The following is a 230686-nucleotide window of genomic DNA, read 5'->3' as shown; positions in this document are numbered from 1 at the left end:
GCCCTCGGTGGTGATGGTGACGGATCGCTGGTCGGCGGTGAGATAGCCGTTGTCCGCGAGCGGGGCCAGCATGGTGTCGAGTTCGGTTGTGCCGGTGCCGATATCGCGGCGGAGCTGGTCGCGGGTGGTGATTCGGTCGCAGGCGAGAATCATCAGGAGGATGGCCTGGTCGCTGTTCAGGTCGCCGACCTGGCGGAGTTGGGCGTCGAAGGCGGTGCGGACCAGGGTGGCGGCGGCGCCGAGGTTGCGGCCGAGGGTGTTACGGATGCGGTCGGTGAGCACGGTCAGGATCATCCTCATGCGTAGTTCGTAGATGCTGATGCCGGTGGCGACGCCGACGTTGAGTGATTCGACCGCGCCCGCCATCGGGATCTGGACCAGAAGGTCGGCGGCCGTTTGTGTTTCGGCGCTGACGCCGTCGGTTTCGTTGCCGATCACCAGCGCTATCCGATCGCCGCGCAGCGGAGCCGTCGACTGCAGCCGGGAACCGCGCGGGCTGGTCGCCACGATCTGGAATCCGGCCGCGCGCAACGCTTTCAGCGCATCGGCCGGGGTGTCGAAGCGGCGCACCCGGCAGCCGAGCACCGCGCCACGGGCGGCATCGAGCACCCGTCGAGTGGTGAGATCCGTTGCGGTATCGGTCAATACGATGTCGCGGACGCCGAGCGCCCGCGCCGTTCTGGCGATCGTCCCGAGATTGCCCGGATCGTTGACCTGTTCGCACACCACGGCGAAATCGCCGTACGGCGCATCGGCGAGCACCTCATCCGGCAGGTGCGCCACGGCCAACCACCCAACGGGTTTAGCACCGCCGACCACCTTGCGCAGCAAGCCTTCTCGCGCGGCATACACGGTGACACCCGCAGCGGTGAGTTCCGCGCCCACCGCGGCATCATCGGCCTCGACCGCCCGAAGCACGAACTCCACCGCGCCCCCAGCCGCGACCACCTGTCGAATCAACCCCGCACCCTCGATCAGGCACCGCCCCACCGCGATCCGCCCCGCCCGCGTCGCCAACGCCCGCGCCGCCGCAATCCGCGGATCCTTGATCGAATCGATAACCTCCACAATCGACCAGGCTATGGGTGCGCCGGATCCGGGGGTCATCGAGGTGGTTACCTTTGGGGCCGAGCATCCCGGGGCGGTTGCGAGTGGTGCGCGGATGTTTTATGAACGGTTGGGGTTCAGCCCTGCCGAGGTGGTCGCGCCGGGGCCGGAAGGTGGTCCGCGGCAGGTTTATCGTAGGGCGAGGTGATCAGAATCCGATGCGGGGGATCCAGTTGTGCAGTTGCGCGACGGTGAAGAGGCGTCCGCCCGGATTTGCGGCCTGCCATTGGACTGCGGCGGCTCGTGAGGCGAAAAACGTTTGCTCGGAACAGATTTGCTCGTCCAACTCGGTGAATGTGTGCTCGGCGATGTCGTGGAATTCGGGGCCGCGTGGATTCAGCACCGAGACGACCGTGCTCGCGGGTTCGGCGTCGGCTCCGTCGGGGCCGATCCGGACCCGGATCGGTGTGCCGGTGACCGGACAGGTCGCCTCGACGGTGAGTTGTTCGCCGAGCCAGTGTGCGGCCGCGAACAGGTCTGGTGCGCAACCGGTTTCCGAGTAGATGGTGCGTTCGCCGATGTGGACGGTCCAGCGCGTCGCGGGACCTGGTCCGTTCGGATGGTCGTGGTAGACCATCCCGTCGGCGATGCGCATCGGACCGCCACCGTATTCGGTGACGAAGGCCGTGATCTCCGGCACCGATCGGTGCATTTCGGCGGCGAGTTCCGTCAGCGGCGCCGGCCGCGAGCCGATGCGCGTGAGCCTTATGACGGCGGCGGCGAAGTCGGTGCGGAGCCGGTTGTCGGCGATGGCGGCGCGCCACGCGGCATCGAAATCGCGGGATCGGAGATCGGTGTGGTCGGACATGATTCGGCTCCCGATTCGTGCGAGCGGAGGACGGCCGTCAGTTCGGCGACGCTGGGGGCGCCGTCTATGCGACCGCAGGGGTGTGGATAGAGCCGGCAGGACAGGCTCGCCGGGGCGCCGGGTTGTGCGAACGGGTCGACGCCGTTCACCAGCAGCGTCGGTGAACCGTGCATGCCGTAGCGTTCGGCCTCGGCCTGATCGTGCACGATTCGCTGAACCGGCTCGAATTCTGTTCGAGCCGTGGATATTTCGCGTAGGCGGTCGATCAGCAGCGGTGCGTTGGGGCAATCCGGCACCGCGAGCACCATCAAGGAGGGCGGACTCATATCCGTGACGGTAAACCTTCTAGTGCACTGGAAGGTCAAGCTAGAATTCGGCATGCGAATCGGTGCATTGGCCGATCAGGCGGGCGTGAGCGCCAAAACGCTGCGCTTCTATGAGCAGGCCGGGCTGCTGCCGGAACCGGAGCGCACCTCGGCCGGATATCGCGATTACTCGGCCGACGCCGTGCATCGGGTTCGGTTCATCCGCGCCGCCCAGACGGCCGGATTGCATCTGGCCGAAATAGCCGATGTGCTGGCCATTCGCGATAGCGGAGCGCCGCCGTGCGCACATGTGCGCGCGCTCGTCGACGCGCACCTGACCGAGGTGCGCGCCCGCCTCGCCGAACTGCGCCGCACCGAGCGGGAGCTGCTGCGCCTCGCCGAGCGGGCCGCCGCCCAGGATCCCGCCGACTGCGCCGCCGCGGATATCTGTGTCATTCTCGGCGGACGTTGACCACCCGCGCGCAAAGACGTTCGGCCAGGCCGGATGATGGGATAAATCCGTGGCGGATCGGTTCGCGAGCTGCCAGGCTCGATAGAATGCGGTCCTATCGCGAGGTGCTGGCCGTCGCGGCGGCGCGCAATGTGCTGCTGCTGGGCGCGTTGGTCCGGATCCCGTACTTCGCGGGGTCGATTCTGCTGCCGGTGCATGTGGTGCAAACGTTGCACGGGTCGTATGCGCAGGCGGGTCTGTTGGCGACGGCGCTCACCGTCTGCCGGGCGGCCAGCGGGCCGTGGCGCGGGCGGCTGCTCGACCGGCTCGGTCTGCGCCGGACGATCCTGCCCTCGATCGTGATCGGCGGGCTGTGCTGGGCGGTCGCGCCGTTCGTCGGCTATGGCGCGTTGCTCGGAATCGCCGCACTGGCAGGGCTTTTCGAGGTTCCGATCTTCACCGTGGTGCGGCAGGCGGTGATCGCGGTGACCACCGAACAGGCCAGGAAATCGGCGCTCGCGCTGGAGTCGGTATCGATCGAGGCGGCCTTCATGATCGGGCCGGTGATCGGTATCGCCGCGACCGGCGCGGGATCGACGCGGGTGGTGCTCTTCGTGATCCAAATGTGCCTGGTGCTGGCCGGATTGCTGCTCTGGGCGCTGAATCCGCCGCTGCGCTCGAATGATTCGGCGGATGCGGCTGCTATTGTGCCGCGCCGCACCTGGTTCGGGACCGAATTCGTCGCGCTGTGTTTCGGCGCGTGCGCCGCGGTCGCCGTGCTCGGCGCCACCGAGCTCGCCTTCGTACCCGCGATCCGGGCATTCGACGCGCAGCGCTGGCTCGGGGTGGTCCTGGCGCTCTGGGGTTTCGGTTCGCTGCTCGGCGGGCTGGTCTATGGTGCGCTGCACCGCCCGATCTCGACCTACATCCTCTTGGCCTGGCTCGGAATCGTCACCGTACCAATGGCTTTCGTGAACGATACGCTGACCCTCGCGCTGGCCGGATTGCTCGCGGGCGTGTTCTGCGCGCCGACGCTCACCGCATCGGTCGATCAGCTGAGCCGCATCGTGCCGGAGGGTGGGCGCGGCGAGGCGATGGGTTGGCACGGCGCGACCATGACCCTCGGCCAGGGGATCGGTAGCTCGATGGCCGGGGTCGTCATCGATGCGGGCGGTTATCGGGCCGGATTCGGGGGCGCCGCGATTGTCGGCATCGTGTGCGGCGTCGGCCTGGCGCTGATGGTCGCGGTGGTGCATCGCGGGCGGGTGCGCGCGGCGCGGGTGCGCGAGGTCGCGGTCCGGTAGCGTGAATTCGAATTATCCGGGTGTGTGCCGAGGAATTGTTACCGAATGGTAGTTGGATGCCGCCGATAGTCGGAAGTCCGCGAATTCTGTTCGCACACTTGCAATGACATCGTGGCATATTACCGCTACCGGTGGGTCGGTACGGCGCGGGCGGATTATGGCTCGGCAAGGACCCTTGTCGCCTCGGAGAGGCCCACTTGACGGATTTCTCGTCGCCGGATTGATGGCATTGTTCTATATCGCGATCAAATCGCCGGTCGCGGGACCATCAAGGGCGGCAACATTTTCCGCCAGGTGCACAAACCCGGCGGTCTGCTGGATTTCCGACTAACATGCTGCGGGTTGGAAAAGGAGTGTGGGTGAATCCCAGTGGTGCGCAGGCCGAAAACCCGGCGCAACGGTCCGGTGATTCCGGAAGGCCGATCGGGGTCGCCGTTGCCGCCTTGGTTTTCGGGGTCACCGGCTGGTTTTTCGTGGCGATCCCATTCGGGATCTGCGCATTGCTGCGCATACCGCGCGGGGTCCGCGGGCGCGGCTTGGCGGCGACCGGCCTTGTGTGCTCCGGTGTTTGGGTCCTGCTGCTCTGCGCCTATTTGGCGGGTTGGATCGGCGTCGGTAAGCCGGAGTCCGGTATCGGCGACCGGATGGTTTCGGTCGATGAGTTGTCGACGGGCCAGTGCGTCAACGGTTTACCCGCGAAGCATCCGAAAACGCTGACGCTGCGGTCGTGCACGCAAGCACACGATGCCGAGGTGGTGTACGACTTCGAACTGCCGCCGGGTCCGTGGCCGGGCGAGATCGAGATCAACAGGCAGGTCGGATTGCGCTGCGCGCCAGCGCTTTCGGCCGCCATGCAGGCCAATCGGGGCGGCAGGCCGCTGCGCAACTACTGCGTTCGTCCGATGGACAGCACCGATTGGGAGAGCACGCGCCGCATCAGCTGCCTTGTGTTGAGCAAGAGCGGTGAACAGCTCACCGCACCGATCCTGCGCTGATCCGCTGTTCGCGGGGGACCTTGGGTCGGCGGCCCGGTGTCAGGGCCGTGTCAGTCGGCTGTCAGATCCGGCGGGGATTGTCGGCCGGTGTGAAGATAGCCGACGCCGTCTTGCGCTATACGTATACATCTACTTATAGTGAGTGAGGGACGAGAGCCGGTGCGCCTGCTCTCGGCGGTACGCAATAACTGCAGATCAGGGACGCCTACGACGGTTCGAAACGATGGACCGCCGCCGGTACATCCATGCCTGAATGCGCATCTACTTATGAAATGGAGTGGGTATGAACACCGATCCGAGCACCCCGGTCGAACTCGACGCCGAGGCCACCGCGCCCGCCGATACCGCGACCGATGCGCCGGAGCCCGCGGGCGGCGCGATCGACCTCGTCAAGGGCGCGCCGGACGATTTCACCGAGATCGTGCTCCGCGTCGGCCCCGGTGGTGGCCGCAGGCAGCGCTTCTTCGGCAGGCTGCTCGGCGAAGCGCGCCAGTACAACAAGTCCGGATTCGAAGTGGTCCGGGTCTACCTCAGCCGCAAGGGCAAGTTCGTGATACACCGCCGCGACGTCGACTGGAAGGACTACGCGCGATCCGCCGATTGGAACGACTGGACGTCCTGGCGTGATCTGTTCGGATTCGCTGCCGGGCAACAGGATTGGGGCGACTACACGGTCGAAGTGGTGAACACCTTCGTCGAGCTGAGCGGCCGGATTCCGGAACGGATCTACCGCACCGTCGCCGACGTCGCGGCCCACCCGTCCGTCCAGGACCTCGAAATCTGAACCGTCTCAGGACGATTCGAAAGGAACCCGAATAATGTTCGCTCGGCTGGGACGCCTCGTCGTGCACCACCCGTGGAAGGTGATCGGCCTGTGGGCGCTGATCGCCGTCGCGGTGATGGTGACCGCGCCGAAACTCCAATCGACCGCAGACCAATCCCAGTTCCTGCCATCGCATTACGAGTCCGTGCAGGCAATGGACCTACAGCAGAAGGCATTTCCACAGAGCTCGGCGCCCGCCGCGCTCATCGTGTTCGAGCGGACCGACGGCGCGGCGCTGACCGACGCCGACGCGGCTGCCGTCTCCGGGGTCGGCGCACAGCTCACCAGCCGGAACATCAAGGATGTCACCGCGATTCAGGTGACACCGCCGTCGGAGAACCGGTTGATCCAGATCATCGCGGTGCAGATGACCAAGATGACCAGCCAGACCGACACCAGCCAGATGGATGCGGTGAAGGCGCTGCGTGACGCGCTGCAACCGCAGCTGCACGACACCGAGCTGAAGGCCGGTATCACCGGTCAGGCCGCGCAGTACCTCGATCAGCAGGATTCCAGCACGAAGGGTATGGCCATCATCGGCATCGCCACGATCGCGCTGATCCTGGTGCTGCTGCTGGTCATCTTCCGCAGCCCGGTGATCGCGCTGCTGCCGATCGTGGTGATCGGCGCGATCTCCGGGGTCGTGAACGGGCTGATCGCCCAGGCGGCCAAGGCATTCGACCTACAGGTCGACAGCTCGGTGAGCACCATCCTGCTGGTCGTGCTGTTCGGCGTCGGCACCGACTACATCCTGTTCCTGATGTTCCGCTATCGGGAGCGGCTGCGCGCCGGTGAGGATCCGAAGACTGCCATGGTCAGCGCCGTCACCAAGGTCGGCGAGGCCATCACCTCGGCGGCGGGCGCGGTGATCATCGCGTTCCTGGCGCTGACCCTGTCCACGCTCGGCATGTTCCGCGCGATGGGTCCGGCGCTGGCGATTGCGGTCGGTGTCGCGCTGCTGGCCGGGCTCACCCTGGTCCCCGCGGTGGTTTCGCTATTGGGCACCAAGGTGTTCTGGCCGTCGAAGGCGTGGCGGAACGAGCCGAGGGGTGCGGTGTTCGGTGCGATCGGCGGTGCGCTCGGCCGGCGTCCGCGGGCGTTCGCGGTGGTGTCCGGTGGACTGCTGGTGGTATTCGGGATCTTCGCCTTCGGTTTCCACCCGACCTTCGATATGACCTCCGGTTCGACCAGCGCGTCGTCCGAATCCACGGTCTGGAGCAAGGAATTGCTGAAGGGCGTGCCCGCGGGTGTCACCCAGCCCTCGGATGTGCTGCTGCGCTCGGACGGCGGCGAGCTCACCTCGGATCAGCTCGGCGGGTACCGGAACGCACTGGCCGGGGTCCCGGGTGTCGGGCAGGTTGCCGAGCCGCGGCTGTCGGCGGATAAGACGGTGGCCGACTTCCAGGTCACGTTGAGTTCGGCACCGGAGTCCGATGCCGCACTCGATACGGTGCGCGGGCCGCTGCGGGATACCGCGCATGCCGCGGCGCCGGCCGGGACGACGGCCGAGGTCGGCGGGATGACGGCGGTGTTCGTCGACTTCAAGGATGCGATGAACCACGACTACACGATCGTGTTCCCGGTGGCGGCGCTGCTGATCATGGTGGTGCTCGGTCTGTTGCTGCGCAGTCTGGTGGCGCCTTGGTATCTGATGGCCTCGGTGTTCCTCGGCTTCGGCGCGACGCTCGGCGCGGCGGTGCTGCTGTTCCAGCACATCAAGGGCAACAGCGGCCTGATCTTCATGCTGCCGGTGATCATGTACCTGTTCGTGGTGGCGCTCGGCACCGACTACAACATCCTGATGGTCGCGCGTCTGCGTGAGGAGGCGCGCGCCGGACGCAACCCGAAACAGGCCGCGGCGCTTGCGGTCCGGCACACCGGGCCGACCATCGCGGCGGCCGGGTTGATCCTGGCGGGCACCTTCGCCTCGATGATGTTGGCGGGCAACGACATGCTCTCGCAGATGGGGTTCGCCATCTCGGTCGGCATCGGGATCGCGGCCTTCGTGATGGCGATGTTCTTCACCCCGGCCGTCACGGCGCTGATGGGGCATGTGGCGTGGTGGCCGGGCCACGGCGATCGCGGCGCGAAGCCGGAGGGTCGTTCGCGGATCGACGAATACGCCGGGTTCGAAGCCTTCTATCAGCAGGAGGCGCGGGCCGGTCGGTGAATCACCGGGAAACGGCGCTGCGGTCGAATTATTCGGCCGCAGCGCCGCTTTCGGCGTTTACGTGAGTACGGGGGCGAATCACGTATCGCCGTTATCGCGCACCGCTACGCCGGTTGTCCGCCGCTCATCCGGCGCTGCCGGTGGACGGGCGATGGCGAAGTTGTTCGCATAACGCGTGATCGGCGTCGGGGCGGTCGTGACCGTCACGGGCGCAACCCTGTTGGGTGAAGCCGTCGCGGCCGTAACCCCAGCGGTCGAAGCCCGCGCGATTGAAGCCGCCCGAATCGTAGCCCCAGCGGTCGTAACCCCAGCGGTCGTGACCGCTGCGGTCGTAGCCCGACTGGTCGAAGCCGTCACGGTCGAAGCCGTTGCGGTCGCGGCCGAAACTGTCGTAGCCCCAGCGGTCGTAACCCGCTTGGTCGCGGCCGTCCGGGCCGTAGCCGTCGGGGGTGCGGCCGCCGTTGCAGGCCAGATCGCCGGGAACGCACGATCCGGGTGTCGGCGCCGGTGGGGTTACCGGGGGTGCGGTGACCGGCGGCGGTGTCACCGGCGGGACAGTGACCGGTGGGGGAGTCACCGGGGCGGGCGCCGTCGGCGCCGGGGTTATCGGTGCGGCCTGGGCCGACGTGCCGACGGCTATCGGGGTGAGCAGCAGCGCCGCGGCGACGACGGACTGCGCCGCGGCTCGGCCGATCGCACGGGAATCAATGGTCAACAGCAAATCCAACGACCTCCTAGCAAGCGTGGAGCGCAACCTCGCACTCCGACCTACCTATCGGTCGGTTGTCCGTTTTTGCTACGAAATCGGCTGTCGGATAGCGGATTTCGTCCATTAACCGCTAATCGCGTACGGGCGACGGACCTTTCGCGCACATTCGAGCACCTGGGCGATCGCCGAGCGGGACAGGCCGACCTCGGCGCCGATACTGGTCGGCGTCCACGATTGATCGGCGAGGGTGAGGATTTCGGCGAGCTGCTCGACCGGCATCGGCGAGAGCCCCCGGCCGACGATGGCCCGCGCGACCGCCCAGATGCCCGCATCATCGTTCTCGGGCTCGATCAGCTGTGCGTCGGCGGCCAGCTCCTCGGCCGAAATCGCCTCGGCCGCTTCCCGGATAACCTCGCTGGCACTGCGGGCGCCCGCGGATTTGCCGCGATCGATGACTATCGGCCTGGGCTCGGAGCGCTCACGGGCCGGTGCGGATTGCGCCTCGCTTCGGGCCGCGCGCAGCGAACCCCGGGTCGCCGGGTGCGGCGCGACCTTCGCGGTGCGGCGGCCCCGGCTCGATTCGACCGGATCCGCGTCGACGTGCAGTTCCAATTGCTCTGAGCGGCTGCGGCTTTCAAGGGCTCCCTCCGAATCGTCGGCGGACCTGGAGCCGCCCGTGCTGGCGACCCGGCGAGTGGAACGCACGGCCTGTGCGGTGGAAGAAACGGGTTCGGAGACGGCGGCGGCGCTCGCCGAGGCGCGGGTCGCGGGACCCGAGGTGGTAGGCGCTGCGGAGGTCCTCGAACTCACATCGTCGGCGTCGGTGTCTCGGTGGGTTGATTCGGTGCGGTACGCGGTTGCCCGGCCGGTTGCCTCGCCGGGGTTCGCTGAACCGTCGGCGTCACTGAGAGTTACTTGATCCGTTCCGGCTTCGGCCGACGCCAATTCGGTATGTGCGCGAGTTGTCGAGCTGCCGCCGTTAGCCGCTGGATCAAGGTCGGTCCTGGCCGAAGCAGAGCCGGTGTGTGCGTGCCGATTGTGATTGCTGGTCGGCTGGGCGTGCCTCGTCGGGGCGTCGGCGATCTCGGCGTGAGTTGTCGAGGCGTCGGCGGCACCGCTGGTGGTCGCTGGGTTCAGGTCGGTCGAGGCCGAAGCCGGGCCGGTGTGTGTGCGCCGATCGCTTTGACTGGTCGATTCGGCGTACATCGCTGGGTTGTTGGCGGTCTCGGCGTGAGTTGTCGAGGTTTCAGCGGTACCGCTGGTAGCCGCTGGACCCAGGTCGGAGGTGGCCGAAGCCGAGCCGGTATGCGTGTGTCGAGTGCTATGGCTGGTCGGCTCGGTGTGGCTCGCTTGGTAATAGGCGGTCTCGGCGCGAGTTGTCGAGCCGTTGGCAGCGCCACCGGTGGCGGCTGGAGCCAAGTGGGCGGCGGACGGGCTCGAATTCGTGAGTGTTGTTGCGCGGTCAGCGGTATCTGCGCGGCTTATCGAACCGGTACCGGGCGGGGCAGACAGCTGATCGGCCTTCGTGTGCTGACCATACCGAGCTGCGGTGGACGCCTCGGAGCCGTTGTGCGAGTACAGGTTTTCCGCTGCATGTGGGAAGTCGACGGTACTGGCGTCGCCGGGCGAATCGAGGGTGCTCGCCGCGGTTGCGTGCGGAGTGAAGGCTGCGCCGGCGGAATCGTATTGGCTGCCAGCGATACCCGTCGAAACGTTGGTCGGCTGCACGTCATCGATGACTTCGGCCGCACCGGGCACGGGCTGTTCGGCGCGGCGCTCGTCGGCGGAATAGGTCGGTCCGGTGGCGGAGGACGTCGTGGGCTGCGCTGCGGTTGTGGGCTGCGGCCAGGGCGTATGTGCTGGGCTGGGCGCGGGTTGTTCAGCGCGCTGCTCGTCAGCGGAATAGGTCGGTCCGGTGGCGGAGGACGTCGTGGGCTGCGCCGCGGTTGTGGGTTGCGGCCGGGGTGTGTGTGCTGGGCCGCGCGCGGATTGTTCGGCGCGGTGCTCGGAGGCGTAAGAGATTGGTCCTGCACCCGAGGACGTCGTAGACTGCGCCGCTGCTGTGGGTTGCGGCTGAGATGTACGTGCCGGGCCGGTCTCGAATCCGTTGTGGCGCAGAGCCGCTTGGTGCGGCATGGTCTGGGCGCCGGTGGAATGTGCTGATTCCGTGACGAAGTCCGATGTACCGGTTGCGGAGGTCCTGGCCCGGATTTCCTGTGCCGTGTCGGAGTCGAGCTCGAAACCATTGTGGCGCAACGGTGGTTGCTGGCGGTTGGGGGCATCGGATGCGGTGGGGTCCGTGATCGATGCATTGGGATGTGTTGTGCGCGACGGGTATTCGCTGTGGAACTCGTCGACGGGGCGGCTCGGACGGTTTCGGGCGCGGGTTGTGCTTTGGGCGTGGTAGAGCAGGGTTTCGGTGTGGTCGACGCGGGCGGGGTCGGGGGGCCAGGTGTTGGTGAGGTTGCGCATGGCTGCGCCGGTGAGGTGTTGTGCGTCGAATTCGGTGAGGCGGGCGGTGAGTTGGGCGGTGGGCTCACGACGGTTGACGGCGGCGAGTTCCCGGATTCCGGTCGGATCGTCGGAATGCGGCGCGGTGACGGGTGCGCCGCGCTCGGTGGTGATGTGGCGGCGCGGGGCGGGCGCTTCGTCATCGGATGTGACGGGCACGCCATCGATGAGCATCGCGTAGCGCGCGGAAACCCAAGCGTGCAGCCAGATTACGACGCCGACCATAATCGGCGCGATGGCGTATTCCGCGGCCCGGCCCCATTCTCCGGCGGCGAGATGCGGGCCCGCGTTGAGCGCAATGGTGGTGCCGAGCAGCGCGGTCTCGAAGAAGACGACCTTGCCGCGGTCGAGGTCGCGGCCCCAGCGGGCGGCGGTGGTGGCCACCACCATGATGGTGATGATCGGGATGGAGATCATCGCCTCGATGCCGTAGCTGAGCCAGTACAGCGGGTCTGTCATATCGCCGCTGGGCACCAGATTGTGCTGCACGTTGACCCCGGCCCACACCATGCCGAGCACGACGACCCCGATCAGCGCGCGGGCCGACCATTCCGCGCGCCGGTACAGCTGGGCGAGCCGCGCATCCTGACTGGCGGCCCGGCGGCGCGCCGCAAGCGCCCGCCGATGCCAGCGGGCGTCCTCGTCCGCCGCGCGCTCGATGTGGCGGGCGGTGCGCCGGTCGCGCTTCTCCGCGGCCAGTTCGTCGGCGACGGCGCGCCGCCGCTGCCCCCGCCGCTTGGCCCGAACCCATTCCGCCAGTTCGCGTTCCGCGTCGATCTCGGCCTCGGACAGCACCTCGAACAGCGCCGAGTCGTGCTGCAGCGGCAGCTTGCCGCGCGCCACCGCGACCCGCTGTGCCAACGCGGCGATCTCGTCGGAGTTTTCCTGCGACTGTCGGTCGACCATCGCGTGCCTTCCCTGGAGCAGGTGTCGGGCCGAGCACCGGCGCTGTTCGGTCTCGCTGTGTCACTCGAACATATGTGTGATCGAAGTGAGATTAAACCGACACCCGCCGTTGGTCAATGCCGGCGGATTATCCGCATGTCGCCGATTACGCCGGGGATATCAAGCGCTGCACCGCCTTTGTCACGAAAGTCCATGCGGCAGAAGCGGGATCGATGATTTGGAAATGATCGGCCCCGGGCGCGAAGACGAGTTCGGCGCCCGACCACGCGCAGTAGTCGCGGCCGATGTGGATCGGCACGCGCTGATCCGCGTCGCCGTGCACGACCGCGGTCGGGACCGGAACGGGCCCGAGCGCCGACGGATTCGCGGCGGCGTAACGCTCCGGGAATTCATCGGGTCCGCCGCCGAGGAAGGCCGCGACCGCGCCCTCCCCGATGCCCAGTCGATACGACTCGGCCAGATCCGCGACGGGGGCGAGTGCCACGATGCCGATGACTGGCGGCTGTTCCGTTGTGCGCCAAGTGGTTTCGCTGGGCAGCCGGTGCCGCAGCGCCGCCCACAGCGCGAGCTGGCCACCCGCCGAATGGCCGACGTAGCCGATGCGTCCCTGCTGGATACGGCCGGGAAATCGCTCATCGATCAGCGCGGGCAGGGTGTCGATGGCGCGCGCGACATCGTCGAGGGTTGCCGACCAGGCGCCGTCACCGCGCCGGTATTCGATATTGGCGACGACGTAGCCGAGTCGCGCGAGCGCCGCGGTCGCGGCCCCCGCGTGCTGACGATCGACCATCGTCCGCCAGTAACCGCCGTGCAGGTACAGGATCAGCGGAACGGGCCGGGGCTCCTCGGGTAGGTATATATCCGCGACCTGTTCGTCCAGCGGTCCGTATTCGATGGTTGTCATTGCTGCGTTCTCCGAATTATGTTGGTGCACAGTATCTACTCCGAATTATCGGATATCCTCACTGGTGAATAGCCGACCTTATCGGACAGTGCAGCGCGATTTTTCCGCAGCCACAATCGAATACCTCGCGCGATCAACACGGTGAGTCCGGAAAGGGTTGCCACGCCGAGCAACACGACCAGAGCCGGCCAAACGTACATCACCTGCACGAAGGTCCCCGAGCGTCCCGCGAACACCAGCCCCGACAGATCGGGCAGGAGCAGCAGGATCACCGGCGGCAGCAGAAACGGCGCGAGTCGCAATGCGACGAGCCAAGGGGGCCTGCCGTTTTGGCGATCCGCCCAACGCCGGGCCCGGAAGACGCAGCCGATGCCGAACGCCAGCACGCCGACCGTCGCAGCGGCGAGCAGCCAGTCCGCGTAGATGCCCCAAGGTCTGCGCACATCCGGTGCGTGGCCCTGGATGATGGCGACCAAACCGTCCGAGATCAGCGGCGGATCGTCTTGCAGCGCCAGCCCGGTATCGGCGAGTACCGTTATGCCGTAACCGGATTCGGGGAGCAGCAGTTGTTCGGCGGTGTAGGTGAACCAGTCGCCGGTGTGGAAGATCTGTTCGGGGCCGCCGGATTGTTTGCGCCGCCAACCCATTCCGTACTCGTCGCGGCCAACGGGCTTGTGCATCAGGTCGATTGCGGCGGTGGAGACGAGCCTGCGGCCGTCGGCGGTCACACCGCCGTTGTTCTGCGCGATGAGCCATGGCGCGAGATCGGATGCGGTGGTGATCATGCCGTGGCTGCCGCCGACGAACCAGTCCGGTTCGGGTACCGGGATCGGTATGCCGTAGGCCCGGACATAGCCGTGCGCAATATTTTTCGCGTCGCGCGCGGTGTCGACGGTGCTGGTGGCGCGCATGCCGAGCGGGGTGAACAGGTGATCGCGGAGGTAGTCGGCGTACGGCATACCGCCGACGACCTCTACGATGCGGGCCACCACCTGGTAATTGGGGTTGTGGTAATGGAATGCGGCGCCGGGGTCGTCGGCGAGCCGGGCCTCGTGTAACCGGCTCACGGCCTCGGCCAGGTTGTGCGCCTGGGGCCAGCGCAGGTCGGGAAATGCGGTGTCGGACATGCCGGATCGCTGATTCAGCAACTCGCGCACGGTAATTCGCGACCCGCGCGGGTCGGCGAGCCGGAAATCGGCGAGGTAGCGCTGGACGGGTGCGTCCAGATCCACCTTGCCCGCGTCGACCAACTGCATGATGGCCAGCGCGGCAAAGGATTTACTGACCGAGGCGATCGGCATCGGAGTATCGGCGGTGATCGCGGCGCCCGTGGAATCGTGGCCGTAACCCTTGACGTACAGCACCCGCGCGCCGTGCGTGATCGCGATGGCGGCCCCGGGTAACCGGGTGCGCGCCATATAGTCCGCGACGAACCTGTCGACGGCCGCCCGATCGAGATCCGGTTCCGCCGATCCGGCCGCGGGTGGCAACAGCAGCAACAGCACCGCGAGGATCAGACCTAAGCGGATTCCGACGCGCATCAGGCCAGTGTTGCCGATCGGTCGCCGCCGGGCCATGGGACACGGTTGTGATCCGTGGAACCGGTTTTCAGAGTTCGGCGAGGAAGCCGTTGACGGCGTCGGCGAAACCCGCGGGTTCGCTGGCGTAGACGAAGTGATCGGTGTCGAGCTCGGCGAGCCGGGTGTTGGGCCGCCGCGTCACCATTTGCTCGGCTTGACCGGCGGGGACGGCGCCGCGCGTGCCCCGGATCAGCAGCGCCGGGCAATCCGTTGCCAGCCAGTCGGCCCAGTGGTCGCCGTGCGCATTGTGCTCCGACTCCACTATGTCCAGCGGGTGGAAGGGCAGCGCCCAGGTGCCGTCGGCCCGCTCCCGGATGAGCGCGCCGAAATGCGCTGCGAACGGGCCCATTCGCGCGATGAGGTCCGCGCGGGTCGCACCCTCGTATGGCAGCGTCGCCAGGAATTGCAGCGGGTTCGAGCCGTCGAGGCCGAGCGCGACCGGGCTGTCCACGTCGATGAGCGCGCTGACCCGCTCCGGATACCGGGCCGCGAGTTGGTAGCCGTTGATGGCGCCGAGTGAATGGCCGAGGACCACAACTTCTTTCAGCTCGAGGTGGTCGAGCAGCGCGAGGAGGTCGGCGAGGTAGCCGTCCCGCGAGTACTCCGCGGCGCGATCGGAATATCCGTGTCCGCGTTGGTCGAGCGCGATCAGCCGCCAGCCCGGCGCGAGCGCGGCCGCCAGCTCGGCGAAGCTCGCGCCCTCCGACATGTGCCCGTGCAGGGCGAGCAGCGGCCGCCCCGCATCCGCGAAGTCGAGGTAGGAGAGTCGCCGTCCGTCGACCGCGAAGCTGGAGCGGATGCCGGTGGTGAGGTTGGTCATCGGGGTTCCTTCCGTGCGATGCCACCGACCGTACACCCGTCTTGAACATTCGTACAAGACGTGTGTGTGAGACAAATGTGTAATTCAGGCGTCCTTGTGGCAGACCGCCTCGAGCATGATGTCGTCCGGGCCGAGCCAGAAGGTCGCGTAGTACGGCGGCGGATACTGCGGGAACTCCTGTGGTGCGTGCAGGATTTCGGCGCCGCGGGCGCTCGCCCAGTCGTGCACGCGGTCGACCGCGGCCCTGGTCGGCACCATGAAGGCCAGGTGCTGCAGGCCCGGCCGGGTGCGGGAGTAGCCGGGCGTCTCGGCCGGATAGAAGAAGAGATAGGTGCCGACCTTGCCGTCGGCGGGGCGGTAGGCGAATTGGTCCTGCGTCCGCAGCAGCGGCTCATAAGCGAGCAGCGGCATCAGATCGTCGTAATATGACTGGGCCGCAACGAGATCGGAGACGTTGATCCCTAGATGTCCGAGTGGCATCCAGAAAATCTACGCCTCAGGACAGCGTGGTGTGCCAGACGATGGCGGCGGCCAGGGCGCCCGCGCCGTTGACGGACCAGTGCAGCGCGATCGGCGCGAGCAGGCTGCCGCTGCGACGGCGCAGCCAGGTGAAGACGACGCCGGCGCCCGCGGTGGCCGCGACGGCGAGCAGGATGCCCAGGATCTGGCCGGCGACTCCGCCGCCGAGAAATCCGCTGAGACCGCGGTTCCCGCTGGTCAGCCCCAGTGAGGACGCGACGTGCCACAGCCCGAAAAGCATTGAGCCCGCCGCGAATACGCCCCGCGCGCCGTACACCCGGTCCAGTGTTCCGTGCAGCACGCCGCGGAAGGCGAGTTCCTCCGGAATCACGGTCTGCAGCGGGATGACGATCATCGAGGCGATCAATGCGCCGGAGATGGTGGCATAGCGGTTGGCCAGGAAGAACGGGCGGGTCACCGGCAGCGCGGCGCCGATGGCCACCGCCGCGAGCACCACCGCGACCGCGGCCACCGCGTACAGCGAACCGCGCCGCCAGTGTCGCGGTGAGAGTCCGAGCTCGGCCCAGCCCAACCCGCGCCTGCGCACCAGCGCGAGCAGTACGACTGCCGCGATCGGCACGCTGAGGATGCTGGCCCATGCGGTGGTGAAATGGGCGATCAGATTCGTGCCCGCGAGCACGACGACGACCACCGCGACATCGATGTACGCGTGCACCTTGCGACGGGAGTCCTGGACGAGCACCCGGCCAGTCTACGGATGACCGGCGGGACTCATGCGTCGCCCGACCAACCGGCGAGGTCCGTCCACGCCCGCAAGGTGCGGGTGGTTTCGAAGCGCCGCGGCTCACGGGTCACCGGATCGGTGAATTCCAGCGTCGACGCGAGCAATTGCAGCGGCCGGGTGTAGTCGTCCACCGGCTTGTCGGTGACGACGGGGTAGAAGTCGTCGCCGAGGATCGGAATGCCGAGACCGTTCATATGCAGCCGAAGCTGATGCGTCCGGCCGGTGTGCGGGCGCAGCCGGTAGCGGCCCAGCCCGTCGCGATGTTCGAGCAGTTCGATCTCGGTTTCGGCATTGGGTTCGCCCGGCACCTCCTGGGCGGCCAGCACCTGCTTCTCCTTGATGATCCGGCTGCGCACCGTGCGCGGCAGCGTCAGCTCCGGATCGAAGGGCGCGATGGCCTCGTATTCTTTACGCACCCGGCGCTTCTGGAACATTGTCTGATAGGCCCCGCGCAGCGCCGGATCGATGACGAACAGCACCAGTCCCGCGGTCACCCGGTCCAGCCGGTGCGCGGGCACCAGATCGGGCAGGTCGAGTTCGCGGCGCAGGCGGACCAGCGCGGTCTGCAGAATGTGCTGACCGCGCGGGATGGTGGCGAGGAAATGCGGCTTGTCCACCACGAGCAGCGCGGCGTCACGGTATACGACGGTGATGTCGAACGGCACCACCTGTTCCACCGGCAGATCCCGGTGGAACCAGACGGCGCCACCGGGAACATAGGGTGCGTCGGGTCCGACGGGGCCGTTCAGGTCGACGATGCCGCCCTCGCGCAGCAGCTCATCGATCCGGGCGGACGGAACCCGCGGCAGGCGCTCGACCAGGTGGTCGCGGATGGTCGCCCAGTGCCCGTCCTCCGGGAGCCGGAGGCGGGCCGGGTCCAATCCGTGCCGCTTGGGTAGCGGCGGCTGCTGCCTGCGTCTCATCGGGATAGACCCTAGGGCACCTGGTCAGAAGCCGCGCAGACGGTCGGGCGTGATTCGGACGACCGTCGAGTACTTCGCGTAGAACTGCTCGGGTGTCAGCGAGATGGAAGTCATGCCTTTGCGGTATTTGGTTGTGAAGGCCTCGATCTCGTCGGGTGTCGCGCCGTTCGGGTCGATCCTGGCGGTACCGGTGAGCACGGCGACATCGTTGCCGCTGGCGGCGGTGTTCAGATTCAGTGCGACGCGCGGGTTGCGGGTGAGGTTGCGCAGCTTGGCCTGATTCGGCTCGCTGAACAACAGGAATTCCTCGTCGCGCCATTGGAACCACACCGGGTTCGGCTGTGGGGTTCCGGATGCGCCGACGGTGGTCAGCCAGATGACGGTCTCGCGGGCGAGGCGTTCGGTCACCCGCGCGCCATATTCGGTATTCGGGTCGACGACGGATGCGGATCGATCGGATTCCGTTGCGGTCATGATCTCGAAAACATCCGAGCGCGGCGCCTGATTCCGCGCTTACGGTTCGGCGCGCTCGTCCAACACCATCAGTCGCGCCTCGACGAGCGTCTGCCGGGCGCGGCGGCGCACTTTGCACAGCTCTACGCTGCAGGCGAGGTGCACCTGCATCGCTCGATGCGCTTGTGCCGGCGTGAGTTCGCCGGGGTCGGTACGGCAATCGGTGAATGAGAAAATGGTCTTTGTCACCAACATCGGTAAGCTCCTATTGTGTTATCGGCGACGGTGCGGTCCGGCCGCCGCATCATTCTGGTTCGATCGAAATTACTTGTGCCGCGCCGTTTTCGGGCACCCATGGTCGACCGTTCAACCAACCTTCGGTATTTCGTCGGAACGGTGATATGCAGGAGTCTCGTCAGTTATCGCAGTGCGCCGCAAAGGATTCGGCGCGGTTAATAGTTGACCCCTGTTGCGGAAAGTTTGACCGGTCGCGTTTCGGTTTCCGGAACCGGCGTAAAGCCCGAGCTTCCGACCATGGAATGTTTTAATCAGTTCTACCGGTACCGGGTCGCGACATACGCTGAATGCGACGGCGTTCGCGCGACGGGAGGGCTCATGGAACACGAATTGCTGCAAGAACTTTGGTTCTCGTGGGGTGAGCGCGGCGCCGTGCTCACCCGGGCGCAATGGGCGACGCCGACCAGATTGCCCGGCTGGACCGTCCGAGAGTTGTTCGCGCACACCGCACCGACCCCGTCGTACCTGATCCCGTCCCGAACCGCGGTGGTGGACCGGCCCGCCGCATTCTCCAGCGGCGCGGAGATCCTGCGCTTCTTCAACCGTCCCGGCGGGTTGGCGCACACTGGCGCGGATGTCATCGCCGAGGATGCGCGCGACGCGGCCGCCGGTCTCGAAACCGCCGTGCTGGTGCGGCGATTCGCCGAGGACGGTCCCGCGGGTTGGGCGCTGCTGCGGGAGTTGCCGCCCGAGGCCGTGCTCGAGCGCCCGTACCTCGGCACCGCGACGCTCGGTGCGATGTACGAGATCGCGGTAATGGAGGCGACGGTGCATCTGCTCGATCTGGTCGCGGCCGTCGGCGGACCGCCGCCACCCGCCGCCGCACTGCGGCTGACCGGCGAGATCCTGGTCGCGGTCGCCGATCCGGTCGAGTTCATCGAGGCGGCCACCGGGCGTACCGAAAGGTCTGTATTGCCCGTTATGCGCTAGTTGCTGACATCCCGCTCGGTCGGAATATAAGTTAGCCTAACCTATGAAAGCGGTCGCCAGCTGGTGCGACCGGGTTATGGCGGTACCACGGTCGAGAGGCGAGGACGGATGACGGTAGCGGTCGCGCCGCCGCCCGACGCGGAGACGGGCAACCGTCCGCCGCGAGCGGAGGCGAAAGCGCGTAAGCAACGGGAGGCTTTGGCGCGCAAGGAGATTCTGGCTCCGGTGCGCCGGACGCTGACGATGGCGAGCCTGCTGGTCGCGGTGGCGTCGGTGTGTTCGGTGGTGCCGTTCGTGCTGATCGTCGCGGCCTGCCGGGAACTGTTGGCGACCCCGGTGGACACCAGCCGGGTGTGGTGGCTGCTCGGCGTCGCCGTGCTGGTGCTCGCGGTGCGTGCGCTGCTACAGGCCGCCGCGCTCACCTGGTCGCACCTGGTGGACGCCGGATATCAGCTGACGGTGCGCAGGTTGCTCGCGGCCAAGCTGACCAGGGTGCCGCTGGGCTGGTTCGGCGAACGCACCTCCGGCGAGGTGAAGAAGTATCTGCAGGACGACGTCGCGGCGCTGCACTATCTGGTGGCGCACGCGCGCTTGGACTTCGTCGGCGCGTTGACGGTGCCGCTGGTAACGCTGGTATACCTGCTCACCGTAGACTGGCGGCTCACGCTGGTGCTGCTGATTCCGCTGATCGCCTACGCCGTGCTGTACAACCGGATGATGGATCAGTCGGGACGGGACCGGTTCGCCGTGTACACCCGATGGGAGCGGCGCACCCAGGAGGTGGCCATCGAATTCGTCGACGGCATCCAGGTGGTGCGCGCCTTCGGTCAGGCGGGCAAGGCGCACAGCGCTTTTCAGGAATCGGTGGATGGGCAGTCGCGGGCCCTGCGGCGGTTGAAGCTGCCGATCGTCGGGGTGCAGTCGGCCTCCGACGTCGTGGTGATGCCGGTATTCGTGATGTTGATCGTGGTGGTTGCGGGATTGTCGGCGGTCGGGCTGGATTGGCTCGGGCCACTCGATGTGCTGCCGTTCCTGCTGGTGGGCCTCGGCCTGGGCAGTTCGCTGCTCGGATTGGGTTACGGCGCACAAGCTTTGCGGGCCGCGGGGGTGGCCGCGGTCCGGCTGTACGAGTTGCGGCAGACGGCCGAGCTGGCCCCCGGAGAGTCATCGGACCCCGGAGAGTTATCGGACAGCGCCGCAACGGATTCCGGCGTCGTTCGATTCGAGGGTGTCAGCTTCGGCTACCGTGACGGCCACGACGTGCTGCGCGGCGTCGATCTCGAACTCCGTCCCGGCACCATTACCGCGCTGGTCGGCCCGAGCGGCTCCGGGAAATCGACACTGGCCAAACTACTGCCGCGGTTCTACGACGTGGGCGCTGGCCGAATCACCATCGGCGGCCGCGATATTCGCGATCTCCCGAGCGAAGAGCTGTATCGCACGGTGGGATTCGTCTTCCAGGACGTCCGGCTGATCCGCGGTTCGATTCGGGACAATCTGCGGCTGGCCCGGCCGGATGCCGACGATGCGGCACTGGAGCGGGCCGCCCGCGCCGCGCAGATCCACGACCGGATCATGACGCTGCCGCGCGGCTACGACTCCGAGATCGGGGTGGATGCCACGCTGTCCGGCGGTGAGGCGCAACGGCTTTCGATCGCCCGTGCGCTGCTCGCCGACACCCCGGTGCTGGTGCTGGACGAGGCGACGGCCTTCGCCGACCCGGAATCCGAGGCGGCGGTGCAGGACGCGCTCGCCGAACTGGTGGCCGGGCGGACCGTGCTGGTGATCGCGCACCGGCTGCACACCATCACCGGCGTCGACCGAATCCTGGTGCTGGAGAACGGAACCCTGGTGGCGCAGGGCGACCACGCGAGCCTGCGCGATGCGGGCGGCACCTATCAGCGACTGTTCGAGATCAACGAGGCGGCATTGGCCCTCGTGGAAGGGGCGCGGGCATGATTCGCAAGGTACTCGGGCTGGTTCCAGCCGAATTCGCCGGGCTGACACCGAAATTGTTCGCCGTCATCGTGGCGCAGGCGCTCAGCCAGGCCGTCGCTTATCTGTTGCTGGTGCCGGTGTTGGAGGCGCTGTTCGACGGCGATCTCGGCCGCGCCTGGGCCTGGACGCTCGGTATGGCGGTCGCGGTCGCGGCCGTCCTCGTATTCGGCTATCAGCAGGCGGCACTCGGGCTCCGGATCGGTGTCGGGATGCAGCACGGACTACAGACCCGGCTCGGCGATCAGCTGAACGCGCTGCCGCTCGGCTGGTTCGAATCCCGTGCGGCCGGGCCGATTTCGCGGATCATCGGGGAGAACGTGCGCGAGCTGCAGGGCCTGGTGGCCTATCTGCTCGCCAAAGTGGTTACCGCCGTGCTGGTTCCGCTCGGGGTCGCGGTCGGCATGCTGTTCATCGACTGGCGTATCGCGCTGGCCATGCTGTTGGCCGCGCCGGTGCTGTATCTGGTGAACGGCCTCGCCAACCGGTCGTATTCGCGGGCCGATGCCCGGCTGCACGACGCGGCGGCCGAGGCCGATTCGCGGGTGGTGGAATTCGCGCAGGCACAGCCGGTACTGCGGGCCTGCGGTGCGGTGGGCGCGGGTAACCGGGCACTGGAAAGCGCACTGGCCGAACAGCGTTCGGCGAGCAGGCGGCTGCTGTTCGCATCGGTGCCCGGCCTGATCGTCTTCGCGCTGTTCGTGCAGGCGGTCTTCCTGGTGCTCGTCTATATAGCAGTGGGCCGGACCACCGGTGGCGCCATTTCGGCCGCCGCGGCCATCGCGCTGATCGCGGTGAGTTCGCGTTTCATCGAACCGCTCAATCAGGCGGCGCAATTGGGCACCGCGCTACGGACCGCCGCGGCCGCCGCGGACCGCATCACCGGGCTGCTCGCCGAGCCGGTGCTGCCGGAGGTGACGAAGCAGGTGACACCGGGCGAACCCGAAATCGTCTTCGACGACGTGACTTTCGGCTACCAGCCGGATAAGCCGGTGCTCGCCGGGTTGTCGTTCACCGTGCCCGCGGGCAGCACCACCGCCATCGTCGGGCCGAGCGGCGCCGGTAAGACGACACTGCTGCGGCTGGCGGCGCGCTTCCACGATGTCACCGGCGGCCGGGTGCTGGTCGGCGGGCACGATGTGCGGGAACAGCCGTCGGAGACGCTGCTGAATCAGCTCTCGCTGGTGTTCCAGAACGTCTATCTGTTCAATCGCTCTGTCGCGGAGAATATTCGGATCGGCAGGCCGGATGCCACCGACGACGAGGTGCGGCGCGCGGCCGTGGCGGCCAGGGTCGACGAGATAGTCGAGCGGCTGCCCGACGGTTTCGACACACCCGTCGGCGAGGGCGGTGCGGCATTGTCCGGCGGTGAGCGGCAACGGGTTTCGATCGCCCGGGCGCTGCTGAAGGATGCGCCGATCGTGCTGCTGGACGAGGCGACCAGCGCGCTGGATCCACACAGCGAGGCCGTCGTCGTGCGTGGCGTGCACGAATTGACCAGGGATAAAACGGTGATCGTGGTGGCGCATCGGCTGTCGACGATCGCGCACGCCGACCAGATCCTGTTCGTCGATGGCGGGCGGATCGTCGAACGCGGCACGCACGACGAGCTTTTGGCGCGCGATGGCCGCTACGCGGCGTTCTGGAACGAGCGGTCGCGCGCGGCCGGTTGGCGCTTGGCCGCGGTGTAGCGCGACCCGGAGCCCGGGCCTACTTCCAGTAGGCCCGGGCTTTGACGGCGGTTTTGGGCAGGCCGTGCACCGTGCGGAAGGTCTTGCTGATCGCGCGAGTGGTCTGGCCGCAGCACGCGATCCAGGCGTAAGCGTCTGCGGGGCAATCGATTTCCTGTGCCTGCTCGCGCATCAGCCGTCCGCTGTCCAGCCGCTGCAGCCAGGTCACCTCGTGGTGCGGCTTGTTGCGGACCGGCAGTGTGGTGTCGGATTCGTGCTGCCATTCCAGCCAGACCCGGGCGGGGGTGTCGCCGATCGCGTCGAGTAGCGAGTTGATGGCGGGCAGAGAGGCGGTGTCGCCGAAAAGCAGGTATTCGCGGGGGGTTACCTCGGGCAGGGTGAAATCGGAGCCGAGCACGGAGGCGTCGATCTGATCGCCGACCGCGGCATTGCTCGCCCACTGCGCGGCGGGCCCGTGATGCAGTGCGAATTCGATCCAGCAGCGGTCGTTTTCGGGATCCGGGTCCACCAGGGTGTAGCCGCGCTGGTGTTCCTTGTCGCCGTTGGGGATCCAGAGCCGCACCCACTGGGTGGGATGCACCGGGTGGTCGGCGAGCAGACCTCCCGTATCGAAGCCGAGCCGAATGAATTTATCGGTGATCAACTCGGTGGAGGTGACGGTGAGCCGGTAGTCATCGGCCCGCCACGCCTTCAGCATCAGGCCTTCGAATCCTCTTCCCATGATGCTAAGCCTAACCTAACTAGAGCGAAAAGGCCGATGGTCCGCGACGGGCGCGGACCATCGGCGTAGGTCGCGGTTCAGACGTTGCAGGGCAGGCCCGCGAATCCGGCGATCTTGCACAGTGATTCACGGCTCAGCTTCCATTTGCCGTCTACCTGCCGCCAGGACAGCTCGACCAGTGGCATCTCCGGATAGCCCGGCGCGACCGTCTTCAGCTGCGCGGTGGTGCGGTCGCCCTCGGTGCCGACCGGGCCGACAATGGACCACTGGTAGCCCGGCAGCGTATCGATGATGGCGGCGACCTGGTCGATGATCGGCAGTCCGGCCTCGCCGACCTCCAACTCGGCGGCCCGATCGGCCCGCGCCGCACCGCGATTCAGTGCGAGTTGGAGCTTTGCCTGCAGTTCGCCTGCGCTCGGTGCCGCGGCTAGGTACGCGCTCGGTGCCGCGACGGCCGGTGCGGCGGTCAAAGCCGCGCCTGCGGGGCCGAGCAAGGCGGCGGCGGTCACTGCGATCGCGGCGGCCGCCGCGCGATTCTTGCTGGTAATCATGGTGATCCAATCGTTTTGGGGATGTCGGTGGCCCGTTCGTCGCCGTCGCGCGCGACAGCGCGATACGATGCCGCTCTGGAATATAAGGTAAGCCTATGCAAATATGGGGTCCGTCGTTTCGGCCCGAGTCCGATCGCGCAGCTGAGCGCGCTCGCGAATAGCTGACAGGTGGCTGGAATCACAGAGTTGGGAGTATCCGTGGACAGGCTTCTGGTGGTCGGCGGCGGACCGAAGGCGATGGCCGTCGCGGCCAAGGCGCATGTGTTGCGCTCGCTCGGGCTGCCCGCGCCACATGTGGTGATCGTGGAATCCCATGCGGTGGGCGGGAATTGGCTGCCGAGCGGCGGCTGGACCGACGGCAGGCACCGGTTGGGGACCAATCCGGAGAAGGATGTCGGCTTCCCCTACCACTCGACCTGGGCGCGCGGTCATAATCGCGCGATCAACGAGGCGATGGTCGCGTTCGGTTGGACCGCGTTCCTGGTGGAGCGGGGCACTTACGCGGAGTGGGTGGATCGCGGCCGCCCGAGCCCGCACCATCACGTCTGGGCCAAATATCTGCAGTGGGTGGCGCGCAAATCCGAGGTCGAGGTGGTTTTCGGCACGGTGGAGCGGATTTCGCCCGCGGGGGAGGGCTGGCTGGTCTCGGTGACCGAGGCGGGTGGCGCGGTCACCGAACTGGCCGCGGATCGGTTGATGATCACCGGTCCCGGGCGCAGTGATCGCGCATTCGCCGACCATCCGAAAATGCTGAGCATCGCGGAATTCTGGAATCTCGCAGGTAAGCGCAGGCTGCCCGCCTCCTCGCGAGCCGCGGTCATCGGCGGCGGCGAGACCGCGGGTTCCGCACTGGACGAGCTGGTCCGGCACGACGTGCTGACGGTCTCGGCGATCTCGCCCGCGGCCACCCTCTACACCCGCGGTGAGAGCTATTTCGAGAACTCGCTCTACAGCGATCCGGCGAAGTGGCGGGCGCTGAGCCTGGCGGAGCGCCGAGATGTGGTGCGCCGCACCGACCGTGGTGTGTTCTCGGTGCGGGTGCAGGAGAATCTGGTCGGCGACAGCCGGGTGCATCACCTACAGGGCCGGGTGGTTCGGGTGGTCGATCAAGGTGAAACGGTGGCACTGACGCTGCGCAACGAGCTGCGCCCGGATCAGGTGCTCGCCTTCGATCTGGTGGTCGACGCGACCGGCGGCCAGCCGCTGTGGTTTCTGGAGCTGTTCGACGCCGACGCCGCGGATCTGCTCGAGCTCGCCGTCGGCGGTCCGATCAGCCAGGCGCGGATCGAGACGGCGATCGGACACGATCTGGCCGTCTCCGGTCTGGCGGCGAAGCTCTATCTGCCGAATCTGGCCGGGCTGGCGCAGGGACCCGGCTTCCCGAATCTCAGTTGTCTGGGCGAACTCTCGGATCGGGTGCTCGGTTCGTCGCCCGTGCGCTCCGCCACAGTGTCGTATGCCGACGCGAATCGGGCAGTTATTTAGGTTAGGCTGTCCTCATTATAGCGCGCTCGGCGAAGGTGAGGTTCGGTTCATATGCGCATCGTGTCGTTCGGCTTCCAGACCTGGGGGCGCAAAACCCTGCAGGCGCTGCTCGATTCGGGGCATGAGGTGGTGCTCGCGGTCACCCACCCGGCCAGTGCGCAGTCGTACAAGGCGATCTGGTCGGATTCGGTCGAGGAACTGGCCAGGGCGCACGGCATCCCGGTGCATCTGACCGAGCGGGCCGACGCCGAGACCATCGACCTGGTCAAGCGGGCCGAGCCGGACGTCATCGTGGTGAACAGCTGGTATACCTGGATGCCGCCCGAGCTGTACAACCTGCCCCCGCACGGCACGCTGAACCTGCACGACTCGCTGCTGCCGCGCTTCACCGGTTTCTCCCCGGTGCTATGGGCGCTGATCAGCGGCGCAACCGAATTCGGCCTCACCGTGCACCGGATGGATGAGCAGCTGGACACCGGCGATATCCTGGTGCAGCATCGGCTGCCGATCGGCCCGAAGGCGACCGGCACCGAATTGGTGCTCGCCGGAATGGAATTGATTCCCGGCGCGATCCGCGAGGCGCTCGACGCACTGGAATCCGGCACGGCGGTGTGGCGCCCACAGGACAAGTCGCAGCGGACCTACTTCCACAAGCGCAGCGAGCGCGACAGTCGAATCGATTGGCGCACAACGGCGGTCGACTTGGAGCGGTTCGTGCGCGCGCTGTCCGAACCATATCCGCGCGCGTTCAGCTTCTACCGCGGCGCGAAGGTCGAAATCCTGCACGCCGAGATCTCCGAGGCCGGTTACGGCGGCACGCCAGGGCGAGTGATCGTGCAGGAGGGCGGCGGTGTCGTGGTGTGCGGGCCCGACGCCCATCGCGGAAATAACAAGGGGCTCTTGATCAAACGCGTGCGCACCCCCGATGGCGTCGAACAACTGGGTGCCGAATTCTTCAGTGGCGGAGGTTATCTCACCGACACGCCGGAGTGAACGGCCGTGGCAGCATCGTCCGACCAGAGGCCGAAGGAATATGTCGACCATCGAAACAGCCAGACAAGCGGTGACTTTCGCGCGTCCGCTGTCCGCGGCGCAGCGCAGGGCCTGGTTCGTGCAGACCAGGGACCCCGATGACACCACCCTCAACACCTGTCTCGCCTTCCGGCTGACCGGCGCACTCGATCCGGCCCGGCTGCGTCGTGCGGTCGAAACCGTGGTGGCCAGGCACGACATTCTGCGCACCACATATGGCTGCGGCCCCGATGGCGAGCCGGTGCAACTCGTTCGCGACGAACTGCCCGGGTGGTGGCGCGAATACGACGTGTCGACGGCGACCGAACTCGGCCGGGACCGCAGGGTGCGGGTGCTGATTCACCGGGCGCTCGGCAGAGCGTTCGATCTGGCCGATGAGGCGCCGCTGCGGACTACGCTGATCCGGACCGGCGCGACCGAATTCGTTTTCGTACTGATCGCGCACACCATCTGCTGGGACGATGACTCGTGGGACATCTTCCGCTCGGAGGTGAACGCGGCCTACCACGGCACCGAATTACCCACGCTCACCACGCAATTCGTCGATATTGCGGTCTGTGACGACCGGGCGGACGAATCGGCGCTCGGGTTCTGGCGGGACACGCTGCGGCCGCTGCCGGGCGCGCTGGAGCTGCCGGGTCGTCCGACCGGTGTTTACCCGCCACCGGTCGGCTCTGCCGCTCGCCAGTCCACCAGTGGTGCCCGGCGGAGCGAGCGGTGCACCGTAGCGGTGCCCGCCGACCTGGTCGGTCAGGTGTCCGCATTCGCCACCGCGTACCAGGTTTCGGCATTCGCGGTGCTGTTCGCCAGTTATCAGGCGATCGTCCACCGGTACACCGCCGCAACCGATTTCCTGGTCGCGGTGCCGGTGACGGACCGGGATCCGGCGAGCGTATCGATGATCGGCTACTTCGGCGATACGCTGCTGCTGCGCGCGACACCGCGGCCCGGCGACCGGTTCGCCGACGTTGTTGTCGCGGTCGAGTCGCACTGCGCGGCGGCCTTCGCGAACCAGGGTGTCGGCATCGACCGGGTGGTGCGCGAACTCAATCCGGACCGCAGCGCCGGTCGCGACGGCCTGGCCGAGCTGGTGCAGATCGGCTTCGGTGCGCGGGAGGGTGCGCGCGGCTTCGAATTCGATGGAATCAACTGTGCTGCCGTCGAATTCGGCGGCCATGCGGCTCAACTGCCGCTGTCGGCGACCGCGGTGCTCGACGGGTCGGCGGTGCGGCTGGAAGCCGAATACCGCAACGATGTGCTGTCCGCCGAATTGGTCGAGCAGTTGCTGCGGCACTGGTTGACCCTGCTGCGATGCGCACTCGCCGATCCGGCCCGCCCACTCGGCGCGTTGGAGCTGTTCGAGCCGGATGAGCGGGCCGAACTGCTCGCGCTCTCGCGCGGCCCGGTGGTGCCGACCACGCCGGGCACGGTCGTCGAACTGTTCGGCCGCCGGGTGGCCGCGACACCCGATGCGGTGGCCGTCGTCGCGCCCGGTCGTGCCGGTGCACCCGACCTGGAGCTGACCTACGCGGCACTGCATCAGCGTGCGAATCGGTTGGCGCACTGGCTGATTCGCCAGGGCATCGGTGCGGAGGATATCGTCGCGTTGCGGCTGGGGACCTCGGTGGAATTCGTGGTCGCGGTGCTGGGCGTGCTCGCGGCGGGTGCCGCGTATCTGCCCGTCGACCCGGCGGGGACCGGCGCCGGGGTGGCGTGCCGACTGCTGCTCGACGCGGCCGATCTCGCAGCCGCCGAGCAGGCGGCGGCCGTGCTGCCCTGGCACGCGCCGACCGATGCCGAGCGGGTGCGCCCGCTGCGTCCGGACAATCTGGCCTACCTGGTCCACACCTCCGGGTCGACCGGAAAACCCAAGGGCGTACCGGTTTCCCATGCCGCGCTGACCGAACACCTCACCGGTTTCGCGGCCGAATGGGGTATCGGACCCGCGGATCGGCTGTTGCAGTCGGCGCCGGTGGGTTTCGACGCGTCGCTGCTGGACATTTTCGTGACGCTGACCGTCGGCGCGCGCCTGGTCATTCCGAAACCCGATGCGTTCAACGACATTCCGTACATCGCGGAGCTGATCGCCCGATACGGCGTCACGGTGCTGCACCTGGTGCCATCGACGCTGAGTACCTTGCTGCTGCTGCCCGAGGTGAGCGAATGGCGGGCGCTGCGCCATGTTCCGGTCGGCGGCGAGGCGCTGCTCGGTGAGGTGGCCGATCGGTTCGCCGGTGTATTCGACGCCGAATTGCGCAACCACTACGGCCCGACGGAGGCGGTGGTCTCGGCAACGCATTTCACCGTCGACGGCCCGCAGGGCACCGGGATCGTGCCGATCGGCAGGCCGAATCGGAATGTGTACGCTCACCTGCTCGACGCGCGGCTGCAGCCGGTGCCGCACGGCGTTGTCGGCGAAATCTATTTGGGTGGAAATCAATTGGCCCGTGGCTACCTGAACCGGCCCGGCCGGACCGCGGCCCGCTTCGTCGCCGATCCGTACCTGCCAGGGCAGCGGCTCTATCGCACCGGTGATCTGGCGCGGCGCGGCCCCGACGGGGTGCTGGAATTCGTCGGCCGGGCGGATGCACAGGTGAAGGTGCGCGGGCACCGGGTGGAACTCGGCGAGGTGGAGGCCGCCATCGCCGGCCATCCCGCGGTGGCGCAGTGCGTGGTGATCGCCGCGACCGACGCCGCGATCGGCACCATGCTCGCGGCATACGTCGTTCCCGTGCCCGGCGCGGCCATCGAGCTGGAATCGGTGCGGGCACATGCCGATACCGTGTTGCCCGGATATCTGCGGCCCGCGGCGTACACGGTGCTGGCGGCGATTCCGCGCACCGCCAACGGCAAACTCGACCGGTCCGCGCTGCCCGTCGCGGTTCGCACTGCGCGCCGACCCTATCGGGAACCGGTTTCCGCCAACGAGATTCGGCTCGCCGAAGAGTTCGGACGGTTGCTCGGGCTTGCGCGGGTCGGCGCCGAGGACTCGTTCTTCGAACTGGGCGGGCATTCGCTGCTCGCACATCGGCTGCTGGCGTGGATCCGTGACGCATTCGGCATCGGGCTCGACGTGCGGGTGCTCTTCGACACCCCGAGCGTCGCGGGTCTGGCGGCGCTACTGGAGGCGCGCACGGCCGAGGCGAGCCGGGTGGTGCGCGCACCGGAGCTGAGCGACGAGGTGCGGCGGCGGGTGGTGCAGGAGTGGGCCACCGGTGTCGAACTATCCGATGTGCCAACGCTTTCCGCCCTCCTCGGGCGCGGCCGGACCTTTCCGGCAGACCGCGTCGCGATGCGCTGCGGGACTACGGAGACGACATACGGAGAGTTCTTCGCTGGACCGCCCGGGGCGCTCGGCGGGTTGGCCGCGGCGCTCGACGCGACCGCCCGGCGCGGCGAACAGCTCGTGCTGCCCGGTGTGGACGGGGCGACGATCGTGCTCGACGGCGCGGCACTCGCCGCGGCCGTGGCGGACCGGCGTGCGGTGCTGGCCGACAGCCGCCCGCGCACCGATCCCGCGCTCGGCCGGGTTGCGGTGCGTTCGACCGATGCGCCGCTGCGGAGCGTGCGCTGCTGTGTCGAACTGCTGGCCGCGCTCGCCGACGGCGCAACCCTGGTGATCGATCCGGAGGTAGTCGAAAATGATTCGGCAAGAAAGACTTTCAGCTACCGCGTGGCCGGGTACGCGGGGGTTGTCGCGCGCGGACCCGCGCCCGGCTCCCGGCGGGTGCGCCCGGTGCCGGGCGCGAAGGTGCTCGTGTTGGACGAGTCGTCGCAGCCGGTGCCGCCGGGAGTGCCGGGCGCGGTGTATGTGGGTGGCGCGGCGCTGGTTTCCGGATACCGGGACGCGTCCGCGGCCGATCGGTTCGTCGCGGATCCGTTCGTCCCGGGCGCCAGGCTGTTCCGCACCGACGATCATGCGCACTGGGATGCCGAGGGTTGGCTGGTGCTGGCAGCAAATGATAGGTTAGCCTAACCTTGCTATGGGCTGGCTGTAGCCGGGATTCGACGAAGGAGACGCAGAGTGGAAGTGGGCCCGCGAACGATGGCCCGGCGCAGGCGATCCGGATACGGGTTGCTGACCCGCATCGGGTCGACCGTGGTCGCGCTCGGTATTTCCGTCGGCGCGGTGGCCTGTGGCGGCGGTGCCGACACCGGCAAGGCCGATGGCGCCGCCGCGGTGACCATCAAGCACTCCTTCGGTGAGACCAAGATCGATGGCAGCCCGAAACGGGTTGTCGCGCTTGGAAACCAGTGGCTCGACGCGGTCCAGTCGCTCGGCGTGCAACCGGTCGGCTACCTCGACAACACCATGGGCGTCACCGGTGGCACCGCGCCGTGGGAGCCGGCGGCGCTGAAGCGGTCCACCGCGCTGAACCTCAACGGCGACATCGTCGAACAGATCGCCGCGCTCGAACCCGATCTGATCCTGGTGCCCGGGTACCAGGTGGACAAGACCATGTACGAGAAACTGTCCAGGCTCGCCCCGACAATCGGCCCGGTGACGCCAGGCGCCCAGATCGACAACTGGAGCGACGAGGTGACCGCGCTCGGCACGGTATTCGGTAAGCGCGCCGACGCGGACAAGGTCATCGCGGGCGTGCGGGACCGTATTTCCGGTGCGGCGCAACGTCATCCGGGACTGTCCGGTAAGACCTTCCTCACCTGCATGCTCACCGCGCCGACGCAGCTCATGGTGCTCGCCGATCCCAAGGACGGCTCCGCCGAACTCTTCAACCGGCTCGGGCTGCGCATTCCGGAGCACATCGCCAAGGAGGCGCCGCTCGGCGGCAGGTTGGCGCTCTCGCCGGAGCGGTTGGCCGATCTGGATGCGAACCTGCTGGTCTGCGGCGCGATGCCGGGCCTCGCGGAGAAACTCACCCAGTTGCCCGGCTATGCCGAACTGCCGTCGGTGCGTGCGGGCAGCTTCGCCGCCGTCGACGTGATGACCATCAGCGCCATCAATTCGCCGACCGCGCTGTCGGTGCCGTACCTGCTCGACAAGCTCGAGCCCGCGCTGGCCGCCGCCGGGTAGCGCTCGCCCGATCCAGCTCGAAAGGACCGCAATGTCAGACACATTCGCACCGGCCGCGGCCGAGCGCGGCACCCCGCTCTCGCCTGCGCAGCAGGCGGCACTGCTGCCGGAACGGTTGCACGGCACGCCGGCCGTCAATCTCTTTGTCGCGCTGGAGATCTCCGGTCCGGTTCAGGTGACCGAACTGGCAAGGGCATTCGCCGAGGTGCTCGCGTGGTACGAGATCCTGCGCACGGTCTACCCGGCGGACCGCCGAATTCCGTATCAGCGGGTATTGCCGGAGGCCGATCGGGTGCTGGAGCTCGCGGGTCGGATCGATCCGGCGGAACTGGATGCGCGGTTGCTCGACGACGCGGCATATCGATTCGAACCGGCGCGCGAGACTCCGGTGCGGGCACGGTATTACGAACTGCCCGAGCATGGCGTGCTGTCCATCGCGGTGCATCCGGTCGCCGCCGACGATCAGGGACTGGAGCTGCTGGTGCGTGCCATGCTGGCGGCGTATTCCGGTGCCGCGCAGGGCAATTCGGCGCAGTATCGGGAATTCGTCCCGGCCCAGCTGCGGGATATGGCGGCCGACGATCCGGATCTGGCCTACTGGCGCGATCGGCTCGCCGAGCTGCCCACCGCACCGGTATCGGTGCGGTCCACCGGTGACGTGCAACGGGTGCTGCGGGTCGATCCGGATACCCTCGCCGCGCTGGTCGGCGCCCATCCGGGCGCGGACAGCGCCGCGGTATTCGCCGCGCTGGTGACGACGACGCTGGCGGAAGCCGGTCTGGGGCGGGATATCCCGGTCGGGCTGGTCGACCCGTTCCGCTCGGCGCCCGGGGCGGACGCGGTGCTCGGCAACTTCGCCAACTATCTGGTGCTGCGCATGGACGCGCAGGGTGGACGGACACCGCGGGCGATCATCGCCGCGGCGGCCGAGCGCACCGCCGAGGCGCGGGCGCATGCGCGCACCCGCATCGAACGGCTCACCCATCTGATCGGCGGCGGGGCGCGGCGCTCGCTGTTCGCCGTCTCGCTGCGGGTACATCAGGGCTCTGCGGTCGATGCGCCGCACGGGTGGACCGTGCGGGAACTGTTGCGCCGCAACGCCCGTCCGGTCGGCGCCGACCTCGTCTTCGATGTCGCCGTCGACGCCGAGGGCGCTCGGGTGCGCATTGATTTTCCCGCAGCGCTGGCAGGTTCGCCCGCGGTCGACGAGTTCGTCCGGCAGTTCGTCACCCGGTGCCGCACCTGGGCCGCGAATCTCGATGCGGTGCTCCCGGATCCGGCCGCCCAAGGGTTCACCCTCTTCCCGGCGCCCCAGGCGGAATTTCCCGGGCTTCCCGGACAGGGCGGGCCGCCTGCCACCGAAACCGAGCGGTTGCTCGTCGAAACCATCAGGGAGATCCTGGAATTCGACGAGGACGAGGAAATCGGGCGCGCCGACACCTTTTTCTCGCTCGGCGGCGACAGCATCGCGGCCCTGCGGTTGGTGACCCTGCTGGGTGAGCGCGGCTACGTCGTCGAGGTGCCGATGGTGTTCGGCTTCCCGGTGCTGCACGACCTCGCCGCCGAAATCGACCGCGCGGCAGCCGCACCCGCACCCGCGGCGGTGCGGGCCGGTAATGCGCCGATGAGTGCCTCGGGACTGGACGCGGCCGCACTGCGCGCGCTCGGCAGCCGGCTCGCCGCCGAATGAGCGTCGAACTGCTCGACGTCATCGCGCTGTCGCCGCTGCAGCGCGGGCTGTACACGGTGAGCACGACGACCCGCGGCATCGATCCGTACCTGGTGACCTTCTCGGTGCGGGTGGAGAATCTGACCGATCCGGCGGGCCTGCGCCGGGCGTTCGACCAACTGCTGCAACGCTATCCGCAGCTCGGTGCCCACGTGGTGAGCGACGGTCTGCCGCATCCGGTGCTGGTGATCACCTCGGCGGGCCGCATCGACTGGCGCGAAACCGATCTGCGCCAGACCGACGACCCGGTCGCCGCGGCCCGGAATGCCTACGCCGGGGAGGGCCGCAGACGGCTCGATCTGGACAAGGGTCCGCTGTTCCGGGTGACGCTCGCCCGGGTCGCCGAGCTCGACTACGAATTGATCTGCACCGCACACCATCTCGTGCTGGACGGCTGGTCCATCCCGATCATGTTCGCCGACCTGATCGCACTACACCAGGGCAAAACCCTGCCCGCACCGCCGCCGCTGCGCGACCATGCGGCTTGGCTGGCCGCGAAGGACACCGACGAGTCGCGCCGGGTCTGGGGCGCCGCGCTGGCCGGACTGGAACCCATGCCGATGCTGGTGCCGCCCGCCGATCCGGACCTGCCGGTGGTGGGTGAGGCCAGATTCGGCACGGCCGAGACCGCCCAGGTGACCGCATGGGCGCGGGCCCGCGGCCTCACCATGAACACCCTGTTGCAGCTGAGCTGGGCCCGGATCCTGTCCGGTCTGGTCGGCCGCGACGAAGTGGTATTCGGTCAGACCACCTCGGGCCGCGACGCGACGCTGCCCGGCGCCGAACAGTTGGTCGGCGCGTTGGTCGCGACCATTCCGGTGCGGGTCGTGGTGGATGAGCGGGCACCGGCCGATGCGGCCGCGCAGCTGCAGCGCGAGATGGCCCGGCTGCGCGCGCACGAGTACCTCGGGATGGCCGAGATCACCAGGCAGGCCGGGACCGGACAGCTCTTCGACACCCTGTTCGTCTTCGAGAACGTGCCGGTGGGCGGCATGAGCGGCGCGATGCCGATGGGCGGCGGCGCGCGGTTGATCGCCCGGCGCATCGACTCGCCGAGCCACTATCCGCTCACCATGGTGCCGATCGTAGAAGACGGCGAATTGGTCAGCCGGGTCGAGCTGCGCCGCGATCTGGTCGACCGGTTCGATCCCGATCGGCTGGCCCGCCGGATGCTGGCGGTGCTACGCGGACTGATCCGGGCGGACCACCTGTGCGACGTCGACATTCTGCTCGATGACGAAGCCCCTGTGCTCGAGTCGGATGTTGCGGTGCAACGGGTTTCGGGGGCGGTACCAGGTGAGCTGGTGGCGGGGCACCCTTCGGGCACCGTCCCGGACGTGCTGCTCGCCGCGGCCGAACGTACGCCGAGCGCGGTCGCGGTCGTTGATACCGTGGGTGAGCAGAGCTTCGGCGAATTCGCCGCTGCGGTCCGGGCGTTGGCGCAGAACCTGCGTGCACTCGGGCTCGGCGCGGGGGCCGCGGTCGCCGTCGCCCTACCGCGCGATCGGCGAGTTCTGCACGCCCCCTTCGCGATCGGGCACGCCGGTGCGGTCTGCGTACACGTCGATCCGGCGACTCCGGTCGATCGGCTCGCCTATCTGTTGGAGACCTCCGGAGCGCGGGTGGTGCTCGCCGATCCGGAGCTGACCCCGGCGCTCGACGCGGTGCGTGCCGCGGGTGTCGAAGTGCGGCAGGCGATTCCGGATGCGTCGGGTGGTCTGCGCGTGGTAGGAGCAGCGCTGGCCGATGTTACGGGTCCGGCCGATGTCGCCGGGCGTGCGTCGGCGGCAGGCCCGTTCTATGTCGTATTCACCTCCGGCACCACCGGCCGTCCGAAAGGCGTTGTGGTGCCGCATGGTGCGCTGCTCAATCACTGGGCGAACCACCGGCGCAGGATATTCGAGCCGGTCGCGGCGCGGCTCGGCCGTCCGCTGCGGGTCGGGCACGGTTGGTCGACCGGGTTCGACGCCGCATGGCAGCCGACGATCGCGCTGCTCAGCGGCCATACGGTGGTGCTGCTCGACGAGGCGACGCGCACCGATGCCGAACGGATCGTCGCGGCGATCGACCGGGACCGGATCGATATGTTCGACACCTCACCGTCGATGTTGCAGCGGTTGATCGCCGCCGGCCTACTCCGCGAGCGTGCGGGCGCGGCGGAAGACGGAGCCGATGGTGCGGGCGAATACTGCCCGCTGGCGGTGCTCGCGCTCGGCGGTGAGGCGATCAGCCCGGATACCTGGAATCGGTTGCGCGGGCTGGCAAGTACCAGCGTGCTCAATTTCTACGGGCCGACCGAGACGACGGTCGAGGCGTTCATGGCCGAGGTCGACGCGCAGCCGGCGCCGACCATCGGACGCCCGTTCGACGGGATGACCGCCGAGGTGCTCGACCACCGCCTGCGCCCGGTGCCGCCGGGTGGCCGTGGCGAGCTGTATCTCTCGGGCGCCCAACTCGCGCTCGGCTATCTCGGCCGGGCCGCGGCCACCGCCGCGTCCTTTGTCGCGGGTCCGGGCGGAAGGCGTTACCGCACCGGCGATCTGGTGCGTCGCACGCCCGCATCGACCGTGGTGTACGAGGGCCGGATCGACAACCAGGTGAAGATCAACGGCTACCGCGTCGAGCCCGACGAGACCGCGGCGGTGCTGCGCGAACTCGCGGGTGTGCGCCAGGCGGCGGCGCTGGCCTTCGTCGAGAACGGCCGGACCCGGCTCGGTGCGCTGGTGGTCGGCGCGGTGTCGATCGGGGATATCCGGACCGAGTTGGCGCATCGCCTGCCGCAGTTCCTGATTCCGGCGCGAATCGTGCTGGTCGACGAAATACCGTTGAACCGCAACGACAAACTCGATGCCCACCGAGCGACGGAATTGCTGGCAAGGCCGGTCGGCGAGGTCGTCGCACCGGCCTCGGATACCGAGCGGATGCTGCTCGAACTCATTGCCGCCATGGGCGATTCGCATCGACAGCAGCGGATCGGCATGTCGGACAGCCTGGTCGAGATCGGCCTGGACAGTATCGGCGTCATCGATCTGGTGTCGCGGCTGCGCGGCGCGGGTCATCGGATCGCCGCGCGGGATGTGCTGGCCGCCGCGGATCTGCGCGAACTCGCCGCGCGGCTCGATCGACTCGGGCCGCACCGGGACGAGACCGATGCGGTGCCCGCAGGTGCGATCATTCCGCTGACCGAGTTGGCGCAGGAGGTCATCGCGCACGGCGACTTCCGCTATCTGGCGCAGAGCCAGGTGATCACACTGCCGCCCGACGCGACGCCCGAACTGGTCGCGGATCGGCTTGCCGCGCTGGCGAAAGCGCACCCGGCATTGCGTTCCCGGCTCGGCGCGGTGGACGGCACGCCGGTCTTGATCGTCGGTGAAGCGTCGCCGCCCGCGGTGACGGCGGTCACCGGGGTGAATCCGGCGCGCAGGCGCGAACTGCTCGCCGAAACAGTGCTGCGGCTCGCACCCGAGGACGGGCGCATGGTCGCGGCGACGCTGCTCGACGGCACCGCGGCGGACGGCACGCCGGAACGGTTGCTGCTGCTGTCCATTCACCATCTGGCGGTGGACGTGGTGTCGTGGCTGATCCTCGCCGACGATCTGCGGCTGATGGCCGACGGACTGCCTCCGATCAACGAAACCCGTTCCGAGACAGCGCCGCAGCCGTGCACAACCGCACCACCGGTGCTCGGCGTGCCGCTGCGCGGGCGGCTCACCGAGCCGGCGCGGGATCGCATGGCCGCGGTGCTGACCCGGGTTGTCGAACTCGGTGCCGAAAGCACCGGACGACTGCTGCGGCTGTGCGCCGAAACCGGTGTGCCGCTGGAGGATTTGCTGCTGGTGGCCAGCGCGGCCCTGATCGCCGAGACGGCAGATCAGGACGGGCGGGTCTCGGTGACCAGGGAATCGCACGGGCGCGCCGCCGACGACGACAGCAGGCAGGTCGGCTGGTTCACCGTGGAGGAGACGGTGACCGTCGCGCTCGCGGAGCTGACGGGGTGGACGCCCGCCGCGGGCAGGCCACCGCTGGCGGACCGGACGACCGCCGCGCGCGGGCAACTGCGGCTGAATCATCTCGGACGCTTCGACGTGCTCGAATTCGGTTCCGGCCCTTGGACTCCGGTGCCGATGGCCGATTTCGCCGAGGAATTCGGCGCTGCCGCGCATCCGGAGCTGCCACTGCGGTTCACCATCGATATTTCCACGGCGGTGGTGGTGCGTGCGGATGGACCATCGCTGGTGGCGCGGCTCGATATCAATTCGGCGGTGCTCGATGCGGCGGGGGCCGACGCGTGCGCCGAGGGCTGGTCGGCGCGGATCGCGGACTTCCTCGATCCGGTGACGGCCGTCGCGCAATAACTCAGGAGGCGCGGTACCAGTGCGGTGCATGCGCTACGATCTCGAATGTTAGATAAGGCTTACCTTAGTATTCTGGTGGGTCGGATACGGTTACGAGGAGTCTGATGCTCGGCAAGGCGGAAATTCGCGCGATCGTCGCGGAGAATCTCGGCATCGCTCAGGAGACGATCGGTGACGACGACGACCTGGTGAGCCTGGGTATGCACTCGATGATGCTCATGCGCCTCGCGTCGAAGTGGCGCAAGCAGGGCTACGACGTGCGCAGTTCGAGCCTCGCCCTGGAGCCGACCATCGGCGCATGGGCCGGGCTGCTCGGCGTACCCGAATCGGTCGCACCGGACCAGCCCGGTACCGAGGAAAGCCGTTCCGGCACAGATGAATTCGCGCTGGCCACCATGCAGCACGCCTACTGGGTCGGCCGCAGGCAGGATCAGCGCCTCGGCGGCGTCGCCGCCCACCTCTACGTCGAATTCGACGGCGCCGGAATGGATGCCGAGCGGCTGCGGCGGGCGGCCGAGCGGCTGCTGCGGCGGCACGACATGCTGCGCGCGCAGTTCCTGGACAGCGGCACCCAGCGGATCATGCCGGAGCCGCCGCTGCCGGTGTGCACGATCAACGATCTCGCCGGAGCCGACCCGGAAGTCGCCGCAACCGAATTGGCGCGGATTCGGCAGGACAAGAGCCACCAGCGGATGGATATCGCGGCGGGCCGGGTTGTCGATATCGCGGTCACGCTGCTGCCGGATGGCGGCCATCGCCTGCACCTCGACGTCGATATGGTCGCCGCCGACGCCCAGAGCTACCGCAGGATCCTGGACGACCTCGCCGCGCTGTACGAATCCGACGCCGCCGACCCGAATCCGGTCGGTTACACCTTCCGCGACTATCTGTCGGCCAAAGAGCGCACCACACAAGATAATTCCGCCGACCGGCAGTGGTGGGAGCGCAAACTGCCCGAACTGCCCGACATCCCGTCGCTGCCGGTGCTGCCGGAGAGCGAGCGGCGCGACCCGTCCCGCAGCATCCGGCTGCACCACTGGTTCGATGCCGCGGCCAAGGCCCGGCTGCATGCGAAGGCACACGGTCACGGCGTCACGCCCGCGGTCGCACTGGCCACCGTCTTCGGTGAGGTGATCGCCCGCTGGTCGGCCCGCCAGCGCTTCCTGCTGAATGTGCCGCTGTTCAACCGCGAGCCGCTGCACGACGAGATCGACCGGGTCGTCGGCGATTTCACCAATTCGGTGCTGGTCGATGTCGACGCCGGCCTCGGCGAGTCGATGGTGGCGCGGGCCAAGCGGCTGCAGCGCGAATTGCACACCTGCGCGGCGCATTCCGGTTACGAAGGGCTGGATGTGCTGCGCGACCTCGGGCGGCTGCGCGGCGCGCCGGTGACGCCGTCGGTGGTGTTCACCTCCGGCCTCGATCTCGGAGAACTGTTCTCCGAGCGGGTGATTCGGACGCTGGGCACACCGGTGTGGATCCTTTCGCAGGGTCCGCAGGTCGATCTGGACGCGCAGGTGGTCGAGTTGCACGGCGGCCTGCTGGTGAACTGGGATATCCGCCGCGACGCGCTGCCCGCCGGTGTGGCCGACGCGATGTTCGAGCAGTTCCGCCGCACGCTGGACGCGCTGGTCGAGCCGGATGCCGACTGGACCGCGGATCTGCTGGTCGAACTGCCCGCCGACCAGCGCGCGGTGCGGGCGGCGGCCAACGACAGCGCATTCGAGCTCGGTACGCGCACCCTGCATGGCGCGTTCTTCGAACTGGCCCGGCGACAGCCGGAGCGGACCGCGCTGCGCTGGCGCGACGGCGGCACGCTCGGCTATGGCGAACTGGCCGATCAGGCGCTCGCGGTGGCACACGCGCTGACCGAGGCGGGCGTGCGTCCCGGCGACACCGTCGCGGTCATCCTGCCCAAGGGCCACCGGCAGATCCCAGCAGTGCTCGGCGTGCTCGCCGCGGGCGCTGCCTACCTGCCGATCGGTACCGATCAGCCGAATCTGCGCCGCGACCGAATCCTGTTGCGCGGCAACGTGTCCGTGGCGCTAGTAGAGGACGTAACGGGTATGCCGGACGGGGTGACCGCCCTGCCGCTCGCCGATGCGCTGATCGATTCGCGGCTGCCGCGCCCGCACGACACCGATCCGGACGCGGTGGCGTACGTGCTGTTCACCTCGGGCTCCACCGGCGAGCCCAAGGGCGTCGAGGTGAGTCACCGCGCGGCGGCGAACACCATCGACGCCATCGACACCCGCTTCGGCATCGGCGCGGACGATCGCACGATCGGGCTGTCCGCGCTCGGCTTCGACCTGTCGGTGTACGACATCTTCGGCCCGCTGTCCCGCGGCGGCGCGCTGGTTTGTGTCGATACCGCGAGCGAGCGTGACGCGGCGGCCTGGGCCTCGCTCATCGCCGAAGCCGGTGTCACCGTGCTGAATTGCGCGCCGGGGCTCGTCACCATGCTCGCCGATACCGCGACACCGGACCAGCTGACCACCCTGCGCCTCGTGCTCACCGGCGGTGATCGGGTGAAAACGCAACTGGCGCAGCGACTTCGGTCAACCGTGCCGGGGCTGCGCTTCGTCGGGCTCGGCGGCACCACCGAAACCGCGATCCATTCGACCGTATGCGAGGTCACCGACGATTTCCCGGCCGAATGGGCCAATGTGCCATACGGTAAGCCGCTGGCCAATGTGCGGCTGCGGGTGGTCAACGAGCGCGGCGAGGACTGCCCGGATTGGGTGCCCGGCGAGCTGTGGATCGGCGGCGCGAGCGTCGCCGACGGTTACCGCGGCGATCCGGAGCGCACCGCCGATCGATTCGTCGAATCGGCGGGCGGGCGCTGGTATCGCACCGGCGATCTGGCGCGCTACCTGCCCGACGGTACCGTCGACTTCCTCGGCCGCGCGGACCATCAGGTGAAGATCCGCGGCTACCGGGTGGAACTCGGCGAGGTGGAATCCGCGCTTGCCGCGCTGCCCGGGGTGGACGAGGCCGTGGCACTGCGTACCGAGGCGGGCCGGTTGGCGGCCGCAGTGCGCGCGGCGGCCCCCGCCGACGAGATCACCGCGGCACTGCGAAAGATGTTGCCCAGCTATATGATTCCGGACCGGCTGGAGGTCCGCGCTGATCTCCCGCTGACCGCGAACGGCAAATTGGACCGGGCCGCCATCCGCCGTGCGCTCGGCGCGGACGACCCCGCTGCCCGCGCGGCATACGTGCCGCCCGCCGATGCGGTGGAGGCGGCGGTGGAATTCATTGCCGCCCAGGTGCTCGGCGCCGAGCGGATCGGAGTCGAGACCGACTTCTTCGACGCCGGTGGCGATTCGATCCTGGCGACGCGGTTCACCGGACAGATTCGCGGCCTGCTCGCGGTATCCGATTTCGGGGTCACCGGCGTCTTCGACGGCCGCACCGCGCGCGGTATTGCCGCCGGGTTGCGCGCTACGGCGTCGAATCCGCAACGGCTGGAACAGGTTTGCCGAATTCTGCTGGATTTGGCCGAGGTGCGGGTGCCCGAGCCCGCCCCGGTATAGCCGCACTGGTTATCGACGAAGGATTGGTTTGACGTAGATGCGATCGCTGGAAGACCTACAGGAGGCCATGCGGGTCCGGCTCGCTCAGGAGGGGTTGGACGCCGCGCCCGGAGTGCCGGTGCGGCGGGACCCCACCCGCGCTGCCCTCTCGTTCGGGCAGCGCTACGTGTGGGCGCACCAGCAGATCGCGCCGGAAAGCACCGCCTACAACCTCTGCCTCGCATTGACTTTCACCGGTGAGGTGTCCGCCATCGCGCTGCGCCGCGCCTTCCGCGCACTCGCCGAGCGGCACGAGGTACTGCGCACCACCTACCACAACGACGAGCAGGGCGAGCCCTACCAGCTGATACACGCCGAACTGCCGCCGCGGGTGCGCGATGTCGACCTCACCGGGCTTGCCGAGGCGGACGCGGCACGTGAGCTCGACGAACTGGTCGCGGCGGCCGCCACGGAAACCTTCGATCTGTCACGGGAATCCTCGATGCGGCTGACCTTCGTGCGCCGCGATCCGCACACCGTGGTTGTGGTGCTGGTGATTCAGCACATCGCATGGGACGGTATGACGCTGCCCGCGCTTTCGCGGGATATCGAGCGGTTCTACCGTGCGGCGCTGACGGATTCGCTGCGGGTGGAACCGCTGCGCAGACAGGTCGCCGATTTCGCGGAATGGGAGCAGGATCGCTTCGCCGAGACGGACCACCATGCGGCGGAGGCATTCTGGGCCGGACAGTTCGACGGTGAGGTGCCCGAACTGCAACTGCCCTACAACCGGCGGCCCGCTACCGTCACCGAGCGCGGCACCCGGCTGGACCGGCTGCTCAGCGCCGCCGCCGATGCGAATCTGCGCGCGCTGAGCGCGAATTCGGGCGCGACGCCGTTCACCGTCTTCCTCGCCGCGTACTACGTCGCGCTGCGCCGGATGACCGGACAGTCCGATATCGTCGTCGGCACCACGGTGGCCAATCGCGAAGAGTCCGGTATGGACCAGCTGATCGGCAACCTCAGCAATATGCTGCCGCTGCGGCTCACCGCGGGCGCGCCGACCTTCGGCGCGCTGATCGAGCAGGTGCGTTCGGTGACCGCGGCGGCCTTCCGGCACAAGCATTTTCCGCAGGAGATGCTGGTTCGTGCGGTGAACCGGGCGACGGGCAATGTCGGCTCACGCCTGTTCGACACGATGGTGCTGTTCCTGCACCAGCAGATCGACGGGCCGCGGCTGCCCGGCGCGACCACCAGTTGGCAGCTGGCCGACCATGGCGCCGCACTGTTGCCGATCGCGGTCGAGGCGTTCATGCATGCCGACCGGGTCGAGGTCCAGATCAATTACCGTACGGACCTTTTCGATGCGTCGACGATCGAGCGACTGCACGACTACATCGATCGCACGCTGGCCGACGCCACCGCGGACGCGCCGCTGGACCGGCTGCTCGTGCTCTCGCCCGCCGACCGAGCCGCGGTGCAGACCTGGTCGCGCGGCGGCGTCGTGCCGATCGAGCGTTCGACGGTCGACGCGATGATCCGGCATTCGGCCGCAACCTATCCGAACCGGATCGCGGTGATATTCGGCGACATCGAGCTCACGTACGCCGAATTCGAGTCGCGGGTCAACGGATTCGCGCGATTGTTGATCGAACGCGGTGTGCGGGTGGGTGATCGGGTCGGCGTATACGCCGAGCGCAGCGAACGGCTGCCGGTGGTATTCGCCGCGGTACTGCGGGCGGGCGCGGTTTATGTGCCCATCGATCCGAGCTACCCGGCCGATCGCATCGAATATCTGCTCGGCGATGCCGAACCCACCGTTGTGGTCGTATCCGCCTCCGGCGAGTATCCGCATGCTGCGCCGGTGCTCGACCTCGACGATCCGGCCGTGACGGAACAGCTTGCCCGGCACGATGATTCGTCGCTGCGACCGGATGAGCTCACCCGCCCGATCCACCCACTCGACGCTGCCTACCTGCTGTACACCTCGGGCACGACGGGCAGGCCCAAGGGCGTGGTGATCAACCATCGGGCGGTGGCCAACCACGTCCAGTGGATGCGCGACTACCTCGGGTTCGGCGCCGAGCGCATTCTGCAGAAGGCGCCGATCGGCTTCGACGTCTCGGTATTCGAACTGGTGAACGCGCTGTGCACCGGTTCGGCGACGGTGCTGCCGCCGCCGGACTGGTGGCAGGCCGACGTGCAGGCGCTGGCCGGGATCATCCACCGCCATCGCATCACCCAGATCTCGCTGGTGCCGAGCGTGGTCCGCGCCTTCCTCGACGCCGACCCGGATCCGGATCGGCTGCGCTCCATGCGATTCGTCTATCTCGGCGGCGAGGCGGTACCGCCGCCGCTGGTCGAGGAGGCGAGCCGGGTCTTCGGTGGAACGGTGCTCGGACTGTATGGCCCGACCGAGGCGGCCATGGACCTCACCCACGAGGATTTCGCGGGCGCACTGGCCCGGCCGGAGGAGTTCCGGTCGGCATTGATCGGTCTGCCCGAATGGAATTCGTCGGTCTACGTGCTGGACGAGCGGCTGCGTCAGGTGCCGCCCGGCGTCACCGGCGAGTTGTATCTCGGCGGCGTGCAGTTGGCCCAGGGCTACCACCGCAGGCGGGGGCTGAGCGCGGCCGCCTTCGTCGCGTGCCCGTTCGCCGACGAGCCGGGCGCGCGGATGTACCGCACCGGCGATATCGTGCGCTGGCATCCCAGCGGCAGCCTGGAATACCTGGGCCGGGCCGACGATCAGGTCAAGATCCGCGGCCACCGCATCGAACTCGGTGAGGTCGGCTCGGTGCTGCGCCAGGTGGACGGCATCGCGGCGGCCGCTGCGGTCGCCGTCCAGCGCGCCGGGGGCGCGGCATTGGTCGCCTACTATGTGCCCGAACCGGATTCGCCGCTGGTCACCGGCACCGAGGACGCGAACGCCGAGACGATCCGCCGGCATTTGGCCGATCGGCTGCCCGACTACATGATCCCGGCCGCGCTGGTGCGGCTGGCCGAGTTGCCGTTGACCGCCAACGGCAAACTCGACCGCAGGGCGCTGCCGGTGCCGGATCTGCACAACACCGGCCGCGGTCGCGCGCTGCGCGCATCGGCGGAACACGCTGTGGCGGAGGTGATCCGGCAGGTGCTCGGCTTGCCCGCGACCACCGAATTGGCTGCCGACGACGACTTCCTGGCGCTCGGCGGCGATTCCATCAGCGCCATCCGTATGGCGTCCGGGTTGAAGAAGCGCGGGCTGCTCATCACCACCAGCGCATTATTCGAGGCGCGCACCATCGCGGCCATCGCCGCGGCCACCGCACCGGCCGATACCGAGGCGGCCGTGATCGCGGAGGTGGGTGACGGCACCGGCTGGATTCCGCTGAACCCGATTGCGGCGCAGCTGGTCACGGGGAATGCGGACTACTCCGCGTACAGCCAGGCCACCGCGGTGGTGACGCCGGCCGAGAGCTCGTTCGACCGGCTGAAGACGGTGGTCGAAGAGATCGTCGATCGGCATCCGCTGCTGCGCGCCCGGATCGCCCGTGACCCGGATGGCGCGCTCGCGTACTACGTGCCGACCGCGGACGAGCCGTTCGGCTATCCGGCACTGGTCGAGATCGAAATCGACCGTGCCGCATGGGAAGTCACTGCGGCCGAGACATTGAGCGCACAGGTGCGTGAACTCAGCGCGGCGCTGGATCCGGCGGCCGGACGCATGGTGGGCGCGGCATGGGTGCGCACCGACGATCACGCATTCGGTCGGCTGCTGCTGGTGCTGCATCACCTGGTGGTGGACGGGGTCTCGTGGCGGATCATCAACGATGACCTGCGCCAGCTGTGGGCGAACGAGACGTATTCGACCGCGGGACAGGGCACTTCGGTGCAGGCCTGGAATACGGAGCTGCTGCGCCACGCCGGGTCCGATGTCATGGCGGCCGAACTCCCGTTCTGGATTCGCGCCGCCGAATGCCCGGACCCGCCGCTCGGCGGCCGCGCCTTCGATCCGGCCGTCGACACCGTCTCGACCGTCGCCGAGATCACCGCGGAGCTCGGCGCCGTCGCGACCGAGTACCTGATGACCACCGGGGCCCAGCTGTTCGGCTGCGACTTCCTCGACATCCAGGTGGCCGCGCTGGCCGTTGCCGTGCGCCGGTATCGCGCGGCGCACGGCACCGACACCGAGGCCGTCGCGCTCACCATGGAACGGCATGGTCGTGTCGAAAACCTCTTCGCCGGTGTGGATCTCGCCAACACGGTCGGCTGGTTCACTACCGCGTACCCGGTAGCGCTCACGGTCGGGGCCGAGCCGGATATGGTCGGCGCGGTCAAGGCGGTGAAGGAGCAGTTGCTCGCCGTGCCGGACTCCGGCATCGGCTGGGGTCTGCTGCGCTGGCTGCACCCGGAGGCCCGGAATACCTTGGCGCGGTACGCCGCACCGCAGCTGAGCTTCAACTACATGGGCCGGTTCGCCGCGCCCACCGCCGCCGGTCCGGTCGAGGATTGGTCCGCCGCACCGGAGTTCGGGTACCTCGGCGGCAACGCGAACGACACCATGTCCGCGCCCGCGCTGTTGGATATCAACACCGTGACGCTCACCGACGGTAACGGGCCTGTGCTGCGCGCGTCGTTCCGATACCCGTCCGGCGCGATCGGCGAAGGCGCGGTACGCGAACTCGCCGAGCTGTGGGTGTCCGGACTGCGCGAGATGGCGGATGCGTTGCGGGCCGATCCGATTCGGCGGCTCACCCCGAGCGATGTGCTCGCCACCGGCGTCACCCAGTCCGATCTGGACCGCTGGCTGGCGAAATACGGTTCCTTCCAAGACGTGTATCCGCTCGCGCCGATGCAGGCCGGCCTGTACTACACCGCGCTGAGCACCTCGGGCCGCGACCTGTACACGGTGCAGACGATGATCACCGTCCGCGGCGAACTCGATATGCCGAGGCTGCGCCGTTCGCTGGACACCGTGCTGAACCGGTACCCGAATCTGCGTGTGGTGGTTTCGGTTTCGCATAGCGGGCAGCCGTACGGCATTGTCACCGACCACGTTCCGATCCCGGTCGCCGAGCTCGATTACACCGCGGCCGCGGATCCGAAAGCTAAGGTGCGCGCCTATTTCGAAACCGATCTGGCCGAACCGTTCGACCTTTCCGTCGGCCCGCTGATCCGCGCCGTGGTGATCCATCAGCCCGGCGATGAACACCTGCTGATGCTCACCCTGCACCACATCCTGACCGACGGCTGGTCGGGTCAGCTGTTGCCGCGGGAGATCTTTGCCGACTACTTCAGCGACGGCGCCGCCGAACCACTCGGCAAGCCGGACACTTTCGCCCGCTTCCTCACCCACCTCGAACGCGGCGCCGCGGCGACCGAGGCGGCGTGGCAGGGTTATCTGAGCCGGGCCGAGCCGTGCATCGTCGCGCCGAATCGGGTGCCGGGTGCGGGCGGCGTACCAGCGGCACGGGACTTCACCGTCGACCCCGCAGTGGTCGAGCGGCTGACCGGGCTGGCCGCCGAACTCGGCACCACCTTCAGCATGATCTGCCAGCTGGCGTGGGCGAGCGTGCTGCGGTGCGTCACCGGGAACGATTCGGTGGTGTTCGGCGAGGTGGTTTCCGGCAGGCCCGCCGACTTGGACGATGTGGACACCGCCATCGGCTGCTTCGTGAACACCATCCCGGTGGTCGTCGAGCTGGATCCGGCCGCCAGCTGGCGGGCGAAACTGGACGAGGCGCAACGTATCCGGTTGGATCTGCTGGAACACCACCAGTTCCGGCTCACCTCGGCGCTGCGGGCCGCGGGCGCGCGCAAGTTGTTCGACAGCATGTTCGTGCTCCAGTCGTACCCGCCGGGGCGCGACGAACTCGCGCGGCTGCTCACCGACGGCGGCCTGGACCTGGTCTCCTTCGAGGGCGGCGGCGCCACCGACAATGCCCTGCTGCTCATGGTTTTCCCGGCCAATTCGCTGCTGCCGGGCGCCGGGACGCGGGTGATGATCTTCTACGCCGAGGACGCGTTCGACGCGGGCGAGGCCGAGATCGTCGAAACCGCATTCCGAAACGCACTGCACCGCATCGCCGCCGACCCCGATGCGGCGATCGGCGCGGCGCCGGTGCTGACCGACGACGACATGGCGGCGCTGCTGATGCGGCGAATGTGGCAGTGACGCAAGGCGATCTAGGAGAAATCGTGCAAACACCAGGTTGGCTAAGGAAGTTCCACCGTCCACGTGCCGAGGATCCGGCGCCGCTGCTCATCTTCCCGCACGCCGGCGGTGGCGCGTCGATCTACCGTCCGTTCTCCAAGGCGCTGAGCGAGCGGTTCGACGTCACCCTGTTCCAGTATCCGGGCCGTCAGGATCGAGTGCACGAACCCGCGCTGGGTACGCTGCCCGAGATCGCGGCGGGCGCCTTCGCCGAATTCCGCTCATCGTCGCTCGATAGTGGTGCGCCCCTTACGCTCTTCGGGCACAGCATGGGTGCGCTTGTCGCCTTCGAATTCGCCAGGCTGGCCGAGACCGCCGGGCTCCCGATCCGGCTGCTCGCGGTATCCGGGGCGGTCGCGCCCTGGCTGGTGGCAGACCTGCCGCCGCATCCCACCGAGGACGAGCAGCTGCTCGATCACCTCGTCGGGCTCAACGGAACCGGTGCCGATGTGCTGACGAACCGGGAGCTGATGCGGATGACCCTGCCGGTGCTGAAGGCCGACTACCGCGCCTTCGATGCCTACGCCTGCGGGCGGGATGTGCTGCTGCGCACCGATATCCACGCCATGGGCGGTAGTGACGACGAGCACGTCACGATGGGCGACCTGTACGAGTGGCAGCGGCATACGGATCGTGAGCTGGCCGTAACGCTGTTCGACGGTGGCCACTTCTACCTGCACGACCATGTCGCGGGCATCGCCGAACTCCTCTCGGCCGAACCGGTTTCGGTGCGCCGATGAGTGCGTACGACAGCTACGACCCCATCGTCATCGCAGGCATGGCGGTCGAGGCGCCCGGCGGTGTGCACACCCTGGCCGACTACTGGGCGGCGATCGCCGAATCCCGCGATCTGATCGGGCCGTTCCCACGCGATCGCGGCTGGCCGATCGATGAGATCCTTTCGCTCGGTGCGCGGGAGGGCTGGCGGCAGGTGCCGGATGCCGGTGGGTTCCTCACCGAAGCAACGGAATTCGATCCCGCCCTATTCGGTATCACGCCACGCGAGGCCGTCGCGATGGATCCGCAGCAGCGGGTGGCGCTGCGCGTCGCGTGGCGCGCGCTGGAGAACACCGGCATCAATCCCCGTGAGCTGGCCGGAGCGGAGGTCGGCTGCTACTTCGGCGCGTCGTATACCGAGTACGGCCCGCACGCCGCCGCGGCGAACGAGTACACCGGCTACCGGGTGACCGGCTCGGCCCTCGGCGCGGTGGCCGGGCGGATCTCGCACTGTTTCGGCCTGATCGGGCCGTCGATGACGGTGGATACCGCGTGCGCGTCATCGATCTCGGCGCTGCACCTGGCCGCCGCGGCGATCCGGGCGGGCGAGTGCGATTGGGCATTGGCCGGTGGCGTGTGCGTGATGGGTTCGCCCGCGGCGTTTTTCGAATTCTCGAAGAACAACGCGCTGTCCATCGACGGTCAGTGCAAGCCGTATTCGGCCGACGCGACCGGAACACTCTGGGGCGAGGGTGCCGGAGTTGTTGTGCTGGAACGGGAATCACGCGCCGAACGGCTCGGCCATCGGGTATACGGCCGGGTACTCGCGACGCGGGTGAATCACAACGGCAAGGGTGCGCCGATCGCGGTGCCGAGCAAAGCCGCGCAGGTGCGCCTCATCCGGGCGACTGTCGCGGCGGCGGGTGTCGAACCCGAGATGGTCGGGCTGATCGAGGGGCACGGCACCGGCACCACGGTCGGCGATCCGCTGGAATTGGCTGCCCTGCAAGAGGTTTACTCCGCAGGGCGGCTCGGCTCGGTCAAATCGAATCTCGGGCACGCGCAGGCCGCATCAGGTCTGCTCGGCCTGATCAAGGTACTGCTGAGCGGTCTGCACGGCCGGATACCGCCGACCAGATTCGCCGATAACCCGACCAGCGCGGTCGACTGGGCGTCCTCCGGCCTGCGCCTGGCCGCGAGGCCGGATGACTGGGCGCCGATCGACGGCGTCCGGTACGCGGCCGCGTCCTCCTTCGGCGTCTCGGGCACCAACGCACACGCGGTGCTCGCAATGCCGGAACTGGAAGAGGAACTCTATGTCTAGTTATCTGCTGCCCGATGGGCGCGTGCCGGTCCTGGTGTGCTCGGATACCGACGACGCGCTGCGCCGCGAGGCCACCGCGCTGCTGGCCTATCTCGAATCCCGGCCCGGCCTCACACCGGATGCGGTGGCGGACATGATCTTCCGCACCCGCACGGCGCGCCGTCACCGCGCGCTGGTGCTGGCATCCGACCGGGCCGAGCTGTGCGCCGCACTGGCCGCGGTGGTGTCGGGCGCGGCGCATCCCGCGGTGGTGTGCACCGCGAAATCCGCGACGGCCCGCAAGATCGGCTACGTATTCCCCGGCCAGGGCAGTCAGCGGCCCGGCATGGGACGGCCGTATTACGAGCATTCGCCGGTATTCCGGGCGGCGGTCGACGAATGCGAGGCGGAATTCCAACGGCTGTACCGGATTTCGCCGCTCGCCTATCTGCTCGACGACGGCGGTATGGCCGACGACGTCCGCATCGTGCAGCCCGCGCTTTTCCTGCAGATGATCGGGCTCGCGGCGATGTGGCGGGCGGCGGGGGTCGCGCCCGCCGTCACGGTCGGCCACAGCCAGGGCGAGATCGCCGCCGCATGCGTCTCGGGGCTGATCTCGCCGGCCGACGGCATCCGAGTCGTCACGTTGCGCGCCAACCTGGTCGACGAGCTGGCAAACGAGCGCGGTTTCTCCGATGCCTACTCGATGGCCGTTGTCGGCGTCGATCGCGAGGAGTGCGAGCGGCTGCTGGCCCGCAATTCGGGCTGGGCCGAACTTTCGGTGGTGAACTCCGCGCATATCCTCGCCATCTCCGGCGAGCGTGAAATGGTCGCCGACGTGGTCGCTACGTTGAACGCGGACGGCAAGTTCGCCAAGGAAATTCGCGTCTCCTACCCGGCGCACACCTCCTACGTCAGCAAATATCGCACCGAATTCTGCGAAAGCCTGACCGGCAAGCTGGATAGCCCGGTCTTCGCCGCCACCGAAATCGACTGCCTCGGCGGCACCCTCGGCGATGCCATCACCCCGGATCTACCGGTGGGCGACTACTGGTACTGGAATCTGCGGAACAAGGTCCGCTTCGACCTGGCCATCGCAGCGGCCGCGGCGCGTGGCGTCGACACCTTCGTCGAAATCGCCGATCACCCAACACTTTTGCTAGCGGTGCAGGAGAACCTGGCCACGCTGGCCCCACCCCGCGACTACCACGCCATCGCGACCGCGCGCCGCACCGCGGAAACCCTCGGCGAATTCACCCGCAACCTGGTGACCGTCGCGGTCAACGACCTGAACTATCCGTGGCAGACGCTGCGGCACAAGACCGCCGACGACCGGCCCCGGTTGCCGCTGCTCGACTTCCCGAACACCCAGATGAATTCGAAGACGCTATGGGCGCCGTTCGAATATCGGCAGCAGCGTGACGAGGTTGCCGCTGCCGCACCGGAATTCGCGAAACCCGAGCGGTTGATCGAACAGTGGACCCGGTTGGATCGGCGCAGCCTGGTCCGTCCACGGACCATCGCCATCGTCGACCCGAGCGGCGCGAATACCGAACTCGCCGAAGCGATTCGCGCCGTCGCCCCGCGTCACGGCGCGAAGCTCGACGGCACGCCGGATACGGCCGTGATACTGCTGCTCCGCCGCTCCGATGCCGATATCGAGGCCGCGGTGGCCGAGCTCGCCGAATTCCTCGGCGACCGTTCGTGGCTGCCGGAACTCGACGGCATCGGCGACGTGTGGCTGGTGACCGGCGGTAGCGAGCAGGTGGACCCCGACGATGTCATCGATACGTGGCAGGCGGCGGCGCAAGCCGGATTCCGCGCGCTGGCCGTCGAGCGACCGGGCACGGCGTTGCGGCACCTGGATCTGCCCGCGGGCGGGCCGATCGTCGACTCGGCCAAGGCGCTCGTCGGCGCGATTCACATTGCCGCGGAACCGGAGATTGCCTGCCGGGCGGGCGGCGTCTACGTCAAGCGCCTGATCGCCACCGATGAGGCCGCCGGGCGGCCGCTGTGCGCCGCCGACCTGGGCGTGGTGCTGGTGATCGGCGGCACCGGCAAGCTCGGCGTCGAGTTCTGTGAATACTTCGCCCGTCGCGGCGCCGGGCGGATCACGCTGGTGAGCCGGTCCGGGGGCGATGCGGACGCGGTCCGGCGGATCGAGCGGATCCGCGGCGGCACGACCGAGATCGCGATTCGGACCTGCGATATCACCGATGAGGAACAGGTACGCGCGCTCGGCGCGGAATTCCGGGCGCGTCCGGCCGATCTGATCGTGCACGCCGCGGTCGACTATGTCGCGGCGGCCGAGGACGGCGCCGCCGCGGTGCGGGCCGCCGCCGCACCGAAGATCCTCGGCATCGACCGAGTGATCCGGCACGTGCCGCTGTCGAATGATGGACGTGTGGTGCTCTGCTCGTCGTTGACCGCGACGGTCGGCGGGCGCGGCAATATGATCTACGGTGCGCTGAACCGGATGCTCGACGCGATGGCGAGCCGGTGGCGCGCGCGAGGGATCGCCTGTACCTCGGTGCAGTGGGGTCTGTGGCCCGCGGTCGGCCACGGACGCGAGGAGGCGCTCGCCCGCACCGACGGCACCGGGCTGTCGGCGATGGATCCCGCGGCCGCGATCGAACTCGGCCTGACCACGCACGCCGCGAATCGCCTTGTCGCGGCTGCCGATTGGCCGACTGTTCGCGCGGTGACCGAATTCATCGGACTGGCACCGCTTTTCGAACATCTGGCGGACAAGGCGCCGCGCCCGGACCCGTCGCCGGTACCGGCTGCCGCCCCAACGACGCCGACGCGAAATATCGCCGAAAACACAGCCGACCGAGTGCGTTTCGCGCTGTGCGAGGTGATGGGCATGGACGCCGACGCGCCGATCGACGGATCGACACCGCTGGTCGCGCTGGGGCTGGATTCCCTCCAGGCCCTGGATCTGCGCAAGCGAATCGAGGCCGACCTGCGGCGCGAACTGCCGGTGACCGCGATCCTCGGCGGCGCGTCGCTGGACGAGGTCGTCGGGCTGCTCGCCCATTGATACCGGGAGCTCGGCTGGGTCCGGCATCCGTCATGCGTGCCGCGGGCATCGGTCGGCCGACGAAAAGTCAAGTGCGACAAACGAAACGGAGAGCAGGGTGGCGGACACGGAACTGGCGATCGTGGTCGAATCCGTCGAGAAATCGTTCGGCGCGGTGCGCGCGCTACGGGGCATCAGCTTCACCGCGCGGGCCGGCACCGTGCTCGGCGTGCTCGGACCGAACGGCGCGGGGAAGACGACCACCGTATCGGTGCTGTCCACCCTGGTGCGGCCCGACGCGGGCCGAGCCGTAGTGGCCGGTTACGACGTGGTGACCGAGGCCGCGGCGGTGCGCGGTTCGATCATGCTCACCGGGCAGTACGCCGCGCTGGACGAAATGCTCACCGGCCGGGAGAACCTGGTGCTGTTCGGGCGGCTGATGGGGTTGCGCCGCAAGGCGGCTCGCGCCAGGGCCGATGAACTACTGGTGCAATTCGAGCTGACGGAGGCCGCCGATCGGCGGGTCGGCCAGTACTCCGGCGGGATGCGGCGGCGGATCGATATCGCGTGCGGCCTGGTCCGTCCGCCGCGGGTGGTGTTCCTCGACGAGCCGACCACCGGACTGGATCCGGTGAGTAGGCAGAGCCTTTGGTCGCTGATCCGCTCGCTCAAGGCGCAGGGCGTCACGGTGCTGCTCACCACACAGTACCTGGAGGAAGCGGATGTGTTGAGCGACAACATCATCGTGGTCGACCGGGGCGCGGTGATCGCTGAGGGCACCGCCGATCAGCTCAAGGCGCGCATGGGGATGAGCCTGTGCGAGGTGGTGCCGGTCGAGGCGGCGACGGTACCCGCGTTGGCCGCGCTGCTGTCCGAGATCGGGGCGGTCACCATCGCGGAATCCGGCGACCGGGTGTCGCTGCCCGCACCGGACGGTGCGGCGACGCTCGCGGCGGCACTGCGGCAGATCACCGAGGCGAATATCGAGCTGATCGATATCGCGCTGCGCCGCCCATCGCTGGATGAGGTGTTCATCGAGCTCACCAAGCCGCAGGTGTCGGCGTGACCTTTACGAAAAATACCCCCGCACTGCATGTCCCACCGACCATGCAGTGGACGGCATTGAGCGAGCGCAGCATTCGGGCCGCGGTGCGCGAGGGCGATCTGCTGCTCGCGTCGACCGCGCCGGTCACCTTCTTCGTCTGTGTCCATGTGCCGCTGCGCCGTTCGATGGAGGCGACCGGCCTGAACTACGCCCAATACCTGTTGCCGTTGATCGCGCTGCAGGCGATGTTCTTCGCGTCGATGTTCGCCGCCGATCGCGCGGGCCGGGAAGTGTTGGGCGGTATGGGAACCCGGTTGCGGTCAATGCCCGTGCTGCCCTGGGTGCCGCCCGCCGCGCGGATGTCGGCGAACGCGGTCCGCGCGACCGCCGCACTGGCTGGTGCACTGATCATCGGCCTTGCCTTCGGCTTTCGCTTCCACGGCTTCGGCACCGGTGCGGCCTTCATCGCATTGGTGCTCGGGTTCGGCGCCGCGGTGGTGCTGGCATCGGATGCGCTCGGAACCGCGACGGGCAATCCCGAACTGGGCGGCACCGTGCTGTTCGTCCCGCAACTGCTGCTGATGCTGACCTCGACGGGTTTCGTTCCGGCGGAAGGCTTCCCGGGCTGGATCCAGCCCTTCGCACGCAACCAGCCGGTATCCGTCGTTACCGCCGCGCTGCGCGAACTCGCCGACGGCAGAACGGGATCCGAGGTCGTTCTCGCGGTGGTTTGGACGGCGGGTCTGTTGGTCGCGGCGGCGCTGTTCGCACTTCGGGTGGAAAGGCGGCGGCGATGAGCCTTGTGGTGCAGAGTCTGGTCGAGACGGGTCGCCTGCTGCGGCGCTGGCGCAGGCAGCAGGAGGTGTTCACCACCACACTGGTGCTGCCGATCCTGCTGCTCCTGCTCTTCGATCTGGTGTTGAGCAAATCGCTGCGCACCGCGGGCGGCGGCGAACCCATCTACGGCTTCGTGCCGATGATCGCGGTCTCCGGGGCGCTGTACGGCGCGATGGGCACGGGGATCTCGCTGTACGGCGAGCGGCAGAGCGGGCTGCTGCGGCGCTTCTGGGTGCTGCCGGTGCACCGGTCTGCCGGATTGCTCGGACGGCTGCTCGCCGAATGCGTTCGGGCGCTGGCCACGGCCGCGGTGGTGCTGCTTGTCGGCTTCGTTCTCGGGCTGCGCTTCCATCACGGCGTGCCCGGTGCACTCGGTGCGCTGCTGGTTCCGGTGCTCGTCATCGCGGGCTGGACGCCGATGGTGATCGTGGTCGGGGTCTCCCGGATCGGCGATCAGGTGGCGCAGATCTTCGCCGCCGTCGTATTGATCGGCATGTTCTTCAATTCGGGTTTCGCCCCGGTGTCGAACTATCCCGGCTGGTTGCAGCCGATCGTTCGGGTACAGCCGATGAGCTGCGCCATCGAGGCGATGCGCGGGCTCATGCTGGACGGACCGGTCGCGGGCCCGCTGCTGGGGACGCTCGCCTGGTCGGCTGGGCTGGCGCTGGCCTTCGGCCTGCTCGCGGTGCGCGGCTATCGCAAGGCCGCGACGAGCTGAATCGGGTGCCCGGCCGATGAATTACTGTTACGGCCGATGAAATCCGAGCCACCACCGATCAGCGATCCGAGCCGAGCGCTGCCCGGACGCGGATGAACCAGCCGGTGCCGTTCGCTGTCGGGGTATTGGCGACGGTCTTCACCGCGATGATCACCTGCGGGCGTTGGCTGCTGCTGAACGACACCGCAGCGCATCGCCTGATCAATGTCACGCTGAGCTGGATACTCGGGGCCTTGATCGCCTATGAGGCCAGTATCGGCCGCTCGTTCGCGGATGCGGGCTATCGGCTCTTCCTCGCCTGCGGGGTGATGGCCATGGCGAACTTCTACGGGGTGGTCCGGCTCTTCGACGGTGGAGATATCCGGACCACCCGGCGTAAGCAGTTGCTGTACAACGCCATCGGCGCGCCGGGCGCGGTCGCGGTGCTGATCATCGGGCGACCTGCCGAATCGGGTCTCACCTGGGAAACCCTGGTCGTTTGGGCGATTTTCAACATTCCGATGCTGCTGGTGGCCGGGCGGACCGCGCGGCAGTGTCTGCGCGAGGTCCGGTCCGCCGATGGGTCGACCCGCGGCAGGCTGTGGTTCGGCCTGCTGCTGCTCGCCGCGCTGGTGTGGGGATATTCCGCGATCGCCAGCGGGGTAATCGTGCTTTGCGGCGGCGAGCTGGTCAGCCCGGCCAGGGACTGGACCATCCCGGCATGCCTGATTTTCATGGCCGTCATCGCGCTGACCGGGGTACCGCTGCTGGATGTGCTGCTCGAGCGGATGGGCTGGGACCGGGCGGGTCGGGATATGCGTAGGTTGCACCGGCTGTGGCGGGATGTCACGGCGGCGGTGCCCGAGGTCGTGCTGCGGCCGGCGGCCGGGGTGGCGCGGGATTCGGTTTCCCAGCGCTACCGGATGGTGGTGGAGATCCGGGATGCGCTGATGCATCTGGAGCAGCGGGTTCCCATGGGGGAGCGGCGGGATGTTCCCGCCGATTACGCGCGTTGGCTCGCCCACGCCGTGCGCGTGGAATCGCTTGGCCGTGAACCGCTTCCGGCCACCGCCCGGCCCGAGTTCATCGCCAGGGATCTGGCCGCCGAACTCGACCATCTGTTGGCGCTGGCCCGATGCTGGCCGCGTGCGGTCCGTACCGTGAGGTCTTGATAGTTACATCAGCTAACTATATAGTTTGCTGAGATAATGAATCATTAGGGGCTTCGACGTGACGATTTCAAATGATCTCGACCTCGGTGAGGTTCAGACCATCCGCCGCAGGCTGCGCTACGACCGGGACCACCCGCACTACAAGTGGATCGTCCTGACCAACACCACCCTCGGCATCCTGCTGACCACCATCAACTCCTCGATCCTGCTCATCTCGCTGCCCGCCATCTTCCGCGGCATCGGGCTGAACCCGCTGGAGGCGGGCAACGTCGGCTATCTGCTGTGGATGTTGATGGGCTATCTGCTCGCCACCGCGGTGCTCGTGGTGATGTTCGGCAGGCTCGGCGATATCTACGGACGCGTCCGGGTCTACAACCTGGGCTTCCTGGTTTTCGCGCTGTGCGCGGTCGCGCTGTCCTTCGATCCGCTCCAGGGCGGGGCGGGCGCGCTGTGGATCATCGTGTGGCGCGTCGTCCAGGGCGTCGGCGGCGCGATGCTCACCGCCAACTCCACCGCCATCCTCACCGACGCGTTCCCGGCCAAACAGCGCGGCACCGCGCTCGGCATCAATATGGTTGCGGCCGTTGCCGGTTCATTCCTCGGGCTGCTGATCGGCGGGGTGCTGTCCGAATGGGATTGGCGCGCGGTGTTCTGGGTGAGCGTGCCGATCGGCATCCTCGGCACCGTGTGGTCGTACCGGTCGCTGCACGAGGTCGGCGTGCGTTCCGCGGGCAAGGTCGACTGGGCGGGCACCATCACCTTCGGGCTCGGGCTCACCGCACTGCTCACCGGAATCACCTACGGCATCCAGCCTTACGGCGGACACACCACCGGCTGGACCAGCCCGTGGGTGCTGTCGGCCGTCATCGGCGGGCTCGTATTGCTCGGTGTGTTCTGCGTGGTGGAGTCGAAGGTCGCCCAACCGATGTTCCACCTCGGGCTGTTCCGCAACCGGGCGTTCGGCCTCGGCAACTTCGCCCAACTGATGGTCTCCATCGGCCGCGGCGGCATGCAGTTCATGCTGATCATCTGGCTGCAGGGCATCTGGCTGCCACTGCACGGATTCAGCTTCGAATCGACACCGCTGTGGGCCGGTATCTACCTGCTCCCGCTCACCGTGGGATTCCTGGCGGCGGGCCCACTTTCGGGTTGGCTCTCGGACCGCTACGGGGCCAGGCCGTTCACCACCGGCGGCGCGCTGCTCGCCGGGGTGACCTTCCTGCTGCTGCTCGTCATCCCGGTCGATTTCAACTACTGGCTGTTCGCGCTGATCATCCTGCTCAACGGCATCGGAAGCGGACTGTTCTTCTCGCCCAACACCGCCGCCATCATGTCCAGCGTGCCAGCGGCGCAGCGCGGCGCCGCCTCCGGCATGCGCGGCACGCTGTTCAACGGCGGCAATGCGCTGTCGATGGGAATCTTCTTCTCCCTCATGGTGATCGGCCTGGCCGCCAGCCTGCCCTCGGCCCTGGATTCCGGCCTACGGGCACAAGGGGTTTCGGCGACCGCCGCCGGTGAGGTCGCCGGACTGCCGCCGGTCGGCAGCCTGTTCGCCGCCTTCCTCGGCTACAACCCGATCCAGGAATTGCTCGGCCCCACCGGCGAATTGGCCAAACCGGGCGTCAACGCCGACGCGCTCACCGGCCAGGAATTCTTCCCCCACCTACTCACCGGCCCCTTCCACTCCGGCCTCCTGGTGGTCTTCATCTCCGCCGCCGTCATGATGTTCCTCGCCGCGGCCGCCTCCTACCTCTCCGGCGGCAAATACATCCACGACGAGGACGCCGAACTCGCCGAGGCCGACGAGTTGGCCGCCGCCCGCGTCACCGTAGCCGCGCGCTGACGGCCTCCGGTGTGGCCCGGCGATTTTCGCCGGGCCACACCTGTGTCCGGGGTACGTGGCGCACATTCATCCGGTCGTCCTCTGAATGCGGCTCTAAACGCCTCGTCGCCTATTGCCATACCGGTTGGATGGTCCGCACTGCAACGGATTCCCGCATGGATCAAAGGGCAATATGCACGAGTCGGCATACCGCTATATATATTCCATATCAAATCCGCATCGAGTCGAACCAATTCTGAAAATCGTCCGTGTGCATTACTGTGCGGCGTATTTGCCCGAGCGGGTGGCTCAGACGCCCGGCGCATTTCCGGGAGGTGGCTGGGAATCGGCGTGCGTCGGAGGCGAATTCGCAGGTAGTCGGTTAGACTGCGCGAGCTTTACTGCGAGGGAATCGGGAGACTGCGTGGACGCGTCTAGGGACTGGGGCAACGAACTCTGGGAATCGGCCAAGTGGTTGCTGATCGTATTCTCGATCACCGCGGTGGTATTCACGGTGACCGTCGCGCTGCTGCTCAGATTCACCGTCTGGGGCCGCCAGTTCTGGCTGATATCGGGCGGCTATTTCCGCACCAAAGGCGGTTGGCGGACAATACTTTTCGTCGCCGTGCTGTTGTTCATGACGATCTGGTCGGTTCGCATGGACGTCTTGTTCTCCTACCAGTACAACGACATGTATTCGTCGTTGCAGGACGGCGCCGCGGCCTTGGGAGAGCACGACGGTGGCGCGCTCGACGCCGCGAAGACCGCGTTCTGGAATTCGATCATCGTATTCGCGGTGCTCGCGACCATCCATGTGGTGCGGTCGCTGGCGGACTACTTCATCGGACAGGCCTTCGACATCAGGTGGCGGCTCTGGCTGACCGAGCGGGTAACCACCGACTATCTCGATGGCCAGGCGTTCTATCGGGCTCGGTTCATCGACGACACGATCGACAACCCGGACCAGCGTATTCAGGAAGACATCACCACCTACGTGCAGAACGCGCGGGTGCTGTCGATGGGTGCGGTCAGCGCGGTGGTAGCGATCTTCTCCTTCGCCAAGATCCTCTGGGACCTGTCCGGTCCACTCACGATCGTGGGCACCACCGTTCCACGCGCCGCGGTGTACATGATCCTGCTGTACGTCCTGGTGACCACGGCCATCGCGTTCTGGATCGGTCGACCGCTCATCAAGCTGAACTTCCGCTACCAGCTCGTCACCGCGAACTTCCGTTACGCGCTGATGCGGCTGCGCGACGCGGCCGAAAGCGTCGCCTTCTACCGCGGTGAGGGCGTGGAAAAGCGTGGCCTGATCGGACGATTCGCCGCGGTGATCGGAGCCTACTGGGCCATCGTCTACCGGACGCTGAAGTTCAGCGGTTGGAACCTCGCGGTCAACCAAACCGCGGCGATCGTCCCATTCATGCTGCAGGTCCCGCGCATGTTCGCGGGACAGATCAAGCTCGGTGGCGTGCTGCAGTCGACGCAGGCGTTCACCCAGATCCACTCGTCGCTGTCGTTCTTCCGCGAGAACTACGCGACATTCGCCGAATTCCGTGCCTCGCTCATCCGTCTGGACGGCTTGATCGTCGCCAGCCGCCAGTCCCGTGACCTGCCTCGGGTGTCCGTCGCCGAACTGGATAACGCGCTGGCGCTCGATCGGATCGACGTGCGAAAGCCGGACGGCGAGCTGCTGATCAGCGATCTCAACCTGCGGCTGAACCCCGGTGACGCACTCGTTGTCAAGGGCCCGTCCGGCAGCGGCAAGACCACGCTGCTGCGCGCGCTGGCCGGCATGTGGCCGTATGCCGACGGCGATATCCGGCGTCCGTCGGGCAACGAATCGCTGTTCCTCTCGCAGATCCCGTACCTCCCGCTGGGTGATCTGCGGACGGCGGTGACGTATCCCGCTCAGCCGGAAGATATTTCGGATGATGTACTGCGCGAGACGCTGACCAAGGTGCACCTCGGTCACCTGGTGAACCGCCTGGACGAGGAAGCCGACTGGGCCAAGATCCTGTCCCCGGGTGAGCAGCAGCGAGTCGCGTTCGCGCGGATCCTGCTGCTCAAACCGAAGGCGGTGTTCCTGGACGAGGCCACCTCCGCGGTGGACGAGGGTCTGGAGTACTCGCTCTACGCGCTGGTCCGCAGCGAAGCGCCGCAGACCATGCTGTTCAGCGTCGCCCACCGCAGCACCGTCGACGTCCACCACACCGCCCGCCTCGAGCTGTCCGGCGACGGGCCGTGGAGCCTCGAACCGACCGCGTAACGCGTCAGAGGGCGACGCGCTGATCCTGCGACAGGAACAGTTTGTCGCCCTCTTCGACACCGAAAGCCGTATAGAACTCGGCGATATTGCGCACCACCTGGTTGCAGCGGAACTCGTCCGGTGAATGCGTATCGTTGAGCAGGCTCTCGGTGTACTGCTTGGTCTGCGCGGAGCGCCAGTTGCGGGCCCACGACTGGAATACCGGTCGATAGTCGGGAACGTCGACGCCCCTACGCTTTTCGGCGCTGCGGAACGCGGCCAGCGAGATCAGCAGCCCGCGCAGGTCGGCGAGGTTTTCCCCGACGGTGAGTTCGCCGTTGACGTGCTGTTCCGGCGGCAATCCCTCGGGCACGAGCGCGTTGTACTGATCGATGAGTTGCTTGGTCTTCGCCTGGAATGCCGCCTTGTCCTCCGGCGTCCACCAGTCCTTCAGGTTGCCTTCGCCATCGAATTGCGAACCCTGGTCGTCGAATCCGTGGCCGATCTCGTGGCCGATCACCGCGCCGCCCGCGCCGTAGTTCACCGCGGGTTCCGCACCCGGGTCGAAGAACGGTGGCTGCAGGAAGGCGGCCGGGAAGACGATCTCGTTACCGCTCGGGTTGTACGAGGCGTTGACGGTCTGCGGCGTCATACCCCATTCGGATTTGTCGACCGGCGTGCCGAGCCGCCCGAACATCCGCCGCGCCCCGAATTCGTTTATCGCGCAAATGGATTCGATCAACTTGCCGCGGGTGACGGTCAGCTTCGAGTAGTCCTCCCATTTGTCGGGATAGCCTATCTTGGGGTTGATCTTCGCCAACTTCGCGATGGCGGCGGAGCGGGTCGCGGGCGTCATCCACGAGGAGTTCTGGAAGTTGTCCCGGTAGGCGGCCATGAGATCGGCGACCATCTCCTTGGCGCGATCCTTCGCCGACTGTGGGAAATGCTTTGCCACATAAAGCTTTCCGAGCTGTTCGCCGAGGTAGGCATCGACCGTGCTCACCGCGACCTTCCACTGTTCGGGGCGCTGTTGCAGCCCGTTCATCACCTTGCCGACGAATTCGAAGTTCGCGTCCGCTATGTCCTTCTTCAGTTGCGGTGCGAACTCGCGCACCAGAGCCAACTTCAGATATTCGCGCCAGACGGCGATGTCGACCTCGTCCCACAGCTGCCCCGCGGCCGTCATGAAGGACGGTTCGGCCACCTGCACCGTGGCGAACAACTCCTTCGGCCGGTCGGTATTGCCGATCAACCATCGATCCCAATCGAATTGCGGTGCCAGCGCGGTCAATTCGGCCCAGCTGTGCAGGTTGTAGCTGGCGTTGACATCGCGCAGCCGGACGTTGTCCCAGAACGCGGCCGCGATCCTGGTCTCCAGATCCACCACCCGCCCGGCCAGCGCGGCCGGGTCCGGAAATCCGGCGCCGGTGGCGCAGCGTTCCATGAAAACCCGGTAGGCGGCGAACTTTTCGGCGTATTCGGGTTTGTGGTAGTGCTGCTCGCCCAGCCCGAGACCGCTCTGGGAGACTATCGGCAGATAGGCATTGGAATTCTTCGCGTCGACCGCGACCGCCAGACCGATCAGGCCGACGCCGGGCAGCGCGCCCATCACCTCGGCCAGGTCGGCCTTCGTCGCGGCGCCGTCGATCTTCGCGAACAGACCATGTAGCGGCGTCATACCGAGCTTTTCGATCTGGTCGAGATCCATACGCGCGTCGAACAGGTCACGGATCTGCTGCGCCTCGGTGCCCGGCTTCGGATCCTTGATGCCGTCGATGATCTCGCGGAGCTGACCCTCGATCCGGTCGCCCACCTCGTCGAAGGTGCCGAACGACACCTTGTCGGGCGGCAGCTTGTATTCGCGCAGCCACTTGCCGTTGACATTGCGATAGAGATCGTCCTGCGGCCGGACCGCCGGATCGACACCGGACAGATCAGGGCCCGTCAACGGTTTCGGATCGGCTTTGGAGCAGGCGGGCAACAGGGCTGCGGCGGGCGCCAATCCCATTGCCATCAGGAACCTGCGGCGGTCGAGCGGGAATGGTCGCTCAGACGCGGTCAACTCGAATCTCCTCCGTAGTCTTCGAACGTTTGCTCGGGTCTCGACCCGATCGACGTTACTGGAGCGGACCGGCGAACCGCCGAACCCGAGAGCCGAATACGATCAGCGGGATTCCAGCGGAGCGAGCTCCGGATACTTGGCGGCGAGCCCGAATTCCCTTGCGTCTTCGACGGTTTCCGGGATGATCGCCCTGCGGTCCACGGCGAATCGCACGCGGGGAATGACCAGCACAACTCGTTGAACAGTCGATCGCTCTCGGCGCAATCGGGGAGGTGCAGCCCGACGAAGACGCTGAGCGTCCGGCGATCGCCTGGGTCGGTATCCGGGTGCGTATCGCGCCACTGCAGATCGAGCCGTGGATTCCGGCGAGCGCTTTCGCCGTAGCGGGTGTGCCAGGCGAGCGCCGGTATGTTTCGCGCCCGCTCCCGGACAAGGCCGTCGACGGTTTCGGCCAGCGCGGCGATCTCGGATCGCGTGGTGAACACCCGGAATTCGAATTCCTGAATATAAGGGCATAATTCGCCCGCGAAATTCCAAGCCGATCCGGAAATTGGTGATCTTGATTGCGTTTTCCCGAGTGGGCCAATTGATATGGCAGTTCTGGCAGTACGTGGCAGAGTGTGCGCGGTGCTCTCACGCGCCTCGGCTTCGCATCCCGCGGCGTTCGATGCGAGCGCGTGGCGTGCTGCGGGAGCGCGGGACGACCCCGATTTTGTGGTGACCTGGGCGTTCTCGTACACTAGACCGGTTGCCTGCGGGAGCTTTGCCCGCAATCCGGCCGCGAACCCCCAGTGGTTCGGTTCAGCTTCTCGTCGAACCGAAGGATATCCGCTGGCAGGCGCGCGTTCGGTGGGCAACTGACCATGCCCGTCGGGTCGGCAATCCGGCGTGCGTTTCGTCCAGGTCTAGGAGGATGCTGAAGTGATTCAGCAGGAGTCGCGACTGCGCGTCGCCGACAACACGGGTGCGAAGGAGATTCTCTGCATCCGCGTTCTCGGTGGTTCGTCGCGTCGCTATGCCGGTATCGGCGACATCATCGTCGCTACCGTGAAGGACGCCATCCCCGGCGCCAACGTCAAGAAGGGCGACGTCGTCAAGGCGGTCGTCGTGCGCACCGTCAAGGAGCGCCGCCGTCCGGACGGCTCGTACATCAAGTTCGATGAGAACGCGGCCGTGCTCATCAAGGCGGACAACGATCCGCGCGGCACCCGCATCTTCGGCCCGGTCGGCCGCGAACTGCGCGAGAAGAAGTTCATGAAGATCGTTTCGCTTGCCCCGGAGGTGCTCTGACATGAAGGTGCACAAGGGCGATACCGTGCTCGTCATCTCGGGCAAGGACAAGGGTGCCAAGGGCAAGGTCATCCAGGCCTACCCGAAGGAGAACCGGGTTCTTGTCGAGGGCGTGAACCGGATCAAGAAGCACGTCGCGAACTCCGCCAACCAGCGCGGCGCCTCCTCGGGCGGCATCGTGACCCAGGAAGCCCCGATCCACGTTTCCAACGTGATGGTCGTCGACTCCGATGGCAAGCCGGCCCGTATCGGCTACCGGACCGACGAGAACGGCAAGCGGGTCCGGATCTCCCGTAAGAACGGGAAGGACATCTGATCATGACCACCACTGAAAACAAGATCCAGCCGCGCCTGAAGACTCGCTACCGCGAGGAGATCAAGGACGCGCTGAACAAGGAATTCAACTACGCCAACGTGATGCAGATCCCGGGCGTGGTGAAGGTCGTCGTGAACATGGGTGTCGGCGACGCCGCCCGCGACGCCAAGCTGATCAACGGCGCCGTCAACGACCTGGCGCTGATCACCGGCCAGAAGCCGGAGATCCGCAAGGCGACCAAGTCGATCGCGCAGTTCAAGCTGCGTGAGGGCATGCCGATCGGTGCGAAGGTCACCCTGCGCGGCGACCGCATGTGGGAGTTCCTGGACCGGCTGGTGTCCATCGCGCTGCCCCGTATCCGGGACTTCCGTGGCCTGTCGCCGAAGCAGTTCGACGGCAACGGCAACTACACCTTCGGCCTGAGCGAGCAGTCGATGTTCCACGAGATCGACGTGGACCGGATCGACCGCCCGCGTGGTATGGATATCACCGTGGTGACCACCGCGACCAACAACGAAGAAGGCCGCGCCCTGCTCAAGCACCTCGGCTTCCCGTTCAAGGAGAACTGAGCACATGGCTAAGAAATCCCTGGTCAACAAGGCCAACGCCAAGCCGAAGTTTGCGGTGCGTGCCTACACCCGCTGCCAGCGTTGCGGTCGCCCGCACGCCGTCTACCGCAAGTTCGGCCTGTGCCGCGTGTGCCTGCGTGAAATGGCGCACCGCGGCGAGCTGCCGGGCGTGCACAAGAGCTCCTGGTGAGTTCAGCCTCCCTGTGAGGCAATGAAATAGCGAAACAAGGACCCGGGCCTGCGCTCGGGTCCTTGTGCTGTTTCACACCGGTACGACGGTGAGCAGTTGATCAAGCCCTCGGAAATCGTCCGCGTTGCGGGTGAACAGCGGGAGATCGTTGACCGACGCAATTGCCGCGATCATCAGATCCATTTTGCGTGGTTTGGGGTTTCGTCCGCCGATTGCGATCAGGTTTGCCATGGTCATGAATCGCCGTGCAGCCGTGTCGGTAAAGGGGAGTGCGTCGAAGACGTGCTCGATCTCCAGCATTTGTTCGGTACGCAATGTCAGTATTTCCGGCGAACCGGCGAGAGCGACGCCCAGACCCAATTCGGCCACCGTTATGGTGCTTATTTTCGGCTGTATCGGTAGTTGGGTGTCGTCGACGGTGTCGATATCGATGAGGACGCAGGTATCGAGCAGTCCCTCTGGAAACCGGCCGCGCTCAGTCATCGAGACGGTCTTCGCCGAAAGCTGCGTCGATTTCTGCCCGCAGTTCCGCGCCGCTACCCGCTCCGGCGAAGCGGGCCATCCGCGCCTTGAGCTCCGTGGTCGTGATATCCCGTCGTCGCTTGATCGGGCGCAGCTCACCAACCGGCCGCCCGTTGCGGGTGATGACGAAATCCTCACCGGCTTCCAGTGCGTCCATCACACCCGCGCTGCCGTTACGCAGGTCGGCCTGGCTGATCGTGGTTGTCATAGCCCGAGGATAGCAACGGATGCTATACGATGCTATGGCGTCGGCGGTCGATCGAGGAGAATCGGGACGGGGCCGGCCGGCGGAACGCGAATCGAAACGGCCTTCGGATGGCCGGTCGCACCGGCGAACACAACCGTGTTGCCGCCCAACCGTTTCGCGCGATACATCGCGGAATCGGCCGCGCGGAGCAGGCGGTGGTAGGTGAGTTCGGTGAAGGGGTCGTCGGCGGTGTCGATGGTGGTGATGCCGATGCTCGCGGTGACCGTGACGGGCAGGCCGGGCATGGCCTCGATGGAACGGCGCAATTGTTCGCCGACATCGGCGATTTCGCCGCGCAGGTAGCCGACGATGACGAATTCCTCACCGCCGGTGCGGGCGATGAGGGCGTCGAAATCGACTGCGGTGCGCAGGCATTGGGCGGTTCTGGCGAGTACCTCGTCGCCGAATGAGTGGCCGAAGGTGTCGTTGACCGTTTTGAAACGGTCGAGGTCGAGCATGGCGATGTAGATCGTCCGGTCCCGGCAGCGGCCGAGGCGCGCCGTCAGATAGGAGTCGAGCCCGCGGCGGTTCAGCAGCATGGTGAGTGGATCGGTCAGGGCGTCGACTCGCAGTATCCAGTTACAGAACTGCACGAACGGCAGGATGACCCCCATCACCACGAACAGGACCAGCACGATCGAAAGGCCCATGGCGATGCTCTCCCGCCCGTGCCCGGTCGATTCGGCCTGTGGCAGTAGGCCGGTCGCGATCATGACCGCGAGCATGATGCTGGCCAGCAGCGACCAGCCGACGTGCAGCGCCAGGATTCGCGGGCCGTGGAAGACGGTCACGTACCCGCCCATCGCCATCAGCAGCACGATGCCGAGCACCCCTATGACGCGATCGTGGACCAGGACGTTGTTCGCGGCGGCGTCGAGGTCGAACAGCGCGATCCAGACCAGTGATTCGGTCTCCCGCGGCCACGGCAGAAACCACCAGCGAACCGTCCATATGCCCGCGACGGTGGCCTCGGCGATGCCCTGAACCGGACCCATCGCCTCGTCCTGCGCTATCGCGGCCAGAATCGCGATGAGCAGCATCACGATGCCGCCCGCCCCGAGCATGAACTTGAATCGACCGAGCGCGCCGTGCGACCGCAGGGTCTCGACCAGCCAGCCGTAATCGACCCGGTCGCGCCACCAGGTTCGGAACATCGAGCGACTGTCGGTCAACGAGCTACCGCCTCGTGTCGGTACCGGACTCGAGCGTCTATCTGTAACCGGTCGTGCATATCGGACGTTATGGCGGTAGCTCATCACACGCAATGTGAGATCGTCCATACGCGACCCGGATTTGGTCGCTGCCTGCGGCTTGTCTACACTGAACCGGTTGCTCGGGCACAGTTGTGTCCGCATGAGCCCGGTGTGCGCACCGGGTCGCGGACGGTCCGGGCACTGAGAACTCGCATGAGAACTCAATCCGGTCGGCAAATGCCGGCCGGGCCATCCGAATTGTTGTAGGCCCACGATCGGCACCGTGCTGTGCCGGTGCTGTATGGGAACCGCAGCGAGAAAGGTGTCTAGGTCGAACCATGACCATGACTGATCCGATCGCAGACTTCCTCACACGTCTGCGCAACGCCAACTCGGCGTACCACGATCAGGTGAAGGCTCCGCACTCGAAGCTCAAGGCGAATATCGCCGAGATCCTCAAGCGCGAGGGCTACATCGCCGACTACCGGACCGAGGACGCGCAGGTGGGCAAGACCCTCGTCGTCGACCTCAAGTACGGTCCGAGCCGCGAGCGCAGCCTCGCCGGCGTGCGCCGGGTTTCGAAGCCCGGTCTGCGTGTGTACGCGAAGTCCACCAACCTGCCCAAGGTGCTGGGCGGCCTCGGCGTGGCCATCATCTCCACGTCGCAGGGCCTGCTCACCGACCGTCAGGCAGCCAAGCAGGGCGTGGGCGGCGAAGTCCTCGCCTACGTCTGGTAAGGGAGGTCAGGACTAATGTCGCGTATTGGCAAGCAGCCCATCGCAATCCCGTCCGGCGTCGATGTGACCATCGACGGCCGGCAGGTGCAGGTGAAGGGCCCCAAGGGCACGCTGTCCCACATCGTCGCCGAGCCGATCACCGTCGGTAAGAACGACGAGGGCAAGCTCGAGGTCACCCGTCCCGACGACGAGCGCAAGAGCCGCTCGCTGCACGGCCTGACCCGCACGCTCATCTCGAACATGATCGTCGGCGTCACCCAGGGCTACGAGAAGAAGCTCGAGATCGCCGGCGTCGGTTACCGTGTCGCGCTCAAGGGCCAGAACCTCGAATTCGCGCTCGGGTACAGCCACCCGATCGTTTCGGAGCCGCCGCAGGGCATCACCTTCGCCGTGGAATCGCCCACCAAGTTCTCGGTGGCCGGTATCGACAAGCAGCTGGTCGGCGAGGTCGCCGCCAACATCCGCAAGTACCGCAAGCCGGAGCCGTACAAGGGCAAGGGCATCCGGTACGCCGGCGAGGTCGTTCGCCGCAAGGTCGGAAAGACGGGTAAGTGATCATGGCGCAAACCGAAAACCAGAAGGCCAAGCGCATCCCGCTGGGCAAGGACGTCTCGACGCAGCGTCGTCTGTCCAAGGCGCGCCGTCACTTCCGTCTGCGCAAGAAGGTCGTCGGCACCACCGAGCGTCCGCGTCTGGTGGTCAACCGCTCCTCGCGGCACCTGCACGCGCAGCTCGTCGACGACTCGCTCGGCAAGACCATCGCCGCCGCCTCCAGCATCGAGGCCGATGTGCGCGCGCTGGACGGCGACAAGACCGCCAAGGGCAAGAAGGTCGGCGAGCTGCTCGCCGCCCGCGCCAAGGCGGCCGGTGTCGATGCCGTCGTGTTCGACCGTGGTGGCCACGACTACCACGGCCGCATCGCCGCACTGGCCGATGCCGCTCGCGAAGGTGGGTTGAAGTTCTGATGATCAAGATTGCTAACGGAAGGAACGTCTGATGCCGGGACGTCAGAGGCGTGACGGCGGAAACGGACCCGCCGGACAGAATGGCAACGCGCCCGAGGGTGGCCGCGAGAACCGTCGCGGTGGCGGCGATCGTCGCGGCGGCGGCGACCGCAGGGATAACGCGGCCGAGAAGAACCAGCTCGAGCGCGTCGTCGCGATCAACCGCGTCTCCAAGGTCGTCAAGGGTGGTCGGCGCTTCAGCTTCACCGCCCTGGTGATCGTCGGCGACGGCAACGGTCTGGTCGGCGTCGGCTACGGCAAGGCCAAGGAAGTTCCCGCGGCCATCCAGAAGGGTGTCGAGGAGGCTCGCAAGGGCTTCTTCCGCGTCCCGATGATCGGCTCGACCATCACCCATCCGGTGCAGGGCGAGGCGGCGGCCGGTGTGGTCATGCTGCGCCCGGCTTCCCCGGGTACCGGTGTTATCGCCGGTGGCGCCGCCCGTGCCGTGCTGGAATGCGCTGGCATTCACGACATTCTGGCCAAGTCGCTCGGTAGCGACAACGCGATCAACGTCGTGCACGCGACCGTCGCCGCGCTCAAGCAGCTGCAGCGTCCCGAAGAGGTGGCGGCCCGTCGCGGTCTGTCCATCGAGGACGTTGCTCCGGCTGGCATGCTGCGTGCGCGTGCCGGACAGGGAGTCTGATATGGCACAGCTGAAGATCACCCAGATCAAGAGCACGATCGGTGCCAAGGCTAATCAGCGGGAGTCGTTGCGCACGCTCGGCCTGCGCAAGATCCGGCAGAGCGTGGTCCGGGAGGACAACGCGCAGAACCGCGGACTGGTCAACGTCGTGCGCCACCTCGTGGAAGTTGAGGAGCTCAACGCATGACCATCAAACTGCACCATCTGCGTCCGGCCCCGGGCGCGAAGACCGAGAAGATCCGCGTCGGCCGCGGTGAGGGCTCGAAGGGTAAGACCGCCGGTCGCGGTACCAAGGGCACCAAGGCACGCAAGAACGTGCCCGCCCGCTTCGAGGGTGGGCAGATGCCGCTGCACATGCGGCTGCCCAAGCTCAAGGGCTTCACGAACCCGTTCCGGACGGAATACCAGGTCGTGAACGTCGGCCGGATCGCCGAGCTGTTCCCCGAGGGCGGCACGGTCGGCAAGGCCGAGCTGGTCGCCGCCGGCGCCGTTCGCAAGAACGAGCTGGTGAAGGTCCTCGGCGACGGTGAGATCGGTGTCGCGGTCCAGGTGACCGTCGACAAGGTGACCGGCTCCGCCAAGGAGAAGATCACCTCGGCCGGTGGCACCGTCACCGAGCTGGGCTGACGGTACGCTCTAATCTAAGTGGCACCGGATGAGTGAAGAGCTCATCCGGTGCCACTGTTAGAGTTCTATTGTTGTCTGCCAAGCCTCGTCATGGTTTTCAGCACCCCTCTTTCGGACATGCTGAAAATATCCATGTCATGACCATGTCGTTCGCCAGGAGGATCTGTGCTTTCCGCCTTCGTATCGGCCTTCCGGACTCCGGACTTACGGCGGAAGATTCTCTTCACGCTGGGGCTGCTCGCGCTGTACCGGGTTGGTGCCACGCTGCCGTCTCCCGGCGTCGACTACAAAAGCGTCCAGGACTGTATCGCGCAGATTTCCGGCGGTGACAACGCCGGTATCTACCAGCTGATCAACCTGTTCTCCGGTGGTGCGCTGCTGCAGCTGTCGGTTTTCGCGATCGGCATCATGCCCTACATCACCGCGAGCATCATCATCCAGCTGCTCACGGTCGTCATCCCGCGGTTCGAGGAACTGCGTAAAGAGGGCCAGTCCGGCCAGAACAAGATGACGCAGTACACCAGGTATCTGTCGATCGCGCTGGCGATTCTGCAGGCCACCGGTCTGGTGGCGCTGGCGGCGCGCAAACAGCTGCTGCAGGGCTGCCCCAAGGACATCCTGGCCGACACCAGCATCTTCGGCATGGTCATCATCGTGCTGGTGATGACGGCGGGCGCGGCGCTCGTCATGTGGTTCGGCGAGCAGATCACCGAGCGCGGCATCGGAAACGGCATGTCGCTGTTGATCTTCGCCGGTATCGCGGCGCGTATCCCGTCCGAGGGCAAGAACATTCTGGACAACCGCGGCGGGCTGATCTTCGGCTTGGTGTGCGTCGCGGCGTTCGCGATCATCTCCGGCGTCATCTTCGTCGAGCAGGGCCAGCGCCGGATTCCGGTGCAGTACGCCAAGCGCGTCGTCGGCCGCAAGATGTACGGCGGGTCGTCGACCTACCTACCCTTGAAGGTCAACCAGGCCGGCGTTATCCCGGTGATCTTCGCGTCCTCGCTGCTGTACCTGCCGAATCTGATCGCTCAGCTCACCGGCGGGCGTACCAACGCCAATCCGAGCTGGTGGCAGGAGTTCATTCAGAAATACCTGGTGAATCCGGGCAATCCGGCCTATATCGCGATCTACTTCGGTTTGATCGTGTTCTTCACCTACTTCTATGTCGCGATCACCTTCAATCCGGAGGAACGCGCCGACGAAATGAAGAAGTTCGGCGGCTTCATTCCCGGCTACCGCCCCGGTAAGCCGACCGCGGACTATCTCAACTTCGTCCTGAGCCGCATCACCCTCCCCGGCTCCATCTACCTCGGTCTTGTCGCGGTCCTGCCGAATCTTTTCCTGGATATCGGCGCCTCCGGTAACAACCAGAACCTCCCCTTCGGCGGTACCTCGGTGCTGATCTTGGTGAGTGTCGGTTTGGATACCGTTAAGCAGATCGAGAGCCAGCTGATGAATCGAAATTACGAAGGGTTCCTCAAGTGAGAGTTGTACTGCTCGGTCCGCCGGGTGCCGGCAAGGGCACCCAGGCCGTCCTGCTGTCGGAAAAGCTGGGCGTCCCGCACATCTCCACCGGGGACCTGTTCCGCGCGAACATCAGCCAGCAGACCCCGCTGGGTCGCGAGGCGCAGAAGTACCTGGACGCGGGCAATCTGGTGCCAAGCGATGTGACGAACCGGATGGTCGAGGCGCGCATCGCCGAACCGGATGCGGCCAACGGTTTCATCCTCGACGGCTACCCGCGCACCATCGACCAGGCGGAGGCGCTGGAGAAGATCCTCAAGGAGTCCGGGCACGAGCTCGACGGCGTCGTTTCGTTCGAGGTCCCCGAGGACATCCTGGTCGAGCGCCTGCTGCACCGCGGTAAGACCAGCGGCCGCTCCGACGACACCGAGGATGTCATCCGCAACCGGCAGCGAGTGTACCGCGAGGAGACCGAGCCGCTGCTCGACCACTACGACGGCCTGGTCGTCACGGTGGACGGCGTCGGCGAGGTCGAAGAGGTCAACGCCCGCGCGCTGCACGCGCTGGGCCGCTGAGCTCCGATGGTCTTCGGCCGGAAGAACAAGAAGGTGGTGCCGTTCCGCACCGCCGGTGAACTCGACGCCATGGCGGCCGCCGGTGCGGTCGTCGGTCGTGCGCTGGTCGCGGTGCGCGCCGCGGCCAAACCGGGCGTTTCGACGGCGGAACTCGACGAGGTCGCCGAACAGGTGATCCGGGACGCGGGCGCGGTGCCGTCCTTCAAGGGCTATCACGGATTCCCGGCGTCGATCTGCTCCTCGGTGAACGATCGTGTGGTGCACGGGATTCCGTCGGCGGAGGAGATCCTCGCCGAGGGCGATCTGGTGTCCATCGACTGCGGTGCGATCCTCGACGGCTGGCACGGCGATTCGGCATGGACCTTCGGTGTCGGCGCCATCATCGAGGCCGACCGGCTGTTGAGCGAGGCCACCAAGCTGTCGATGGAGGCCGGGATCGAGGCCATGCTGCCCGGCAACCGGCTCACCGATGTCTCCCACGCCATCGAACTCGGCACCCGCGCCGCCGAGCGGCAGCACGGCCGCGCGTACGGCATCGTCGACGGCTACGGCGGCCATGCGATCGGCCGGGAAATGCATATGGATCCGTTCCTGGCCAACGAGGGCGATCCGGGTAAGGGCCCGCGGCTCGTGGTCGGTTCGGTGCTCGCCATCGAGCCGATGCTGACCTTGGGCACCACGAAAACGCAGGTGCTCGGCGACGATTGGACCGTGGTGACAACGGATGGTTCGCGCGCCGCGCACTGGGAGCACACGGTCGCGGTCACCGAGGACGGTCCGCGCATCCTCACGCCCCGCCCGGAGTAACCACATTTCGGGTCGGCAGGGTGACCCGGTTGCCTACGTTTTGCGGTAGCACGTCGCGCGGCGAGGAGCCGATGCGCGCCGACGCCGCTGTGCGGTCGATCTCGCCGCGACGTTAGACGGCGATACCCAGCTCTGCTGGATCGGTGCGTCGATCCTTTCACCCGCGTCCGGTGCGATCCGACGATTCCGGTCGCTGTTTCGACGATGTGCTCAGCGTAGGTCGGGCGCGGGGGCGCTCACGCGAGTAGGAACTACTCGAATCCCGTTGGGCGAACCGGAAATACTTACGCATTCCGCGTAGGGGTTCCGTCAAGGGAGGTGCCGGATACTCTTGCGCGCTGCGACCATAGGGTGATGCGCCGCTCCGACCTATGTCTAGAGGATCTGGGCGGGCTGCGCGGAACCTATCTGCCGGTGCCCGCGGATTGGCGGCAGTTCCGGCTCGCCGGTATCGCGACGGCGGCGAGCTGCGTCGTCATGCTCGTGGCGCTGGCGGGCCGGGCATATCCGTTGGCGCTGATCGCCGCCGCATTCGCGTTGCTGGTGGGTGGGCGGCTCGCCTGGGCGGCCGGTCGCCTGCGCGTGTTGGCCGGGCGCAATCGCGGGTCGCGGCTGGAGTTGTACGAGCGCGGGTTCGTCGTCGTATTCGGTGGCCGGGTCCGTACCTTCCGCTACGGTGCGGCGACGGTGCGGGAACAGGCCGCGCGGCGCTCGTATGTGTGCTCCGGTGATGCGGGGGATCCGGTGATTCTGCGGCGCGGGTTCGAGCGGCAGCACGTGTGGGGCGCCGAGATCCGGCGCGGGGTGGCGCGAGCCCAGGTGCCGAGGGCATTGGCGGCGCTGAATGCCGGGCAGCGGCTCGAATTCGGTGAAATCTGGGTCACCGCAAGGGATATCGGCGTCGGCGGGGAGCGGGCGGCCTGGGCCGACGTCACCGAGTTCACGGTGCGTTCCGCGCTGCTGATCGTGCGGGTCCGGGACCGGGCGCGACCGCTGATCGCCGAGGCGGTCGCTGAGGTGCCGAATATGTGTGTGCTCCAACTACTTTCGGAGCACCTGCGCCAGTTGGGCCGGGTGCGGATCACCCAGGTGACCAGCGGGTAGTCGAATTCGCCCCGCGCGGTCTCCGGGTTGGTGCGCAGGTACTCGGTGATGCGGTCGAGTAGTTCGGTGCGTTCCGCATCCGAGATCACCAGGGTGTGCGAATGCGTTCCGATTGTCGCGGTGAGGGTTTCGGCGGTGCGCCGGTGCGCGTGCGGGAAGTCGGCGCGCTCGAATTCCGCGAACAGTGGATGGCTGGGCAGTTTGCCGTCACCCGGTTCGAACGATGCGCTGGACCGGGAGACCCGCTGCAGCCCGGCGACCCAGTCGACGTCGAGGTCATCGGTGTTCCAGAACGCCGCGAGCACTCCGCCGGGGCGCAGCACCCGCGCGATCTCCGGGAACGCGCGCTCTTGATCGAACCAGTGCAGCGCCTGCCCGACGGCGACGGCGTCGACCGAATTGTCCGGCAGCGGAACGGCTTCGGCGACGGCACGGCAGGCGGTGATGCCGGGATGTCTGCGGACCAGTTCGGCGAGCATCTCCGCATCCGGTTCGACGGCGATGACCGATGCGCCCGCGGCGAGCAGACCCGCCGTCAGCTTTCCGGTGCCCGCGCCGAGATCGACGACGACGGGCGCGTTCGACGTGTCGAGCGGCTCCAACGCCCAGCGGATACCGGCCAGCGGGTAGTCGGGCCGGTGTTCGTGGTAGGTGGCGGCGTGTGGGCCGAAGGACTTGGCGCGTCGGGCACGTAGGTCCGTGCTGCTCGCCGGTTCGTCGAATGGGCCCATGCGGTCAACCGTATCTATTCGGCGCGATCAGGCCGAGATCGGCTGTCGCGGTGTCGCTGTGCAGGCGCGGACGGTTTCGATCACCTCGAGGCCGGACGGCCGGAAGGAATCGCGCGGCGAGACCACCCACTGCCGGTAGCCGGTTTGTGCGTCGGCCGGTGACGGCAGCGCGATTTCGCCGCCGATCGGGACGATCGAGACGTTGTGGCGGAACAGTTCGGCGAACAGTTGCACATCGTCGCTGATATCCGGGCGGATCAGGAAGGTCCAACGGCCGGAGCGGACGTGGGAAATGATTGGCCCCAAGGTGTTTCGGCGGCGCAGCAGGTCATCGCGAACGCGTTGGCCGAGTGGGGCGGGCATGGTGATCGCGCCGACCGCACCCGCTTTGACCACGATCCGCCCGACCTCGGGGTGGATGCCGGCGGGGAGTCCGCAGGTGCGCCGATAGAACGCGCATCTGGTGGTGGGTGTGTCGGCGAAAGCCAATTGGTCCATGGGTGAAGCCTCGACTCACATCGTTCGTTGGTGCTGCGCCGAGCCGATGTGGACGTGACCGTATGGTGCGCAACGCTGTCACGGCTCTGTCCAGGCGCATACCAAGTAGACCATCTCGAGCCATCTGTCAGGAAGGTTCAGTGCTTTTTGTTCATGTGAAAAATACTCTCGCGGGACATTTGTTCGGAACGCGAAAATGCTTGTGCCACTTAATGATTCGAATGTGCTACCGGTATGGTGCACAGAGGCTATGCGCCGACCGGTCGGTATTTTTGAACTCAATCAGACCGGTGTGTGGGCGAAAAGTGGTGGCGCTGATGAACTTTACGCACATCTGACCTGCGAGAACGCGGCGTGACCAGCGCGGTCGTCATTGTTCGATGATGTCGACATGATCGAAAGGTGATCTAAAATGATGAGTTTCGGCCTACTGCCTTAGAATGGCGTCTTGGTCTGTCTTGTGGAGTGGCCACGGTGTGGTCATTGGAGGAGCTTCAGCGGTGGGTAGCAACAACAGTCCATGGTCCGGGTTGGCGCAGCAGGTCCGGGACCAGCACGTCAAGGTCGATATCAACGTTGCGTATGACTGCGCGAGCGCCTGCGCCGAAATGATCGGCAAGTTGAAGGCGTACCAGAACAAGCTGCAAGAAGCCAATATCAAACTCATCGACTTCGGCGGTCTTCGTTCGGGGAACGATCTGGCGGGCAAATTCAACTCCAAAGCGGCAGATCTGAACAACGAGCTCGACGGCCATATCCGGACGCTGATCGACCTCGGTGAGATGTTCAAGACCGCGGGCAAGGCATACGACACGACAGATACGGGTTCCGGTTCGACCTTCGACAAACTCAGCAACATGATGGACATGTCCAAGGTCGGCGCCGCCAACATAAAATTCGATCCGGGAACATATGACGGCGACTACACGCGGAGTTTTGGGCAGTGGTTTTGGGGGGACCACCTGCCGGACTATTCGGACCCGGTGAAAACCTCCGGCTCGAAGCCCGAAAGTTTCACGATCGTTCCCGAGGATCCGGAAAGCATGGGCTACCCGGAATTCTACCAGCTGGGTAAGAACATCAAAGCCGAGTCGGCTGGTAATGCCGGCAAGATCTGGGATCTCTTGGCGACCAAGCTCGACGAGGCCGGAATCAATCTACAACAGAAGATGAAGAGCCTGACGGCGGATAAGTGGGAGGGGGTGGGTGCGGATCAGGCCATCGGTGCGATCAGCAAGTACGGTGACAATGTCCACCAGTTGAGCAACGACATGACCGCGGTCGCGGCGAATCTCCATTACACCGCCATATGGTTGCATACAACAGCGGGTGATATGCCGGACAACGGCAGCCCGCATTTCTGGAATCATTTGTACGACATCTGTTCGTACCGGAACAATTTCAAAGACGAGTACGTCAAGGGTTTGAACAACTCGGTCAAAGGGTTCCCGATACTGACCGACCCGCCTACCCCGACGAAGCCCACCACCACGACCGACGACAAAAAAGACGACACCACGACGGTGGAGGACAAGGCAAAAAGACTCAAGGACCAAAAGGACGACACGACCACCACCACTCCTGGCCCTCCCGGTCCGCCTGGTCCTCCCGGTAATCCCGGCCCGCCCGGACCTCCGGGGCTGGCCACTCCGGGCAATAACAAGGTGCCCGGCATGGATACCTCGGCTCTCGACGCCGCCAGGAAGGATGCCGCCGGTAATCCGATCGGCAACGGCGGTCTACCGAGCGGTGGCCTGCCGGGTACCAACCCCAATACCGGGGCGCCGAATACGGGGGCGCCGAACACCGGAATACCCAATACAACACCGGCTTCGGCGAATCAGGACATGATCGGTCCGCTGGTTAACGCGCTCTCGCAGGGCGCCCAGGCGATTCCCGGTCTGGTGCAGGCGCTTTCGCAGTTCGCCGCGCAGCATCCGCCCGCCGCACCGATCGATTTCGACAGCTTCTTCCAGCAGTTCCCGCAGATCAAGGATCTGATCGCGACGACGCCCGCGTTGAAGCCGCTGGCGGATCTGTTGCATATTCCGGTGCAGGACAACCCATCCGGGCGGCCGGTGCCGGGTAATCCCGGGACGGTGGGCGCGTCCGATCCGATACAGCAGGCGGCGGCGCGGCTGTTCCCCCGGGCGTCCATTCCCGGTGGCATTCAAAACATTCCGGATATCCGGACGGTCACCAACGGCCCGGCGATACCGACCCTGGATCAGTTGGTACGCGCGGCGGTCGGTGGGGCGCCCGCAGTGGCCGACCTCCGGATTCCCGGAACCGATTCGGGGGCAGGTATTTCCGATGCGGCCCCTGACTGGGCGCTGAACCTACCAGGCATCCAAGCGGCGACGTCCGACAGCGCCGCCGCGCCGCAGCGTGATCTGGGGTCTGCGCTGACCGATTCGGTGGCGCGGGCGGAACCGGTGGCCGACGCGTGAATCGCCAGTGGGAGTTCACCGATCTGGAATTGCGGGTGCTCTGGGAGCGGTATATCGGTGGGTCTTTGCCGGAGCCACTCACCTACACCAGCCGGATACGCTACGCCGACGAGTATGAGCAAGAGGCATTCCGGATCTGGGAGTACCTGCAGGACACCGTGGGCGGTTCGATCCGTGAGGTGCTCGAGGCGCTCGCGCATCCGGAGCTGCTGCTACGGGTAATGGGTTGGTACGACCGTGATATGGACGATCCACAGCGCTGGATCAGGGCACGCGTTGTCCGATCCGGCCCGCGCGGCTACGTTTTGACGCAGAAACCCGGCGAAACCATTGCGCACAGCGGTGGTTACACCATCACCGAATGCGGTCCGCACGGCGTGGCCGATGCGGCGGTGCGGCTGTTGCCTCCGGTGGAAGCGGGCCGCTCGCGGAGTATCCCGATCACCCTCGACCAGGAAGATGTACTGGAGCAGATCCACGGTGGCGCGTCGATGGTGCTGGAATCCGGTGGGGAGTCCGAGGTGCGCCGCGGCGAGCGATTCCTCAACACTCCGGCGGACCGGACCGGCGTGATCATACTGAATCAGGGCCGTTCGAAATTCGGTCCGCGCGGCATCCTCGAACAAATCCTGCTCTGGCGCGATCTGCCCGATGACGGCCGGTATGTGATCGAGGTGGGCAGTAGCGCGCCGACCGCGGTCGGCATCGGCCGCCAGGAACTCGTCGCACGACTCGACGACGCGATCGAGAGCATGCTGAAGCGCCTCGAAAACCACTGGGAAATACGGGAATAGCTAGCACGGGTTGGGCCTACTGTGCGGTTTTGCCAAGAAACAGTACGTGGTGTCCGTGGTCGAGGCCGTTGGCCCCGGCCTGCCGCAGGCCGCTGTCGGGCAGCCCGCTGAGCTTGGTGAACATCTGCGTATTGCCGAAGGCCGCACGGAGTTTGGGCTCGGTCGCATGATCCGCCCCGTACTCCGCCAGCCGCGCGAAGTCCAGCGGGCGCAGCGGAACATCCAGCGGCGCTTGGCCGCTCGGCCTGCCGAGACCGGCGTACTGTACGGGCGCGCCCCGCTCGTACAGGCACAGCTCGTAGGCGACGTCGGCGGTCTGGGTGACCGTGATCACCGGCCAATCCGCGGAAAGACGCAGCGCCAGTGGGTGTTTGCCGAGCGGGGTGAGCTCCCAGTTCATACTCATCACGGTGACCCAGCCGCCGGCCATCGGATCGATCAGCACCACGTCGTCACCGAGCGTTTCGGCCGTGTTCAGCTCGGGATCCGGTATCCGCCAAAGGCTTTCGTCCATGCCGAGGTAGGCCGTGCGGGAGACCGGGTATACGTCGTCGACGGCGTATGCCGCGATGATCGCGGCGCGGATCTGCAGTACCGCGTCGCGATCCTTGCAGCGAACGCTCAACGCGCCGAAGGTCGTCGCGACATCTACCGGATGGGTCGGCGGATCCTCGTCGGCGCCGGCCACCAGCGGGCGCAGGCCGACCAGGTTCAGTCGCCAGTTGATCTCCTCGACGGTGGACAGATCGCCCGAGGTCTTGTAGAGGATCTGCTGCTGGGTGAGCTGTCCGGCCTGCTCCAGCGTGCGGCAATTCAGCTCGGTGAGCGCGGCATACGCCTTCGGGGTGAGGTCGAGATCGCGAATGCCGCAGGCGCGCAAGCGAATCGCCATGCCCGTCGAGGTCATCGCCTGGTAGCGCTCGCGGTACATGGTGATGGCCTGCTTGCGGGAGCGGCCGATCATCAGCGTGCGCAGCAGGGTGCTGAGGCTCTGCAGATATTTGCCGGACAGCTCCGGATTTTCCGCGGCCAGCGCACTGCGGATGCGCGCGGCGTCCTCGGTGGCGGCGACGGCGGCGGACTGATCGAGGCGGCCGAGCCAGACACCGCACTTGGACAGGCCGTCCGCGCACAGCCCGGCGGCTTGCGAATATGTATGTGCCACTTGACGATACGTGTCACAAGTGCGCCGGATGACGCCCACGGCCTGCTCGCGCCTGCCCGCTTGCCTGGTGGCCTGTTCGAACAGGCGCAGCGCCTCGTTGAGCTCACCGGCGTAGCGCGCCTCCACCATTCCGGCCGCCAGCCAGCGCAACCGGATCAGCACCGCCTCCTCGGCGGGGGCCACCGCGTCGCGCGTGCGATCCCGGCCGCCGCCGCGGGCGGTGGCCAGCATGGCCTTGGCGAGTTCGACCAGCGTGGTCGCCAGCCGCAGCTCGTGCTCGGCCGAGCGGTCCGCCGCCGCGAACCGCTCGGTGGCGATTCGGCGCTCGATCGCGTTCAGGTCCATCGCGATCCTCGATTCCCGCATGATCCTCCGCGTCCCGGGGCGGCATCACGTCACCGCAACCGTTGAGCATCGAGTCTGTCACGGTTGGCGGCGCGGCGCAGCCGTATCCGGGGGTGGGATGGGTCGCTCAGCGGCCGAGCGCCTGCGTGCTGTCCGCCTCGGCGGCGGTTTCCATGGATTGTGAAGCGGCTGATTTCTCCGGACCACATTCCGAACGGTCTGTCGATAGGAATTCACTGATATCGTGCGCGGGACGGCGGTTCTCGATGACTCGACACTGATCGGCCGATGACAAATCGCGCGGTCGAATTCCCTTGCGGGACACCGGATCGTAACCGGACGCTGCTGCACTGACCCGATCGGTGGAGCGAGTGATCGGGCGGTGCGCATGCGTGGCGGTGGGGCACGATGAGTCTTTATCTGCCCGAGGGGTTGCGCTGGTTGGGGTGGGTGGCCGGCGCGGCGTGGCCGGATGGCGACGAGGACAAGATGTTCGAGCTCGCCGCGGCCTGGGCGGCGGCCGCCGAAGAGCTCGAAGGTGTGCCCGATGACATTCGCGCGGCGCGGAATTCGATCGGCGTCGCGTATCACGGGGGCAAGGCGGGCGAGGCCATGCAGGCTAAGTTCGATCCGCTGCTCAGTGGCCCGCAGTCGGTGCAGGAATTGGCGACCAGCTACCGCGCACTGTCCGAGACCGCGTTCAACGCGGGCACCGATATGGAGGCGGCCAAGCTGACGGTCATCGTCTCGCTGGCCATGCTCGCCGCCGAAATCCTCTGGGCTTGGGTGTTTCCGGTGACGGCCGGGGCAGCGGAGGCAGCGGCGATCAACGCGACCAGATCCTGGATGCGCCAGGTCGAGGACAAGCTGACCAAGCTGATCGAGAAGGGCGCCGAGTGGCTCTTCCGAAATGCCAAAGTGGCCAAATTCGTCGGCACCTACTCGGTGAAAATCCTGGAGAGCGTGACGATTTCCGGACTGCTCGATATCACGGTTCAGCAGATCCAGGTTTGGAAAGGGCATCGGCACGGAATCAACTGGGGCCAGGTTGGCCTCTCGATGGCAGCGTCGGCCGCGGGCACGATTCCGGGCCGCGAGGTGGCCGGATTCGTCGGCACCGAATTCGATAAGCTCTTCGCGAAATCGTTCCAGCTGAACGGCCGTGAAGGCCGGTGGATGTCGATGATCAAGCCCAGCGTGGGCGACTCGTTGAAGGGGATCGCGACGGGCGCGACATCCGGCGCGGTCGGAACGTTCGCCGGGAACCTGGTGATGATCGGCGCCATGGGCGGTTTCGGCCCCGCGATGTCCTCGGCGGAAGGCTGGGTCGGCGGTATCTCGCGCAGCGCCATCGTCGGCGGGGCACGCGGGATGCTCGGGGTGAAGATGCCCTCGTCCACGGGACGGATGGGGCTGAAGATGAATACGTTCGATCCGACGCTGCGGCCGAGCCTCGGTCCGCGCGGGGATGGGACGATGCCGTTGCCGCCGCGCGCAGGGGCGGCGGGTAGCGGTGTGAATCCCGCTGTGCGCGAGGTAGTTCCGGTTCAGGCCGGGCATGATCAGGCGGTTATTCATGCGGCGTCTGCTTCGGCGGGGGAGCATCAGCCTGCTGTGCATGAGCGGCCGGTTGCGGCGGTGGATACGCATCCGCAGCAGGAAAGTGGCAGCATGCACTCGAATGTTGGTGAGCGGGTGGGTAATTCGGCGGGCTCGACATCCGGGACAACAGGTCAGCAGCACCATGGTGGCCAGGTCGACGCGGCGGGTGCCGGTGCGCAGCCGAGTACCGTTGCGCCGCAGCCGAGGGCTGCGGTCGATACGCCGCGAACCGCTGTCGCCCAACACGGCTCGGGCGGACAAACATCGTCTGCTGGCGGATCGTCGACCGGGCAGGTGTCCTCTGCGAATACCGAGACGTCGCTCGGCCGGCGCGGCCCAACGGCCATCGCTCCCGCGCAGACTGGCGCTGGTGCGCCGCAATCGCATGCGAGTTCGGCACAGAGCGGGAACGCATCGGGTTCGGCACCAGCACGGGGTGGCGCCTCGGCATCCGCGGCTCCCGGCGGCTCTGATGGGACACGTAGCCCTGTTGCCGCACAGGCGAATAGCAATGAGTTGCCGAACAATCCGGCGCGTACAGAATCACAACGGTCGGTTGGGGTGACGCAATCGGCTGAACCGCAGCCGATGCGGGATCAGGCGGCGGCGCAACGCCAGCCGAGCGGGCGCGATATGCCGGATCGGTCCGGCGCCGGAGCGGCATCGGACGAATCGCGTCGGCGGGCGAACGAGGTTGCGGCGCAAAATCAACGGGCTGGATCGGGCAGCCCGCGCGATGACGACCTCCTACCACCGCGCGATGACGATGATGTGCATCGGCCACCTCTGCCGGACGAGGCGCCGCATGTCGGTCCCGCACCCGAATCACCGCAGGGCAGTCGCGATCCGCTGGTTCGGGACCGGATGACGCGGTCGAACAGCGCTGCGACCCAGGATCGCCGAGGTGAAGCGCGCTCGCAGGTTGCCGAGCAACAGTCGGCCAGCGGTGGACCACATTCGGATGCGGTGACCGAAGCTCCTCGCGACCCGGCTGTTTCGACGCCGACCGAGCACCAGCAGGTGCCGCCAGTTGGTAATCGTGGGACCGAAACGTCTGCACCACAGGTAGATTCCGTCGGGTCGCAGTCCCGAGGACGGGCCGTGGTTTCGTCAGACGATCATGGCGCGGGCACATCGACGCACCCGGAGGGGCCGAACGCAACCGAGCCGACACCGCGTCCTGTCACGGGTCCGTCCCTGGCGGCTTCGTCCGAAGGACCGGTGCGCACCGGGTCGCCGACTTCGGAATCAACTGAACCGCAGGTAAATTCGAAACAATCGATACCGGTCGGCACCGGTGGTGAGCAGGTGCCGCCGTCGAACCGGACCGCACAGCCGGATACGATCGGCACCCCAGCCGCTGTTGTGGACGGTTCGATGCCACCACCGCCCGGAGGGCGCGTCTCGCCAACCGAAATCCCAGTGGGCGAACAACCGAGCCGGTCACCGGTACCAGAGCAGGCCGGTCGGTCATCGACCGCGTCGGGCGGGGCTGCCCGCGGTGAAAATAGTGAGACCGCGCAATCGCAACCGAGCCGGTCCACGACAGCGGACGCGTCCGCTGCAAGGCCACCGTCGCGGGGTTCCGCTGATTCCGTTGGACCGCAGGCGAATCGCGATTCGTCGGTCAATGCGTCAGCGGCAGGCCACGAGCAGGTGGACCTGCCGCGCGGTTCCGCGACCACCGGGCGGCCTACCTCACCGACTCCTGTCGCGTCCCCGACCTCGTTGGCTCCGCATTCGAGTTCCGGACGTCCGGCGGCGGGTTCGCGGCCGACGAGTTCGGCGCATGGTCCAGCTGATACGGACGCCCATGTAACGGTGGATGGTCCGGCATCGGAGTCGTCGTCTGCCAGCGGAGGATCTGGGCCGGAATCCGGTGTTCGGCTGAACGGCGGAGACGGTCAGGTGAATTCGGCGCAGTCCGCTTCGCATACGGGAAATGACGGGACGCGCGTTGAGCGGTCTATGCCGCCTACTACCGCAGGCGATAGCGCATCCGGTCCGGTACCGCAGAGCGAGGCAGCGAATTCAGTTGCACCGCAGCAGGTTCAGGAGCGTGCCGGAGCATCGACGACACAGCCCCCGGAGTCCGCGCCGCCGGTGCCTTCTGGGGCGAACGAGAGTCCGAGTGGCCAGCACGGTTCGCCGGGCGCGCGGCAGGAATCGGGTTCCTCCGTGCCGCCGGAAGCGAATCCGGCTGCGACACAACTCGATCACATAGATCCACCGCAGCGGTCGCAAGGCGAAATCGGCAGCGAATCGTCTTCGATCGGACAGACTGTGGCAGCCCCATCGACTCCTACAACGGATGCGACTGCCCCTGCACGCGGTACATCGACCGCAACCGAATCCGCTGCGCAACAAACTAGAGGTGCGCTTCCAGATCAAGCTCCGAATGCCGCTGTAAGCGAGATAGTTTCGCAAGCGCGGTCCGAGAGCCCCTTGCCCTCGCCGCCGATCGAGAGTGCGCCGCCGCCCCTCACCTCGCATGCATCCGAAACGGTGTCGGCAAATGCGGGGTCCGCCCGGCAGCGACCGAATTCAATTGTGCCGCAAAACAACGAGCCCGCGCGTCCCTCTTCGGCCGGGCCGGAGTCGGCACAGTCGCCGACTGCGACTCCGGACGCTGTCACGGCCGAGCAGACCTCGGTCGCCCGGCCGGAAGCAGTCTCACAGCCACACGAAGGCGGGTCACCCGGCGCGAGCCAACCCGGAACGGAAGTCATTGCGGGGGACGAGCACCCGGTTGGACAGCAACGCACAACGGAGGCGCTTGGACCGCAACGCGGTAGCGAGCCGATGCCGCCGAACTCGCCACCGCCGGAGAACCCACCCACCGCAACATCGGGTGCGGCCGAGCAGGCTTCGGCTGCCCGACCACACGAATCGGCCCGATCGGCTATCGAAGGCGTCCGGCCCGGAATTGAGGATGCAGTATCGGGCGGGCAAGCGCCGAATAGTTCGCCGCAAGAGTCGGTTCGGTCGGCTGTCGAGGGTGCTCGGCCTGGTAGTGGGGATGTGGGAGCGGGCGGCCGAGCGGCAAATAGTTCGCCGCAAGAATCGGTTCGGTCGGCTGTCGAGGGCGCTCGGCCGGGTATTGAGGATGCGGGATCGAGTGGGCGAGCGGCCAATAGTTCGCCGGGAGAGATGGCGCGTCCGGCTGCCGAAAGTGTCTCGCTCGGGATGGAGGGTGCGGGATCGGTTGGGCGAGTGCCGAATAGTTCGTCGCAAGAGTCGGTTCGGTCGGCTGTCGAGGGTGCTCGGCCTGGTAGTGGGAATGCGGGGCCGGGCAGGGGAGTGCCGAATAGTTCGCCGCAAGAGTCGGTTCGGTCGGCTGTCGAGCGTGCTCGGCCTGGTAGTGGGGATGCGGAATCGGGCGGCCGAGTGCCGAATACCTCGCCGCAAGAGACGGTTCGGTCGGCTGCCGAGGGCGTCCGGCCCGGTATTGAGGATGCGGGGCCGGGTAGGGGAGTGCCGAATAGTTCGCCGCAAGAATCGGTTCGACCGGCTGCCGAAGGCGCCCGTTCTGACATTGAGTATGCCGGGTCGGGTGGGCGAGCGGCCAATAGTTCGCCGGAAGAGACGGTGCGTCCGGCGGGAGAAAGTACGCCGCCCACTACATCGAGCCGGCACGGGAGAGGGGCAGGTGCCGGGGACGACGAGGAGGTCGCTCTGCGGCCTGGAGCGGATTCCGCTGTGCCGCCGCGTCTTGGCGATCACGAAGGTCTGCCACCGAACTCCGGTCGGCAGTCGCTGGCTGCACCACCCGACGCGCCCGCGTCCGAGCAGGTTTCCAGCAGACATTCGTCGGTGCTGTCGGCGGAGGACACGTCAGCAGCCGTACCGGGCGGCCAGCCTTCGGATACTTCGCCGCAAGAGATGGTGCGGACCTCGAGCCAGGGGACGCCGGTAGTCGATACCGTCGCGCCGCGGCGCGAGGGCGGCCAACCGAGTTCGTCACCTGGTCTGGAGGCTGACTCCACCGCTGCGGTACCAGGAACGGCTGGTGCCGAGGAGGTTTTGGGCGCGCGGCCGCCGGGTGGGGTTGAGCCGGTGACTGCGAGGTCGGGGGATGTCGGGGTTCCGGGTGCACGGTCGTCAGGTGAGGTTGAGTCGTCGACTGCGGCCTCGGGGGCAGTGCCTGGTTCGGGGGCTGGGTCTACCGCTGCGGTACCGGGAGCTTCTGGTGCCGAGGAGGTTTCGGGTGCGCGGCTGCGGGATGGGTCTGAATCGATGGCTGCGACGTCGGGGGGAACGGGGACCGCCGAGGTTTCGGACGCACGTTCGTCGGGCGGGGTTGAGCCGTCGACCTCAGCATCGGGAGCGGTTGGGGCTGTGGAGGTTTCGGGTGGGCGGCCGTTGGGTGGGGTTGAGCTGACGACTGGGGCATCGGGAGGAGCTGGTGCCGAGGAGGTTTCGGGTACTCGTCGGCCGGGGGTGGCCGGACCTCATGCCGGTGCATCGGGGCGGCAAGCGACTGCTGAGGATGTGGGATTGGTGCGGCAGCATGTTGAGTCGTCGGCGGCGCAGGGTAATAACGGTGCGGACGGTGGTCGGCGCGGTGGGGCGGATGTGCACGAGGAGGAGGCGGGGCAACCTGTTGATCAGGGGCGGGTCCGCGTGGGTCGGGCGGACGAGAGCGAGCCGGACAGAATCGAGGTGCTCGATGACGCCACCGCTGGGCGGCCGAATCACGTTGCGGTACAGGAAGGTAACGCCTCCGCGCCGAGTGGGCGCGAGGTGGGACGACCGTTGGATGGTCCGCGTTGGTCAAGGGCCGATGGTGCGGTGTCCGTAACGCATGCGGATGGTCGTGTCGGGCGGATCGACGCGGATCGGAATTCGAGTGTGCGGTTGGGGAATGGTGATGAGCTGCGGCTGAATTCGGATGGGGCGGGGAGTTTCGTCCGAAGCGATGGGGAGCGCTTCACGGTCGAGCACCGGCCCGATGGCATGGTCAGGGTCACCAGAGCCGATGGGACGGTCAGCGAGCTCGCGGCACCGCCGGAGCCGCACCGGAATAGGTCAGGTGCCGGGATAGAGCTGCCGAGCCTGGGGGAGCATTTGTCGATCGGCGATGTCACGGTGTGTGCGCAGCCGGGTGGCGTGCGAATAATCGATGGTGAGGTCACCCATGTGCTCGGGCGCGACGGTTGGACATCGACCCACCCTAGTGCCGCGAACCCGGAGACGGCGACCGTGCACCGCATCGGGAACGACGGCACGATCAAATACAGCGGGAACGGTGTAGAGGAGACGATCCGGCCGAATGGATCTGTGTCGCACAAGGATTCCGACGGAACCCACGTCATCAAACCCGACGGTGTCGGTGTTCGCACCCCCGCGGAACGATCCGCGTCGAATGCCGAGGCCGGTGGCGCGGCGCCGACCGAGGCGCATCAAGAACAGGCTCCGCGGGAGAAGACCGTGGTCACCCATCCGGATGGCACGACGCAGACCGTGCGCACGGACAAGACGATGGAGGTGCGAACGCCGGGCGATACGACCGTGAATATCGACGCGAAACGCAATGTCACGGTCCATGTTTCGAATGAGACGACGATCGCGGTCGAGCGCAAGCAGGTGACCGTGCGGTCGCTGAATGGCGACAGCTACGCCGTCGAGCGCAAGACCGTGACAGTACACACGCCCGACGGCACCAGCTACGTCGTCGACCCACGCCGCAACACGATCACCCGCACGGCGGCAGATCGCTCGGCCGGTGATGCCAATTCCATTGCGGCACATACGGGTGACGGCACAGTGCACCGAGGCCCCGGACACCCCAACTCCACCCACACCACGGATCCGGATGGCACCGTCCGGGTGCGATTGGACGATGGCAGCACCATTTCCATCGGCCGGGACGGTTCGGTGCGGGTGGGTCTGGAGAACGGCCGTGCGACATCGGTGCGCGCGGATGGTGTTGTGCGGGTGACCGTTCCGGATCGCAATGCGACGGTCGTACGTTCGGACGGCGTGGTCTGGCAGGTCGATCCGGACGGAATCACCCTGCGCCGCACCAGCCCCGACGGTTCGACATGGACCGTCGACGCGGACGGCACCATCCACCAGAACAAGCCGGACGGCACCGAGAAGGTGCACGGCACCGAGCTTTCGGGCACGGATCTCAAGAGCAAGACCCGGCCGAAGCGGGTGCCTGGCGCGAGACCGAAACCATCCTGGGTCGGCATTCCTGACGTGCCGACCGCCGCCGACTGGATCGCGGGCGCATCGCTGCCGGGCTCGGATGGCTCCACCAAGCCGCCCGAATGACTCGGCGATGATTCGTGAATGACGCATCCCGTCCGCGAATTCGATTGTGGGTCACCGCAGATTCACTCATGGCTGCTGATCTGTATGGACCACGGACACGAGCGGACGGGGAGATTTCGATGGCCAACGAGCGGTTGAAGGCCGATGCGGCGATGGCGCTGGAGGCGCTGGAGGACCAGCTATCCGGCATCGCCGAACTGCAGCGGCGGCGAATGGCGTTGACCGGCACCGCATTCGCCTGCGATAAGCGCATCCGGGTGACGGTGAACGCGGCCGGCGTGCTCGTCGACACCCAATTCGCCGACGATATCGACGAATTGAGCTACGAGGAGATCGCCGCGGCGATGACCTCGGCGGTGCAGTCCGCGGCCGCGGATGTGGAGCGGCAAGCCGATGAATTGATGCGCCCGCTGCTGGAGGCGCGGGCGAAGCTGCCCAAACTGTCCGACATCTTCGACGGGGCACCCGATTTCGGCGCTCCGGCCTCATTGGCACCGCACGATGGTTCGAAGCCGCCCTCCCCGGTGCCGCTGGCGGATCCGCGGTGGTCGGGTTCGCTTGTGACGGAATCGGATTGACAGACAACTCACGAGGAAGGAGCTCGTCGTGGCGGGCAGGATGCAGGTCGATACGGGTGCGATGAAGCGGGATGTCGCGCCGAAGGCCGAAGACGCTGGCACCAGGTTGAAATCGGTCGTCGAGCGGTTGGAGGCGAAATTGCAGTCCCTTGGTTCGCCATGGGGTAACGACAAATTCGGGAAGCAATTCGCTGACGGCGCAAACGGTTACCTCGCGTACAGCAACAATATGCGGGACGGCGCGCGGAGGATACATGACGCGTTGCACGGCTACGCCGAGGGTATCCGCCAAGCGGCCGAGTCGATGCGGCGGCAGGACGCCGCGCAAGCCGCCAGTACTCCGGGCGTCGACTGAGTGGTCAACTCCTGTACAGTTTTTCAACAGGGGTGCGGTTCTTCGCAACGCGATCCATATGCCGAAACGGTAATCCTTTGCCGATGATCGGTCGATGACCTTCCGGTGATCCACCGATGATCGATGGTGCGGTTGAATTCTTTTGCGCGACATCCGACTCGAGCCGATGGGCGTGCCGGATCCGGGATCGATAGCGATATATGAGGAGCAGCGGTGGGTTCGGAGACGCCGTCATGGAAGAACGGTTCGCTCAAGCTGGATGCCAGTATTGCGGTCGACTGCGCCAATGCCTGTAAGGATCTGATCCAAACGTTCGACACCCTCAGTAGGTACCTGAAGTCGGCCGAGAAGCTGAACGGGCACGATCTCGGGGGACTGCCTTCGGGCGAGCGGCTGGCCACCAGATTCAACGACAAGATGCAAAGTCTGCTCGATACGGTGGATCGGCACATCAAACTGGTCACCGATATGGGCGATACATTCATCAACGCGGGCAAGAGATATGCCGACACGGATTCGGGATCGGCGGAGTGGTTCAAACAGTTGAGCGACTTCTCGTTGAAGCCGGACTCGTCGAAGAACATCACGCTCTATCCGGCCTCGGGCATCCCGGCGAATCCGGGTAATGTGAAGGTTCCCGACGACTTGGTGCCGAAAAATCAGGTCGGCATGGACAAGGTCGATCTGGGGGTCGAGAATCCCTCTTCTATGCAGTGGCCCGACCTGATCAAGATGCGGGACTCGATAAATGTGAATCCACTGCGGACCGTCGCATTCGTATGGAAATGTATAGACGATACGGCCGTGCCGAGCGCGACAAAAGTTCGTGACTTGATGGATAAAACCAAAAAGGACGATACCTGGCGTGGTGCCGGTGCGGACGCGGCCCGTGCGGCGGTCACCCAGTACTTCGGTGAATTGCAGGATCTGGCCAAGCAGTCGATGCTGGTCAGCCGGAACGCCGCGTACACCGCTGATTATATTGCCGCGCTGTACTATGCGCTGGCCCCGATGCCGACGCAGCCGGTCGAGAATGAGCTCAAGAAGTACCAGGACGCGTTCGGCGATATTTATGTCACGGGCATTCACAATACTGAGAAGGTATTTCCGAAGCTGCCGCAGCCGTCCGGTATCCCGGGGCTGGACGCGCAGGGCGGTAATGACGACAATCCGGGGAAGAACAACAAGGGGAACGGTTCCGATACGGACAAGGACGGAAAGTCCGGTGGAAAAGGCAAGGATGACACCGGCGACGGCGACAACGGCGGCAAGAACGACGCCGAAGGCGGCGGTGGCGATAAAAAGCACGGTGGTGGCGGCGGTTCCGAAGGGGACGGCTCCGACGCCGAAAAGAAGGGTAAGGGTACCGGCCACGACGGTAAGAACGGTGCGGGCGGGCCGGGGCCGGGCATCCAGCCGCCCGACAAGTCGAAACCCGATGCGTCCAAGACCGACCCCGCGAAATCGGACCCCGCGAAATCCGATCCGGCCATAACGGATCCGGCGAAGGCCGATCCGAACGCGCCCGGCCCGATCGGCACGCAACCGCGCAGTGCGGCGAGCGATCCCTCGTCCGGCATGAATATGCTGACCCCGTTGGTCTCCGCGATCACACAGGGCATACAGACGGTCGGCCAGACGGTGCAGGGCGTCATTCAGGCCGAGTCCGCCAAGATCGCGGCGGACCTGCTGGGTGATCATCAGCCCGACGGGAAGCCGGACACCGATGAGATCAAGAAGGCGGGTGGTCCCGGCGGGCCGGGTAAGGCGGGCGCACCGAACATTCCGCCGCCGCTCCGTCCGGTCGGTCCGGAAGCATCGAAACTCTTTCCGCGAGCGGCGCTTCCGAGTATCGATGGAAAGCCGCTCATGCCTCCCGGCAACTGGGGACCCGGATTGCCCGGCGGCATACCGGGTTTGCCCGTCACCGGCGCCGCGGCGAATCATGGCACCACGCACCAGGATGACGCGAAGCTCAAGATTCCGGGTGAGGAGTTCCTGGAGGACTTCGGTATCGAACCCAGCGCGGTGAAGCCGGTGTTGGACGCATGAACGTCACCCGGACGTTCACCGATCTGGAGTTCGCGACGCTGTGGCGGCGCTACGCCGATGCGCCGCTGCCGTACCCGCTCATCTACGTGTCCAGGATCGCGGTGCTGTCGGACTACGAGGCGGCGCTCGCGCAGACCTGGGAACGGCTGCGCGGCACCGTCGAGGGCGAAACCGTCGGAGCCATCGAAACCTTGGGTAACCCAGACGTCTTCGTCTCGGTGCGCGGCTGGTGCGACCACGATATGAACAATCCGACGAAACGCATCCGGATCTGTGCCGTACGCAGCGGTGTGCGCGGCTACCTGATTACTCAGCTGCCCGGCGAAAGCATCTGGTACAGCGGCGGTTACACGATCGCCGAATGCGATCCGAACGGGTTGGCCGCCGCGGTGGTCGCGGCGCTGCCCGAGGTCGAGGCGGGCAGGCGCGGGAACATACCGGTGTATGCCGCCGCGTCGAGCGATGAATACCGAGCATTGATCTACGAGAACGAAATTGTCGAAGGTATGCGGCGGAGTCGCGAATTCCTCGGCGCGCCCGCGACTCTGATAGGCGAGATCATTATCCGGCAGGGCCGATCCATGTACGGCCCGCGCGGCATCATCGAGCGGCTGCTGCGATGGCGCGATCTGCCCGGCGACGGGCGGTACGTGATCGGAGCGGATGATCCGCCGGTCGCCATCGGCACCGGGGCGCGCCGGTTGACCGGACTCATCGGCGATGCGATCGACATGATGATGCACCGGGTCGAATCACATTGGGAATCCGAAGAACCGAGTGGTGGCTGGACGAATCGAATGCGAGGTTCGACATGGTGAATCAGCACACCGGGTTGACGTGCGAGCCGGGCGGTCCGTCGCCCGATGTCGCGTTCACGCTCGGTTTCGGCGAATCGCCCACGAGCGTTGCCGAACCGCGAACAGATCCGGTCGCGGCGGCCGATGTTCCGGTACCGGTCGAGGCTGGCACGGCAGGCGACCATCCCGCGACCGAGTCCGACGCGCAACCGCTCGAGGCGGACTTTCGCACGGAGCCCGAATATCCTGCGGCGGGGGAACTTTCCGAACCGAGCTCGCCCGCCGCGTCCGACTCGGAGGCTGAGCGACGGGCAGCCGAGCTGCTGCACGGCATCGTCACCGCCTTCGCGGCCGAGGCCCCATCCGGCTGGCGGCGGCTCGATATCGTGCTTGCCCTCACCGTCGCGGGCGGCACCGGGCTCGCCTATTCCACCGACGCCGACGGTGATTCGGCTCCGATCCAGCCACCAGCGGCGGTAATCGAACTCGCACACGAGCACCGCGAGGTGACAGCGCTGCTGGCTGGCCGTCCGTGGCTGCGAATGATGGTGCGCCGCACGGACTCCGGTGATCAAGAGACCGAATACGACTACGGCGACGATCCCATCCCGGACGCGGACCGGCTGCCGCCGGAGGCGTATCAGGCCGACCTGACGGCCTTTCCGCGCGCCCGGCTGCCGATCTGGTTGGCCGCGTACATCAGTGAGTCACACCGGCAGTTGCGCTCGCCGCAGCGGGCGGTCAACTCATCCGACAGCGGAAAGTCCTCGCGGGCAGTCGAATTGCCACCGCTCGCGGATATGTGGGCGCGTTGGGCGATGATTTCGGCCGCCTTCGTGGCGGTCGGTTCGCCGTGGGGGCCGCGAATGCTGGTGTCCGGAGGCTGGTTCGAGGGTAGTAAGCACGGCGGCAGCACCCTGTTCGTACTGCCCGGTGGACGGGCGATACTGTCCGGCGGCACCGCGGACTCGGCGATCTTGGACGCGGCGTACAACGACGGCGTCGATTTCCCGGAATTCTTTGTGGGAGCGCCGGATTGGGTCGCCGACCCGGTGTTGAACATGCGGGCCGAGCAGGGGCTGCTCTCGTTCTGCTACTGGTGGGACGGCGACGGCTGGTATCACGGCGAGTCGCCGGACGCGGCGCGAATCAGCGATGCCGTACCCGGCATGTGGACCGAGGAGACCACAATAGATGTGGTGTCCGTGGTGCTTTCGGCGCGGCGATCGACCGTTGCCGCGCTGGTACGCGCGGCCGCAGCGGATGGCGTCACCCGCGAAATGCTGCGCGAACTGCTCGACGGGAGCACCGCGCCGGAGGAAGGCGGCGAACTCGACTTCGCCGGAGCCTGGTACCAGCTTTCGCTGGCGGGCGTGATCCGGGACAAGGCAACAGATCCCGCGGTGGCAATGGAATGATCCGGCTACCCCTCGAGCATCAGTGTGACCGGCCCGTCGTTCACGAGTTCGACATGCATATGCGCACCGAACCGGCCGGTGGCCACCGTCGCGCCCAGTTCGCGCAGCGCCTGCGCGAAGGCGTCCACGAGTGGTTCGGCGACCGGACCCGGCGCCGCCGCGGACCAGGATGGCCTGCGGCCCTTGCGGGTATCGGCGTAGAGGGTGAACTGGCTGACCACCAGGATCGGTGCGTAGAGATCGGCGGCGGACCGTTCTTCGTCCAGGATGCGCAGCCGCCAGAGCTTGTCCGCCAACGTTTTCGCGGTGGTTTCGGTATCGGTGTGGGTGACGCCGACGAGGGCGACGAGGCCCTGCGTGGCCGGGTCGATCCGGCCGACGGTCTCGCCGTCGACGGTCACCCACGCCGCCGTCACCCGCTGCACCAGTACTCGCATGCCGCGAGTTTTCCATCCGGGGTGTCGTATCGGTCGCGCGGGGGCCGGGGCGCGCGGTTTTCGAAGGAGTGCCGACGTGGTTGATAATCCGCCCAAGGGCCAGAATCCGCCGGACAAGCAGCCTCCACCGTCAACGGATCCGCAGCCGAGCGATCTCGCGAAGGCGATCAAGGACAGGTTGCTGAGCATCGATCCGTCCGTGGCGCTCGATTGTGCGAACGCGTGCGATGTGGCGATCGGCAAATTGTTGTTCGTCAAACAGAAATTCGCGGATTCGGCGCCCCTGCCCATACTCGGCACACAGAATTCGGGTAAGGATCTGCGGAACGAGGTGAACAAGCGGACCGCCGCGATCATCGAGGTACTCGATGGATACATAAAGGGGACAACCACGCTCGGGGAGAATTTCGTGGCTGCCGGAAAGGCGTTCACCGACACCGACAACTCCAACGCGGATGCCCTGAAGCAACTCGACGCCAAGAAGATGACTACGGTTCCCAAGGATTTCGGATACGATCCGGTCGCCTACAACAAGCCGGACACGAAGGTTCCGGACGACAAACCCAGCGGCGGAGCCGACCCATCGGTGCGTATCGAGCTAGAGGCCGCCAGCAGTATGCACTGGAATCAGCTCTACGAGGTGCGGCAGACACTCGGCGGATCGCCCAGCGCTTCGCAGAAGGTTTGGGATGCCTATGCGCTGTGGGAATGGGGCAAGAGAAGCGTCGATACCATGCGCCGAGATCTGAGCCAAACTTTGTCGACCGCGATAGCCAGCAAATGGAAGGGCGATGCGGCGGATGCCGCTGCAAAATTCTCCCAAAAGTATGCGGATAACTTCGGTGGAGTCGCCGAGAGTATGGAGAACTACTCGAAAACGCTGAAATACGTATCGGAGTACCTGTACACCACCCATGAGGCGATGCCGCCGGTGGATGAGGCAACGGCGCGGACCGGGACCGGTTCTACTTACAGTTATACTGCCGCGTCGGCGGCGGGCGGCCCAGGCGTCACCACTTATACCAACCGGTACAACGTCGAATGCGACTTGGCCAAGTTTCAAAAGAATTTCCAGGAGCACTACCTCGACGGTCTGACCAATACGAAACCGGGGCTTGTCCAATTTAATCCTCCACCGAACACTGTGACCGGTCCCGGCCCCGGAACCACCACCGATACCCCGCCACCGAACGACGGCACCCAGACGGGTCCCGGCCCCGGCACAAGCGATCTCGACAAGTACAAGGACGATCTGCAGAAATTGCTCAGCGGCCCCGGTCCGGGACTCGGCGGTCCCGGCGGTCTCGGTGGGCCCGGCGGTCTTTCGGCGCCGAATGTCGATGTGCCGCCACCGCCGTCATTCGGATCGTCCGATGCGGCAGGTCCGGGTGGGTCCTCGGTGCCGGATATCGGGGTCCCGGATGGGCCCGGAATCGGTGGGGGATCGCCGGTGCCGGATATGCCGGTGCCCAATATGCCTGGCCTGGACGGAAATTCGCCGGACGCAACATTGCCCGGTGGGCCGGGGCCCGGTCCCGACGGCCGGGGAGCGCCGGGTGCGGATAAGGCCGGTCGCGCGGCGCAGGCGGCGGCACAGGGGGCGCAGGCGCTCGGTGCGCTGTCGCAGGCGGACAAGATGCGCGCCGCTGAGCTGGCCGCGCGGAACAATATGGCGAAAGCCCTTGGGGGACTTCCTGGTAAGTCGCTGAGCGGCGGCCCGGGCGGGCGGCCGGGTGGTCTCGGTGGCGTGCCGGGTAGCCCGTTGGGTGCGTCGCAGAGCGCGAAACTCTTTCCGCGAGCGGCACTTCCGGGTGCCGGCCTGCCCGGCGGTGCGGTGTCCAGTGGTGCGGGCCTGGCGGGGTCGGGTATGGGTGCGCCGGGCGCGCCCGGTGGCGCCAATGCCGGGCAGAAGGATTCGAAACAGCACAAGCGGGCGAAATACCTCGATTCCAAGGCACATTTGGATGAGGCCTTCGGCCCGACGCCTACTGGTATGAAGCCGGTGATCGAGCCGGGCCCGGCACAATGACCGAGACGGTGAAACTGACCGACCACGAATTCGTCGCGCTGTGGGACCGGTATACCGGTCGGTTCCTGCCCGAGCCGTTCACTTTTCTCGGCCGGATTCCGCTCCAGGAGGATTACGAGCGGCATGCACGGGATATATGGGAGCGACTCGGTGGGGACAGCTTCCTGGCCAAGGTGATTCGGACCGTCGAGGTGCCGGACGTATATCTGGTCGTCCAGGGCTGGTACGACAAGGAAATGGACAATCCGGACAAGCGAATCCGGATACACGCGGTGCGGGCCGGCGCGAGCGCCTTCGTGATCACCCAGCTGCCCGGCGAAACCGTTTTTCACAGCGGCGGTTTCGTGATCGCCGAATGTCAGCCGCGTGCGTTGGCCGCCGCAGTGGTCGCCGCACTGCCCGAGGTGGGCGCGGGCCAGCGCGGCCCCATTCCGATCGTCATCGAAACGACCAGGGCCGCGGACAGCTACTGGCAATCGAGGTCGTTGGTGGAGGATGAGGCCGATGCCACCGAGGAGCGCAGCAAGGAATTCCTCGACGCGCCCGCCGCCCGCACCGGTTCGATCACCATCCACCAGGGCAAGTCGAAGTTCGGGCGGCGCGGTATTCTCGAACGAGTGTTGATTTGGCGGGATATGCCGGATGACGGTCGTTACGTGATTCCGGTCGGGGATAATCCGGTGGCCGTCGGCGTGAGCGCGAAGCGTTTCGTGCTGATGATCGACGAGGTGATCGACGAGATCGTCAAACGGCTCGAAACTCATTGGGAAACAGGGGATTCCGAGCCGCTCATGTATCGGCACCGGACCTTCGGGTGACGGCTGTGGGCCGGGCGGTTTTCCCGCTCACCACCGCGCAGCGGAGTGTGTGGGATTCCGAGGCGCTTTCCGATGGTGCGCGCAACTATGTGGCGCAGTATGTGGAGATCGTCGGAGAGCTGGACGCGGATGTGCTCGCGCAGGCCTGCCAGATCGTTATCGCCGAGACCGAGGTGGCGCTGCTCCGGATCGGATTGCGCGATGGCGAGCCGGTGCAATGGGTGGACGATGCGACGCGGTGCGCGGTCGCGCGGATCGACCTGACGGATACGGCGGATGCCCTGGAATGGATGACCGCCGAATATTACCGCGATACGGATATCATCGATCGCCCGCTGACCTCCAGCGCGCTGATCCGGTTGAGCGATACGCGCCATTTCTGGTATTCGCGTATACATCATCTCGCGGTCGACGGATTCGGCGGATATTTCATCACCGCTCGCATCGCCGAAGTCTACTCGGCGTTGGCCGACGGAGCGATTCCGGAGAAATTCCGTGGCGCATCGATGCGACGCCTGCAAGAGCTCGACGTGGAATACCGGAATTCGCCCCGACACGATGTCGACCGGAAATATTGGCAGGACCGGCCCGGCCGGACGGTTCGCCCGCTGACCGGCCGCCGGGATGCGCATAGCGATCCCGATGCCGTCAACGTGCCCGGTGAGCTGGCCGGATGGTCCGAGCAGGCGCTCGCCTCGGCGGCCGGGCGGTATGCGGCCAGCCCCGCTCAGTTACTGCTCGCCGGTGCCTGCGCGTTCGTCGCGGGCCTGTTCGATTCGGATATTTCGATACCGGTCTCCGCGCGGACGACGGCGGAATTGAAGAATTCGGCCGGAATGGTGGCGAACAGTGTTCCGCTCGGGGTGGAAATCACCACTGGCACCACCTGCGCCGAATTGGTGGAGCGGGTGTCGCTGGCGGTGGTCGGCGCGCTGCGGCATCAGCGGTACTGCTATACCGACATTCGCCGGGACCGCGGAATCCATCCCGATGTCCGGCAGCCGTTCGGTCCGGTGGTGAACGTCATGCTCTTCGACACCGGTCTCCGGTTCGGCGCGGCGGACGGCGGGTATCGGATTCTGTCGTCCGGGTCGGTGGAGGGACTGCATTTCAACATCTACCGGACCGGTTCGGATGCGCCGCTTTCGGTCGATCTGATCGGGAATTCCGACTACTACGACCGCGACCGGCTGAGGGATATCCACACCAGATTCCTGGCCTACCTCGGCAGATTCCTCGCCGCCGAGCCGAACGCTCCGGTCCTCGGCATCGACCTGCTCGACTCCGCCGAACGCGCACTGCTGCGTGAGTGGGCTGGCGCCCGGTGCGAATCCGATTCCGCGACAACGCTCGTCTCGCTGTTCGACGCGCAGGTGCGCCGGACACCGGACGCGGTCGCGGTGGAGTTCGCCGGAAACCAGCTGTCCTACGCCGAATTCGCCAGGCGGGTAAGGCAATTGGCGCGCTGGCTGATCGATCGGGGAGTCGGGCCCGATACGCTGGTCGGCATCGGATTGCGCAGATCCATCGACCTGCTGGTCGCCGTGCATGCCGTGACCGTTGCCGGTGGCGGATATGTGCCGGTGGATCCGGATCAGCCCGCGGAGCGAATTCGGCAACTCGTGGATATCGCGCGGCCGCTGTGCGTATTGACCGGTGCCGAACTCGACCTCGGCGATTCGGTGCGGCAGATCCGGCTCGACAGGTTGGATCTCGGCGGGTATTCCGGACTGCCGGTCACCGACGGCGAGCGGTTGCGGCCGCTGCGCCCACAGCACATCGCCTATGTCATCTTCACCTCGGGCTCCACCGGCACACCCAAGAGCGTCGCCGTACCCCATGCGGCGATCGTGAACCAATTGCGTTGGATGCAAGCCGAATTCGCGCTGGAGCCGATCGACCGGGTACTGCACAAGACGCCGATCACCTTCGACGACTCGGTCTGTGAGCTGTTCTGGCCCCTGCACACCGGCGCGCGGCTGGTAATCGCCCGGCCCGGTGGACATCTCGATCCCGGATATCTGCTGGACACCATCCGTGCCCAGCGAATCACCATCGTGCACTTCGTGCCGTCGATGTTGGCCGCATTCCTCGAATATCTCGGTGCGCCCGCGCGTCCGATCTGCCCGTCGCTGCGCTGGGTGCTCGTCGCGGGCGAGGCGCTGTCGCCGAAACTGGCCGTGCGGGCCGGTGCGTTGCTCGCGCCGCTGTACAACCTCTATGGTCCGGCCGAAGCGGCGGTGCATATTTCGGGCCGGCCGGTAGGGGATTCCGCCGAGATCCCGATCGGGCGTCCGGTATTCGACACCTGCCTGCGGGTGCTCGATCGGTGGCTGCGTCCGGTGCCGGTTGGCGTGACCGGCGAGTTGTACGCGGCCGGTGTGCAATTGGCGCGCGGTTATCTGCATCGGCCCGGTTCGACCGCCGAGCGGTTCGTTGCCGACCCGTTCGGTACCGGCGAACGCCTGTATCGGACCGGAGATCTGGTGCGGTGGAACGACTCCGGTGAGCTGGAGTACATCGGCCGCACCGACTTCCAGGTGAAGATCGGCGGGGTGCGGATCGAACTCGGCGAGGTCGAGGCGGCATTGCGTGCGTATCCGGGTGTGGCGCAGGCGGTTACGGTGGTGCGCGAATCTCGGCTTATCGGTTACGTCGGTGCGGCCGGGTCCGCTGCGCCGGATGGTGCGGCGGTGCGCCGGTTCGTCGCCGATCGGCTGCCCGCCGTACTGGTGCCCGCGACGGTGGTCGTGCTCGACGAATTCCCGCTGACGCCGAGCGGAAAGCTCGATCGGGGCGCGTTGCCCACGCCGGTCCTCGCCGCGCATCGGGCCGCTCGGTCGCCCGCCGAGCAGGCGCTGTGCGATCTGTTCGCCGAGGTGCTCGGGGTGGAGCGGGTCGGCATCGACGACGATTTCTTCGAGCTCGGCGGCCAGTCGCTGCTCGCGACGCGGTTGGCGAGCCGGATTCGGACCGTGCTCGGCGTCGAGGTCGAGATGCGGGAGATCTTCGATGCGCCAACGGTTGCCCGGTTGGTGGAGCGGTTGCCGTCGCGGGCGCCGTCGCGGCCGCCGCTGATGCGGGTGCGCGAGCCGGGGCCGGTGCCGCTCTCGCTCGCACAGCGGCGGCTCTGGCTGCTGCACCGGCTGGAGGGTGCGTCAGCGACCTACAACATGCCGATCGCGCTGGTGCTGCACGGTCCGCTCGACGTCGCGGCGCTCGCGGGGGCGATCCAGGATGTGGTTGTCAGACATGAGCCACTGAGAACCGTTCTCGCCGAGTCTGATTCGGGTGTCCCGGAGCAGCGGGTGCTCGATATCGAGATCGAGGTGCCGATTGTCCCGGCCGCCGACACGACCGAAGTGCGCGCCGTCGTCGACCAGTTGGCGCGGTACCCGTTCGACCTGGCGGCCGAGCTGCCGTTCGGGGCCGCGGTGGTGCGGCGCTCCGAATCCGAACATGTGCTCGTCTTCGTGGTGCACCACATCGCCTGTGATGGTTGGTCTTTGGCGCCGCTGGGGCGTGACCTCGGCACCGCGTACGCGGCCCGCGCACAGGGGCTGGCCCCCGACTGGGCGCCGCTGCCGGTGCGGTATGCGGACTACGCGCTGTGGCAGCAGTGGGCGCTCGGCACGGAAACCGATCCGGACGGGGTGATTTCCCGTCAGCTCGACTATTGGCGCCGCGAATTGGCCGCGCTCCCGGCCGAACTGCCGCTGCCCACCGACCGTCCGCGGCCCGCCGCGCCGAGTGGCCGCGGTGAGATCGTCTCGTTCACGATTCCGTCCGGTACCCGTGACGGGTTGCGGCAGTTGGTCCGCGGTCGCGCCGCGACCGAATCCATGGTTCTACAGGCCGGTTTGGCGACGCTATTGAGCAAAGTCGGTGCCGGTTCGGATATTCCGCTGGGATCGCCGGTCGCCGGACGAAACGACGAGGCGCTGCACGACCTCGTCGGGTTCTTCGTCAACACCCTGGTGCTGCGCACGACGATCCCGGTGGACGCCACCTTCGGCGAAGTGCTCGGACAAGTGCGGGCCAAGGCACTGGCCGCGTACGAGAACCAGGATGTGCCGTTCGATCGGGTGGTCGAGGCGCTGGACGCGCCGCGCTCGGCCGCGCGGCATCCGCTGTTCCAAATCCTGCTGGTATTCCAGAACAATGAGGTCGCGGCGCTGAACCTGCCCGGGATACGGGTATACGGCTATCCGGCGGCGACGGGTGCGTCGCGATTCGACCTGACCTTCGATATCACCGATCAGGGCGCCGGCGGTTACGACGGCACCATCGAATTCGCCACCGATCTGTTCGACCGGGAAACCGTGGTCGCGCTGGCATGCCGGTATGTGCGACTGCTCCAAACCGTCGCCGCGACACCGGACATCGCGGTATCCGAAATCGAAATAGGCGAAGCGGCAGCCGAATTCGGTGAGACAGCGACCGCGCCGGTGCCGCAGGAGTATTCGCGGCCGGTGTTCCGCGCGCCGAACGGTCCGGCCGAGCGGATCGTTGCCGAGATCTTCGCCGACCTGCTCGGGGTGGCTCAGGTCGGGGCGGATGACGACTTCTTCGCCCTCGGTGGCAGTAGTTTCAGTGTGCTACAACTAGTTTCGCGCGCCAATGCACAGGGTGTCGAGTTCAGCTCACCGGATGTGTTCGACGAGCGGACCGTCGCGCGGTTGGCCGCGATCGGTACGCGTCCGGTGCGTGCGTTGGGGCGCCCGTGAGCAGCGGATTGCGGCCGCGCACCCGGCTGGTCGTCGTCGGCGTCAGATATTTTCGAAAATCGTTACCCGGTAGCCGTTTTCGTCGGTGGACCGCTCGGCCGCCGTCCGCGCCGCATTCGCGCGGACGAAGGTCGACATCTCCTGCATCCGCGTATCGGACCGCACCTCGCGTGTGGCCTCGTCGACCTGCGGTTGCATATCTTGTAGCGCAGCGTGATACGCGGCCAAGACGATCTCTTCCTCGGGTATGCTGACCGACACCAAGCGACCGTCGGCATCGACGACGACCCGCACACCCGCGACCGTTCCGACACCGCGAATCCGTTCCAGCGCGGACTGCATCCGCTGAACCTTGCGGCCGATCTCCTCGAATTCATCGGTCATACCCGCTCCTCACGACATACCTGTGCCGGTCGAATAGCGGTGCACGAAAGAAGTTCACCCACAACGGTCCCGTCGACTCGGAGCAATCGGCAGGAACCCATTGTGGCAGCCGCTGTTTCGAGGAGTCGCTAGCAATCTTCAGCCATGCGGTCCGGCTGCGTCGTGGCGGCCCTCGACGATCTGCACGGTCACGGCGGCCGACCAGCGTGGCCGCCAGCGGATGTCGTGTCTCGGCCGATCCGAACCGCCGAAGTATCCTTGGCGCCGCCAGGAATCAGTGAGAGATCCGAGAGTATGACTGACCTATCTGCCTTTCCGCTGCCCTTTCTCGCCTCCCGAAGGATGCCGGTCGCGCCGCCCCGGGCGCTGCGGGAACTCGAGATGATGCGGCTCAGCGCCGAGATTCGGGCGAAGCCGCAGTGGTTCGTCAAGATGAACGACCCCGAGATCGTCGCCAAGTGGACGCGGGAGGCGGCCGAGCAAGGCCTGACCGAGGCTCAGATTCGTTATGTGCTCGCGGAATTGGCGTACTACGCCGAGCTCCGAGACGCGGGAACCGGCATCGAGGTCTCCGCTGTCGACGGGGTGTGGCAGTCGGACACGTTGATCGACGACGAGCTGAAAGCCCTTCTGCGCGAGGCTGTTCGGGTACTCGAGGAGGTCCCCGAGGAAGAGCGCGACTGGCATCCCGGGTCGAACGAACAGGTGCTGGACCTGGTTCATCCCTCACTGTTCTGCCGCGTGCGCGGGGTGAGCGGCGCGGACGATTCGGAGTGGCCGAAATCTGGAGACTACGGTGCGCGCTACGCGTATTCGGAGAAATTCCAGTGGCTACCAACCGATGTCGAGGTGAGCGCGGATGGCGATGTCGTATTCGGTTCATACGTCAACAACGTCCACCCCGTCGCCCACCGTGAGCTCGAGTCCGTACTGCCGGATATCTTCGCGCGCCTGCTCCCGCTGTTCGAGAATGTGCTCACGGACCTGCGTCAGCCGCGGCCGCGGCGCATCGTGCCCGATGCCGAGACCTGGTACGACGATGCCCCGGACAAGCCGGTGGAACCCGACGATGACGACGAGGACGCCCAGCTGGCGTACAACGATGCCATGGACGAATGGTGGGATACTCGCCGTCCGGTCGTCCCGGATGCCCCTTTGTTCAGCCCGCCCGCCCTGCCCGACGACTCGGTTCGAATCGACCTGCGCGGCCGCGGATTACAGGTCATCGTCAAGCTCGCCAATATTCATCTCACTCCCGACAAGCCCGAATACCCCGGCGGTGCATGGCATGTCGAGGGAATGATGAACGAGCGCATCGTTTCGACCGGCATCTACTACTGGGACAGCGAGAACACCACCGAAAGCCGGCTGAGTTTCCGTGCGGCGATCGAGGATCCGTATTACGAACAGAACGATGCCAATGGTGTGCTCGATGTCTACGGCCTCGATGACGAGGATCCGATGAATCAGGTTTTGGGATCGGTGCGGACCAGTGCGGGCCGCTGCCTGGCCTTTCCGAATATTCTCCAGCATCGGGTCGCACCCTTCCGGCTCGTGGACCCGACCCGGCCCGGACATCGCAAAATTCTGGCGTTCTTCCTGGTCGACCCATCGGAACGGATCGTCTCGACATCCGATGTGCCGCCGCAACAGCCCTGGTCTGCGACGTCGACCATGACGCTGGAACAGGCCAAGGAGTATCGGGAGCAACTGATGCATGAACGGAAGTACCTCGTCGGGCAGCACGACGAGGAGCTGTACGAGCGCGAGTTCTCCCTCTGCGAGCATTGAGCGCCCAGGCGTAAATATCGGCCTGCCGAGAGCGCAAGGAGTCGTTAACGCGCGGTCGAAAGGTGCACGGCCCGTATTGGATTCGTCCGTGTCGATCTATATGCCGAGCTGGCTGCAGCCATTGGAGTGGGTGGCCGGGTCGGCGTGGCCGCAGGGCGACGAGGACAAGATGTGGGCCATTCGGGACGACTGGTACGCCGCGAGCAAGGCTTTGGACGGTCTGGTATCGGAGTTGGGGGGGCGGCGGCCGCCGCGATCTCGGGGACCCGGCTGTTCCTGCGGCAGGTGCTGGAGCGGGCCTCGCTGATGGTCGAACAGGTCCTCGGAAAACTCGTCGGGCCGAGGGCAGCGCGGTTCGTCGTGCGCACATTTCTGCCGGAGGCGGCGCAGGCCGCGGCCACGAACGCGGCGCTCGGCGCCGGGCAGGACTTCTTCATCCAGGCCGGGCAGAAATCGGCCGGGCATCGAAAGAATATGGACTGGAACCGAATTGGTCTCACCGCGGCCACCGCGGCGGTGGGCGGCGTGACGGGCGGATTCGTCGGGGGCCGATTGAACAAGCTGGGTAACTGGGGGATCGGCAAGGCCGAAGCGAAATGGGGGCTCGGCCCGAATGCCGCAGGCAAACTGCCATGGCAGCAGCACGGGGATGAACGAAATTCGCACCGGCACAGGAGATTCGACCACGCACGATGGAGTCGAGCCGCCGACGTCCTATGTATCGTCCATCGACGCCGTCCTCGACCGGCTCTCGCTGGGTCCGGACGTTTGGGCGAGCCCGACCGCCGTCCCGGCGGTTAACTCTGGCCCGAGACCGGATTCGGCGGGTGGCACGCTGCCACCTGCTGGGCGCCGGACCTCGGTGAGTACCGACGGCTCCGTGCGTCTGGATGCCGAAGCGAATCAGCCGCCGCACAGTGCCGAAGAACGGTGGCGGATGGATCGAGCGTGATCCCGGCTCGAATCTGCCCTATACGCCGAGGTATCTGAGTTACCCGGCGAACACGCCGTACACGACTCCGGACGCGCCTCCGGCCAGTATCCGGCCGCCGGTTTCGCCGGATCCGTCCGACCCCTGTCCGCCGGAATCGGATCCCGATTCGGACTCGCGAGGCGGTGCCGAAGGCGGATACGCAACGGGCGCAAACAGCTTCGGCGGCGAAGAATAACGGGCGTTAAGGAGCCGTCAGTGGGCCGCATGCGGGACCGGACCAGAATCGGCCGAAGTGCCAGCATATTTGGCGAAACTACTTGGGCCGCAGTGCATATCAGAGGTCCGTAAATTCGATCGCGCAATACTTTCCGCCGTTCGCGGCGCATGCCATCTTCGGAATCCGGTGGATCTTGGTGAAAGGGTTGGGGTATGGCAGGCAAGGTCGCGGTAACACCGTCCCAGTTGCGCGGTGCGGCGGGACAGATGGCCGCGGTGCGGGACAAGGTGGACACCATCCTGTCGGATCTGGAGGCATCGTTGAACTCGCGCGGCGCCGCATGGGGTGACGACAGCTACGGGGCGACCTTCTCGGCAGGCGACAACGGTTATCTCGTCGCGCACAAGAACCTGGCCAAGGGCATGGGTGACGTTGCGAAAACCCTAGGGTCCTACGCCGACGGACAGTACAAGGCCGCGGGCCTGCTCGAGGAACAGGACAAGCACCACCGCTTCGGATAGCGGAAATACCTTGTCTATCGATATTCCCGGCTTTCTGCAGCCGTTGGGGTGGGTGGCGGGTTCGGCCTGGCCGCAGGGCGATGAGGACGAAATGTGGGGCGTCGCCAGCGATTGGCGAACGGCCGCAAGCGAATTGCGCAAACTGCTGCCCGACCTGCGGGTGGCGGCGGATGCGACCATCGAGGCGTATCCGTGGGGTGAGGGGATCACCACTATCCGGAAACGGCTGCACGAGCTGGAAAGTGGCGATAAGTCCATCGCGCATCTCGCCGAAATCCTCGACCACGTAGCCGATTCGGCGGACGGTCAAGGCACCGAGATCGAATACACCAAGGTCATGATCATCACCTCGTTGGCGATGCTGGCCGGTGAGATCGCGGCATGCTGGTTGTTCCCGCCGACGGCGCCGCTGGAGGAGGCCGCCGCCACGGCCGCCACCCAGGTGGGTCTTCGATTCCTGCGGCAGCGTGCGATGGCGGCGATCGAGCGGTACGCGGCGAAACTCGGTATGGCCGCCGTTGTTCGGTTCGCCGCCCGGCATATCGTGCTGAGCACGGTGCTCGGCACCGGACAGGACGTCGCAATCCAGCTCGGCCAGATGGCCATCGGGCATCGCAAGAATTTCGACCTGACCCGCGTCGGTGTCACCGCGCTGACCTCCGCGGTGGCCGGTGGGCTCGGCGGGCCAGCCGATGAGTTTCTGAGCAAGTGGACCGCGAAAGTGCCACTGCCCAAAGGGCCTTGGTCGACCGCGCTCCGTGGCGCGGTGGTCGGCGCGGGGGCCGGCATGGTCGGTGCGGTCGGCTCGTGGGTCGCGGGCAATCTCGTCTCCATAGGATTGGACGGCTGGACCTGGGATCCTCGCGTATTGACGAGCGCCACCTCATTCGGCGTATTGGTAGGCGGCAGTAAGGGTTTCCACCTCGGGAAGCCGGGACCCTCGTCCGGTGCGGGCCGATTCACCGGACCCGATGCGGGCGGTTGCGGCGACGGAAGTGTTCCCCGCGCTTCGGAAAGCCCACGCGGACAAGGTGATCCGGCTGCGGCGTTCTCGCGATCCGGTGACGATTCGGCCGGTCGGGGAAACTCCTTCGGCAAGAATCCGGCCGGGTCGACCATGCCCGCATCGCACTCTCCGGCTCATGATCCGAACGCGGGCGCCTGGAGCGGTTCCCCGCATGGGGCCGAATCCGCTGGGCAAGCTGGTAACGCGGCGAATCACGGTGGACCGAGCGGTAATTCAGCGCCCAACGGAACCGCGAGAGGAGCGGCCGAACCGGCTCGCGGAGAAACGGGCCGGTCCGGCATCGAGAATCGGCCTGTCGGCACTCGGCCCCCCGCGTCCGGTCATCCTTCCGTTCCGCACGAACCGCGTCCGGCATCCGGAGACGGGTCGCGACCGCGTGCCGCCGAACCGGGACATCAGGGTGGATCGCGGACCGAGAGCCGGTCTGGCCTACCCGAGCGGTCGGCGCCCGGCCATGCCGAAACCGAAGCTCCGCTGCGAACACAGTCGGGCGCGGGCGAGGCTCCCCGGCTCGGGAGGGAAGCGGAGCTCCCCGGCGAGCGGGCGCAAACGGCGCGTATTCCGTCGGACGAGACGGCGGCGCTGGCGCAGGAGCATGCGGCGAAACTGGCCGAACTGAGGCGATTACAGGCGGCGCGAGACGCATGGGCGGATCGCTTCCCGGTGGACAAGGAACACGGTTTGGAGCCGGGTGAGCCTTTGCGTAAGACGTTGGAGGAGTTGCGGACTCGCACGATGCGGGTCGATGAGATGCCGGAGCGGTTGGCGCGGATCGCCGAATTAGAGGACGCCGCAAACAAATACAACGCGGCGGAGGCGCAGACCCGTCGGCTCGGTGACGAGCTGGCCGCACGACAGGCCATCGATCACGATGCCGCCGTTGCGGAGTCGCCGCATCCGGTGGAACGTGCGGTGCCGCACGAGTTGTCGCCGGCAGCGCGGGCCGGAGTGGAGCAGTTGGCGGGTGAGCGCGCGGCACTGGCGTCGCGATTGCGCGAACTCCGGGATGCGCGCGATGCGTTGGCCGACCGCCTGCCGGTGGACAAGGAACACGGCTTGGAGCCGGGTGAGCCTTTGCGTAAGACGCTGGAGGAGTTGCGGACTCGCACGATGCGGGTCGATGAGATGCCCGAGCGATTGGCGCGGATCGCCGAACTGGAGGAGGCGGCTAATAGTTACAACGCGGCAAAGGCGGAGGTGATGCGCCTCGCGGATCAGCTGACGATCAAGGCGGGCAACGATTACCTGACCGCCGCGGGCGCGCGGGTGCTCACCGACCGCGTCGGCCTGATCGACGGTCAGTCGCCGCGGGTACTCGTGACGGGCCGCCTCTTCGAGAACGTCGGCCACCGGCGTGTGCTGGCCGACGCCATCGACCGCATTCCCGAACTGTCCGAGGCGCTATCCCAGCCCGGCGCCGAAATACGTTATGTACGAGTGACTGTCGACTCCTCGGGCACACCACACATCACCCCGCTCGAATCGCCCACCGCCCGCCACTTCGTCCCCGAACGATCGTCCACGGTCCGTGAACCCACCCCTTCCCCCAACACCTCACAACCCTCGTCCCTCGGCGAACCCTCGCACAGCACACCGCCACACGCCGCCGCCACCCCGCACACCGAATCCGATCCGGAAAGCACCTCCTCGGTAATCCCATACACCCCAAGGTTTTTGACCTTCCCGCCCACCTCGGAATACGACGCACCCGACGCCCCACCCGCCAGCGTCTGGTCCCCGACCCCCCAACAACACCCCCACCCCGAACCGAAACCCCACCCACACCCAACTCCACACCCAGAGCCAGGCCCGCATCCGGGAACAGGGCCACACCCAGCATCACACCCGCATCCGCGACCCGAGCCGCATCCGACGCCTGAGCCGCGTCCGACGCCCGAACCGCATCCACGGCCGGAGCCGCAGCCACACCCGCATCCGCGTCCCGAGCCGTACCCGCACCCACGGCCGGAGCCGCAGCCGCATCCACGGCCGGAGCCGCAGCCGCATCCACGGCCGGAGCCGCATCCGCACCCGACTCCGCATCCGCGCCCTGGGCCGCGCCCGCGGCCGGAGCCGCATCCGACGCCCGAGCCGCATCCACGGCCGGAGCCACGGCCGGAGCCGCAGCCGCAGCCACACCCGACTCCACATCCGCGCCCGCGGCCCGAGCCGCATCCGCAGCCAGACCCGCGTCCGCGCCTCGAGCCGCATCCGCAACCCGAGCCGCACCGGCTCCCCATGCCGGACCCGCGCTCTGAGCAGCACCCGCACACACGCTTGGAGCGGCACCAATATTCGCGCCCTGATTCGGATCCGCGCCCTGAGCAGCACCCGGATCCGCGCTCCGGGCCGCACCCACGTCTTGCGCCGCGTCCGATGCCGGATCAGCATTCACGCCTCGACCCGGAACTGATTCCGTACCTGACACAAGACCTGAGCCCACGCCTATCTCCGACAGCGGATTCACTCCCGCATCCGGATTTTGCGATGGACCGACACAAGTATTCGGATTCGTCGGGTGATACGCGTGCGGTTTCGGATCAACATGGGACCCGGGATCAGCCTCGAAGCGCGAGTTCATCGGGGATGCAGGATGATTCGCGTCCAGATCCACGCTCAGCTGCGCATCTGCGGCCGGAGCCAGGCTCGCGCCCTGAGCAGCACCCGCACACACGCCTCGAGCCACACCCGTATCCGCGCTCCGAGCCGGACCCGCGCTCTGAGTTGGACCCGGATCCGCGACCTGAGCTGCACCCACGCCCAGAGCAGCGTCCAACGCCGGATCCACACCCGGATCCGCGACCCGAGTCGCACCCGCGCCTCGAACCGGACCTGGTTCCGCACCTGGCACAGGACCCGAGCCCACGCCCATATCCGACGCCGGATTCATTCCAGCATTCAGATGCCGCAACGGACCCGGACAAGCATTCGGATTCGGGTGTACCGCATGCGGCCTCGGATCAACATGCGACCCGGGATCGGCCTCGAAACGCGAGTTCATCTGGAACACAGGTTGATTCGTGGCCAAAAGAATCGACGGATCGGCGCCTCGACCAGGGCGTCGTCGATCAACCGGAGCGGGACGGCAATCCGCACGGCCAGTTACCCGTCACGCCTCTTCCGGAACCGCCACGCGCGCAACGCTTCCCGCGCCTCGCGCCCGATTTCAACCCATACCAGCGCACCTGACTGCGAGGACGGCGATGACGAACGAATATCCGAAGTCCGAAATGGCGGCGATAATCGAGGATTTCGAGGCCGAGATGGTGGAGATCGCGCGTATCGGTGCGGAGCGCGCGCGGATCATCGGTCGCGCGTCGGTGCGGGGTAAGCGGATCGGTGTGGCGGTGAATGCTGAGGGCACCATCATCGAGATCAAATTCGCTTCGGGTATCGAGGATTTGAGCTACGGCGAGATCGCGAAGGGTGTGACGGAAGCGGCTCAGCGCGCGCAGGAGGATGCGGCGCGGCAGGCGCGGGAGTTGATGGCGCCGCTGCTGGCCAGGCGGTCTCGGTTGCCGAAGCTGTCGGATCTGGTCGATGGCATGCCGGATCTCACGGACCGGATCCCGAAGCCGCCGCTGGCGTCGACGGCGCCGCCCGGCGCACCGGAACGCGAAGAGTCCACCGCCGCAGGCGATTTCCCGCAAGCAGACCAGGGCGTCACCGAAACGGGCTGGTGACGCCAGTAACTGCGGCTGCACCTGCCGTTCATGTCCGAGCCACGGAAGCGTCGTTATCGGCTGTCACCCTCGGCGGTCGGACATGTTGGAGGCGGCGGGATGATGAGCGATTTCGGCAGGTTGGATACGGCCGCGGTGCTGGAGCAGGTGCAGGAGCAGATGCGCGAGATCGCGCGGGTGCAGCGGGAGCGGGTCCAGCTCACCGCGAGTGCGACGGTGCGCAAGCGGGTTACGGTTACGGTGAATGCGGACGGCATGATCATCGAAACCAAATTCGCGCCCGGTATCGAGGATTTGAGCTTCGGTGAGATCGCCAAGGCGGTGACGGCGGCGGCGCAGCAGGCGACGGCCGAGGTCGCGCGGAAGGGGCGGGAGCTGATGGCTCCGCTGCAGGAGCGGCGGTCCCGGTTGCCGAAGCTGTCGGATCTGCTCGAGGATATGCCGGATCTGGATGCGCTGCGGCCCGAGGCGCCGCCGGTGCCGAGGACGCCGCCGCATGTCGAGGTCGAGGAGCCCGAGAGTGCGCCAATGGAATTCGATGATGTCGATACCACCTTCCGTACCCGGGCCGATGACCGCGGAGTCACCGATTCCGGCTGGTAGTTGCGTATTGTTCAGCGGTCGGTTCGGCTCGACTGTGCAAATATGAGCCTGTAACACGGCTCGGCACCGGATTTGGCCGGCGTGCTGCGGATGGTGTGGCACGTGCGGATTCCGGCGCCCGGATGAGGAGATTGCTGCGACGTGACCAGACCAGGCGACGAGGCCGACGATCGGGCCCGCAACGAGGAGCCTGCGGCGGATAGCGGAGGGGCTGCCGAGCAGGAGTTCCTGCGGCAATTCCTGGAGTCGGCGGCGAGCGGTGAACCCGATGTGCCACTCGGCATAGGTGATCCGGCGGCCCAGCAACCCGATGTGCCACTCGGTATCGGTGATCCGGCGCCCGAGCAGCCCGATGTGCCACTGGGCATAGGAGATCCGGCCGCCGAGCAGCCCGATATGCCGCTGGGCATCGGCGATCAAGATGAACCGGATATCGGTTTCACCCTCCTCGATCAGCCCGAAACGGTGGACGTCGCCGACCGCGCCAGACAGCTCGGCCACCAATTGGCCAGGGAATTGGCGGCTTTGGGCCCGGAGGGCTGGCGTCAGGTGGAGGCGGTGTTCGCGCTGACCACCGCCGCCGAGCTGGCGATGGTGGTCTACTCGGATGACGATGAGCGGTCGGTCCGGGTGCAGCCGACGCCGGAGGTGCTCGACCTGGTCCGCGAACACCGCGATGTCTCGGCGCAACTCAGCGACGGGCCGTGGTGGCGGCTGCTGCTGTCGCTGAGCAGCGGCGGTGAGATCGAGATCGATTACGACTACGGCGACGAGCCGTTCCCGGACGATCAACTGTTCCCGGCCGATGTCTACCGTGCCGACCTGGCCGCGTATCCGCGTCAGGTGCTGCCGGTGTGGCTGGCCGCCTATCTCGGACACGACGACCGGCAGTCCCGTTCGCCGGGCCTGGCGGCCGTGCAGGCGCGGGCGGACCGGGAGCAGGGTGTGCGAGGCCTGTTGTCGGACTTGGAGTTTCCGCCGTTCCCGCTGATGTCGGCGCGTTGGGCGGTGATCGCCGCCGCCTTCGTCGCGGCCGGATCGCAGTGGGGACCGCGGATTCTGCCCGCGCTCGGCTGGTTCGAGGGTTCCAAGCGCAGCGGTTCGACGCTGTACGCGCTGCCGGGTGGTCGCGCCGTGCTCTCCGGCGGGGTGTGGAACGCGCCGGAGCTGAACGAGGTCTACAACAACGACGAGCCGATGCCGCTGTATTACGCGGGCGCGCCGGAGTGGGTGGCCAATCCGGTGCTGAATCCCCGTGCGGCGAGCGGACTTCTGTCGTTCTGCTACTGGTGGGAGGGCGGGCACTGGTATCGCGGCGAATCCCCGACCTCCGATCTGCTCGCCGAGGCGGTGCCCGGCATGTGGACCACCGAAACCGTGGTGGACGTGGTGGCCGCCCTGCTCGCCGATGAGCCGACCGAGCAGCAGCGCACGGCCGTCACGAATCTGGTTTCCGCGGCCGAGGTCGGCCTCGTCACCAGGGAAACCGTGGTCGGCGTATTCGGTGACGACGGTGAATTCGATGTGGACAGCGCCCTCTACCAGCTGACTTTGGCCGGTGTGACGCTCGATCTGCCCGAGCCGATGCCGCGTGAGGATGCGATCGAGCGGGTGCGTCAGTACATCCTCGATCAGGGTATGGACACCACCGGCTACCCGTTGGACGAGTTGCGCGCAGACCGGATCAGCGTCGGCTGGATGGTGTTCGTGCCGACCAGGCCGGGGGAGATATCGATCGGCCGTGCGATCTTCTACATCGCCGATGACGGTGTGCTGGAACGGTCTTCGTCGTCGGTGGCGCCGTCGGTGTACATCGCGGATTTCGAGCAGCGGTTCCAGCAACGCCACGGCGCGGTGGACGCCTGAGGTACGGATTGTTAAGCAACAGCTAAGCTTTCGCGATCTGCCGGGACGGGGTGCGCAGTCGGCGCGATTATCTTGCTGTATACATCGGCGGTATAAGAGGTTTCGGTATGGCGGAGGACGAGCGGACGGCGGTCGGGTTCGCGCTCGGGGCCCGCGTCCGGGTGACGGTCGACGCGGACGGCGTGGTGATCGATACGCGCATCGATCTGGATCCGGATGAGGTGAGCTACGAGCAATTGGCGCTCGCGCTCACCGTCGCCGCTCAGCAGGCCCGTGACCTGCTGGTCGTCGCGGAATCGGCAAGCCTTGCGGCGCAATCTGATTCCGGTGAGCAGAGTCAGGTCTCCCACCGGTAACCGAAGCCGCGGATGGTGATGATCAGGCCGGGCCGGTCGAGTTTGGCGCGGAGCCCGGCCATGTGCACATCGAGTGCGCGGGACACCGCCGGGGAGGAATCGCCCCAGATGCGGTCCATCAACGCCTGGCGGCTCACCGCGGTGCCGGGCCGCTCCACCAGGATGCGTACCAGCTGGAATTCCTTGTGCGTCAAGGTGATCACCCGGTCGGCCACCAGCACCTGGCGGGCCACCAGGTCCACCCGCACGTCACCGGTGACCACGTCCATCGGTGTCCTGCCGGGTGGGGCGGCGCGGCGGGTGACCGTCTCCAGCCGCGCGACCAGTTCGGCGATGCGCGGCGGTTTGACCAGGTAATCGTCGGCCCCGCTGCGCAGCCCGTTCACCACCGAACTCTCGCCGCTGCGTGCGGTGAGGATGACGACGGGCACGGAGCTTACTTCCCGCAAACGCCGGAGCACCTCCAGCCCGTCGATATCCGGCAGCCCGAGATCGAGGATCACCGCGTCGAACCGGCGGTGCGAGGCGAGCAGGTCGGCGCCGCGACGGTGGCGTTCGACCTGGTAGCCGCGGGCAGTGAGCGCGGCTACCAGCGCCTCGCCCATACCCTCATCATCTTCGACAACCGCAAGACGCACGCGCCGATCCTCGCAAATCGAGGCCTTCGGCGCGCGTTTTCGGCAATCATCGGGTCACGGCGCGGCGGTGACCCGCTCCTCGGTCTCCAGGTCGAGCGGGGACTCGTGCGAGGTTTCGCGCATGAATACGTAGATGATCAGCGAGATCACGATGCAGCCCGCGACGTACCAGTAGAACAGTGATTCGTGGTGGTGCTGTTTGAGCGACAGCGCGACCGTCTCCACCGTGCCGCCGAAGATCGCGACGACCAGCGCGTAGGGCAGGCCGACACCGAGCGCGCGGATCTTGGTGGGGAACAGTTCGGCCTTCACGATCGCGTTGATCGAGGTGTAGCCGGTGACGACGACCAGGAGCACCATCATCAGGGCCCATGCCGCAACCGGATTCTTGGTATGCGCGAGCACGGACATGATCGGCACCGTGAGCAACGTTCCGGCAACGCCGAAGAAGATGAGCAGCTTGCGCCGCCCGATCCGGTCGGACAGCATGCCCGCCAGCGGCTGGAACACCACGAACACCGCGAGCGCGATGAAGTTGATCCAGGCCGCGGTCGGCTTGGAGATATGCGCGGTATTGATCATGAACTTCTGCATGTACGTCGTGTACGTGTAGAAGGCGACGGTGCCGCCGAGGGTCAGGCCCGCAACGATCAGGCATTCGCGCGGATATTCGGCGAGCAGCCGCAGCGAACCGCGGGCCGCCCGCTTGCGCGCGACCTCCTTGGCGATCACGTCGATCGCCTCGGGGCCGGACAGTCCGGCCAGCCTCTCTTCGACTCGGTACTGCTCGGATTCGTCCATGCCGCGCCGCAACCACATGATCAGCAGGGCGCCGCCCGCGCCGATCACGAACGGAATCCGCCAGCCCCAGTTGTTCATCTGCGGATCGGTGAAGATGTGCTGCAACACGATCTGCACACCGAGCGCGACCAGCTGACCCGCGACCAGCGTCACGTACTGGAAGCTGGAGTAGAACCCGCGCTTACCCGGTGACGCCACCTCGGACAAATATGTTGCGCTGGTTGCGTATTCGCCGCCGAGCGAGAGGCCCTGCAGCAGCCGGGCCAGCACCAGCAGCGCGGGCGCGGCGAGCCCGATCGTCTGATATCCCGGTGTCAGGGCGATCAGCAGCGAGCCCGCCGCCATCACCGTCACCGACAGCGTCAGCGCGGAGCGGCGGCCGAACCGGTCGGCGTAGCGCCCGAGCATCCAGCCGCCGATCGGTCGCATCAGGAAGCCCACCGCGAACACCGCGGCGGAATTCAGTAGCTGAGCGGTGGAATCGCCTTTGGGGAAAAAGGTTTGGGAAAAATAAACCGCGAACGCGGTGTAGACATACCAGTCGTACCACTCGGCGAGGTTGCCGAGTGAGCCTCGCAGGACGTTACCGACTACTCGGCGTTCGCCTACGACCTGTGTCGTAGTCATTCTGAATCTCCTTCTGCCGCCGCACGACCCCGGTCGGCTGGACACCACGGTGGCGAAGGAGGTTCGCGCATGCGGTGATACGCGGATGTTCTAACGATTCCTTAGGGAAATGCCGCGCGGGGAGCCGGATCCGAGATGAATGGCCTGATCAGAAACTTTACAGTCCCTTGAGCTTCTGACCACCGGGAATGGGCGCGAGACCGGCTTACAACATGTCAGTATCGAGAACAGGCAGGGTGTGTTGATGAACGGGAACGGCAACGAATCATGAACGTCGACTATCGCGAGGGCGCCACGGGCGCGGGCGAACTCGTCGTTGCCGAACCGCTGGATCGACTCGTCGAGGAACTCGCCGAGCTCGGCAGGCCGGGCTGGCGGCGGGTGGAAGCGGTTTTCGCGCTGACCGTTTCGACCGAGACCACCCGCGTCACCGTCGAATACGACCATCGCGTCGGCCGGGTGGACGCGCCGGAATCGCTGGTGGCCCTTGCTCGCTCGCATCGAGAGCAGGCGGCGTGGACGGTGGCGGGCCCGTGGTGGGTGCTCACCGTGCGGGTCGACGAATCCGGCAGGGCCGAAATCGATTACGACTACGGCGACGAACCGTTCCCTGGTGACCAGCTGCTGCGGCCGGAGGCGTACCGCGCCGATATCGATGCCTATCCCAGGGTGCGGCTGCCGCTTTGGCTCGCCGCCTATATCAACCACGGTGATCGGCAGTCGCGCGGTGCGCGCCGGGCGGCGGTCGCCAGCCGCTCCGACCGCGTGCGCGGTATCGCGCCGACGCCGGTGGAGGAGGATTTTCCGGAGCTGCCGCTGCTGTGGTCCCGGTGGGCCGTGCTCGCGGCGGCGCATATCGCGGTCGGTTACGAGTCGGGGCCGCGGGTCGTACCGGACACCGGCTGGTACGAGAGCGCCCGCAACGGCAGCAGTGGTTCGTCGCTGTATCTGCTCGCGGGCGATCGGGCCGTGCTCTCGGGCGGAGTGTGGAACGCGCCCGCACTGAACGCGGCATACAACGGCGGTATTGATCTGCCGAATCTTTATGCGGGAGCTCCTGATTGGGTGACCAACACGGTGCTCAACCCGCGGGCGGCGGTCGGTTTGCTCTCATTCTGTTTCTGGTGGGACGGGGATGGCTGGTACGGCGGGGAGTCGCCGTCGATCCAGCAGTGTGGTGCCGCGCTGCCGCCGATCTGGTCGGCGGGCACCGTGCGCGAGACGGTCGCCAGAATGCTGGTGCCGCAGCCGGATTCCCGGGTGCGGGCGGCGGTCTCGCGATTGCTCGCCGCCGCCGATTGCGGGGTGCTGACTCGGGCGCTGGTGCAGCAGGTATTCGGCGCGGAGCGGGATATCGACGGGGCGATGCGGCAGCTGCGGACGGCCGGTGTGCTCGCACCGCGTGGGGCGGTACCGCGACCGGATGGTCCATCGTCCATTCGAATACTGGGCGGTCGGTATTTATGCGATGATCGAATCGCGTTGTAGCTGAAGGGTTCGGAGGTAGAGATTGAGTACCGGGGATTCGCAAACGCCCGCCAGCATGCAGCAGCTGTCCGACGACACCAAGGCGATATCGGATGACGTCCAGCAGCTCAACAACGATGCGCAGAACCACGCCAACCTGCAGACCTGGCGCGATGACGCGGCGAAGCTGGCGGGCGACGCCAAGCGGTTGAAGGTCGACCTGGATAGCCTCGGACCGGCGGCGGACCGGGTGGACGAGGTCGCGGCGAACTTCAAGAGCTGGTGGGATGGGCTCGCGGCGGCCGCAGCGGGTCATGAGGCCACGCTCTCCCAATGTACGACCGAGGTGGGGCGAGCCTTCTTCGACGGCCAGCACGGAAACGACGGATACAACGCCAACAAAGAGGGGCTCGCGGCCTTCGTCGCTCAGGTGCAGACGTTTCTGGCCGATTGCTCCAGCAGTTTGCGTGAGGCGCAGAAGGGGCTTCAGCAGACCGAGGACGTCGTGACCCAGGACCTCGACACCATCAACGGGGAGCTGAATGCGTGAGTGCTGAGCCGAAACCCTTTACCGGCGAGGCGAACAGCGACGCGCAGCACTCCGAGACGCCGATCGATCCCGCAGCGGAGACCGAGACGATCGACGAGCCGGAAACCGGTGCCGCCACGGAGTTGGCGCAGCGAATCGCCGGCGCACTCGCCGAGATCGGCCCGCCGGGGTGGCGGGAGCTGGAGGCGACCATCGCCGTGACCGTCGCGGCCGAGGCGGGCTTCGTCACCTACACCGACGGTGACCGATCGATGCGCGCCGAAACCCCGCAGCCGGTATTGCGGCTGGCGCGCGAGCAGCGCGCCGCCGTTGTGCGAGCGGGTGACGAGCCGTGGTTGCGGCTGCTGATCCGGGCGGTCGCCCCGGCGACGACCGGGACGGCGGTGCGCGCCGTCGAAATCGAATTCGACAACGGCGACGAGCCGTTTCCGGCCGAGCAACTATTCGCTCCCGAGGTCTATCGCGCGGACCTGCAGGCGCATCCGCGGCGACGATTGCCGATGTGGTTGGCCGCCTATGTTTCGCACGGCGACCGGCAGGTGCGCACACCGCAGCAGGCCGCGGCGCGGGCAAGGGCCGATAAGGCGGCCGGTGTGTGGGCGGTGTTGGCGGACAATGAGTTTCCGCCCTTTCCCCTGTTGTGGGCGCGCTGGGCGACCCTCGCGGCGGCGTTCGTCGCGGTCGGATCGGAGTGGGGTCCGCGGGTGTTGCCCGCGGGAGGTGTGTTCGAGAGTTCGAAGCGCGGTGGCTCGACCCTTTACGTATTGCCGGGGCAACGGGCGGTGTTGTCCGGTGGCGTCTGGGATGCGCCCGCGCTGGCCGCGGCATACGAAGCGGGTACGGATCTGCCGAATTTGTATGCGGGAGCGCCGGATTGGGTGACCGATGCGGTGCTGAACCCACGCGCGGCCGCGGGACTGCTCTCGTTCTGCTACTGGTGGGAGCATGATCGGTGGTACCGCGGCGAATCCCCGGCCGCGATCGACTGCGCCTCTGCGGTGCCGGGGGTGTGGAGCGCGAACTCCGTCGCCGGGATCATCGTGAGCCTGCTCGGACCGCGCGCGGACGCGGATTCGCAGGCCGCCGCCGACGCGCTGGTCGCGGCGGCGGAGGTCGGCGTCGTCACGCGGGAAACCGTGGTGAACGTCTTCGGCGACGATGTCGATATCGACGGTGCGCTGCACCAGCTTTCGCTGGCCGGTCTGGTCGCCGCGACCGTGACGCCGATCGACGCGGCCGAGGCCATCGACCGGGTCCGGCACTACGTCAGCAGCCGCGACCTGGACACCACCGGATATCCGCTGTCGGAGCTGGTGGCCGATCGGTTCAGCTGCGGGTGGACGGTGTACGTGCCGGCGCCCGAGGGAGAGGTCGCGATCGGGCGCGCGATTTTCTACGTCGGCGACGACGGCGTGCTGGAACAGTCGTCGTCCTCGATCGAATCCGATCGCTATATCGCCGCGTTCGAGCAGCGATTCCGGCAACGCCAGGGTCTGTAGGAGGTGCGCAATGGCTGAAGAGGTCACCGAGGAGATGGTGGCGAACCTGCTCGAAAACGTCGCCGAGAACATCGTCGCGGTGCGGCGCTTCCACGATCAGCGGACCCAACTCATCGCTGAAGGCACGGCAGCGCGCAACCGGGTGACGGTGGTGGTCAATGCGGATGGCCACATCATCGACACCAGGTTCGGCCCGGACTACACCGATCTGAGCCGTTCCGAGCTGGGTAAGGCCGTCACCGAGGCCGCGCATCGGGCCATCGAGGAAATTCGCAGGAAGACAATGGAATTGATGGAACCGATCCAGCAGCGGCACGATCGGTTGCCGAAGATCGGCGAGCTGTTCCCCGGTATGCCGGATCTTTCCGAGGTGCTGAGCAGGCCCGCGGCCTCGCTCGCCCCGCCGAGCGAGCGACCGCCGCTCGGCGTCGAAGCGCAACCGCCTGCGGCCCGTCCCGCGGCCGAACGTCCCTCCGCCGACGGAACTTCCGATATCTTCGATCGCGGCTGGTAGCGGTCGACCGGTTCTATGGGAGGAATACCTATACCCGGTTGGCTACAGCCGACCGTCGACATCCTCGGCATGACGACGCCCGATCAGTCGCCGTGGGAATTCGACACCGATGCGGCGGCTGCGCTCGCCGACGAGTTCTCGAGTCATGGCGACGCCCTGAACGAGCACATCAGCGATATCCAGTCCGTGATCAGCATGCTCGGTGCGATCTACGAGGGTGATGGTGGCAGCAAGGCCCAGCAGGCGCTGGACAGGCTGAATAAGGCGCTGCCGCCCTTCCAGGACGCGGTCGCCAAGACCTCCCAGTTCGCGGGTGAGCACGCGAAAACCGTCACCCGCGACGAGCTGATGGAGTTGATGTTCGCGGGCCAGACGGCCGCGGAGATCCTCATGCTGATCGCCCAGGCGATCGCTACGGCGCCATGGGGCGGCCTGCTGGCGTTGCCCGAAGAGCAGGCCATCGTCTATGCCATCGGACGGGGATTGTTCCAGGCCGAACGCTGGGGCATGATGCGGATCCTCACCGAGCTCGCCGAGAAGTGGACCGAGGGCCTGGTCAAGAAGCTCGCGCTGCAGGGCTTCAAGGCGGGTGCGTTGAAGTTCGGTACTCGTGCGCTGGCCGGCGCCGCGCAGGCGGCGTGGCAGGGTGCGCTATTCAGCGCGATCGCCAATAACCTCGCCGGTATCCACGACTGGAAATACGTTGGGGAACAAGCGCTTGCGTGGAGTGCGGGCGGGACGCTCAGTCATCCGGTCGGCGAGCTCTACAACGACCTCACCAAGGGTAAGGACTTTCCGTTAAAGCGCATCCTCGGCGGGATCCTCGGCGGCGAGGCCGGTGCGGCCGCGATGACCGGGTACAACCTGGCGACCGGTGGCGCGTTCGATTGGAAGACCTTCGCGTTCATGGGGGCGCTGGGTGCTGCGGGCGGCACGCGTCAGCACCTGAAGGAGGTGGCGCAGAATCGCGGGAACGGCGGTGGCGCGAATACGAACAGTTCTCGAGGCGGGCCGCAACGTGGTGGACCCGACCTCAAGGCGCCCGGCGAGCTGAAGACCGAGAAGCCGACCCAACCCTCGTCGGCGACCAGTACCGTGTCCCCGCCGCAGACCGGGCAGGGCGCCGCGGAGGCAGGCGGCAATGCGAAGTCCGGTTCGAACACCAATGGTTCGAGCGGTACGCCCGGCGGCACTTCGGGGCGGCAGAATTCCGAGGGCGGGCAGTCCGGGAGTTCGCAAGGGGCGCAGGGTAATTCGGCTGGTCAGGGTACCGGCGGGCAGCCGGGTGTGAACGGCGGGCAGCCGGGCGCCAACGCTGGGCACCACGGTTCCGAGGGGGGACAGTCCGGGGCTTCGCAAGGGGCGCAGGGTAATTCGGCTGGGCAGGGTACTGGCGGGCAGCCGGGTGCCAATGCTGGGCACCATGGTTCCGAAGGCGGGCAGACCGGTAATGGCCAATCCGGTGTGAGTTCCGGTGCCGCGCCACAGGCTGGAACCGGTTCCGGCGCAGGGCAATCCGGTGGATCAGCGCCCCGGGCCGGGGTGCCGAGCGGAGCCAGCGGAGACACTGTCGGGACGCGTGGTGGGCAATCGGGCAATGGGGCGACGTCCGGTCCCGGCCAAGGCGAAGTTGTTTCCGGGCACGCCGAATCGCCTGTCGGGGAAGGCAGGTCGACCGAGGGTGCGCCGCAGCCGTCGAACGGCGTCGCCGGATCGGGAGTGGATTCGTCCGGCGGTCCGGCGTCCCGCGCCTCCGTCCCGGCCGAAGCCGCCGACGCGACGGCGAAATCCGGTGGGGCACTTGGCGATAACGTCGCGCCCCGAGCCGGTGACGCGACGGCGCCGCGAGCGGGCGACGCGGCGGCACCGCAGGCCGGCGGACCGGCCGTCATCGACGGTACCGGCGCGCCGTCGCCGGTCGCCGGGACCAACGCCGGAGGCGATGCGCCGCTGGCGGGCCGCGCCAACGCCGCACCCACCGGAACCGGTTCGGAACTGCGTCCGGGCGTCGACGCGCGACCGACTAATTCCCCTGCACCACAGGCGAATGCGACGGTGCGGCCGGAGGAGGCCGGTGCGGCGGCGCGCGGCGGGACCGAATCAACCGCCGGTGCGCGGCCTGAAACGGGGCGTGCCAATGTGCCGGGCGGCGAGGCCGGTGCTCGGCCGGACGCGGCCCGCACCGGCGAAACCGGTGGCCGCACCGGCACGCCGACGGGTGAGGGCAGCGGGCGCTCCGATACCGGTCGTGCGGCGGCGTCGGGCGACAGCGGCGGCCGATCCGAGGCGAATAGCCGTGGGGTGCAGGCAGGTTCGCGTCCCGAGGCTGGTCGTCCGAACGCCGCTGGCGGCGAGAACGGTGGACGTTCCGAGGCGAGCGGCCGTGGCGGTGCGACGGCGGGTGAGACCGGTGGGCGCCCTGACGCGAACGGCCGTGGCGCGGTGCAGGCGGGGGCGCGTCCCGAACCGGGTGGTCGTCCGGCGGAGGGTACTGGACGTCCAGAGCCGACTGGCCGTGGTGGAACATCTTCCGGCGAGGCCGGTGGGCGCTCCGACGCGAACGGTCGCACCGCGGGTTCGCGTCCCGAATCGTCTGGTCGACCTGGTGCGGGACTTCCGGAAACGGGTGATCGGTCCGGTGTCGCAGCGGGCGAGGGCGGCGGACATCCCGAGGCGGACGGCAACACCGGAGCACCGGCGGGCGACGCCGAAAACCGCACCGCCGGTGCACAAACCATCGAATCCGCAGCCAACGTCGACGCTGAAGTCCAGCGCGCGCTCGCCCAGCGCCGTGCGCTCCATGAACTCGGCGGCCGTGCGGGAATCGACCCGAACCCTGAGGGCCATACTCCATCCGATCCTGGCCGTTCGACCGAAACCCCCGACCGCTCAACCGATCCCAGCTCGGATAGCGGTGACGCACCGATGGCTGGCGACAATCCGGTCGGTGAAAGCACCCGCCCCGGTGACGAACTCGCGCCGGAGCCCATCCGGGCCGACGACTCCGCCTCGGCACCGAGTGACCGAACACCGTCCGGTACGGACGCGCACCTCGGTGGCGACTCCGCACCGGAACCCGTTCGCGCCGAAGATCCTGTTTCGGCTTCGGAGCGCGACGGTCAGGTCGGTGAACCCGAGCCGGAGCATGGGCGTGCCGACGATTCCTTGCCGGAGCCGGTGCGGGGTGCGCACGATTCGAACGGTGAGAACGCCGACTCCGCAAATGGATCCGAGCATCGGCGGGCTGATGATTCCGGGCCGGTTGCCGACCAGACCGGGCGCGACTCGGGTGACGAGGTCCGTCCTGGTGCGGAATCCGGGCACGTGCTGGGCGATGAATCCGTCCCGGTGCCGGGGGAGGTCGGTCCTGCTGTCGACGAAAGTGCGCGTCCTGCAAGCGAATCCGAGCACGGGCGGGCCGAGGATGCCGCGCCGGGCGGCGAACCGGCACGGGAGCATCCGGATACGCAGCAGGAGGAGGGCCGGGAGCATACGGCCGATGGCGATCCGACCGGCGAGGCGCGGGAGCATCCGGATGCCGAGCCCGGTGCGGATGCACCCGACCCGCAGGCGCGGGCCGAGGCCGAAGCGCGTTGTGCCGCAATAGAAGCGGAGGCCGAACGGCAACGGGAGGAGGCGCGGGCCCGAGCCGCCGCAGTGCAGGAGGAGGTCAAGGACGCGCGGGCCGAGGTCGAAGAGGCGCGCAGGGCCGCAGAGAAAGCGGAGAACGTGCAGACGGTCGCGGAGGCGGATGTCGCGGTCGCCGAGGCCGAGCATGCGGTGGCCGAGGGCGAGTACCTGAACGCGGAGGAGCGCCGGGTCGACGCGGCACAGGAGCATGCCGACGCGGCTGCGGAGTACGCCGACGCGGTGGAGCGGCGGACCGCCGCGAACGAGGCCGGACTCGCCGCGATGGATGAGCGGTTGGACGCCGAGGCCGAACACGCCGCCGCGCAGCGCGAACGCGCGGAGGCCAAGAGCGACGCCGAAATCTCGGCGGCGGACCGGCGACTCGCCGATGCGGCGGCCCGGATCGACGCGGCGGACCGGCGGCTGGCCGAGACGGCGCGGGACGGGACCACCGCCGAGGGGGATGTGGCCGCCGCGGAGGCCAGGATGGCGAGAGCCAGAGCGGATCTGGCCAGAACCGAAAACGATGCCGCAGCCGCGGCGGCGCATCTCACGGCCGCCGAGGCATTCATGGCTGTCGCGGAGGCCAGAGCGGCCATGGTGGAGGCGCACGTCGCGCTGGCGCACGCCGAGCTGGCGGGACTCCGGGACGCCTTCGCCGAGGTCGCGCGCCGGCGGGCGGAGGTGCTGCACGAGGTGAGCAACGACCTGATCGCCGCATTGGAAGAGGCGGGTAAGGCGCGCGACGAGGCGGCGGACGCCGGGCTGCTCGACAAGGGCCAGGCAGGGCTGGACGCGGCCAAGGAGCGTCAGAAGGCCGCGGAGATCGCGGGCAGGATCACCCACGATTACTACACATCGCGGTCGGAGCCGGACGTTCCGGACGATATCCGAATCACCGACGAGGACCGCGTGACCCCGGCGGACCTCGCCGCAATGATGCGAGGCGAGTCCGAGGCCGACGCCATGGCGGCCATGATCGAGGCCATTCGCCGCGGCGACAAGAACCACAACGTCATGTGGTGGACGCAGGTGATGGGCACGCTGGCGATGCGCGAAGGCCCGATCGATATGGCCGCGGGCGAGGGCAAATCGTTGGTGTTCCTGGCCAGTTCCGCGCTGGACGCGGCGAGAAATGGTTCGGTGCACAATTACACGACCCGTGAGACCTTGGCGGACCGTGAATTCAACAAGTTCAGCAAAATTTTGCAGAAGTACGGGTTCGAAATCGTCCGGATGCGGTCGGAGGGAAAGTATCCGGAACAGGTGGAGGGTAAGGATACGATTTATGTCGGAACCCATAACGATGCCGGTTTCGGACATCTCAACGACAACGACGTACCGGACTCCGGCCAGAAGGGCCAGCGGAAGGGACGTGCCAAATTCGACGAAATCGACGAGTTGCTGCGGTGGATGAAATCCATCTTCATCAAGTCCGAAGGGGTGAGTGAACCCGCGCCTCCGCATATCGAAAGCCAGGTGCTCGGTGCCAAGGAATTTCTGGAGAAAGAGCTTGCAGCGGGCCGATTGACCTCCGAAGATTTCAATCACAAGCCGGGTCAGGTCGGCGGCGACGCGCGGCTGACCCGGCAGGGAAGGGCCGCCATCGAGGAACTTCTGGGTCGCAAATTGACCAAGGAGGAATTGAAACGATTGAATATGGAGGCCGTGGCCAGGTGGGTGTACCGGGAAAACGTTCACTACCAAATCGGGTGGCGCGAGCCCAAGATCAGGGCGGTGCAGAGCGCGCTGAGAGACGCGTTGGACGAGCACCGGATGGGCAGGCAGGACTTCGAAAATCAAGCGAAGGATAACGGTCAGATCGCGCTGACGGACGAGGGTCGTCGCAAAGTGGAAGAGCACCTCGGGCGGGAATTGACCCCCGAGGAGCTGGAGCGCTGGGGCATCGCCGCCGGAACAAAATGGGGTGAGCTCAAGGGCGATATGATCTTCATTATCGACCAGACCTCCCACAAGGTAATGTTCGATCCGAAGACCTCCAGCGAAAGCCGCTGGAACGGTGGACTGGCGCAGGCCATCGAGGCCAAACACGGCCTCCAGATCCGCGACGATCCGAGCAGTAACAGGAGTATCTCCTCGCAGAAACTGTTCTCGTCGGATCGCTACGAGAGCCTCACCGGCGCCTCCGGTACCGCGAAGGGGTCGGAACAGTTCATGCGCGACAACTATGGCATGAAACCGGTCGTCCAGATCCCTCGGTACAACGATTTGAATCTGAAAGTGGAGGATCGGTTCGCGGCGAACCAAGAGGCGAAGCTGCGGCAGATGGCCGACTATATCGCCGAAAACCAACAGGCCGGTGAGGCGCAGATGGCGGTCATGAACCGCAACGATGAGGTCGCGGAGCTGTCGGCGATACTGGACGAACTCGGCGTGGAACACGTCGCGGTCGATGCGAGCTTTTTCATCGAACACGGCGACTCGGTCGACGCCAGGCTCGAGAAAATCTTCGAAGAGGCGGGCAAGTCGGGCAAGGTTGTGGTCATCAACCGCCAGGGCGGCCGCGGTGTCGACGTCACGGTCAGTCCCGAGGTCGAGGCCAAAGGTGGCCTGCGCGTATTGATTTCGAGTCATTCGGAAAATCGCGACGAAGACATCCAAGTCGAGAACCGCACCGCGCGTGGCGGCAAGCAGGGCACAGCGGTGTACTTCAACTCGCCGGATGATGTGCTGTACAAACGACTTGCGGACAATCCGTTGATCGAGCACGCGGTGGTCCAATATGTCACCGACGTCAACGCGCACGACGCGAACCCGACCCCGGAGACGAAAGGCCGGGCCGCGACCGCGGTGGAGCAGCTGCGCAAACTGATCGGCCTCGGGCAGAGCCGATTCGCGCACGCCGCGAACGCCCCGGCCCCCACCGCGACGCACGAGCCCAACGCGCCTCCGGCCACCGAGACCGATAAGCGCGCTCCGCCCGATCCGAACTTCCTGAAGCCGCTGCATCCGCCTCCGCAGAGCGCGAATGGCTCCAACAACGGCGCTGCGCAGTCCAGCAGTGTGCAAGGCTCGAATCCGCAAGGCGGACAGAATGTTCCGCGACTGAGCGCGCCGCAGGCCCCTACGTCCGGAACAAACGCCGCGACGCCGTCGGACCTCACCGCGCTGTCGGGAACCACGGCCGCGCCGACGAATACCGGCGCACCCTCGGCCACCCCCGCGCCGTCGAATACGGCTGTGCCATCGGATGTCTCGGCACCGACGAGTACTGGTGCGCCGACGAGTACCGGCGGGCCCTCGGCCACCTCCGCGCCGTCGAATATGGCTGTGCCATCGGATGTCTCGGCACCGACGAGTACTGATGCGCCGTCGCACACCAGCGCACCGACGACTGCCGCGCCGTCGAGCACCATTGCGCCCTCGGGTCCTACCGCGCCGTCGAATGCTGCCGCGGCGTCGAGTACCGACGTGTCGTCGAATACTTCCGTCCCGGCGAACACCAATGCGCCGTCGAGCATCGCGGTGCCATCGGATACCGCCGTGCCTTCGAATAACGGCGTGCCGACGAATACGGCTGTGCCGTCGGATACCGCTGCGCCCTCGAATCCGATGGGGCCGTCGAATACGGAAACTCCGTCGAATACCGCTGCGCCGTCGGCCACGGCCACGCCATCGGACACCGGCGCGCCCGCACGGCCCGGTACGCCGACGCCCTCGAATACCTCCGCACCGACGGATCCCACCCACCCCGGCCCGAATGCCCTCGTCGACGCCGACGGCGACCGGACTCCCGTCGGCGTCGGCTCCGGTGCCGTGCACGCACCCGATGGGCCGAACCCGTGGACTCTCAACGCATTCGACCCGAATGACCCAACCGGTCCGCACAGCGCCGGGTACCGCCCGAACGGTCAGTCGAACGGATCCGGCGTCCGACCCGCTACCGAGCCGACTCCTGCCGACGCGCCGGAATCGATTCGAGCGCCCGGGCCGGCCGCCGCATCCGATACCGCACGGGACGGACGGTCGCTCCTCGACCCCGAAAACGGTGCCGCGGCAGCGGAACCTGCCGCCGGGGCGCGGCAAGCGCGGCCCGATGCCGCCGTGCCATCGAACGGTCGTTTGCGGACCGCGTCGGCGGATGCGGTGGCGCGCGCGGCCGCCATCTCCGGCACTGCGCCGATAGCCCCGATTCAGCCCGAAAATGCTTCCCCCGTCGCGGATCTCGGTTCGCGCCGGGTCGAGATCCTGCGGCTGCTCGGGCAGGGACTGTCCGTCGGGCAGATCGCGCGCAGGTTGGGGATGACCCCGAACGCCGCCAAGGCCGAGGTCGGTCAGGCGCTGCGCGTGCTGCGGGTCGAGGATCGGACCGCGGCGGTGGTGGAGGCACTGCGGCTGGGCATCATCACCGAGGATCAACTCGCCGAGGCATACGGTGACGCGCCCGCGATGCGGGAGCTGACGCACCGGGAGACGCAGATCCTGACCTTGGTCGCGCACGGCTGGTCGAATGCGGAGATCGCGGCGGCGCTGCGGCTGTCCCGGCTGACGGTACGCAAGCAGCTCGAGCGGATCAACAGGCTGTTCGGCACCGCCAACCGAACCCAGGCGGCGATATCGGCGATCGTTTGGGGAATTCTCGACCGGCAGGCGGTCGCATCCGAATCCTTCATCCGGTTGCTCCGCACCGCGGATCCTGGGTTGACCTTCACGGTCGGCCGGACGGCTGACTCGCTGTATCACGCTGTGCGCGAAGCGATTCGGCTCGGTCTGCTACCGAGCGGCGCGCAGTTGCCGTCGGAGCAGGAGGTGAGCGCCCATCCGCTGCTGACGTTGGCGACGGTGCGCGGTGTCTTCGCCAAGTTGCGTCGCGAGGGCTATCTGGACGGCAGCAGCCGGTCCGGGTCGACGGTGGCGGCGCCTGAGCAGTGGTCGACCAACGTGCCCGCGCTGCCGATGATCCCGCTCGCGAAGGTGCTGGAGCTGTTCGGCGGGTCCGGATCCAACCTTTCCGCCGTGCGAGTGCGCGATGCCCTGCGCACCGCGATCCGCTCGAATTATCTGCCGCCCGGTACCCCGCTGCCGACGGATCACGACCAAGGCGACCATCCGGTGCTGTCGCCATCCGCGTTGCGGCGCATCTACGAGGAGCTGCGTGCCGAGGGCTATCTGACCACCGGCCGTCGGGGGGCCGTTGTGGCCAGCACGGACCTCTGGCCGAAATATGCTGTGCCCGAAGCCGATTCCGGCCCGGCGGAAAGGCTGACCCCCGCCCGGCTGCTGGCGTTGCTCGGCGCCGGATCGGCTGATTTCGAGACGCGGTTGCGGACCGGCCGAACGCTGGAGGTGCTGCGGGCGGCGCTGCGCGAGGCGGTTCGCGACGGCCGATTGCCGGTGGACGCGCAACTGCCGTCGGTCCGCGAACTCGGCGCTCACCTGGGTATTTCGACGGGCTTCGTCAAGGGCGCCTACGCATCGTTGCGGTTCGAGGGATACCTGACCCGCGGCGCCGGTTCGGCGGGCGCGGCGGTGGCCCGATCCGAGGACTGGCCGCGCACGGCCGATCAGCAGCCGTCCGCGCCCGTGCCGAAGATCGGTGAAACCGTTGCCCAGCCGGTGATTTCGGATTCGTCCGGCGCCGTCGACGGACCGGTGGACGGGCTCGCCGATTACCAGCTGCCCAGCGCCGAACAACGCACTGATTCGGTTGCGCCGCAAGGCTGCTGGCAGTACGCGATCCAGGCGGCCGAGCAATTCGGCTACCACAACCTCGATTTCGACATGTTGCGCGAGCATGCCGAACGCTGGCTGCTGCAGGGCGTGCCGACGGACGAGTTCGCGAAATTCGTTCGCGCCGACTGGCAACCGTTCGAATCGCTCGACGGCATGATCGCCTATGTCCGCGAGCACGGCGGCATGATCTTCGGCGCGCTGGTCGCCAACGGCCGCACTGGGTTCTCGCATCTGTTCGTCGTGCATCGGGACAACGCGGGCCGTCCCGTGGTCTCGGAGCGGGTCGGCACCGAGGTCCGAGAGAACATTCCTGCGCAGCAATGGTTGTCGGCGCAGCAACAGACTGAGCTGGAGCCTTCCGGTATCGTCATCCGAGCCGATAAGACCGCCGAGCGTCCGCTTGCGCCCGGACAGGAACCGCGCTCGGTCGCCGGTGTCGATCGCTCGGCGTTGCCGCTCGGCGCCCGTGCCGAGGAATCCGGGCTCGCGGACCGGCTGCGCGAACTGCACTCCGCGATGCGCACCGCGCGCGCCGACGAATTACGTACGCGCGCAACGGCTATCGAACGTCGCGCGGAGGCGGAAGCGGCCCCCAAGCGCAAACAGGCCCGCCGTCTCGGCCTGCAAGCGGACCGGCTGGACGCCAAGGTGGCGGAGGCCGCCGAACACGTGGAACAGTTGCGCGCTCAGGCCGTCGCGCTGCGCCGCGCCGCGAACGAGCGGACACAGCAGCGGCTGCAAGACGGTATTCAGCAGCTGCGAAACCGGTTGGCCGCGCACCTGGACGACAACCCGGATCTGGTGGACGTCCTGCGCGCCGACCTCGCCTTGCTCGACCGCGCCGACGCCGCGGCCTATGAGCTGGCGCAGGTGCGGTTGGCGCAGGCGGGTTTGGCGGATCTGGCGGGGCAGATCGAGCGCGGCCGGGCCGGGGTGCGCGAGCTGGCCGAGGCGATCGAGACCGCCGAGCAGGAGGCGTCGGACCTACCGGAGGCCGAACGGTTGGCGGGGCTGCGCGCCGCCGCGTTGGAGCTGATCGAGGCCGATCAAGCGGTGTTCATGCTCGAGAAGGCGCACCGTGAGCTGACCGAAGCCCTCGAGCAGACCGGCCCATTGGCCGATCGGGAGGCGGCGCTGACCCGGGAGGTCGAGGCGGCGGCGCAGGCGCGGGAGAGGTTGGCCGAGCAGTTCGGCGTCACCCACCCGATGGAGTTGACGGCCGGTAACCGTGGCGCGCTGTCGCCGGGTGGGCAGCGGGTTCGTGCGCTGCGGGCCGTGATTCAGCAGTGGAAGACGCTCGAGGCCGAGTTGGATCGGTTGGCGCAGCGTCGGGCGGCGTTGCAGGCGATTGATGATCTCGGGTTGTTCCCGATCGCGGATCGGGTTGGTGTGGAACCGGCCGCCGATGGTTCGACGACCTTCCCGAATCGGCGGGTGGTGGTGGTCGGCACCGAGGCGGAAACCACCGGTTACCGGCAGGCATTGCAGCGGGTGCTGGCTCCGGGTGCCGACGTGAACCTCATTCTGGGGCTTGCTAAGTCGGACACGATTTCGATGGACATCGAGTTCGTCCAGTACACGGTGGACGAGCAGGGGCGGCCGACCGGACTCCAGCCGCTGGCCTCGACGGATGCGGTGACGACCAGCAAGGTCGGCCCGATGTGGGAGCCGGCCAAGCACGCGCGGTCGTGGGAGAAGACGAAGTGGACGCCTGTCCTCGGGCCGTATTCGTTCTCGTATGGTGCGGTGCCGTATTTCGATGATGTCACTGCGATCAATCATCATTTCAAGCCGGGCGAAACCATCGAAACCGTTTTCCCGCAACAGCTTCCGCAGACCAAGCCGCAGTTCGTTGTGCCGGAGGGTGTGAACGCCTATCACTCCGATATCGGTAAGAACGTCATATCGGCTCGGATGCTCAGCGTCGCGATGGCCGCGCGGGTTCCCAACCACCCGTGGGTGTCGGAGTTCGTGCAGAACCGGGAATGGTTGGGCCGCGGCATCTTGCGCCTCACTCAACGGTGGTTGCCCGCGAATACCGAGCACGGCCGGGCGGTCCGGCCCGCGATGTCCTCGGCGTTCATCAACGCACACCCGAGGTTGGCGTTCGCGGTGGCCAATGTGACGCAGTGGGTGCCGAGCGTGACCAAGGGCCGGTGGGTGCAACTGCTCCCGGTGATCCGCGGCACGGGAACGCACAAGTGGTTCGACTACTGGCAGCACGACCCGCAGCAGCTGCGCCGGGCGGATCTGGCGAACCCGGCTGTCAGCCCGGCGGCGGTGCATCTCGTGGGCACGACGGCCCGGGTGTACGCCGGGGAGAGCGTCGAGATCCCCGAAGCGCTCGCCGCGCGCTGGGCGGCGAACGAGCAAGAGCGCGAAAGGATTCAGGAGGAAACCGAGCGCGACTACGATCGGTTCGAGCACGATCGCGTATACGGTGGCGACAGCTTCCTACACCGGATCGCCGAGTACGCGGCGCAGAATCCGGATGCCTTCTCCGGCGGTAGCAAGACGCGCTGGGCCTACGCCGACGGCAAAGTGGTGCTCGATCCGACGGGTGCGACGATGCCGAAGCACGCCGACGGTTCCACCTGGCTGCGTGATCCCGATGGCAATGTGCGCCCGCACGCGGAGCTCGTGGCGAACCTGGAGTGGGTCCGCGACTATCTGATGCGCAATGCCGAAATGAACCGCATCGCAGACATTGTCGCGATGTGGAAGCGGCTGCTGCTCGGAAAACCGTTGCGCGAGGACATTATTGCGATCGAGGCGGCGCTGGCCGAGGCGCAGTACCGCGCGTTGCACCCGAACGCCACCCAGGAACAGGCTCTGGCGTACGCCAAGTCGCTCGGTTACGACTGGGATCGCAGTCGGCCGCATCTGCCGAATGAGCGCAGCCTTTGGGCCAAGCTGACCGGCGCACGGTCCACCAGCCCCGTCGGGTTCACCTCCGAGCTGGATCCGAACGCACCCGACCCCGCGCGCACCCGGCACTTCGGCACCACCCTGGACTTCGGTGACGGCGGGCAGGGCCGCAGGTACGTGCTCGATCAGCTGCGGCAGATCATGCGTGGTTTCCCGGAGGCGCAGATCGACGAGGCATGCGCGAAGGTGGACGTGCGGATCAAGGCGGCGACGAAAAACTATCGCGGCCCGGTCGACATGGCCAAGGGCACTGTGCACGTTTCGGCGAAGGTGACCGGCCCGGCCGGGCAGCGCAAGTTGCGGGTGGTCATCGAGGCCGAGGGTGGCGGCGGCATCCTCTACGAGCCGGTCGAACCGGCGACGGGTGCTATCCGGCGACTTGTCCGCTTCATCGGCAACCTGATACCGGGCGTGCACACCGAGCCGCCCGGCCCGGATCTGCCGCACCGGATCCAGGGCTACAACCTGACGGAGGATCCGCGCGGGCATATCGGCTCGGAACTCGAAAACGGTTCCGGGACAATGCCGTCGGGCGGCGCGCTACCGGCGGGCCGGTCCGCCGGGGATTCGGCGGCGGTTCCCGACGGATCCACCCCAGCCGCGACCCGCCCCAGCCAGGCGCGGCCCGGTTCGGTGGATCCGCTTGCCGCGCAGGCGCAGTCCGGAACGGCAGGTGCGGTCGCCGAGCAGGCGCGGCCCGGTTCGGTGGATCCGCTTGCCGCGCAGGCGCAGTCCGGAACGGTAGGCGCGGTCGCCGAGCAGGCGCGGCCGGGTTCGGTGGATCCGCTTGCCGCGCAGGCGCAGTCCGGAACGGTAGGCGCGGTCGCCGAGCAGGCGCGGCCCGGATCGGTCGGACCGGTTGTCGGGCAAGCGCCACCCGGTCCGGTGAATACCACTGCCGCGCAATCGAATACCACGCCCGACGGCTCGACACCGGTCCCGGCGCGGACCCGGCAGCAGTTGACGAGCCTCGCACCGGTCACCGACCTGCCTGCGGAGGCGCAGGCCGAACTCGATCGGCTGGTGGCCGAACGCGCGGCGATATCCGAGCAACTGCCCGTCCTGCGCGCAGCCGTGGCCGTGGCCGCGCCCACCGAGCTTCAGCAGGCCACCGAGCAGCTCGACGCGGCGCTGACCCGGGTGGGTGAACTCGCCGACCAGCTGACGGCAGTGGCCGCCGACGCTTACCTGGCCGCACAGGGCGCGGCGCCCGTTGTCGACGAAGCGGGCACGCCGATCGCTCGGGTGGGCGTGATAGACGGGCAGGTGATGGTTCTGGACCGGGGATTCGACCCGGCCGTCCACCACGCGTTGCTCACCGATGCCCTGCGCCGCAGCCCCGGGCTCACCGCGCTGCTCGCCCGCCCCGACGCCGAAATCTCTTTCGTGCGAGTGGTTGTACATCCGGACGGCGTGCTGCACGTGGCCGACCTCGTATCGCCGTCGGTGCGGGAGTTCGTGCCGGCATCGGCCGCGACACCGGTCGGTCCGAATGCCGCGGCTGCGATCGAGTCGCCCGGGGGTACCGAGAAGTCCGCCGCGGTGGCGCCGACCGGCGGATCGGCGCGGCAATTGCGCGACCTGTACACGGCCCTGCGCGATGCCCGCGCCGCCGAAATGCGTACGCGCACAGCGGCTGCCGAGCGGCGCGCGGAAGCGGACGCTGCGGACGCGGCCCGGGAGCGCGGCCGAACGCGGCGGCTCGGTCTGGCGGCGGACCGGTTGACGGCCGAGGCGGATGCCGCCGCCGAACGCGCGGAACAGTTGCGCGCCCAGGCCGTCGCGCTGCGCCGCGCCGACCACGCCCGCACGCAGGAGCGGCTGCGGGCGCGCATTCAACAGCTGCTCGATCGGCTGGCCGCCGAACTCGGCGATCCGGAGCTGGTGGACCGGCGGCGAGCCGACCTCGAACTGCTCGACCGCGCGGCGGCCGCGGCTCAGGAGCTGGACCAGGTGCGGTTGGCGCAGGCTGGGCTGGCGGATCTCGAGCAGCAGATCGAGGCCGGGCGGGCCGCGACGCGCGAACTGGCGGCGGCGATCGAGGAGGCCGAGCAGACATCGGCCGACACCCCGGCCGCGGAGGCCGAGCGGTTGGCGGGGTTGCGGGCCGCGGTGATAAAGCTGATCGAGGCCGATCAAGCGGTGGTCGCGCTCGAAAAGACGCATCAGAAGTTGACCGAGGCCCTCGAACAGACCGGCGCATTGGCCGATCGGGAGGCCGCGCTGGTGCGGGAGATCGAAGCGGCGACGCAGGCGCGCGATCGGTTGGCCGCCGAGTTCGGCGTCGCCGACCCGGCGGAACTGGAACGAGGCTATCGAGGCGCCATTTCGCCGGGTGGGCAGCGGGTTGGTGCGCTGCGAGCCGTGATTCAGCAGTGGAAGACGCTCGAGGCCGAGTTGGATCGGTTGGCCGAGCGTCGTGCGGCGTTGCAGGCGATTGATGATCTCGGGTTGTTCCCGATCGCGGACCGGGTGGGTGTGGAACCGGCCGCCGATGGTTCGACGACCTTCCCGAATCGGCGGGTGGTGGTGGTCGGCACCGAGGCGGAAACCACCGGTTACCGGCAGGCATTGCAGCGGGTGCTGGCTCCGGGTGCCGACGTCAATCTCATTCTGGGGCTTGCTAAGTCGGACACGATTTCGATGGACATCGAGTTCGTCCAGTACTCGGTGGACGAGCAGGGGCGGCCGACCGGACTCCAGCCGTTGGCGTCTACGGATGCGGTGACGACCAGCGAGATCGGCTGGCGGTGGGAGCCGGCGAAGCATCCGCGGTCGTGGGAGAAGACGAAGTGGACGCCTGTCCTCGGGCCGTATTCGTTCTCGTATGGTGCGGTGCCATATTTCGATGATGTCACTGCGATCAATCATCATTTCAAGCCGGGCGAAACCATCGAAACCGTTTTCCCGCAGCAGCTTCCGCAGACCAAGCCGCAGTTCGTCGTGCCGGAGGGTGTGAACGCCTACCACTCCGATATCGGTAAGAACGTCATATCGGCTCGGATGCTGGCCGTCGGGATCGGTCAGCGGATTCCGAATCATCCGTGGGTATTGGAGTTCGTGCAGAACCGGGAGTGGTTGGGGCGCACGGTGTTGCGGACGTTCCGCTTCTTCCGGATACCCGTCACCACCGAATACGGTCGATCGATCAGTGTCCCGATGAACTCGACGTTCATCAACGCGCACCCCAGGTTGGCGTTCGCGGTAGCCAATGTCACGCATTGGGTGCCCAGCCTCGGCAATGGCCGCTGGATCCAGGTGTTCCCGCTGATCCGGGGCACGGGAACGCACGAATGGTTCGATTATTGGCAGCAGGACCCGCAAGCGCTGCACCGGACCGAACTCGCGAATCCGGTTATCAGCCCCGCATCGGTACACCTCGGCGAGGACACGCAGGCTCCGCGCCGGACCGATCTCACGGACCCGGTTGTCAGCCCGGCATCGGTACGTTTCGGCACGGGTCCGGTGATGCCGTACACCGGCCCGACCGTCCAGATCCCCGAGGCGCTCGCCGAGCGCTGGGCGGCGAACGAAGAAGAGCGCGAACGGATTCAGGAAGAGACCGACCGCTACTACGACCATTTTGTGCAAAATGCCGACACGTACCTGCCGCAGATCGCGGCGAACGCGGCACAGGACCCCGACGCGTACTCCGGTGGCGACCGGAAGCGTTTCGCATACGTCGGTGGCAAATGGACTCTCGACCGGACGGGCTCGACGATGCCCAAGCATCCGGACGGCTCGACCTGGTTGCGCGATGCGGAGGGCAATGTGCGCCCGCCCGCCGAGATCATGGCGAACCTGCGGACGGTCGTCGATTATCTGATGCGCAATGCCGAAATGAACCACATCGCAGACATTGTCGCGATGTGGAAGCGGCTGCTGGCCGGAGAACCGTTGCGCGAGGACATCATTGCGATCGAGGCCGCGCTGGCCGAGGCGCAGTACCGCGCGCTGCACCCTAACGCCACTGCGGAACAGGCGCTGGCGCACGCGCAGTCGCTCGGCTACGACTGGGACCGGTCCCGGCCGTATCTGCCGGAAGCGCGCAGCCTCTGGGCCAAGCTGACCGGCGCGCGGGGCATCAGCACGCTCGGGTTCACGTCCGAGCTGGACCCGAGCACACCCGATCCCGCGCGGACGCGCCGCTTCGGCGCCAAGGTGGATTTCGGCGATGGCGGCGGCGGGCGCGACCACGTGCTGGAGCTGCTCGGCCGGGTGATGGAGGGCTTCCCCGAGGCGCAGATCGATACGGCGCGCGCCGAGGTGGGGCGACGGGTCGGCTACCTCACGAAGATGTATCGCGGCGCGGTCGATATGACCAAGGGCGGGGTGTTCGTTTCGGCGAAGGTCACCGGTCCGGTGGGGCAGCGCCTGCTGGAGGTCGACATTGTCGCCGTCGGTGGCGGCGGCATACTTTACGACCGCGTCGACCTGTCCTCGGGTGGTGCCGCCCGACGGGCCGTGCGGGCCGTTGTCCGGCGGCTGCCCGGCGTACACTCCGAGCTACCCGGTCCCGATGTGCCACGGCACGTTCGCGGCTACGAACTGCGGGAGGATCCGTTCGGCCGCATCGGTGACGCGGACGCCGAAAATGCCTCGGAGGCACCGTCTCCGGCGGGTGCGCTGCCAACCGGAGTCGTGGACGGGTCCACACCGGCGGCGGTCCGGACCCTGCAACCAAGAACGACGTCCGAACGTCCGGATGACGTGCCCACGTCCGAGGATTCGGGTGCGAACCGAGCGAATCCGGAGTCCGAGCGGACAGTTGGCGCGCAGGGACGGCCCGCGATCGGTACGCGAGCACAGCCCGTTTCGGCGGAATCCGTTGGTACGCAAGCACAGCCCGTATCACAGGACTCGGTGGCGGCCGGGCAAAGGACGGGTCTCGTCCCGTTCACCGATCTGTCCGCTGAGGTGCGGGCAGAGCTCATCCGGCTTGCCGCGGAACGTGCGGCGGTGTCCGAGCGGCTGTCCGCCCTGCGCGCCGCCGTGGTCGCAGCCGCACCTGATGAACTCCAGCAGGCCACCGAACATTTCGATACCGCGCGGACGCGGGTCGGTGAGCTCGCCGACGAACTGACGGCGCTGGCCGGAGCCGCCTATTTGGCGGCGCAGGGCGCGGCATCCGTCCACGACACGGCGGGCACGGCGATACCCGGAATAGGCGTTGTCGACGACACTCGGGTGATCGTGGTGGGCCGGGGATTCGATCCGTCCGTCCACCGCGCACTACTTACCGACGCCGCGCGCCGCAGTCCCGGATTGGCCGCGGCGCTGGCCCATCCCGGTGCCGAAATCCATTTCATGCGAGTGGTTGTCCATCCGGACGGCGTGCCGCACGTGGCCGGGCTCGCATCGCCGTCGGCGCCGGAATTCGTCGCGGAATCGGCCGCCGCGGCGATGCCGGTCGGCCATGTCGTTACGGTTCAAGCGAATTCCGCGACGGTTCGAGACGATCCGCAGGCCGCCGAGCGCGGCCACATCGTCTTCGACATCGACGGACAGCTGGTGCCGATGCGCCTGGTCGAGGGGCCGGACGGCTGGCAGCTGGTCGCCCCCGATCCGGCGGATTCGGCGGATTCGGCGGAAACCGCCGCACCGGAACAGGTTTTGCCGTCGGCCGTAACCCGGAAAGAGTCGGCGGGCCGCCGGTTCGCGCAGTGGCTGAAGCAGGCCGTGCGCTACCACAAGGTGAACCCGATTCACCCGCCGTCGGAAATGGTGCCCGCCGGGCAGGCCGTGGTGATCATGTCGATCGGGCAGCTCGCGCACATCGGGCCGCTGGAGCCAGAGCACCTGTACTCGGCGCATTCCAAGGCGCACAAGGCGAGTCCGCTGATCACCATCCGCGAGATCGTCACGTTCTGGAAGTCGCGCCACCAGATCGCGCGCTTCTTCCGCCCGGGCGCCGGCATGGTCGAGACGCCGATGCCGACGACCAGAGACGGCAGGGAGTACACCTACTGGCGCGACCCGAGCAGCCCCGAGGCGCGGGTGATGTCGGCCGAGCTGAAGCGCCTCGGACTACAGCGCTTCGATCCGGTAACCCAAGCCGAAAACGCTGCGCCGCAACCAGTTACGACTGGGCCCGAACTCAACGGCGACGTCCCGGCACCCGTGCCGGACGCGCGGCCGCAGCCCGCCTCCGCCGCGGCGCGCGCCGAGCTCGCAGACTGGAGCGAGCAACTCGACAATGCGGCGCGCCCGCGCGCGGAAGAGGGTGCGCGGCTTTACGCCTTGGCCACCGAATACGATGTGGCACTGGCCGATTCGAGTCCGAAATCGGTGCAGGCCGCCCTCGACGAACTGCAGTACCGGGCGATGCGCCAGGCGGCGACGGTGCGCGAGCTCGAGGCGGCGCTGCTGCGCCTGGAAGCGGAGGCGCGGCGCATCCCGTTCAACGGGGAGGTCAACTTCATCGCGCCCGACCCGCTCGGGAATTTCGAGCGGGAGGTTCGGGAAGCGACCGCGGCGGTCAAGGCGGCGGCCGAGGGTAAGAGCCTGGTCGCGGGCAAGGGCCGCGGCCTGCGGTGGGCGCTGCGCCTCGGCCGCGCCCTCAGCCTGTGGGAAGGGGTGAACAACCGGAGTCAGCCGGGACACCGCTGGTACGACCTGAGCCAGCACGATACGCCGACCGGACGCGCGTACGTCGCGGATGTCGCCCGGCGCGCCGGCCTGCAGAGCGAGGTCGGCATGCGGGCCGAGATCGTCGGCGCCGACCCGGCCGCGGTCGATTCGACGGAGTTGGCCGCACAGCGCGAGCGGGCAGCCGAATTGGCCCGTATGGCAGACGAATTCGAGGCGCAGGCGGCTCGCTACCGCGCTGCGGACGTGGCGTTCGGCGAGGTCGTCGAGGTGATGGCGAGCGTCGCCGGACAGGACTGGGTCCGCTCCCAGGGCGGTGCGTCGCTGGATACGGCGAAGCATCCCGGCATCGCGCTGGTCGGCGTCGACCGGCTCACTCTCGTGGTCATCGACGATGGATCCGGTCACGACCGGATGCTCGCGAAGCTGCTGGCCGATCCGGATTACGCCGATGTGGCCCGGGCGCTGAATCGCGATGAGATCGGGCTCGAATACCGGGTGGTCTGGGCGGACCGTGCCGGGACGGTGCTCAGCGCCGCGATCGAGACACCGGCGGTCCGGCACTTCGCCGGTGAGATCGCCGGGCGTCGACTCGCCGCGACGATGTTGCGCGACGCGGACGGCCGCTGGCACGTGCTCGCGGACGGCGTGGCGCCGGAAGTCACGGCACCGCAGCAGCATTCGGGCCTAGACCAGCTGACCAGGGCGGAGCTGGAGCAGGGGCTCGCCGAACTGCGCGAACACTTCGACCTGAAACCGGAGCAACTCGCCCCCGGACAGTTGGGCGCGACGATCGCCGCGCTGCGTGACCGCAACGCACTGGACGCGATCGCCGACGAGGCGCTGCTCGACCACGCCCGCACCCTGCTCGCCATCGATCGGTTCAACGCGTTCTACGAGCTGGCCGCGATCCGTGCCAAGGTGGGTCGCGTCGCCGCGATCGCCGAGGCGGACCTGACGCCGGGCCGGCTCGCGGAGGTGATCGCCGATCCGGAGCAGGGGAATTCGGTCCGGAAGAAGCAGTTGACCGCGCTGCTCGGTTACGTGCAGAAGTTGCGCGGCATCGATGCCGCGGCCGTCGACGCGGCGCGCGACCGGTTGGCCGAGGCGCTGGGCATCTCGGCCGACGACCTCTACCTGAAGAAGTTCACCAAGAACCCCCGGACCCAGAATCTGCACTATGTCCTGGATAAGACACGAATCGGCCCCTCGCAGCTGAGCCGGGCGCTTGGCAAGGCGATCCGCGCCGACGCGGCCCGCACCGTGGCCGCGCTCACCGAATACCTGGACGCGATCGGCGCTATCGATCCGCACACCGACGGGTTGCGGCCGAATCCCGATGCGGCGCCGAGTGATCCGCGCCCCGTCGACCGCGAACTGCCCATGCGGGATCCGACCACCCCCGACTACATTCGCGAACTAGTCGAGGATCGGGACCGGCTGTTGGCCGCGGCGGCGGAATATCCGAGCGCGAGCCTCGACCCGGCAGGGCCACAGCAGCCGAGCCGTAGTTGGCGGCAGATCGCCGGTGTGGTGCTCGAGGACCTGTCCCCGGCCGATTACGCGAAGGCCTACGCGGCGATCCGCGCCGGGAAGTTCGCCGATCTCGGTGCCCGCGGCGAGGCGCAGCTCGCGGCGATCCAGGAAATGCTGCGGGATCGGGCACGGCACACCGACGCCGAGATCAGCGCGCTCGAAGAACTGGCCGAATACCTCAACCGCCGCGCGGGGGTTGCCGGTGACGGGTCGGCGAATTTCGTGGCGCCGCATAGTGGTTCGGCGGTTACCGCGCAGGCGAACCGGCCCGGCGCAACACGGATGGCGGATCCTGCTGGCGTGGTGGCGGATCCTGCTGGCGTGGTGGCGGATCCTGCTGGCGTGGTGGCGGATCCTGCTGGCGTGGTGGCGGATCCTGCTGGCGCTGTGACGAATGCCGGTGGCGTGGTGACAGACCCCGCCGGCGCGGCGGTGAATCCCAGTGGCGCCGTGACGAATACCGCTGGTGCGGTGCAGAATTCGCCAGGCAAAGTGACCGGCACGCGGGGTTGGACCCAAGGCGAGTCGAGCGCGTACGTACCCGCCGATGCGCACACGCGCGCCGCGCTCGTCGCGCACGGCGCCGCAATCACGGCCGCGCAGCAGCAGCTCGACGCGGTCGCGGACGCGCAGCGCGAGGTATTGCGCGAACTGGGGGTCACCGATCCCGCACCGCTGAGCCCAACCGAGTTGATGGCGGCCGCGGAGCAACAGGTGTGGCACTGGCGTGCCGAGGGCGACGAGTTGGCGCGCCGCGAAACGGAGGGCGGTATCCCTGCCGCCGAACTCGTCCAGCATTTCGCGGACCGCAAAAACGCTGTGGCACAGACACAAAGGGCCCGAGTCGCGGCGACGGCGCTCAGGTCGGCCATCGAGGCCGTCGCGGCTGCCCGGCACGCGGCCGACGTCGCCGGTGTCGGCGCCCTGCTCGATTCGCTGCCCGGACGACGGGTCACCGAGGATGCGGTGGTCACCGACGGCGTGCCGATGCGCGTCACGGTGGCGACGCCCTTCGCCTCGGCCGAGCACGTCGTCAATGCCGAGCTGCGGGCGGCCTGGGCGGAACAGGGCGTCGAAACCCGTTACCTGATGGTGCGGGTCGGCTCGGACGGCACGGTGCGCGTCACCGAGCTGCACGCGCCGTCGAGTGGCGCCACGTCCGCGACCACGCGGCAGTCCGGCCCGGCCGTCGACCCCGCAAGCGCGACGACCGCCGCTCAGCCGACGGCATCGAACGCCGAAATATCCGTTCCCGCAATCGAATCCAGGCCGCAGCAGGCCAGTATCGCGCCCACTCCAGGCAGCGGTGACGGCTCCACCGCCCATCCGCGCCCGGCGACGGCGGGCGATCCGGCCGAGCTCGCGGAGCAACTGGCCCAGGCCATCCAGGGCCGAACCGGTGCGGATCGCAACACCTGCGTCGCGGACGCGACGGCCGACGTTCGGTCGCAGCAGGGCGATGTGATGGACGAGCCCGCACCCGATCTCGGCGACGGGCTCGGCCTGGACGGCGCGGTCGTCGCGGGATTGCTGCGCGCCGCGCAACCGACGATATTCGAGGACGCGAACGGCGGCGCGGATTACGGCGCGCTACTCGATGCGATGGAGCAACACGGCGCGGGCACAACGAGTTTCGTGGTCGAGCTGCGTAATGTTCCGAATGCGGACGATGGCGTCGGCGGGCACATCTTCGCCGTCACCTACCAGGGCGAAACCGCGCCCGGCGTGCACACCTATCTGATCGGGGGCAGAACCTACGTTCGCACCATCGGGCAGTGGTTCGAGGACCCCGCCGACGAGCAGCGATCGATTTCGCTGACCGAACTGGCCGGCGGTTCGATCGACAACGTCCGGCAGACCGCCGCCGTGATGTGGCGCGGCGGACGGCTGCTCGCCAACCCGGGCCGTGCGCTCGAGCTGGTGGGCGCCGGACGCTTCGGCGCGACACCGGCACCCAGGCAACCGGGGCGTGGCCCGGAAGTTCGCGCGGCGGTCTGGGAGATTCGCGATGTGCTCGCCGAGGAACTGCGGCTGCGTGGTCGCGCGGCCGCGGCGCTTGCCGACGCGCGGGCCGCGCGCACGGCGGGCGACGACGACCTCGCCCAGCAGTTGGACGAGCGGGCACAGCGCATCGGGCAGCAGGCCGATCGGGTGCGTGAACGCGCTGATCGCTTGCGCACGAGAGTGATTCGTCTCCAACTTGCCGACAATGTCGCGTCGCGTAATGCGCTGCAGGCCCGCCTCGCCGCGCTGCGAACCGACTTCACCGCAGCGTTCGGCGGCGAAGCCGCGGCGCGGGAATTCCGCCGAGCTCTCGAACGAGCCGATTCGATAACGGGTCTGGAACGCGACCTCGGCCGTGCCCGCAGCGCGGAACAGGCACTGCGCGACCAGGTTCGGGCCGGTGAGCAGGCGCTCGCCCGTCCGCGCGCGGACATCCAGGCGCTACAGGACGTACTCGACCGAACTCTGTCGGCCCCGATTCCGGCCGCGGACAAGCATGCGGCCGTTACGCATATCCGACACGAACTCGACCGTATCCGAGCGGAATTCGCCTCGGCAGAGGCCGCTCAGCGTCAGCTTGTCGACCGGTACGAAGCGGCCGTAGGCATGCATGCGGATCTGCTGGAGCAACTGGCGCAGGCCAGGGAGGCGCGTGCGGAGCTGGCGCGCCGGTTCGGCATCGCGGATCCGGCCGAACTGGACCCGATCAGCGATCGGGCGCCGTCGACCGCGGTGGAGCGGGTACGTGACCTGCGCGCGGCGCTCGACCAGATACGCGGGGCGGAGCTGGCGCTGGCCGAGCTCCAGCAGCGCCGGGCGGCGCTGCGTGCGCTGCATGATGAAGGCGCGATTCCGATTTCGGACCGGGTCGGTATCGTGCCGAGCGGGTTGCACGACGACGGGCGGATCGCGTTCGGGCGCATCGTCGTTGTCGGTGGTGATACCGGCGCGACGGATTATCGGCAGGCGTTGCAGCGGGTACTCGGTGTGGATGTCGAGGTCGCGATCCGGTTGGCGCGGTCGACGGCGTTCCCGTTCGATGTGCGGTTCAGCGAGGTTCTAGTCGATGCAGGGGGCCGTTATCAGGGCACCCGCGTCTTGTCCTCCCTCGGCCCCGGGGTCGTCATCAAGAAGGGGACCAAGGGTAGATATCCGGCGCGTTGGACCGTGCCGCAGCCGCCGTTCCTGGCGAAGGGACCGGTCACCGCGATGGGTGATGCGATCGGCTCCTTCGACCATCACTTCAAGCACGGCGAAACGCTCGAATCGGTTTACCCGCAGAATATTCCGTTGTCGAAGCCGCTGTTCCTGGTTCCGAAGGGTGTGCACGCCTACCACTCGGATATCGGCGATTACATCTTCAACGCGTTCATCTACACGGTTCGTATCGGTGCGTCGATTCCGAAGCATCGGTGGGTGGTGAATTACCTGCGCAACCACGATTGGCCGGGACGTGCGGCATTGTGGTTTACGCAGTTGATCCCGACGACCAAAGAGCCGGGGCGTTCGATCAGGTTGCCGCTGTCCGCGGAGTTCGCGCGCAAGCATCCGCGCATCTCGTGGATGGTCGGCGGTGCGGCGCAATGGATTCCGCATCCGAAGAACATGCTCAATGTCATTCCGTTGGTGCGGTTGGCGCGGAATCTGCGGAAGTACAACTGGTTCCCGGACCGGACCGACCCGATGCCGTTGATGCCGCATGCGCCGCTCGGCATTCCGAGCGGACCATCGGCGTCCGGACTCGACGGCAGCGCCCCGTTGCCGTACCACGGTCCCAGCGTCGACCTTTCGGGCATTCAGCCGTACTGGGATGCGAAAGAGGCTGCGCGGCAACGTCATCAGCAGACGGCGGATGCGAAATTCGCTTGGTTCGAGCAGGATCGGACCGAGCATGGCGACAGCCTGTTGTACAAGATCGCCGATCAGGCGATCGCGGACCCGATCAGGTATTCCGGTGGCGATCGGAAGCGGTGGGTGCGTAACGCACCGAACCAGCCGTGGGTTCGTGATCGTAAGGGCACCACCCTGCCGAAACATCCGGATGGTTCCACATGGTTGCGCGACAGTGCGGGTAACGTTCGTCCGCGCTACGAGATCATCGCCAACCTGCGGACGATTCGCGATGAGTTGCTGCGCAATCCGGAGTTGAATCGCTTGCCGGATGTCGCCCAGTTGTGGCAGCGGGCGATCGATGGAACGCTCTCGCGCGCCGATGTCATCGGCATGGAGGCGGCGCTTGCTCGCGGCACCTATCTCGCGCTGAATCCGACCGCACGGTGGGCCGATGCCGCCGCGTATGCGAAAAAGCTTGGTTACGACTGGGATGCCAAGCGGCCGCCACTCACTCCGGAACCCGGTGAGCGTGGCCTGTATCGCAAGGTGACCGGCAAGCGGGCCGATGATGTCGGTGGCGGTGCCGAGACGAACCCGTACACACCGGATCCCGCGCGTACCCGCCGTTTCAGTGATCCGTATATCGCACCGGGCCAGCAGCGGTTCGACAAGGTGCTCGGTGATATGGCCTTGGCGATGCATGGTTGGCCGGAAGCCAAGATCGCGGAGGCACGGCGGGCCGTCGAGCAGAAGGCGGGCGAGATCGCCGCGCCCAGCATCGGTGACCTGGCGAATCGGAAGCACCGCAGGCCGACCTGGATCGGTCGGGTCATCGATTGGGTGGTTCGCGATACACCGTTCGCCGACGATGTCTTCCGCCACGACATCGAGATTTCGGGCAAGGTGACCGGTGAGGCGGGGCAGCAGACGCTGTCGGTGAAGATTTCGCGGCGCGGTGTCGGCGACGTCGAATACGCGCTGCACGAGTACGAAAACGACTGTCTCGAAGTCTCGTTCGATGGAGTGATAGCGAAGGAAGGGCAGGTAGTCAGGCGGCCGAGGGCGAACGCGGCCAACAAAGCCGGACATCCGTGGGAAGAAGCGGTATCGCTGCTGAATGATGCGCATGTCGCCGGGTTCACCACCGACGCAACGAGTTCCGCCCACGCGAAGATCCTGCGTGGGCTGATCGCCCGGGGCTTGAATGACGACGGTAATGGTGCGACGGCCTGGATTCTCGATCGTCGGGCCACCGTTGACGTGCATGGTGTCGGTGCGCATTCCTTCACGGTGAGCTATGAGGGCCGTAACGGTGATGGCGCGCATGTTTTCGACATCGCTGGTCGCCTGGCTGTTTATCTCGGTACCGATGCGCAGGGTCGGGAGTGGCTTGCTCACCCGGATACGGGTGCACCGGTTTCGCTGGCGTATTTGACGGGTGGTTCGCGCCGTGAGACCCAGGAGACCTGGGCGGTGACATGGCACGGTGGCGTGGAAGCGCCCATCCGCGGCAGCGATCCGAATGCCGCACCGCCACGAGACGATATGCGCATCGGACAGAGCGCGCCGCGGAATCCGCTGGACGAGCTGATGCGATATTTCGCGGACGCACCCGAAAGACGTTCGGACGAACCGGATCCGCTGACCGATGGCCAACGCCGCTACACGCGCGCGCTTTCCGCGCTATTGGGAATCGGCGAAGGACTCGCCGACCTGCACGATCCGCTGACTGCGCTGGCAGCCGTCGTCGACGCGGAAATGGACCTGCGCCCAACGCATTTCCTGCTTCGGCTCGGACCGACAGGTACGCCGCCGGAACCGGGCGCGGCTGGGCCACGGCTGCAAACGGCCGCCCAGGTCCGGGATCGGCTGGCCGAGGCCCTCGGCGTACCCGCGGCGGGGCTGACCGGGCCGCGACTCGCGGAAACCATTGCCGAGCAACGGGCTCGGGTGCTGCGCCGGGCCGCCGCGGTCGAGGCGCTGTACGCCGCGGCGCGCCGACATCTCGACAGTGCGGACCCGGAGGTGCGCAACCGAGGTGAGCTGCGCCGAAACGTGTTGGCGGACAAGCTCGGTGTGCCGCGGCAGCAGCTGGCTCCGGACGTGCTGGCAGATACTGTGCAGCGGCTGCGGGCCGAGGTGCTGGTCCGGGCCGTCGCGCTGAACGATCTCGCGCATGCGGTGCTTGCCGCGCAGCAGGGGCCGGAGCACGTGGTCATCGAGGTGGACGGTGCACGGGAACCGGCTCGATTGGTCGAGGACACGCAGGGCGTGGTGCGGGTGCGTCCCGTCGAGCGGCTGGCCGCGCCGACCCTCGACGGGCTGGCGCCCGCGATACCCGGCCGGTCGGTGGTGGGTCGGCTGTTCGATCGGATCAAGCAGCGGATGCCGTGGCATCGCGGGCAGATTCAGTACGCGCTCGGCAGCAGTTTCAACGTCGACTACTACATCATCAATACGCACGACATTCGTGAGCTGTTCGGCGACCACGTGAACAACAACCTGGGCAAATACGACTACCACCATGAGTGGCAGTTGGTCGACCCGGCGTTCACCACGCTGCAGGCCATGAAATTGTGGAAGGGGCGCAAGGTCTTCTTCCGGATGCTGCGGGGCCGGGTCGGTGAGAATGTCGGCGCGCTGCCCGTTATGCGATTCCGGGACGGCCGGGCCTACATTCCCGAATATGACGAGGTGCCCCGCAGTTTCTTGCGGGTTCAGCAGCTGCGGTGGGAGTACCTGGGTGTCGATCACAGGTTCGGTCTCACCGCGCATCCGCCGGTAGCGCCGATCGCGCCCGCCCAGGCGCCCACGATCGGCACGCCCGAGCTCGGTGGTCGGCGCGCGGAGCTGGCACCGTCGACGACCCCGGCCCCGGCGGCGCTACCCGCAGCGGCCGATCCTGCGGCACAAGCGGGCTCGCACGTGCCCGAACCCGCGGCGCTGCGCGAATTCCTCGACTGGAAAGCCGAATTCGACGCGGCGGCGCAGACCTGGCGGGACCGCGCCAATGCGCTGCTCGCGGCCGCGCACCGGTACGACATCGAGCTGCCGGATCCCAGCCCGGAGTCGATCGCCCAAGCCATCGCGCAAATGCGTTACCTCGGTTTGCGACATGCGGCGACCGTTGTCGCGCTGCGGCAGGCGGCCGAGCAGTACAACGCCGAGGACGCGGAGATCCCCTTCCTGGATTGGCGTCGCCACACCAACCCGAATGCGGCCGAACACTTCGCCAGGGAGATGGATACCGCACTCGGGTTGAACGGTCAGCGGCAGGCGACCGATGCCATCCCGATCACCGTCAACAACAACCCCAACCCGCCGCGGCGCTGGTACAACCTCGAGCACAACAGCCAAGATCCGGTGGTGCGCAGGCTGTTCTGGCGGACGCTGCTGCGCGAGCAGATCCGGTACGCACTGTTCGCATGGGCCGAATTCTTCGGCCTCGGGCCGAACGAGCTGCGTGGACCGGCGAAAATGGCCAGGTCGTTGGGGTCGCTGCTCGCGGCGGATCGCCAGTTGGTCGCGGATATCTCGAATTTCGAGACCCTGGTGGAGGAGTTCCGGCAGGCGGACCGTGCGGTCGACGAGCTCGGTGATCTGGTCGCGCATATGGCTGCCACGGAATGGATTGCGGCCCAGAACGGTACGCCGGTGGAGGGTGCGCCGGGTTTGGCGGTGTTCGGTGATGGCGCCAAGCAGCGGTTGGTGGTGTTCGACCATACGGACAATCACGATCAGGTTCTGGCAGATGCTTTGGACGATCCCCGCAATGCGGCGTTGGCTCAGGCGCTCACCGACGGCACGATGGATCTGGAATACCGGCAGGCGTATTTCCATCAGGATGGCCCGCGCGGAAAGGTTTACGCCCAACCGGTTGCGACCCCGGTACGGGTCCGTCACCTCACCACCGAGGTGGCAGGCCGCACGGTATCGATGACCTTGCTCGACGACGGCGATGGCGTGTTGCGACCTGCGGTGGAGCCGGATGAGCAGGCCGCGCAGCAGGTTCCGACTCAATCGCTGCGTGAGTTGACGCGGCAGTTGGGTGTTTCGCTGGATGAGGTCGGTTCGGATCCGGAGTTGTTGGCGCAGGCCATCGCCCGGTTGCGTGCCGAGAATGGGTTGCGGGCGTTGAAGGTCGAGGCGTTCGCCGATCGGGCGCGCAGTCTGGCCGATATCGATCTGTTCCATGCGTTGCATAAGCAGTTGCATGATTTGCGTGCGGATTTGGATGCACTGCGTGCGGATCCGGATGCGGCGATCGCCGCGATGAAGCAGCGGTTGCCGGATCGCGTGGCCGATATCGATCGGCTGGCGCGGTTGTTGCGTGAGCGGCCGGGCATTCTGGATTGGGATCCACGCGTCACCGATCACGGGCTGTCCGTGCCGCAGGGGGCGGCGCTGCGCCGCGCGGTGGAGCTCGGTGGCGACAACGCGAAATTCCGTGCCACGCTGGGGGAGTGGGGCGCGAGTGCGCAATTGATCAATGGGGCGGACCGCGATTACCTGCGATTGGTCGACGCCGATCTGACCTACAATCCGACCGCGGCCAAGACCAACCGAATCTACAAGGCGCTCAAGGCGGGCACGCTGTTCAGCCAGATGCGTCCAGCGCCGAAGTTCGGTGAGGCTGTTACGGGGTTGATGGCTCCGGCTCCCGATGCGGCGGCGATCGAGAAGCTGCGCGCCGAGATCGATGCCCAGCATGCGTTGATCAATGCCTTCGAGACGCAGGCGAGTGATCCGCAATTGCTCGCCGATGCGCTCGCCGAGCAGGAGACCGAGGGCGTGAACGATTGCGTGCCACGGTCCTTCAAGCGTCTGAACGGCACGCAGCCCCGGCCCGTCGTCACCGTCCCGCAGCTGCCATCGGATCGGCTGAACGGGTTGACTTTCGCTGAGACCGAACCGCATCTCAAAGGCGCACGGCTGATGGGATTCGCAAGCGACGCAAGGAGATCCGGTCACGCCCGGCTCCTGGAGGGGCTGATCGCCGAGGGTTGGAGCAAGAAGCGCGGCGGTGCGGTGGCCTGGGTGCTGGATCAGCGTCGGACGCCCCCGCCGCCGGATGGGAAACGCCAGCGTCCGAGTGGGAAACCTCAGCGTCCGGATGTCGGTGGCCACTCCTACGTCGTGGAATACCGCGGCCGCAATGCGGGTGGCGTGCACGTGTTCCGTGTCGACGGTGTCGATGTGACCTATCACGGTGTGAACGCCGAAGGGCAGGAACGGCTTTTCGGTCCCAACGGCATGGTGTCGCTCGCGGAGTTGGTCGGTGCTACGCCGGAGGAAACCCGCGAAACCCGGGCCGCGGTTTGGCGTAACGGCGAGAACATCCTCATCAAGGGCGGCAATCCGAATGCGACCCTGCCCGCCGCCGATCTGCGTATCGGCGCGTCGACATACGAATCGGATCCGCACGGAAACGAACCGCCGAAGGCGCTGCCGAGCAAAGCCGAATACGAGGTGGTGCACGGTCGTGATATCGATCCGAACCACCCGAAGCTCAATGCTGTTGAGCACGTCAAGGATCTGACGATCCGCGACGGGGTGGTGTACGGCCCGGACGGGAAGCCGTACAACACCGCACCACTGGGCGAGAACTTCCTGATCGACGCGACGGGCGGGGTCAAGACGGGCCCGTTGCGCGAGACGATCCACCCGACCCTGGACCGCGCCTTCGTCATCCCCGGCCGGGGAGTCGCCGCCTACGGTGTCTGGACGATCGTCAACGGCCGAATTGTGAGCATCGAACCGCACAGCCGCCACTTCGGCACCGCCGAGCATCAAATGCGGTCGACCGCACAGCTGCGGGACATCCTGCTCGCCAACAAGGTGGACCTGACCGCGGTCAAGTTCGACATGATGACCCAGGGCACCCTCTGGCAGGGCCCCGAGGTGAACAAGCCGTCCATTTCCGCATTCCTCGACGACACGTTGCCGTCCTACGAGTCCCCGGAGGAGATGTTCCGCGGCTTCGGCGACGACTTCTGGGTCGACGTGCTCGACGCCTCGCACGGCCCGGACCGCTTCTCGGTATCGCTGGCGCTCAACCCCGTTCGCGGTGTTGGAGGCCGGGTCACGCTGGTGTTCGCCCGCGAAAATGGCGTCGTGACAGCCCATTACGCCGATATCGAGCTCGGCCCGGAACCGATGGCGGTGGCCGCCGCGCTGCGTGCGATGCACGAGAAGTTGACGCCGTGGCTGACCGCGCAAAACGTCCGATTCAGTGGCGGCGTCGGCGAATCCGCTCAACTGGAGGTCGGGCTCCCGGGCCCCGACGGCGATCCGGTCGCACCGACCGAGCGCAGGCGCGAGGCCAGGGTGGCCCGGGAATGGGCGGCCGCGCAGCTGCGCGAATTCGGTTGGAGCGACGAGGATCAGGTCTACGCCGCGAAGCTCAACGTTTCCGAACTGGCCGCCAACGCGCTGGACGCTACCGCAACCCCGGTCCGGCTGCGGATGTGGAAGATCGGCGACCGGGTACTGGTCGAGGTCATCGACACCAGCACCTTCACGCCGAAAGTGATGTCCGCCGAGGATGTTCCGGCCGATCGGCAGCAGAATCCCGCGCTGGTCCCCGACACGGAGCGAGACGCGATTCTCGCCGACGAGGGCGAGCGCGGTCGCGGCACGCCGATAGTCGCGGTCACCAGCGCGACGAACGGCATCACCCGACTCGTCGTCGGCAAGTCGCGCTGGATGGTGCTGGATTACATCGAAGGCGACGAATCCGGCGACGAAGGTTCCCGCACGCCCGCCGACGACCCGGATTCGGGTTTCGTACTCGACGAGAGCGTGCTCGATCTGCTTTCCGCCGAAGAACTCGAGGCCGTGCTCGCGGCCCAACTGGAGAATGCCGAACAGGATCCGTCACCCATTGCTCCGGCCGATGCTGTCACCACTGAAAGCCATGCACCCCAGCAGGATTCGCCCGCCACGGCGAACAGCCTCGAATTCACCGTTGTGGTGCCCGCCGACGTATCGGATACCGAGGGCGCGGCACTGAACGCGGGTGCGCGGGCCTGGGATCGTTTGGCGGAGCAGCTGTTCGACTGGCCCGCCGACCGGGTCGACGACACGGGATTGGAGTTGGCGAGCCGTATCACGGAAGCCACGATGCGATCCGGCGGCGAGGTACGCATCGTGCTGGAGCAGATCGGCGAGCCCGGTGACCGGTTGCTGCGCATCACGGTCGACGGATCCGATTTCGAGCTCAGCGAGGCGAATCGGCCGCCGTCCTGGCTGCGCGCGGCGATCGATGCGGTACGGCACGTACCTGTGCGCAGCCCCGGCGAGATGGCGATCGCGCTGGCGTCGAAGAAAATTGGCCAGCTCGCGCGGGCGCTCGCCGAATTCCATCCGCGTGGTCAGTCGGTCGAGGTGGCCCAGAACAGCATTGATGCGCTCCTTCGGCATGCTGCCCGGGTGAATCGGGGCAGGTTGCACGGGTTCATGTCCGGTGTATCAGGGGTTCCCGTCGGCTGCCGTTTCGGGGACGAAACGGTGGAGCTCACCGTTTATCCGTTCTGGGATCAGGACTTCCGCGATGGGATGCGTGCGCTCGGCCTGACCGGGCGTGGCGATCATCCGGTGGCGCTGGACGGCTTGACCGGCGCGATCGACACCGTGCTGCGGCGTCGGCGCGCCGAATGGGCTGCAGCGCGACCTGATTCGATAGAGGAGGAAGGCAACGTCCTCGAGACGAGCAACCCGAAGTCGATGACGAGCCGGCCGGTCGATGCGGCCGAGGCACTCGATCTGCCTCCGAGCCGGGCGCGCGGTATCGATGCCGGTACCCGCGGTCAGCGATTCGATCCCGGCATGGTTTATGCCGAAGATCCAGGCCTCGGCGATTCCGCCCATGCCAACCGGGCCGCGCCCGGATCCGCCGAAGCCGAACAAGCGCTGGTACGCGCCGCGGCGGCGGGCGATCCGGCCGCGTACACCGGGCTGCGGGAGCTCTTCGGGGCGGATATCGAGCGCAGAGCACTTGCGGTGGTTCGTGATCCGGAACTCGCGCGACGGATCGCCGAGGAGGTTTTCGCACGTGCCGATCTCACCTTGGCCGCGCTCGGTGGCCGGGCGGTGCATCCGTGGCTGCTCGGTCTCGCGCGCACGGTGACCGAGGACCACACCCGGGCGTCGCAGTTCGCGCAGCGGATGGCGAGGGCGCTACAGCAGCTGGGCTCCGCTGCCGAATTCCGTGGTGTGCTCAGCTCGGTGTACCGGGCCGGCGGCGCCCGAATCCGGCGCGCCCTCGACGATCTCGGTGCCGAGGAGCGGGCGCTGATGACCGCGGTGTTCTGGGATGGCCGCCCGCGCAACGCGGTTGGAGCGGCGCTGAATTTGGCTCCGCACCCGTTCCGTTCGTTGGAGCACCGGGCACTGCTGGAGTTCCGCAAGTACCTGCTGGCCGATTACCGCAGGGAGCCGACGGCGGCGGCGTCGCTGGTCACCGCGATCGGACAGCAGGATCCCGCAGCTGTACACCAGGCCATCAGCGAACTGCGCGGCGATGCAAGGAAATTCGCCGAACGTCGATTCTTGGAACAGCTTTCGCTGGAGAACATCAGAACCACGTTGGGTTACAGCGACTCCCGGCTGGCCGAGGTGGAACACCGGACGATGGACGAGTTGGCGGCGATACTGTCCGGTGTCGCGCAGGGGCGGACCGCCACCGCGTCGCGGGTCGTCGCGACCGCGCTGCAGGCGCATCCCGCGGCGGTTCGGCGTGCGGTCGAGCGGTTGTCGCCGGAACAGGCGGGTTACGCCGAACTGCGCGTGCTGCGGAATGTTTCGCTGGACGAAGTCACGCAGCGGCTAGGTCTGTCGCGGTCGTCGGCGGATAAGCTGCACGCCGCGACCATGCGCTGGTTGGCCGCGCTCATACCCATCGAGATCGCTCGCGTGAGTGGCGCGCCGGACGCGTCGGCTGCGGGGAACACAAACCGGAAGGCCGGCCCAGCCACCGGTCGGGCCGCTGAGCCGGGCACCGCTGCCGACGTGCTGGACGAGCCGACAACGCGGGGCAAGGGTTCGCGCGTTGATCCGAATCGGCACGGGACGTTCAACGCATTCGATCCGGAACTCGACCCGACCGCACACGCACACGCGCAGCCCAGGCCGGGCGCGGGACACTCCGACACGCAGTTCCCGGCCGACTGGCCGGTGGCGGGCCACGCCGAACTCGCCGCGGAACTGGAGGCCGCGCTGGCGGCGAGTGCTCAGGGGGAGCCGGATATCACGCGCGCGGTCTTCGGTGCGCCCGGCAACCGCTGGGTGGAGGTCCGGGTGCTCGACGACGGCTGGGACCTACCCGCCAGGGATATGCCCGACGAGGAGACCGGCGAGATCGTGCCGACGGAATCCGGGCAGCTGTCCGAATCGTTGGACCGGGCGGGCTCATGGGGATTCACGCTGAACGGTGACGGCACCCGTACCCGGTGGTTCCGGCTGTTCGAGTCGACCGGGGCGGACGATCCGTCGGCTTCGACGACCGCGGCGACGGTCGATCAGATCTACCCGCAGGGGGCGGTGGAGCGGAACGTGTCGACGGCTCGCAATGCGGTGCGCGTTGTGCTGACCGCCGCCGGTTGGTCCTCCGACGCGTGTGACGCAGTGGTGCTCGCCGTCTCCGAATTGGTCACGAACGCCGGCAGGCACGCCAAGGAAGGCGGTGCGCATCTGCGGATTTGGCTGTCCGAGAACGGTGTTCGAGTGGCCGTCGGCGATACGAGCACCGGATTGCCGACGCGTCGCGAGGAGAGCGATTTCGCGGACTTCGACATCGACGCGGTCGAAATCGACTTGGACGCATGGGAATCGGGCTCGCTGGAAGTGGGCACCCACGGACGCGGCGTCGGTCTGCTGGAGGCGACGGCCACGGCGTGGGGTGTCACGCTGGAGCGGGCCGGTGGCAAGACAACCTGGTTCGAAGCTCCGCGTCGACCCGTGCCGCTGCCGGAGCTGGCCGAGCGCATCGCCGCAGTCGGATCCGATCCCGCTGTGCTGCAACCTGATTCACCAGCATTCCGCCTGATCGAACAGGTGCGGGACGAGGCGGGTGCGGAGGTAACCGATCTGCGCGGACTGCGTCCCGATGAACTTTCCCCGGTCCGTGTCGCGCAGGAACTGCTGCGCGAGAGGCAGACGGTAGCCGACTCGTCGGTCCGTCCACCCGAGACGCAGCGGTTCATCGATGCGGCCGAGCGCTATCTGGCCGCAAGCGATCTTGTTCGCGATGTCACCGAATACCACAGCAGGACAGCAGAATCCGCTGTCGAGCAGGAACCCGACGCCGACCGGCAGGAGGCCGCCGAACCCGAGGTCGCGCCGATCCGGGCCGAGGTGCGCGAGCAGTTGCGTGCTCTCCGGTGCGGCGATGTGGCGGAAACGGTCGATGCGCTCCTCGTCAACGCGCTACTGCGCGACGAGAACACGTCCGCGGTGGTAGCGCAGGTGGCCCGCGACCGGGTCCGTGTCACCATCACCGCATCCGACGGGCTGACGATCACGCTGGATGTGTCCGGTGAACCGAACGCACGAGAACTCGGCCTGGAAATACCGCTGCGGCACGACCACCCGGAGATCGACGGCTATGTGCGCGGACAACTGCGTGCGCTGGCCGACGACTGGGCAGACCTGGGCGGCACGCAGATTCGCGATGCGGGGCTGCTGGTCACGGCATTGATCGATAACGTTCGGCGGCACACCCGTGACGACGGGTTGGTGGCCATCGCGATCAGCGGGACACAACCCGACCGGCTGCTCGTCGTCGAGGTGTTCGACAGAAGCCCCGAACTGCCGTCCGAATCGGATCCGGACAGCGAGCACGGCATCGCCCTGCTCCGGGCGCGCGCCCACCGCTCCACCTGGTTCCCGCTCGACGACGGTGACGCCGGATTCGCCGACTACCCCGAGCGCAAGGTGGTCTCCTTCGAATTCGACGAGAACTACACTCCCGATGCGCCCCAGGATGTTTCGGTTGATGCGCCCCCGGGCGTCGTCCTCGATCCGGCCGCAAGGGATGCGGCATACGCGGAGCTGGCCGCTCTGGTCGGCATCGATCCGGCGATCGTGCGACTGCGCTGGTATGTGGTGCGCCAGGGGATCGGCATCGTGCAGTCCGGTTTGCGGCTCCTGGACGAGGCGGGCTGGCGACGGGCGATCGAGGCGGGTCGGCTGCCGGGCATCGTGCGCTGGATCGGCGCGGAAATGGTGCGCGACTACGACAGCCAGATCGCGCAGGCGCGGTCGCTCGAATCGGGTTGGGACGATGCGGCCGCGCAGGAGTTGCTGCGGCGTCAGGAAGACATGCACCGTCAACTGGACCACCTACTCGCCGCCGAAGGGCTGGATCGGCTGCCCCCACCCGCCGATGACACGGACTGGCTCGCCGAATTGCGCCGCGTAGCCGTCGAGACGGGTGCGCCGGAGGTTCGACGGCTCATCGAGCTGACCGAGCTGCTCGAGTCCGATAGGGCCGGCGCGGCCGCGCTGGATAACGTTGCTGTCCAACAGAATTCGGTCTCGCTCGAATCGGATACGTCCGCCCCGGTCAGTGCCGTCTCCCGCGGCGGAACGCCGCGACAGCCGGTCGATATGGCCGAGGCGCTCGACCTGCCCTCGGGCAAGGCGCGCGGCAATGCCGCCACGCGCGGGCGTCGATTCGATCCCGGCATGGTCTACGCCGACGATCCGAGCCTCGACGACTCGGCCAGGGCCAACCGGCCGAATCCGGCTGTCGACCAACCGGGTTCAGCCACACCCGACAACGACACCGCGCTGTCTCCGGACGGTGGCATGCTCGGCCGTTTGCTGCCCGAACCCGACCTGCATGTCGCCGAGATCACCGGCGACGACGTCACCGATGATCCAGCCGCGCTGATGCCCGAGGAACGCGCGGCAATGCTCGACGAAAGGACCATGATCGCGCGCGGCCGGGTCTTGGAGATCATCAACGGCCGCAGGGCGATTCGCGCCGCGCTGCGCCTGCTCGGTACCACCGGGTTCCCGGTTCTGCCGAGGGGGCCGTACCGTCCGCCGATATTGCCGGACGGGGTCGTCGCCGCCATCACCCACAAGCGGGGTTACTACGCCGCGGCCGCAACCGTCGCGGCCTGGGTGCGGGCGATCGGCATCGACACCGAGAGCAACGCGCCGATGAAGGAGGGCGCATTCGAAACATCGGTCGGGGTCCCGGAAGAACTCGAGTGGTTGGCGCAGCGCACCGACGGCGCGCACTGGGAGAAAGTTCTGTTCTCCGCCAAGGAAAGCGTTTACAAGGCGTGGTACACCCTGACCGGCGACAGCAAGCCCGGCTTCAAGGACGCACACGTGATCCTCGATGTCGAGAACGGGACTTTCTCCGTCGAACCACGCGGATACATCGCGAAATCGGGTAAGGGCGCCCTGCTGACCGCGATGCAAGGGCGCTTCCGCATCGAGGGCGATCGCATCCTGACCGCCGTCATCGTCCCGCACGCGGACCAGACACCCGATGCCGGAGCCGAGCGACCGGCCGATGTTGCCGGGACCGAACCGGCAAGGGCGACAGCTGAATCCGTCGAGCAACACGGTTCCTGGGCGCGGGCCGGTTCGTACGGCGCCGTCGCGCCCGAATCTGTGGTGACTGAGGCGTCCGCCGAAATCGATCTGCCCGTCACCGATCGACCGGACCCGATGGACAGTTTGTTCCGGGAACCCTGGATCCGCGGCACGGTGATCACCGGGTCGGACGTGTCGGATGATCCGGCCGCACTGCTGCCGCAGGAGCGCGCGGCACTGCTCGGGGACGGTGTCCCGGATCCCCGCAGGCTGCTCGAGGTCGTCAACGGCCGTCGCGCGGCACATTCGGCGCTGCGCCTGCTCGGCGTCGCGGTTGGCCCGATCCTGCGGGAGCCGACGCGAATTCCGGGCCAGCGATCCAAACCGCTGTGGCCGGAAGGCGTCGTCGGCAGCATCACCCACAAGGGCGATTACTATGCCGCGGTCGCCGCCGACGCGACGCGGACCCGCGCGATCGGCATCGACGTCGAAGAGAACGAGCCGCTGCCGGAGCGGGAACGCAAGTATGTCGTCGTTCCCGAGGAAGTGATCTGGCTGGCCACGGCCGCCGAACGCGGCGACGGCGTGCACTGGGACCGAGTGTTGTTCTCCGCCAAGGAAAGCGTCTTCAAGGCTTGGTACGGGCTCACCGGCGAATCGAAGCTCAACTTCACCGACGGCCGGATCGTCTTCGATATCGACAACGGCACCTTCCGAGTCGAACCCCGCGGCCGTGCAACGGCATTCGGCGACGTGGTAACCGCGATGCGCGGCCGCTTCACCATCGACGGCGACCACATCCTGACCGCCGTCGTGGTCTCGCACGAGGACGCTCCCGAACCACCTTCCGCGGCAAGCGGATCCGCTACGAAGCTCGCCACCGGAACCCGAGACGGAAGTCATCCGGCCGTTCGGCAACGTTCAGCCGGTACGGAACTCACTTCTGAGCGGCATCCATCTCGTCCGGGCATCGAACTCGACCGCGAATCCATGCTGCGGACTCTGCGCACGGAACTGCGAGTCGACGATTCCGACCCGCGCATCCGGGCATTGGCCACGGCCGACGTGGCGGATATCCAGCACGCGCTCGGAACGCTGGACCAGTACGAGCGCCGAATCATGCGGCTGCGGTTCATGAGTCGGCCACACCGGTCCGTAACCGAGGCGGCGCGGGTACTCCGGGTATCCGAGCCGGTGGTGCGGGAGCGTCAGCGCACCGCGATCCGAAAAGTGGCCGAGTTGCTCGCCGACACAAAACGGTCGCATGTGCAGGCGAAGTCGGATACCCGACCCGAACGGCCGCGCTCGGCCGCGCCGGTGAGTGCCGCGGTGAAGCGCGCCCGCGTCATGACCGCCCGCGAGATGACCGCGGTGGTCGAACAGGCGGACAGATCTCAGGTGAAGTACGCCATCGTGCGGCTCGATCTGCCGGACAAGGATCGCAGGATCGCGGAGCGGCGATTCGTCGAAGGACAAACACTCGCAATGGTGGCCGCGGCATTGGGTATGCCCAAGGCCGACGTCGAGCGGTTGGGCAATCGTGCCAAGCGGTTGATCGCCAAATTCCTTGTCGGGCTGGGCACTCCGGTGCCGCGGGTCGGTCCGGGAACTCGGCTGGAGCCTGATACCCGGCGACTGCTGCCGTCGAGGCGGACCGCGCCGGTCGCGGCATCCGGTGACGGTGCGGTCGTCCGGCCCATGCGGGACGCCGAACGGCCGGATGGGCGTGCCGTGGCGGCGCATGTCGCCGGAGACGGTCCCAAAAACTGTGCACCCGAATCGCTCTCGTTCACCAGGCTGGTAACCGGAAATCCGGATATTCGGCTGATCGCCGACAATGTGGAGGTCGCCGCGCGCGGGGTGGACGCCGATGAGCTCGCCAGGGCGGCGGGTGCGGATTGGCATCCCGGCGGTTTCACCGATGAAAGCGGCCGCCCGTCGCTGGACGCGATGGCCGACCGGGTGCGCGACACCGGCGAAACCATCATCGGCGCGGTGGAATTCGGTACCGCGGATGCCGAAGGCGTCGGCGCGCACGCGTTCGTGTTGTACCGGACGAGCACCGATGAGGTGCGGGTGCACGAGAAGGTCGATGGCGCGGTACTCGACTACCCGTACGTCTGGGGCGTGCAGCCCGCCGACGTAAAGGGCGTGTACGGCATCGTATTCAAGGCCGACGGCCAGGCCGAGCGTCCGTTGAACGGCGCGGAACCGTCGCGGCACGCCGGTGACCGGCCGAGCAGCCGCATCGGGTCGCGCTCTGGCTCCGAGCAGCCACCGGGCGGCGACTGGATACCGGCCTGGCAGGGTCCTGCGGACGAAAATAGTTGGAACGCTTGGTCATACGACAATGTCGAGGATCTGGGCCGGGCGCTGTCCGAGCGGCACGGTGTCGAGGTGTACGACCTGGAACTCGGTGATCTCGAGGGTGTCCGGGTGTTCGCGCAGACGATGGATTATCTGCTGTCGGCCTTCCCGATCCACCTGAATCACATGCGGCTCATGGCGGGCAACGAGCACGCGCCGGATGCCGAGGCGGTGCTCGGGTTCTTCGATCGGTCGATGGAGCGGAACCGCCCCGCCGTCGGGCTCCCGGTGTACACCAGGTCGTTCATCTTGGACGCGGCGCTGACCAGCGAGGCATGGCTGCATCCGGAGCGGGTGTACGAGGCCGTCGTTCGCGCGTACGCGAGCGCGCTGGTGTACGAGGGACGGTGGAGTGCGGAGATCGGTGCGTTGGACGCACTGTCCGCGCGTTATGCGGCCGGGCACGGCGGTATGGCCGGTTTCGGCGACTGGTTGCACGAGCAGTTCGGCTCCGAATGTTTCACCGACTCCGACGAATTGGATGTGCGCAAGGCGCTGGAGGAATCGTTCGTCCGCTCGCAGACCGATCCGGCGTCCATCACGGATGGCGAGCAGATCCTTTGGGACGTACTCGTATTCGAGGCCGGGACGTGGGGACTGGCCGATCCGTATCAGGTCGTCGACGAAAATCCCGAGCACGTGCGGGCCCGGCTCGATATCGCGGAGGAGATCAAACAGGAATTCGGTATCGATGTGTACGGGCTGGATCTGCCCGACGTCGACGTGGAAACGGCGCAGGAGATCAAGGCGGCCATCAGGGCCGTTCGCGCCCGGCACCCGGAGATCGATATCCGTGTGATCAGGATCGCGCCTGTGTATCCGGAAGAGGAGTACGCCGAGGCCCGGCCGGGTCGTAATGGGTCGGTGCGCGAAATCGTCCTGTCGGAGCGGTTGTTCCGGAACCGGCGGCTGTACGAGCGGTATTCGTTCGATGACGAGCTGAGCGGATTCCGTGTCGGCATCGCCGGACATCCCGCCTACAGCACCGTGGTTTGGGCACTGATGCACGGCGTGTACCTCGCGACCGGATTCGAACAATCCGTTTCCGTGGATTCCGGCGCGGGAGTGACTCCCGCGGAATTCGCCGCCGCCGAAGCGATGGAGGTGCTGCTACGCGCATATGGCGGGAGTCATCCGGGTCCGGTCGATGTCGACGAGTTCCAGGAGTGGCTGCGAATCCAGCTGTCCGAGGCCAGTTTCGCGCCGGATGATGCCGGAAAGCCGGATCCGGCACGCGGTTTGGATGGGCGGACGGCATTCGTGGAGGCGGCGTCCGCGGTGCTCCACTATGGCGGCGCGGCGACTATCGGCCAGCGGGCGCTTTACTATCACCTGCGCCAATTGGGACGTCCCGAGGAAGAACGGGAATACCTTGACGGCGACGAGTATTCGCGACTGTTCCAGGACGAGCCCGGCATCGGGGCCCCTGAGGTGTCCTGGACCGGGCCGCAGGCCAACGAACTCGCCCCAGCGGAGAAGCCGCCAATACCGACGTCCGATGACGAGCGTCCGCCGCATCCCACCATCGAGGAAACCACCCAGTGGCTCAGGGATTCCGGCTTGGCGGTAACCGGATTCGACCGCCCCGGACTGCTCGCACGCAACCTCGCCGAATTCCGCCGGGCGATCCGAATCCTCGGCATCCAGCATCCCGAGGCGGGCGTATCCGCCGTCGCCGTCGAATCCGGGACGGAATCCGTACGGGCCGAGGTAGCCGACGGCTCGGTGCAAATCGTCTTGAGCGAGAACGCGGCCACCGATGCCAAGCTCCCAGCCGGCAAACTCTTCGAGGACACCGTGCGCGCGATCGGCGCTGCGATGGTCGCGAAAGGGCAGGGCCGCGCCGAGCGTGACGCGATGGACGTGCTGCGCGGGTTCTACACCGAAAACGTTGGCCCGCTGGTGGATTCGGAATTCAACCAGTGGTTGCACAACGAGTTCGGCGCGAGCTGCTTCGATGCGTCGGACGGCTTCCTCGTGCACCAGGCGCTTGTTCGCTCGTTCCACGCCGTGCGCACCGACCGCAACTACCTTGCGACCGATGTCGAGCGCCGGTTGTACGACCTGGTCGTCGAGCACGCCAAGGCGGCCGCCGCCGCGGCTCGCGAGCCAGACGGCGACCAGACTGCTTCCCCCGAACTGACCAGTGCCGTCGAGGCATTGCGCTCGTTGGCTCCGGAGGCGGCCGCGGCCATCGATGCGGGGCAACCGAAGCTGGCGGCGCGGCTGCTGCTGCGCACCGATCCGGCCGACGCCCAGCGCACCTGGGTATGGTGGCGCGGCCTCAGCGGCCGTATCCGAACGGCGCTGGAGCGTGCCTTCCCGTACGAGGTCGGCAGTGCTACGTCGCTCACGGTCGGCTCCCGTGACAAGGCGAACCGGCAATGGCTGGAAAGCGAACTGGCGCGGCTGCTTTCGATCGATCCCGAGGAACTCGGCCCGGCGGAGGCCGAGCTGCTACTCGACCTGGGCATGATCGATGACGGTCTGGCCAAGGCCGAGCATGCGGTGGCCGAGCTGCATCCCGATGTGCGGCAGCCGGTTTCGGTGCTGCTGCTCTCGCTGGAGCGGACCGAGTCCGGCCTGCGGGCCCAGGTCGGGATCGGGCCGGTCGGCACCGCGACCTCGGTTTCGGTGCACCCCACACGAATCGCGGATGCGGCCGAGGCTCCGGACGCACTCGGTGACGCGGTCACGCGCGCGCTCGCGCAATACGAGGTGACCGCGCGCATCGAAATGCGTGAGACCGGCCCGGGCACGGATGTCGACGTGGCCGCGATCGCCTGGTTGGCGACCGGCGACCCGGAGCACGCGGCGCGACGGTTGGTCGACGATATCGCGGTGCTGCGCGAGACGCGCCGCATCCAATTCGGCGATTCGAGCCGCGGCCGTCCGGTGCTGCACGTTTTCGATTCCGATGCCGCAGCGATGGAATCGGCGATCGCGCACGGGCTGTCGGGCCTGGTCGAAACGGCGCATGTGGTGGACGAGAGCCGCGGCTACGGATTCGTTGATGCCGACACCAGAAATCCGCAGGACGAACTCATGCGCGTCGGACGGATCGCGGCCGGACTGGAAAGACCTGCGCCACAGCAGGAATCGCCGGCACCGCACCCCGAGCCGCGATTTTTGGCCGAATCGGCCGCGACTGCGGCGGAACGCGAAATCGCGCACCGGGCATTGGTGAAACTGGGACCGGACGCGTCGGCGCAGGACCTGCTGCTCGGCGATCAGGAGATCGACCCGTCAGCCAGGGCCGCCCGGATCCGGCTCTGGTGGGACGGACTGTCGGCGACCGAGCAGACCGCGCTGGAGCTGGCTTACCCGCGCGAGGTCGGCAATGCCGACAACCTGCCGACCGAGCTGCGCGACCGGGTGAATCGCACGATGCTCGACCGCGATCTGGCCGCGCTGCGTGCGCACGAATCCGAACTCGATGCGCACGAACGCCTCCTCTTGCGCGCCCTGCACGGCGCCCAGGAAGGACTTGCCGAAGCGGACTGGTCGGCACAGGAAATGCCGCTGAGCCCCGTGATCGGCCTGCTGACATATGAGCCCACGGGGCTGGCGGGTGCGCCTCGAATCGTCGCCGTCGTCGGCGATCCGGAAGTCGCGCAATCGGTTTCGGTGCTTGTCGCCGGGCATGAAGCGCGACCGGTGTACACCGACGTCCACGACTGGACCCAACAAAGGGTCCGTGGAAACCTGACGGCCGCCGTCAATCTGTGCGGGCTTGCCGCCGACACCGAACAGGCGCCCGCGGTCTTCGCGTGGTTGGGCCGCGGCGAATCGACCGCCGCGGACGGTGCGCTGCTCGCGCGAGAAATGCGCGCGCACAACGCCACTCGCATGCACCTCGACCGGTTGCGCGGCCGCACCGAGCCGCCCGCGGTGCACGTCTTCGCCCGTGACGGACGCGGCTCGTTGATCACCGTCGCGGCCTGGTCCGGCAGGCACTTGCACGACGAGGTCGACACCATCGTCCTGGTGTCCTCGACGGGTCTGCCGATCGAGCGGGCCGGCGAGCTGGGCATCGGCGCCGAAAATGTCTATATCGCAAGCTCATCGCGCGATCCGGAGACATGGCTCGGTGCCGACCTGCCGGGCCGGCCGGGCCGGTTCCTCGGTCACGGCACCGGAATCGACCCGGCGACAAGGCATTTCGGCGGCCGCCGAATCCGCGCCGAATTCAACGCGTGGCCGGGCCTCGGGACCACGTCCGCGATCCGCGACGCCTACTTCGGCTTCGATCCGCGCACCGGCTTGCCCACCGAGGCATTGGCGAACTTCGCCCGGATCGCCTCCGGCCGAATAGATCTGGTCCAGTTCGAGGAATACCGTCCCGGCGCGGAGGACCCCACACCGATCGAATTCCGCCGGATCGCGCGGCCGGCCGATCCGGCGGCCGAGCGCGCCGCCGAACTCGACGACGTCATAAGCGATGTCGCGGTGCCGGACTTCATCCCGGAGGATTTCCTACCGCAGGTGCCCAGGACCGCCGATTGTGTCGACCACTCACTGCGGGTGGGCCGCGACGAACTCGGCCTCCCTGTCGACGTACCCGACGACGAACCCGGCCTGGCTGGCCGATCGGGTGCGCAGGCCGAGTTCTACGCCGGTGGCCGCCTGGAGCTTTTCGACTCGCACGACGGGATCGCGGACCGGCTGCTGGATCCGCAAGACCCGTTGACCTCGGTATTCGTCGTCGATCACCATGCGGTGGACGCGGACGGCATCGGTGCGCACATGTATCTGATGGCCATCCGTGGCGGGGTGGTCATGGTGAGCGATTCGAATATCGACGGGGGAGCGTGGCGGCCGTACCGTCGCGGGGCGGCGGCGCAGACGCGAATCGGCACGGCCACGTTGCGGACCGCCAAGATCTCGGGCATCGCGTTCGGTGCGGATCGACAGCCGTTGCGCCCCAACCATTCGCATGCCCCTGATCCGGCGGCGCATCCCGAGGGCAATATCGGTCGCCCCGAGCAGCACGGCATTTCGCCCGACGCGCCGCGTGGGCCGCCCGAGCAGTGGTTGGAAGACCTTGTACGCCAACTGGATCCGCGAACAGGTTTACCGCACGACATCGAGATCACCCAGGACGACCGGGATTCGGCCGCGAACGCGCTGCGCGCACGGCACGGTAGCCGCGCCGAGCCGTCGGCGCTGCTGCGCCCGGCCGACGAGGTGGATCCGCTCGGTTCGGCGCGCGAGCACGCTCGCGCGAACGCGGACTGGTGGCGCGGTCTCAGCCATGAGCGGCGGCGGGCGCTGGTGGTCACGGATCCCGAATTCATCGGCAATGCGGACGGTATTCCCGCCCCGGTGCGTGATGTGGCGAACCGGCTGGCCATCCGCCGCGATCTGGACGTGTACATCGAACGCCTCGGCGCGCGGAACGCGCCCGGTCTGCTGAAACAGCTGCTCGCCGGTGGTCAGCTGACTCCGGAGGAGCGCACGCACCTCGGTAATCTGGTGGCCACCCAGCAGGCGCTGGTGCGGGCGAACCGGTTGGCCAGGGCCGTGCATCCGGACGTAGCAGCCCCTGTGGTGCACGTATTGTCCTATGAGGCAATGGCATTCGGCGGCAAGGGGCGTGCGGCGGTCGCCTTCGGCGATGTCGACACCGCCGAACATGTGTCCTGGCATGCGTTCGGTGCGGGCACAACGCTGGCGACGCTGGGCGACAAGCTGAAGTTGGTCCGCAACGCGTACGAGATGACGGTGCGCACCGACTCCGGTGTGGCCGCGGCCCATATCGCTTGGCTCGGCTACGACGCCCCGGGCGGCCGGGATCGGGCGGCGGGACTGCGGAGGGTAGTGGCGGGCGGTCTGCGGCTGGCACAGGATGTCGTGGCGTTCAACGCCGCTCGGGCTACGCGGCCGACGAATCATCTGTTCGGTCACCGCTACGGTGCCACCACGGTGAGTGAGTCGGCGGCGGCCGGGCGGTTGGTCGGCGAGATCGGCTCGATCACAATGCTTTCCGCGCCTGGCTCCGGCTCGGTGCGGCATGCGAGCGAATACGGTATCGGCGTCGAAAACGTCTATGTGGCGGTCTCTTCGCGCGAGGCGGGCCGGATCTTCCGGCGCGACCTCGGCGTGGATGTGACACTGGACGAATTCGGCGCGGTCCGGATCGCCGCCGAATTCCCGGTCGAAGGCGCCGCGGCGACCAGGAAGACCGCGCTGTCCCGGATGTCGCTCAAGGCAATGGGTTACGACAATCCGCGGTTCGCCGCCACCGCGCAGGTGAACAGCCAGTACTACTGGTTCCTCGACGAGCACAGCAGGACGCCGACCCAGTCGCTGGCCAATATCGGCCGCATCGGCAGCGGTAACGGCCATGCGGTGCAACGGGTTTCGCCCCGCGTGCGGCCGGAGGAAGGCCTGCGCCGCCGCCCGGTCGATCCACAGCGTGACACCATGCTCCGGTTCCGCGACGGCACCCATCCGCGATCGGCCGAAACGTCCACCGGCCCGACGGATTCGGAGCTGTTGCGAGCGGCGCTCGAGCGGCGCGGTCCCGGAACCCGGGCGCAGGACCTGCTGCATCCCGGGCACACCGCACAGGATGTCGCGAACGCCCGCAGATTAGCGACCGCCAATGCCGCCTGGTGGGACTCTCTGCGCGACAACGACACTGCGCCCGGTGAACTCAGCCGCACCCAGTCCGCGCTGGTGCACGCGCATCCGTTCGAGATCGGCAATGCCGACGGCATCCCGGCATTCGTCCGCGATATGGCGAACCGGCTGCAACTGCGGCGGGACTGGCTGACGCTGCTCGCGAAGCGGCCGCAGCGGCCATGGCTCGCCGCGCTGTTCCGGCCGAGCGATGTGACGCCGGAGGATCGCCAGCAGCTGCGAAATGTGCTGTCGGTGATGGAGGGACTGTCCCGTTCGTCCGCGGTTCGTCCCGGAATCGCAACGCCCCCGGTGCATTTGCTCTCTTACGATTCGCTCGCCTTCGGCGGCGAGGGGCGCTGCGTCGTCGCGGTCGGCGATGTCGACACCGCCGAGAATGTCGCGCTGACCGTGCCGGGTATCACCACGACCGCGGAGAAGCTGACGAAGCGGCTCCAGATGGCGCGCGACCTGTACGAGTCGATGGCACAGGCGGATTCGGCGACCACCGTGGCCTCGATCGCGTGGATCGGGTACGACGCGCCGAGCGGCAAGAAGATCTGGCCGGAGACCAGCAATGCGCGGCTCGCCGCGACGGGCGGGCGGCTGCTCGCCCGCGATGTGCGCGCGTACTACGCCGGACGGGTCGCCCGGCGCGGCGCCAGTGCGCCGAAGATCCACCTGTTCGGGCACAGCTACGGCTCCACCACCACGTGCTACGCCGCGGCGGCGGGCCGGTTGGCGCAGGAGGTCAGCACCATCACCCTGGTCGGCTCGCCGGGCGCCGGACCGGCCCAGCACGCGTCCGACTTCGGCATCGGCGCCGAAAACGTCTATGTCGCAATGCTTTCCTTCGACCCGGTGACCGCGCTCGGTGCGCTGGAACCGGGCCGTGACGGCCGCTTCTTCAACCGCGGCCTCGGCGTGAACCCGGCGATCGCGGCATTCGGTGCCAAACGCATCGACGCGCAGACCCCGGCTATCGGCTCGTTCGGCCGCGCCCTCCCGGCGCACGGCGCCTACTTCGACTACTTCGATCCCGACACCGGCCGGTCGCCCGAGGCCCTGAAGTATTTCGGCATGATCGGCACCGGTCACGGCGCCGAGGTTCCCGCCGCCCCGCATCGCCCGGTTCACCCGAACCCCAACTTCCTCCAGCGCACCTTCGGGCTGGCCCCGAAAGACGTTGAGGGACAACGTGCCGCCGCGCTGCACGACCTCACCGAGCGTCCGATCGCCGACTGCGTCGACCGGTCGCTGCGGCGGGGTCGAGACGATCTCGGTCTTCTGTTGGACGTGCCGGATGATTCGCCCGGTCTGGCGGGCCGCACCGGTGCGGCGGCGGAGTCCTACGCGGGTGGCCGTTTGGAGGTCTTCGACTCCCATGATGCGATCGCGGCCAGGCTCGCTGATCCGAAAGACCCGTTGAACTCGGTATTCGTTGTCGATCATCATGCTGTCGACGCATACGGTGTCGGCGCGCATATGTATCTGATGGCCAACCGTGGCGGGGTCGTCATGGTGAGTGACGCCAACGTGAACGGCGGAGCGTGGCGGGTGTACCGCCCGGGCTCGCTGTCGCCGGCGGTGCGTCCCGGCGGTCCGGCGTTGCGCATCACCAAGATTTCGGGCATCGCGTTCGGTGCGGATCGACAGCCGTTGCGCCCCAACAACTTGCATGCCTCGGACCCGGCGGCTCAGCCGGTCGGCAATATCGGCCGCCCTGGGCGGGAAGAAGAGTCGTCCGACGCACCGCGCGGTCCGCCGCGGGTTCCTGCCACGCAAGCTCTAGGTTCCATGGCGGTTCATGAAGTGCTCGGTGCGGTCTATACCGCTGCGGAGTTCGATGCTGCCTTGACTGAGCGTGCCGCGGCGGCCGCACGGGCCAACGGAACGACCCCGCTGGCCGAGATCACTCATTTCGTTCTGCAGCGCGCCGTAGTTCGCGTGTTCGCCGCGGACCCGGACGCGTGGATTCTCAGAGGTGGCGCGTCTTTCCAGGCGCGATTCCCGGGCGGGCGTGCCACCAAGGCCCTGGATCTCGTCGGCAGAACCGCCGGTGACGTGGCGCAAATGGAGGCCGACTACAACGCCGCGCTGCAGCGCGACCACGGAGACCATCTGCGATTTGTATGGGAAGGCCATCGGACGATCGGGGGCGGACGCGGCGTCCGTGTCTGGCATCGCGTGTACCTGGGCACGGGAGAGGTGATGACACTGAGCACAGATCTCGTTCTCAACCGTGAGATCAATGGTTTTTCGACCGAGATGACGCACTGGGTGGGCGAGGAATATCCGTTCCCGGCTCGGCCGCTGTTCAGGTTCGAGGGGGTCGGTGACCCGCAGACCGTTCGGATGCTGACCGTGGACGAGATGCTGAAGCAGAAGGTCACGGGCATATACACCTATGACCGGGAAGCCGGCGAGCTGCCAAAGCGATGCAACGACCTGTTCGATTCGGCGATGGTCGCATTGAATACGTCGTGGGACGGGCCGCGGGCGCATGCGATGCTGCGCGAGGAGTGGGAGCTGCGGCGCGGGTTGGGTGAGAAACTGTTCCTGCCCAAGCAGTTCTCGAATCCGAATCCGGCCTGGGCCAGACAGTTCGCGCAGTTCGCCGAGTCTGCGCCCGGCTTGCCCTTCTCGAACCTGAACGGTGCGTTGCCGCTGCTGGAGAAGTTCCTGAACCCGTTGCTGAATTCCGATCAGCCCAATGCCGACTGGGATCACCTCGTCTTGACCTGGGTCCAGCGGCAAACGCCCCCGGCAGGCACGCTCGATCAACGGTCATCGGAACAGACCGGGGTTCCCGTCGTACCGCCGATCGAGGGTGTGCCCGCCGAGCCGGGGGCGATCAACCCGGCGCAAGTGAGGTTGATCCCCACTCCCGGGACAGACCTGCCATCGACCGTATTCGCCGAGCCGGATCGAATCCCGCAGTGGGACCGGCTATCCGGCGGTGCGGACGCCGAAGGCAGTGTGGTGTCGATCGTCGACCGGGTGATGAACGATCCCTCGCTGCCGACGCTGGCGGACAAGCTCGCGGCGATCCGTGATGGTCTGCTGCCGGACAGCGCCGACGAACCTTCCGCGGTGAGCGACTGGGACACCAAGAACCTCCGGTTCTACTCCTATGAGTCCGGTGAGCTGTTCATCCACTGTGGCGCGGCGCTCGCCGATCCGGCGACGACCATCGAGGTCGGATACAAGCCGGGGTGGGAGTATTCCGCGTTCGTCAAAGAGGCCCAGGCGATTCCGGTTTCCTATATCGGCGCGCTGCCCGACGGCATGACCCGAGAGCAAGCCGACGCTGTCGCGTTGTGGTTCATCGTCAAGGGTGTGCCGGTCGGCGACCTCACCACCGGTGACCTGGTCCGAGGTCTACTCGACCTGCACGCCAAACCGCTTGTCGACGCGCTGAAAATGCGGGATCACATCATCAACGAGTACGGCATCGAGCCGCATCGCGTCCGGCTCGCGTGCGGTGACGACAGGCTCCTGGGAAATACGGTTCCTATCCAGCACACGCGCGCTCACATCCGGGCTCTCGGCGCGATCCGCAACGATCCCGGAGCGGCCAGAGCGGCGATAGTGCGGGGGATGTCGGGTACCGGTGCTCGCGCCGAGATGCGGTGGCAGCGTGCGCGGGATGTGATCGACCGGCTGGACGCGGCCGCCGCGCGTCTGGGCGTGTCTGCCGAGAAGATCACCCTGCTGTGGGTTCGCGACCAGCGCACCAATCCGACCGCCAACCGCAACGGTCTCGATACCCAGCCCGGTGTACTGCGCCAGCTCATCGAGCTGACCCGTACGGTCGACCCCGAACGGCACATCGTGCTGATCGGCGACGATATCTTCCATAATCGACCGGGGCTGCGCGAGGCTTGGGCCGCCGATGGCCTGCTGGACGGTGTCGATACCGAAACGATGGTGAAGTTCTGGGACAAGGCCCGAAACGGCGGCACCGCGCTGGGCCCTGGTGAGCAAGGGCTGGTCTTCCAGCAACTGCTCATCGAGCGCGATGTTGCCCAGATCGCCACCGAGAGTGGGGCTTTGGAGGTACAGGCCCTCCTCGGCATGCCGACGGTCTATCTGGAGAACCTGGTGTTCCATATGAACAAGGGCCATCGCTGGCTGCTTTTCTTCCAGGAATCGCGCCACGGCCAGTTCGAGGATGTGCGGGACATCGACGGATCGGTCAGTTTGGATGCTGCCGGGCACCCGCGCCGGATATTCCGCCAGGTCGGCGACACACGCTCGGGGGTGCTGGCCACCGTCGCGCGGGTGCAGTTCGGCCCCGACTTCGCGGTGCCGAAGGATCGCCAGGCGTTCGCGAAGCCGACGGACTTCAACCACCAACAGGCCGCACTCACCGCGGACCGGCTATACCGTCTGGTCGAGACGGGCGAGTTGGATCGCTGGGCAAGTCGGCTCGGGTACAGCGCGCCGGATACTGCCGGTGAACGGCAGGCGTGGACTCCGGACGAGTGGAACTGGAGCGAATACTATTTGGATCAGTTGTATCGCTGGCTGCACACCGAGGCGGCAGGGCAGGACGCCGTGAGCCGCAAGTGGGAGGCGATCCGGCTCGCGTTGCGCGGGGTCGTCGATCCCGGTTACCAGGACGACCCGGTGGTTTCGAATGACACGCCGGTACACCCTTACTTCCCGCTGCGCACGCGGCATCCGATCCCGGCCGAGGCGGCCGCTCGTCTTACCGCGGCCTACGGCATGCCCCTTGCCGAGCGAGCGACGGCTGTCGTTGCCGCGCTCCGGACCCTGCTGAGCGATCCCGATCTGCGCGGTCGTGCTGTGCGCGACGAGCTTGCCTTCCAGCTCGACGATGCCCAGCTGGAAGCGTTGCGGGAGTCGATGATCCGGGTCATCGACGCGGCGCGCCGAGAGCGCTCGGGTGACGGCCCAGCGGTGGCCGAATGAGCAGGCGCCGTCCGGCGGGAGCACCGGTCGCCGGGTTCCGCGGGACGGGCCAACAGGTTTCAGCCCCAGCGCAGACGCCCGACGATCTCCTCGGCGACATCCCTGCTCAACGCATCGACGACCCCGTTCGGCGCGCCGAACCCATCGAGCAGGCCGACCAGCCGGGCATGGACTCCGGCGACCTCCTCTGGGGCGGCGAGTTCGGCGTATGCGCGGAGGTTGCGCGGCGACAGCGAGGCCGGGGTGACGTCGGGGAGGAAGTAGCGCAGGAACGCGGCACCACCGGCCGGGAAACCGAATTCCGTTGCCAGCGGAACCATCTCGTCATAGACAGCCCGCAGGTCCACCACATCCAGCCGCAGCCCGTCGTCGAGCACGCGACCGACATCCTCGTGGTCGACGCCGTTGCGGACGAGGTCGAGGATCGTGCGTCGAGGTGTGGTCACCGGAACGCCCTCGACAACCGTGATGTCCTCCGGCGCAAGACGATCCACATGAACGATGACCGCCTGCGGTGCCGGGAACTGCTGTGGCGCCGTGAATACGGTCCGCGGCAGTGCAAGGACGCCGAGGCCGTGCAGGCCCGCGGCGGACTCGTGCGACAAGACCGCATCGTCGGTCGGCGCCTGCGGGCGTTCCCAACGGAACCGGTCGGGAGCCAGCGCAAGCCACGCCGCGAAGGGATAGGTGTATCGGCGAGCCACCGAACTGCTGGGCAGCTGGAAAACATCTGTGTCGAGTACCTGCAGCAGTTTGGCCTCGCAGAGGCGGTCTATCGCCGCGTTGTCATCGCTGAGACGGGCCACCTGGGCCCGCGTGACCAGGCCCAACTGCCGCGCCGCTGCGATCGACAACTCGTAATAGAGCCGTTCCAACATCAATCCTCCGTTCGTGGTTGCTCCCAGGCTATCCAAGCGAGTTACCTCGGCCGGCACGAACCGGGCGATTGCGCTGCTCTGCTCCGCGAGGAGATCTTGTCCGACAAGGGTTGGGGAGGAGTGGAATTCATGCGATCACTGGTACAGCCGAGCCGCTTATCCTATTACCAATTCGTCGACGAGAGCGCGGACCCAGGTCGGCGAATAAACAGCGAATTAATGCTGAGCATATGGTGCGGTCGAATAATCGGGAACGGAGAAGTAACAAGTGCGCCATAGACATCCAACGGATGACGAACTGCGGCGGGCCTTCGAGTCGGAGCTCGCGGCCGCGAGCTCCGGTCGCGGCTCGCGTTCCGGTACCGGTCTGGATCTGGAGACGCAGGCCGCGCTGACCGCGATCGCCAGGGCACATCCGGCCGTAACGGACGACCTGGTCAGCGCCGCACGCAGCGCTTTCGCCGCACAGCTCGACGGAACCAACGCCGCAGCCCGCCGGGCCGAGATCGAAAACCTCATCGCGGAACGCAACCGTCGCAACGGCTTCGACCCCGATCGCTGAACCGGTTCGGACGAATCGGGCACCGAGGTTTCGCCCTGTGTGACCCCGGTATCAGGGGCGCGAAATCGGCCGTGGCAATGTAAATTCGACGATTCGCTCAGACTTCACCTTCCGTGGCCCACCGGTCGTGAGACCATCACTTCGATGCAAACGGATTAGGGGTGGATCGGAATGGCGGAGAAACTCGAAGTGACGACGCACGAATTGCGTGGCGTCGCCGATGATCTGGACGAGGTCGCCGGGCGTGTGCAGGGGGTACTGGACACGCTGGCGCAGGCGCGCGACGCCCACTGGGGCGCGTGGGGCGACGACGACTTCGGTAAGAATTTTTCCGGCGGTAAGGGCTACATCGCGTCGGATACCAATCTCGACTCCGCCGTCGGCTCGAAAGTCCAACTCCTGCAGTCCTATTCGGGTGGCCTGCGCGACGGTGCGGACGCGCTGGACAAGCAGGAGTCGGATAACACCGACGGCTTCCAGGCCTGAAACCCAAGGCGCTACAGGGAGGAGTCGCTCTGATGGCGAACGAGATGGCCAAGGCGCGTCTGGCCGAATTGATGGAATCGGTGCAGGCGGGGATACAGGAGATCCAGCGCATGCAGCGGGAGCAGGTCAAGCTCACCGCGTCGGCAAGCGCCGCGGGTAAGCGGGTGACCGTGGTGGTGAACGCCAACGGGGACGTCATCGAGACCAAATTCTCTTCCGACATAGGGGATTTGACGCACGCGGAGATCGCGCGGGCATTCACCGAGGCGGCGCAGGAGGCCGCCGCGCAGGTGCGGACCAGGACCAAGGAGATGGTCGCCGAGGTCACGCGCAAGAACGCGCGCGTGCCGCGTCTGTCCGACTTCATCGATGGCATGCCGGACGTGCGTGACATGCTGCCCGAACCGCCGGAACCGTCGCTGGAGCCGCCGGGGCGGCAGGGTTCGGCGTTCGCCGACGATATGAGCGTCACCATGGAATTCGCCAATGTCGAGGAGTGGGAACACGATTCGGCCAACCGGTCCGATGTGCGGGACTCGGGTTGGTGATGCGTTTGCGGACAGGTGACCGGGAAAGTCCGGCGGTCGGCTGATGGCCGGGGTCGACGATCTGCTCGACTCGCTTCCGGGGTGGCTCATTCGGGCGCTGAACTTCGGCCAGTCCTACCCCGTCGGTGACGAGCGGGCCCTTTTCGCGCTCGGCGACGCCTGGAAGCAGGCGGGCCAGGATCTGCGCGCGCTGGAACCGGATATCAAGCGCGTCACCGATCAGACCCTGAAGTTCTACACCGGTGAGGGCGCGACCCAGGCACATCAGGAATTCGCGAAGCTCTTCAACGGCAAGGCGTCGGTGGAGGAAAACGCGAAGGGGCTGGAGGAGCTCGGCGACTACACCAGGAACGGTGGCACCGAACTCGAATACACCAAGATCATGGATGTCGGATTCGCCGCCATCACCCTCTACACCGTGATCGCGTTGCTCGCGGATTTGCCGTGGGGCGAGGCGCTGGTGCCCGAGGCGCTGGCCGCCGGTCGCGAGGCGGTGGAGGTGGCGGCCGAGCAGGGGCTGAAGCGGCTGGCCGCGAAGGCGGGCGAGGTCGGGCTGAAGAACCTGCTCAAGCCCTACCTCAAGCAGATCGGGATCGCCGGTTTGAAGGAGGCGGTCAAAGGCGCCGCGCTGGACACCGGAATTCAGCTCTATCAGATCGGGGCGGGACACCGCGACCACGGTTTCGACGTCGGGCAGACCTTGAAGACCGGGCTGGAGTGGGGTGCGGGCGCCGCGGTCGGTGCCGGATTCGGTATGGGCGCGGGCGCGCTCGGCGGCAAACTCGGACTCGGGCCGCGGCTCAACGGTCTGGTCAGCGGGGTTGTCGGCGGCGCGGCGGGCGGCCTCGGCATGTACGGTGCCGATGTCGCATGGCAGGTCGGCGGCCAGTTGGCGCACGGCTATTTCGATCCGAGCAAGGTGGACTTCACCTTTCACCCCGAAACGCTGACGCCGGGCCTGGTGCTCGGCGCCGCGCACGGGTTGAAGGGCGGCGTCGAGATGGCCGCCCGCCAGGACCAACTGCGGGCGCTCGCCGAGCCCCCGAGCACCGCCCCGCGCCCCGACGCTCCGGCACCCGATGTGGCGGAACGGAATCCGGTGTCCGCGCCGGACCATGTGCAGGCGGACAGCACCGGACAACATCACGACTCCCCGACGACCCAACCCACCGCCACCCACCCGGATGTCAACGGCAAGAACGCGCTCACCGCAACCGATGCCCCGGGCCACCAAGCCGCCTCGAACGGGCACGGCGATCAAGCGGTGCCGAGCGAACGCACCACCGCGGTCCCGGCAGCTCATGCGGAAACCGGTGCGCGCGTTGCAGATTCGGGCCAGACGTCGGCCGACTCCGGAAAACCGGCCGAGCCCGTGAAACCGGTCGCGGGTGACCGGGCCATCACATCCGCTTCGAGCGAGGTCGGCAAGCAGGCGACTCCGGTGGACCGCATCGTCAAACCGGTTGCGCCCGAACGTAATACCCAGGCCGCCGACCGTCCGGCAACCGAACGCCCGGCCGCGCGCGCCGGCGTCAGCGGTTCCGACACCGGGAACCGCGCCGCGAACCTCGCCGCCGGGCAGAAGGACCGTCCCGTCCCGGCAGCGCACGCAGCGGCCGAGGCCGATGTCGCCGCACACTCCGAATTGCGCGCCGTAATACCGAGTTCCCGCGCCGCCGAGCCGACCCTGCACGTCGCCGAGGCGGATCCGGCCGGAAACCTCGTCGCCAAGGATCGCGCCACTCCCGCCGAGGAACGCGCCATCCTCTCGAACGGTCGTGACACCGAATCCGCTTCGCGCGGTATCGATCCCGGACAGCATCGGCAACCCGGCCAACCCGACTACATACCGCACCGCCGTACCGGCGACCCCGGGCAAAGCCACGGTGATCCGGGCCGCCGCGGCTCGGAAACAGGCCGCCGGACCGATCCGGCCGCCCGCGACACCGAACGGGGTCGCCGAGCCGGAATGCCCCACGAGCGCGAACCCGAACTGGTCGGCGCCGCCCGCGAATCGAGCCACGGCACCGCGAGCAATGTCGGCGAGTTCCGTGGCGACGCGCGCCCCGAGACCGCGGCCCATCTCACGCCCGCGGAGGTGCGCCGGGAGATCGCGGACAACGAATCGCTGATCATGCCGGGCCGCTGCACCTGGGATCCGGAGCAGCAGGCCTTCCGGATGCGGGTGAACGGGCGCGATATCACCGTCGCGGTGCGGGTCGCCGATGCGGCACTGCCGCACGAGGTCGCCCGATTCTCCGGCGCGGGAACCGAATTCCAGATCGAGATCTCCCCGCGCGCCAGGACCGAGGATGTGGCGCGTGCGTTGGCGCACGAGCTGGCCGAGATCAAGCTCGCGGAGGATCCGCGGGTGCGCACCGACGCGTTCAGCGAGCGCCCCAACGAGATGTCGTCGCACCTGGGCGGGCGCTTCGCCGAGGCGAAGGTGCTAGAGGCGCATATCGAGCGGGCCAGGACCGATCCCGCCCGTGCGGACGAATTGCCAAGGCTGAGACGGGATCTCGCGGATCTGATGGACCGGATCGGCCTGAAACACGAGCCCGAATACGCCGACCGCTGGCGGCTGTTGCGCGGGCACGATCCCGAGCTCGCGGCCAAGCTGGAGCACGTCTTCGACCGCGACGGGCCGCCGGGCTCCGAACATCAGCACGGCGAAATTCCGCAGCAGACCGGCGAATTCGGAGTGGAAACCCGCACGGACACCGGAATCGACTTCCGTTCGGCCATGAACTTCCGCAACGAGGTGCTCGATGCCGCGCGCGCCGAGACCGCGGGCACCGAACACAGTGCCTATGACGAGGTCCAGCAGTTCGCCCTGCACCGGGCGCTGGCGCGGCTCTTCGAGCAGAACCCGCGCGATTGGGTGCTCAAGGGTGGTCAGGGGATGCTGTCGCGCATCAAAGGCGCGCGGGTGTCCGTGGATATCGATATGGTCCGGCTCGGCAGCGCCGAGAAGCTCGGGTACCACGATCCGGAGCTCGCCCAGGCGGAGCGCGCGGCGCGGGAGGCCCAACTGCAGGACGAGATGATCGCCGATTACCGCTCCGCGCTGGAACTCGACCGAGGCGACAACCTCCGGTTCGTCTTCGAGGCGAAGGAGTACATGAAGGGCGGCGGTTTGCGCATCTTCCACCGCGTCTTCGTCGGCGATATCGAGGTGATGAAGCTCGGGGCCGATTTGAACCCGGAGCGCGAGATTCCGATGCACGCCGATCCGGAAACGGTGCCGTTCCCGGAACAACTCCTGCGCACCGGCGCGATGGGGCCGGAGCCGGATATGCGGGTGCTCTCCGTCGCGGATACGTTGGCGCACAAGGTCGCTGGGATGCACACCATGGGCTTCAAATCCGAAGACGCGAAGTGTCTGGACTGCGTTCAGGCCCCGGAACGCGAGGGGCTCTGGATGTGCCAGAAGGCGGGCAGCACGCTGCCGTACCGCCCCCAGGACATGGCCGATGTGCTGCTGCTTGCCCTGCATCATCCATTCGACGGCGCCCAGACGAAGGCGATGCTGGAAGCCGAATTCGCATTCCGCAGGGGTAATGGTGACGAGCTCGCGCCGACCGATCAGGGTTTCGAGCTGCCCAATCCGGATTGGTCGACCTGGTTCGAGAACAATCTCGGCACCATCGATGCTCTGCCGTACCGGACGCTGCACGAGGCCATGCCGCTGGCACACGCCTTCCTCGATCCGCTGCTGCGCCCCGGTGAATTCCACGATCAATGGGATCCGCAGCAGCGCCGCTGGATCGGCGAGCACGAGCAACCCGGCGAAACACACACACCCGCAAGCGAATCCATGGCCGAACAGGCGCCGCGGGAGCAGCCGGAGGCGCCCAGGGATGTGCGCAGGATAGTGGGTACCGGCGACGGCCCGCCGTCCACCTTCTTCGCCGACGCGGAGAATATGGCGCACTGGGACACCCTGGCCGGTGGCAAAGAAGTGTCAGGAAGCCTGGACTCGATCCTGGACAACCTGGCAGCTAACCGCGGGCTCGCGGTCGGCGACAAGGTGAAACTCCTGTACCAGAACCTGCTGAACAAGGTCGGCTACGAGCCGGAACCGGTCACCGGTCTCGACGACAAGCATCTTCGGTTCTACAGCCACCAGAGCGGTGAGGAATACATCCACACGCTGGCGCTGGCCGCGGAGCCGAGCACCACCGTCGAGGTCGCCTATATCTCGCCCCGCAACTACGATTCGATGCTCGGCGAGGGGTATCTGGCGCATATCGCCTACACCGGCGAGCTGCCCGAGGGTATGACGCTCGAACAGGCCAATGTCGTGGCCTATGCGCGGTGGTTGCGCGGTGAATCCGTGCACGACATACCGCATCACGAGATGGTGCGGGAACTGTTGGATATCCACGCGAAACCGCTGAAGGCGGCGCTGGCGATCCGAGACCGGCTAATCGAGCGCGGTATCGATCCGAGTCGTATTCGCTTGGTGCACACCGATTCCCGCGATCACTTCTACACCAGCTCCCGGTGGCAGCGGGCGCATATGTTCACGCTGACCCACATCCGCGAGCATCCCGTCGAAACCAGGCAACTGCTCGTCGAGGCGCTGAAGGGTCCCGGCGAGGCGGGCGAGCGACGTGCCGCACACGCGGAATCGATGCTGCGGGAAGTGCTTTCGACGCATGAGAACGAGGAGAGCGGGCCGAAGAAGTACACCCTGCTCTGGATCCGCGACTCGCGCCCCGGCGGCATGCACGGTCCGCACCTGGACACCAGGCCCGAGGTCATCCGGCAAATGATCGAGATGTTCCGCGAGCGCCAGCCCGACCGGCAGATCATGCTGGTCGGCGACGACCTGTTCGCCGGATGGTCCGGTCTGCGCGAAATGTGGGAGCGGGCAGGCGTTCTCGACGGTGTCGACACGCACACCCTGGTCGAGTTCTGGAAGCGCAACGGCATGGACCGCGCCGAACAGGGTCTGTTCTTCCAACGGTTCGGCACCGAACGCGATATCGCGCAAGTCGGCATGGAGAGCGGGGCCATGGAGACGCCGACGGTTCTCGGCGTGCCGACGGTCTACAACTCCGCGCTGGAATACGAGGGCACCAAGGCCAACCGCTGGCTGCACTACTCGCAGAGGTGGCAGTTCGGCGCGGAACGGCCGGTCACCGACGAGCACGGCAACCAGCTGTACGACGAGCGAACCGGATTGCCGCTCACCGAATTCCGGCCACACGGCGACAGCCTCGATCCGCCGCTGGGCACCATCGAACGGAATACGTTCGGCCCCGATCTGCCCGATCCGACGAATCGGCTGGGCAAACCCGTCGCGGTATTCCATTCGTCGAAGGTGGCGGTCACGGCCGACCGGATCGCCCGCCTGCTGGAGACCGGTGAACTCGACCGCTGGCCGGATCGGCTCGGCCGTTCCGCGGAGCTGAAGGGCGCGGACTGGGGCGAGCCATGGGGCCGAGGCGACTGGCAGACCAGCGGGCATTATGCCGATCAGCTGAACCGGTGGTTGAACACCGAGGTGCACACCCCCGAGGGGGCCGCCAAGAAGTGGGATGCCATCCGGCTCGCGTTGCAGGGCGTCGTCGAGCCGGGATATTCGCGGGACGCCACGGATTTCGGTAAGGGCGTCACCCATCCGTTCTTCGGTATGCACACCGACCACGAGGCGCCAGCTCATCTGGTGAATCGGCTGGCCGAGGCGTACGCGGCCGAACCGGCGGCGCGTCCGGCGGCGGTCGCGGGCGCATTGCGTGAACTGCTCGAATCGGCGGATGTGCGCGGGCAGAGCCTGCGCGATATGTCGGTGTTCCGGCTGGAACCCGAGGAGTTGGACAAACTGCACGCGGCATTCGATCGGGTGGTCTCGCGCAACAAGATTCACCAGATTGCGCCCTATGACGCCCCGCCGGGCGGTACGGCATGGGATGCGCCGGGCGCGTCGACGCACTCGAGATTCCCGCCGCTGGATCGGCTGGAGATCACCGAACAACGGATGAACTACATCCTGAACGGCGATGGCATCGGCCGTGGCGGCGGACATCGCTTCGGCACCGGCGTGCCGAGGAAGACCGAATTCCCGCAGCGTTGGGACGACGAGACGATCCGGCGCTACGTGCTGGAGATCGCCGCCGCGCCGGACCGCGCGCTCTATCAGGCCAACGGCAAATGGAATCTGATCGGATGGCGCGATGATGTGCAGGTGAGCGTGATTCTCTCGCCCAACGGCCAGGTCCAATCGACCTGGCCGGAACAGGGCAGAGGGGTGCACCGGAACCCACCGGCGGATTCATGACGAGCCGCCCGCGTTTTTCAGCCCAACTTCGCGACAATTTCCGCGGCGATATACGCGCCGATCCGGTTGTCGCGGGGTTCGGCCGGATCGTACGCGGGCTGGAACAGTTCGAGAATTCGATCCACCTCGGGCCGGATTCCGGCTATCCGTTCCGGATAACGCAATTCGACGTACGTGCGCAGATTCTGCGCCGACAACGATTCCGGCCGCACGTCTGGCAGGAAATAATCGATGAAATGTTCACCGCCGGTGGGCAATCCGTAAATGTCGGCCATGGCGGTGAGATCCTCGAAGAGGATACGCAGATCCACCAGATCGCGGCGGACCGCGTCGGCGACCACCCGCCCGATATCTTCACGGCTGGTTCGGTCGGCGACGAGATCGAGAATGGTGCGGTGCGGCGTCGTGACCGGCACGCCGCGGTGGATCATGACGTCGTCGGGGGTGAGCGGTGCGATATTGATGAGCACCGCGCGCGGCGTGACCCGCTCGACCGCCGAGGTCAGCCGGATACCCGTGGTCCGGATGACCCCGAGTTCCAGTACCTGACAGGCGGATTCGTGCGAGACCACGACATCCTTCTCGATGGCGTCGGGACGTTCCCAGCCGAACAGTTCCGGCGAAACGGCGAGCCAGGCCGCATATGGAAAGGCATATTGCATGCCGTAGGTGCTCGCGGAAATCTGATGCACCGACCAGTCGAGCTCGTGCATCAGACCAACCGATGCGAAATGCGCGAGCGCGGCGTCGTCGGCGCCGGCCCGTTTCGCCTGTGCCGTGGTGATCAGGCCGTTTTGGCGCGCCGCGGCAATCGATATTTCATAGAACACCTTTTCCCACATCGCATCCTCCAAGCGCGAACGGCCGTCGCGGTCAGCACTACTGTAGACAGTGCGGCCCAACGCTTTCCACAAGAATCGAGGAGACCGCTGTGACCGACACCCTGCCATTGGCGCGCACCAATGCCGAGGCGCATCTGTTCCTGGAGTTGCAGCCGTGCCCGGACTGCGGTGAAACTCGGTGCCGCTTCCGCGGTTCCGTCGTCTATTCCGGGGATGTGCTCGCGAGCAGATATACCGGCACCTGTCCGCGCTGCGGCGCCGAACGCGCCTATCGGTTCCGGCTGCCCGACGAAATATTGCCGCCGCCCGATGACGCGGTGCGCTTCGGCGGCGACGATCCCTCGCAGTTGATCGATCCCGGTGTGTGGCTGTGGTATTCGGATATCTCCGCCCGACAGGCGCCCGCCGACCGGTCCGGCCTCGACGACGACGCCGCCCACTCGGCCCGGCACGCGCTGGCCACCGCGCTCGCCGCGGTCGAGGAGGTGCTGAAATTCGTTCCGCCGTCCGCGGACCGGGTACCCGAGCAGGCCTTCACCTCCCTGGACGGACGCGCGCTGTACGAGCGCGAACCCGGCCGGTTCAGCACCGCGCGGCTGATCGCGCTGCGCGACCACTACGCCGGACAACTCGCGGATCGGCGGTGATTCACGCCGCGGTAACCGAATGTTCGTACGGTACCGGGACAGTCTCGATGCTGATCAACCTTAAGCGAGTGTCAAGTCATGGAATATGGGGCGCTGGATTCGGACGGATCCGTGTAAACATGTCAGAGAGTGGGCATATGCCCGGCACAGGGTAGCGCCGAGCTAGTCGGGAGTCGATCGATGGCAGATGATGGGAAGCCGCAACCTCCGGATGACTGGAAGACATTACAGGGACTGATCGAGTCCGAAAAGCTGAGGTTCGACCCCAAGTCGGTCACCCAGATGGTCAACACGATCGGTGATGTCAAGCGGTACATCAAGGCTGTGCAGTCCGAGCTGGAGAACGTCTATAACCTCAACCCTTTCACCGATCTGCGCTCCAGCGGTCAGCTCGCCCAGAGGTTCTCGGACAAGGCACAGGGCTTGCACAAGACGCTGGCCAATCAGCTGCAGTACCTGGACGATATGACCGATACGTATCTGGCGGCAGCCAAGGCGTACAAGGATGCGGACGACTACGGTAAGTACGACTTCGACAAGATTCGTGACGGCATCCCCTCCGGTCCGGTCACGCTGGACAAGTCGGCCATCCCGAAGCCGGAGCGCGACCAGTTCAACACCCCGACGCCGATCTGGCCGGGACAGGACAAGGACGGATCGCTCCCGGCCGACCTGAAAACCGCTTCGAGTAGCGACTTCGACAAAGCGACAATCCAGGGCGAGGAGCCGACCAAGATCTCGCCGGATGAGTACGACAGCATTCTGTCCCATATGGTCACCACGCAGCCGTGGGTGGCGGCGCAGAATGCCGGATCGCATTGGACCTGGCTCGGCAAGATAGTTCAGACCCAATTCGATGCGCTCAGCAAGCAGGCTGGTGATCTGTCGAGCAGCTGGAACAGCCCGTCCGGCGCCCCGAGAGCGCGCGCGGCGACGCAGGCGTACAGCCAGCAGGGTGCGGATCTCGGCTACGGCATGCAGAGCATCGGGAGCATCCTCAACTACACAGGTGGATGGCTGTCCGGCTTCAGCACGGATCTGAGCTCGGGCATCGAGCGCCTCGACCCGCACCCCAGCGAAACACCGGCGCACTACAAGGCTCGCTTCGACGAGGCGATGAAAGCCTCGGGCGTCTCCGCGATGAACAGTGTTTATCTGCCGGGACTTTCGCACACCGACTCCAAGATCGCGGTGTTGAACGATCCGTTCTCCCCGGTCAACCAGGATCCGGGTCCGCCCGGCCCGCCCGGTCCCCCCGGCCCGGGTGCGTTCGGTCCCGGACCGGGCGGCCCCGGACTCAGCCCGGCGGCGCAGGCCGAGGCGGACCGGATGCGCAAGGAGGCCGCGGATCTGCAGGCTCAGAACGCCGCGGACCGAAAGGCTTGGGAGGACGCGCGAAACGCGCAGGATCCGACGAAGCAGGGCGCGCCGGGCCCCGGGACGGACGGCAATCCCGCCAATCCGAACGGCGGCCCGAACACCGTCCCGGCCGGCCCGGGCCTGGATGCGGCGAAGCAGGGCCTGGATCAGGGCATGCAGGCGCTGAACCAGGGCCTGAACGCGGCCAAACAGCAGTACGACAAGGGCCTGATGGATCAGGCGAAAAACCTTGCGGCCGGGCTGCCTTCCACGCTCGACCCCAGCAAGCTGAGCAAGCTCGGCGGCCCGGGCCCCGGCCCGGGCAAGGGCGTACCGAGCCTCACCCCGCTGTCCCGCGAGGCGCAGCAGGCCGCCAAGCTGTTCCCGCGCGCCACCGTCAACGGCACGGCTCAGGGAGCGATCACGCGGGCCGGGCTCGCAGGCACCGCGCAGGGCACACCGGGCGCCTCGGGCGCGCCGGGTGCGGCGGCCCGCCAGAACGGCCAGGAGAAGGATCACAAGACCCCCGACTACCTCAAGCACCACGACCACCTCGAGGAGGCGCTCGGTCATCCGCCGGTAGTCGCGAAACCCGTTGTGGAGAAATGACTCAGAGCTTGCAGAGGTTCCGCCTGACCGGACTCGAGTTCATGGCCGCCTGGACCGAGCTGAACGAGGAGTACGTCCCGCCGCCGCTCTCCTATACGGCGCGCGCCCGGTACAAGGACGAACACGACCGTGAACTGCGCGCGGTGCGATCGGAGCTGCGGCGGCGCTGGGGGAACTGGCTGACGCCGGTTCTGGAGGACATCGCCCGGCCGGATATCCGCATCCTGGTACGTGGATTGGACGGGGTGCGGCCGGACAATCCGCGGCGCTGCATCAGGATGCTCGGCGCCCGCAAGGGCGACCGGGCCTTCCTGATCAATCAGGAGATCGGTGAAACCACTTGGCACGCCAATGCTTTCACCATCACCGAACATACCGCGGTGGGATTGGCCGACGCGATCGTCGATGCGTTGCCGAAGGCCGAGCCGGGTAAGCAGCCCGATGTGGTGCTCGCCGCGCCGCGCACCGACGAAATCGATTACGAATACGGCCAATCCGCCGTACTCGACTCCTTCGAGGACACCGTCGTCACACGGGCGGCCTGGTTCGAGAACGCGCCGACCACCCTGACCGGAACCATCGAGCTCGAACAGGCCTACTCCCGATTCGGGCCGCGCGGCAAGGTGCGCAGGTTCCTGCAATGGCGCGATCTCACCGACGACGGCCGGTACGCGCTGGTGCCCGGCAATCCGGTGACGGCCGTCGGCGCCGACGCCCGGCGCATGGTCGCACTGATCAATACCGAACTGGCCGAGATGGTTCGGGCCATCAAGGATGAGCGGGTGTAGCCGTGTCATCGATACGTCATCGCCGTCAATAGCAGGATTGAGGGCGTGCCGACGCGCCGGTGATGCGCGAAGATGAAGGGTGCGGAAGGGAGTCGCTATGACTGAGGAACAGCCAGGCCCGGTCGAGTGGACCGCGGCGTCACGCACCGGCGCCATCTCCGTGCGCACCACGGAACAGGGACTGCCACTTGGCGTTTCGATCGAGCCGACGGAGCTGAAGGGCGACCCGCAGCAGTTGGCGTCGGAAATCCTGCGCCTGTGCAAGCAGGCGGCCAACCGGGCGGGCATCGCGCGCCGCACGGAACTGGCGGCGGCGGGGGTGCCCGCGAGTTCGCTCGCGCTGATGGGCCTGCCGACCCCAGAAGAGGTGGCTCGCCAAGAGATCGCGCAGGAAGCAGAATACGAAACCGAGCCACAGAGTTGGCTGCGCTCGGTTTAGGGAGGAGCTGAGTCGCCTTGTACGAGACCATGGACGAATTGATGGCGAGCGTGCAGAAACGGCTGTACCGGCTGCGCGATCTCGCGGAGGACATGGGCGGCGTCGTGAGCAAGGAAACGGCGGAGGACGGTTCGATCACCGCCACCGTCGACGGTAATGGCGCTCTCGTAGATCTCGAGTTCTCGCAGGCGATTTCGCGTATGTCGCCGGAGGTGTTCGAGCGGACGCTGGTGCAGACCGCCCATGCGGCGGCGCGGCGGGCGTTCACCGAGCGCGCCGAGCTGATCACCGCGTTCAACGAGGAGATGGCCGAATAAGTATCGCCTGTTCATCGATAGACATCGCGCGTTCACGCGGGGTCCGTCACTTTTTTGTCAGCGAACCTTAAGTTTGTGCAAATTTCCTTCCGACGCTCGCAGCGCGGTTGGTATCTTCCCATTGTTAGTGAAATGTATTACAGGATCGGGGAATTCGATGAGCGAAGTCGTAGCACACACTGATGCGATTCGCGCATACGGCGGCGCCTCCGCCGCCATGGCGGCCGGTGTTGCCACCGCGGGCGCCTTCGATCAGACCGCGACCATGGCCGCGGCCGTTCCGGTGTTCGGCCTCATCGGTCAGGAGTTCCTGGCCTCCTTCGCCTACGCGCAGGCGAACCATGTGAGCTCCGTGCTGGAGCTGGCGCATGTCTACGCGGGCACCGCGAAGGCCGCGCTCGAGGGCGCCGGGGCATACGACGGTTCCGAGATCGCCCAGTCCGGCGAATTCGATTCGATCAGCACCCGAATCGTATGACGGCGCCACTGGACCACTCGATCCTCGAGTTGCTGCGCGGCAGCTCGCTCGCGCCGCTCATCGATCGTCCGGTCAACGACATCCTGCGGGATATGGGCCTCGGCCCGCTTCCGCAAATTCAAGGGCTGCCGCCACTTCCGGATATGCCCCCGATGCCGACCATCGACCTGAGCGCGCTCACCCGCCCGTTCACCGACCTGCAGAGCGCCTTCGGCACCGGCGTGCTCAACGCGGCGGGCGGCAAGGGCATCGACCCGACCCAGGCGCTCACCGGCATCACCCAAGGCCTGCAGACCGCAACGCAATTGGGCATGCAGGCGTTGCAGATGGTCATGCAGCTCTGGCAGGGTCAGGCGGCGCAGCAGGCCGCGGCCAAGGCCGGGCAGGCGGCGGATAACAGCGCCGATGTCGCGGAGCAGGGCATCGACCAGAAGGGGGTGCTCGGCGAGGCCGCCACTTCCGTCGCGGTCGGCGGCGCACTGCTCGCGGCGATCATCGCGAAATACATCGCCACCATGATCGCATCGTCTCCGTTGCTGGGAACGCCTGGCGGACAATACTTTTTGATCGCGCAGACCGCGGAGAGCCTGGCCGAGGCCACCGCGACGGTAGCCAAGACCAAACTCGAGATGCTCGGGCACTCGGCGAATATGACCCGGGCGGGCCGCAAGCGGATGATCACCAACGCGCCCAGCGGAGTCGGCTCGTCGGCGCAGGACATCCAGCAACTCATGCAGATGGTGCAGCCGCTGATGCAGTTCGCGCAGAGCGGTATGCAAAGTGCGACACAGCTGGCGCCGCTGCTCGCGCCGAAGGTCGATCCGACCAAGGACAAGGACGCCGAAGCGGCGAAGCTCAAAGAGGACAAGCTGCGGGCGGGCGATATCGCGCATGCGGGCGGCCCCGGCCCCGGTGCGGTCAAATTCGGCGGCGGTCCCGGTGTCGCGCCGGTGGCCACGCCGCTGAGCCCGTGGGGCACCAACGCCGCGGGTTCCCTGCCCGGTGGACTCGGAAGCTCTTCGCCCACAGTTGAATCCGCGGCGATGCGGGCTCCGGTGATCAATCCGCAGACGGCGGCGGCGTCGGGCTCGCCGGGTTATATGCCGATGGGCGGCGCGGCCGGTGCGGCGGCGGCCGCGCGCGGCGGCGACGCGGGCACGGTGCCGAGCCACCTCATCACCGCACAGCACGGCGACGAGGTAGTCGGCAACATCGACGGGGTCTCGCTGCCGGTGGTCGGTGCGGCCGAGCACGTCACCGAACCACCGCCCGACAAGGAACTGACGCTCTGAGGAGGCCGTCATGGCAACTACCGGTGTGCGTTTCGACGCGACGGCGGCGCGCGACGCCGCGTTCCGGCTCGACGGGCTGGCCGATCGGCTGGAGAACGATCTGAAGGATGGTGTGCAGACGCTGCACGTCGCACCGTCCGGCATCGACGAGGTGTCGCTGCGGGCGGCCCAGACCATGAACGACGTTGCCGGGTCGTACACCGACAGCGCCACGGCGGGCGTGCACGAACTGCGCAAGCTGGCCGCGACGCTGCGGGCGCAGGCCGACAGCTTCGGCCGCGCGGAAACCGAGAGCGCCGAGGCGCTCGGCGGCACGGAAGCCGTTTGAACCTGGAAGGCGAATACGGAGCCGCGATGATCGAACCACCGCAACCGGGTTTCACCGGCGTCGTCTGGGAGGCGCGTGAGCCCGACCGGCTCACCCGCGAACTGACCACCGGTCCGGGTGCGATTCCGATGGCCGAGGCCGGGGCCACCTGGACCCGGCTGGCCGCGAGCTTCGCCGCGGCGGGGATCGAGTACGACCAGATCATCAACACCCTGCAGGGCGCCTGGGATTCCGATACCAGTGGCGTTGTGCTGGACAAGATTTCGACGCTGCGCGACTGGCTGCACGATGCCGCGCGGTCGGCGGGCGAGAATGCGCTGCACGCCGAAAAGCAGGCCGCCGCATACCAACTCGCGCGGCTGACCATGCCGAACGCGCTCGATATCGAGGCCATCCAGCAGGCACAGCGGGCACTGGAATCCATCGGCGCCGCGCTGGGCGCGCCGATCAAAGCCGTTGCCGCACAGACCGATTCGGATGCCGACCTGGCCAAGGCGGCCGCGTCGCGGGTGATGCGCACCTACGAGGCGGCCACCGAACCGCTCGCGATACCGTGGCAGCAGGAGCGGCCGCCGACGGTGGCGACGCCGGTCGCGCTGGCGGCCGAACAGGCCGGTGCGCAAGCACAGCCCACGGTGCCGACCGGGACCATGCCGGTCGGCCTGGTCGGCGGGTTCGCCCCGCCGCAGATCCCGCTGCCGCCACGGACGCTCACCGCCTACCGCGCGCCGGTGTACGCGCAGGCCGCGCACACCACCGAAGAGGCCGAGCACCATACGGTTCCGATCACGAATCAGGCGGCGGCCACGACGGCGGCCGCTCTGCCGCCCGGTGCGATGGTCCCCGGCGCCGCGGGCATACTGTCGGCGCAGGAGCAGGACTACGAGCCGCGCGCCTCGGCGGTCGAGCGCACCGATGCCATCGGCGCCGAGCTCGGCATCGTCTCGGCCCCATCGGTACTCGGCGCGCCGGAACCGCCGACGCAGACCGGGCAGGCCACCGCCGGGGGTGGCGCGTGACCACCGTGACCAACGACGGCCTGCTCGCCCTCGCCGACCGGCTCGGCGTGCAGACCCTGCCGCTGGTGCTTTCCGTTGGCCCGCAACAGGATTCGTTCGAGGCCTGGACCGAGGCACAGCGCAATGCGGAAACGCAGCTGAAGGCCGCGGGCCTGATCGACGGGTACGGCGAGGTCACGCCCGAACTCGCCGACGCGCTGTTCACCCTGGCCCAGCCGGATACCGAGCTGATCGCCAGGGTCTTCACCGGTGCGGCGCCGGTCCGGATCTGCGTGGCCCGGCGCGGCGAACAGCATGCGCTCGCCGTGCGCACCGGCGACGACTTCGATATCCGGACCGTGTGGGCCGACGGGTCCGGCGCGGTGCTCATTCGCCCGCTGCTGGATGCGCTCGGCCCCGGAAAGCCCGCTGATGTGGTGAATTTCAGCGCACCGTCGGACGAGTTGAGCGAGCGACTTTCGGCGGCGCGCACCTCGGCCGACTTCACCGACGCGGTATACGCGCTCGGAGTCGCTGAAAGAGACGCTCCCGCATACGGACTCGCCTTCGCGTCCTGCCATGCCTACGCCGAAATCGTGGCCTGTATCCACGAGGACGGCGTAACCACCCGGCCGCCCGGTGCGGTCGCGGTGTACGACACCGAGCGGGGTCGCATCGTCGCCGCGCCCGGTATCGCCCAGGACCAGCAGGTCTGGTCCACCGTCACACCGGGCACCGATCACCGGATCGCGCAGGCGATTTCGGCGCTGATCGAGCTCCTGCCCGGGGGGAGGTGGCTGCCGCAGTAATCCAAGAGGGGTGCACAAAAGCAGTTATCTCGCACTCGGGTGATGCCGTTCGGGCGTCACCTTCCATCACAACAACTTTCAAAAGGAAGGTGTGACATGGCAGTAGTAAGAAATAGTCACCAAGCGTTGCTCGCCGGCAAGCAGATGCTCGATTCCGTCGAGAATGTGAAGGGGCTCCTGAAGGCGATCGAGGAGCATGTGGACGCGGCCAAGCCCGGCTTCCAGGGACGGGCAGCCACCGCCTTTTACGGCGTTGCCGATCAGTTTCACACCAATGCCGAGACGATGCGGCAAAAGCTCGACGCTATCGGTGAACAGGTCAGGTCGGGTAGCCAGCAGTACGGAAATATGGACGATATCGCCGAAACCGAAGTGCAGCAGTCGGGCGGCGGCCTGCTGAATATCTGACACTCCCTGACGAACAACTAGATTTATTACGAAGGAGCAGACATGGTCGCCGACGACGACAGCATGTTGTATGACCCCAAGTACATCGAGCCGCTGTACCAGGAACTGAATAAGCACGCAGGCCTTCTGGGCTCCGAGCACGAGCATTGCCAGAACTATGGCAAGCACCTGGAGTCGGTCTGGGGGGAGAACGCGGCTTTCATCGACGGTTTCAAGCCGGTCTTCGACGATTGGTCCAACAACTGGCACAACGACATCGTGGTGCCGCTGACCAAAATCTCCCAGCAGGTCGAGCACGCGCTGCACAGGGCGCTGTCGGTCGACAAGAACGTTGGCGAGGGTTTCGGCGGCCACTGACAAGGTGGCCCCCCACACGGCCGGCCGGAGTTCCCGAACTCCGGCCGGCCGTTGTCGTCCGTTCCGAATTACCGTGCCGCGGCCAGCGATTCGCCGATGTACCACATCTCGTCGGGTGTGGTGACCATATTCACCGTCGCCGCCGCGGTCGAGGTGCGCACCGTGATCAGGTTCGGCGCGGCCGGATCCTGAATCAGCACGATATCGGCGTCGAACGGCCCCGGCGGGGCCTCGGGCGCGCGGATGTGCACGATGGTGGCGCCGCCGGTGAGCATGGTCGGCGCGATGCCGTCGAACACCACGACGGTCGACGTGCGTCCACCGCCGCCCGGCTGCGATGCGGGCGCCTGGTATTGGCCCGCGCCACCCGCGTACCTGGGCGCCAGCGAGATCGAATGCGGCGCACCGACATTGGCGACCATGGAATTCCACGCCTCGGGCCGGTCGGTGTGCACGACCGTGTGCGCGCCGAGCGCGATGGCGCGCAGGATCACCTGCTGGGCCAGGTCCAGCTTGCCGATCACCTCGAGATGTCTTGTGCCGTCACCGATCAGCGGCACCGCGATGCCCTGGCCGAGATCGTCCGCGCCGATCAACTGCCCGCATCCCGCGGTGGGTAGCGCGATTCCGCTGAGCGCCGTCAGCGGCCCGCGGTAGTCGCCCGCACTCGCGGTATCACCGCGGCCCCCCTGGACCGGCAGACAGTCCAGCAATGCCCGGTATTGCCTACCCGGGAGCGTGCGCAGCCCAGGTACCGGCGGCTCGTCCGGCGGCCGCACGGTATCGAAACGGACCAAGGCGCCCAACCTGATCGGCGGCGGCGCGCCGTCGCGCTGCTCGTTGACGCCGCGCTCTCCGGGGCGCAGCCGCACCGTCACCGTTGTGCCCAGTGACGGCGTCGCCCAGATATCGGCGAAGCCGCGCTCGCCGATGAGCTCCGGGCCGATCTCATAGCTGGTCAGGTGAATATCGCCGTGCACGAGGGATTTCGGCGTCTCGATGAAATCCGCGAGCGCGACGCCCCTGGTGAGCCTGCGCACCGCCGAGTTCATCTCCGCCGCGGTTAGTATCGAAACCGAGATGTCGAGCGCGGCAAGCCGATTGGCCACCCGGCGGGTCGCGATGATCGCGGTGCGCAGCGCGCCCGTTCCGCCGCCGCCCCGGTTGTCGACGGCCTCGGCGTTCGCCAGCGGATCCAGCCGCAGCACCAGCCACACCGTGCGATGCGCGATGGCAGGCAGCGGCCCGAGGATCCGGTCGTACAGCTGGGCTACCGGGGCGTGACCGACCGTCCGCGAACCGGTGCTTATCACATCGATCGAGGCCAGCCGGATATCGAATTGTCCGAGGCACTTACCGATTTCGGTGAGCGGAAGCACCTGGTCGGTGCTGAGCGAACCGCGCCGCAGCAGCGTCATCGCATCCGGCGGCGGGTCGATGCGCATCATCGTGGTGAGCAGATCGCCGTCCCAGCGCACGCCGTAGCTGCCGCCCTCGGGCAGCGGCACGTCGAACGCGTCCGGCCCGGCGTCCTGCGGACCCGGTTTGGTGCGCCGCGAGCGGAAGGCCAGCCAGCGGGCGAACATGCCGACGAGGTTGCGCGGATTGCGTTTACGGACCGGCGCCGCGCCGAGCGCGAATACGACGGCACCGCAGAGCGCCACCGCCCAGACGGGTGCCCGCAAAGCCAGGGCAACCCAGGAGACCAGCGCCGCGAGCAGGCCGAGCGGGACTACAAGCCGCAGCGGAATCTGGCGAAAGAGCCAGAATTCGGGATCGCGCAGCGCGGTGTTCTCGGAGTTTTCCGGTTCGTTCACGGCCTCGTTCACGCATATTCGCCTGGTTCGAAATACTGATAACCGGCGCTGCCGGGTTCCTCTCGGCAATACAGTACCGCGCCACAACAATGTTCGCGGTACGGTATTAGCCTGACAACTGATTTCGCATGGACATGGGTAACTCATCGGGTGCGGGCCGACGTGCCACGCCACCCGACCGCCGGTCGCCAGCGCGACTCATGGCGCACCTAAGTCTGGCCTGAAGACGCGGAGAGGCGGAACAGCGCACGTGCCGGCTCAGCTGACCACCAGAGCCCAGGTCAATGGATACCGTTTCCTGCTGCGACGGCTCGACCACGCGCTGGTCCGCCGGGATGTGCGCATGCTGCACGACCCGATGCGTTCGCAGTCGCGCTCGATGATCGTCGGCGCGGTGCTCGGCATCCTGGTCGTCGCGGGTATGGCGATCCTGTCGTTCCTGCGGCCGCAGGGCGCGATCGGCGATTCCAAGATCATCATGGGCAAGGACAGCGGCGCGCTCTACGTCGTCATCGAGGACTCCGACAAGAACAAGGTGCTGCATCCAGTGCTGAACCTGGCCTCGGCCCGGTTGATCAGCGGCAGCAGCGAATCACCGAATTCGGTGAAGGAGAACAAACTTTCCGATCTGCCGCGCGGCCCGATGGTCGGCATTCCCGGCGCACCCGCCGCGCTGCCCGGCTCGGGTGCGCCCGACCGATCGGACTGGTCGATCTGCGAGACGGTGCAGCTGTCCAGCACCGGTAGCGCGCTCGGGTCGCCCGGGGTGGTCAGCGCCGTGCTCGCGGGCAGGCCCGTGCTGAACGAGCGGATCAAGCCGACCGCCCCCGACCAGGCCCTGCTGGTGCGCAGGCAGGACAAGACCTACCTGGTGTACGACGGCAAGCGCGCCGAGATCGATCCGGATAATTCCGTGATGGCCCGCTCGCTGAATCTCGGTGGGGTGCGGCCGCGTCCGGTCGGGCCCGGGCTGCTGAACGCCGCGGAGGCCGAGCCGCCGCTGGTCGCGCCGGATATCCCGCAGGCGGGTCAGCCCGGCCCCGGCAAGCTCGCCGATGTGCCGGTCGGCGGCGTCATCTCGGTCGGCGGCGTCGGCCGCGGCGATCAACCCCAGCTGTTCGTCGTGCTCTCCGACGGTGTGCAGCGCATCGGCGAGTTCGCCGCGCAGGTGCTGCGCACCGCGAATTCGCAGGGCATGCGCGAGATCAAGACGGTGGCGCCCGATGTGCTCACCAATATGCCGGTGCTGCACGAACTTCCGCTCGATCACTTCCCGGCGACCGCGCCGAGGATCCTGTCCGCCGAGGACGCCCCGGTAGCCTGCGTGTACTGGTCGAAGACCCAGCAGTCCGGCGGCGTCGCCGACGGCCCGACCGATCGCGCCGCGGTGAGCCTGCTGGCCGGATCCCGTCTGCCGCTGAACGATTCGGACAAGCCGGTCGAACTGGCCAATGCCGACGGCGTCGGCGACCACCTCGATATGGCCTACGTTCCGCCGTCCACCGGCGAATACGTCCGGATCACCGGTATGGAGCCGGCCAGCCCGCGCCGCGGCAGCCTGTTCTACGTCGCGGAAAACGGTGTGCGCTACGGCATCCCGGATGCGGAAACCGCCGGAATACTCGGCCTGCCCGCCGCGCCGAAGCTCGCGCCATGGGCCATCGTCGGCCAGCTGGTCCCCGGCCCGACGCTGTCCAAGGACAACGCCCTGACCGGCTACGACGTTCTGCCACAGGGTCGCTGACACGCGAACGGCCCCACCGGTCGCGGTGGGGCCGTCGTCTCGGATGCTTAACTGAGCGTCGCCAGAATGCCGCGCAGCGCGGCCTCCATATCCGGCGCCTCGATCCGCATCAGCGTCGACTCGTCCACCGCGGACAGGTCGACCGAATTGGCCAGCCGGAACTCGCGTTCCTCCTCCGCCGATTCGATGACGTTGCGGATGAACCGGCCGTTACCGGCCAGGTCGATGCCGCGGCGCTGCTGACCGCTCTGATCGACGCGCTCGGAGTTGTACAGCCCCTCACACGCCTTGATCAGCAGTTCCATTGCCTCCTCGGATAATTCGGAATCGCGCGAATCGGCGATCAACTTGCCGATCTGCCCGAGTTCGGTCGGTGTGTACGACGGGAACTGCAGGCGTTTGGCGAACCGGGACGCCAGACCGTCGTTCGCGGCGAGCAGACGATCGATCTCGCCGTCGTATCCGGCGATGATCACCACCAGGCGGTCGCGGTCGTTCTCCATCCTGGCCAGCAGCGTGTCCACCGCCTCCCGGCCGAACGCGTCACCGCCCATCAGCCCGGTCTGGATCAGCGTGTACGCCTCGTCGATGAACAGCACGCCGTCCATCGCGGAGTCGATCAGCTTATCGCTCTTGATCGCGGTGCCGCCGAGGTTCTGGCTGACGAAATCGACGCGCTTGGCCTCCACCACCTTGTCGGTCTTCAAAAGCCCGACGCCGCAGTAGATCTTGGCGACGACCCGGGCGATGGTGGTCTTACCGGTGCCGGGCGGGCCGGTGAAGGCCAGGTGATTGCCGCGCGCCATGCTGGCCATACCCTTCTCGGCGCGGATCTTCGCCAGCTGCGCGGTCGCCTGCAGCTTGGCCACCTGCGTCTTCACCGATTGCAGACCGACCTGCCTATCCAGCTCGGCCTTCGCCTCGGCCAGAATTCGCTTGGCCCGGTCCTCGCTCTCGGCCTGCTGCATCGCATCCAGTGACGGCGCGGTCGCCGGATCCCACTTGTTGGTGCGGGCCTCGATATTTTCCTTCGACGTGACGGTGATGCGGTAGGTGCGGTCGCGCATCGCCGTGGTGTTCTCCACGAAATCCGGCGCCTGCGAATACACCTTCTCGAACAGTGCCTGCGCTTCCTCCTCGTTGCCGGTCTCGCGCAGGCACAGACCGCGGCAGAACATGGCCGTCGTCCGCGCCGCCGGAATCGGGCCCGCCTCGGCCTGTTCCATCCGCCGGATCGCCTCACCGAACAGGCCGAGCTGCGCGCACGCCGAACCCACCATCACGTGCGCGCCCGCCGCCAGGTACGGATCGTCGGTCCACTCGGCCGATTTGGACAACACCGCCATCACATCCGGCCAGCGCTGCGTGTTGAAGTGCAGTACGCCGCGGACGTACGCCGAGATCCGGTCGTCCGGCTCGCGATCCGGATCCGAGAGCATCGAGCGCCGGTGCGCGGCGAGTTCGTCGAGCACCCGCTCGGCCTCGTCGTACTCCTTGTCCTGGATCAGCTGTGCGGCCTGCGCCAACCAGATCTCGGTATAGCTGGCCAGCGGATAGTCGATGTAGAGCCCGGCGAGGAACCGCCCGGCCAGCGCCCGCGGCGCCAGCCCGAGCCTGCGTTGCTCGCGGAAAAGGGATGTGCCGCTGGTCTTGTAGAGGTTGAAGAGCACGTCGCGGGTGACTTCACCCGCGGCCGCTCTGCCGAGCCAGGCGTCGCACATCGTCGGGTCCCATTCGGTGGCCCGTTGGAAAGCCAGCTTCGCGTAGTCGAGATCGCGTGCGGATTCCTGACCATCAATGGTCAGGCCAAGCGAGAGAACTCCGGCGTCGAAGGCGCGTTGTGCTTGGCGGTTGCCGGTCGTCATTGCAGTCGATCCCTAGAATTTTCCGTGAGCCGATGCCCGGCTCGAGCACCGGTGGACCCGTTGTGTGCGTTCGTTTTCCAACCAGCTTAATGGGCACCGCCGGTGCGGACTCCGCCTTTGGAACCGCGCTCGGCCGGTGCGAATACTCCAGGTACGCAATAGCCGTCGCGTGTGCACACTCCGTCCGATAGATTAGGTTTTGCTGGCGGTAGGTCGCAACGTGCGACAGCCGACCATTACATTGCCACGATGCATGCGTAGGGTTCGAGGTAGGTTGCTGAAGCAAGTGGCTATATCAGTGTTTGGAACATTCGGAACAGGAAAGTCCGGCAGTTGACCGAGTCGTTGAGGAGCGGCTTGGGAGCCGCCGAGCCCGAACTGTGCCGGGTGTCCGTCATCGGGGGGAACACCCAGCTGGATGTCGGCCTCCCGGCCACGGTGCCGATCGCCACCTTCATCGGTGACGTCGTCACGCTGATCAAATCCCGCAATCCCGATATCGCCGAAAGCGATGAGGGCGCAGCGCCTTTGCAGACCGAGCACTGGACGCTGGCCCGGCTCGGCCGTGACGCCATCCCGCCGAGCCGCACGCTGACCGAGGCCGAGGTATACGACGGCGAACTGCTGGTGCTGCGGTCGGTGACCGCCAAGGAGTCGCCCGCGCTGTTCGACGATGTCATCGATGCGGTCGCCCGGCTCACCTCCGTCGATTTCCGCGGCTGGTCCGCGTCCTCCGCGCGCTGGACCGGGCTGGTCGCCGCGGTCACCGCGGTGCTGTCGGCGCTGCTGCTGCTCGTCATCGACCGGCGGCACTCCGACGGGTTGATCGCCCCGTTCATGACAACGGGGGTTGCCATCGGCGCCGCGGTAGCTGCGGCGATCGCGGCGCGCAAATATGCCGACGCGCTCACCGCCGCCTGGCTGTCATTGTGTGCGCTGCTGCTGTTCTTCGGCGGCGCGGTGCTTTTCGTGCCGCGCCAACTCGGCAGCCCGCATCTGCTGCTCGGATTCTCGGTGACGCTGGTGGCCGCGACGCTGATCTACCGGGCCACCGGGGTCGGCGCGACACTGTGCGCGGCGACGGTCACCCTCGCGCTGTTCGGCGGCATTACCGCCGCGGTGCGGATGATCTGGGATTCGGATCTGCCGAAGATCGCGGCGGGCACCGTGGTCGCCGCGATCATGCTCATCTCCTTCGTGCCGCGGCTGGCCGCGGTGCTGGCCCGGCTGCCGGTCCCGCCGGTGCCGACCGCGGGCGCCGCGATCGATCCGGCCGACCACGAGCCGCGCCCGACCATCGAGGGCATCGGCGCCATCGGTGCCACCGCGCTGCCGTCGGCCGCCGGACTCGGCGAGCGCGCGCGTGCGGCCAACCACTACCAGACCGGCATGCTCATCGCGTGTTCGATCGCGGCGGCGCTCAGCGCGCTCACGGCCGTCGACCTGACCGGAACCCCACGCTGGCAAGGTATTTCGCTGGCCGTCATCGTCGCGGTGATCCTGTGCCTGCGCGGGCGCTCCTTCGCCGACCTGATCCAGGCGGGCACGCTCATCGCATCCGGCTGCGTCATCGTGATCGGTCTGCTGACCGGTTTGGCGTTGGGGGACAGCGATTTCCTCTTGCTCGCGGCGGGCCTGCTGCTCCTGCTCGCGGCCGCGGTCGTCGGCTTCGGGGTGATCGGCCCGCATCTGGAGGTGACCCCGGTGACCAGGCGGCTGATCGAGATCGCGGAATACTTGATGATCTGCGCGATCATCCCGCTGGTGCTGTGGTTGATGGAGGTCTACGCGATGGCCAGGAACATATGACCGTTCGGGCGCTGCGGCCCGTCCGGCGCGGCGCCGGATTGGCCTGTGCCGCCTGGGTTCTCGGTGCGTCGATCTTCGGTTGGCCCGCCACCGCTGGCGCGTACAGCGGCGCACCCGCAATCGATCCCGGCGCGCTCGGCGCCGCGCAGGCAATCAGCGGCAGACCCGCCCCGCTGGAAGTGACGGAGCAGAAGAACACCTGCAACGAACCGGTGCTCTCCAAGGGTTTGCCCGTCGAGCCGCCCATTGCGCAGAAGGTGCTCAATTTGCCTGCGGCGTGGCAGTTCAGCCGCGGCGCCGGGCAGAAGGTCGCGGTTATCGATACCGGCGTGGCCCGGCATCCGAGGCTGCCACCGCTGGAGGCGGGCGGCGATTACGTTTCCGATACCGACGGCACCGTCGACTGCGACGGGCACGGCACCATCGTCGCGGGCATCATCGCGGCCAGGCCCAGCCCCGGCGACGCGTTCACCGGCGTCGCACCCGATGCCGACCTGCTCACGATCCGCCAGCTGAGCCTGGCCTACGGCCCCAAGGCCAGCAGTGGCGGCCAGGCCCCGCCGGGCGCGATTCACAGCAGCGGCTACGGCAATGTGCTCACCCTCGCGGGTGCGGTGGTGCGCGCCGTCGATATGGGCGCCACCGTCATCAACATCTCCGAAGTCGCTTGCAGCGCAGCGGGAAGCGATACCGCCGACGCCGCGCTCGGCGCCGCGGTGAAGTACGCATACGACCGCAACGTCGTCGTGGTCGCCGCAGCCGGAAACCTGCAGCAGGACGGCGCGTGCTCGAAGCAGAACGAAGGCAGCGGCTGGGACCGGGTGATCACGGTGGCCAGCCCGGCCTGGTTCACGCCCTATGTGCTCGCCGTCGGTTCGGTCGATCCCGACGGCAGCCCGTCGGAGCTGTCGCTGCACGGTCCGTGGGTCGCCGTCTCGGCCATCGGCAGGCAGATCGTCTCCCTCGACTCCAAGCCAGGCAGCACCGGATTGGTCGACGGGTCGCGGGCCGAGGACGGTATTCACCCGATCGAGGGAACGAGTTTCGCCGCACCACAGGTCGCCGGTCTGGCGGCGCTGGTGCGCTCACGCTTTCCGCAACTCACCGCCCAGCAGGTGATGGATCGGATCATCCGGACCGCGCACGCGCCGGGCCGCGGCCGCGACGACCGCATCGGCGCCGGACTGATCGACCCGGTCGCCGCGCTCACCGCGCAACTGCCGGAGCAGCCGGTCGGCGCGGGCGCGGACAAGGCCCACCACATCGCCGCCCCGGTGGCGGAGCAAGGACCGGACCCGCTGCCGCGCCGGGTCGCCGTCATCGGCTCCATCGCCTGCCTGGCCGCGCTGGGTATCGGTGCGGCACTTGCCATTCCGTTCCGGCGGCGCCGCCGCGAACCGGTCGACCTCGACCCCGACGTAACAGATCGATAGAGGACCCATGGTTACCGAAGGTTTCGTGCGCCGTCCCCGCATCGCCCCGCCCCGCGCGCCCGGCGGTGAGGTGGCACTGAACGCGCCGCCGGAGATTCAGCGCAACCTGCCGATGCCGCTGCTGATGAAGCTCATGCCGGTGGTGATGGTGGTCGCCGTCGTCGGCATGATCGCGTTCATGGTGATGATGGGTCGCAACCTGCTCGCCAACCCGTTCAGCATGATGTTCCCGATGATGATGATCATGTCGATGGGCGGCATGATGATGGGCATGCGGGGCGCGGGCCCCAAGAGCGCCGGTGAGCTCAACGAGGAGCGCAAGGACTACTTCCGCTACCTCGACCAGATGCGAAAAGAGGTGCGCCGCACCGGAAATAAGCAGCTGGAGGCGCTCACCTGGAGTCATCCGCAGCCGAGCGACCTGCCGTCGATCGTCGGCACCCGCCGCATGTGGGAGCGCAGGCCCAACGATCCGGACTTCGGGCATGTGCGGGTCGGCGTCGGCAGCCATCGGCTCGCCACCAAGCTGGCCCGCCCGGAAACCGGTCCGCTGGAGGATCTGGAACCGGTCTCCACCGTCGCGCTGCGCCGCTTCGTCCGCACCCACTCGGTGGTGCACCAGTTGCCCACCGCGGTATCGCTGCGCTCCTTCCCGGCCATCAACATCGGCGGCGATCTCGCCGAGGGCCGCATGCTGGTGTGCTCGATGCTGATGGAGCTCACCGCATTTCACGGACCCGACCACGTCGCCGTCGCGATCGTCTGCGCCGACCCGGACACGCCGGCCTGGTCGTGGGCGAAATGGCTGCCGCACCTGCAACATCCGACCGCACGCGACGGAATGGGTTCGGCCAGAATGATGTACGGCTCACTGGCCGAGCTGGAGACCGCCCTGTCCTCGGAACTGTTGGAGCGCGGCCGGTTCATGCGCAACCCGCAGCCGACCCAGGGCAGGCTGCACCTGGTTGTCGTCATCGACGACGGTTACGTCAACGGCACCGAGCGGCTGATCAGCGAATCCGGCCTGGATTCGGTGACCGTGCTCGACCTCACCGCCCCGGAGAACGGCCTGGCCGCGCGCCGCGGCCTGCAACTGGTGGTCGGCGACGGCGAGGTCAGCGCGCGCAGCGGCAGCGGTGTCGAGAAGTTCGCCACCGCCGACAAGGTCACCGTCGCCGAGGCCGAATCGTTCGCCCGCGGGCTGGCTCGTTTCCGGATCGCCACCGCGGCGCAGATCGTCAGCCTCGGTGACGAAACCCGTTCGGACCCAGGCCTGATGGCGCTGCTGAAGATTCCGGACGCCGCGCAGATCGACCCGGCCAAGGTGTGGCGCCCGCGCACGGCGCGCGAGCGGTTGCGGGTGCCCATCGGTGTGACGCCCGACGGCACCCCGGTCGAGATCGATATCAAGGAATCCGCCGAATACGGTATGGGTCCGCACGGATTGTGCATCGGCGCAACGGGTTCCGGTAAATCCGAATTCCTGCGCACGCTGGTGCTTTCGATGGTGACCACCCACTCGCCGGACTCGCTGAACCTGGTGCTGGTCGACTTCAAGGGTGGTGCGACATTTCTCGGACTCGACCCGCTGCCGCACGTCGCGGCGGTCATCACCAACCTCGAGGAAGAGATCGCGCTGGTCGACCGCATGCGTGACGCGCTGGCCGGTGAGCTGAACCGCCGCCAGGAGCTGCTGCGCTCGGCCGGAAACTTCGCCAACGTCACCGATTACGAGAAGGCAAGGGCCGCGGGCGCCGCGCTCGACCCGCTGCCCGCGCTGTTCATCATCGTCGACGAGTTCTCCGAATTGCTTTCGCAGAAGCCGGATTTCGCGGATCTATTCGTGCAGATCGGCCGCCTCGGCCGGTCGCTGCACGTACATCTGCTGCTGGCCTCGCAGCGGCTGGAGGAGAACAAGCTGCGCGGCCTGGACAGCCACCTGTCCTACCGCATCGGCCTACGTACCTTCTCCGCCAACGAATCCCGGGCCGTGCTCGGCATCACCGACGCGTATCACCTGCCGGGCATCCCCGGCTCCGGCTACCTCAAGAGCGACGCCGACGACCCGCTGCGCTTCAACACCACCTATGTGTCCGGCCCGTACGTCTCACCCAGCGGCGGCCGACAGGTCGACGGCAAGCTGTTCGGCGGGCAGTCGCCGACGGTATTCACCGCGAGCCTCGTCGAAATGCCGGAGCGGCCGGTCGTCGAGGACGCCGCGCCCGCGCGTCCGGCGCTGCCCGACCTGCCGCCGCCGCCCGGTAGCGCCGAGGCGGAGTCCGAGGGTATTCCGGAGACGCTGCTCGAGGTCGTCGTGCGACGCCTCACCGGGCACGGCCGTCCCGCGCACGAGGTGTGGTTGCCGCCGCTCGACGAATCGCCGACCGTGGATATGCTGCTGCCCGACCCGGATTGGCGTTCCCCGGTGAACCGGCACGGCCAGCTCTGGATGCCGATCGGCATCATCGACAAGCCGTACGAACAGCGTCGCGATGTGCTCACCGTCCAATTGGGCGGTGCGCTCGGCCATGTCGCGGTCGTCGGCGGTCCGCAGTCGGGCAAGTCGATGACGCTGCGCACCCTGATCATGGCCGCCGCCGCGACGCACACCCCCGAGCAGGTGCAGTTCTACTGCCTAGACTTCGGTGGCGGCAGCATCGCGGCCAGCCTCAACGGGGTTCCGCATGTCGGCTCGGTGGCCAACCGGCTCGACAGCGACCGGGTGCGGCGCACCATCGCCGAGATCACCACCCTGATGCGGCAGCGCGAGGAACGCTTCAGCGAGCTCGGCATCGAATCGATGGTCGACTTCCGCCGCCGCAAATACGCGCAGCTGGAGGCCAGGCTGATCAACGGCACCGAGCCCGATCCGAACGATCCGCTGGCCGCCGATCAATTCGGCGACGTCTTCCTGGTGATCGACGGCTGGGCGGCGGTCCGCGAGGAGTTCGAACCGCTCGAAGCGCAGATCTATGCCATTGCGGCACAGGGCCTTTCGTACGGAATCCACCTGATGATCGCTGCGGCGCGCTGGGCCGAGATCCGGCCCGCCGTCAAGGATCAGATCCGCACCCGGCTCGAGCTACGCCTCGGCGATCCGTCGGACTCCGAAATGGGCAGGCGCACCGCCGCTCTGGTGCCGGTCGGGCGGCCGGGCCGCGGCCTGACCCCCGATCAGTTGCACATGCTCATCGCGCTGCCGCGGATGGATTCCATCTCCGATCCGACCACCGTCAACGACGGCATCACCGCCGCCAAGGCACAGTTGGCCGAGATGTATCAAGGGCGGCGCGCCCCAGAGGTGCGCATGTTGCCGCACCAGATCAGCCGGGAAGAGCTGCTGGCGATCGGGCGCGCACACGGCGTCGAGCTGGGGCCTTCCAAGGTGCTTATCGGGTTGGGGGAGAGCGAATTGGCGCCCTTCGTCCTCGATTTCGACACCGATCCGCACTTCATGGCCTTTGCCGACACCGAATCCGGCAAGACGACCGTGCTGCGCAATATCGCCATGGGGATCGCCGAGAACTCGACCCCCGAACAGGCCAAGATCATCCTGATCGACTACCGCCGCACCATGCTCGGCGTGGTGGACCAGGAGCGCCTCGCGGGTTACTCCACCTCGTCACAGACCTCCGGCCCGATGATGGCGGAGCTGGCGCGGTTCATGTCCAAGCGCATACCCGGCTCCGACATTACCCCGCAGCAGCTGCGCGAACGCAGTTGGTGGACGGGGCCGGAGATCTTCGTGCTCGTCGACGACTACGACATGATCACCGCCGGCGTCAATCCGCTACTGGCACTGCAGGAATACCTGCCGCAGGCCCGCGATGTCGGTCTGCACCTGATCATCACTCGCCGGGTCGGCGGTCTGTCCCGTGCGCTCTACGACAATGTGCTCGGCGCGATGAAGAACCTGTCGGTCGACGCGCTGCTGATGAACGGTCCGCGCGACGAGGGCAGGGTTTTCGGTGAGGTGCGGCCGATGAAGTTGGTGCCGGGCCGCGGCATCCTCATCTCCCGTACCCGGGGACAGGAAATGGTGCAGATAGCCCATCTCCCACCGTTGTGAACACCGGCGGCGCGCTGCCGGGGCGGTGCTCCCGCCCCGCCAGCGCGACCTCGAAATCCCAACTGCCGGTACATCTTTCGAATAGCGCGCAGGATGGTCCGGTGGCCACCGGACCCGCTATGCGCGCCAGCCGGAACCCGGCCCGCCGGTAGTACTCGTGTAGCTCGGTATTCGTGGTCCAGGCATCCAGCCGCACCCAGGCTCGTCCCTGCTCGAAGGCGAGCGAGCCCGCCTTCGCCAGCAGCCGGTGGCCGATGCGCTGCCCGGCGAAGCGCAGGTCGACGATCATGTAGTGCACGATCACCGCGTCGGTCAGCTCCCACGGCGACCAAAGCCCGGGATCGGCACGGTCGTTCACCGTGATGGTGCCCGCGGGTTCGCCGTCCACCTCGGCGATCCAGGTTTCGCCCGCGTCGAGGGAACGGCCGACGGCCCTGGCGAAGATTTCGATCGGCTTACCGCGGCCCGCGACCGTCCACTGGTCCGAACCGCGTGCGGTGAGCCAGGCGGTGCGCTGTACCCGTAGTCGGCAGATCGTTCCAAGATCGCCGAGCGTCGCCTGGCGGAGCTCGATAGTCATGGCAGTGAGATACCTGGCCCATACGAAGTGCCGAGAGTCTTCTTGATTATGGCGGCACCCTCGGCATCGCCCAACTCGTAGGCGATCCGGTTGCGACTGGCGACCGACCGGTGCCTGGTCGCCCGGGTCACCCGCTCGTGGTTGGCGCCGATTCGCAAGTGGTCCAACAGGATTGTGCCCGCGGCCACGCCCAGTACGGCCGCCTCCTCCGCCGTCGCGGGGCGGGCGACCAGCGTGTCGCGGTGCGCGGTCTCGGCATGACCGCGCTCGGCCAGCCGCCGGGTCGTGCCCTCCGGAATGTCGTGTGGGGAGTCGATTCCGGTGGCCTCGGCCAGATCTCTCGGATAGAAGCTCACCTCCCAGGACCATGGCTCGTGATCTAGTAGTTGCACCACGGTGCGGGCCAGCACCCACGAGTCCTCCGGCACGCCGAGCCACAGCGCCACCTCGGCGGTGGCGGGCAACATTTTCGCGCTGAACTCCTTCGCCGGTTCGCGGTGCGCGCCCCTGGCGAGTTCCTCGAAAATGTCGTGCGCGGATAGCGGGCGATCGGGTCTGATCGGGTCGGTGACAACGGATTCCAGTACTTCCTGATTGCGGACAATGGTGCCGCGGGAAGTTGCCGTATAGACCAGGTTTTCGGTGACCAGCAGCTGAATTGCGTTGCGAGCGGTGGTGATCGACACCTGCATTTGTTCGGCCAGTTCGGTGTGGCTGGGAAGTCGGTCGCCCGGCTGCCATTTGCCAGCGCGTATCTCCTCACGGAGGAGATCTGCGATCCGGTGATAAGTCGGACCCTCCGGCATCTTGCTCCTCGGTTGGTCGTGCAGGTAACGAAGTGTACTCTTCGTGCCTTTCTACGGCCGGGTAACGCTTGACAGGGGCCTTCAGAGGTTTATTGTAATGAACGTCCTGATCCGGTGTTGTGCGGCGATGACGGCGAGGCAACGTGGCAGGTTCGGATACAACGGTCGTAATGGCTCTTCCCGGCACATCGAGGTGTGTCGAATCGGCAGTGCAGTCCGTGAGTCCAGGATTGCTGCCGACTTCCGATCTTCTGGTTCGGGCGTGTCGCGGACACCGCGTCGTCGGCGGCCCGCTGCTATGGTTCGCCAGAGATTTGGCCGTACTACATGAGAGACGGCTGGTCGGCCGTGGCGGTTCGGTGGACACCGATCCCACGGCGATCGTCGAAATCGAGCGTCGCAGAATCGAATTGGTGATGGCGATCGATGACTGGGTGGCGCGCACTGTGCCCCGGCATCGCCTCGGTGCGACCCTGCACACCGAGACCGTCGGCGCGGTGATCGACCGCCTGGCCGAGTCGTCGGTGCGCGCGCACCATGCGTTGATGACGTTGGACGCCCACGACGACCGCCTACATGGGGCATGGCATCACCTCGCCGAATTGGCCGACGCCTACGACGATTTGGTGCGCGACGTGCTCGCCGGCCGTCGTCGCCTACCCGAGTGGTGATCAGCCAGTCCATGAGCGCCGTCCCCTCCGGCGCGAAATAGACACGGCCGGTTGGCAATTCATGCCGACCGGCCGTGTTCTGTTTCCGGTGTTGTTCGCGCACGGCTTTCGGCTTCTCGCGCATGCAATTGCCTGTGCGGGAAGCCAATTGCTATGCGCTAGCGAATTGCCCACGGGCGCAAAGCTAACGGGCAGCGTTTGCGATCGGCCACCTCCGGCAAACCGATAGCTCGCACCGACCGGTCGGGCCTATTGTCAAGTGCCCCTGGCGGATTCAGCTCCAATTGCGGCGGTGATCGGTGGCGAAATCATCCGCGACCGTCGCGGCCAACTCGACATATGCCCGCTTTGTCGCCTTGTTCAATCGGTGCAGATCGATCTCCGCGCCCTCCGACATATGCGGATCGAACGGGATGATATGCACCGCGCGGCAACGCGACAGGAAATATTCGCGCAATTGTTGAATTCCGACATTCGGTGATCCGGCTCGCGGCGAATTGATCACCACCACCGCATTGCGCACCAAATGGTCGTGCCCGTGCAGCGACAGCCAATCCAGGGTGGCCGCGGCGCTGCGCGCACCATCGATGGCGGGGGAGGAGATCAATACCAGAGAATGCGCCAGATCGAGCACGCCCGACATCGCCGAATGCATGAGGCCGGTGCCGCAGTCGGTGAGGATGATGTTGTAGAACCGCTGCAGGATCCGCGCGACGGCCCGGTACTCCTCCTCGCTGAACGCCTCCGACGCCGCCGGATCCCGTTCGCTGGCAAGCACTTCCAGCCGACTGGTCGACTGCGAGGTATGCCTGCGCACATCCGAGTAGCGCTGGATGGCCGGGTCGAGCAGCAGATCCCGCACCGTGGAGCGGGTCTGCAGCGGTACCCGCTGCGACAGCGTGCCGAAGTCCGGGTTGGCGTCGACGGCGATCACCCGATCACCGCGAATCGAGGCGAAGGTGGAGCCGAGACCCATGGTGGTCGTGGTCTTGCCGACGCCACCCTTCAACGAGAGCACCGCGATCCGGTAATCGCCGCGCACCGGTTGCCGGATCCGCGCCACCAACTCCTGCAAGCGCCGTTCCTCGGCCGACATGCCGGGGTTGATCGCACCGCGGGAGGCGTGATGCACCGCCTTGCGCCAGCCGGAACCCGGCGCCTTGGTCGCGCGCCGCATCGGCACATCGTCCAACGACGGCGGCGGCCCCTGCTGATACTGCGGCCCCTGCGGATACTGCCCCGCCCGGAACCCACCCGTCGCCGGGCCGAGCCCGGGCACGCTCTGCACATGCGGCCCAGTACCGGGCGCATACGGCGGCGTCACCCCATAACCCGCTGCCGCACCAGAAGTCTCGCCCGGCGCGTAATGACCACCCGGCTGCCCGCCGCCCGCCACCTGACCGACCGGCCCAGCTTGGTCGCTGGTCGGTGCGTATCCGGTTGGCGCGCCTTGGCTTACTGGCCCGTGCGGGCCCGGCTGGTCGCTGCCTGGCGTATATGCGGTTGGTGCGCCTTGGTTGCCCGGTCCGTGCGGCGCACCTTGGTCGCTGATCGGTGCGTATCCGGTCGGCGCGCCTTGACCCCCTGGCCCGTGCACGCTCGGCTGGTCGCTGCCTGGCGCGTATCCGGTTGGCGCGCTTTGGTTGCCGGGTCCGTGGGGTCCGGGTTGGTCGCCGCCTGGCGTATATGCGGTTGGTGCACCTTGGTTGCCCGGCCCGTGCGGCGCAGCTTGGTCGCTGGTTGGTGCGTATCCGGTTGGCGCGCCTTGGCTCCCTGGCCCGTGCAGGCTCGGTTGGTCGGTGCTTGGCGCGTACCCGGTTGGCGTGCCTTGGTTGCCCGGTCCGTGTGGTCCGGGTTGGTCGCTGGTTGGTGCGTATCCGGTTGGTGTGCCGGGTCCGGGCTGGTCGCCGGTTGGTGCATACGGTGGCTGGCGGAAGCCCGCCTGCGCATCCGGCCCGCCGGGTGCGGCGGATGGTTGTCCGTATCCGGTCGCGGCACTTGGGTTTCCGCTTACCGGTGGCTGATGGAATCCGGTGTCGCCCGGCGCGGGCTGGTTCATGCCGGGCGCGTATGGCGGCGGTCCGGGAACGTACGGTCCCGTCGGCGTATACCCGACTCCGGGAGGGAGATAGGAGGCGGGCTGATCGCTGACCGGCGCATACGGCGGGGCGGACGGACCGGGCACGTACGGATTCTGGCCGGGTGCTTGCGGATTCGGCGGACCACTCGCATAACCCGTCGGTCCGTACTGGGGTTGCCCACCACCGTTAGCATCACGTGACGAATCGCCAGGCTGGTTCGGGGATCCGGGCAGATCACCCACATAACCCATCGTTCCGGCGGATGTATCACCGGCGGGCGCATATTCGGCGGCCTTGGCCAATGCCTCCGCCTCGGTCGCCTCGTATTGGGCGGAAACTCGATGGCGGCCACCGGCGCCCGAGCGTCCGGCGCCCGCATCGGATCCCGAGGTCACCCATGCGGAATCCGCTTGTCCGGGCGCACCGGGTCCCTCCGGCGTCAGCGGTCCGGTCTGCCAACTCCCGCCGGAGAGCCGCCCACCGGACAGTCGCTGCGGCTCCGCGGCACCATTGGGCCGTGCGGACTCGCCGCCGCGGGAAGGCTCGTCTGCTCCATTACCCGCGTTGAATTCGGCCGCGCCGGTTTCGCCGGGCCGAACCGGCACCGGGCCGGATCCCGCGGGCCGAACCGGCACCGGGCCGGAAGCGCCGGGTGCGTCGCCGAATTCGACTGAGCCGGAGCCTATTTCGCCTGGACCGCCAGGTCCGGATCTGTGCGGCGCGGAGCGGTCCTGATCCGCACCGAGGCCGCTTCCCGGCGCGCCTGAACTTCCTTGCGCGCCAACGACTCCCGCATCAGGCTGCACCGCGCTGTCGGCTCCGGTCGCGGACTGGGATGCCGCCGAACTGTCGTGCGTGGCCCGGAATCCCGAACCGGTTTCGATCGCGCCGGAATCGGGTGCCCCTCGCCGCGAGCCCGGTCCGTCGTCGAGTCCGGGTGTGCCAGGTGCGGATTCGCCGCGGATCGGCGCAACTCCCTCGACCGCTCCCGGCGATACAGGGCCGGAGGCGTCGGGCGTCGCACCGGAACGGCCTCCCTCCGTGGCGATCTCGCCCGACTGGTCGGCGAATTCGCCGGGGGGTGGCGGCAGTTCGAGATCGGGGCGGGGCGGCAGCGGGTCCGGCCGGTTTAGCCAGGCGGGCGGGGCCTGTGGTCCGGACTGCGGGATGCCCGGCTCACCGCTCGGCGGGGTGAGCCCGGGTGCGGCGGTCGGATTCGGTCGCGATGCGGAACCCTGTTCCAGTGCAGCGGAATCCGGCGTCACCAGCCATGGTGGCGGTGCGTCGGTCTCCGAAGTTTCCCGGCCGCTCGGACCGGGTGTTGCCTGCTGTTCGCCGCTGGATGAATGTGGCTGCCCCACCGGCGATTCCGGCAGCGGTGGCCGCGGCGGCAGATCCGGTCGCGCCGATTGATAGCGGACCGTTGCCTCGGTGGACGGCGGCGGCTGATCCGGCTGCGCGAGTTCCGCTGCGGGCGGCGTGAATTCGGCGTTCGGCGTCGGCCGGGTGCCGAGCGGCTGGAAGGCGGCGGAGGGCTGTGACGGATTGCGTGTCGGCAGCGGATGTCGCGGCGCCTCCGGCTGCCGCCCGCCCTGCTGCGGCGCGGAGTGCGGCCCGCCCTGCTGCGGCGCGGAGTGCGGCCCGCCCTGCTGCGGCGCGGAGTGCGGCCCGCCCTGCTGCGGTCCGGACTGCCGACCGCCCTGCTGCGGCCCGGACGGACCCCACGGACCATCCGGCCTGCCGTGCGGTTCGGCATAGAACTGCGGCGGAGCGCCCTGCGGCCCCTGCATGGGCGGCCCCTGCGGCGGCATCGCCTGCGGCTGCTCCGGCTGCTCGTCGCGGCCCCGGCGCCAAGGCTTGCGGCGCTTCTCCGGCCGGGATCCCTCCTGACGCTCCGGCTCGGCGGGCCGCGTCTTGAAACGTCCGCGCTTCGGCGCTTCCGGGATGAGGTCCTCGTGCGGCAGGTTCTGGACCGGCGCCTCGTAACCGACCTGGGTGACTTCGCTCTCCGATAGCCACGGCGGCAGCATGGGGAGGCCGTCGTCTTTGCGACTCACTGCTCCACCTCACTGGCACTCGGTTGCGCGTTCGCCATGGGCGCTGCGACGATGGTTCGCTCGCTGCGCTCGCTCACGCACTTCCCCCTGGTTCTGCTGGACCGGATTACCTGGACAGCGGCCAGTTTACGCGACACTCGTCACGATCCGTGGCCCAGCCCGTCGGCCTAACTTAGCCGACCAGCCGCTGTTTGTTGCGTCGATGGGAAATCGTCGAGGCCCGCCTCGCCGCACGTCTCAGCATCGCGCACGAGGTGTGCGTTTTTGCCGGATCCGGCGCGTCCCGGTAAGCTTGAGCAGCGGTGCATCTACGCGCCGACTGTTCGCGTGCGGCCGGAAAGGTCAACCGACTGGTTCACACCGGACAGCTACCAGCAATCTAACCAAGGTTGAGCCTAAACCGGGATCGCGGAGGACATGGCGAAGAAGGACGGGGCCATCGAGGTCGAGGGTCGAGTTGTCGAGCCGCTGCCCAATGCGATGTTCCGTATCGAGCTCGAGAACGGACACAAGGTTCTCGCGCACATCAGCGGGAAGATGCGGCAGCACTACATCCGTATCCTTCCCGAAGACCGCGTGGTCGTCGAGCTTTCGCCGTACGACCTGAGCCGCGGCAGGATCGTTTACCGCTACAAGTGATCCGATGGGGGAGGTCTGCTCGCGGAGAGCGCTCGCCTGAATCGGCTCACTTGGTGTTTTGTGGGGGTGCAACCCCCACGCCCCGCCCGGAGGGCTCCGCCCCCGGACCCCCGGGAGCGGGTTGCGTTGAGGGCGGACGGGTATCCGAGTCGCCGATGTAAGACCCCGGTGACCAGCCGTTGTCACGCGGGCGACATAATAGAGACTTCCCCAGCCGTCGGCTGGGGAAAAACTGTGTTCACACCCCTGTGAACCACAACGAGATTGGACGGACGTGAAGGTTCAGCCGAGCGTCAAGAAGATCTGCGAGAAGTGCAAGGTGATCCGCCGCCACGGCCGGGTCATGGTGATCTGCGACAACCTGCGCCACAAGCAGCGCCAGGGCTGATCCCCGCCAAGCACCGAATCGCGGTTCGGATTGGCAACAAGAAGAAGAACTCCCAGCTCCAGCCGCACGCTGTGGAAATTCGGGTCTTTTCCCAGGAAATCAGCCCGAGGCGTGCACGCAAACCACCGGTACGGAGGCCGGTGCCCCAACCAAGAAGCGGGGAACGGACAGGGAGCAGACCTCCGCAACAGTTAAGGAAGCTGCCACATGGCACGTCTCATGGGCGTCGACCTCCCGCGCGAAAAGCGCATGGAGATCGCGCTGACCTACATCTACGGCATCGGCCGTACCCGCTCCAAGGAGATCCTTGCGCAGACCGGCGTCAGCCCGGACCTGCGCTCGAAGGATCTCAGCGACGACGATCTGACGAAGCTGCGTGACTACATCGAAGCCTCGGATATGAAGGTCGAGGGTGACCTGCGCCGCGAGGTGCAGGCCGATATCCGTCGCAAGATCGAGATCGGCTGCTACCAGGGCCTGCGCCACCGCCGTGGCCTGCCCGTGCGTGGCCAGCGCACCAAGACCAATGCGCGCACCCGCAAGGGCCCGAAGCGCACCGTCGCAGGCAAGAAGAAGTAGGGGATAAAGGATGCCTCCGAAGAGTCGGGCCTCCGGCCCCAAGAAGACCCAGAAGTCGCGTCGCAGGGACAAGAAGAACGTCCCGCACGGCCACGCGCACATCAAGAGCACGTTCAACAACACGATCGTGTCGATCACCGACCCGGCGGGCAACGTCATCTCCTGGGCGTCGTCGGGCCACGTCGGCTTCAAGGGTTCGCGCAAGTCGACCCCGTTCGCCGCGCAGCTCGCTGCCGAGAACTGCGCCCGCAAGGCGCAGGAGCACGGCGTCAAGAAGGTCGACGTATTCGTCAAGGGCCCGGGTTCGGGCCGCGAGACCGCGATCCGTTCGCTGCAGGCCGCAGGCCTCGAGGTGGGCACGATCTCCGATGTCACCCCGCAGCCGCACAACGGCTGCCGTCCGCCCAAGCGGCGTCGCGTCTAGCGGGAAAGGAATAGCGAAAAATGGCTCGTTATACAGGCCCTATCACCCGCAAGTCGCGTCGTCTGCGCGTCGACCTCGTCGGCGGCGACCAGGCGTTCGAGCGTCGCCCCTACCCGCCGGGCCAGCACGGCCGGGCGCGGATCAAGGAGAGCGAGTACCTGCTCCAGCTGCAGGAGAAGCAGAAGGCTCGCTTCGCCTACGGCGTCATGGAGAAGCAGTTCAGCCGGTACTACAAGGAGGCCAACCGCCTCAAGGGTAAGACCGGTGACAACCTGCTCCGTCTGCTCGAGTGCCGCCTCGACAACGTCGTGTACCGCGCCGGTCTGGCCCGTACCCGCCGTCAGGCCCGCCAGCTGGTCAGCCACGGTCACTTCCTGGTGAACAACAAGAAGGTGGACGTTCCCAGCTTCCAGGTGAGCCAGTACGACATCATCGATGTCAAGGAGAAGTCGCTCGGCACGCTGCCGTTCCAGGTTGCCCGCGAGACCGTCGGCGACCGGCCGGTTCCCGGCTGGCTGCAGGTGATCCCGGGTCGTCTGCGGATCCTGGTGCACCAGCTTCCGGAGCGCGCCCAGATCGATGTGCCGCTGCAGGAACAGCTGATCGTCGAGTACTACTCGAAGTAATCAGCCGCTGCCGCTGTCCCACCGTCGCTGTCGATCAGCCCCGGCTCCGGCCGGGGCCCCGATCGGGATGACGAGGGAATCCCCAAGACGTGGCGTCAAATAGTGGGCGCCCCAAAAGGAGGAAGATCCTAATGCTGATTTCACAGCGTCCGACGCTGACCGAAGAGGTCGTCGCCGAGAACCGCTCGAAGTTCACCATCGAACCGCTCGAGCCGGGCTTCGGTTACACCCTCGGCAACTCGCTGCGGCGTACCCTGCTGTCCTCGATCCCGGGGGCCGCGGTCACGAGCATCCGCATCGACGGCGTCCTGCACGAGTTCACCACCGTCCCGGGCGTGAAGGAGGATGTCACCGACATCATCCTGAACCTCAAGGGTCTGGTCGTGTCCTCGGAGGAGGACGAGCCGGTGACGATGTACGTGCGCAAGCAGGGCCCCGGCACCGTCACCGCCGGTGACATCGTGCCGCCCGCGGGCGTTGTCGTGCACAACCCGGATATGCATATCGCCACCCTGAACGACAAGGGCAAGCTGGAGATCGAGCTCGTGGTCGAGCGCGGTCGCGGTTACGTCCCGGCGGTGCAGAACAAGGCGTCCGGCGCGGAAATCGGCCGCATCCCGGTGGATTCGATCTACTCGCCGGTGCTCAAGGTGACCTACAAGGTCGAGGCCACCCGTGTCGAGCAGCGCACCGACTTCGACCGGCTCATCCTGGACGTGGAGACCAAGAACTCCATCAGCGCGCGGGACGCGCTCGCCTCGGCGGGCAAGACCCTGGTCGAGCTGTTCGGCCTGGCCCGTGAGCTGAACGTCGAGGCCGAAGGCATCGAGATCGGCCCCTCGCCGGCCGAGGCGGACCACATCGCCTCGTTCGGTCTGCCGATCGAGGATCTGGACCTCACCGTCCGGTCCTACAACTGCCTCAAGCGCGAGGGTGTGCACACGGTGGGCGAGCTCGTCGCCCGCACCGAGTCGGATCTGCTGGACATCCGCAACTTCGGCCAGAAGTCCATCGACGAGGTCAAGGTCAAGCTGCACGCGCTCGGCCTCTCGCTGAAGGACAGCCCGGCGTCGTTCGATCCGTCCAGCGTGGTGGGTTACGACGCGAGCACCGGAACGTGGAGCGACAGCGGCACGTTCAGTGACACCGATGGCGGCGAGCAGGACTACGCCGAGACCGAACAGCTCTAGGCCGACGGGGTAGGCACCCCGGCCCGGCCTCTCATAAGGAGAACCAACAATGCCCAAGCCCAAGAAGGGTGCCCGCTTCGGCGGGTCGGCGTCGCACCAGAAGGCGATCTTCGCCAATCTGGCCACGGCGCTCTTCGAGCACGGCCGGATCACCACGACCGAGGCCAAGGCCAAGGCCGTGCGCCCCTACGCCGAGAAACTGATCACCAAGGCGAAGGGCGGCACCCTGGCCGACCGTCGCGAGGTGCTGAAGGTCATCCGCAACAAGGACGTGGTGCACGCCCTGTTCGCGGAGATCGGCCCGTCGTTCGAGGGGCGCGAGGGTGGCTACACCCGCATCACCAAGACGCTGCCGCGTAAGGGTGACAACGCGCCGATGGCGGTCATCGAGCTGGTCCGGGAGAAGACCGTGACCAACGAGGCCGACCGCGCCCGTCGCGTTGCCGCGTCGCAGAAGGCCGAGGCTCCGGCCGCCGAGGCGAAGACCGAAGAGGTCGTCGCCGAGGCGCCCGCCGCCGAAGAGGCCGCTGAGGACAAGAAAGACGCCTGACGCTCGCGTTCTGAACGAGCCCGCCGCACCCACTGGGGGCGGCGGGCTCATTCATATCCGAAGTATGGGAGTGGTTGATACCGTGCAGAATTCAGCGGATCAGTCGAATGCCGCCGGGCACCCGACTGAGGAATCGGCTGTGTCGCAAGGGGTTTCCGCGCCGGTGCGGGTGCGCCTCGATATCTCCTATGACGGAACGGATTTCATCGGCTGGGCGCGTCAGCCGGGGTTGCGCACGGTGCAGGGCGTGCTGGAGGAATCGCTGACCAAGGTCTATCGCGAGCCGATCCAGCTCACGGTCGCGGGCCGCACCGATGCCGGTGTGCACGCGGAAGGCCAAGTGGCGCACTTCGATACGTCCGCCGAATTCGACGCGGGCAAACTCGTGCATCGCATGGCGCGCTTCCTGCCGAAGGATGTGCGGATCAAGGACGCACGGATCGTGCCGCCCGAATTCGATGCCAGGTTCTCGGCGATTCGCCGCCACTACGCCTACCGGTTGACCACCGCCCCGTACGGCGCCGAGCCGCTGCGGGCCCGCAGCGTGGTGGCCTGCCGCCCCGGCGTCGATCTCGCCGCGATGTCGGAGGCGTCGCGAAAACTGTTGGGCCTGCACAACTTTGCCGCTTTCTGCCGCCGCCGTGATGGCGCGACGACGGTCCGCGAACTGCAGCGCTTCGATTGGGTGCGCGACGGTGAACTGCTCACCGCGTACGTGAGCGCCGACGCCTTCTGCTGGTCCATGGTGCGCAGTCTGGTCGGCGCGGTGCTCGCGGTGGGCGAGGGCAGGCGTTCGCCCGACTGGGTCGCCACGCTGCTCGCGGAAACCGAGCGCTCCAGCGCGGTCACCGTCGCGCCCGCACACGGGTTGAGCCTGATCGCGGTGGACTATCCGGCGGATTCGGATTTGGCCGCGCGCAATGCGCAGACCCGCGAGATGCGCACGGTCCCCGGCGACGCCGAAGGCTGCTGCGGCGACTGATAGGGAACTCCCGCGCCACGACGGGAGGGGCACTACGCGGCGCGGGAGTCGTTCGGCGTCAGTTCTTGGACGAGGTGCCGGCCTCGATAGTGCGCGGCTGGCTGGATCCCTGGATCTCGATGCGCCGCGGCTTGGCCTTCTCGGCGATCGGGATGGTCACGGACAGGACGCCGTTGTTGTAGGTGGCGCTGATCTTCTCGGAGTCGACATTGTCGCCGAGGCTGAGTTGGCGCATGTACGTGCCCGCGAACCGCTCGGAGGCGATCCACTGCACGTTTTCCTCGCTGGGCGCGCTGCGCTGCGCCCGCAGGGTCAGGGTGCCGTTGTCGACGCTCACGTCCACCGAGCCGGGGTCGACGCCGGGCAGATCGGCGTTCAAGACGTAATGGTCACCAGCCTTGAACAGATCCATCGGCATGAATCGCGGCGCACGCGCGGAACCCGCGGTCTCGCCGAGGAGTTGGCGAGCGACAGTATCGATGTCATGGAACGGATCGAAGCGGAGCACAGCGAATCACCTCCAATTCGCTAGTGGTAGCGCCTGCCACGGCGACAGGCGCCCGAAGCTGTGCGGTACCTAGGTTAGCACTCTCAAGGGTAGAGTGCTAATACCTGCCGGGAAATTTCTCGGAATAGGCACGGCCGCAGCCGGGTTCGTCCAGGCATGGCATTCGACAATCTCGGACGGTTCGGCGTGTGGCGGCACTATTCCGGGTTCACCCCGGAGCAGGCGCGGGAGCTGGAGACGCTCGGTTTCGGTACGCTCTGGCTCGGCAATTCGCCGCCCGACGAGCTTCCGGTGGTCGAATCCCTCTTGGACGCAACGGAATCCATTGCGGTCGCCACCAGCATCGTGAATATCTGGGCCACCGACCCCAAGCGGATCGCCGAATCCTTCCACCGGATCGAGGCGCGGTTTCCGGGCCGCTTCCTGCTCGGTATCGGCGCGGGGCATCCCGAGATCAACTCCGCCTTCCAGAAGCCGTACGACGCGCTCGTCGAATATCTCGACGCGCTCGACGCCGCGGGCGTTCCCAAGGAGCGGCGGGCCCTCGCCGCGCTCGGTCCGAAGGTGCTGAAGTTGGCCGCCGAGCGGTCGGCCGGTGCGCTGCCGTATCTGGTGCCGACGGCGCACACCGCGAGCGCGCGCGAAATTCTCGGTCCCGAGGCGCTGCTGGCCACCGAGCACAAGGTCGTCGTCGATACCGATCTGGTGCGGGCCAGGCAGACGGCGCGGCCGCGCGTCGGAATGTATCTGGACCTGCGGAACTACACCGCGAACCTGCGCCGCTTCGGCTCCACCGACGAGGATCTGGCCAAGCCGGGCAGCGATCGGCTCGTCGACGCCGTCGTCGCGTCCGGTGCTGCGGAGGCGGTCGTCGAGAAGTTGACCGAACACCTGCGCGCAGGCGCGAATCATGTCGCCCTGCAGATTCTGAATCCGGACGAATCGGGCGTGCTGAAAGCCCTGGCTCCGCTGCTGAAAGCGGTCTAGCCAGCGGTTTCGATCGTCCTAAGGGAACGTTAGAAAACCCGGCGCGAACTTCCGCCGAGGCTGTGAGGGCAGCCACACTCGTTCACTGACGCACCGCTGCGTTAGATGGAGGAGGTTCAGTGACTACGACACAGCCCACGGGCGAGCGCCGGGTCGTCGCGAATGTTTTGCGCGGTTCCATCGGCAATCTCGTCGAATGGTACGACTGGTACGTCTATGCCGCGTTCAGCGTCTATTTCGCGAAAGCGTTCTTCCCCAAGGGCAATGCGACCGCTGAGCTGATGTCCACCGCGGCGGTGTTCGCGGTGGGCTTCCTGATGCGGCCGATCGGCGGCTGGCTGTTGGGCCGCTACGCGGACCGGTTCGGCCGTCGCTCGGCGCTGACGCTGTCGGTGACGGTGATGGCGGCGGGCTCGCTGCTGATCGCGGTGACGCCCGGCTATCAGACCATCGGGCTGCTCGCGCCCGCGGTGCTGCTGATCGCCCGTCTGCTGCAAGGGCTTTCGGTCGGCGGCGAATACGCAACCAGCGCAACGTATTTGTCCGAGGTGGCATCGACGGGTAAGCGCGGGTTCTACTCCAGCTTCCAGTACGTGACGCTGGTGGCTGGTCAGCTGGTCGCGCTCGGTGTGCAGATCGTGTTGCAGCAGTTCATCACCGACGCGCAGATGACCAACTGGGGTTGGCGCATCCCGTTCCTCATCGGCGCGGCGGGCGCGCTCATCGTCATGTGGCTGCGGCGGCATATGGATGAGTCCGAGCAGTTCAAGGCCGAGGTCGAATCCATGCCGCTGATCGGCAACACCAACGATGTGGCTTCCGCGATCGGCGTCGAGCTGTCAAAGCCGAAGGCGCAGCGCGGTTCCCTGCGCATGCTGCTGGATTATCCGAAGGAGTGCCTGCTCGTCGTCGGTTTGACGCTCGGCGGCACCGTGGCCTTCTACACGTACACGACGTACATGCAGAAGTTCATGATCAACACCTCGCACATCCCCAAGGGCACCGCGGCGTGGATCAATTTCGTCGCGCTGCTTGTGTTCGTGGTGTTGCAGCCGCTGGCCGGCGCGCTCTCCGACCGGATCGGCCGGCGCAAGCTGCTCATCTTCTTCGGTGTCGGCGGCACGCTGCTGACCGTGCCGATCATGTCGGTGCTCGCGCACACCAGGAATACGGTGGCGGCATGGGCCCTGATGATGCTGGCGCTGATCATCATCTCCGGCTACACCTCGATCAACGCGATCGTGAAGGCCGAGCTGTTCCCGACCAAGATCCGCGCGCTCGGCGTCGGCCTGCCCTACGCGCTGACCGTCGCCATCTTCGGTGGCACCGCGGAGTACATCGCGCTGTGGCTGAAGGATCACAAGCACGAGTCGGTGTACTTCTGGTACGTCGCCGCCTGCATCCTGGTCTCGCTGGTCACCTACCTCTTCATGCGGGAGACCTCGGACGAATCGCCCATCGACGCCGAGAGCGCCTCGGGAACCATCGCATCCGAGCCGAATCGTGAGTTCACACCCACTCACTGAGACCGCGCCCGATCCGGCCGTGCGCGCCGAGCCTTCGCTGTGCGAGGATCGGCGCGTGCGGCTTGCGGTGGTCGAAGATGACGACGGTGTTGGCGATGCCCTGGTAGAGGCGCTGAACGCCCGTGGTTATCAGGCCGAGCGCAAGCGCCGCGGCGCCGACCTGCTCACCGCGCACCGCGGTTATGATGCGGTGATCCTGGATCTGGGTCTGCCGGACGGCGACGGGCTGCAGGTGCTGCGTCAGCTGCGCGAGGTCAGCTCGGTGCCGGTGCTGATCCTCACCGCGCGCAGCGATGAGCGGTCCATCGTGCGCGGACTGCGCGGCGGGGCCGACGACTATCTGGTGAAGCCGCCGCGCATCGCCGAGCTGATGGCCCGGCTGGAGACCGTGATGCGGCGCGCGGCGGTCGCGGCGCAGCCCGCGCGATCCGAGGTGATCACCGGGGATGTGCGGGTCGACCTCGCGGCCCGGGTCGTCGAGGTGGGCGGTGAGCCGATCGCCTTGACCCAGAAGGAATTCGAATTGGTCGAGGCGCTGGTCGAACGGCCGGGCGCCGCGGTGAGCAGGCAGCAGTTGATGGATCGAATCTGGGGGGATGCGTTCGTCGCGGTCTCGCGGACCTTGGATGTGCACATGACTGGCCTGCGCGCGAAGCTGCGCAGGCCGGGATTGATCACCACCATTCGCGGTTACGGATATCGGTGGGGGCAGTGACGACCGAGCTATCCAGGGGGACGGTCCAGCGGCGCGAGGCAGCGGGATGCGGCGACGCCTGCTCATAGCCTTGACGGTGTTCGCGGCCATCGCGGTGCTCGCCTTCGCGGTACCGCTGTCGTTGACCGTCGCCACCAGCCGGACGCAGGAACTGGTGCTCGGCCGCTCCGGTGACGCCGACCGTTTCGCCACCCTCGCCGATGCGGGCGAGGCGGCGGGCGATGTGCGCATGCTCAGCGATGAGGTCGGCAGGTATCACGACCTCTACGGTGAGAACGTGCTGATCGTCGACGCCACGGGCGAGGTGAGCGTGAACGCGGGCGCCGATATCGACGATCCCGACGTCGCGGCCGCGGTGGCCGCCGCCCGGCGTAACCAGCGCCCGCAGGCCGCCGACCGGCTCACCCCGTGGAGCAGGCCCACCATGCTGATCGCCCGGCCGGTCGGCACCGGTCTGCAGGTCAACGGCGCGGTGGTGATCCAGGCGTCCACCGCGCGGGCCCGCGCCGATATCGCCGAGGATTGGGCGGTGATCGCGCTCGGCGCCGCCGCCGCGATGGCCTTCTTCACATTGCTGGCGCTCACCCTGAGCCGCTGGGTGTTGCGGCCGCTTGCGGCGCTTTCGCACGCGGTCGCGGAATTGACCGCGACGCTGCCGAAGCCGCGTCCGGACGCGCCCGCGCCGGTCTCCATCGCGCGCAGGCACGGCGGTCCGCCGGAGATGCGCAAGGTGGCCGAATCCTTCGACGTGATGGCGCTTGCCGTCGCCGATTCGGTGGACGCGCAGCGGCAACTGGTCGCCGATACCGCGCACGCCATGCGAAACCCATTGGCCGCCTTGACTATTCGACTCGATTCGCTGGAGTGCGATATTCCGGAGCGCGCGCGTGCCACCTTCCGCGGCGCCAGCGCCGAGGTGGACCGGCTCACCGCGCTGCTGGACGGGCTGCTGAACCTCGCCGTCGCGGAGACGCCCGCCGCATTCGACGCGGCGCACAACGGCACCGAGGCCGATAACCATTGCGACGCGGTGCAAGTCGTCGCCGACCGGATCGATGCCTGGCATTCCGCGTACGAGAGCGCCGGGCAGGAGCTGACCTCGGCCACCGTGATGGCGCACGCGGATGTCGCGGTCTCCGCCGACGTGCTCGCGCAGATTCTCGATGTGCCGCTGAGCAATTCGAGCCGCTACGCCGGACCGGGCGCCCGCGTCGTGGTCACCGTCGTCACCGATCTGGTGTGGGTGACGATCATGGTGCGCGACAACGGGTCCGGCGTACCCGACGGTGAGATCGACAAGTTGACAACCCGTTTCTTCCGTGGCTCCACCGCGCCCGCGGGCGGTTCCGGGCTCGGCCTGCCCATCGCCGCGGCCCTCACCCAGGCCCGCGGCGGCACCTTGACGGTGGAAGCCGCGCAGCCGCAGGGACTTTCGGTGATCATCCGGCTACCGGCGGTGGTACCGGAATGAACCGGCGGCGATTTCTCGCGGCGGCGGGACTCGCCGCGCTCGGGCTGGCCGGATGCGGGCCCGACGGGGGAGCGGGGCGAGTGCGGCTGGCCTCGGGGGAGGTCGGCGGCTTCTACGAGGCGTTCGCCAGGAAGATGGCCGCGGCCGGCGACGGCACCATCCACATCGATGTGGTGACCACCGCCGGATCGCAGGACAATCTGACGATGCTCGCCGGCGGCCGGGTGGATGCCGCACTGACACTTGCCGATTCGGTCGGCCGCTCCGATGAGCAGGTGCTCGCGCTCGGCCGCGTATACGAGAACTACCTGCAGATGGCGGTGCGCAAGGACAGCCCGATCCACGCCGTCGCCGATCTGCGCGGCCTGCGGTTGAACTGGGGCGCCGAGGGCTCCGGCGCCGCGCTCACCGGAACCAGGATCCTGCGCGCCGCGGGCCTCGACCCGGACAGCGATGTGGAGATAACCCACCGCCCGCTGCGCGATTCGGTGTCGAGCGTGCTGAGCGGCGACGCCGACGCGCTGCTGTGGGCGGGCGGCGTACCGACGACGCTGCTGGAGGTGCCTGCCCACCTGCGCCTCATCGATCTCGGCGACCTGGCCGCGCCGATGCGGGAACTCTTCGGACCGGTGTACGACCGCGTCGACATCCCCGCGACCGCGTACCCGGGCGCGCCCGCCGTGCGCACGATAGGCGTGACGAACCTGCTGCTCGCCTCGGCGGCGATGGCCGACAGCACGGCCGCCGCTCTGGTGGAACTGCTTGTGTACAAAGCGGATTCGCTGGTTCCGGCGGAGGCCGCGGGCACCCAGTTCCTGGACGGGCGCTCGCTGATCAACACGGGGACCATTCCGCTGCACCCCGGCGCGGCCTCGGTCTACCGGCGCTGGCACGGCTGATCCTCGCGCACGGCATTCGGCCTCGCGCGCCATCGCGAGAAGCCGAATGCCATGCGGGAACAGGTCTTCCGGGCTCAGGGCCTGGACGCGGTGGCAATGGTTTTCTGATAGTCATCGATGACTCGGACCGCGTCGGCGCCCGTTCGCTCCTGTAGGTCGTACTGCCGGTTGGCGAGGACGACCGTGGAAGTCGGTTCGCGGCGGCGGTTTTCGTAGCGGATCAGGGCATCGGCCGGATCGTCGCCGACGGCGAGTTCGTCGGCGAGCGCACCCGCGTCGAGGATGGCCTGGGTGCCGCCGAGTGCGCCCACCGGATACATCGGATGTGCGGCGTCACCGAGCAGCGTCACGCGGCCGCGCCCCCACCAGGGCAGCGGGTCGCGGTCGACCATCGGGTATTCCAGAATGTCGGTGCTCGCCGCGACGAGTCCCGGCACATCCAGCCAGCCAAGGGCGAAATCGGCGACGTGGGGCAGCGCGTCGTCGGCGCTACCGGCGCGGTTGAAGCCGGCGTCGTTGTCCAGCCAGCCCGGTTCGGAAACCGATACCAGCGCAACCCAATTCACCAGAGAACGGCCAGGTGCGGTACGGCTCGAGATCGGATAGGCCACCAGACGGGTCGGGCCACCATTGACGATCACCATGGATTGCCCGGTCAGGAACGAATCGGCTTCCGCCATGCCGCGCCACATCCGCAGACCCGACCAGTGCAGCCGCATCCGGTCCGGATGCAGCCGGGCGCGCACCGCCGAATGCAGTCCGTCCGCACCGATCAGCAGGTCTGCCGTCTCGGTTACGTGGCCGCCGCTGTTCCGGTCGAGGGTGGTTATCCGCACCGATCGCCCATCCTGACGCAGATCCGTCAGCTGGGTACCCGTCCGCACGGCGTCGGCGCCGAGGCGTTCGCGCACCGCGTCGAGCAGCAGCAGCTGTAGTTCGCCGCGGTGGATCGAATATTGCGGCGCCGCATGCCCCGCCGCGCGGCCGCGGGATTCGGTCAGGATCCGGTTGCCGTGCCGGTCGCAGTAGATGTACTCGGCCGTCGCCACGCCGGTCGCGGCCAACTGATCGCCGAGGCCGAGTTCGGTCAGCACGGCCACCGCCTCCGATTGCACGTTGATGCCGACGCCGAGCGGCGCGATGGTGCGCGCGCTTTCGATGACGGTGGCCTGGATTCCCTTGGCGTGCAGGCTGAGTGCCGCGGTCAAACCGCCGATTCCGGCACCGGCGATGACGATGTTCTGCTCTCCCATGATTCTCACTCCATCTGTCGCTTGTTCTCAGCCTGCGCCTCGCGCTTCCAGCAGTCCAACAGCTGATTGTGATCGGAACTAGCATTGCTGGATATGGAGTTACGCCGATTGGAATACTTCGTCGCCGTGGTGGAGGAGGCGAACTTCACCAGAGCCGCGGACCGGATGCACGTCGCCCAATCGGGTCTGAGCGCCCAAATCCGCAAGCTGGAGGGCGATCTCGGAGCCGTGCTGCTGGACCGGTCCGCGCGCGCCGTCGTCCCGACCGAGGCGGGCCGGGCCGTGCTGCCGTACGCGCGGGCGGCGCTGCAGGCTTATTCCGATGCGCGGCAAGCGGTCGCGGAGCTGACCGGGCTGGTGCGCGGTCATCTGCGGCTCGGGGTGACCGCATCGGTATCGGCATTCGACCTGCCCCAACTGCTCGCCGACTTCCACCGCGCGCATCCGGGGGTGGAGATCACGCTCTCCGAGAACGGTCCCGAGCTGGCGCTGGAGCTATTGCGTTCAGGCAGACTCGATCTCACACTCGTCGGGCTGGGTCCGGCGCTGCCAGACGGCGTCGTCGTCGAGATCGTCGCCGACGAGCCGGTGGTCGCGGTGGTGGCGGCGACCGAGCCGGAGGGCGCGGCCACGCTGGCGGCGCTGGCCGAACGCGATCTGATCTGCCTGCCGCCCGGCGGCGGCCTGCGCGCCGAATTCGATTCCGCCTGTGCGCGTGCCGGTTTCGCGCCTCGGGTGGTGTTCGAGGCGGGTGACCCGCATATGCTGGCCCGGCTGGCCGGGTGCGGTCTCGGCGTGGCGATCCTGCCGCTGTCCGTGGCGCGGCGGCATCCGGACGTTCGCGCTACGCCGATCGAAGGGCTGAGCCTGCGTGCGCGCATCGGCCTGGCGCACCGCGGTGAGCCGACGGTGAGTCCTGCGGCCAGAGCGTTTCTGCGTCATATTCGGAATGCGTTGCAGAGCGCGTACTCCGGCGATGCCTAGCGGGGTCCAGCCGGAACGCGATCTCACTCCGAGTCGGAAACCCTCGACGCCGCACCGTATTCGGTGAAAATCTCGACCGGACCCGCGCTCGGTGCGAAACCCAGTGCCCGCTTCGCCTTTTCGATCGAGGCAACGATATGCCGAACATCGGCGAGCTGGTATCGCCCGGTCACCACCGGTGTCGGCCCGCCCCGCGCCTTGGCCATGATCGATGCGACCTCCCACAGCGTGATCGGTTGCCCTGAGCCGATATTCAGCGGGACGAAGCCGGGTAAGCGCCGGTCCACCGCGGCGACCAGTGCCTTGACGGCGTCACGGAGATGGACGAAGTCGCGCACCTGTCCACCGTCCTCCTGCACCTGCGGTGGACGTCCGGCGTCGAGTTCGTCGCGGTATCGGGCTGCCCAGCCGCCGCGGGCGCCGGGCCCGTAGATGGCGTGGAAACGCAGCGCCGTCACTCCGCCTCCGGTCGCCAAACCCCAAGCGAACGAATAGTTTTCCTGCGCGGCCTTACTGGATCCGTACCAGCCGCGCGGCCGCTGCGGTGCGTCCTCGGTGACCGGTTCCCAGGTGAGTATTTCGCCGGTGCGTGGTGCGCGATTATCGTAGAGCCCGCGGTCGAGATCGGCGCGGCGGCGCAGTCCTGGAAAGTACGTCGCGCCGCCGCGGTCCCGGTAGCGCCCTTCGCCGTAGACGACGATGGACGATGCGAGGACCAGATGCCGGACCCGCGCCCGCTCCATCGCGCCGAGTAGGACGGCGGTGCCGAGGTCGTTGTGCGCCGCGAATCCGGCCGGGCCGGTGGCATCGGTTATCGCGGCCAGGTGGCAGACCACGTCGATGCCGCGCAGCAGCGGCTCCAGCGCCGCGGCATCACGCACATCTACTCGCGAAATACCTTCCGGCGGTTCGGTATTCGTCCCAGCGAGCAGGTCGGCGGCGACGACCTCGTGCCCGGCGGCGGCCAGCGCCGGGCGCACCGCCGAACCGAGGAATCCGGCGGCCCCGGTCACCAGCACGCGCATCAGCTCAGGGTAGTTCGAACGGCAGCGACACTCCGGTGTGGACACGGCAGCGATCGCAGGTGTCGGTGCCGGTGACCCCCGATACCGCGCGGCGGATCAATTCCTTGAACGGCACCATATTCTTCTTGAATTCGGCGAAGACGTCGAGTGCGTGCACACCGTCGCCCTCCTCCAGGCCCGCATCCAGGTCGGTGATCAAAGCTACTGCGGCATAGCACATTTCGAGTTCACGAGCGAGTACCGCCTCCGGATGGCCGGTCATGTTCACCAGTTCCCAGCCCTGCCCGGCGAACCAGCGGCTCTCGGCGCGGGTAGAAAAGCGCGGGCCCTGCACGACCACCATGGTGCCCTGGGTCTTCATGGGCAGCGCATCGGTGGCGGATTTGATTGCGGCGGTGCGCAATTCATCGCAGTAGGGGTCGGCGAAGGAGACGTGGACGCCGCCGCCGTCGAAGTAGCTCTGCGGGCGGCCCGAGGTGCGGTCGACCAGTTGGTCGGGCACCGCGACCGTGCCGGGACCCCAGTCGGCGCGCAGGCTGCCGACCGCGCACGGCGCGAAGATCCGGCGCACGCCCAGCGAGCGCAACGCCCACATATTGGCCCGGTACGGCAGCGTATGCGGGGCGAATTCGTGCTGTTTGCCGTGCCGCGGCAGGAAGGCGACGGGACGGCCTGCCACCTCCCCGGCCGCGATCGGCGCGCTCGGCGCGCCGTAGGGGGTGTCGACCTCGACCTCGGTCGCGTCGTTGTCGAAGAAATCGTAGAAACCGCTGCCGCCGATGACGGCGAGGGCGGGCCGGGAAAGCGAACTCATGGGCAGATTCTCCCGTCTCGCTCCCCACACCCGCGCAACGGGTGCCCGTGACCTGACAATTCGCCAGTCCCCCTGTACCCTATGGGGGTATAAATCGGCAGGCAGCGAGGAGATCGTCGGTGACAACACCCACTCAGGACCACGGCACACACGACCACTCCACGCACGGTTACATCACCGCCAAGGACGACTACCTCAAGCGGCTGCGCCGGATCGAGGGCCAGGCCCGCGGACTGCAGCGGATGGTCGAGGAGGAGAAGTACTGCATCGATATCCTGACGCAGGTCTCCGCCATGACCAAGGCGCTGCAGGCGGTCGCGATGGGGCTGCTCGAGGACCACATCAGCCACTGTGTCGTCGACGCGGCCGTCGCCGGTGGCCCCGAGGCCGAAGCCAAGATCAAGGAGGCCACCGACGCCATCGCCAGGCTGGTGCGTTCATAGGGGGCGATCCCCGGGCGAAGAACTCCTGATCTCCATTTGCACCAGCGCGAATTCGGGGATTTCCGCATCCGGGGTGCCGCCGGGCAGCGGGGTGATCTCCAGATCCGCCGTTATCCAGGAACCGTTTTCGGCGGCCAGCCGGATATCGGCGAGCGTCACGAGCTGGGCTCCGGACCGAATCTCGTCGCGCGCGGCCAGAATTCGGGCGCGATCGGCCGGATGCGGAATGGTGCGCTCGTCGGCGCCGGACCAGCGCAGTCCGGGCACCGGTTCGCTGACCCAGCGAATCAGCCGCACCTGGGCGGTATCGACGATGGCGAGGTACAGGTTCGGCTGCCGTTCCCGCAACATGTCCAGTGTGCCCGCCTCGAATGACTTCGATTGTGGCGCAACGCTTTCGGTCACATCGGCGGCGACGCCCAACCATTGCGTCCTGGTGGCGTCCGTACCGCCGTTGCGCGCGGCGAGCAGAATCGAGCGCGGACCGGCCTGCGACCGCACGGTCGCGACGCCGAGCCAGCGCGAATCGGGGCTGGAGCGGGCCAGCGTCGCGGTGAATTCCAGTGCGCCGTCGAACCTTTCGATCGTCTCGTAGGACTGTGCGCCCAGCCAGCTGATCGGCTCGGTAGCGAAATGCGGCCCGAGCCCGGGCAGGGTGTCCACCCGGCGGGTGCGTGCGTCGATGGTGAACGGCGCCGCACCCACCTGCGCGGGCGGCTCACCGTCGCCCAACCACAACTTGACCGCGTGCACCCGGGTATCCCGGCCGAGCACCGGCACCGCGAGCAGCCGCCGTCCCGACCAGGCGTGCCGCGACTGCGGCAGCTGCTGATCGATCGGCGCACCGGATCCGTACACCGCGCCGATCACCGGCTGCAGCCGGGACGGAACCGCCCGTTGAATGGACTTCCAGGCCCGCGGCGCCGTCCCCGCGGCGATCATCGACCAGGTGTCGGCGCGACCGAGCGTCTCGATCAACAGCCAACTCCCGGTGAGCATCGCCGACCCTCCCTCCCTCGAAGTCAACCCCCACAACACTATGGGCATCAGACCGATAGCCAGTGAATATGGTGCACGATCGGCCCCGCGAAGCCGCGCAAGGGGCGCACTCGGCGTCCCCGTGCGCGAGTTCCGCCGCTGCTGCCCGGGTCGATTAAGCTCGCGCCGTGGATACTCCGCTGCGGCTAGAGGTGATCGTGGCCAGCGTCCGGCCCGAGCGTTTCGCTCCGGTCGTCGCCGAATGGTTCCTGCGCACGGTGCGGCAGCGGCCCGAATTCGATACGGGCGTCATCGATCTGATCGATACGCCGCTGCCCACCGACCTCACCGAAACACCCGAGGTCGCGGACTATCGCGCGCGGTTGGCCGCCGCCGACGCCTTCGTGGCGATCACCTCCGAGTACAACCACGGATATCCGGCGGCATTGAAGACCGCGTTCGACACCGCGAAACACGAATGGCGGGCCAAGCCGATCGGATTCGTGGCGTACGGCGGGCTCTCCGGTGGTCTGCGCGCCGTCGAACAGCTGCGTCAGGTGGTCGCCGAAATACATATGGTTTCGATCCGCGAGACCGTCAGCTTCCATCAGGCCAAGCGGCAATTCGACGCTCGCGGCGAGACCTCGGACGGCGCCGCGATCGATGCGTCGGCCCGCATGCTGCGTCAATTGGCTTGGTGGGCGCGTACTTTGCGCGAGGCCCGGGTGAAAGATCCGTACCCGGGCTGACATTCAGTTGGGGCTGCCCGCCAGTTGCCTGCGCCCGCGCGGCTGGCCGATATAGGTGGCCTCGCGCGGAATGGATACCAGGGTCAGATCCACTTGCGCTGTGCCCGTTCGCAATACGACATGGTTGCCGATCGCGCCCGGCTGATGGATCGACAGATCCGGCCGGGTCGCGGGCCAGCCCATCGGATCACCGGTGACGTAGATGGTGGTGACACCGGCGTGCGGCGCGGGCGCGAGCACACCGTCCACCACGGTGGCCGTGAATCCCGCATCGGACTGGTGGGTTTCGACCGCGATTGTCAGCCGCTCCGGATTGCCGATGGTGGTGACCAGATTCTCCCAGGCATGCGCCCGGTCGGTGCGGATGAGGATGCGCTCGCCGACCGCGAGCGCGCGGAACACCAGCTGCTGCGCCAGATACAGCTCGCCCGCCACGTACACGGTGGAGATGCCGGTGCCGACGATGCGCACCGCGACGCCGTTGCCCTCGTCGTCCGAGCCGATCAGCTGGCCGCAGCCGGAGGACGGCAGGTGCAGCGCGCCGACCACCTCGATCGGGTATTCGATGGTCGGCACGGTGCCGTCCAGATCGGGGACCGCGATCGGCAGGTGGGCCAGCAGCCCGTCGCGGTGGCGTCCGTTCATCGACACCATGCCCTTGAGCTTGCCGCGTTCCGGCAGCTCCCGTGCGGTGAGCCGCCAGGCCGCGCCGATGCACACCGTCTCCGCGGAACTGCCCGGCCGCAGCCGGACCGCGACCGAGGTGCCGCGCGACGGCGCAACCCACAGCTGCGCAAGCAGATCCGAGCCGAGTCGCTTGGGATCGACGGCGCTGCCGATATTGACGCTGTTGCCGATCTCGGCATAGCGCCAGCGATGCGTGAGCGCCCGCGGATCGTAGCCGCCGGTGATCTGCAGGACCGCCTTGCGAATTTCCGGCGCGGTGAGCACGCGGGCATAGCAGTCGGCGTCCTCCAGCGCGCGCACGATCCGCTGCGTCGCGATGGTCACCGCGCGCGACGCGCCCTCGTCGCCGCCGCCGCGCCGGGCCGCGGCCTCCGGACAGACCAGCGCATCGAAGCTGATGGCCAGCCACACCGTGCGATGCGCGGTGGCGGGCAGCGGGCCGAGCAGCGATTCGTAGATCGGTCCGGCCGGGGTGCCGGAGCGGCTGCGGTGGCCGTGGCTGATGATATCGATGCCGCTGAGCAGAATGTCGTGCTGGTTCAGGCATTTCGCCAGTTCCGGCAGCGGAAGCAGGTGTGAGGCGTGCACGGTTGTCCGGCCGATCCTGGTGAGCCCGCCCCTCGGCGCGAGCACCTCGACGACGGTCACCACCCGGCTGCCGTCCCAGTACAACCCGAGCGAACGGCCGTCGGAACCGCGGAAGTCGACGGTGTCGCCGAGCTCGTAATCGCCCCTTGTCAGATAGCGCCACGCGGTGCCGATCCAATCGAGCACGGTGCGCTTGGCGATGGGGATCAGCGGCAGCAGCGCCGCGACGATTCCGATGGCGAGCGCGGGCAGCGGGCCGAGCCCCCCGATCAATGCGCCCGCACCGGCCACGAGCCCGATCACCTGCGCCACCAGCAGATTCGGCAGCGAGATGCGCCCGAGCAGCGGTCGAGGTCCCGCCCCGACAGGTTCGGCCATCGTTGTCCCCCAAGTACCCGGGCCCGACCGTTTCCTGGCGGTCGAGCTGAACAAGAGTCCTCGGGAACTGTACTGTGTTCGGCGAACGCGAGCACTGTTCGGGGGAGGAATAATGCCTTCAAAACCCACCACCCGGTGGCAGGTGAGCGGCTACCGATTCCTGGTGCGCCGCATGGAACACGCCCTGGTCCGCCGGGACGTGCGAATGCTGCACGATCCGATGCGCTCCCAGTCGCGTGCCTATGCGGCGGGATTGATCATGGCGTTCGTCGTACTCGCCGGATGCGGTGTGCTCGCACTGCTGCGGCCGCAGGACAAGATCGGCAGCCACTCGATCCTGATCGGCAAGGATTCGGGCACGGCATACGCGGTGATCGACGGCGTGGTGCATCCCGCGCTCAACCTGTCATCGGCCAAGCTCGCCGCGAACAAGTCGGAGAGCCCGGTCACCGTCAAGGAGTCGGAGCTCGGCAGCAAACCCCTCGGCTCGCTCATCGGCATTCCCGGCGCACCCGGTTCGATCCACTTCGACAAGGACGGCAAGGGGCAGACGTGGACGGTCTGCGACGCCCCGAAGGGTGACACCGGAACCGACCGCGTGGTGACGGTGATCGTCGGCGGGATCGAGCTCGGGGACAAGGCGTCGAATCTGCCGAAGGACAAGGCGCTGCTGGTGCAGGGCAAGGATTCGGTCTACCTGATCTACAACAACCGGCGCGCCCGCGTGAATATGAAGGATCCCGCCGTCACCTACGCGCTCAACCTCGCGAACGCGACCCCGCGCCCGATCAGCGAAGGGCTGCTGAACGCGATTCCGGAATACCCCGCGATCGAGCCGCCCGCGATAACCGATCCCGGTGGTGTTCCGTCATACACCATCAACGGCCACCGCATCGGTGACGTCGTCCAGGTCACCACCAGCGTCGGCACCACGGAGAATTACGCGGTATTGCGCGATGGGTTGCAAAAGGTTTCGCCGTTCACCGCGGAACTCATTCGCGCCGCCAACCCGCCCTCGTCCACCAACTCGATGATCGACTCGAGCACGCTCGCCAGAATCAGTCAATTGCAAACGCTGAAGGTGGACACCTACCCGGAGGTCGCACCGCAGCTGATCAGTGCCAGGGAAGCCCCGGACAGCTGCATCTCGTGGAAGCCCAAAACGGCCGTCGCCAAGGACTCCTCCGGCGATCGCGCCGAATTGACGGTGATCACCGGCGTGAACCTGCCGCTGGCCGATAACGCGAAACCGCTCACGCTGGCGCAGTCCAACAATAAGGGCTTGCTCGCCGACCAGTTCTACATGAAACCGGGCACCGGCGCGTACGTGCAGACCACCGGGATCGAGCCGGACAGCCGTCGCAAGGACAGCATTTTCTACATCGCCGACACCGGCGTCCGCTTCGGCATCAAGAACAACGATTCGGCGAAAGCCCTGGGCCTGGAAGACGTTCAACCCGAGCCCGCCCCCTATCCGATCGTCGGCCTGATCGCCATCGGCCCGACCCTCGGCCGCGAGGAGGCCTTGGTCGCCCACGACGGCGTCGCCCCCGACCCGAACCCCGGCAAAACCCTGGTCGCCGACCCGAAGAAGTAACGCTTGTCTTCGGAGCTGCCCCGGGTCGGCTTTGCCTTTCCGGCACTGCCGTAATCCGGTTCGAGATAAACGCGATTCGATGGAACCGCCGACGGTGTCGGCGCGTCAATGTATGTGACGGAACAGCTTTCGGATCCGATCAGCTCCCGCTGACTCGATGCGTCGGCTGAGCCGTTGCAAGACACCAGGTTTCGAGCTTCGGGGGAATGATGCGCGGGCGGCTGCCACCGAGGTTGGGGAGCGGGCACTCCCCAACCCCGGAACCACACGAAGGTGCGGTTGCCGGCAGATCACGACTCAGGACGAACGATTCCATGAAACACATCCGCAGGCCGATCGCTGCGCTGGCAATGGTACCCGCATCGGCCATCGCCGCAGCGGTGCTCGTATAGCAGCGACGTCGGCACCTGCGGCATAGATCCGGGGCTCGGAGCGGGCACTCCTGATTCCCGGTGAACACTGTGGTTCCGCGGTGTTCGATACACCCGATGAAGGAAATCCATGAAACACATCCGCAAGTCCATTGTCGCCACACTGATCGTATTCGCGTCCGGTGCGATCGCGTTCGCAACTCCGCAGGTCGCCGCCGCGGTCCCGGCCGCGGATACCGTCGGTGCGGTGCAACTGGCCGAGTACGGCGGCAATTGCACAGCCGGTGACAATCTGGGCGACAAGGCCGACTCGTTCATTTCTCGTTGCCGAAAGGGTTCGATCAGAAGGGAATTCCCGAGTCAGCTGCTACAGGCGACGCTGGGCGAAATCAAGAAGGGCAACAGCGCCGACTACAAGAAGGCATGGAAACTGCTCAACGACAATCGATTCAAGAAGTGACCAGGAGGAAGCAATGGTGAGTCGGAGTCCGTACATCGCGGTCGTCGTCTATGAGTCGACATCGGATTCGCCCGGCTACGAGCCGATGTACCAGGAGGACTTCGTCTTGCTGTACGCCGGTTCGGAGGACGAGGCGCGCAAGCTGGCGCACGAGGCCGCGGTAGCGCAGGAGACGACCTACGAGAACGAGCGTGGCGAGTTGATCAAGGTCTCGCTCAAGCATGTTGTCGATGTGAACCAGTCGCTTACCGACGATCTGTCGAAGGGGGGCGATCTGTACTCGCGGCATTTCCGGGATTACGAATCCTATCGCCGGATCGAATCGCTACTGGGGGATGCTGAGCTCTGAACGTCGTCGCGACGGCAGCCCAACCTTGCGCTGCCGGTTCGTCGATGTGCGATGGACGAACCGGCAGCGGGGTTGGAGCGCTGCGGTCCCGCCTGGCGTCGGGTAGGGGTGCGGCGACTATCGTGGCTGGGTGAGCGACTTGGACCATTCCGAACCCAAAGTGCCGATCGAGCAGGTCGGAGCGGTTGTCGCGGCGGCCGGGGTCGGTGGGCGGCCGCTCAGAGAGGTCGTCCGTGCGTTGGCGGAGGGGGAGCACACGCTTGCTGAACTGGTTCGATCGCTCGGAGTGCCACGGCGCAGCGTCGAGGAGATTCTGTCGGCGCTGGGGGAAGACCTGTCGCAGACGGGCGAGAGCTTCCGGCTGAATGTGAGCCGGGCCGACGACTATGCGGTGCGATTCGATCTCGCACAGCTCGACCGGACGGCGCAGGCGGATCCGCTCGCGGCGCGACTGGCCGCGCACGCGGAGACGGTTCGGCTCATCGAGGAGCTGATCGAGCGGGCGCCCGCCGCCCGCCAAGACATCGACCACGTGTCCGCCACCGCCGAAACCGTTGTGCGACGGGCGCTTTGGCTGGAATCGACCTTCGACACCCGCGGCGCGCATGTGCTCTTCGTCGGCGATCACGACCTCACCTCCATCGCCACCGCGCTGATCTGTCGCGACGCGCAGATCACCGTGGTCGACCTGGATGAGCGGATCCTGGAATTCATCGCTGGCGAGGCGGGCCGGCTCGGTGTCGCCGCCCGCTGCTTGTTCGGCGATTTCCGACTCGGATTCCCAACTGCGGCAACTGGATTCGCCGACCTAGTGGTGACCGATCCGCCATATACCCCCGAAGGTGTGAAGCTGTTCCTCGCCCGCGGGCTGGAAGGTCTTGGTGACAAAGAGAATTCACGCCTCTTGCTGGCGTACGGATTCAGCGCGCGACAACCCGCACTGGGACTCAAGGTGCAGAACGCGATTCGCGAACTGCACCTGACCGTCGAGGCGATGCTGCCCAAATTCAACCGATACCTGGGCGCACAGGCCGTCGGCAGCGCCGCCGACTGGTATGCGCTGCGGCCGACATCCAAGAGTTGGCGCACACTGGATTCCGCCGCGGCCGCGAACATCTACACCCACGGCCCCCAATCCCTCGAAGGCGCATCGGGCCTACCCGATGACATCGCGAAATACCTACTGGCCCAATCGGATCAGCCAGTCCTGGTAGGCGACGGCTGGTCGACGACGCATACCGCCGAACACCCGAAACTCACCCTCGCCACCCTCCTCGCAAAGGGCATCCCGCAAGTCCACGGCCGCCGCGGCCCCATCGACATCGTCGCGGACCTCTCCAAAGATCCAGGCGCCTGGCTACTCCGCGTCCTGCTCGCGGCTAACTGCCGAAACATCGTCGCGGTAGTCCCCGACACCCACCCCGACCTGCGCGGCCAAGCCCTGAAATCATTGATATCAACCAAATTCCGGCTCCGCGTCGAACACGCCACCCCACGCCCCGGCTTCGCGATCGTCCACGCCGAATCCACCACCCCCACCACCCCCGCCGACGCAACGGTCTCCGACCTCCTCCACCGCGCCCACGGCAAAATCGGCAACGCCTGGCGCGAAGCCCTCATCCGCCACGCACCCACCGACCTGACCAAACGCCAAGCCAAAGACCTCATCCAAGCCACCACCCCAGCCCCCCTACTCACCCCACCCCTGATCGAACTCCCACGCCACGACATCGCCAGAGTATTGGCCGACGTGCGCACCTCAGCCCAAGCCGCCCACTGAGCTGAGATCACCAAAACGGCTACCCCGCAAGCAAATTGGATGTACACGAATCGGAGCGTTCAGCCGTACCAGATCGGCATCCACCAGCCGATCGTTCAGGATCGGGGTCCTTGCCAGGCGAATTGAGTAGACCAGGTAATCCCTGCCGTCCGGTCCACCAACGTCAATTCGAAGTCCTGGGAAGAGATATCGGCGCCGAGCGGGACAGGGTATTGAAATACAGCTCGCACCTGGGTCGCTGACGTATTGACAGAAGGCGACATTTGTATCGACCCTGTCAACGGCAGCTGAACCCTGGACACTTTCCGGCAAATGAATCGTGACCCCTTTCCGGTGGGTTGGTTGGTTTCAG

145 protein-coding genes and 1 pseudogene (1 of these 146 cut by a window edge) are annotated in these 230686 nt (G+C 67.2%); 105 read left to right on the top strand and 41 right to left on the bottom strand.

The features are described 5' to 3' along the window. From LGY53_RS29570 to LGY53_RS29560, 3 genes are all read right to left on the bottom strand, one after another. Positions 1–1107, bottom strand: partial view of a TrmH family RNA methyltransferase gene (locus LGY53_RS29570; RefSeq protein WP_225729971.1) — the 5' portion only. The gene continues 141 nt to the left of window position 1, outside the view; the window shows 1107 of its 1248 coding nt (coding positions 1–1107); its start codon is at positions 1105–1107; its stop codon lies off the left edge, out of view. Positions 1108–1255: 148 nt separating this feature from the next. After that, complete coding sequence (gene merB / locus LGY53_RS29565; protein ID WP_225729970.1) at positions 1256–1915, bottom strand: organomercurial lyase; 660 nt, start codon at positions 1913–1915, stop codon at positions 1256–1258. After that, on the bottom strand, positions 1813–2241 hold the full coding sequence (locus LGY53_RS29560; RefSeq protein ID WP_225729969.1) for a DsbA family protein: 429 nt from the start codon (positions 2239–2241) through the stop codon (positions 1813–1815). Before LGY53_RS29560 ends, merB begins: the two co-directional genes overlap by 103 nt. Before the next feature lie 52 nt (positions 2242–2293). Here LGY53_RS29560 and LGY53_RS29555 point away from each other — a divergent pair, with 52 nt between their 5' ends. The 5 genes from LGY53_RS29555 (at position 2294) to LGY53_RS29535 (ending at position 7963) form a co-directional block, all read left to right on the top strand. Beyond that, complete coding sequence (locus LGY53_RS29555) at positions 2294–2692, top strand: heavy metal-responsive transcriptional regulator (protein WP_225729968.1); 399 nt, start codon at positions 2294–2296, stop codon at positions 2690–2692. An 86-nt stretch (positions 2693–2778) separates the two neighbouring features. After that, the gene (locus LGY53_RS29550; protein ID WP_225729967.1) at positions 2779–3975 is read left to right on the top strand and encodes an MFS transporter; all 1197 of its coding nucleotides are present in this window, start codon (positions 2779–2781) and stop codon (positions 3973–3975) included. Positions 3976–4334: 359 nt separating this feature from the next. Further along, complete coding sequence (locus tag LGY53_RS29545) at positions 4335–4970, top strand: DUF4190 domain-containing protein (RefSeq protein ID WP_225729966.1); 636 nt, start codon at positions 4335–4337, stop codon at positions 4968–4970. A 283-nt stretch (positions 4971–5253) separates the two neighbouring features. After that, on the top strand, positions 5254–5754 hold the full coding sequence (locus LGY53_RS29540; RefSeq protein WP_225729965.1) for an EXLDI protein: 501 nt from the start codon (positions 5254–5256) through the stop codon (positions 5752–5754). Between the two features lie 34 nt (positions 5755–5788). Then, positions 5789–7963, top strand: coding sequence for an MMPL family transporter (locus LGY53_RS29535; RefSeq protein ID WP_225729964.1), 2175 nt, complete (start codon positions 5789–5791; stop codon positions 7961–7963). 124 nt (positions 7964–8087) lie between these two features. On the opposite strand, the gene LGY53_RS29530 is transcribed toward LGY53_RS29535, so the two are convergent. The 10 genes from LGY53_RS29530 to LGY53_RS29485 form a co-directional block, all read right to left on the bottom strand. After that, entirely contained in the window at positions 8088–8690 is a 603-nt protein-coding gene (locus LGY53_RS29530; RefSeq protein WP_225729963.1) for a hypothetical protein, read from the bottom strand. 105 nt (positions 8691–8795) lie between these two features. Next, a complete protein-coding gene (locus LGY53_RS29525; RefSeq protein ID WP_225729962.1) occupies positions 8796–12089 on the bottom strand; it encodes a hypothetical protein in 3294 nt (1097 codons plus the stop codon). A 145-nt stretch (positions 12090–12234) separates the two neighbouring features. Then, the gene (locus LGY53_RS29520) at positions 12235–12993 is read right to left on the bottom strand and encodes a S9 family peptidase (protein WP_225729961.1); all 759 of its coding nucleotides are present in this window, start codon (positions 12991–12993) and stop codon (positions 12235–12237) included. 35 nt (positions 12994–13028) lie between these two features. Next, positions 13029–14534 (bottom strand): serine hydrolase, encoded by a 1506-nt coding sequence (locus tag LGY53_RS29515; RefSeq protein ID WP_225729960.1) that lies wholly within the window; start codon positions 14532–14534, stop codon positions 13029–13031. Positions 14535–14601: 67 nt separating this feature from the next. After that, positions 14602–15393 carry an alpha/beta fold hydrolase gene (locus tag LGY53_RS29510; RefSeq protein ID WP_225729959.1) on the bottom strand — a complete coding sequence of 264 codons (792 nt, stop codon included), beginning with the start codon at positions 15391–15393 and terminating at the stop codon, positions 14602–14604. Between the two features lie 84 nt (positions 15394–15477). After that, on the bottom strand, positions 15478–15873 hold the full coding sequence (locus tag LGY53_RS29505) for a VOC family protein (protein WP_225729958.1): 396 nt from the start codon (positions 15871–15873) through the stop codon (positions 15478–15480). 16 nt (positions 15874–15889) lie between these two features. After that, positions 15890–16615: a CPBP family intramembrane glutamic endopeptidase gene (locus tag LGY53_RS29500; RefSeq protein ID WP_167472081.1), complete on the bottom strand. Its 726-nt coding sequence runs from the start codon at positions 16613–16615 to the stop codon at positions 15890–15892. A 29-nt stretch (positions 16616–16644) separates the two neighbouring features. Next, entirely contained in the window at positions 16645–17580 is a 936-nt protein-coding gene (locus LGY53_RS29495) for an RluA family pseudouridine synthase (protein WP_225729957.1), read from the bottom strand. Positions 17581–17604: 24 nt separating this feature from the next. Then, positions 17605–18054, bottom strand: a complete 450-nt coding sequence (locus LGY53_RS29490) for a TIGR03667 family PPOX class F420-dependent oxidoreductase (RefSeq protein WP_225729956.1) — start codon at positions 18052–18054, stop codon at positions 17605–17607. Positions 18055–18093: 39 nt separating this feature from the next. Further along, positions 18094–18288, bottom strand: coding sequence for a hypothetical protein (locus LGY53_RS29485; RefSeq protein ID WP_225729955.1), 195 nt, complete (start codon positions 18286–18288; stop codon positions 18094–18096). A gap of 360 nt (positions 18289–18648) precedes the next feature. Here LGY53_RS29485 and LGY53_RS29480 point away from each other — a divergent pair, with 360 nt between their 5' ends. From LGY53_RS29480 to LGY53_RS29470, 3 genes are all read left to right on the top strand, one after another. Next, complete coding sequence (locus LGY53_RS29480; protein WP_225729954.1) at positions 18649–19260, top strand: maleylpyruvate isomerase N-terminal domain-containing protein; 612 nt, start codon at positions 18649–18651, stop codon at positions 19258–19260. 108 nt (positions 19261–19368) lie between these two features. Continuing rightward, the gene (locus LGY53_RS29475; RefSeq protein WP_225729953.1) at positions 19369–21219 is read left to right on the top strand and encodes an ABC transporter ATP-binding protein; all 1851 of its coding nucleotides are present in this window, start codon (positions 19369–19371) and stop codon (positions 21217–21219) included. After that, positions 21216–22946: an ABC transporter ATP-binding protein gene (locus LGY53_RS29470; protein WP_225729952.1), complete on the top strand. Its 1731-nt coding sequence runs from the start codon at positions 21216–21218 to the stop codon at positions 22944–22946. Before LGY53_RS29475 ends, LGY53_RS29470 begins: the two co-directional genes overlap by 4 nt. Before the next feature lie 19 nt (positions 22947–22965). Here LGY53_RS29470 and LGY53_RS29465 read toward each other — a convergent pair whose 3' ends face one another. Together LGY53_RS29465 and LGY53_RS29460 are read right to left on the bottom strand one after the other, a co-directional pair. Then, on the bottom strand, positions 22966–23667 hold the full coding sequence (locus LGY53_RS29465; protein ID WP_225729951.1) for a siderophore-interacting protein: 702 nt from the start codon (positions 23665–23667) through the stop codon (positions 22966–22968). A 77-nt stretch (positions 23668–23744) separates the two neighbouring features. Continuing rightward, on the bottom strand, positions 23745–24218 hold the full coding sequence (locus LGY53_RS29460) for a hypothetical protein (RefSeq protein ID WP_225729950.1): 474 nt from the start codon (positions 24216–24218) through the stop codon (positions 23745–23747). Between the two features lie 198 nt (positions 24219–24416). On the opposite strand from LGY53_RS29460, the gene LGY53_RS29455 reads away from it, so the two are divergent. The 17 genes from LGY53_RS29455 to LGY53_RS29375 all read left to right on the top strand — a co-directional run bounded on the left by LGY53_RS29455 (position 24417) and on the right by LGY53_RS29375 (position 60449). Beyond that, positions 24417–25703, top strand: coding sequence for a SidA/IucD/PvdA family monooxygenase (locus tag LGY53_RS29455; RefSeq protein ID WP_225729949.1), 1287 nt, complete (start codon positions 24417–24419; stop codon positions 25701–25703). A gap of 51 nt (positions 25704–25754) precedes the next feature. Then, on the top strand, positions 25755–26696 hold the full coding sequence (locus LGY53_RS29450) for a methionyl-tRNA formyltransferase (protein WP_225729948.1): 942 nt from the start codon (positions 25755–25757) through the stop codon (positions 26694–26696). A 40-nt stretch (positions 26697–26736) separates the two neighbouring features. Beyond that, positions 26737–30711, top strand: a complete 3975-nt coding sequence (locus LGY53_RS29445; RefSeq protein WP_225729947.1) for a non-ribosomal peptide synthetase — start codon at positions 26737–26739, stop codon at positions 30709–30711. 48 nt (positions 30712–30759) lie between these two features. Further along, a complete protein-coding gene (locus LGY53_RS29440) occupies positions 30760–31770 on the top strand; it encodes an ABC transporter substrate-binding protein (RefSeq protein ID WP_225729946.1) in 1011 nt (336 codons plus the stop codon). 31 nt (positions 31771–31801) lie between these two features. Further along, on the top strand, positions 31802–33460 hold the full coding sequence (locus LGY53_RS29435; RefSeq protein ID WP_225729945.1) for a condensation domain-containing protein: 1659 nt from the start codon (positions 31802–31804) through the stop codon (positions 33458–33460). Continuing rightward, positions 33457–37854: an AMP-binding protein gene (locus LGY53_RS29430; protein ID WP_225729944.1), complete on the top strand. Its 4398-nt coding sequence runs from the start codon at positions 33457–33459 to the stop codon at positions 37852–37854. The genes LGY53_RS29435 and LGY53_RS29430 overlap by 4 nt, the downstream gene beginning before the upstream one ends. 104 nt (positions 37855–37958) lie before the next feature. Next, a complete protein-coding gene (locus LGY53_RS29425) occupies positions 37959–41390 on the top strand; it encodes a non-ribosomal peptide synthetase (RefSeq protein WP_225729943.1) in 3432 nt (1143 codons plus the stop codon). Between the two features lie 37 nt (positions 41391–41427). Next, positions 41428–47526 carry a non-ribosomal peptide synthetase gene (locus LGY53_RS29420; protein ID WP_225729942.1) on the top strand — a complete coding sequence of 2033 codons (6099 nt, stop codon included), beginning with the start codon at positions 41428–41430 and terminating at the stop codon, positions 47524–47526. Between the two features lie 20 nt (positions 47527–47546). Beyond that, complete coding sequence (locus tag LGY53_RS29415; RefSeq protein ID WP_225729976.1) at positions 47547–48305, top strand: thioesterase II family protein; 759 nt, start codon at positions 47547–47549, stop codon at positions 48303–48305. Continuing rightward, a complete protein-coding gene (locus tag LGY53_RS29410) occupies positions 48302–49606 on the top strand; it encodes a polyketide synthase (protein ID WP_225729941.1) in 1305 nt (434 codons plus the stop codon). The genes LGY53_RS29415 and LGY53_RS29410 overlap by 4 nt, the downstream gene beginning before the upstream one ends. Further along, on the top strand, positions 49599–52628 hold the full coding sequence (gene nbtC / locus LGY53_RS29405; RefSeq protein ID WP_225729940.1) for a nocobactin polyketide synthase NbtC: 3030 nt from the start codon (positions 49599–49601) through the stop codon (positions 52626–52628). Before LGY53_RS29410 ends, nbtC begins: the two co-directional genes overlap by 8 nt. 97 nt (positions 52629–52725) lie before the next feature. Next, positions 52726–53673, top strand: coding sequence for an ATP-binding cassette domain-containing protein (locus LGY53_RS29400; protein WP_225729939.1), 948 nt, complete (start codon positions 52726–52728; stop codon positions 53671–53673). Continuing rightward, the gene (locus LGY53_RS29395; RefSeq protein WP_225729938.1) at positions 53670–54449 is read left to right on the top strand and encodes an ABC transporter permease; all 780 of its coding nucleotides are present in this window, start codon (positions 53670–53672) and stop codon (positions 54447–54449) included. The genes LGY53_RS29400 and LGY53_RS29395 overlap by 4 nt, the downstream gene beginning before the upstream one ends. Beyond that, the gene (locus LGY53_RS29390) at positions 54446–55207 is read left to right on the top strand and encodes an ABC transporter permease (RefSeq protein ID WP_225729937.1); all 762 of its coding nucleotides are present in this window, start codon (positions 54446–54448) and stop codon (positions 55205–55207) included. The genes LGY53_RS29395 and LGY53_RS29390 overlap by 4 nt, the downstream gene beginning before the upstream one ends. Positions 55208–55311: 104 nt before the next feature. Next, complete coding sequence (locus LGY53_RS29385) at positions 55312–56358, top strand: DUF6545 domain-containing protein (protein WP_225729936.1); 1047 nt, start codon at positions 55312–55314, stop codon at positions 56356–56358. A gap of 64 nt (positions 56359–56422) precedes the next feature. Further along, complete coding sequence (locus LGY53_RS29380; RefSeq protein WP_225729975.1) at positions 56423–58201, top strand: MFS transporter; 1779 nt, start codon at positions 56423–56425, stop codon at positions 58199–58201. Between the two features lie 403 nt (positions 58202–58604). Continuing rightward, positions 58605–60449 carry an ABC transporter ATP-binding protein/permease gene (locus LGY53_RS29375; protein WP_225729935.1) on the top strand — a complete coding sequence of 615 codons (1845 nt, stop codon included), beginning with the start codon at positions 58605–58607 and terminating at the stop codon, positions 60447–60449. A gap of 4 nt (positions 60450–60453) precedes the next feature. Here LGY53_RS29375 and LGY53_RS29370 read toward each other — a convergent pair whose 3' ends face one another. Beyond that, on the bottom strand, positions 60454–62490 hold the full coding sequence (locus LGY53_RS29370) for a M13 family metallopeptidase (RefSeq protein ID WP_308103011.1): 2037 nt from the start codon (positions 62488–62490) through the stop codon (positions 60454–60456). Between the two features lie 272 nt (positions 62491–62762). Here LGY53_RS29370 and LGY53_RS29365 point away from each other — a divergent pair, with 272 nt between their 5' ends. The 5 genes from LGY53_RS29365 (at position 62763) to LGY53_RS29345 (ending at position 64855) form a co-directional block, all read left to right on the top strand. Continuing rightward, positions 62763–63008, top strand: coding sequence for a hypothetical protein (locus LGY53_RS29365; RefSeq protein WP_225729934.1), 246 nt, complete (start codon positions 62763–62765; stop codon positions 63006–63008). 403 nt (positions 63009–63411) lie between these two features. Further along, positions 63412–63780 carry a 50S ribosomal protein L14 gene (gene rplN / locus LGY53_RS29360; protein ID WP_167472104.1) on the top strand — a complete coding sequence of 123 codons (369 nt, stop codon included), beginning with the start codon at positions 63412–63414 and terminating at the stop codon, positions 63778–63780. 1 nt (position 63781) lies between these two features. Further along, positions 63782–64096 carry a 50S ribosomal protein L24 gene (gene rplX, locus LGY53_RS29355; RefSeq protein ID WP_167472105.1) on the top strand — a complete coding sequence of 105 codons (315 nt, stop codon included), beginning with the start codon at positions 63782–63784 and terminating at the stop codon, positions 64094–64096. Positions 64097–64098: 2 nt separating this feature from the next. Then, a complete protein-coding gene (gene rplE, locus LGY53_RS29350; protein ID WP_225729933.1) occupies positions 64099–64665 on the top strand; it encodes a 50S ribosomal protein L5 in 567 nt (188 codons plus the stop codon). 4 nt (positions 64666–64669) lie between these two features. Then, positions 64670–64855, top strand: coding sequence for a type Z 30S ribosomal protein S14 (locus LGY53_RS29345; protein WP_167472107.1), 186 nt, complete (start codon positions 64670–64672; stop codon positions 64853–64855). A gap of 72 nt (positions 64856–64927) precedes the next feature. Here the strand turns inward: LGY53_RS29345 and LGY53_RS29340 are convergent, their stop codons facing one another. The 3 genes from LGY53_RS29340 to LGY53_RS29330 form a co-directional block, all read right to left on the bottom strand. After that, positions 64928–65224 carry a type II toxin-antitoxin system VapC family toxin gene (locus tag LGY53_RS29340; RefSeq protein ID WP_225729932.1) on the bottom strand — a complete coding sequence of 99 codons (297 nt, stop codon included), beginning with the start codon at positions 65222–65224 and terminating at the stop codon, positions 64928–64930. 106 nt (positions 65225–65330) lie between these two features. Beyond that, positions 65331–65585: a type II toxin-antitoxin system Phd/YefM family antitoxin gene (locus LGY53_RS29335; protein ID WP_225729931.1), complete on the bottom strand. Its 255-nt coding sequence runs from the start codon at positions 65583–65585 to the stop codon at positions 65331–65333. A 32-nt stretch (positions 65586–65617) separates the two neighbouring features. Next, positions 65618–66778 (bottom strand): diguanylate cyclase, encoded by a 1161-nt coding sequence (locus tag LGY53_RS29330; RefSeq protein ID WP_225729930.1) that lies wholly within the window; start codon positions 66776–66778, stop codon positions 65618–65620. Positions 66779–67155: 377 nt separating this feature from the next. Between LGY53_RS29330 and rpsH the strand changes: the two genes are divergently transcribed. The 10 genes from rpsH to LGY53_RS29280 all read left to right on the top strand — a co-directional run bounded on the left by rpsH (position 67156) and on the right by LGY53_RS29280 (position 73781). Next, complete coding sequence (gene rpsH / locus LGY53_RS29325; protein WP_167472110.1) at positions 67156–67554, top strand: 30S ribosomal protein S8; 399 nt, start codon at positions 67156–67158, stop codon at positions 67552–67554. A 15-nt stretch (positions 67555–67569) separates the two neighbouring features. Further along, positions 67570–68109: a 50S ribosomal protein L6 gene (rplF, locus tag LGY53_RS29320; RefSeq protein ID WP_225729929.1), complete on the top strand. Its 540-nt coding sequence runs from the start codon at positions 67570–67572 to the stop codon at positions 68107–68109. Positions 68110–68111: 2 nt separating this feature from the next. Continuing rightward, positions 68112–68519: a 50S ribosomal protein L18 gene (gene rplR, locus LGY53_RS29315; RefSeq protein WP_225729928.1), complete on the top strand. Its 408-nt coding sequence runs from the start codon at positions 68112–68114 to the stop codon at positions 68517–68519. Between the two features lie 31 nt (positions 68520–68550). Beyond that, a complete protein-coding gene (rpsE, locus tag LGY53_RS29310; protein WP_225729927.1) occupies positions 68551–69201 on the top strand; it encodes a 30S ribosomal protein S5 in 651 nt (216 codons plus the stop codon). Between the two features lies 1 nt (position 69202). Next, positions 69203–69388 carry a 50S ribosomal protein L30 gene (rpmD, locus tag LGY53_RS29305; RefSeq protein ID WP_167472114.1) on the top strand — a complete coding sequence of 62 codons (186 nt, stop codon included), beginning with the start codon at positions 69203–69205 and terminating at the stop codon, positions 69386–69388. After that, positions 69385–69828 carry a 50S ribosomal protein L15 gene (gene rplO, locus LGY53_RS29300; protein WP_167472115.1) on the top strand — a complete coding sequence of 148 codons (444 nt, stop codon included), beginning with the start codon at positions 69385–69387 and terminating at the stop codon, positions 69826–69828. Before rpmD ends, rplO begins: the two co-directional genes overlap by 4 nt. A 165-nt stretch (positions 69829–69993) precedes the next feature. After that, positions 69994–71316: a preprotein translocase subunit SecY gene (gene secY / locus LGY53_RS29295; protein ID WP_225729926.1), complete on the top strand. Its 1323-nt coding sequence runs from the start codon at positions 69994–69996 to the stop codon at positions 71314–71316. Then, positions 71313–71870 (top strand): adenylate kinase, encoded by a 558-nt coding sequence (locus tag LGY53_RS29290; RefSeq protein ID WP_225729925.1) that lies wholly within the window; start codon positions 71313–71315, stop codon positions 71868–71870. Before secY ends, LGY53_RS29290 begins: the two co-directional genes overlap by 4 nt. Before the next feature lie 6 nt (positions 71871–71876). Continuing rightward, positions 71877–72677, top strand: coding sequence for a type I methionyl aminopeptidase (gene map, locus LGY53_RS29285; RefSeq protein ID WP_225729924.1), 801 nt, complete (start codon positions 71877–71879; stop codon positions 72675–72677). Between the two features lie 354 nt (positions 72678–73031). Then, positions 73032–73781, top strand: a complete 750-nt coding sequence (locus tag LGY53_RS29280) for a DUF6585 family protein (protein ID WP_225729977.1) — start codon at positions 73032–73034, stop codon at positions 73779–73781. 356 nt (positions 73782–74137) lie between these two features. Here the strand turns inward: LGY53_RS29280 and LGY53_RS29275 are convergent. Both LGY53_RS29275 and LGY53_RS29270 read right to left on the bottom strand, forming a co-directional pair. Continuing rightward, positions 74138–74512, bottom strand: a pseudogene (locus LGY53_RS29275) (class I SAM-dependent methyltransferase); the annotation flags it as partial. Positions 74513–74539: 27 nt separating this feature from the next. After that, positions 74540–75010 carry a DNA-directed RNA polymerase subunit beta gene (locus tag LGY53_RS29270; RefSeq protein ID WP_225729923.1) on the bottom strand — a complete coding sequence of 157 codons (471 nt, stop codon included), beginning with the start codon at positions 75008–75010 and terminating at the stop codon, positions 74540–74542. A 500-nt stretch (positions 75011–75510) separates the two neighbouring features. On the opposite strand from LGY53_RS29270, the gene LGY53_RS29265 reads away from it, so the two are divergent. Next, positions 75511–77460: a PPE domain-containing protein gene (locus LGY53_RS29265; RefSeq protein ID WP_225729922.1), complete on the top strand. Its 1950-nt coding sequence runs from the start codon at positions 75511–75513 to the stop codon at positions 77458–77460. Next, the gene (locus LGY53_RS29260) at positions 77457–78254 is read left to right on the top strand and encodes an ESX secretion-associated protein EspG (RefSeq protein WP_225729921.1); all 798 of its coding nucleotides are present in this window, start codon (positions 77457–77459) and stop codon (positions 78252–78254) included. The genes LGY53_RS29265 and LGY53_RS29260 overlap by 4 nt, the downstream gene beginning before the upstream one ends. A 16-nt stretch (positions 78255–78270) precedes the next feature. Here the strand turns inward: LGY53_RS29260 and LGY53_RS29255 are convergent, their stop codons facing one another. The 3 genes from LGY53_RS29255 to LGY53_RS29245 form a co-directional block, all read right to left on the bottom strand. Then, positions 78271–79785: a hypothetical protein gene (locus LGY53_RS29255; RefSeq protein WP_225729920.1), complete on the bottom strand. Its 1515-nt coding sequence runs from the start codon at positions 79783–79785 to the stop codon at positions 78271–78273. Positions 79786–80438: 653 nt separating this feature from the next. Further along, positions 80439–80630, bottom strand: a complete 192-nt coding sequence (locus LGY53_RS29250; RefSeq protein WP_225729919.1) for a hypothetical protein — start codon at positions 80628–80630, stop codon at positions 80439–80441. A gap of 129 nt (positions 80631–80759) precedes the next feature. Next, positions 80760–81116, bottom strand: coding sequence for a hypothetical protein (locus tag LGY53_RS29245; RefSeq protein WP_225729918.1), 357 nt, complete (start codon positions 81114–81116; stop codon positions 80760–80762). Between the two features lie 4750 nt (positions 81117–85866). On the opposite strand from LGY53_RS29245, the gene LGY53_RS29240 reads away from it, so the two are divergent. From LGY53_RS29240 to LGY53_RS29215, 6 genes are all read left to right on the top strand, one after another. Next, positions 85867–87645 carry a hypothetical protein gene (locus LGY53_RS29240; protein WP_225729917.1) on the top strand — a complete coding sequence of 593 codons (1779 nt, stop codon included), beginning with the start codon at positions 85867–85869 and terminating at the stop codon, positions 87643–87645. Positions 87646–87764: 119 nt separating this feature from the next. Next, positions 87765–88223 (top strand): YbaB/EbfC family nucleoid-associated protein, encoded by a 459-nt coding sequence (locus LGY53_RS29235; protein ID WP_225729916.1) that lies wholly within the window; start codon positions 87765–87767, stop codon positions 88221–88223. A 28-nt stretch (positions 88224–88251) separates the two neighbouring features. Then, positions 88252–88578: a WXG100 family type VII secretion target gene (locus tag LGY53_RS29230; RefSeq protein ID WP_225729915.1), complete on the top strand. Its 327-nt coding sequence runs from the start codon at positions 88252–88254 to the stop codon at positions 88576–88578. 213 nt (positions 88579–88791) lie between these two features. Beyond that, complete coding sequence (locus LGY53_RS29225; RefSeq protein ID WP_225729914.1) at positions 88792–90630, top strand: hypothetical protein; 1839 nt, start codon at positions 88792–88794, stop codon at positions 90628–90630. Continuing rightward, positions 90627–91448, top strand: a complete 822-nt coding sequence (locus LGY53_RS29220) for an ESX secretion-associated protein EspG (protein WP_225729913.1) — start codon at positions 90627–90629, stop codon at positions 91446–91448. Before LGY53_RS29225 ends, LGY53_RS29220 begins: the two co-directional genes overlap by 4 nt. Then, positions 91442–92845, top strand: coding sequence for a hypothetical protein (locus LGY53_RS29215; protein ID WP_225729912.1), 1404 nt, complete (start codon positions 91442–91444; stop codon positions 92843–92845). The genes LGY53_RS29220 and LGY53_RS29215 overlap by 7 nt, the downstream gene beginning before the upstream one ends. Positions 92846–92850: 5 nt before the next feature. Here LGY53_RS29215 and dtd read toward each other — a convergent pair whose 3' ends face one another. Next, complete coding sequence (gene dtd, locus LGY53_RS29210) at positions 92851–93282, bottom strand: D-aminoacyl-tRNA deacylase (protein ID WP_225729911.1); 432 nt, start codon at positions 93280–93282, stop codon at positions 92851–92853. A 76-nt stretch (positions 93283–93358) separates the two neighbouring features. On the opposite strand from dtd, the gene LGY53_RS29205 reads away from it, so the two are divergent. From LGY53_RS29205 to LGY53_RS29195, 3 genes are read left to right on the top strand one after another with little or no spacing between them, the layout of a single operon-like run. Further along, positions 93359–95311, top strand: a complete 1953-nt coding sequence (locus LGY53_RS29205; RefSeq protein WP_225729910.1) for a hypothetical protein — start codon at positions 93359–93361, stop codon at positions 95309–95311. Positions 95312–95319: 8 nt separating this feature from the next. Beyond that, on the top strand, positions 95320–96129 hold the full coding sequence (locus LGY53_RS29200) for an ESX secretion-associated protein EspG (protein ID WP_225729909.1): 810 nt from the start codon (positions 95320–95322) through the stop codon (positions 96127–96129). Beyond that, positions 96126–100856 (top strand): non-ribosomal peptide synthetase, encoded by a 4731-nt coding sequence (locus LGY53_RS29195; protein ID WP_225729908.1) that lies wholly within the window; start codon positions 96126–96128, stop codon positions 100854–100856. Before LGY53_RS29200 ends, LGY53_RS29195 begins: the two co-directional genes overlap by 4 nt. A gap of 42 nt (positions 100857–100898) precedes the next feature. On the opposite strand, the gene LGY53_RS29190 is transcribed toward LGY53_RS29195, so the two are convergent. Then, on the bottom strand, positions 100899–101240 hold the full coding sequence (locus tag LGY53_RS29190; RefSeq protein WP_225729907.1) for a YbaB/EbfC family nucleoid-associated protein: 342 nt from the start codon (positions 101238–101240) through the stop codon (positions 100899–100901). A 294-nt stretch (positions 101241–101534) separates the two neighbouring features. On the opposite strand from LGY53_RS29190, the gene LGY53_RS29185 reads away from it, so the two are divergent. The 8 genes from LGY53_RS29185 (at position 101535) to LGY53_RS29150 (ending at position 112238) form a co-directional block, all read left to right on the top strand. Next, a complete protein-coding gene (locus tag LGY53_RS29185; RefSeq protein ID WP_225729906.1) occupies positions 101535–103031 on the top strand; it encodes a DUF4246 domain-containing protein in 1497 nt (498 codons plus the stop codon). A gap of 171 nt (positions 103032–103202) precedes the next feature. Beyond that, positions 103203–103832 (top strand): hypothetical protein, encoded by a 630-nt coding sequence (locus tag LGY53_RS29180; RefSeq protein ID WP_225729905.1) that lies wholly within the window; start codon positions 103203–103205, stop codon positions 103830–103832. A 562-nt stretch (positions 103833–104394) separates the two neighbouring features. Then, entirely contained in the window at positions 104395–104703 is a 309-nt protein-coding gene (locus tag LGY53_RS29175; protein WP_225729904.1) for a WXG100 family type VII secretion target, read from the top strand. A gap of 10 nt (positions 104704–104713) precedes the next feature. Then, entirely contained in the window at positions 104714–108919 is a 4206-nt protein-coding gene (locus LGY53_RS29170) for a hypothetical protein (protein ID WP_225729903.1), read from the top strand. A gap of 14 nt (positions 108920–108933) precedes the next feature. Then, entirely contained in the window at positions 108934–109413 is a 480-nt protein-coding gene (locus tag LGY53_RS29165) for a YbaB/EbfC family nucleoid-associated protein (RefSeq protein WP_225729902.1), read from the top strand. Positions 109414–109512: 99 nt separating this feature from the next. Beyond that, entirely contained in the window at positions 109513–110016 is a 504-nt protein-coding gene (locus tag LGY53_RS43995; RefSeq protein ID WP_305082724.1) for a YbaB/EbfC family nucleoid-associated protein, read from the top strand. Between the two features lie 141 nt (positions 110017–110157). After that, positions 110158–111882, top strand: coding sequence for a hypothetical protein (locus LGY53_RS29155; RefSeq protein ID WP_225729901.1), 1725 nt, complete (start codon positions 110158–110160; stop codon positions 111880–111882). Positions 111883–111989: 107 nt separating this feature from the next. Then, positions 111990–112238: a hypothetical protein gene (locus LGY53_RS29150; RefSeq protein WP_225729900.1), complete on the top strand. Its 249-nt coding sequence runs from the start codon at positions 111990–111992 to the stop codon at positions 112236–112238. Here the strand turns inward: LGY53_RS29150 and LGY53_RS29145 are convergent. After that, complete coding sequence (locus LGY53_RS29145) at positions 112220–112876, bottom strand: response regulator transcription factor (RefSeq protein WP_225729899.1); 657 nt, start codon at positions 112874–112876, stop codon at positions 112220–112222. The genes LGY53_RS29150 and LGY53_RS29145 overlap by 19 nt on opposite strands. A 54-nt stretch (positions 112877–112930) precedes the next feature. Further along, positions 112931–114304, bottom strand: coding sequence for an MFS transporter (locus LGY53_RS29140; RefSeq protein WP_225729898.1), 1374 nt, complete (start codon positions 114302–114304; stop codon positions 112931–112933). Positions 114305–114571: 267 nt separating this feature from the next. On the opposite strand from LGY53_RS29140, the gene LGY53_RS29135 reads away from it, so the two are divergent. From LGY53_RS29135 to LGY53_RS29115, 5 genes are all read left to right on the top strand, one after another. Then, positions 114572–115792: a hypothetical protein gene (locus LGY53_RS29135; RefSeq protein WP_225729897.1), complete on the top strand. Its 1221-nt coding sequence runs from the start codon at positions 114572–114574 to the stop codon at positions 115790–115792. A gap of 55 nt (positions 115793–115847) precedes the next feature. Continuing rightward, entirely contained in the window at positions 115848–116321 is a 474-nt protein-coding gene (locus LGY53_RS29130; protein ID WP_225729896.1) for a hypothetical protein, read from the top strand. Then, on the top strand, positions 116318–117820 hold the full coding sequence (locus LGY53_RS29125; protein ID WP_225729895.1) for a hypothetical protein: 1503 nt from the start codon (positions 116318–116320) through the stop codon (positions 117818–117820). The genes LGY53_RS29130 and LGY53_RS29125 overlap by 4 nt, the downstream gene beginning before the upstream one ends. 10 nt (positions 117821–117830) lie before the next feature. Beyond that, entirely contained in the window at positions 117831–118334 is a 504-nt protein-coding gene (locus LGY53_RS29120) for a YbaB/EbfC family nucleoid-associated protein (RefSeq protein WP_225729894.1), read from the top strand. 69 nt (positions 118335–118403) lie between these two features. Further along, on the top strand, positions 118404–169028 hold the full coding sequence (locus tag LGY53_RS29115; RefSeq protein WP_225729893.1) for an alpha/beta hydrolase: 50625 nt from the start codon (positions 118404–118406) through the stop codon (positions 169026–169028). A gap of 59 nt (positions 169029–169087) precedes the next feature. On the opposite strand, the gene LGY53_RS29110 is transcribed toward LGY53_RS29115, so the two are convergent. After that, a complete protein-coding gene (locus LGY53_RS29110) occupies positions 169088–169906 on the bottom strand; it encodes a hypothetical protein (protein WP_225729892.1) in 819 nt (272 codons plus the stop codon). Between the two features lie 268 nt (positions 169907–170174). Here LGY53_RS29110 and LGY53_RS29105 point away from each other — a divergent pair, with 268 nt between their 5' ends. The 4 genes from LGY53_RS29105 to LGY53_RS29090 all read left to right on the top strand — a co-directional run bounded on the left by LGY53_RS29105 (position 170175) and on the right by LGY53_RS29090 (position 177791). After that, positions 170175–170468 carry a hypothetical protein gene (locus tag LGY53_RS29105; RefSeq protein WP_225729891.1) on the top strand — a complete coding sequence of 98 codons (294 nt, stop codon included), beginning with the start codon at positions 170175–170177 and terminating at the stop codon, positions 170466–170468. A gap of 171 nt (positions 170469–170639) precedes the next feature. Further along, complete coding sequence (locus LGY53_RS29100; protein WP_225729890.1) at positions 170640–170954, top strand: WXG100 family type VII secretion target; 315 nt, start codon at positions 170640–170642, stop codon at positions 170952–170954. A 32-nt stretch (positions 170955–170986) separates the two neighbouring features. Further along, complete coding sequence (locus tag LGY53_RS29095) at positions 170987–171502, top strand: YbaB/EbfC family nucleoid-associated protein (protein WP_225729889.1); 516 nt, start codon at positions 170987–170989, stop codon at positions 171500–171502. 43 nt (positions 171503–171545) lie between these two features. Beyond that, positions 171546–177791 carry a nucleotidyl transferase AbiEii/AbiGii toxin family protein gene (locus LGY53_RS29090; protein ID WP_225729888.1) on the top strand — a complete coding sequence of 2082 codons (6246 nt, stop codon included), beginning with the start codon at positions 171546–171548 and terminating at the stop codon, positions 177789–177791. Positions 177792–177808: 17 nt separating this feature from the next. Here LGY53_RS29090 and LGY53_RS29085 read toward each other — a convergent pair whose 3' ends face one another. After that, on the bottom strand, positions 177809–178633 hold the full coding sequence (locus LGY53_RS29085) for a hypothetical protein (RefSeq protein ID WP_225729887.1): 825 nt from the start codon (positions 178631–178633) through the stop codon (positions 177809–177811). Positions 178634–178722: 89 nt separating this feature from the next. Between LGY53_RS29085 and LGY53_RS29080 the strand changes: the two genes are divergently transcribed. From LGY53_RS29080 to LGY53_RS29025, 12 genes are all read left to right on the top strand, one after another. After that, the gene (locus LGY53_RS29080; protein WP_225729886.1) at positions 178723–179280 is read left to right on the top strand and encodes a hypothetical protein; all 558 of its coding nucleotides are present in this window, start codon (positions 178723–178725) and stop codon (positions 179278–179280) included. A 180-nt stretch (positions 179281–179460) separates the two neighbouring features. Beyond that, positions 179461–181248, top strand: coding sequence for a DUF4407 domain-containing protein (locus LGY53_RS29075; RefSeq protein WP_225729885.1), 1788 nt, complete (start codon positions 179461–179463; stop codon positions 181246–181248). Continuing rightward, positions 181245–182036, top strand: coding sequence for an ESX secretion-associated protein EspG (locus LGY53_RS29070; protein ID WP_225729884.1), 792 nt, complete (start codon positions 181245–181247; stop codon positions 182034–182036). The genes LGY53_RS29075 and LGY53_RS29070 overlap by 4 nt, the downstream gene beginning before the upstream one ends. A gap of 97 nt (positions 182037–182133) precedes the next feature. Next, a complete protein-coding gene (locus tag LGY53_RS29065; protein ID WP_225729883.1) occupies positions 182134–182475 on the top strand; it encodes a hypothetical protein in 342 nt (113 codons plus the stop codon). Between the two features lie 17 nt (positions 182476–182492). Further along, complete coding sequence (locus LGY53_RS29060) at positions 182493–182792, top strand: YbaB/EbfC family nucleoid-associated protein (protein WP_225729882.1); 300 nt, start codon at positions 182493–182495, stop codon at positions 182790–182792. 157 nt (positions 182793–182949) lie between these two features. Further along, positions 182950–183270 (top strand): hypothetical protein, encoded by a 321-nt coding sequence (locus LGY53_RS29055; protein ID WP_225729881.1) that lies wholly within the window; start codon positions 182950–182952, stop codon positions 183268–183270. After that, positions 183267–184562, top strand: coding sequence for a hypothetical protein (locus LGY53_RS29050; protein WP_225729880.1), 1296 nt, complete (start codon positions 183267–183269; stop codon positions 184560–184562). The genes LGY53_RS29055 and LGY53_RS29050 overlap by 4 nt, the downstream gene beginning before the upstream one ends. Positions 184563–184572: 10 nt before the next feature. Next, on the top strand, positions 184573–184890 hold the full coding sequence (locus LGY53_RS29045; RefSeq protein ID WP_167472169.1) for a PE family protein: 318 nt from the start codon (positions 184573–184575) through the stop codon (positions 184888–184890). Positions 184891–184916: 26 nt separating this feature from the next. Beyond that, on the top strand, positions 184917–185909 hold the full coding sequence (locus tag LGY53_RS29040) for a PPE domain-containing protein (protein WP_225729879.1): 993 nt from the start codon (positions 184917–184919) through the stop codon (positions 185907–185909). Then, positions 185906–186697, top strand: coding sequence for an ESX secretion-associated protein EspG (locus tag LGY53_RS29035; protein ID WP_225729878.1), 792 nt, complete (start codon positions 185906–185908; stop codon positions 186695–186697). Before LGY53_RS29040 ends, LGY53_RS29035 begins: the two co-directional genes overlap by 4 nt. 96 nt (positions 186698–186793) lie before the next feature. Beyond that, positions 186794–187105 (top strand): WXG100 family type VII secretion target, encoded by a 312-nt coding sequence (locus LGY53_RS29030; RefSeq protein WP_225729877.1) that lies wholly within the window; start codon positions 186794–186796, stop codon positions 187103–187105. 42 nt (positions 187106–187147) lie between these two features. Next, positions 187148–187462 (top strand): hypothetical protein, encoded by a 315-nt coding sequence (locus LGY53_RS29025; protein WP_225729876.1) that lies wholly within the window; start codon positions 187148–187150, stop codon positions 187460–187462. 68 nt (positions 187463–187530) lie between these two features. Here LGY53_RS29025 and eccE (LGY53_RS29020) read toward each other — a convergent pair whose 3' ends face one another. Further along, positions 187531–189291: a type VII secretion protein EccE gene (gene eccE / locus LGY53_RS29020; RefSeq protein ID WP_225729875.1), complete on the bottom strand. Its 1761-nt coding sequence runs from the start codon at positions 189289–189291 to the stop codon at positions 187531–187533. Between the two features lie 238 nt (positions 189292–189529). On the opposite strand from eccE (LGY53_RS29020), the gene eccB (LGY53_RS29015) reads away from it, so the two are divergent. Next, entirely contained in the window at positions 189530–191023 is a 1494-nt protein-coding gene (gene eccB, locus LGY53_RS29015) for a type VII secretion protein EccB (protein WP_225729874.1), read from the top strand. Positions 191024–191070: 47 nt separating this feature from the next. On the opposite strand, the gene eccA is transcribed toward eccB (LGY53_RS29015), so the two are convergent. After that, positions 191071–192888, bottom strand: a complete 1818-nt coding sequence (eccA, locus tag LGY53_RS29010) for a type VII secretion AAA-ATPase EccA (RefSeq protein WP_225729873.1) — start codon at positions 192886–192888, stop codon at positions 191071–191073. A gap of 357 nt (positions 192889–193245) precedes the next feature. Between eccA and eccD the strand changes: the two genes are divergently transcribed. Genes eccD through eccCa form a run of 3 tightly spaced genes read left to right on the top strand, consistent with a single transcriptional unit; the run spans position 193246 to position 200199 of the window. Beyond that, on the top strand, positions 193246–194697 hold the full coding sequence (gene eccD / locus LGY53_RS29005) for a type VII secretion integral membrane protein EccD (RefSeq protein WP_225729872.1): 1452 nt from the start codon (positions 193246–193248) through the stop codon (positions 194695–194697). Continuing rightward, positions 194694–196130: a type VII secretion-associated serine protease mycosin gene (mycP, locus tag LGY53_RS29000; protein WP_225729871.1), complete on the top strand. Its 1437-nt coding sequence runs from the start codon at positions 194694–194696 to the stop codon at positions 196128–196130. The genes eccD and mycP overlap by 4 nt, the downstream gene beginning before the upstream one ends. Before the next feature lie 7 nt (positions 196131–196137). Next, on the top strand, positions 196138–200199 hold the full coding sequence (gene eccCa / locus LGY53_RS28995; RefSeq protein ID WP_225729870.1) for a type VII secretion protein EccCa: 4062 nt from the start codon (positions 196138–196140) through the stop codon (positions 200197–200199). On the opposite strand, the gene LGY53_RS28990 is transcribed toward eccCa, so the two are convergent. Then, a complete protein-coding gene (locus LGY53_RS28990; RefSeq protein WP_225729869.1) occupies positions 200141–200779 on the bottom strand; it encodes a GNAT family N-acetyltransferase in 639 nt (212 codons plus the stop codon). The genes eccCa and LGY53_RS28990 overlap by 59 nt on opposite strands. Beyond that, positions 200776–201585 carry a GntR family transcriptional regulator gene (locus tag LGY53_RS28985; protein ID WP_225729868.1) on the bottom strand — a complete coding sequence of 270 codons (810 nt, stop codon included), beginning with the start codon at positions 201583–201585 and terminating at the stop codon, positions 200776–200778. The genes LGY53_RS28990 and LGY53_RS28985 overlap by 4 nt, the downstream gene beginning before the upstream one ends. Before the next feature lie 359 nt (positions 201586–201944). On the opposite strand from LGY53_RS28985, the gene LGY53_RS44235 reads away from it, so the two are divergent. Continuing rightward, positions 201945–202256, top strand: a complete 312-nt coding sequence (locus LGY53_RS44235) for a DUF4254 domain-containing protein (RefSeq protein ID WP_225729867.1) — start codon at positions 201945–201947, stop codon at positions 202254–202256. 274 nt (positions 202257–202530) lie between these two features. On the opposite strand, the gene LGY53_RS28975 is transcribed toward LGY53_RS44235, so the two are convergent. Further along, positions 202531–206394, bottom strand: a complete 3864-nt coding sequence (locus tag LGY53_RS28975; RefSeq protein WP_225729866.1) for an AAA family ATPase — start codon at positions 206392–206394, stop codon at positions 202531–202533. A 417-nt stretch (positions 206395–206811) separates the two neighbouring features. On the opposite strand from LGY53_RS28975, the gene infA reads away from it, so the two are divergent. The 8 genes from infA to truA all read left to right on the top strand — a co-directional run bounded on the left by infA (position 206812) and on the right by truA (position 211772). Continuing rightward, entirely contained in the window at positions 206812–207033 is a 222-nt protein-coding gene (gene infA, locus LGY53_RS28970) for a translation initiation factor IF-1 (RefSeq protein WP_003418601.1), read from the top strand. A gap of 274 nt (positions 207034–207307) precedes the next feature. After that, positions 207308–207421, top strand: a complete 114-nt coding sequence (rpmJ, locus tag LGY53_RS28965) for a 50S ribosomal protein L36 (protein WP_011207363.1) — start codon at positions 207308–207310, stop codon at positions 207419–207421. Between the two features lie 207 nt (positions 207422–207628). After that, positions 207629–208000, top strand: coding sequence for a 30S ribosomal protein S13 (rpsM, locus tag LGY53_RS28960; protein ID WP_167472183.1), 372 nt, complete (start codon positions 207629–207631; stop codon positions 207998–208000). A gap of 10 nt (positions 208001–208010) precedes the next feature. Continuing rightward, positions 208011–208424 carry a 30S ribosomal protein S11 gene (rpsK, locus tag LGY53_RS28955; protein WP_167472184.1) on the top strand — a complete coding sequence of 138 codons (414 nt, stop codon included), beginning with the start codon at positions 208011–208013 and terminating at the stop codon, positions 208422–208424. A 20-nt stretch (positions 208425–208444) separates the two neighbouring features. Continuing rightward, positions 208445–209050 (top strand): 30S ribosomal protein S4, encoded by a 606-nt coding sequence (gene rpsD / locus LGY53_RS28950; RefSeq protein WP_167472185.1) that lies wholly within the window; start codon positions 208445–208447, stop codon positions 209048–209050. 131 nt (positions 209051–209181) lie between these two features. Continuing rightward, positions 209182–210240, top strand: coding sequence for a DNA-directed RNA polymerase subunit alpha (locus LGY53_RS28945; RefSeq protein ID WP_067785162.1), 1059 nt, complete (start codon positions 209182–209184; stop codon positions 210238–210240). 49 nt (positions 210241–210289) lie between these two features. Then, a complete protein-coding gene (rplQ, locus tag LGY53_RS28940; protein ID WP_225729865.1) occupies positions 210290–210790 on the top strand; it encodes a 50S ribosomal protein L17 in 501 nt (166 codons plus the stop codon). Between the two features lie 64 nt (positions 210791–210854). Further along, positions 210855–211772 (top strand): tRNA pseudouridine(38-40) synthase TruA, encoded by a 918-nt coding sequence (gene truA, locus LGY53_RS28935; RefSeq protein WP_255665234.1) that lies wholly within the window; start codon positions 210855–210857, stop codon positions 211770–211772. Between the two features lie 58 nt (positions 211773–211830). Here truA and LGY53_RS28930 read toward each other — a convergent pair whose 3' ends face one another. Then, complete coding sequence (locus LGY53_RS28930; RefSeq protein WP_167472188.1) at positions 211831–212280, bottom strand: Hsp20/alpha crystallin family protein; 450 nt, start codon at positions 212278–212280, stop codon at positions 211831–211833. A gap of 156 nt (positions 212281–212436) precedes the next feature. On the opposite strand from LGY53_RS28930, the gene LGY53_RS28925 reads away from it, so the two are divergent. The 5 genes from LGY53_RS28925 (at position 212437) to LGY53_RS28905 (ending at position 217878) form a co-directional block, all read left to right on the top strand. Further along, the gene (locus tag LGY53_RS28925) at positions 212437–213267 is read left to right on the top strand and encodes an LLM class F420-dependent oxidoreductase (protein ID WP_225729863.1); all 831 of its coding nucleotides are present in this window, start codon (positions 212437–212439) and stop codon (positions 213265–213267) included. A gap of 119 nt (positions 213268–213386) precedes the next feature. Next, on the top strand, positions 213387–214793 hold the full coding sequence (locus LGY53_RS28920) for an MFS transporter (RefSeq protein WP_225729862.1): 1407 nt from the start codon (positions 213387–213389) through the stop codon (positions 214791–214793). Between the two features lie 55 nt (positions 214794–214848). After that, positions 214849–215508, top strand: a complete 660-nt coding sequence (locus tag LGY53_RS28915) for a response regulator transcription factor (RefSeq protein WP_225729861.1) — start codon at positions 214849–214851, stop codon at positions 215506–215508. A 46-nt stretch (positions 215509–215554) separates the two neighbouring features. Then, on the top strand, positions 215555–216979 hold the full coding sequence (locus tag LGY53_RS28910) for a HAMP domain-containing sensor histidine kinase (protein WP_225729860.1): 1425 nt from the start codon (positions 215555–215557) through the stop codon (positions 216977–216979). Beyond that, positions 216976–217878 (top strand): TAXI family TRAP transporter solute-binding subunit, encoded by a 903-nt coding sequence (locus LGY53_RS28905; RefSeq protein ID WP_225729859.1) that lies wholly within the window; start codon positions 216976–216978, stop codon positions 217876–217878. The genes LGY53_RS28910 and LGY53_RS28905 overlap by 4 nt, the downstream gene beginning before the upstream one ends. Before the next feature lie 74 nt (positions 217879–217952). Here LGY53_RS28905 and LGY53_RS28900 read toward each other — a convergent pair whose 3' ends face one another. Next, a complete protein-coding gene (locus LGY53_RS28900) occupies positions 217953–219131 on the bottom strand; it encodes an FAD-dependent monooxygenase (RefSeq protein ID WP_225729858.1) in 1179 nt (392 codons plus the stop codon). Positions 219132–219224: 93 nt separating this feature from the next. On the opposite strand from LGY53_RS28900, the gene LGY53_RS28895 reads away from it, so the two are divergent. Continuing rightward, on the top strand, positions 219225–220115 hold the full coding sequence (locus LGY53_RS28895; protein ID WP_225729857.1) for a LysR family transcriptional regulator: 891 nt from the start codon (positions 219225–219227) through the stop codon (positions 220113–220115). A gap of 23 nt (positions 220116–220138) precedes the next feature. Here the strand turns inward: LGY53_RS28895 and LGY53_RS28890 are convergent, their stop codons facing one another. Both LGY53_RS28890 and LGY53_RS28885 read right to left on the bottom strand, forming a co-directional pair. Continuing rightward, positions 220139–221140, bottom strand: coding sequence for an NAD(P)-dependent oxidoreductase (locus LGY53_RS28890; RefSeq protein ID WP_225729856.1), 1002 nt, complete (start codon positions 221138–221140; stop codon positions 220139–220141). A 4-nt stretch (positions 221141–221144) separates the two neighbouring features. After that, on the bottom strand, positions 221145–221954 hold the full coding sequence (locus LGY53_RS28885; protein ID WP_225729855.1) for an S-methyl-5'-thioadenosine phosphorylase: 810 nt from the start codon (positions 221952–221954) through the stop codon (positions 221145–221147). A gap of 119 nt (positions 221955–222073) precedes the next feature. Here LGY53_RS28885 and LGY53_RS28880 point away from each other — a divergent pair, with 119 nt between their 5' ends. Further along, positions 222074–222397, top strand: coding sequence for a metal-sensitive transcriptional regulator (locus LGY53_RS28880; RefSeq protein ID WP_308103008.1), 324 nt, complete (start codon positions 222074–222076; stop codon positions 222395–222397). On the opposite strand, the gene LGY53_RS28875 is transcribed toward LGY53_RS28880, so the two are convergent. Beyond that, the gene (locus LGY53_RS28875) at positions 222392–223396 is read right to left on the bottom strand and encodes a GAF domain-containing protein (RefSeq protein WP_225729854.1); all 1005 of its coding nucleotides are present in this window, start codon (positions 223394–223396) and stop codon (positions 222392–222394) included. The two genes, LGY53_RS28880 and LGY53_RS28875, sit on opposite strands and share 6 nt — an antisense overlap. 167 nt (positions 223397–223563) lie before the next feature. Here LGY53_RS28875 and LGY53_RS28870 point away from each other — a divergent pair, with 167 nt between their 5' ends. After that, positions 223564–224124, top strand: a complete 561-nt coding sequence (locus tag LGY53_RS28870) for an NADPH-dependent FMN reductase (RefSeq protein WP_167472200.1) — start codon at positions 223564–223566, stop codon at positions 224122–224124. A 3-nt stretch (positions 224125–224127) separates the two neighbouring features. Here LGY53_RS28870 and eccE (LGY53_RS28865) read toward each other — a convergent pair whose 3' ends face one another. Continuing rightward, the gene (gene eccE, locus LGY53_RS28865) at positions 224128–225777 is read right to left on the bottom strand and encodes a type VII secretion protein EccE (RefSeq protein ID WP_225729853.1); all 1650 of its coding nucleotides are present in this window, start codon (positions 225775–225777) and stop codon (positions 224128–224130) included. A gap of 112 nt (positions 225778–225889) precedes the next feature. Here eccE (LGY53_RS28865) and eccB (LGY53_RS28860) point away from each other — a divergent pair, with 112 nt between their 5' ends. From eccB (LGY53_RS28860) to LGY53_RS28845, 4 genes are all read left to right on the top strand, one after another. Beyond that, positions 225890–227374 carry a type VII secretion protein EccB gene (eccB, locus tag LGY53_RS28860; RefSeq protein WP_225729852.1) on the top strand — a complete coding sequence of 495 codons (1485 nt, stop codon included), beginning with the start codon at positions 225890–225892 and terminating at the stop codon, positions 227372–227374. A 501-nt stretch (positions 227375–227875) separates the two neighbouring features. Beyond that, complete coding sequence (locus LGY53_RS28855; RefSeq protein ID WP_225729851.1) at positions 227876–228205, top strand: hypothetical protein; 330 nt, start codon at positions 227876–227878, stop codon at positions 228203–228205. 13 nt (positions 228206–228218) lie between these two features. Continuing rightward, positions 228219–228554, top strand: a complete 336-nt coding sequence (locus tag LGY53_RS28850; RefSeq protein ID WP_167472204.1) for a DUF4288 domain-containing protein — start codon at positions 228219–228221, stop codon at positions 228552–228554. 130 nt (positions 228555–228684) lie between these two features. Then, the gene (locus tag LGY53_RS28845) at positions 228685–230334 is read left to right on the top strand and encodes a bis-aminopropyl spermidine synthase family protein (protein WP_225729850.1); all 1650 of its coding nucleotides are present in this window, start codon (positions 228685–228687) and stop codon (positions 230332–230334) included. The last annotated feature ends 352 nt before the right edge of the window (positions 230335–230686 follow it).

Source organism: Nocardia sp. JCM 34519.1, from assembly GCF_020361265.1.
Taxonomy (GTDB): domain Bacteria; phylum Actinomycetota; class Actinomycetes; order Mycobacteriales; family Mycobacteriaceae; genus Nocardia; species Nocardia arthritidis_A.
The sequence above is the reverse complement of the archived record's forward strand: the minus strand, read 5'-3'. Positions and strand labels throughout refer to the sequence as shown.

Bases quoted from the DNA above. Each gene is read 5' to 3' on its own strand.
- nbtC (WP_225729940.1), top strand. From the start codon at position 49,599: ATGTCTAGTTATCTGCTGCCCGATGGGCGCGTGCCGGTCCTGGTGTGC.
- LGY53_RS29140 (WP_225729898.1), bottom strand. From the start codon at position 114,304: ATGACTACGACACAGGTCGTAGGCGAACGCCGAGTAGTCGGTAACGTC.
- LGY53_RS29470 (WP_225729952.1), top strand. From the start codon at position 21,216: ATGATTCGCAAGGTACTCGGGCTGGTTCCAGCCGAATTCGCCGGGCTG.
- LGY53_RS29550 (WP_225729967.1), top strand. From the start codon at position 2,779: ATGCGGTCCTATCGCGAGGTGCTGGCCGTCGCGGCGGCGCGCAATGTG.
- rplE (WP_225729933.1), top strand. From the start codon at position 64,099: ATGACCACCACTGAAAACAAGATCCAGCCGCGCCTGAAGACTCGCTAC.
- LGY53_RS29430 (WP_225729944.1), top strand. From the start codon at position 33,457: ATGAGCGTCGAACTGCTCGACGTCATCGCGCTGTCGCCGCTGCAGCGC.
- LGY53_RS29480 (WP_225729954.1), top strand. From the start codon at position 18,649: ATGGAACACGAATTGCTGCAAGAACTTTGGTTCTCGTGGGGTGAGCGC.
- LGY53_RS29150 (WP_225729900.1), top strand. From the start codon at position 111,990: ATGGCGGAGGACGAGCGGACGGCGGTCGGGTTCGCGCTCGGGGCCCGC.
- rplX (WP_167472105.1), top strand. From the start codon at position 63,782: ATGAAGGTGCACAAGGGCGATACCGTGCTCGTCATCTCGGGCAAGGAC.
- LGY53_RS29410 (WP_225729941.1), top strand. From the start codon at position 48,302: ATGAGTGCGTACGACAGCTACGACCCCATCGTCATCGCAGGCATGGCG.
- LGY53_RS29335 (WP_225729931.1), bottom strand. From the start codon at position 65,585: ATGACAACCACGATCAGCCAGGCCGACCTGCGTAACGGCAGCGCGGGT.
- LGY53_RS29045 (WP_167472169.1), top strand. From the start codon at position 184,573: ATGGCAACTACCGGTGTGCGTTTCGACGCGACGGCGGCGCGCGACGCC.
- LGY53_RS29485 (WP_225729955.1), bottom strand. From the start codon at position 18,288: ATGTTGGTGACAAAGACCATTTTCTCATTCACCGATTGCCGTACCGAC.
- merB (WP_225729970.1), bottom strand. From the start codon at position 1,915: ATGTCCGACCACACCGATCTCCGATCCCGCGATTTCGATGCCGCGTGG.
- LGY53_RS29280 (WP_225729977.1), top strand. From the start codon at position 73,032: ATGCGCCGCTCCGACCTATGTCTAGAGGATCTGGGCGGGCTGCGCGGA.
- LGY53_RS29215 (WP_225729912.1), top strand. From the start codon at position 91,442: ATGGTGAATCAGCACACCGGGTTGACGTGCGAGCCGGGCGGTCCGTCG.
- eccB (WP_225729852.1), top strand. From the start codon at position 225,890: ATGCCTTCAAAACCCACCACCCGGTGGCAGGTGAGCGGCTACCGATTC.
- eccA (WP_225729873.1), bottom strand. From the start codon at position 192,888: ATGACGACCGGCAACCGCCAAGCACAACGCGCCTTCGACGCCGGAGTT.
- LGY53_RS29330 (WP_225729930.1), bottom strand. From the start codon at position 66,778: ATGTTCCGAACCTGGTGGCGCGACCGGGTCGATTACGGCTGGCTGGTC.
- LGY53_RS28905 (WP_225729859.1), top strand. From the start codon at position 216,976: ATGAACCGGCGGCGATTTCTCGCGGCGGCGGGACTCGCCGCGCTCGGG.
- LGY53_RS29050 (WP_225729880.1), top strand. From the start codon at position 183,267: ATGACGGCGCCACTGGACCACTCGATCCTCGAGTTGCTGCGCGGCAGC.
- LGY53_RS29040 (WP_225729879.1), top strand. From the start codon at position 184,917: ATGATCGAACCACCGCAACCGGGTTTCACCGGCGTCGTCTGGGAGGCG.
- LGY53_RS28885 (WP_225729855.1), bottom strand. From the start codon at position 221,954: ATGAGTTCGCTTTCCCGGCCCGCCCTCGCCGTCATCGGCGGCAGCGGT.
- rpsM (WP_167472183.1), top strand. From the start codon at position 207,629: ATGGCACGTCTCATGGGCGTCGACCTCCCGCGCGAAAAGCGCATGGAG.
- LGY53_RS28990 (WP_225729869.1), bottom strand. From the start codon at position 200,779: ATGACTATCGAGCTCCGCCAGGCGACGCTCGGCGATCTTGGAACGATC.
- eccE (WP_225729853.1), bottom strand. From the start codon at position 225,777: ATGGCCGAACCTGTCGGGGCGGGACCTCGACCGCTGCTCGGGCGCATC.
- LGY53_RS29090 (WP_225729888.1), top strand. From the start codon at position 171,546: ATGGCCGGGGTCGACGATCTGCTCGACTCGCTTCCGGGGTGGCTCATT.
- LGY53_RS29495 (WP_225729957.1), bottom strand. From the start codon at position 17,580: ATGAGACGCAGGCAGCAGCCGCCGCTACCCAAGCGGCACGGATTGGAC.
- infA (WP_003418601.1), top strand. From the start codon at position 206,812: ATGGCGAAGAAGGACGGGGCCATCGAGGTCGAGGGTCGAGTTGTCGAG.
- LGY53_RS29110 (WP_225729892.1), bottom strand. From the start codon at position 169,906: ATGTTGGAACGGCTCTATTACGAGTTGTCGATCGCAGCGGCGCGGCAG.
- LGY53_RS29075 (WP_225729885.1), top strand. From the start codon at position 179,461: ATGGCAGATGATGGGAAGCCGCAACCTCCGGATGACTGGAAGACATTA.
- LGY53_RS29450 (WP_225729948.1), top strand. From the start codon at position 25,755: ATGCGCATCGTGTCGTTCGGCTTCCAGACCTGGGGGCGCAAAACCCTG.
- LGY53_RS29165 (WP_225729902.1), top strand. From the start codon at position 108,934: ATGACGAACGAATATCCGAAGTCCGAAATGGCGGCGATAATCGAGGAT.
- rplQ (WP_225729865.1), top strand. From the start codon at position 210,290: ATGCCCAAGCCCAAGAAGGGTGCCCGCTTCGGCGGGTCGGCGTCGCAC.
- LGY53_RS29445 (WP_225729947.1), top strand. From the start codon at position 26,737: ATGTCGACCATCGAAACAGCCAGACAAGCGGTGACTTTCGCGCGTCCG.
- LGY53_RS28855 (WP_225729851.1), top strand. From the start codon at position 227,876: ATGAAACACATCCGCAAGTCCATTGTCGCCACACTGATCGTATTCGCG.
- LGY53_RS29085 (WP_225729887.1), bottom strand. From the start codon at position 178,633: ATGTGGGAAAAGGTGTTCTATGAAATATCGATTGCCGCGGCGCGCCAA.
- LGY53_RS29460 (WP_225729950.1), bottom strand. From the start codon at position 24,218: ATGATTACCAGCAAGAATCGCGCGGCGGCCGCCGCGATCGCAGTGACC.
- LGY53_RS28895 (WP_225729857.1), top strand. From the start codon at position 219,225: ATGGAGTTACGCCGATTGGAATACTTCGTCGCCGTGGTGGAGGAGGCG.
- rpsK (WP_167472184.1), top strand. From the start codon at position 208,011: ATGCCTCCGAAGAGTCGGGCCTCCGGCCCCAAGAAGACCCAGAAGTCG.
- mycP (WP_225729871.1), top strand. From the start codon at position 194,694: ATGACCGTTCGGGCGCTGCGGCCCGTCCGGCGCGGCGCCGGATTGGCC.
- dtd (WP_225729911.1), bottom strand. From the start codon at position 93,282: ATGCGAGTACTGGTGCAGCGGGTGACGGCGGCGTGGGTGACCGTCGAC.
- LGY53_RS29175 (WP_225729904.1), top strand. From the start codon at position 104,395: ATGGCAGGCAAGGTCGCGGTAACACCGTCCCAGTTGCGCGGTGCGGCG.
- rpmD (WP_167472114.1), top strand. From the start codon at position 69,203: ATGGCACAGCTGAAGATCACCCAGATCAAGAGCACGATCGGTGCCAAG.
- LGY53_RS29095 (WP_225729889.1), top strand. From the start codon at position 170,987: ATGGCGAACGAGATGGCCAAGGCGCGTCTGGCCGAATTGATGGAATCG.
- LGY53_RS29065 (WP_225729883.1), top strand. From the start codon at position 182,134: ATGACTGAGGAACAGCCAGGCCCGGTCGAGTGGACCGCGGCGTCACGC.
- rpsD (WP_167472185.1), top strand. From the start codon at position 208,445: ATGGCTCGTTATACAGGCCCTATCACCCGCAAGTCGCGTCGTCTGCGC.
- LGY53_RS29420 (WP_225729942.1), top strand. From the start codon at position 41,428: ATGCGATCGCTGGAAGACCTACAGGAGGCCATGCGGGTCCGGCTCGCT.
- LGY53_RS28945 (WP_067785162.1), top strand. From the start codon at position 209,182: ATGCTGATTTCACAGCGTCCGACGCTGACCGAAGAGGTCGTCGCCGAG.
- LGY53_RS29270 (WP_225729923.1), bottom strand. From the start codon at position 75,010: ATGGACCAATTGGCTTTCGCCGACACACCCACCACCAGATGCGCGTTC.
- LGY53_RS29120 (WP_225729894.1), top strand. From the start codon at position 117,831: ATGGCTGAAGAGGTCACCGAGGAGATGGTGGCGAACCTGCTCGAAAAC.
- LGY53_RS29135 (WP_225729897.1), top strand. From the start codon at position 114,572: ATGAACGTCGACTATCGCGAGGGCGCCACGGGCGCGGGCGAACTCGTC.
- LGY53_RS29255 (WP_225729920.1), bottom strand. From the start codon at position 79,785: ATGCGGGAATCGAGGATCGCGATGGACCTGAACGCGATCGAGCGCCGA.
- LGY53_RS43995 (WP_305082724.1), top strand. From the start codon at position 109,513: ATGATGAGCGATTTCGGCAGGTTGGATACGGCCGCGGTGCTGGAGCAG.
- LGY53_RS29535 (WP_225729964.1), top strand. From the start codon at position 5,789: ATGTTCGCTCGGCTGGGACGCCTCGTCGTGCACCACCCGTGGAAGGTG.
- LGY53_RS28910 (WP_225729860.1), top strand. From the start codon at position 215,555: ATGCGGCGACGCCTGCTCATAGCCTTGACGGTGTTCGCGGCCATCGCG.
- LGY53_RS29465 (WP_225729951.1), bottom strand. From the start codon at position 23,667: ATGGGAAGAGGATTCGAAGGCCTGATGCTGAAGGCGTGGCGGGCCGAT.
- LGY53_RS29435 (WP_225729945.1), top strand. From the start codon at position 31,802: ATGTCAGACACATTCGCACCGGCCGCGGCCGAGCGCGGCACCCCGCTC.
- LGY53_RS29475 (WP_225729953.1), top strand. From the start codon at position 19,369: ATGACGGTAGCGGTCGCGCCGCCGCCCGACGCGGAGACGGGCAACCGT.
- map (WP_225729924.1), top strand. From the start codon at position 71,877: ATGGTCTTCGGCCGGAAGAACAAGAAGGTGGTGCCGTTCCGCACCGCC.
- LGY53_RS29520 (WP_225729961.1), bottom strand. From the start codon at position 12,993: ATGACAACCATCGAATACGGACCGCTGGACGAACAGGTCGCGGATATA.
- LGY53_RS29235 (WP_225729916.1), top strand. From the start codon at position 87,765: ATGGCCAACGAGCGGTTGAAGGCCGATGCGGCGATGGCGCTGGAGGCG.
- rplO (WP_167472115.1), top strand. From the start codon at position 69,385: ATGACCATCAAACTGCACCATCTGCGTCCGGCCCCGGGCGCGAAGACC.
- LGY53_RS29345 (WP_167472107.1), top strand. From the start codon at position 64,670: ATGGCTAAGAAATCCCTGGTCAACAAGGCCAACGCCAAGCCGAAGTTT.
- rplF (WP_225729929.1), top strand. From the start codon at position 67,570: ATGTCGCGTATTGGCAAGCAGCCCATCGCAATCCCGTCCGGCGTCGAT.
- LGY53_RS29540 (WP_225729965.1), top strand. From the start codon at position 5,254: ATGAACACCGATCCGAGCACCCCGGTCGAACTCGACGCCGAGGCCACC.
- LGY53_RS29185 (WP_225729906.1), top strand. From the start codon at position 101,535: ATGACTGACCTATCTGCCTTTCCGCTGCCCTTTCTCGCCTCCCGAAGG.
- LGY53_RS29220 (WP_225729913.1), top strand. From the start codon at position 90,627: ATGAACGTCACCCGGACGTTCACCGATCTGGAGTTCGCGACGCTGTGG.
- LGY53_RS29390 (WP_225729937.1), top strand. From the start codon at position 54,446: ATGAGCCTTGTGGTGCAGAGTCTGGTCGAGACGGGTCGCCTGCTGCGG.
- LGY53_RS29055 (WP_225729881.1), top strand. From the start codon at position 182,950: ATGAGCGAAGTCGTAGCACACACTGATGCGATTCGCGCATACGGCGGC.
- LGY53_RS29555 (WP_225729968.1), top strand. From the start codon at position 2,294: ATGCGAATCGGTGCATTGGCCGATCAGGCGGGCGTGAGCGCCAAAACG.
- LGY53_RS28875 (WP_225729854.1), bottom strand. From the start codon at position 223,396: ATGCTCACCGGGAGTTGGCTGTTGATCGAGACGCTCGGTCGCGCCGAC.
- rpsH (WP_167472110.1), top strand. From the start codon at position 67,156: ATGACCATGACTGATCCGATCGCAGACTTCCTCACACGTCTGCGCAAC.
- LGY53_RS29510 (WP_225729959.1), bottom strand. From the start codon at position 15,393: ATGACCAACCTCACCACCGGCATCCGCTCCAGCTTCGCGGTCGACGGA.
- LGY53_RS28925 (WP_225729863.1), top strand. From the start codon at position 212,437: ATGGCATTCGACAATCTCGGACGGTTCGGCGTGTGGCGGCACTATTCC.
- LGY53_RS29115 (WP_225729893.1), top strand. From the start codon at position 118,404: ATGACGACGCCCGATCAGTCGCCGTGGGAATTCGACACCGATGCGGCG.
- LGY53_RS29100 (WP_225729890.1), top strand. From the start codon at position 170,640: ATGGCGGAGAAACTCGAAGTGACGACGCACGAATTGCGTGGCGTCGCC.
- LGY53_RS29525 (WP_225729962.1), bottom strand. From the start codon at position 12,089: ATGGTCGACCGACAGTCGCAGGAAAACTCCGACGAGATCGCCGCGTTG.
- LGY53_RS29030 (WP_225729877.1), top strand. From the start codon at position 186,794: ATGGCAGTAGTAAGAAATAGTCACCAAGCGTTGCTCGCCGGCAAGCAG.
- LGY53_RS29425 (WP_225729943.1), top strand. From the start codon at position 37,959: ATGCTCGGCAAGGCGGAAATTCGCGCGATCGTCGCGGAGAATCTCGGC.
- LGY53_RS28900 (WP_225729858.1), bottom strand. From the start codon at position 219,131: ATGGGAGAGCAGAACATCGTCATCGCCGGTGCCGGAATCGGCGGTTTG.
- LGY53_RS29245 (WP_225729918.1), bottom strand. From the start codon at position 81,116: ATGGCGCTGCGCGAGATACCGCCGACCCAGCCTTCCGCCGAGGACATC.
- truA (WP_255665234.1), top strand. From the start codon at position 210,855: ATGGGAGTGGTTGATACCGTGCAGAATTCAGCGGATCAGTCGAATGCC.
- LGY53_RS28985 (WP_225729868.1), bottom strand. From the start codon at position 201,585: ATGCCGGAGGGTCCGACTTATCACCGGATCGCAGATCTCCTCCGTGAG.
- rpsE (WP_225729927.1), top strand. From the start codon at position 68,551: ATGCCGGGACGTCAGAGGCGTGACGGCGGAAACGGACCCGCCGGACAG.
- rplR (WP_225729928.1), top strand. From the start codon at position 68,112: ATGGCGCAAACCGAAAACCAGAAGGCCAAGCGCATCCCGCTGGGCAAG.
- eccCa (WP_225729870.1), top strand. From the start codon at position 196,138: ATGGTTACCGAAGGTTTCGTGCGCCGTCCCCGCATCGCCCCGCCCCGC.
- LGY53_RS29505 (WP_225729958.1), bottom strand. From the start codon at position 15,873: ATGCCACTCGGACATCTAGGGATCAACGTCTCCGATCTCGTTGCGGCC.
- LGY53_RS29490 (WP_225729956.1), bottom strand. From the start codon at position 18,054: ATGACCGCAACGGAATCCGATCGATCCGCATCCGTCGTCGACCCGAAT.
- LGY53_RS29560 (WP_225729969.1), bottom strand. From the start codon at position 2,241: ATGAGTCCGCCCTCCTTGATGGTGCTCGCGGTGCCGGATTGCCCCAAC.
- LGY53_RS28890 (WP_225729856.1), bottom strand. From the start codon at position 221,140: ATGCGCGTGCTGGTGACCGGGGCCGCCGGATTCCTCGGTTCGGCGGTG.
- LGY53_RS29070 (WP_225729884.1), top strand. From the start codon at position 181,245: ATGACTCAGAGCTTGCAGAGGTTCCGCCTGACCGGACTCGAGTTCATG.
- LGY53_RS29190 (WP_225729907.1), bottom strand. From the start codon at position 101,240: ATGACCGATGAATTCGAGGAGATCGGCCGCAAGGTTCAGCGGATGCAG.
- LGY53_RS29025 (WP_225729876.1), top strand. From the start codon at position 187,148: ATGGTCGCCGACGACGACAGCATGTTGTATGACCCCAAGTACATCGAG.
- LGY53_RS29515 (WP_225729960.1), bottom strand. From the start codon at position 14,534: ATGCGCGTCGGAATCCGCTTAGGTCTGATCCTCGCGGTGCTGTTGCTG.
- LGY53_RS29130 (WP_225729896.1), top strand. From the start codon at position 115,848: ATGCAGCAGCTGTCCGACGACACCAAGGCGATATCGGATGACGTCCAG.
- LGY53_RS28850 (WP_167472204.1), top strand. From the start codon at position 228,219: ATGGTGAGTCGGAGTCCGTACATCGCGGTCGTCGTCTATGAGTCGACA.